The sequence below is a fragment of the Arthrobacter oryzae genome (genome assembly GCF_003634095.1).
Lineage (GTDB): Bacteria > Actinomycetota > Actinomycetes > Actinomycetales > Micrococcaceae > Arthrobacter > Arthrobacter oryzae.
Map to the genome: position 1 here is coordinate 230461 of NZ_RBIR01000004.1, position 230686 is coordinate 461146.

Consider the following 230686-nt stretch of genomic DNA (forward strand, 5'->3'; position numbering starts at 1 on the left):
GGGTACGGCCAGTAGGCGGCCTCGCCGCGGTCCAGCATGGCGTAGCCGATCCCCGAGTAGTCGGCCAGACCGCCCGAGGACGCGAGCCGGAGCTCCTCGAACACGGTTTCCGGGTCCTCGCTGAAGGTGGACGGCGCGTGCAGCATTTCGGCCAGCCGGGTCATGATCCACAGCTCGCTCCGGACCCCGGGCGGGGGAGTGAGGGCCCGCCGGCGGCGCAGCACCCGGCCCTCGAGGTTCGTCAGGGTCCCTTCTTCCTCGGCCCACTGGGTGACCGGCAGGACCAGGTCCGCCTCGGCGGCCGTCTCGGAAAGGAAGAAGTCGCACACCACCAGGAAGTCCAGGCTCCGCAGGCCAGCGATCACGGCGTTCGCATCGGGGGCGGAGACCGCCACGTTGGCGCCGTGCACGAAGAGGCACCGGACGCCGTCGGGCTGTCCCAGGGACTTGAGGAGTTCGACGGCGGGGAGGCCGGGACCCGGAATAAGGGCTTCGGGCACGCCCCAGACCTTTGCCACGTGGGCGCGGGCGGCGGGGTCGGTGATCTTGCGGTAGCCGGGGAGCTGATCGGCCTTTTGGCCGTGTTCGCGGCCGCCCTGGCCGTTGCCCTGGCCCGTGAGCGTGCCGTAGCCGCCGCGCGCGGAACCGGGCAGCCCCAGCAGGAGGGAGAGGTTGATGGCGGCCGTGGCGGTGTCCGTGCCGTCGACGTGCTGTTCCACGCCGCGCCCGGTGAGGATGTAGCTCCCGCCCTTGCCGGCGCCGTCGGCCAGCCGCCGGGCGGTGTCGCGGATCAGTCCGGCGGGGACGCCGGTGATCGACTGGACCCGTTCCGGCCAGAAGCGTCCCACGCTGCGCAGCACGGCGTCGTAGCCGGTGGTCCGGTCCGCGATGTACGCGGCATCGGCGAGGCCCTCGTGGATCACGGCGTGGGAGATGCCCAGGAGCAGGGCGAGGTCGGTGCCGGGCAGCGGCTGCAGGTGCAGGCCGCCGCCGTCGGAGGTGAACGCCGCGGTGGCGGAGCGCCGGGGGTCGACGACGATCAGCCCGCCGGCGTCGCGGGCGCCCTGCAGGTGCTGGACGAAGGGAGGCATGGTCTCGGCAACGTTGGAGCCGAGCATCAGGATGGTGCTGGCGGCGTCGAGATCCGTCAGCGGGAACGGCAGGCCGCGGTCCAGGCCGAAGGCGCGCATGCCGGCCGCGGCGGCCGAGGACATGCAGAACCGTCCGTTGTAGTCGATCCGCGAGGTGCCCAGCGCCAGCCGGGCGAACTTGCCCAGCTGGTAGGCCTTCTCGTTGGTGAGGCCGCCGCCGCCGAACACGCCGACGGCGTCCGCCCCGTGCTCGGCCCGGGTCCGCCTCACGGCAGAGACGATCCGCAGGAGGGCCTCGTCCCAGCTCACCGGGCGGTGCACGCCGTCGGCGCCCTTCAGCAGCGGCTCCGTGACGCGGCCGCTGTGGTCCAGCAGCGACGCGGAGGTCCAGCCCTTGCGGCACAGGCCGCCGCGGTTGGTGGGGAAATCCCTGCCGGTCACGGTGAGGAGGGGCCCGTTTGCGGGTGGCACCGCGGCGGCGGCCGGGCTAGCCGCTACGGGGTCTGACCCCGGCTGGATAGCCGGGGTCAGAGCCGCTGGAGATGTGAGCGTCATGGCGCACTGCAGGGCGCAGTAGGGGCAGTGCGTATCGGCGCTGGCGGTCATGTTAGACGTGTCCCATCGCGTTTCGGTTGGCGTTGCGGATGTAGCAGAACCAGCAGACGGCCAGCATCAGGATGTAGGCCCCGACGAATCCGTAGAACGCCGAGGTGTAGGAGCCGCTGGCGGTGTTGGAGGCGTTGAGGACCTGGGGAATGATGAATCCGCCGTAGGCGCCGATCGCCGAGATCAGGCCGAGGGCCGAGGACGCGAGCCGCTGGGTGGTGACCGCGCTGGCGCCGGAGCGGGCGGCCCGGCTGGAAGTGGCGAAGATGATCGGGATCATGCGGTAAGTGGCGCCGTTTCCGAAGCCGCTGGCGGTGAAGAGGAACAGGAACAGGACCAGGAAGAGCCAGAAGTTCTTCAGCGGCAGGGTCCAGAGCATGGTCAGGGTGATGACGGCCATGGCCGCGAAGGCGGCGACGGTCATGCGGGCCCCGCCCATCCGGTCCGCCATGCGTCCGCCGTAGGGGCGGGCCAGGGATCCCACCAGCGGGCCGAGGAAGGCCAGGGAGAGGGCCACCGTGCCGACGGAGATGGAGGAGAACGCCGGGAAGTAGTCCTTGATGAGCTTGGGGAACACGCCGGCGAAGCCGATGAACGACCCGAAGGTGCCGATGTACAGCAGCGCCATGATCCACAGGTGCGGTTCCTTGACCGCGGCCAGCGAGCCCGCGACGTCGCCCTTGGCGCTGGTGAGGTTGTTCATGTACTTCCAGGCGCCGAAGGCCGCGAGCAGGATCAGCGGAACCCACATGAAGCCGGCCACCGGCAGGTTCACGGTGCCCGCTGCCAGCACGGTGATGGCGATCGGGACGGCCAGCTGCGCGACGGCGGCTCCGAGGTTGCCGCCGGCGGCGTTCAGGCCCAGTGCCCAGCCCTTTTCCCGGGCGGGGTAGAAGAAGGTGATGTTCGCCATCGAGCTGGCGAAGTTGCCGCCGCCGAATCCGGCCAGCGCCGCGACGAACAGCATGAGGCCGAACGGCGTGGCCGGGTTTGCGACGCACAGGCCCAGGCTGATTGTGGGGATCAACAGCAACAGGGCGGACACGATGGTCCAGTTGCGGCCGCCGAAGCGCGGCACCATGAAGGTGTAGGGGATCCGCAGCGTGGCGCCCACGAGGCTCGGCATGGAGATCAGCCAGAAGATCTCGTTGGTGGAGAACTTGAAACCGGCGGCCGGAAGCTGGACCACCACGATCGACCAGAGCTGCCACACCACGAAGCCGAGGAACTCCGCGAAGATGGACCAGTTCAGGTTGCGCCGGGCGATCGAGCGGCCGGCCGACTCCCACTGCTCCTTGTTTTCGGCGTCCCAGTTGGCGATCCAGCGGCCGGGCCGGTGATCGAGGGTAAGGGTGTCGGCAGTGCGGGCCGGGCCGGCATCTACGGTGCCGATTTCGGCGGTGCGTTCAGCAGTCACTTGGGAGACCTCCTTGGGGGGTGTTGTCCTTCAAAGGTAGGGATCCCGCGTTTCGGGGACGGTCGCGGTTTATTAACGCGCTGTGACTTTTGCCTATCGGGGCTTTTATGACGGTGTGAGAATTGCCGCGACGACCGTTACGTGAGACGACGACACGATGTCCAAATGGCGGAACATTTGTCCATTCAGTGGACGGTGGGAACTATTATCAGACATATACGAATCCTTGCCGGGCGGCCCGGGCAACGGGCTTTGGGGGAATATCCGTCCGGTCTTCATGAAAGCGCTACTACATGTCATCCACTGCAACCTCCGCGGAGCATGGGTCCGCCCAGCAGGTGAACTCGCGCGGCCGCGTGATTGTCGCCAGCCTGATCGGCACCACCGTCGAGTTCTATGACTTCTACGTGTACGCCACCGCCGCCGTGCTTGTTTTCCCGAAGTTGTTCTTCCCCGGGCAAAACGAGACCACGCAGCTCCTGAGCTCCTTCGCCGTCTTCGGCGTCGCATTCATCGCCCGGCCGCTCGGCTCGATCGTCTTCGGCCACTTCGGTGACAAGTTCGGCCGCAAGGGCACGCTGGTCGCCTCGCTGCTGACCATGGGCATTGCCACCTTCCTGATCGGCTGCCTGCCGACGGCGACCGTCCCCGGCTGGGCCTTCTGGGCCCCGGCCCTGCTCGTGGTCCTGCGCTTCGCCCAGGGGCTTGCCCTCGGCGGGGAATGGAGCGGCGCGGCGCTGTTGGCCACCGAGAACGCCCCGGCGAACAAGCGTGCCATCTACGGCACGTTCCCGCAGCTGGGCGCCCCGATTGGCTTCATCATCGCCAACGTGATCTTCCTGGTCTTCAGCTACACCCTGACGCCGGAGGCCTTCATGGACTGGGGCTGGCGCGTGCCGTTCCTGGCCAGCGCCGTCATGGTCATCATCGGCCTCTACGTCCGTCTCAAGCTGATCGAAACCCCCGCCTTCACCAAGGTCCTGGAATCCAAAGAGGTCGCAAAGCTGCCGCTGGCGCGGGTCTTCAAGACCAGCTGGCGCCCGCTGATCCTCGGCACGTTCATCATGCTCGCCACCTACGTGCTTTTCTACCTGATGACCACATTCACGCTGACCTACGGAACCCGGCCGGCCAGCCTGGACGCGGCGAAGGCCGCCGCCGCGAAGACCGGCAAGCCGATGACCGACGCCGCCGCCGCGGCGTTCGTCCCGGGCCTGGGCTTCACCCGGAACGACTTCCTCTGGATGCTGATCGCCGGCGTCGTGTTCTTCGGCATCTTCACGCTGGTCTCCGGCCCGCTGGCCGAGAAGTTCGGCCGCCGCAAGATGCTGATCGCCGTCACCTTCGGCATCCTCGCCTTCGGCCTGCTGTTCGTGCCGCTGTTCAGCGCCGGATTTGTGGGCACCATGGCGCTGCTGGTCATAGGCTTCTCACTCATGGGCCTGACATTCGGCCCCATGGGTGCGCTCCTGCCGGAGCTGTTCCCGACCAACGTCCGCTACACCGGCTCCGCCATCAGCTACAACGTCTCGTCCATCCTGGGCGCCGCCGTGGCTCCGTTCATCGCCGTCTGGCTCTGGGAACTGGCCGGCGGCAGCACCGTGCTGGTGGGCGTCTACCTCGCGTCCATGGCCGTGCTGACGCTGATCGCCCTGTTCGTGAGCAAGGAAACCCGGGACCTGGACTACACCAACAACGTGGCCTGACGCTCCTTCCCGGTTGCAAACGGAAATGCCCGGTGTGTTCACTGAACACGCCGGGCATTTCCGTGTCGGCAGGGGGTTGGCAGCCGGCCGCGCGGAAGCAACCGGGCAGGAACGCCGGCACGCTCGGGCACGACGGCTGGCGGTAGGGCCGGACAGGAACGCCCGGGCAGCGCGGCAGGAGGCACCTAGACCGCGTAGCGCTCCACGAAGTTCTGCAGGATCTTCATCGGTTCCGTCGCGGTGAACTGCCGCGCGTCTTCCATCAGCACCTCGGCCGATTCGGGCGGGAAGTAGCCGGCATGGCGGTAGATGTCGATCCTTGTGACGAGTCCTTCGGCATCGAGCTCGGGGTGGAACTGGGTAGCGTAGAGGTTGGTCTTGATCCGGAACATGTGCACCGGGCACGCCGCCGAGCTCGCCAGGAGCACCGCGTGGGAGGGCAGGACGGTGCAGGCCTCCTTGTGGCCGGTGAAGGCCGTGAAGCTCTCCGGCAGCCCCCGCAGGAGGGGGTCCTGCAGCCCGTCCGCCGTCAGCTTGATGGCCACGCCGCCCAGCCCTTCCCCGTAGGTGCGGTCGATCACGGCGCCCTGGTGCAGCCCAAGAGTTCCAACGCCGTAGCAGGCGCCGAGGAAAGGAAAGTCCTCGGCCACGATCCTGTCCAGCAGCCGTGCGAGTTCACGCTCCACCCGGTGCTGGGTGGCGGACTTGTGCTCGGCCGGGTCGCTGGAGGTAAAGGGGCTGCCGCCCACTATGACGCCGGAATAGCGGGACAGGTCCAGCTCGGGCAGCGGCGAGGCCTCCATCCGGATGCGGTGCAGCTGTTCCGGGCGGAGTCCGCCATAGCGGAGATAAGCGCGGTATTCGTCCTCGGCGGCGGTGTCTTCCGCGCGCGAGGCGAGGAGCAGGAATGGCTTCACACACCAAGTTTCCACCGGCCGGTCACGGAGGCGCCAGAGGCGCGCCCGTGACCGTCGGCGTCGTACCGTCTTAGTGTTCGGCGCGCCCTACTACGCGTCGCCGTCCTCGATCAGGGCGATGATGGCGCCGGCGGATACGGTCTCGCCGGCCGCAGCGGACAGCCCGATCACGATGCCGGCACGGTGGGCGGTGAGCGGCTGTTCCATCTTCATTGCTTCGAGCACGACGACGAGATCGCCTTCGGCCACGGCGTCGCCCTCTGCGACGGCAACCTTCACGATGGTGCCCTGCATGGGGGAGGTCAGCGCGTTGCCGCTCACGGCGACGGCTGCGCCGCCGCTGCGGGAGCGCTTCTTGGCCTTGGCGGGCTTGCCGCCCGTGTTGCCCGCGGTGCCCAGCGACGCCGGCAGGACAACCTCAAGGCGCTTGCCGCCGACCTCGACGACGACGCGCTGGCGGTCGCCGGCGTCGGTGGCTTCAGCCTCGGTGCCGGTGGGGGTCCAGGCCGGAATGTCGTTGACGAAGGCCGTCTCGATCCACCGGGTGTGGACCTTGAAGGGGCCCTCGGCCGGGGCGAAGTCCGGGTTGGTAACCACCGCGAGGTCGAACGGGATGACGGTGGGGATGCCTTCGACCACCATCTCCTCGAGGGCGCGGCGGGAGCGTTGGAGGGCCTGGGCGCGGGTGGCGCCGGTGACGATCAGCTTGGAGAGCATGGAGTCGAAGTTGCCGCTGATGACGTCGCCCTGCTCCACGCCGGAATCGACGCGGACGCCGGGGCCGGTGGGGTTCGACAGCCGCGTGATGGTGCCGGGGGCGGGGATGAAGTTCCTGCCCGGATCCTCACCGGTGATGCGGAATTCGATCGAGTGGCCGCGGACTTCCGGGTCGCCGTAGCCGAGTTCTTCGCCGCGGGCAAGCCGGAACTGTTCGCGGACGAGGTCAATCCCGGTGACTTCCTCGGAGACGCAGTGCTCCACCTGGAGGCGGGTGTTGACCTCGAGGAAGGAGATGGTGCCGTCCTGGCCGACGAGGAATTCGCACGTGCCGGCGCCGAGGTAGCCGGCCTCCTTGAGGATGGCCTTGGACGATTCGTAGAGGCGCCGGTTCTGTTCTTCCGTCAGGAAGGGGGCCGGGGCCTCCTCAACGAGCTTCTGGTTGCGGCGCTGGAGCGAGCAGTCGCGGGTGGAGACCACCACGACGTTGCCGTGGGCGTCGGCGAGGCACTGGGTCTCAACGTGCCGCGGGGCGTCCAGGAAGCGCTCGATGAAGCACTCGCCGCGGCCGAAGGCGGCGGTGGCCTCACGCACGGCGGATTCGAACAGTTCGGGGATTTCCTCCCGCGTGCGGGCCACCTTGATACCGCGGCCGCCGCCGCCGAAGGCCGCCTTGATGGCGACCGGCAGGCCGAACTTGTCCACGAACTCGAGGATTTCCTCGGCGGACTCCACGGGGTCGGCAGTGCCGGGAACCTGTGGCGCGCCGACCTTCTCGGCGATGTGGCGGGCCTGGACCTTGTCGCCCAGGGCCGAGATCGCCTCGGGGGAGGGCCCGATCCACGTGATGCCGGCGTCGATCACCTTGGCGGCGAATTCGGCGTTCTCGGCCAGGAAGCCGTACCCGGGGTGGATCGCGTCGGAGCCGGACTGGCGAGCGGCGTCGATGATCTTGTCCATCACAAGGTAGGACTCCGCGGCGGTGTTGCCGCCAAGGGCGTAGGCCTCGTCGGCGAGCCGGGCATGCAGCGCGTCACGGTCGGGGTCCGCATAGACGGCCACCGAGGCGATGCCTTCATCGCGGGCGGCGCGGATGATGCGCACCGCAATTTCTCCGCGGTTGGCGATCAGCACCTTGCTGAGCGGGCGGGTGCCCGCGGCTGCAAGTGACTGCGTTGATCCCGGCACGGTGGTGGCGGACTGCTCCGAATTTGCTGACAAGGCGTCTCCTTCTTTCCTTCAGGGAGCCTAGCGCGGTTTTGTGGGTTCCGCCGATATTACTTGCGGATTCCGCGCGTAAACGGCCCTTCCTTTGTAGGGTTGCCACAAAGCGCGGCGAAATGGCTCATTCCGCGCTCAGCGGCACTCGCTTGGTTCTCACTCGGCACGGACGTCCGCCGGGTCCACAGCCCCGCCGGTCCAGAGCTCCGTGATGCCCACATTTGCCTGGCCGAGCAGCGCGCGAAGGGTGGAGATGGAGAGGCCGACGACGGTGTGGGGGTCGCCGTCGACCTTGCGGATGAACGCCCCGCCGTAGCCGTCGATCGTGAACGAGCCGGCGCACTGCAGCGGCTCGCCGGTGGCGATGTAGGTCTCGATTTCGCCGGCGCTCATCTCCATGAAGTGCACCTCGGCGGAAGACACCGAGCCCAGCGTGGCGCCGGTGCCGCGGGTGCTGACGCCGCCGCCGTCGTCTGCTGCGTCAGTGTCGCCGCCGTCCGTGTCTTCGCCGTCCGTGTCGCGGCAGTCCACGAGCCAGTGCCCGGTGTGCAGGACCCCCATGCTGCCGCTCATGCGGAGCATGCGTTCGCGGGCGACGTCGGCCGTGTACGGCTTGCCGTGCGCCTCGCCGTCGAACTCGAAGACCGAGTCGCAGCCGATCACGATTGCGCCGTCGGCCTCGGGCAGCGAGGCGACGGCCTCGGCCTTGGCACGGGCGAGCAGGAGGGCGGTGTCGTGCGGGTCCGTCACTCCATACCGGGCCTGGACGGCGTCCTCATCCACATCGGAAACGAGGACCTCATGCCGGATCCCGGCGTGGCTGAGCAACTTGGTGCGGGCGGGGGACTGGGAAGCAAGAATGAGACGGGTCACGGATCCAGCCTAATCCACCGCATCAAAGCAACGCGGGGTCACTTACGGCCCATCCGGCGGGGTCTGACGGGCGTTAAGTGACCCCGCGTTGCATCTAGCGCGGGGGCTTCCTCACTCCTGGGAGCCACGACCGGATGCCACCCGGGGGCGAAAGACTCTGGCTACGGATACTTGCTCATGGTGTGGTTGCCTCGGGACACTACAGAGAATCGAGCAGCCCATGACTGGATGGCTAGTGGCAAGCGTTGGCATGGTCGGTGACGGAACATATTTTGGCTGGGACGGATTCACGATCCAGTCCGGAAACCTGATCGTGATCGTCGTCATGATTATTCTGTTCATCCTGGCCTTGGTCCTTCCGTTTCCCGGCGGGAAGCGGCGGAAATGACCGCCCAGGCCACACCGGGGCAGGGTGCGCCGGTCGATGAAGCAGACGCCCACACCTTGACCGGCAGGGCCCGCCGGTGGCTCCTGAGGAAGCTTCCGCCGGACAAGCTCCTGCCCGAGGACCAGCCAAGCTATGTCATGTCCTGGGCGTACGTCTTCGGCATGGGGGCCATCGCGTCCCTGCTGTGGATCATCATCTCCGGCATCGTGTTGGGACTGAACGGACCCCAGTGGTACCACGTTTCCTCGCTGGGGAGCTTCGTCAACAGCACCCATCTGTGGAGCGTGGAGCTCTTCTTCATCTTCATGGTGGTCCACCTGTGGCTGAAATTCTGGATGGCGGCGTGGCGCGGGGGCAGAGCACTGACCTGGATCACCGGCGTGATCTCCTTTGTCGTTTCCATCGTGGCGGCCTTCACCGGGTATCTGCTCCAGACGAACTTCGATTCCCAGTGGATTGCCTTTGAAGCGAAGGACGCGCTGAACGCAGTCGGAGTGGGCGCCTGGTTCAACGTGGCCAATCTCGGCCAGCTCTTCACCTGGCACGTCACGCTGCTGCCCCTGGCCGTGGGCGCCGTGGTGGTCCTGCACGTCCTGCTGGTCCGGGTCCACGGCGTCGCACCTCCGCTCGAGGCCGCGGAGTCCGACGCCCAGCTGCTTCACAGCCGCCCGGAGCCTGCCGAAGCCGCGGAGCCTGCCGAAGCCGCGGAACCGGCGGAAGTCCCGGCGTCGGCGGAATCGAGCGGCACCCAACCCAGCGGTATCGAACCCAGGGGCGCAGCGCAATGACCAGGAAAAGTAGTGTCTCTTGGCGGAAGACGGACGACGTCGCCAGCCGGCCTTGGACGGGCACCGTCCGCGAATATGACCTCATCAAGGAACTGATCATCGGCGTCGTCGTGGTCGGCCTGCTGGTGCTCGGCGTTTCCGCCATCTTCGGGTCCCCGGATGAGCCCAGTGTCAGCCTCAAGGCGTGGGCCACGTCCGCCCCTGCGGACTTTGTCGGCACCGCCGCAAAAGAGCTCGCTGGCACCAGCGATTCCGCCGGATACGGGCCGCCCTACAACTCGACTGCGGGCGCTACGCAGAATATCGGCCCCGTGGACCTTCAAAGCCTCTCCGGCGTCCGCCTTCCAATTGATACCGCCAATGACTTCGTGATCACCCCGCTGTCGACGCTGCCGTCCCCACCGACAGCCCTGGCCCGTTGGAAGGCCGCCACAGCGCAGCAGCGCTCCGACTGGGCAGCCGCCTACTCCGACGCCCTCGCCGCCGCGCCCGATAACGACCCCGCCAAGGTGGCTGCCGGCGACTATGGGCCCGTCCCCGCGCTGACCGGAGCACTGCTGGACATGGCGCGCCAAGGAAGTCTCGACGGCGTGCTGCCGAGCGGCGGCAACTTCTACAACATGGACTACACGCGCAGCCTCCTCTTCCTGGGCGACGGCGGCTACTTCCCGGATCTTGCAGCCAGCCAGCACCTGTCCGGGGACCAGTGGGGCGTGATGAACGAGACTGGCGATACGCCCGGGCAGTCCTGGCTGTGGCTCTTCTCGTTGCTCTACCAGGTGGAACCGTTCAAGTCCGCGCCCAATGCCGATGCCCTCGTCGTCGTGACGATGCTGGTCCTCACGGCATTGCTGGCCCTGCTACCGTTCATCCCCGGCCTGAGGTCGATCCCGCGGCTGATCCCGCTGCACCGCCTGGTCTGGAAGGACTACTACCGGAACCGCTGAGGTATCCGGCGGCTGCGACGGACCTTTTTCGGCAGCTGCCTGAATTGTCGTAGGTCTCGGGGACACTGGATTTGTGGACGGCAAACAGGGGCCCCATGTGGCTCTCGGACCAGTGGCAGGACCTCGCGGTGGCGAGTCCTTCACCGCCGCCTTGCCGATCGCCGGGCCGCCGCGGGCGACGGATTGTGCCGGGCTGATCGACCGGATCCGCGAACTCGAAGACTTTAAATCCGCCGCGGCCGCCGAACAGGCCCGGCTCGCCGTCTCATTCGATATCGCCCAACGCCGCGAGCAGGCCGACGCCGGGATGGCCGCGGATAAGCTCGGGGCCGGGATCGGCGCGCAGATCGCCCTGGCCCGGCGCGAATCCCCGGCCAAGGGCGGGCAGCTCCTGGGCCTGGCCAAGGCCCTCGTGACCGAAATGCCCCACACCCTCGCCGGGCTGGAAACCGGTGAGCTCAACGAATGGCGGGCCACCCTGCTGGTGCGCGAAACCGCCTGCCTGACCCCGGCCGACCGGGCCGCCGTCGACGAGGAACTGGCGCCCGACACCGGCACGTTCGCCGGCGCCGGTGACCGGGCCATTGTTGCCGCGGCACGGGCCGCCGCGCACCGGCGGGACCCGCGCTCCGTCACCCAGCGCGCGGCGCACGCCGCCACCGAACGGCACGTCAGCCTGCGCCCGGCCCCGGACACCATGTGCCACCTGACCGCGCTGTTGCCGGTCGCCGAAGGGGTGGCCGTCCACACCGCCCTGACCCGGCACGCCGATTCCCTCCGCAACGCCGGAGACCCCCGCACCCGCGGCCAGGCCATGGCCGACGCCCTCGTCGAACGCACCACCGGCACCCCCGGCGGGATCAGCGGGGTCGAGATCCAGGTCATCCTGACCGACCGCACCCTTTTCCAGTCCGACGCCGAACCGGCCGTGCTGCCCGGCTACGGCATCGTCCCCGCCGAATGGGCCCGCACCCTCCTCACCAACGCCCAACGATCCGGGCCGGCCCCGGGAAGCGGCAGCGGCACCGCCAAGAGCGGCGCCCCGCCGGGGGACACCGGCCCCGCCGCACGCCGGCCCCCGGGCGCTGCCGGCGAGGTTGGTACCGGAGGGATTGCTGGCGGCAGCGGTGGACACGACCCCGCGTTCGCGCTCTGGCTCCGGCGGCTCTACACCCACCCGGGCACCGGCGACCTCATAGGCATGGACTCCCGCGCCCGGATCTTCCCCGCCGGCGCCCGCCGCTTCATCACCGCCCGCGACCACACCTGCCGCACCCCCTACTGCGATGCCCCCATCCGCCACCTGGACCACATCATCCCGCACCACGACGGCGGCCCCACCACCGTCGCCAACGGCGCCGGACTCTGCGAAGCCTGCAACCACACCAAAGAAACCCCCGGCTGGACCGCCCGCCCGCTCCCCGGACCGGAGCCCCAACCCGATGTGGCGTCCAGGCCCGGATCCGCGCCGGGACCCGGTCACAGGCACACGATCGAACTCACCACCCCCACCGGCCACACCTACAGGTCCACCGCACCAGCCCCACCCGGCACGGCCTTGCCCGGCACGGCCTTGCCCGGCACGGCCTTGCCCGGCACGGTCCTGCCTCGCACGGTCCAGCCCGGCTTCGGGTACCGCCGTCGGCTCCTACACCGCGCCGACATGCTCAAGCGAGCACGGTCGGTCGGGATTGTGCCGGGTACTGCCAAGGCAAGGGCCGGCGTCGGCAGCGTGTGATGCGGCGAGCACCGGCGCCCGCCACCCGACATAAGAACTGCCCGCCGATCCTAGGATCGGCGGGCAGTAGGCCTGGGGCTTTGCCGGCGGGCAGTTGGTCTGGTGCTTCGTTCGGCACTTGTTTAGAGCACCCCGCGATTTAGGCACCCCGCCCAGAGCGGTCAACCAAACTGGTAAACCCTAGCGGGCGGCCACCTCTTCGGGTTCGGCGTCGGGTTCGGCTTCGGGCGAGGGGGCGGCGGCGCGTGCGGGGTGGTGGAGCTTGGCGCCCTCGACGTCGACGTCGGGCAGGAGCCGGTCCAACCAGCGGGGCAGCCACCACGCCTTGCTGCCGAGCAGGTACATCACGGCCGGGACGATCGTCATGCGCACCACGAACGCGTCCACCAGCACACCGAACGCCATCGCGAAGCCCAGCGGCCGGACCATGTTCAGGTGCGAGAAGATGAAGCCGGAGAACACGCTGACCATGATGATGGCGGCGGCGGTGACCACGGACGCGGCATGGCTGAAACCGGTGCGGACCGCATGCTTGGCCGATTCGCCGTGCATGAACGATTCACGCATGCCGGAGGTGATGAACACCTGGTAGTCCATGGCCAGGCCGAACAGCACCCCGATCAGGATGATCGGCAGGAAGCTCAGCACGGCGCCGGGATTTTCGACGCCGAACACGTTCCCCAGCCAGCCCCATTGGTAGACCGCGACGACGGCTCCGAAAGCGGCCGCCAGCGAGAGCAGGAAACCGCCGGTGGCCAGCAGGGGCACCACGATCGAGCGGAACACGAGCAGTAGCAGGATCAGCGAGAGCCCGACGACGATCGCCAGGTACGGCGGTAGGGCGTCGCCAAGCTTGGTGGACACGTCCACGTTCCCGGCCGTCTGACCCGTGAGGCCAATGCCGACGCCGGTGGAATCCTTGATCTGGCCCTTTTCGGCGCGCAGTTCGGAGACCACCTTGACCGTGCTGGCGCTGGCCGGGCCCTCCTTGGGAATGACCTGGAAGACGGCGGTGCGGCGGTCCTCGCTCAGGGCCACCGGAACGGCGGCGGTGACGTTGGCCGTACCGCGGAGGATGTCCGCGACGTCCAGCTGCTTCGCCGTGGCCTCGGCTTCGCTGAGTCCGGCCGGGAAGTCGCCGACCACGATGATCGGGCCCGTCATGCCCTCGCCGAAGCTGCGGCCGGTGACGTCGTAGGCCTTGAACGCCTGCGATTCAACGGGCTCGGATCCGCCGTCGGGCAGGGCGAGCCGCAACTGGCTGGCCGGCAGGGCCACGATGCCCAGCAGCAGGACGCCGGCCAGCAGCGCCAGCACCGGATGCCGGGTGACGAGGCCGCCCCAGCCGCGGGTGCTGCGGCGTTCATCGCGGGCTCGGTCCTCACTCTCGTGGCCCGGGGCGGCATTGTGCTGCTCCGCCTTCGCCCAGGCGCGGCGGGAAATGAGCCGGGGACCGATGAGGGACAGCATGGCAGGGGTGAGGGTCAGGGCGACGACGACGGCGACAGCCACCGTTGCGGCCGCGGACAGGCCCATGACGGCCAGGAACGGAAGACCCGGAATGACGAGGGCGGCGAGGGCGATGATGACGGTCAGGCCCGCGAACAGCACGGCGTTACCTGACGTGCCGGTGGCCAGGGCCACCGATTCCTCCCCGTCCATCCCGGCCAGCAGCTGGCCGCGGTGCCGGTTGACGATGAACAGCGAATAATCGATGCCGACGGCGAGGCCCAGCATGAGGGCCAGCATGGGGGAGATGGAGCTCATGTCGACGGCGCCGCTGAGGGCGAAGGTGCCGCCAACGCCGACGGCCACGCCGACGAGGGCCATCAGCAGGGGGAGCCCGGCGGCGATCAGCGTTCCCAGCATGACGATGAGCACCAGGGCCGCAATGGCGATGCCGAGAATTTCAGAGATGCCGAACAGCTCCGAGACGTCCTCGGTGATCTCCTTGCTGGCAAGGGCGGTCACGCCGGCGGAAGAGACTTCGTGGACGATGTCCTGGACCTGCTGGCGTACGGCGGGGGCCAGCCCGTTGATGGAGGTCTTGAACTGGATCTGGGCGATCGCTGCGGTACCGTCCTCGGACACGAACCGCATGCCCTGCGAGGCGGCAAGCTGGCGCTTGGCAACGGCAAGCTTGGCGGCGCCGGCCTCGAGCTCCTTGGTCCCGGCGTCGAGCTTGCCCTGGCCAGCGGCCAGCGCGGCCTTTTGCTGGCCGAGCTGGGCGGCGATCATCTCCGGAGTCATCCCGGCTGCGGCCATCTGTTGCTCGGCAGCGGCGAGCCGTGCCTTGCCGGTCGCCAGCTGAGCGGCCGACGCATCCAGCTTCGCCTTGCCTGCGGAAGACTTCTGCTCCCCGGCGGCGACATCCGTGACGGCCTTATCCAGCTGGGCCTGGGTGGCGAACGGGTCGACGGTGCCCTGGACCTCGGGGAGTGTCTTCAGCTTGGTGAGTGCGGCCGAGACCGCGTCCTTCCCGGCCTGCGTGAACTGGCCGTCCTTGGACTCGAACACGACGCCGGCCGAACCGCCGGAGGATTTGGGCAGTTCCTGCTTAAGCTTGTCCGCCATCTGCTGGGTCTCAGTGCCGGGGATCTGGAAGTTGTTGGACATGGTGCCGTGGAAGGCCGCCGCTGCGCCGCCGACGGCCACCATGACGGCGAGCCAGAGGGAGATCACGAGCCAGCGGTGGCGGTAGGAGAACTTGCCGAGACGATAGAGCAAAAGGGCCATGTCAGTGCCGATCTGGGGAAGGGGTGGCGGGGGAGTGTGGCGCGAAGCCGGAGCCGAGCAGGCCCATGGAATCGATGAGGAGCTGGCGCAGGACGGATAGGGACTCGGGGCCGAGGTCGCCGCCGCAGCGGGCGAACCAGACGTCCATGGCGGCCTTGCCGCAGGAGATGACGGAGCCGGCCAGGGCGCGCAGGTACAGCTCGTCGACCCCGGCACCGGAACCCTGGGCGAAGCGCTCACGGGCGGCGTCGATGATCTGTTCGGTGCAGTGGTCCCAGGCTTCGAGCTCGGAGCGGCTGAGCTGGGGGTTGGTCTGGCCCAGGCTGTAGATCTCGGCTACCGGCGCCACGGTCATGGGATCGGCCAGTTCAACGAGGGCCGCGCGGGCCGACTCCAGTATGGGTTCGTCGGCCGGGCGCAGCCGGAACTGCTGGAGGGCATTGTCCAGGAACGCATGGGTCACCGAGGCCAGCGCTGCCTCGGTGCTGCCGAAGTAATTGAAGAACGTCCGGCGGGATATGCCGGCGGCGTCGGCAATGTCCTCCACCGTGAAGTTTCCGGGGCCCCGCGTGCGGAGCAAGTTCATGGCGGCGTCCGTGATGGCCTGCCGGGTGGCGGCTTTGTTTAATTCGCGACGGCTCAGTTCTTGGCGCGAGGGGGACGGGGCCGCGGACTCGCCGCGTGGGGTAGCCGGGGCGCCGGACGGAGATGAGGATGAGGGCACGCGCTTACACTACGTGCATGTTTGCACTCTGCGCAAGTATATGGGGAACGGTTCTGCAGGCCCGGAATCAGGGCTTGAGCTGGGCCGCCGTCCCGCCGGAATTGGTCAGATAAACTGACTGGCCCGTGGCGCCGGGCTCATGCTGCGCCAGGGGGATGGCAAAAACGGCGGTGCCGTAAGCGCAGATCTCCGTCCAGTTCGTCCCGATCGCCGACGTGTCGTAACGCATGGCGATGATGGCGTTGGCCCCGCGCTGTTCGGCCTCTTCCACCATCCGGGCCATGACCTGCTGCCGGCTCTCGTAGAGGGCCCGCGTCATTTCCAGCACCTCGCCGCCGGCCAGGGACCGGAAGCCGGCCATGACCTGGGCGGTGATGTCCCGCGACCGGACGGTCAGGCCCATGACCTCGCCGAAGACGGCGTCGATCCGGTGGCCCGGGATGTCGTTGGATGTGACGATCAGCATGCCCAGAGCCTACCCACTTTGCGGCCCGCGCGAGGGCATCCGAACGGCCGGGTTCGCGGCGGCAGCCGGGGCGGGAACCGGGGAGCGATCCGGGGTGCGGGCCAGCCCGGAACTCACGGCCTGATTCACAGGAAAGTGAAAGGTGGGAAACAGCAATCTCTGCTGGGGCGGGTGCAGACTGGAGATGCTCATGGGGCGGACGTCCCCGGAAGCGCCGGCAGCTTCAAGCGCCGTCACCGCACGGCAGATCCAGGAGACATTTCATGTCACGCACAACAAAAATCGCACTCAGTCTGGGGGCCGCGGCGGTGGCGCTGGGGGCTGGGCTTGGAGTCGCCGGGATGGCCTCTGCCACGACGACGCCGAGTCCCAGTCCGAGCCCCACCCCCAGTTCCAGTGCGCCGGGGGGCGCCTTCGCGGACGGCCGCGGCATGCACGGCGGCCATCACGGCCATGGAGGTGCCCAGCTGGGCAACCGCGCCAAGGAGCTCGCCGCCAAGCTAGGCGTCGACGAGGCCAAGGTCATCGACGCCTTGAGGGCCTTCCGCGACGCCAACAGGCCGGCAGCCCCGCCGGCTGACGGACAAAGGCCGGACCACGCCGCGAGGGAGAAAGCCCTCGCCGCTTCCCTGGCGAAGTCACTCGGCATCGATGAAGCCAAGGTCACGGCGGCTCTGGAGGAACTGCGCGCCGCCGGGTACGCCAACCATGCGGCAGAACTGAAGCCCCGGCTTGACCAGGCTGTCAAGGACGGGACCCTGACCCAGGCGGAGGCAGACGCCGTCACCAAGGCGGCGGAAAAAGGTGTGATCGGCGGGCGCTGACCGCCTGCCGCGCAACGTACACGCGCAACGCACACGCGCAACGCACAAAGGAGAGGTCCCCGGAGTCCGGGGACCTCTCCTTTTGAATGGCCGGTTCGTTAGCCGAGCAGGGCGCGCTTGAGTGTGTCGAGGCCCACCGAGCCGATGTTCAGGGCCTTCGTGTGGAACGCCTTGAGCTCGAAGCCCGGGCGGGTTTCAAGCTCCGCCCGGATCTGCTCCCAGAGGCGCTGTCCCACCTTGTAGGAAGGTGCCTGCCCCGGCCAGCCCAGGTAGCGGGTGAACTCGAACTTCAGCTGCCCCTCGCTGATCGGCAGGTTGGCCCGGAGGAAATCGAAGCCCTTCTCCGAGGTCCAGATGCCGCTGCCCCAGCGCTCGGGGACCTCAAGTTCCAGGTGCACGCCGATGTCGAACACCACCCGGGCCGCGCGCATGCGCTGCATGTCCAGCATGCCCATGTGGTCGCCCGGATCGCTGAGGTAGCCAAGTTCCTGCATGAGCTTCTCCGCGTAGAGCGCCCAGCCTTCCCCGTGGCCCGAGGTCCAGCACACGCTGCGGCGCCACTTGTTCAGCAGCTCGCGGCGGTAGGTGGCGGTGGCGACCTGGAGATGGTGGCCCGGCACGCCCTCGTGGTAGACCGTGGTGGTTTCGGCCCAGGTGGTGAAGGTGTCCTCGCCGGCCGGCACGGACCACCACATCCGGCCGGGGCGGCTGAAGTCCTCCGACGGCCCGGTGTAGTAGATGCCGCCTTCGTCCGTGGGTGCGATCCGGCACTCCAGCGTCTTCATGACATCCGGGATCTCGAAGTGGACGCCGGCGAGCTCCGCGACGGCCTTGTCGGAAAGTTCCTGCATCCAGGCCTGGAGGGCATCGGTGCCCTTGAGCTGTCGGGCGGGATCGTTGTTCAGGATCTCCTTGGCTTCCTCGATGGTGGCGCCGGGCTGGATTTCGGCGGCCACCCGTTCCTGTTCGGCGATGAGGCGGTCGAGCTCCTGCACGCCCCAGGCGTAGGTCTCCTCCAGGTCCACGGCGGCGCCGAGGAAGGACCGGGAGGCCAGGGCGTAGCGGGTGCGGCCCACGGCATCCTTGGCCGGGGCGACGGGGAGGAGTTCGGCCTCAAGGAACCCCGCCAGCCGGGCGTAGGCCACCCGGGCGGCTGCCGTGCCGGCGTCGAGCGTGGACTGCAGGTCCGGCGTGAGCGGCCCGTCCGCGGTCTTGGCGCCGGCCGCAAGCTTCGCGAAGAATCCGTCATCTGCGGCGTGCTTGGTGGCTTGTTCGATCACGATCGACACCTGGCGGGCCGCTGCTACCCGGCCGTCCTGCATCGCCGAGCGCAGCGACTCGATGTACCCGTCAATCGCGGCGGGGACATTGTGCGCCCGGCCCGCGATGTGTTCCCACTGCTCCGCGGTGTCCGTCGGCATGAGGTCGAAGATCGCCCGGATGTCCTGGGACGGGGACGCGATGTTGTTCAGATCGGCCGTGTCCCAGCCCGATGCATGGATTTCCAGCTGCAGGCCCAACCGCTCGCGCATGGCGTCCAAGGTGACGGCGTCGACGTCGTCAACCGGCTCCAGACCGTCCAGCGCGGCGAGCGCCTCCCGCGTGGCGGCCGCGAATTCCTCGTGGCCGGCGGGGGAGAAGTCCTGGTACTCGGTCTCGTGCCCGGGCAGGCCGAGCTCGGTGGCGAAGCTCGGGTTGAGCCGGATGAGGGTGTCCGTGTAGGCGTCGGCGACGGCATCGATGGCGGTCTGCTGGCGCGCGGGTGCAGTGTTGTCTGAGGCGATGGTTTCGGTAGTCACCCGACGAGACTAGCCCGGCCGCCTTGGTTATGAAAGAGTCACTGAACTTTTTTCCGGGCGGGTTCGACGCCGGGCGGCCGCTCAGCCGAGGCTGCGGCGCCAGGCGTCCGGACCCGGCCGGGGCGCCAGCCGGAGCTGCTGCCGGCGGACCCAGTGCCGGACGCCGGGCCGTTCCGGCGCAGCCTGGGCGGCCTGCCCCAGGGACAGCACGACGGTGGTCAGCGCCGCCAGCTCCTCGGGTGTCGGTTCGCCCTTGACCACCGAGAGCAGCGGCAAGTCCGGAGCGTCGGCTGGGCCCACGCCGTCGGCTGGGCCGGCCTGAATTGGCGAGGCCTGGGATCCGGCGGGGACCTGCGGGGGCTGGGAGCCTGCGGGGATCACAGCGGGATGTTCCCGTGCTTCTTGGCGGGCAGGGCGGCCCGTTTGTCGCGGAGGGCGCGCAGGCCCTTGATGATCTGCACGCGGGTCTCGGACGGGGCAATGACCGCGTCCACGTAGCCCAGCTGCGCGGCCTGGTATGGGTTGAGCAGCTCTTCCTCGTACTGGCGGACCACCTCGGCGCGCTTGGCCTCGACGTCGCCGCCGGCCTCGGCCACCGCGGCGAGTTCGCGGCGGTACAGGATGTTCACGGCGCCCTGGGCGCCCATGACGCCGATCTGGGCGGTGGGCCAGGCGAGGTTCAGGTCCGCGCCGAGCTTCTTGGAGCCCATGACGATGTACGCCCCGCCGTAGGCCTTGCGGGTGATCACGGTCAGCTTGGGCACGGTGGCCTCGGCGTAGGCGTAGAGCAGCTTCGCGCCGCGGCGGATGATGCCCTGGAACTCCTGGTCCTTGCCGGGCAGGAAGCCCGGCACGTCAACCAGGGTGATGATGGGGATGTTGAAGGCGTCGCAGTGCCGGACGAAGCGGGCGGCCTTCTCCGATGCGGCGATATCGAGGGTGCCGGCGAACTGCATGGGCTGGTTGGCCACGATGCCCACGGTGTGCCCCTCGACGCGGCCGTAACCGATGATCACGTTCGGGGCGTAGAGGGACTGCATCTCCAAAAAGTGGGCGTCGTCCACGATCTGCTCTATGACCTTGCGCATATCGTAGGGCTGGTTGGCCGAGTCCGGGATGAGCACATCGAGGGCGAGGTCGTCGTCGTCGATCTCCAGCTCCTGCTGGTGTTCGAGCACCGGGGCCTCGGCGAGGTTGTTGGAGGGCAGGAAGTCCAGCAGTTCGCGGACAAACTCGACTGCGTCCGCCTCGTCCGAGGCCAGGTAGGTCGAGGTGCCGGTGGTGGCGTTGTGCTGGCGGGCACCGCCCAGGGTTTCCATGTCCACGTCCTCGCCCGTGACGGTCTTGATGACGTCCGGGCCGGTGATGAACATGTGGGACGTCTTGTCCACCATGACCACGTAGTCGGTCAGGGCGGGGGAGTAGGCGGCACCGCCGGCCGAGGGGCCCATGATCAGCGAGATCTGCGGGACGACGCCGGAGGCATGGACGTTGTTGCGGAAGATGTCCGCGAACATCGCCAGGGAGGCGACGCCTTCCTGGATGCGGGCGCCGCCGCCGTCGAGGATGCCGACCACGGGGCAGCCGTTGCGCAGCGCGAACTCCTGGACCTTGACGATCTTCTCGCCGTTGACCTGACTCAGCGAGCCGCCGTAGACCGAGAAGTCCTGGCTGTAGACGGCGACGGGCCGGCCGTCGACGGTGCCGTAGCCCGAGACCAGGCCGTCGCCCAGCGGCTTCTTCTTCTCCATGCCGAACGCCGTGGAACGGTGCACGGCCAGCGCGTCGAACTCCACGAACGATCCGGCGTCCAGCAGCAGGTCGATGCGCTCGCGGGCGGTCTTCTTGCCGCGGGCGTGCTGTTTGACGACAGCTTCCGGGCCGGAGGGCTGCTCGGCACGGGCCTGGCGGTCGCGGAAGTCTGCAAGCTTTCCCGCAGTCGTGGTCAGATCGTGGCTCATCAAATGTCTCCGGCTCTGTCGCTGGTGGTTCGGTCGCTGGTTGTTCAGTCGCTGTAGCTCGCTGGCCCTGGTCCGTGCGGCTTTAGTTGGAATGCACAAAAGCAAGGCCTCGATGGCAAGTCTAGTGACGCGATCGGCCCACGCCGCTGTAGAAAACCTACAATTTTCGTTCCACCTCCCACCGTGACCGCCAAGGATGTTCGCCGGATGTTCGCGGTCGGCTCTGCCCAGCTCCGGCGCTGCGCTCCTTCCCGGTTGCTTCCGGGCGGTCCGGAGTCGGCCCCTGGATTTGCGGGGGACGCCCGGGCCTCGGGGCTTCCCAGGGGAAAGCAACCGGGCAGGAGCGCCGGAAGCTCTTGTTACCCGCCAGTAACAATGGTCGGCTAGAGTGACCTCATGACTTCAAGCAATGACGCTTCGGGCACCGCCCCTCAGTCCCAGCAGCCAGGGCCGTATCAGGCCGCCGGTTCCCTGCAGGGCCGCACCGTCCTCATCTCCGGGGGCAGCCGCGGCATCGGGCTGGCCATCGCGCTCCGCGCCGCCCGCGACGGGGCCAACATCGTCCTGATGGCCAAGACCGGCCAGCCGCACGCCAAGCTGGAGGGCACCGTCTACACGGCCGCCGAACAGATCGAGGCCGCCGGCGGCAGTGCGCTGCCGCTGGTCGGCGATGTGCGCATCGACGCCGACGTCGCCGGGGCTGTCGGCGCCGCCGTGGACCGCTTTGGCGGGATCGACGTCGTCATCAACAACGCCTCGGCGATCGACCTCTCCACGACCGACACGGTGGACATGAAGCGTTACGACCTCATGCAGGACATCAATGTCCGGGGCACGTTCCTGCTCTCGAAGATGGCGCTGCCCGCCCTGCGGGCCTCTGACGCCGGACACATCCTGACGCTTTCCCCGCCCTTGAACCTGGATCCGCGCTGGGCCGGCATGCACCTGGCCTACACCATGGCCAAATACGGCATGAGCCTGACCACCCTGGGGCTGGCCGAGGAGCTCAAGGAGGACCGGGTCAGCGTGAACTCGCTCTGGCCCTGCACCTTGATTGACACCGCGGCCATCCGCAACATGCCCGGCGGCGACAGGATCGTCAAGGGCGCCCGCAGCCCCGAGATCATGGCCGACGCCGCCCACGCCGTGCTGACCGGCGGCAACACTCTCCCCGCGCACGGCAGCCGCAGCGGCAACTTCTACACCGACGAGCAGGTTCTGGCGGCGGCCGGTGTGACGGACTTCCGTCCTTACAGCCTCGGCGCGCCGGAAGAACAGTTGGTGCCGGACATCTTCCTCTGAAATTGCTGGGCGTTTTCCGCCGAACGGCTGGCGGAAATTCGCCGCTTTTGAGGATCCGACGCCGGGAATCCCCGGCGTGTCGGGCCGACCCGCCGCACTTGCCGGTCAAATGAGGGGAGTTTCCGCGGAGGCACCGAGCCCACAGGGACGGAGCCGGGCCCTGCTTTCCTCGGTAGGATTCAAGCATGGAAGCCGTGCAGGAAACCCCGGACCGTCCGCCGCTGGACCTCAACGCCCTCAGCGATGAGGCCTTCCTCTCCGCCAACGGGATTCCGGGCCTGACGGTGGTGGAGTCCACGGGGTCCACCAACGCCGACCTCCTCCGCGGCGTGAGCGAGGACCCCGGCGCCTGGCCGGACATGTCGGTGCTCGCCGCCGAGTACCAAAGCGCCGCCCGCGGCCGCCTCGACCGCCGCTGGGAGGCCCCGGCCCGCAGCTCCGTCTCCGTTTCGCTGGTGCTCCGTCCCGTCAACGCGGACGGACGGCCGCTGCCGACCCACAGCTACTCGTGGCTGTCCCTGCTCGCCGCGCTCGCCCTGCGCGAGGCATTGACGGAAACAGCGGGCCTTCCCGCGGAACTTAAATGGCCCAACGACGTCCTGGTGCGGGGCCGGAAAATCGCCGGCATTCTGGCCCAGCTCGGCCCCCTCGGCGGCGGCGGCACACCGCCGGTCATCCTCGGCACCGGCCTGAACGTGACGCTGACCGAGGCCGAACTTCCGGTCCCCACCGCCACCTCCGTGCTGCTGGAGAACGCGGACACCGTGGACCGGACGGAACTCCTGAAGAGCTATCTGTCCCGCTTCGCCACGCTGTACCGGAGCTTCTGCAACGCCGACGGCGACCCCCACGCCGGCATGGCTGGCGGCCCCTCGCTGCACAAGCGGGTGGAGCACCTGCTGACGACCCTCGGCAAGCAGGTCCGCGCCCAGCTCCCCGGCGACCACGAGATCATTGGCCACGCCACCCGCCTGGACGAATACGGTTCGCTCCTGGTGGTCGACGCGGCGGGCCACGAACACGTGGTGACCGCCGGCGACGTCGTGCACTTGCGGCCGTGGAACCCGGCGGGAGCGGCCGGAACGGCTGATGCGGGCGGTACGGGCGGGGCCGGCCGTGGCGGGACAGAAAGCGGTTATGCGTAAAGTGCTCCTGCCGGGAGAGCAAGTGATTGTGGTGACCCGGCCCCAGCCCAGGATGCTCATTGTCCCCGGGCTGATGTTCGTTGTTGTGCCCGCCCTGGCCGCCTATGCCTGCGCCTGGGTGGTCAAGGGCGGCCCGGAAAAGCTCGTGCCGCTCCTTCCTAAGGAGTGGACGCCCTGGCTGATCGCCGGGTGTCTGGCCATGGCGGCTTGGGTGCTGCTGGGTTATTGCCTTCCGCGGGTCATGGCGTGGCACGCCACGCGCTACATCCTGACCAGCCAGCGCTTAGTTACCCGCTACGGCATGTTACGGCGACGCGACCAGCAGGTTCCGCTCGCCGCAATCCGCCATGTGGCCATTGAACAATCCTTGTTGCAGCGCCTATTGCGCTCGGGGAATATATCCTTGGATACCGGGCACCCCTCGGGAACGGTGGTGCGCGATGTCCCTGAAGTCGCGACATTCCGCAACTTCATGCTGGACGCCATCGGCGATCTGCCCCAGGGCGAGACGCGCGGGGACGAAGGCATGATGTACAACCCGGGCGAGGCCGTGCCGTGGGAGACGAGAGAAGGTGGAAGAGATGAACGCTGAGAACGTCCACCAGGACATCGACCTCGCCGACCGCGAGTTGCCCCGGGAGCCCGGAGGGGTCGTCTCCGAGCCTGCCGCTGCCACCCCTGACCCCGCGGTTCACCCGGGTGCCGGCGCGGGGTTCGACGCCGGCGCCGGCGCCGGTTCAGAAGAGGCGGGGCCCGACGCGCCGGACGCCGTGGCCGGCCGCGCTTTCGGCGAAGCCGTCGCCGACCCCGCCGAACCCGCAGCCGCCGACCCCGCTGCCGCCGAACCCGCAGCCCCGCCCACCGGGACGATGTCCGCCGAGCGGCTCGCCGCCAAGGCCCTGGAAACCCGGCTGCTGGGCGGAGAGCGCAAGCTCCGGCGCCGGGAAGTGGCTGGCGGTGCCGGCCTCTCGCTCCTTTCGGCCCGCAAACTCTGGCGTGCCCTGGGCTTTCCCAACCTGGGGGATGAAGATGTCGCCTTCACCGAACGGGACCAGTCGGCACTGTCGACCATCGTGGACCTCGTCCGCGACGGCAAGCTGACCGAGGAAGCCGCCATTTCCGTCACCCGGGCCATCGGCCAGATGACGGACCGGATGGTGGTGTGGCAGGTCGAGGCCCTCGTTGAGGACATGGTGCAGAAGCAGGGGGTGCCGGACTCCGTCGCCCGCAAGCGGCTTGTCAGCGAACTGCCGAACCTTATTGACGCCCTCGAGGACATGCTCGTCTATTCCTGGCGCCGCCAGCTCAACGCCGCGGTCCAGCGCCTCGCCGTCCGGGCCGAGGCCGGACTGCAGTCCAGCGAAGAGGGCCGCGAAGGTGACGAGGACGACGCGCCGCTGCCGCTGGCCCGGGCCGTCGGTTTCGCCGACCTGGTGTCCTACACCAGCCTGTCCCGCCGGATGAACGAGAAAACCCTCGCCCAGCTGGTGCAGCGCTTCGAAAACAAGTGCGCCGAAATCATCTCCGTCGGCGGCGGACGCCTGGTCAAGACGGTGGGCGACGAGGTCCTCTACATTGCCGAAACGCCGGCGGCGGGTGCCGAGATCTCGCTGGCCCTTTCCCGCGCCTTCACCGAGGACGAGATCCTGCCGCAGGCCCGCGTGGCCATGGTCTGGGGCCGGATTCTGTCCCGACTGGGCGACATCTACGGGCCCACCGTCAACCTCGCCGCACGCCTGACCGCCCTCGCGGACCCCGGAACGGTGCTGGTGGATTCCATGACCGCTGCAGCCTTGGAACGCGACGAGCGCTTCGTCCTGGTGCCCCGCCCGGCCGAGGACGTCCGCGGATTCGGTGAAATCCATCCGGTGCAGCTGCAGCACGGCAGCGGTCGGGGCCTGATCCTGGACTGAGCAGCGGGAGGGTCCGGCTGCGCGCCGTGGCGGTCTTCTCAGTTGTGTGGCCTGTATGCAATAGTCGGACCGTCAGTTGCGGGCCGGCCGGGTTCGTGACCGCCTTCAACTTTCGCGCGCACCGCCTGATCTAGGATGGCCATGAACCTCACGCCAAACGTCCCCTTCCCGCCGACGGACAGGGAACACGGACCGCGACTGCAGTGCGGATACGGCACAGACCGGGGCCTGCGCCGCGAGGCGAACGAGGATTCCTTCATTGCCGCCGACCCCGTCTTCGCCGTGGCGGACGGCATGGGCGGCCACGAGGCCGGCGAAGTTGCCAGCAGCATCTGCGTGCGCACCCTGGCCGAGCTGCCTCAATTGAAGACAGGCAGCCGGGACGCCAGCGCCGATATCCTCCAGGAATACCTGTTCAAGGCTGACGCGGACATCCGTGAGGCCACCGGATCCCGCGCCGGCACCACCCTCTCCGGCGTCGTGGTGGTGGAACAGCTGGACGTTCCCTACTGGCTAGTCCTCAATATCGGTGATTCCCGCACCTACCGCTACAGCGGCGGCCAGCTCGCCCAACTCAGTGTGGACCATTCCGAGGTTCAGGAATTGTTCGACGCCGGCCAGATCACCGAGGCCGAGGCCGCCGTCTATCCGCGCAGGCACGTGGTGACCCGGGCCCTGGGTACCGGCGACGATACCGAGGCCGATTACTGGCTGCTTCCCCTTGAGGATGGTGACAGGATCCTCGTCTGCTCCGACGGTCTCAACGGTGAGCTTAGCGATGAGCAGATTGCCGGCATCCTTGGGGCCGAGGCGGACCCGCAAGCGGCCGTTGACGAACTGATCCAGGCGGCCCTGCGCAGCGGGGGCCGGGACAACATCACCGCGATCGTTGTGGACGCCCGGACCACCCCCGGGGCTGCGGCCGCCTGACCCGCCCGCGTGCCGGCCCCGGAGACGCCGGCCCGGAGAGGAGGGGGACCTTCGGCGGGTCCGGCCGGTGACCGGACAACGGAACGGATCTAGGGCAGGATAGGTCTGTGAGCACAGGGAAGACCGCGGCAGAGACCGCAGCAGGGACTGTAAAAGCAGACATAGAAGCCCCCGGGCACGTCTCGGAACCCCAGGGCCCCGACGGGCAGCAGGTCCCGTCCGGGGACATCCGTGCGGAGTACGAAGACCTCGTGGAAGAGGTCCGCAAACACCGGTTCGCGTACTACCAGCAGGACGCGCCGATCATCTCCGACGCCGAGTTCGACGAGCTCTACCGGCGCCTGGAGACGCTCGAAGCCATGCATCCGGAGCTGGTGGCCAACGATTCGCCCACGCAGGAAGTGGGCGGCGAAGTGTCCGCCGCCTTTACCGCCGTCGAGCACCTGCAGCGCATGTACAGCCTGGAGGACGTCTTCTCGCTCGAGGAGCTGGAAGCGTGGATGGCGAAGGCCGAGGCGGGCATCGCCAAGATCGGCAACGGAGGCAACCCGCCGTCGTGGCTCACCGAACTGAAAATCGACGGCCTGGCCGTCAACCTGCTCTACCGCGACGGTGTGCTGGTCCGGGCCGCCACCCGCGGCGACGGCACCACCGGCGAGGACATCACGCACAACGTTCTGACCATCAAGGAAATCCCGCAGCAGCTCAGCGGCACCGGCTTCCCGGCCGAGATGGAAGTCCGCGGCGAAGTCTTCATTCCGTCCAGGGCCTTCGCGGAATTCAACGAGGCCCTGATCGAGGCCGGCAAGGCACCTCTGGCCAACCCGCGCAACGCCGCCGCCGGTTCGCTGCGGCAGAAGGACCCCGCCGAAACCGCCAAACGCCCGCTGCGGATGTATGTCCACGGCATCGGGGTCCGCGAAGGACTGGACACTCTCAGCCAGTCGGAGACCTACCGCCGGCTCGCCGAGTGGGGCCTGCCCACGAGCCCTTATTTCGAGGTCCTGTCCGGACTGGCGGAGGTGCTGGCGTTCATCAAGCGCTACGGCGACAAACGGCACAGCCTCACGCACGAGATCGACGGCATCGTGGTCAAGGTGGACGACTTCGCGACGCAACGGGCGCTCGGCTACACCTCACGGGTGCCGCGCTGGGCGGTGGCCTACAAGTACCCGCCCGAGGAAGTCCACACCAAGCTGCTGGACATCGCGGTCAACGTCGGCCGCACCGGCCGCGTCACCCCATACGGCGTGATGGAACCGGTCAAGGTTGCCGGCTCCACCGTGGAAATGGCCACCCTGCACAACCAGGAAGTGGTCAAAGCCAAGGGCGTGAAGATCGGCGACATCGTGGTGCTGCGCAAAGCCGGCGACGTCATCCCCGAAATCGTGGGGCCGGTCCTGGCACTCCGGGACGCCCAGGACCCGCCGGTCCGCGACTTCATCATGCCCACCGAATGCCCGGCATGCGGCACGCCCCTGGCCCCCGGGAAGGAAGGGGACGTGGACATCCGCTGCCCCAACGCCCGGTCCTGCCCGGCGCAGCTGCGCGAACGCGTCTTCCACCTCGCAGGCCGCGGCGCCTTCGACATCGAGGCCCTGGGCTGGGAAGCCGCCATCGCGCTGACCCAGCCCGCCGAGCCCGCAACGCCCCCGCTGACCACCGAAGCGACACTGTTCGACCTCACCCCGGAGCAGCTCGCGGACGTCCGCGTGCGCCGGGAGAAGCGCTCCAAGGGCGCGGGCACAGGCGAATTCGAGCTCGTGCCCTACTTCTACACCAAGGCCACCACCAAGACCCCGTCCAAGCCCACAGCCACCACGGACAAGCTCTTCCGCGAACTCGAGAAGGCCAAATCCCAGCCGCTGTGGCGGGTCCTGGTGGCGCTGTCCATCCGGCATGTCGGCCCGCGGGCCTCCCGCGCCCTCGCCACCGCGTTCGGCAGCATGGACGCCATCCGGCAGGCCACCGAGGAGGAGCTCGCTCACGTCGACGGCGTGGGCCCGGTCATCGCCCAGGCCTTGACCGAATGGTTCGCCGAGGACTGGCACCGCGACATCGTGGACCGCTGGGCCGCCGCCGGTGTCAGGATGGCGGACGACCGCGACGAGTCCATGCCGCGGACCCTGGAAGGACTAACCATCGTGGTGACCGGAAGCCTCGAGGGCTTCAGCCGGGATGAGGCCAAGGAAGCCATCCTGATCCGCGGCGGCAAGGCCGCCGGCTCGGTCTCCAAGAACACCAGCTACGTGGTGGCGGGCGAGAACGCGGGCACCAAACTGGACAAGGCCGAACAACTCGGCGTCCCGGTCCTGGATGAGGACGGCTTCCGGGCGCTGTTGGCGAACGGCCCGGCACCTGCCGGGGCGCCGGACACCCTTGAGGACCCGGACACCCTTGAGGACCCGGATCCCGACGCCGGGGATCCCGACGCCGGTGCCGCGGCGGCCGAATGAGCCCCCACCCCGCGGGCCCGTCCGCTTCCGAAGCCGGACCGGCGGCGCTCCTGGAGCTGGCCAAGTTGGCCGCGGCGGCCGGCGCCGCGGTCCTGGCCACCCGGCAAGCCGCCGCCCTTGACGTCAGCAACAAGGGCGACTCGGGCGACTGGGTGACCGCGTTCGACCTCGCCGCGGAAGCCGCCGTCCGGGACGTCATCACCGCCGCCCGGCCGTGGGACATCATCACGGGGGAGGAGGGCGGCACCGTCCTGCCGGCCGAACCCAGCGGCTACCGCTGGTCCGTGGACCCTCTCGACGGCACCACCAACTTCATCCGCAACATCGTCTACTACGCCACGTCCGTGGCCGTGGCGGACCCCGACGGCGTCTGGCTGGCCGGCGTCGTCAGCGCCCCGGCGCTCGGCCGAACCTACTACGCGTCCCGCGGCGAAGGGGCCTGGCTCGAGGAACAGGGCCGGCGGACCGCCCTGTTGGGGCCCGTCCCCGACCGAACAGGCCAGATCCTGGCCACCGGCTTCAGCTACGATCCCGACGTCCGGGCGGAACAGGCCGCCGGCCTGGCCCGCCTGATGGACGGCTTCGCCGACATGCGCCGGCTGGGGTCCGCGGCCCTGGATCTGTGCCTCGTGGCGGACGGAACCCACGACGCCTACGGCGAGCGCGGGCTCAACGAACACGACTTCGCCGCCGGGGCCCTGATCGCGGAGGAGGCCGGCTGCTGGGTGCGGCGGCCGCGGCTCACCAGCCCCCTGGCCGGCGGCCCGTCCGACGACGAACGCCTGGCCGCCTGGACGTGTGCCGGATCGCTCGAGCTCTCCGGCAAGTTCCCGCTCTGACCGCCGCTGCCCCGCGGCTCCGCCTCCACCCGCAGCCGGCCAGCGCGATAGTAGTGATAGTTCAGTCACGGAAACTGCCTTTTCGGGGCAGCGCCGCGCCCGGCACCCGTACCATTGACAGGTGTCTTCGCAGATCCTCATACGCCCCGCCGTTCCGGCCGACTACGACGCCATAGCGCGCATCACCCGGGACGCCTATCTGGCCGCGGGCTACTTTGAGGACGCGGACCACCCGTACATGCGTCAGATCCAGAACGTCGCCCAGCGGGCTGCGGATGCGACCATCTGGGTGGCGGAGCGGAGCGGCACGATCCTTGGCTCCGTAACGCTGGCGGTCGAGGGCGAGCCGTACGCCGACATCGCCCTGAGCGACGAACTGGAGTTCCGCATGCTCGTCGTGGACCCGTCGGTCCAGCGCAGCGGCGCCGGCAAAGCCATGGTCGAGGCGATACTGGACCATGCCAGGACCCTGCCGGGCGTCCACGCCGTGGCCCTCACCACGGGGGAGAGCTGGGAAAGCGCCCACGGCCTCTACCGGAAGACCGGCTTTGTCCGGACCCCGGAACGCGACTGGCTGGTCCCGGGCACGGACATCAAACTGCTCGTCTACCGCCAGGAGCTCTAACCCCCGGGCCCGCCCCCGGGCAGGCCCGACACAAAGCCGCCGTCTTTCGCGGCTGAAGCCTCCCGCGACCTAAAGTGGTGCCGAATCCTTACCCACCGCGAAAGGCACCCCCATGCGTAAGACCTTCGGCACCGGCTCCACCTGGGAGCAGACGCTCGGCTATTCCCGGGCCGTCCAGGTCGAGAACACCCTGTACATCTCCGCGACCGCCGCCAGCGGCGAGGACGGAATTGTGGGCGAGGACTTCTACACCCAGACCAGCTACATCCTGCAGAAGCTCGGTGCGGTGCTGGCCGAGGCCGGCTTCGGGTTCGAGGACGTGGTGCAGTCCAAGCTGTACCTGACGGACATCAGCAAGTGGGAAGAAGCCGGCCGCGCCCACGGCGAAGTCTTCGGCGACATCCGCCCCACGCTCTCCCTCGTCCACGTGCTGCCGTTCCTGGACCCCGCGATGCTCGTCGAGATCGAACTCGTCGCGCACAAGAGCGACAGCTAACCCCTAAGCAACGCGGGGTCACTTAAGGCCCATTCCGGCGCGCATTATGGGCGTTAAATGACCCCGCGTTGCATTCCGGGACTCTGGCGGAACGCCCGGTCTTGGAGTATGAAGGGCGCATGAAAAGGGCGCAAGGCAGGGGCCCCGCGGGGATACCCCTCATCGGCCAGTTCCGCTCGTATGACCGCGCCTGGCTGCGGGGGGATCTGATCGCCGGAGTCACCGTCGCGGCGCTGATCGTCCCGAAAAATCTGGGGTACGCGGGCATCGCGGGGATCCCGCTGCAGAACGGCCTGTACGCCGCTGCTGCCGGCGCCATCGTCTACGCGGTCTTCGGCACCTGCCGGCAGATCTCGATGGGCCCCAGCTCGGGTTTGGCGGCCGTGGCCGCCAGCGCCGTGCTCGCGGCGGGCATCACCGGAGAGCAGGACGCTGCCTCGTTCGTTGCGGGAATTACCCTCGCCTCAGGACTCCTGTTCCTTCTTCTTGCCGTCTTCAAGATGGGCTGGATTGCGCAGTTCCTCTCACGGGCCGTGGTGACCGGTTTCCTGTTCGGCGCGGCGATCGACGTCGTGATCGGTGAGCTTCCCAAGCTCACCGGGACCGAGGTCACCGGCTCGAACCCGATCCAGGAACTGTGGTCATGGCTGGGGACCTTGGGCGAGGCGAATCAGGCGACCGTGGTGGTAGGGGTCATCGCGCTGGTTGTCGTCTTCGGGCTCAAGGCCGTCGCGCCGCAGGTTCCCGGCGCGCTGGTCCTGGTGGTGGGCGGATTGGCCTCGGCGGCCCTGTTCGACCTCGGCGCCAAGGGCGTGGCCCTCGTGGGTGATGTCCCCCGGGGGCTGCCGTCGCTTCAGGTCCCGGACGGTGCGCTGATGTGGGACCACGCGGCCACCGTGGCCCTCGCGGCGGTGGCACTGGTCCTGATCGGCTTCTCCCAGACCGCGGGCGATGCCCGGGCATTCGCGGCCAAGCACCGCTACCAGATCGACATCAACCAGGAATCCGTGGCCCAGTCGCTGGCCAACATCGGCGCGGGACTCTTCAAGGGAATGCCCGTCTCGACCAGCCTGTCCGCGAGCTCGCTGAACGACCACTCCGGGGCGAAGACCGGCCTGGCCTCCCTCACCTCGGGGGTCACCGTCCTGCTCACGCTGCTCTTCCTGGCGCCATTGTTCTCGATCCTGCCCAAACCGGTCCTGGCGGCGCTGATCATCGAGGCCGTGGTCATGGGCATGATGAACGTGCCAGAGATGCGGCGGCTTGCCCGGGTGCAGAAAGTAGATTTTTGGATTGCGGTCGCCGCGATCATGGGCACCCTGATCTTCGGCGTGCTGGCGGGTGTCATCATCGGGATCGGGCTCTCACTGCTCTGGCTGGTCCGGGTGGCCACCCACCCGGAAATGCCGTCGCTCGGCCGGGAGCCGGGCACCCAGGTGTTCCGTGAATCCGACGGGCACCCCGGCGACGAGGTGGTCGCCGGCGTAGCCGTCATCCGGTTCGACGGCGGTCTCTTCTTCGCCACGGCCGACGCGTTGGAGGACCGGCTGCGCGATGTCATCCAGTCAACGCCGCAGCTCACCGGGATCGTGCTCGACTGCGGCGGGATCAACTTTGTCGACTCCCAGGGAGCGGCGAAGATGGCGGACATCGTGAGCCTGGTCCGAGAGTCCGGCGTCAACCTGCGCCTCACCCGGCTGAAGCCCGCGGTTCGGGCGGTCCTGGAGCGGGACGGCGTGATCGAACTCATCGGGGCCGGCAAGATTCACGGCAACATCTACCGGGCGGTGCAAGCGGAACAGGCGGCACCGCAGAAGGAACCGGACGAGCCCGGCTAGAAGCAACGCGGGGTCACTTACGGCCCGTTCCGGCCGTCCGGACGGGCCGTAAGTGACCCCGCGTTGCTTGTCGTTGCCCGTCACGGTGCCCGGAAGTAACTGCATGCGAACCCACGTAGACTGGGACGGAAAATAATCCTTACCTTGCAGGGGAGATCCATGGCTGCGATCAACCGCGACGACGTCGCGCATCTTGCGCGTCTCGCGCACATCGAGATGAGTGCTGAAGAGCTGGACAGGATGGCCGGCGAACTCGCCGTCATCGTTGAATCCGTGAAGTCTGTCAGCGAGGCCGCCGGTGATGACGTCCCGGCCACGTCGCACCCGATTCCGCTGACCAACGTGTTCCGCGAAGACGTGGTGGGCCACACGTTTACGGCCGAGCAGTCGCTCTCCGGTGCCCCCGACGCGTACGAAGGCCGCTTCAAGGTCCCGGCAATCCTGGATGAGGACTAAGACCATGACTGAGAACAACGAACTGATCCGCCTGTCCGCCGCCGTGCTGGCAGAAAAGCTTGCCGCCCGCGAGATCACCGCCGTCGAGGTCACCCAGGCGTACCTGGACCGCATCGCCGCCGTCGAAGGCAAGGTTCATGCCTTCCTGCACGTCAACGCCGACGAGGCGCTCGCCGTCGCCGCCGAAGTGGACGCGATCCGCGCCGCCGGCGGTGCCGCCGCCGAAGAGCTCCACGTCCTCGCGGGCGTGCCGATCGCCGTCAAGGACCTCATCGTCACCATCGGCCAGCCCACCACGGCCGGCTCGAAAATCCTCGAGGGCTGGCACAGCCCCTACGACGCCACCGTCGTCGAGCGCCTGCGCGCCGCGAAGATGCCGATCCTGGGCAAGACCAACCTGGACGAATTCGCGATGGGTTCCTCCACCGAGCACTCCGCGTTCGGCCCCACCCACAACCCGTGGGATCTGGACCGCATCCCCGGCGGCTCCGGAGGCGGCTCGGCCGCGGCCGTCGCGGCCTTCGAAGCCCCGCTGGCTCTCGGCACGGACACCGGCGGATCCATCCGCCAGCCCGGCGCCGTCACCGGCACGGTCGGCGTCAAGCCCACCTACGGCGGCGTCTCCCGCTACGGCGCCATCGCCATGGCCTCCTCGCTGGACCAGATCGGCCCGGTCTCGCGCACGGTGCTGGACTCGGCCCTGCTGCACCAGGTGATCGGCGGACACGATCCCCGCGATTCCACCTCGCTCCCGGACCCGCTCGAGGACCTCGTAGCCGCGGCCCGGACCGGCAACGTCCGCGGCATGAAGATCGGCATCATCAAGGAACTCCACGGCGAGGGCTACCAGGCCGGCGTCGAGAACCGCTTCAACGAGTCCCTCGAACTGCTCAAGGGCGCCGGCGCCGAGATCGTCGAGGTCTCCTGCCCCAACTTCAAGTACGCCCTGGGCGCCTACTACCTGATCATGCCCTCCGAGGCGTCCTCGAACCTGGCCAAGTTCGACGGCGTCCGGTACGGTCTGCGGGTCCTGCCCGAAGAGGGACCGCTGACGATCGAACGCGTCATGGGCTCCACCCGCGCCGCCGGCTTCGGCGACGAGGTCAAGCGCCGCATCATCCTGGGCACGTACGCGCTGAGCGCCGGCTACTACGACGCCTACTACGGCTCGGCCCAGAAGGTGCGCACCCTGATCCAGCGCGACTTCGAGGCCGCGTTTGCCAAGGCGGACGTGCTCATTTCCCCGACGGCGCCCACCACGGCGTTCAAGCTCGGCGAGAAGCTCAACGACCCGCTGGCGATGTACCTCAACGACGTCGCCACCATCCCGGCCAACATGGCAGGCGTCCCCGGGCTCTCCCTGCCCGGCGGCCTCGCCGACGAGGACGGGCTGCCCGTCGGCATCCAGCTGCTGGCCCCGGCCCGCCAGGACGCAAGGCTGTACCGCGTCGGCGCCGTGCTGGAATCCCTGCTAGAGGCGCAGTGGGGCGGACCCCTCCTGGACAAGGCCCCTTCCTTGACGGATTCTTCCCTGACCGATTCTGCCTCGGCGGTTGCTGCAACTGATTCAACGGCTGACGCCGCCCTGAGCCACGGAGGTTCACACTAATGACTGACGCAACCCTGAGCTTCGAAGAGGCCATGGAGAAGTACGATCCCGTCCTGGGGTTCGAGGTCCACGTGGAGCTCAACACCAAGACCAAGATGTTCTCCTCCGCTCCCAACGTCTTCGGCGACGAGCCCAACACCAACGTCAACGAGGTGGACCTCGGCATGCCCGGGGTCCTGCCCGTGGTGAACAAGACCGCGATCGAGTCCTCGATCAAAATCGGCCTGGCCCTGAACTGCAAGATCGCCGAGACCTGCCGCTTCGCCCGGAAGAACTACTTCTACCCGGACACCCCGAAGAACTTCCAGACCTCCCAGTACGACGAGCCGATCGCGTACGACGGCTACCTGGACATCGAGCTCTCCGACGGCACCATGTTCCGCGTCGAGATCGAACGCGCCCACATGGAAGAGGACGCCGGCAAGCTGACCCACATGGGCGGCGCCACCGGCCGCATCCAGGGCGCGGACTACTCCCTGGTCGACTACAACCGCTCCGGCGTGCCGCTCGTCGAGATCGTCACCAAGCCGATTGAGGGCGCCGGCAGCCGCGCGCCCGAACTCGCCAAGGCCTACGTGGCCGCGGTCCGGGAGATCGTCAAGAACCTTGGCGTCTCCGACGCCAAGATGGAGCGGGGCAACGTCCGCTGCGACGCCAACGTCTCGCTGCGCCCGCACGGCCGTGAACGCTTCGGGATCCGCTCCGAGACCAAGAACGTCAACTCGCTGCGCGCCGTCGAACATGCCGTCCGCTACGAGATCCAGCGGCACGCCGCCGTCCTGGACTCCGGCGAGCCCGTCATCCAGGAAACCCGGCACTGGCACGAGGACACCCGGACCACGACGTCGGGCCGGGCCAAGTCCGACGCCGACGACTACCGCTACTTCCCGGAACCGGACCTAGTCCCGATCACCGCGTCCCGCGAATGGGTCGAGGAACTCCGGGCCACCCTGCCCGAGCCGCCGGCCGCACGCCGCAAGCGCCTGCAGGCCGACTGGGGCTACTCCGACCTGGAATTCCGCGACGTCGTCAACGCCGGCGTCATGGACGAGATCGAGGAAACCATCGCCGCCGGCGCCACCCCCACGGTGGCCCGCAAATGGTGGATGGGCGAGATCGTCGGACGCGCCAAGAACGCCGACGTCGATCCCGGCCAGCTCGGCGTCAAGCCGGCCACCATCGTGGAACTGAACCAGATGGTTGAAGACGGCAAGATCAACAACAAGATGGCCTCCGAGGTCCTGGACGGCGTGCTCGCCGGCGAGGGAACCCCGGCGGAAATCGTCGAGAAGCGCGGCCTCGCCGTGGTCTCCGACGACGCCCCCCTGCTCGAAGCGATCGACGCGGCCCTCGCCGCGCAGCCCGGCGTCGCGGACAAGATCCGCGGCGGCAAGATCCAGGCGATCGGCGCGATCGTCGGTGGCGTCATGAAGGCCACCCGCGGCCAGGCCGACGCCGGCCGTGTCAGGGAGCTGATCCTGGAGCGCCTCGGCGTCGAGGGCTAGCCCTCAGCCCCCACTAAATCGGTCATGATGGTCTGCAGTGCTTCGCAGACCATCATGACCGATGTGCGTTTAAGGTTCTCCGGCCTGGCCAGCAGGTCGATCCGGCGCCGGGTGCTGATGCCCTCCAGCGGCCGCAGCACAATGTCCGGGTTCAGCACGGGCTGCGCTGTATGCCGGGGCAGCAGGCCGATCACGCCGCCAGCCGCCACGAGCGCCGCCACGGTCGAATAGTCATTGATGCGGTGCACGATGTTCAGTTCCCGGCTGGAGACCGCGGCGACGGCGGAGAGCACGTCCGCGGGGGAGTAGCCGGCGCGGCTGGTCACCCACGGTTCGCCCACGACGTCGTCCGCCGTCACCGCGCGCTGGCCGGCCAGCCGGTGCCCGGCCGGCAGCGCCACGTCCAGCGGCTCGTGCGCGAGCGGGATCACCGCGACGCGTTCCTCGGGCCAGCGAGGGCTGTGATCCATCCGGTGCGCCAGGACCAGATCGTAGCGGGCGGTTAGGGCCGGGAAATCCTGCTGGGCCACGTCCTCGTCGGAGAGCAGGATCCGGGGCTGGCCGGGGCCGTCCAGGAGCCGGGCCAGCGGCGCGAACAACGCCTGCCCGGCACTGTGGAACCCGCTCAGCGTCACGGGTGCGACCGGCGAGCCGTGGTAGGCGCCGATGGCCATTTTCGCATCCGCCATGGCGCTCACGACCGCGGCCCCGGCGTCCGCCAGGACCTGCCCCGCCTCCGTGAGCACCAGGTTCCGGCCCTCCTTGCGGGTCAGCGGCACCTCCACGGTCTTCTGCAGCGCGGCCAGCTGCTGGGACACGGCCGACGGCGTCACGAGCAGGGTTTCGGCGACGGCTTTGACGCTGCCCAGCGCGCCGAGTTCGCGCAGCATCTCCAGCTGGTGGATTTCCATGCCGCCCATTCTATGCGCAAGAAAAAGCTAAATCGTCGATTGAGAAAAAGGCGGTTGTGCTAATGCTTTTCTGTCGGTCTAATGGGGGTGAGTTGTCCCACACGCCCGTGCCGCGCGGCGGCACAGAACGCGCGGAGCAAACCGCGAGCAAATACAGTTAGGAAGGCCCATGAAGGCTCTCTACAAGGCCGGCGCCCACGCAGGATTCGAACTCGTTGACCGCCCCGAGCCCGAGGCCGGTCCCGGCGACGTCAAGATCCGGGTCATGACCACCGGCATTTGCGGTACTGACCTGCACATCCAGTCCTGGGACGCCTGGGCGCAGGGCATCATCAACGCCCCCCTGATCCCCGGCCACGAGTTCTACGGCGAAGTCGTCGAGATCGGCGAGGACGTCCTGGACGTCAAGGTGGGGGACCGGGTCTCCGGCGAGGGCCACATCGTCTGCGGGATTTGCCGCAACTGCCGCGCGGGCCGCAAGCAGATGTGCATCAACACCGTGAGCGTCGGCGTCCAGCGCGACGGCGCCTTCGCCGAGTACGTGGTGATCCCCGAGACCAACGTCTGGGTCCACCAGGACCCCTCCGTCACACCGGAACTGGGCGCCATCTTCGATCCCTTCGGCAACGCCGTCCACACGGCCCTGAGCTTCCCCCTGGTCGGTGAGGACGTCCTGATCACCGGCGCCGGGCCGATCGGACTCATGGCGATCGCCGTCGCCCGGCACGCGGGCGCCCGCAAAATCGCCATCACGGACGTCTCCGCCCCGCGGCTGGAACTGGCCCGCAAACTCGGCGTCGACCTGGCGATCGATGTCTCCAAGATGCGGGTCAAGGACGCCCAGCGGGAGCTCGGCATGCGCGAAGGGTTCGACATCGGCATGGAAATGTCGGGACACCCCACCGCCCTGCCTGAGATGATCGACAACATGAACCACGGCGGCCGGATCGCGATGCTGGGACTGCCCAGCCAGTCCATCGACATCAACTGGGGCAAGGTGGTCACCCACATGCTGACCATGAAGGGCATCTACGGCCGTGAAATGTTCGAGACCTGGTACGCGATGAGCGCCATGCTTTCCTCCAACCCGGTCCTGCACGCCAACATCTCGGCCGTGGTCACCGACACGCTGCCCGCCAGCGACTGGGAAAAGGGCTTCGAAGTGGCCCGTGCCGGCCTCGGCGGCAAAGTGGTCCTCGACTGGACCACTTTCTAGACCTGCCTTCCTGACCGCCCGTCACCGGGCCTCCCGCCAGGCCCCGCATTTTTTGCCCCGCATCCAACCAGCTGAGGAGCCAACCCATGTATTCAGCCATCAAGGACCAGCTGCAGCACGAACTCGACGAGATCCGCAGCGCCGGCCTCTTCAAGACCGAGCGGCACATCGACTCGCCGCAGGCCAACCACATCAAGGCAGGGCAGATCGGCGAATCCAGCGCCGACGTCCTGAACTTCTGCGCCAACAACTACCTGGGCCTCGCGGACCACCCGGAGATCATCGCCGCCGCCAAGGACGCCATGGACGCCCGCGGCTTCGGCATGGCCAGCGTCCGCTTCATCTGCGGCACCCAGGACCTGCACCTGGCCCTGGAAAAGCGCGTCTCAAAATTCCTCGGCACCGAGGACACCATCCTGTTCTCCAGCTGCTTCGACGCCAACGGCGGCGTGTTCGAGTCCCTCTTCGGCCCGGAAGACGCGGTTATCTCCGACGCGCTGAACCACGCTTCCATCATCGACGGCATCCGGCTGTGCAAGGCCCAGCGGTTCCGCTACGCCAACCAGGACATGGCGGACCTCGAGGCGAAACTGATCGAGGCCACCACGCAGGAAAACCCGGCCCGCCGCAAGATCATCGTCACCGACGGCGTCTTCTCGATGGACGGCTTCCTGGCCCCGCTCGAGGCGATCTGCGACCTCGCCGAAAAGTACGACGCCATGGTCATGGTGGACGACTCCCACGCCGTGGGCTTCATGGGCGCCACCGGGGCAGGCACCCCGGAACACGCCGGCGTCTCGGACCGCGTGGACATCTACACCGGCACCTTCGGCAAGGCCCTCGGCGGAGCCTCCGGCGGTTACGTCTCGGGCCGCGGCGAAGTCGTGGCGATGCTCCGCCAGAAGGCCCGCCCGTACCTGTTCTCCAACTCGCTGGCCCCGGCGATCGTCGCGGCCACGCTGAAGGCCCTGGACCTCGTGGAGAGCTCCGGCGAACTGCGCAGCAAGCTCTTCGCCAACGCGGAGCTCTTCCGGAACCGCATGAGCGAGGAGGGCTTCGACCTGCTTCCGGGCGAGCACGCGATTGTTCCGGTGATGTTCGGCGACGCCGTCATGGCGGCCAAGGTGGCCGATGCCATGCTCCACCATGGAGTCTTCGTTACTGCGTTCAGCTACCCGGTGGTGCCCAAGGGCGCCGCCCGGATCCGCGTGCAGCTCTCGGCCGCGCACAGCGCCGAGGACGTCGAGGCGTGCGTGCAGGCGTTCGTCCAGAGCCGGGCCGCCGTCGCCGCCTAAACGAAGCGGGAGCCGGTTGCGGTCCGCAACCGGCACAGCCGCCCGCACCTGACCCGGACAATCTGCGAGGATGGAGCCATGTCAGATACTTACGATGTCGTGATTGTCGGCGGGGGCATCGCCGGGCTCTCCCTTGCCTCCACGCTTGCCGGGCAGTGCAGCGTGGCCCTGGTCGAAGCCGAGCAGACCCTGGCCTACCACACCTCGGCCCGCTCGGCCCGGCAACTGATTCCCAGCTACGGCCCGCCCGTGGTCCAGGAACTCACCGTCCGGACGCTGGAGCTCATCGCCGAGCGGGACGCCGAACGCCCGCAACAGGTGCTCACCCCGCGCGGGTTCATGCTGATCGGCGACGACGCCACCGTATGGGCCGAAGCCAGCGGCCACATGCGGCGGATCACCCACGCCGAGGCCATGGACCTGTGCCCGGTCCTGGTCCCGGACTCCTTCAGCGCGGCCGGCCTGGACACCGGATCCTTCGCCTGCAACGCCCCCGTGCTGCTCGAGGATCACCGGCGCCGTGCCGAGGCCGGCGGCGTGGACATCATCACCGGGGCCAGGGTCCACTCCGCCCAGCGCCTTGGAACCGGCTGGGAACTGGGCGCCGGGCAGGAAGGGTTCCAGGCCGCCGTCGTGGTCAACGCCGCCGGTGCCTGGGCGGACGAACTCGCCGTCCTCAGCGGCGTGGAGAAGCTTGGCCTGCAGCCGTACCGCCGCACCGCCGCGATCGTCGACGTCGGGAATCCCCTCCCGGCCGGCTGCCCGATGGTGGCGGCGGCCGATGACAGCTTCTACTTCCGGCCCGACGGCGGCCAGGTCCTGATCTCGCCCTCCGAACACGTTCCGAGCGGGCCCGAAGACGCCCGGCCCTACCCCGGCGACATCGAACGGCTCGTGGCCCGGCTCAACACCATCACGACGCTCGGGATCCGCGACGTCCGCGAGGCCTGGACGGGGCTGCGGACAGAGGCCGCCGACGGCGTCCCCGTGGTGGGATTCGACGCCGAGGCCACCGGATTCTTCTGGCTCGCCGGCCAGGGCGGCTACGGATTCCAGACGTCCGCCGGCATCGCGGAGCTGGCCGCCGGGCTGATCCTGGCCGGGCAGGGCTCCGGCATTGCCGCGGCCACGGCCGCGGGCGCCAGTCCGGCATCCCGGACAGCGGAGGCGCTGGCCGCGACCCGCTGGTCCATCCGGCGTTGAAGAATGGAACCATGAGCACCCTGATCACTAATATCGCCGAACTCATGACCCAGGACGCCGAGCACCGCGTCCTGCGCGACGCGGCGGTGGTGATCGAGGGCGAGCGGATTTCCTGGCTCGGGCCGGCCGCCGATGCACCGGCCGCAGACGAGGCCGTGGACGCCGGCGGCCGGGCGCTCCTGCCGGGCTGGGTGGATTCGCACACCCACCTGATCTTCGCGGGGGACCGCACGGCCGAGTTCGAGGCCCGGATGGCGGGGGAGAGCTACAGTGCGGGCGGGATCGCCGTGACCACCGGCGCTACCCGGGGCACCAGCGACTTCGACCTCACCCGGCTGGCGATGGGCCGGGTCGCCGAGGCCGTGTCGCAGGGCACCACGTACCTGGAAACCAAGACCGGATACGGCCTGGACCTAGAGAACGAGGCCCGCAGCGCCCGCAGCGCCTCCACGGTCGCTGACGAGGCGACGTACCTGGGGGCGCACCTCGTGCCCGCGGGGATGGACGCGGAGGACTACACGGAGCTGGTGTGCGGGCCGATGCTCGACGCCGTGCTGCCCTACGTCCGCTGGGCCGACGTCTTCTGCGAGCGGGGCGCCTTCAACGAGGACCAGTCCCGCCGCGTGCTGCAGGCCTGCAAGGACGCCGGACTGGGGCTGCGCGTGCACGGCAACCAGCTCGGCGAAGGCCCGGGCGTCCGGCTGGCGGTGGAATTCGGCGCCGCCAGCGTGGACCATGTGAACTACCTCGCTGCCGCGGACATCGACGCCCTCGCCGCCAGCTGGTCCGGCTGGGACGCCGCCGGCGGCAGCGGACCGCGCGGCACGGTGGCGACGTGCCTGCCGGCCTGCGACCTCTCCACCCGGCAGCCGCTGGCCCCGGGCCGGGAACTGCTCGACGCCGGGGTGCAGCTAGCCCTGGCCTCCAACTGCAACCCCGGCACGTCCTACACGAGCTCCATGGCGTTCTGCGTCACCACCGCCGTGCTGCAGATGCGGCTCAGTGTTCATGAGGCGGTGCGGGCCGCGACCTACGGCGGCGCGCTCGCCCTCGGGCGGGAATCCGGGAACGACGTCGACGGCGAACGCGCGGTGGGCTCGATCGCCGTCGGGCACCGCGCGGACCTGCACCTGCTCAACGCGCCGTCGGCCACGCACCTGGCCTACCGGCCCGGCATCCCCCTGACGCACGCCGTGTGGCGGGCCGGAATAGCGCAACGAGTCCGCTAATCCGGGCCGGGCCACCTAGAAAAACATCGGCGGCGCGTCCAGGACGGTCTCGTCCACGCGCCTCTTCTCCCACTGGGTGAAGGGCTTGTCGAGCTCGTACTTGTCGTGCGCGGTGCGCAGCAGGGTGCGGACCTCGGCGTTCTCCGGGTTGTTCAAGGACTCGAAATATTCCACCGACCAGTGGAACCAGCGCATGCAGAACAGCCGCATGGTCAGCCCGTGCGTCACAAACAGCGCGTTCGGCGCATAGCTGGGCTTCGACCAGTGCCGGTACAGGGTTTCCATGAAGGAGGAAATCCGGTCGTACACATCGGAGCCGGATTCGCCCTCGCGGAAGCGGTAGAAGAAGTGCCCGTAGGCGTTGCGGAGCTCCTTCTGGTCCTCGATGTCGCCGGCGATCTGAAAGTTGGCCCAGTCCTGCTCCCGCAGCCGGGGCTCCTCGATCACCCGCTCCACGAGCGGGCCCAGATTGAGCGCCTCAAGCGTCTGGTAGGCGCGCAGGTACGGGGAAACATAGACGCACACCGGGCGGCCGTCCAGCTGGCGGCGGACCTCTTCGCCGGCCGCCGTCGCCTGCTCCAGCCCCAGCGGCGTCAGCGGAATCCGGTAGTCCGGGACGCGGTTGTAGATCGAGGTGTCGGCATTGGCGGCGGACTGGCCGTGCCGGATCATGATGATTTTCCGGGGCGCACTCATAGTCCCCAAGCATAGGGTGCCCGGGAGCCGGCGACGCGGCACGGCGGGCGTGCCCGGAGGACCAGCAAACTCTCGGCAACTGCAGGCAAGATAGGACCATGTTGGTTCCCTCCCGCCGCCGGCTGCGGTTCGAAGTGTTGATTGTCCTGGGGCTGTCGCTGGGTCAGTCCGCGGTCTACTCCGTCGTGCAGCTGGCGGACAAAATGACCCAGGCGCCGCTGGCCCAGGGGACGTCCACGCTGAACCGTTCGCAGAGCCCGCGCGAATACTTCGACCTCACGTACCAGCTGCTGGACATCTTCTTCGCGCTGGTTCCCGTGGCCCTGGTGATCTACTTCCTCACCGAACACCGGGCGGCCGGAGAGCGCGGCATCTCCGCGTTCCGGAGGATCGGCTTCGACTTCGCCCGGCCCGGCAAGGACCTCCTGCAGGGGCTGGGGCTCGCCGCTGTCATCGGCGTCCCGTCCCTGGGGCTCTACGCCGCCGGCCGGGCACTGGGGATCACGACGGCGATCATCCCCAGCGCGCTCGACGCGTACTGGTGGACGGTGCCGGTGCTGGTCCTCTCCGCGATCCGGCATGGGATCGTCGAGGAAGTGATTGTGGTCGGCTACCTGCTGGACCGGCTCGGGAAGCTGGGCTGGAGCATGCCGGCGGCGATCGCCGCCAGCGCCCTGCTCCGCGGCAGCTACCACCTGTATCAGGGGTTCGGGCCGTTCATCGGCAACGCGGTGATGGGCGTCGTCTTCGCCCTCGTGTACACCCGGACCAAGCGCGTGATGCCGCTCGTGATCGCCCACGCCATCCTGGACACCGTGGCGTTCGTGGGATTCAGCCTGTTCGGCAAAGCCGTGGGCCTGGGCTGAGCCTTAGAAACCGGCCTTAAAAAGATCTCGGCCGCCATCTAAGGGTGACATCGTTGGCACCCTTAGATGGCGGCCGAAGTGTTGGGCAGGCGGGGCGTTAGATCGTGACTGCCCCGGAGGCGGTCTCGAAGGTGACGGAGAGGATGCCGGGCGTGCCGTGCGGCGCGATCCAGTTCACCGCGACGTCCTCCAGCGGCTTCTCCACCGGCTCGCCCAGCCATTCCGTCACGCGCTCCGCCGAACCGGCAATGGTCAGCGCGGACATCTTGACTTCGCTCGCGTAGGCGTTGGAGGGGTGAAGCTCCGGGTTGCCCTCCCACTTGAGCATGTAGGGCACCTGGGGGTCGGCAATGAGGCCGAGGATGCCGATCTGCTTCCAGACCAGCTCGCGGCCGTCGGGGAACTTCCGGTTGCCGTTCACGGCCGCGCGGCCGAGCCGCTCCTCGAAGGGGGCGAGGTCGTCCACTTCGACGCACCAGCCCATCCAGCCGCCGCCGGCCTCCGAGCGTGCCCGGACCGCCTGGCCGAAAGGTGCCTTGTCCGACGCCGGGTGGTTCAGGACCTCGACGACTTCCAGGTACTTGTGTCCCGCGAGCGGGATAATCATGTTGCGTGTCCCGAAACGGGGGTGCACTCCACCCTTCACGGCTTCGACGCCGAGGGCAGACGCAATACGTTCAGTGGTGGCTGCCAAGCCATCGTGTTCACAGGCGTAAGAGACATGATCCATGCGCATGCCATCATCTTGGCACTTTGTGATGGAGCTCTCAGCTTAGGCTTGCCTTACCGTCATGGGACGTCGTGGCGGCAGCTTCCGCGGCGCCTTGCAGCGCGCCGTCAGTGCACGCGGGCCCGGCCTCTTCATGTTCGTCATAAAGCTATCCAGCGGCCAGCCGGCCTTCCTAGACTGAAGCAAGGTCATGAGTGCCAGCGCACAGCCCCGGCTTGCTGGCCGGCAACCCTCGTATCGCGGTGGGGTGCCCCGGGTGAAGACCCGGCCGTCCGGCGCCCGCCGGAGGGCAAGCGCGGCGCCTGTGCCGGTCCGGGCCGATGGCCCTGGGCGGTGCTGTGCCCGGTCCCTTGAGGAGCATCAATGTCCACTGCCTGGTCCTTTGAAACCCGTCAGATCCACGCCGGCCAGGAGGCGGACTCCGCCACCGGTGCGCGGTCCCTCCCCATCTACCAGACGACGTCGTTCGTGTTCCCAAGCGCCGAAAGCGCCGCGAACCGCTTCGCGCTCGCCGAACTCGCCCCCATCTACACCCGGATCGGCAACCCCACCCAGGACGCCGTGGAGCAGCGCGTGGCCAGCTTGGAGGGCGGCCTCGCGGCCCTGCTGCTCAGCTCCGGCCAGGCCGCCGAGACTTTCGCGATCCTCAACGTCGCCGAAGCCGGGGACCACGTGGTGGCCAGTCCCAGCCTCTACGGCGGAACGTACAACCTGCTCGCCCACACGCTGAAAAAGTTCGGCATTTCCGTGACCTTCGTTGCGGACCCGGACAACCTGGACCACTGGCAGGACGCCGTCCAGCCCAACACCAAGCTGTTCTTCGGCGAGGTGGTCTCCAACCCCCGCCAGGACGTGCTGGACATCGAGGGCATCTCGCAGGTGGCCCATGAGGCCGGCGTGCCGCTGATCGTCGACAACACCCTGTCCACCCCCTACCTGATCCGCCCCATCGAGTGGGGCGCGGACATCGTGGTCCATTCCGCCACCAAGTACCTCGGCGGCCACGGCGCCGCGATCGCCGGCGTGATCGTGGATTCGGGCAATTTCGACTTCGGCAAAGACCCTGACCGGTTCCCGGGCTTCAACACCCCGGACCCCACCTACAACGGCCTGGTCTACGCCCGCGACCTCGGCGCGGACGGCGCCCTGGGCGCCAACCTGGCCTACATCCTCAAGGCCCGGGTCCAGCTCCTGCGCGACCTCGGCTCGGCGGTGTCCCCGTTCAACGCCTTCCTCATCGCCCAGGGCATCGAGACGCTCAGCCTGCGTGTGGAGCGCCACGTGGCCAACGCCACCCAAGTGGCGCAATGGCTGGAGGCCAGGGACGACGTCGAGTCGGTCGCCTATGCCGGCCTGCCGTCCAGCCCCTGGTACGAGCGCGGGCGCAAATACGGACCCAAGGGGACCGGCGCCGTCGTGGCGTTCACGATCGCCGGGGGAGCAGAGGCCGGCAAGCGGTTCGTCGATGCGCTCGAGCTGCACTCGCACGTCGCGAACATCGGCGACGTCCGCTCCCTGGTGATCCACCCGGCGTCGACCACACACAGCCAGCTCTCGGCCGAGCAGCAGGCCGTGGCGGGCGTGAGCCCCGGGCTGGTGCGGCTCTCGGTCGGCCTGGAGCACATTGACGACATCCTCGCGGACCTCGACGCAGGATTCCGCGCGGCCAAGGGCGCCTAGCGGCCCGCCGAATTCGCCGGACACCGCCGAGATCGCCGTAACGACCGGGCGATCTCGGCGGTTTCCGGCGGTCTCGGTGTAGCGGGCGCCGATTTCCCTAACCGGGGTGTCACACGGAAGTCACAATCTTGGTCATTTCGGCCCCCGGTTTCGTACACTCGAAGCAGGTCATGAGTGCCAGCAACAGCCCCGGCTTGCTGGCCGGCAACCCTCCATTTGCGGCGGGGTGCCCCGGGTGAAGACCTGGCCTGCCGGTCAGCTGACGGCAGGCAAGCGCGAAGTTAGGTCCTCAGATGACGATTGCCGTCACCCGCACGGGTGTCCCCGAATCCAAACCATCCCGCGATTCCGGTGCGCCCGGAAACGCGTCCCGCGGCGTTGCCCCCGGCGCGGCTTCCCGCGCCCCGGACGGGAGCGTCCAGTATCTCCGGATCGGTGACCTTCAGCTCGAATCCGGGGTCCCGCTGCCGGATGTGGTTCTGGCCTACGAGACGTGGGGGACCCTGAACGCCGATGGTTCCAACGCCGTGCTGATTGAACATGCCCTGACCGGCGACACGCACGTGACCCGCGGCGACAGCACGGAGCCTGGCTGGTGGGAGCAACTGGCTGGACCGGGAGCTCCCGTGGACACGGACAAGTACTTCGTCGTGTCGATCAACATCCTGGGCGGCTGCTACGGCTCCACGGGACCGTCCACACCGGCCCCGGACGGACGCCCCTGGGGATCGCGGTTTCCGCTCGTCACGCTGCGGGACACCACTGCCGCCGAGGCCCGCCTGGCCGACGCCCTGGGCATCGAATCCTGGTACGCCGTCGTGGGCGGCTCGCTCGGCGGCGCCCGCGCCCTGGAATGGGCGCTCACGTACCCCGGGAGGGTCCGGCGCTGCGCCGTGATTTCGGTCGGCGCCAGCAGCACCGCCGAACAGATTGCCTTCGCGCAGGCCCAGACCCTCGCGATCCGCCAGGACCCGCACTTCAACGGCGGCGACTACTATGGCGGCCCCGAGCCCGTGGCCGGGCTGGCCCTGGCCCGGCGCATCGCCCACATCACCTACCGCTCCGCGGCAGAACTGGACGGCCGGTTCGGCCGGAACGCCCAGGAGTCCGAGGCCCCGCTGGAAGCCGGCTCGCTGGCCGGGCGCGGCCGGTACCAGGTGGAAAGCTATCTGGACCACCAGGGCAACAAGCTGGTCCGGCGCTTCGACGCCAACAGCTACATCGCCATAACCGAGGCGCTCATGAGCCACGATGTCTGCCGCGGGCGCGGAAGCCTCCGCGAGTCCCTGGCCCCGGCCACCGCCCAGTTCCTGGTGGCCGCGGTGGACTCGGACCGGCTGTATTTCCCGGCCCAGTCCCGCGCGCTCGCCGAGGCCCTGCCGGGCGGCGCCGAACTGCATATCATCGAGGCGCCGATCGGCCACGACGGCTTCCTGACTGAAATCGGCCAGCTCAGCGGCCAACTGCGGGAGACATTCTTCGGCCAGTAAGCGAGAGTCCGTGTGCATTTTTGCAGATGCGCTCTGCACTAATGGCCGTTGAGGCCCGGGGCGGGAGCGTCCATACTCGGGGGGAATGATGCCCTGTGCCCTGAATCACAGGCGTCCTCAGCCCAATGGTCCATAGGGCGTCGACGGAGACGCCGAAGGAGTCACGATGAGTACGGAAAACGCCGCAAGGCGCGCTGAAGCAAACGACGTCCAAACGTCCGGCCTGAAAAAGGTGGTGGCGGCCTCCATGGCCGGCACGGTCGTGGAATGGTACGAATTCTTCCTCTACGCCTCCGCGGCCACACTGGTCTTCGGCAAGGCCTTCTTCCCGAATTCGCAGACCGAACTGGACGGGATCCTGGCAGCCTTCCTGACCTACGCCGTCGGCTTCATTGCGCGCCCGATCGGCGGGATCGTCTTCGGCCACTTCGGTGACAAGTTCGGCCGCAAGCAGCTGCTCCAGGTCAGCATCATCCTGGTCGGCGTGTCCACCTTCCTCATGGGCTGCCTGCCCACCTTTGCCCAGATCGGCTACTGGGCGCCCGCGCTGCTGGTCTTCCTGCGCTTCGCCCAGGGCTTCGCCGTAGGCGGTGAATGGGGCGGCGCCGTCCTGCTCGTCGCCGAACACAGCCCCAGCAAGTCCCGCGGGTTCTGGGCCGCGTGGCCGCAGTCCGCCGTTCCGCTGGGCAACCTCTTCGCCACCGCCGTGCTGTTCCTCCTGTCCTCGGTGCTGTCGTCCGCCGACTTCCTCGGCTGGGGCTGGCGGGTCGCCTTCTGGCTCTCCGCCGTAATCGTCCTGATTGGCTACTACATCCGCACCAAGGTCAGCGATGCCCCGATCTTCCTGGAGGCGCAGAAGGAAGTCACCGTCGAGAACAAGGGCTACGGTGTTGCCGAAGTCTTCCGCCGCTACCCCCGCGGCGTGTTCACCGCGATGGGCCTGCGCTTCGCGGAGAACATCCTGTACTACCTCGTGGTCACCTTCTCGATCACCTACCTCAAAACCGTGGTCCACGCAGACACCGCCCGGATCCTGCTCCTACTGCTGGTGGCGCACTTCATCCACTTCGCCGTGATCCCCATGGTCGGCCGGCTCTCGGACCGGGTGGGCCGCAAGCCCGTCTACATGGCCGGCGCCGTCCTCGGTGCGACCTGGGGCTTCTTCGCCTTCCCGATGATGGACACCGGAAACGATCTCGTCATCCTCGCCGCCGTCATCATCGGGCTGCTGTTCCACTCGCTCATGTACGCGGGGCAGCCGGCCATCATGGCCGAGATGTTCCCGACCCGCATGCGGTACTCGGGGGTCTCGCTCGGCTACCAGGTGACTTCGATCGTGGCCGGTTCGCTCGCCCCGATCATTGCCGTCGCCCTGCTGAGCCAGTACAAGTCCTCCGTCCCGGTCGCCATCTACCTGCTGATCGCCTGCGCGGTCACCGCCGTCGCCGTGTTCTTCCTCAAGGAGACGCGCGGCATCTCGCTCCATGACGTCGACGCCGCCGACGCCCAGGGCACCGCAGACCTCCTCGCCGCCGGTCAGCGGTAATCCCGGAGCCGAGGAACGTTGAGGGGCTGACTGCCCGGGTCCGCGCACTGCGCGGGCCCGGGTAGTCGGCGTTAACCCGGCCGGCGTTGACCCGGGAGCCGGCGTTGATCCGGGACTCAGGCGGACAGCACGTCCCGGCGTTCCCGGATTTCCTGCCGGATCGCCTCCAGGACGGCACGGACCGGGGCCGATCGCAGGGACTCCGGCCGGGCCACCGCCCAGATGGGGAGCTGGCGCTGGAAGTCGTCCGGCAGCACGGGCAGGAACCCGGGCCTGCCCGCGACGAGGAAGTTGGGGAGCAGGCCAATCCCGGCGCCGCGCCGGACCGCCTCCAGCTGGGCGAAGACGCTGGTGGCCTGGAAGCTGGACCGCGGCACCGGCAATTCGGTGGAGCGGTGGCCCAGCTCGGCCACCTGCAGGGCCGATTCGACGTAGGAGACGAAGCCGTGCTGCCGGACGTCGTCGAGCGTGGCCGGAAGCCCGTGCTCCTGCGCGTAGGCGGGACTGGCGTATAGCCGGAGGAAGTAGTTGCTCAGGAAGATGGCCTGGGCATTTGCCGTCTCCATGGTGCCCACCACCACTTCGAGGTCCACGCCGGAGCGGTTTTGGCTCGCTTTGCGAGTGGCGCTGAGCAACTCCACGTTGAGCATCGGATTTTCCCGCTGCAGCCGCACGAGGGCCGGGGCGAGGAACTCGGTGCCGAAGCCGTCCGGGGTGCTGATCCGGACCAGGCCGGAGACGACGTCGCCGGACCGGGCAATGCTGCTGGACAGGGCGCCAAGCGTGCCCTCGATGGCCTCGGCCGCCGTAACGGCCCGGCTGCCGAGCTCCGTCAGCTCCCAGCCGTGCGGGCTGCGTTCCAGGGTTCTGCCGCCCAGCTGCTTGTCCAGGGCCAGGACCCGGCGCGAGATTGTGGTGTGGGTGGTGCCAAGCGTCTCCGCCACCGCGTTGAACCGGCCCAGCCGGGCCACTGTCAGCAGGATCAGCAGGTCATCGGGGCTCGGAAGCCGCTTCAAGTCCACGATGACTCCTCGGGCTGCGGGGTATGTGCATCCATGCACATGCCATCTGTGATTTTTTACCTTGATTGCACTCTAGCAGGGTGTGATTGTGGACACTGGACGCCATGCTTCCGGTCTTTTGGCCGGATGGCGGCAATCCCAAGAACGCACGGCAATGATCAAGCAAAGGAGCTTAAGCCATGGCAGTTATCGCCTGGATCGGACTGGGAAACATGGGCGGGGCCATGTCGGTCAACCTCGCGAACGCAGGACATGAGGTCCGCGGGTACGACCTCAATGCCGAGGCAGTTGCCGCTGCCGGGGCCGGGGGAGTCACTCCGGCCGGCAGCATTGCCGAGGCCGTCGCCGGCGCCGACGTCGTCTTCACCATGCTCCCCAAGGGCGAACACGCCCGCGCGGTGTACCTCGGCGAGGGCGGTGTCCTCGCCCATGCGGACACCCGGACACTGTTGGTGGATTCCTCGACGATTGATATCGCCTCCGCCCAGGCCCTGCACGACGCCGCCGCTACCGCGGGCTTCCGCTTTGTCGACGCCCCCGTCTCGGGCGGCATGAGCGGTGCCAAGGCCGCCACCCTGACCTTCATGATCGGCGGCGAGGCCGGGGCGGTCGCCGACGCCACCGAATACATCAAACCGATGGCGGCCAACATCATCCCCACCGGCGGCGCCACCACCGGCCAGGCAGCAAAAATCTGCAACAACCTCATGCTCTTCATCAACCTCGCCTCCACCGCGGAGGGCGCGGTGCTGGCGGACCGGCTGGGCCTGGACAAACAGGTGTTCTGGGACATTGCCTCCGTCTCATCCGGCGACAGCTGGGCCCTGCGCACCTGGTACCCGGTGGCCGGCGTCGTGCCCACCGCGGCGTCGAACAACGCCTTCGCCCCGACCTTCACCACCGAACTTGCCAACAAGGACATCGGGCTGGCCATCAGCGCCGCCCGCGACACCGGCACCCCGCTGGAACTCGGCGAGCACGTCCAGCAGCTCTTCCAGCGGCTCATCGACTCCGGCCAGTCCGGCATGGACTGCTCCGCGATCGTCAAGCTCGTCGACGGCTCGCTCGAATCCGCCAACTGACCTCCCCAGCGACCCGGCCCCAGCGGCCCCCCGGCTCCCCATGAAAGAGACCCACCCCATGGAACGCATTCCCCACTTCATCAACGGCACCCTGATTTCCGACGCCGAACGCTTCGGCCCCGTCTTCAACCCAGCCACCGGCGAGCAGGAAAAAGAGGTCGCCCTCGCCTCCGCCGCCCGCGTGGAGGAGGCCATCGACGCCGCCCGCGCCGCGCTGCCCGGCTGGCGCGCCACCAGCCTGGCCAGGCGCACCGCCATCTTCTTCAAGGTCCGTGAATTGCTCATGCAGCGCCGCCCGGAGCTGGCAGCGCTCCTGACCAGTGAGCACGGCAAGGTCCTCTCCGACGCCGAGGGTGAAATCACGCGCGGCCTGGAGAACATCGAATTCGCCACCGGGCTCTCCCACGCCCTCAAGGGTGAGCGCTCCGAACAGGTTTCGGGCGGCGTCGATGTCCACTCGGTCCGCCAGCCGGTCGGCGTCGTCGCCTGCATCACGCCGTTCAACTTCCCCGCCATGGTGCCGCTGTGGATGATCGGCAGCGCCCTGGCGTGCGGGAACACCGTGCTGCTCAAGCCCAGCGAAAAGGACCCATCCTCCGCCGTCTTCATTGCCCAGGCCTTCGCCGAGGCCGGGCTGCCGGCAGGCGTCCTCAACGTCGTCCACGGTGACAAGGAAGCCGTCGACGTACTCTTGGAGCACCCGGCCGTCAAGGCCGTCAGCTTTGTCGGCTCGACGCCGATCGCGCAGTCCATCTACAAGCGCGCCGCCGATCACGGCAAGCGCGTCCAGGCCCTGGGCGGCGCGAAGAACCACATGGTGGTCCTGCCGGACGCTGACCTCAGCATGGCCGCGGACGCCGCCGTCTCGGCCGCCTATGGCTCCGCCGGGGAGCGCTGCATGGCCGTCAGCGTCCTTGTGGCCGTCGGCAGCATCGCGGATGACCTCGTGGACGCGATCACCACCCGGATGGGCACCCTGAAAATCGGCCCCGGCACGGACCCGGCCTCCCAGATGGGCCCGCTCATCACGGCCGAGCACCGCGACAAGGTGGCCTCCTACGTCGCCGGCGCGGCCAGCGAGGGTGCCAGCGTGGTGGTGGACGGGCGGGACCAGGAGTTCGACTCCAACGGCTTCTTCATCGGCGTCAGCCTGATCGATCACGTCAAGCCCGGCATGAAGGTCTACGACGACGAGATCTTCGGCCCCGTCCTCTCGGTGGTGCGCGTCGAGACCTACGCCGACGCCGTCAAGCTCGTCAACGACAACGAGTTCGGCAACGGCGTGGCGATCTTCACCCGCGACGGCGGCGCCGCCCGCCAGTTTGAGTTCGACGTCGAGGCAGGCATGGTGGGCGTCAATGTGCCCATCCCGGTGCCGGTGGGCACCTTCTCCTTCGGCGGCTGGAAGAACTCGCTCTTTGGCGACACCCACATGTACGGCCCCGAGAGCATCCGCTTCTACACCCGCGGCAAGGTGGTCACCACCCGCTGGCCGGACCCCGCCACCTCGGTGATCGACCTCGGCTTCCCCCAGGTGGACTGACTCCCGCCGCTCCCGCCGCCCCGCTCCAAGCAACGCGGGGTCACCTACGGCCCATCCCGACCCGGATCATGGGCCGTAGGTGACCCCGCGTTGCCTTGGGCTCTCGCCGGTGCCGGGTGCCGGGGCTAGAGTGGGCGGGCAGGGACACCCAGGAACCGGGAGGCATTGTGACCACGCTCGACCACCGACCCAACACGGCATTGCTGGTTGTCGACATGCAGGTGGGCGTGGTCGCGGAGGCCTACCGCCGGGACGCCGTCGTTGCCACCATTGCAGCCCTCGTGGAGAAGGCGCGCGCCGCCGGCATCGACGTCGTCTGGGTGCAGCACAGCGGCGAGGAGCTTCCGCCGGGCAGCGACGGCTGGCAGTTTGTGCGCGAGCTTGCCCGGGGTGCGGCTGAGCCTCTCGTGGCCAAGGAATACGCCGACGCCTTCGAGGCGACTGAGCTGGAGTCCGTGCTCGCCGCCCGCGGCATTGGGCGCCTCTACCTGGCCGGGGCGCAGACCGACGAGTGCATCCGTTCCACCCTGCACGGCGCGATCACCCGCGGCTACGATGTCACGCTGGTTGCGGACGCGCACACCACGGAGGACCTTAGCCCGTTTGGTGCGCCGCCGCCGGAACTGGTGGTGGCCCACACCAATCTGTACTGGCAGTCCCACAGAGCCCCGGGACGGACGGCCGGAACGGTCAAGGCGGCCGACGTCGACTTCGCCCGCCGTTCGTGACCTAGCCGTTCATGATTTCGGCGCGCTGGGCCATGTAGTCCTCCATGGACAATTTGCCGTCGGTGTACTTCTGGTCGAGTTCGGCGAGCTTGCGGGCCCGGTAGCCCGGCGCGGCCGATGACGGCTGGGGGACCTGGGGGACCTGGGGAGCCTGCGGCTGACCTGCGCCCGGTGCAGGTTCGTGCGGCTGCGGCGGGTTGTTGAGGTACTGGGGGCTGTCCTCGTACGGAACGGGGGGCTGGTAGCCGGCCGGGCCCGGGTACTGCTGACCGGGATATGGCTCGGTCGGGAACGGCTGGTCCGGGAACCGGGGGCCGGGGTAGGGCTGGTTGGGGTACTGCTGGCCGGGGTACTGCTGGGGGTACGGCTGGTTGCCTTGGCCGGGCTGCTTCGGAGCGCCCAGCTGGCCGAAGCCGCCGAAGTAGTCCTGCTGCGTGTAGCCGTCCCGCGGCTGGTTGTTCTGGCTGCCCGGGTTGTTCTGGTTTCCCGGGAACTGGCCGAACTGGCCCGGCGTGCCCTGGTTCCGGCCCTGGACAGACCTCCGGTAGCGGCGCACCGCCATGGGAACCAGGAACGATAACACGATGATCCAGAAGAACATGCTGCTCACGGTGCGGGGCCTTTCGACGGTAGGGCCTGAGGAGTGTCCTTCCAGCTTAGGCCCCGCAGGCTCAGGACCGTACCGGGTCCTCGGCGCCCGGCGGGCCCTCGCCCGAGCCCAGCGGAACCCCGGGGCCGAACACCGGGCCGGGCAGCGGCCGCTTGGCCGTCACGCCGTCGCCCGAGGAGCGGTGCCGCAGCCGGCGCACCACCCAGGGGACGAAGTATTCCCTGGCCCACACGAGGTCCCCGCTGCGGGCCTCCCGCCAGCTGCGCTGCGGCATCGGCTTGGGGGAGAGCGGCTCCAAGGTGTGGGCGACGTTCAGGGAGTCCAGCACCATGGCCGCGATCGTGTGGTGGCCCAGCGGCGAGAAGTGCAGCCGGTCCGCATTCCACATCTGCGGATCGTTGAGCTGGCGCAGGGACCACATGTCCGCGATCACGGCGTCGTGGCGCGCGGCGATGGTGCGCAGGTTCTCGTTGTAAATGGCCACCTTGCTCCGGATCCGGCCCAGGACCGTGGAACCGGTGTCCGGGCCGTTGAACAGGACCACGGTGGCACCGCCCAGGCTCAGGATTTGCACCACCGAATCGAGTTTTTCGGCCAGCGCGTCCGGATCGCCGCCCGGACGGATGAGGTCGTTGCCGCCCGCCGAGAGCGTGATGAGGTCCGGCTTGAGCGACAGGCAGTGCGCGAGTTGCTGGTCCACGATCTGCTGCAGAAGCCGGCCCCTGACGGCGAGGTTGGCGTAGGCGAAGTCGTTGTGGCCGCGGCTGAGTTCCTCGGCCACCCGGTCTGCCCAGCCCCGGTGGCCGCCCGGGCTGGCAGGCTCCGGGTCGCCGATGCCTTCCGTGAAGGAGTCTCCCATGGCCACATAGCGGGTCCACGGGTGGGTCACGACGGCGTCGGCTGATGCGTCCGGTGCGTTGTCCATGGCTTCGGTTTCGCTCACCTTCTAATCCTGCACTCTTCCCGCCAAGCTACGCCACCGTAGCTTGTTACCGGAAGGTAACTGTAAGAATGGTTCCATGACTGAAGCCGCTGCCTTCCCCGCCCCTATTGTCCTGTGGTCCCAGCCCGAAGAGGCCCGCGCCGGCAAGCCCCTCCTGGTGCTGCTGCACGGCTACGGCGCCAACGAACAGGACCTGCTCAGCCTGGCGGACATGCTGCCGGAGGAGTTTGTGGTGGCCTCGCTGCGCGCCCCGATCGTCTCCGGCCCGGGGTTCACCTGGTTCCCGCTGACGGCGTCCATCGACTATTCGCTCGACGCCGTCAAGGACGCCGCGGCATATGTGCAGGACTGGATCGACTCGGTCAAGGCCAACCACCCCTCGGTGACGCTGCTCGGGTTCTCCATGGGCATGGCGATGGCCACCACGCTGCTGCGGCAGCGGCCGGACGGGTACGCCGCCGTCGTCGGGCTTTCAGGCTTCGCCGTCGACGCCGACGGGGACACAAGCTTCCGCGACGCGGAACTGGACGGGACCGTGCCGCTGTTCTGGGGCCGGGACCAGCAGGATCCCGTGATCACGCCGGACAAGATCGACTTCACCATGGGCTGGGTGCGCAATCACGTCAAGCTCACCAAGGTCCTGTATACAGGCATGTGGCACGGCATCAACCAACAGGAAATCGGCCATGTCGCGGAGTTCCTCACGCACGAGGTACTCAACAAATAGGGCCGGACGACGACGGCGGCCCCGCCGCCGCTGCTACGCGGCGGGGGGCGCGCTGATCCGCACGGTCCGGCCGTTCACGGTGACAGTGTCGCCGTCGTGAAGCTGCCGGCCCCGGCGCTCATCGATTTCGCCGTTGACTTTGACCAGCCCGCTCTTGATCAGGTCCGCGGCCTCCACGCCGTCCTCAACCAGATTCGCGAGTTTCAGCAGCTGACCCAGCCGGATCATGCTGTCGCGGATGATGATGTCTTCGAATTCCGTATTGCTCATATAGGCAATGATGCCTGACCTAAGGTGGCACCAATGACCCACGCACCCCGGCTCCCGCTCATCGCGGGACTGCCCATGGCCATAGCGGCCGGGTTGTTCATCCCGCTCCAGGGCCGGATCAACGGCGCCCTCGGGGTGGCCCTCAGCGACGGAATCGGCGCCGCCGTCGTCAGTTTCAGCACCGGGCTGGTAGTGATGGCCGTCATTTCGCTGGCGCTGCCCAAGGGCCGGGCCGGGCTGGCGCGGATCCTGCCGGCCGTGCGCGAACGGCAGTTTCCGCCCTACTACGTCCTGGCCGGGTGCATCGGGGCCCTGTTTGTCTTCGCCCAATCCTTCACCGTGGCCGTGCTCGGCGTCGCCCTCTTCACCGTGGCCGCCGTGACGGGACAGACACTCAGCGGACTGCTGGTGGACCGGATGGGGATCGGACCGGCGGGGAAGAGGCCCATCACCGGCATCCGGGTGCTCGGCAGTGCGCTGACCGTCGCCGCCGTCGCGTGGGCGGTCTCACCCCGGTTCAGCGCCGGAGAATCCGGGCTGCAGCTGCTCCTTCCGGTGCTCCTGCCGCTTCTGGCCGGGTTTCTGATGAGTTTCCAGCAGGCCATGAACGGCACGGCCACCGTCCACTACGGTTCCCCGATCGCCGCGACGTTTGTGAACTTCATCGCCGGAGCCGCCCTGCTCTGGGTGGCCTGGTTGATCAAGCTCGCGGTGGCCGGGGCCGGCAACCCCCTCCCGGCGCAGTGGTGGTACTACCTGGGCGGCCCCCTTGGCTGCGTATTTATCGGGGTCGGCGCCCTGCTGGTCCGCAGCCTGGGCGTGCTGGTCACCGGCCTCGGGATGATCGCCGGGCAGCTGCTCGGGTCCCTCGGACTTGACCTGATCTTCCCGGTTCCCGGGTCCGTCGTCGCCCTTCCCACAGTCCTTGGCACCCTTCTCACCCTCGGCGCCATCATCCTGGCCACCCTGCCCTGGCCCCGGGGCGCACTGAAGCGGTAGCGGGCCGGTAGGCTGGGAGTTTGCATCCCACTGTTCATTTCCCCCTGCCGGCAACCAGCCGGTGACCCGGGGCTGACACCGCGGACCGCACCCAGCGGCCCTGTAGAAAATTGGAGTTCCCATGGCAGCAAAATCCGTCCTCGACCAGATCATTTCCCTCGCCAAGCGACGGGGATTCGTTTTCCAGGCCGGTGAAATCTATGGCGGCTCCCGTTCTGCCTGGGATTACGGCCCGCTCGGCGCCGAGCTGAAGGAAAACATCAAGCGTCAGTGGTGGCAGTCCGTGGTCCGCGGCCGCGAGGACGTCGTAGGCCTCGATTCCTCCGTCATCCTGCCCCGCCAGGTCTGGGAAGCCTCCGGCCACGTCGATGTCTTCTCGGACCCGCTGGTGGAGTGCCTGTCCTGCCACAAGCGCTACCGGGCGGACCACCTCGAAGAAGAATACGAGGAGAAGAAGGGCCGTCCTGCCGAGAACGGCCTCAAGGACATCGCCTGCGCCAACTGCGGCACCCGCGGCCAGTGGACAGAGCCGCACGAATTCTCCGGCCTGCTCAAGACCTACCTCGGTCCTGTCGCCAGCGAGGAGGGCCTGCACTACCTGCGGCCCGAAACGGCCCAGGGCATCTTCGTGAACTTCAGCAACGTCCTGACCACCTCGCGGAAGAAGCCGCCGTTCGGCATCGGCCAGATCGGCAAGTCATTCCGCAACGAGATCACGCCGGGCAACTTCATCTTCCGCACCCGCGAGTTCGAGCAGATGGAGATGGAATTCTTCGTCGAGCCCGGCACCGACGAGCAGTGGCACGAGTACTGGATGAAGGAGCGCATGTCCTGGTACACGGGCCTGGGCATCCGTGAGGAGAACCTGCGCTTCTTCGAGCACCCGCTGGAGAAGCTCAGCCATTACTCCAAGGGCACCACGGACATCGAATACCGTTTCGGTTTCCAGGGCTCGGAGTGGGGCGAACTCGAGGGCATCGCCAACCGCACCGACTTTGACCTTTCCACCCACGCCAAGGCCTCCGGCGCTGACCTGAGCTACTTCAACCAGGCCACCAACGAGCGCTACATCCCCTACGTGATCGAGCCCGCCGCCGGCCTCACCCGCTCGTTCATGGCCTTCATGATCGATGCCTACACCGAGGACGAGGCCCCCAATGCCAAGGGCGGCGTGGACATCCGCACCGTGCTCAAGCTCGATCCGCGCCTGGCTCCGGTGAAGGCGGCCGTGCTTCCGCTGAGCCGCAACGAGGATCTGTCCCCGAAGGCCAAGGATCTCGCCGCCCAGCTGCGCAAGAGCTGGAACATCGAGTTCGACGACGCCGGCGCCATCGGCCGCCGCTACCGCCGCCAGGACGAGATCGGCACCCCGTTCTGCATCACCGTGGACTTCGACACCCTCGAGGACCAGGCCGTCACCATCCGCGAGCGCGACACCATGAGCCAGGACCGCGTCTCCCTGGACAAGGTGGAGGGCTACCTGGCCGCCCGGCTGATCGGCGCCTGATCGTGGCCATCGCATACCGGGAATGGCGGGAGGGCGACGACCTCGCGCTGCTGGAAGTCTGGGGCGGTCCTGAGACTGTCCAGGCCGGACAGTTCCGCGGCACGCTGGCGCCCTCGGGCAACGCCCCCTGGCGCCGCTGCATCGTGGCCGAGGACGTCGTGGACGGCGTTGCGATTCCCGTTGCGGCGGCGGTGGTCCACGAGGCCGCGCTGCATCCGCAACGGCTCTGGGCGTATGTCGAAGTCGCCCGGGACCACCGCCGCTCCGGCATCGGATCGACCCTGCTGACCATGCTCCGGCATGAGGCGGCCCAATCGCCGTCGGGCGTGTCCAGGCTCCGCTGCAAGGTCGAGCCGGGCACCCCCGGCGCGGCTTTTGCGGAGGCCGCCGGCCTGACCCCGATCCAGCGGTCCCGCCTCGTCGTCGTGGACCCGGCGCCGCTCAAGCTGCCGGTGTTTGGCGACGGCTCGGAATCGGCGGCCACCGATCAGGTCGAGGACCTGGCCACCGGCTCGGTCGAGCTCAGCGACGTCGTGGGCCGTTACTACACCGCGGTACACGACTGGGACAGCCCGGGGGAGCTGAGCGTCGCCGCGGTGCAGCGGTTGTTCCTGGATGACCTCAGCGGTGCCCACGGCGCTATCGTGCTGCGCGCGCCCAAGGCCAGCGCCTTCGGGCACGGCATCGCGGCGAGCCGGAAGGGCAGGCTGGAGGGGTTCGCCATCAGCTATGCACAGGGCCTCGCGGGCACTGACGCCGATGGTCCCGGCGCAGCCGGGCCCACCGAAGTCTTCCTGGGCCACGAGCCCAAGCTCGACGCGGATCAGGCTCGGGCCGCCATGCGGGATCTCCTGGCCCTGATCGCCTATCAGCACCCGGTGATGCTGGAACTGGACGATGCGATGACGGCCCTTCGTGCGGTGGTCGAACCGCTGCTTGAGACCGGCAAGGCCCACGTCCAAGGCTCGGAAACCCTTGTGGTCTCGGACCCGGCCTAGGCTTTAATCCCGACTGACCCGCCGCTGCGGCCGCTATGACGTGTTTGACGCGTGATAACGGACGCGGCTGCGGGTCAGTTTGCGTTGGGGGGGCCGGTTCTATCGGCGATGGGCGCCGGCACGCCGGGGACCGTCGGCCTCGTCGAGCCGGCGGCGCTCTTCCTCCGTCGGGGCGCCCCCGCCGCTTCCGGCCGGCATCCACCAGGCTCCGGGGGCCGGGTTCAGCGGGAAGTCCGCCATGGCGACGTCGATCCCGTGCTGCAGAGCCCGCGCAAGCCGTGCGGTGGCCGGCTGGGCGTCTAGGGCCGGATCCGGGAGCGACTCCGGAAGGATCGGCTCACCGACGTGGATGCGGACCGGGGCGCACCAGGCGCGGGCCGGCGAGAATCCGTGGTGCCGGGTCATCAGCCGGTGCGCACCCCAGATGGAGACCGGGATGATGGGCACGCCGGCCTCGGCGGCCATCCGCACGGCTCCGGTCTTGCATTCGCGCACCGTGAAGCTGCGGCTCACGCCGGCCTCGGGCAGGATGGCGATGTACTCGCCCGCCGACAGCCGGGCGACCGCGGCGTCGTAGGCATGGGCACCCGACCCGTACCCCACCACTACATGGCCGGCCGCGCTGACTGCGGGCCCGGCAAACCAGTGGTCCGCGGCTCCCTGCGTGACGAGGAAGCGCATCTGCGTGCGGTTGTGCCGCCACAGCAGCAGCTCCGCGAAGGCAAAGTCGAGGTAGCCGAAGTGGGTGATCGCGACCACCGCGCCCTGGCCGGGTACCACCGCGCGGGACCGGGCACGTGCCGGGGCAGGTGACGGGCCGCGGGGGGAAGCGTCGGGGGAAGTTCCTGAGGGCACGGGCTGGGGCAGGTTCTCCTGGCCCGTGATGATGACGCGGATCCGGAACAGCCAGCGCAGCGCCAGCCCGGTGCGGACAATGAACCGGTAGAAGCGGTCGCTGGGTTCTGGTCTCCACCGCAGGGAACGCCTGCTCATGCCACACCCGCCACGTCCGTGCTCTTCATGTCAGGGCCCCCATGTCAGCGCCTGTCTGGCTGCCCGCTTGCGCGCCGCCGGGGCGGCAAGGGGAGGAATCCGGACGTGGATTCGATGTATTCCTTGTAGCCGGGCCGGGCGGACATGGCTTTTTCCGTCAACGGTTTCCCTGTCCGCCCCGCCAGTGCCCAGATCATCAGCGCAGGGGACAGGATGGTCAGCACACCGGGCCACGAATCGGCGGCCACCAGGAAGATCCCCGCCCAGACGGCGGCGTCGCCGAAATAGTTCGGGTGGCGGGTGTAGCGCCACAGCCCGGTGTTCAGGACCGTTCCGCGCCGGGCCGGGTCGGCCTTGAACTGCGTCAACTGCCAGTCTCCCACCGTCTCGAACACGAAGCCCAGGATCCAGAACAGGACGCCGAGGAAGGCCAGCCAGCCAAGGCTGCCGGTGGCGAACATGCCGACCTGGATGGTGAGCGAGACGAAGAACATCACCACGCCCTGGGGCAGGTAGACCCGGCGCAGGGCGTAGACGTTGCGTGACCCGGGCGCTGCGGAGAGCATGTCCACATAGCGCGGATCCTCGTGGCCGCCGCGGGCACGGACCCCAATGTGGACCGCGAGGCGGATGCCCCACACGGCGACCAGGGCCAAGAGCAGGAGCCGTCGCCCGGCGTCGCCGTGTCCTGCCGAGAGCACCCAGGAGATGGCGGCCACCACCACGAAGCCGAGGCCCCAGACGGTGTCGATGACGGAGTGCCGGTTCTGCCGCAGCGCGACCGCGAAGGTCACCGCCAGCAGGACCACAAGGCCGGCGATGACCCACGGCAGGCTGGCGAGGAAGGCGTCCAGCGGGAACGGCGGCATCACAGCACCACCGGCATCCGGGTTCCGGCGGCGGGCAGGGGGCCGCCCAAGGCGCCGCGCAAGGTGTCCGTGGCGGCGGAGACATCCGCTCCCGTGGACCGGGCGAAGGCGTCCAGGATAAAGCCGTCGGCGAGCGAGTTCCACAAGGCCAGCCGTTTCAACATGAAATGGCCGGCGCCCTTGAGGGAGACGTAGTCGACGGATGCCGCTACATGCTCGGCCCGCCGGGCGTAGTCCAGCGAGTTAGCCGGGCTGGTCCAGCGGTCCTCGGTGCCGTGGACGATCAGGATCCGTCGGCCCGCCACGGGGCCGACCGGGGTCTCGTGATTGAGCCACGGGGCTAGCGCGACGATCGCGGCGACCTGCGGATCGTCGGCCACGCACAAGGTGGTGAGCCCGCCCATGGAGTGGCCCAGCAGGTACACCGGTACGCCGGGATGCTCCTGGCTGATCCGGGACAGCGCCCAACGGGCGTCCCGCACGGGGGACTTGTCCTCCCCGTTCCACCCCCGGTACCGGTTCCGCAGCGTCCAGACGGCCAGCCCGTGCGGGCCGCCCTGCCGGTTCAGGGCCCGTGCGAAGGGCAGCATCCGGGCCGGGCTCAGGTGCCGGCCGCGGACAGGATCGAAGCTGTCCGCGCGACCGCCGTGCAGGACCAAGGCGACGCCGCGCGTCTCCCCGGCCGCTTCGGCAATGCTGAGCACGGCCCTGGCGGCAGGCCCGGAACTGCCGGCCTCCGGTTCGCGGTCCTCTAGTTTGCGCATGGCCACGCGTGTGTCCTTCCCGTCCTACGTCCGTCAATAACCAACCCTAGGCTGCTGCCCCCGCCCGTCAAGGAGGGGGCTGCCTAGTGTGGATTCGGAGCCGGTGCCCCCGGCGATGGGTGCGGCCGGCACGCGTGCGCTTGACGGTGGCTTTGGCGGTGGATTAAACGGTGGCCTTGACGGCGGAATTCCGAAAGAGTAGGCCTGTGCAGGTAAACCTCCGGGCGTCACGCCGGCTGGGAGCGCACAGAACCGTCCGGGTCGAATCTCACGATGAAATCGACGGTACAGACAATGAACGCAACATCCTTGGATAGCCTGCGCGAGCAAGTCCGCGGGCAGATCATCACGCCCGGCGACTCCGACTTTGACGCGGCGCGGGCAGTGCATAACGGCATGATCGACAAGAGGCCGGCGGCGGTGGTCCGCGTATCCCAAGTGGCGGACGTGATCGCGTGCGTCAACTTCGCCCGGGACAACTCCCTTGATCTTGCCATCCGCGGCGGAGGCCACAGCGTTCCCGGGTTCGGCACATGGGATGACGCCCTGGTCATCGACTTCGTTAACACCTCCGGCATCCGGGTTGATCCCGCGGCCCGGACGGCACGCACAGAAGCCGGTGCAACGTGGGGCGACTTCAACCACGCCACCCACGCCTTCGGGCTGGCGACAACCGGCGGCATCGTCGGGACGACGGGCGTAGCAGGCCTCACCCTGGGCGGCGGCATTGGGTACCTGGCGCGGAAGCACGGACTCAGCTGTGACAACCTCCTCTCGGCCGATGTCGTCACGGCGGACGGAAAGTTCCTGACCGCCAGTGAACGCGAGAACGAGGACTTGTTCTGGGCACTTCGGGGCGGCGGGGGAAATTTCGGTGTGGTGACGTCGCTGGAATTCCGGCTGCATCCGGTGGATATGGTCCACGCCGGGATCATCATCTATCCCATGGAGCATGCCGAGACTGTGGCGAAGTTCTATCGGGATCACATTGATTCAGCGCCGGAGGAGCTAAGCGCGTTCCTGGCCTTCGCCCTGGGGCCGCCCGTGCCATTCCTGCCCGAGGAATGGCACGGCAAACCGGTGGTGGCCGTTATCGGGATGTGGACGGGCGATCAGGCCGAAGGACCCAGCCGCTGGAAACCCTTCCTCGACGTCGCCCCTGTGGTGGGTTCGATGGTGGGACCGATGCCCTACCCGGCCCTGAACCAGGCCTTCGACCCGCTTGTTCCCAAGGGACTGCAGGGCTACTGGAAAGCCGATTTCCTCGCGGAGCTCAGCGACGGTGCCATCGCCGCGCACCTCGAGCACGGCAGCAAGGTTCCCAGCGTGCAAAGCGTCGTCCACGTGTACCCCATTGACGGCGCCGTTCACCGCGTGGGCTCAAGCGAAACGGCGTTCGCCAACAGGGACATGAAGTTTGCGCCCATAGTTGCCGGCCTCTGGCCGGACCCGGCGGACAACGAGGCGAACATCGCCTGGGTCAAGGCATATGCGGCGGCGCTGCGGCCCTATTCGGCGCCGGGCGGCTACATCAACTTCATGGACGGCGATGACCTGCCCCGGGTCGCGGAAAACTATGGACCCAACTACGCCCGCCTGCGGGATATCAAAGCCAAGTACGATCCGCAGAACCTCTTCCACGTGAACCAGAACATTGCCCCCGCGTGACCTCGCCGGCCGAACTGGGGGGCCGGACGGGCCGGCTGAGAACCGGTGTTTCCACCGCGCCGGGCGGCCCCCGCGGGGCCAGATTTCCACATAGCCGAGCCGGATCGGCCCGATTTGCCCGACTTTGAGACAATGGTCGGGTGACTGTTGTAGCGACGCCTCCCGCCCCCAAGCTGGAACTCCCGCCCCTGAAGCTGGGTCCGATCACCGTGGACACCCCGGTGATCCTGGCCCCGATGGCGGGCATTACCAACTCCGCCTTCCGCAGGCTGTGCCGTGAATACGGCGGCGGCCTGTATGTGGCGGAGATGGTCACCTCGCGCGCCCTCGTGGAACGCACGCCGGAGTCGCTGCGGATCATTTCGCACGACGACGACGAGAAAGTCCGCTCCGTGCAGCTCTACGGTGTGGACCCCGTGACCGTCGGCCAGGCCGTGCGGATGCTGGTCGAGGAGGACCGTGCGGACCACATCGACCTCAACTTCGGCTGCCCCGTCCCCAAAGTCACCCGGCGTGGCGGCGGCTCGGCGCTGCCCTGGAAGATTGACCTCTTCACCTCGATCGTCCAGACCGCCGTCAAGGAAGCCTCCCGGGGCAACATTCCGCTGACCATCAAGATGCGCAAGGGCATCGACGAGGACCACCTGACGTACCTCGACGCCGGCCGGATTGCCCGCGATTCCGGTGTCGCCGCCGTCGCCCTTCACGGCCGCACCGCGGCCCAGTTCTATTCCGGCCAGGCCGACTGGTCCGCCATCGCCCGGCTGCGGGAGGCCCTCCCGGACATCCCCGTCCTGGGCAACGGAGACATCTGGTCCGCCGAAGACGCGGTCCGGATGGTCCGCGAGACCGGGGTGGACGGCGTCGTCGTCGGGCGCGGCTGCCAGGGCCGGCCGTGGCTGTTCGGCGATCTCATGGCCGCGTTCGAAGGCAGCGACCAGCGGTTCCGGCCCGATCTGGGGCAGGTGGCCGAAAGCGTATACCGGCACGCCGAGCTCATGGTCGAGACGTTCGGAGACGAGGGCAAGGCCCTGCGTGAAATCCGCAAGCACATGGCCTGGTACTTCAAGGGCTACGTGGTCGGCGGCGAACTGCGGACCAAGCTGGCCCTCGTCACCAGCCTCGAAGTGCTCCGTGCCACCCTGGACCAGCTGGATCTTGAGTCGCCGTACCCCGGGGTCGACGCCGAGGGGCCGCGCGGCCGCGCCGGCTCGCCCAAGAAACCCGCGCTGCCCAAGGACTGGCTGCTGAACCGGACGCTGGATGACGAGCAGACCCGCGACATCTCCTTTGCCGAACTGGACGTCTCCGGTGGCTGAAACCCGGACCACCGCCCCCGTCCTGGACGGCTACACCTCCCGCGACTCCGCCCGGTGGGTCGAAGAGCCGCCCAAGAGCACCTACCGGTCAGACTTCGAGCGTGACCGGGCCAGGGTCCTGCACTCCTCGGCCCTGCGCCGGCTCGGGGCGAAGACCCAGGTGGTGGCACCGGACACCGACGACTTCGTCCGGACCCGGCTCACGCACAGCCTCGAAGTGGCCCAGGTGGGCCGCGAACTCGGCCGCGCGCTCGGCTGCGACCCCGACGTCGTGGACACCGCGTGCCTCAGCCACGACCTCGGCCACCCGCCCTTCGGCCACAACGGCGAAGCGGCGCTCAACGAGACGGCCCACGTGATCGGCGGCTTCGAAGGAAACGCCCAGACGCTGCGGCTGCTGACCCGGCTGGAGCCGAAGGTCCTCGCCCCGGACGGGCGGCCGGCCGGCCTGAACCTGACCCGGGCGAGTCTCGATGCGGCCGCCAAGTACCCGTGGTCCGCCCTGAACGCGCCCGTCATCCACGGCGAGCGGACCAGCAAGTTCGGCGCCTACGAGGACGATCTCCCCATCTTCGATTGGATCCGCGAGGCGGCCCCGGAACGCCGGTCGTGCCTTGAAGCGCAGGTCATGGACTTGGCCGACGACATCTCCTACTCCGTGCACGACGTCGAGGACGCGATCGTCGCGGGCCATTTCCAGCTGCGCTGGATGGACAACCCGGACCACCGGGCGCGCGTCGTCGGCTATGCCAAGCAGTGGTATCTGCCGCACAACGACCCCGCCGCCATCGACGCCGCCCTGGCCCGGTTGGAGGCCACTAGCGTCTGGGTGCGCGAGGCCGACGGCAGCCGCAAGGCCATGGCGGCGCTCAAGGACATGACCAGCCAGCTCATCGGCCGGTTCTGCCAGAGTGCCCTCGAGGCCACACGCGCCGTCTACGGCCCGGAAAACCTCACCCGGTACAACGCCGAGCTGATCGTCCCGGATGAGACCGTCATGGAAATCGCGGTGATGAAGGGCCTGGCCACCACGTTCGTCATGACCACCGAGCACAGGCAGCCCATCTATGAGCGCCAGCGGGAGGTCCTGCACGCCCTCGTCACAGCGCTGAGCGCCACAGAGGACCGCCACCTGGAGCCGATGTTCGCCGCCGACTGGCTTGACGCGGGGGACGACGCCGCCCGCCTGCGCGTCGTGATCGACCAGGTCGCGTCCCTGACGGACGGCTCGGCGCTGGCCCTGTACGAGCGCCTGGTGGGCAGCCTGCCGTCGCTCTGGTGACCGGGCCGGTCGACCGCGCCGGCGGCGTGCGCCGAACAGACAGGTTTGTCTAAGCATTTACAAAGCTATGCCGAGGAACATGGGAACCAAAGCTTAACCGCCGAGGAAGGAAGCACCTGTGGATACCCGGAACAAGGGCAAACGACTGGCCAGCGGCATCACCGCGGCAGTCAGCATCGGCAGCCTCGCGACGGCGGGCGTCGCAGCCGCCGTCGTGTATTCCACCACGCCCTCCAGCGCTTCCAAGGTTTCCCCTGTCACCTCCGGCTCAAACCCGTGGGGAGATCCGGCGCGCGACGGCTCCGGCGCAGCGGCCGGCGGCGCCACGCAGGACGGCACCAGCCGCCCGCCCGGATTCAGCCCCGTCCAGCCCGGCAACGGCAGCGTCACCCATGGTCAATCGTCGGGGTCCTAACGTGGTGGCGCACGCAGGCTGGACCGTATGGGGGCTTGAGGCTTCCCTGACCGTTACCGACGTCGGGATGCTTGCCGCAGCCCGGGGGATCGTGAACGGCGTCCTTGCCGACGTCGACTTCGCGTGCAGCCGCTTCACGGACGACTCGGAGCTCGCGCGTCTCCAACCGCGGCTGGCCGCCGGGGCCCTTGTCAGCCCGACGCTTCGGGACCTCGTGGAGCGGGCGTTGGATGCCGCCCGGTGGACGGACGGGGACGTCGACCCGACCCTCGGCGCGGACCTGGCCGCCCTCGGATATGACAGGGACATCGTCAGCGTGCGGGTGTTGCAGGACCATTCCCGCCCGCCGGTTTCTCCGCCGTCAGCGCGGCAGGAACGGCGCGTCCCCGGATGGTCGCGGATCAGCATTGACGGGCGGACCTTGACGGTTCCCGAGGACATCCGGCTGGACCTGGGCGCAACCGCCAAAGCGGTCGCGGCAGACCGGGCAGCAGCCCAGGTCCATGCGCAGCTGGGTTGCGGGGTGCTCGTCGCCCTGGGCGGTGATCTGGCGACCGCCGGACCGGGACCGGCAACGCCTGTAGCCGCCGGTGCCGGGGCCGCCGGTCACGTTGCGGCGGGCCCCTGGCAGATTCTGGTTCAGGACCTTCCAACCGACCCAAGCCAGCGCGTCGCCCTGGACCCCGGCTTCGCGATGGCCACGTCCAGTACGCAGAAACGGCGATGGAAGCAGGCGGGAGCCGACGTCCATCACATCCTCGATCCCCGCTTCGGCCGGCCCGCAGAGACCGTGTGGCGGACCGTCACAGTGGCGGCCCCGACGTGTCTGGAAGCCAATGCCTTCAGCACCGCCGGCATCGTTCGGGGCTTTGCCGCCGTCGACTGGTTCCGTGCCAAGGGCGTCACTGCCCGGCTGGTCGATCAACGGGGGCGCATCGTCCGGACCGGCGGCTGGCCGGCGGAGAACCACAATACGGAAGCGCGGGCGTCCCGTGGATGAGGCAATGTGGGCGTTTGGCCGGGTCAGCGGGTTCATGTCCCTCGGGCTGTTCACCCTCTCGGTCCTCCTGGGCGTCCTCACCCGCTCCGGCCGGCCGCTGCTGGTGCTTCCAAGGTTTTCCGTCAGCATCCTGCACCGGAACATCGCACTGTTGGCGGCGGTCTTCCTGGGACTGCACGTCGGATCCCTGTTGCTGGACTCCTTCGCGAAGCTGCGGCCCGTCGACGTCGTCGTACCGTTCCTCGGCTCTTACCGGCCGTTCTGGCAAGGGCTGGGGACAGTGGCGCTGGACCTGGTAGCGGCCGTAATCCTGACGGCGCTGCTGCGGCAACGGATCGGACACCGGATGTTCAAGGCCGTGCACTGGCTCACGTACGCGGCCTGGCCTGTAGCCATGGCCCATGCCATTGGCAACGGCACGGACACCGCCGGCAAGTGGTTCCTGCTGTTCGCGGCAGCATCCGGGGTCGCGGTCGCAGGTGCCCTGCTGTGGCGGCTCTCATCAACATTCCTCGAAACCGCCAAGGCGCGTGGAGGGAACCTCCGATGAACCCGGTTTCCGGCGAGCTCCGTCAAGCATCACCGCCCCACGCGCAGCCGGTGTCCCGCCTTCTGGCCGCCGGCCCGGAGGCCGAGTACGCCCGGCATGCCGACACCTTCGGGCATCTCGATCCCGACGCCGCCGCGCCCGGGCTGCTGAACCTGCTGGAAGCGTCCGGGCTCACCGGACGCGGCGGCGCCGCCTTCGCCACCTGGCGCAAGGCTGTGGCCACCTCACAATCCGCACAAAAACGCCTCGTTCCGGTGCGGCCCGTCGTGATCGCCAACGGCGCCGAAGGAGAGCCGCTTAGCTTCAAGGACCGCACGCTCCTCGCGCACGCACCCCACCTGGTGCTGGATGGTCTGCTGGCCGTGGCACGGGCCGTGGCAGCCGCGCAGGTGTACCTCTACGCCCCTGCCGCAAGCATTCCCGGCGCGCAGCGGGCCCTCGCCGAACATCCCGGGGGGCGCCGGATCCAGGTGGTCGCGTCGCCGGACACGTTCATTTCCGGTGAGGCCAGCGCCGTCGTGAACAACATCGCCACCGGCTCCGCGATTCCGCTCGATAAGCGCCGCCGGCTCAGCGACACCGGGCTCAAGGGGCGTCCCACGCTGGTGCTCAACGTCGAAACGCTGGCCCATGTGGCCCTGATCGCGCGGTTCGGTGCGGACTGGTTCCGCGCGGCCGGGACGCCGCAGGATCCCGGCACCCGTCTGGTGTCCGTGTCCGGCCGCGGACCCGGCAGGGACGTCGTCCTGGAGGTGCCGGGCGGCGCGCTGCTCACCGACGTGCTGCAGTCCGCCGGTATGGATCCGGCCACCTTGTCTGCCGTGCTCGTCGGCGGCTACCACGGCCGCTGGGTTCGGCCGGCCGCCCACGTCCTCGCGCCCAATGGTCCCGTCGGCCAGGTGGTACGGCCCGGAGCGGGAGTCATCCACGCCTTGGCGGACGGTCAGTGCGGGCTCCAAGCCACTGCAGGGATCGTCACGTACCTGGCCGGGCAGTCCGCCCGGCAGTGCGGCCCCTGCATGTTCGGGCTGCCCGCCATGGCCGGAGTCCTCAACCGGATCGCCGCGGGGGAGCAGGACCCGCGGCTTCCGGGAGATCTGGACCGCCTCGCCAACCTTGTCACCGGACGCGGCGCCTGCCATCACCCCGACGGGACAGTGCAGCTCATCGGCAGTGCCCTGGAGGTCTTTTCCGGCGACGTCCGGTCACACCTCGCCGGGCGCTGCTCCGCTGTCGGAATCTGGGCGCCATGACCGCCACCCTGCACATCGACTGGACCAGATGCGACGGCCGCGGCCTTTGCGCGGAACTGCTCTCCGGGGTGCTCGTCAGGGATGACTGGGGGTACCCCGTCGCCCGCGGAAGGCAGGGGCCCGAGCGCACCGATGTTCCCGTCAGGCCGGATGACCTTGAGGCCGCTCGCGAGGCCGTCTCGCTCTGCCCGAGACTGGCCCTGAGCCTGCGGGACGCCGCTTCCGGAGACAGCCAGCGCCGGCGCTAAGGCCCGGCGCGGCCGGGTCGTGTCGGCCCGGCGTACTAGGATGGCACTGTGGCCGGCCTGATCAAACGTGAAGACATCGATGAAGTACGCCAGCGCACTGACATCAAGGAAGTCGTCGACGGATACGTGACGCTTAAGGGAGCCGGGCTGGGGTCCTACAAGGGCCTGTGTCCCTTTCACGACGAGCGCTCGCCGTCCTTTACCGTCCGTCCCCAGGTGGGCAGGTACCACTGCTTCGGCTGCGGCGAGGACGGCGACGTCATTTCCTTTGTCCAGAAGCTGGACCACATCTCCTTCCATGAGGCCGTTGAGAAGCTGGCGCACCGGATCGGCTTCGAGCTCCGCTACGAAGACGGCGGCTCCGGACCCAACCGGGAGGACATCGGCCGGCGCCAGCGGCTGCTGGACGCGCACAAGGTGGCCGACGAGTTCTTCCGGGCCCAGCTGCTGACCCCGGGTGCCGCGGAGGGCCGCAACTTCCTCTACGAACGGGGCTTCGACCGCGCGGCGGCCGAACTGTTCGGTGTGGGCTACGCCCCGCAGGGCTGGGACGCGCTGCTCAAGCACCTCCGCGGGCGCGGCTACACCGACGCCGAACTCAAACTGACCGGCATGTTCTCCGAAGGCGGCCGGGGGATCTACGACCGCTTCCGCGGGCGGCTGATCTGGCCTATCCGGGACATCGCGGGCGAGACCATCGGCTTCGGCGCCCGCAAGCTGTACGAGGACGACCAGGGCCCGAAGTACCTCAACACCCCCGAAACCGCGCTCTACAAGAAGTCCCAGGTCCTGTACGGGATCGACCTCGCCAAGCGCAACATCGCCAAGGACCGCCAGCTGGTGGTGGTGGAAGGCTACACCGACGTCATGGCCTGCCATCTGGCCGGCATTCCGACCGCGGTGGCCACCTGCGGCACCGCCTTCGGCACCGAGCACATCAAGATCGCCCGCCGGCTGCTCTCCGACGACGGTACCGGCGGAGAGGTCATCTTCACGTTCGACGGCGACGCCGCCGGGCAGAAGGCGGCGCTGCGCGCCTTCGAAGAAGACCAGCGCTTCGTCGCGCAGACCTTCGTGGCCGTCGAACCCAGCGGGGCGGACCCCTGCGAGCTCCGCCAGTCCAAGGGTGACTCCGCGGTCCGGGACCTGATCGGGAGCCGCCGGCCGCTGTTCGAGTTCGCCATCCGCGCCACCCTCAAACGCCACAACCTGGACACCGTCGAGGGCCGGATCGCTGCTCTGCGTGAATCCGCGCCCGTGGTGGCGCAGATCCGCGACGCCGGCATCCGCCCGGCCTATGCCCGCGAGCTGGCCGGCTGGCTGGGGATGCCGGTTGAGGAAGTCAACCGGGCTGTCGGTACGGCAACCAAGCGCGCCGCGCAGCCGGCCTCGGCCGCACCGGGCGGCAACCCCGGCCAGAGCCAAGGCGCGCGGCAGGGGAGCGCGCCGTCCTACGCCGGATCCGGCCGCGGAATGCCGGGCCCCGGCCCGGGCGTTGCCCCGCTGCCGGCCTCGGCCCTGCTTCCATCCTTCAACCGGCCTGATCCGCGGGACCCCGTGGCGGCGATGGAGCGCCAGGCGCTCGAGGTGGCCCTGCAGGAGCCCGGCATGCTCGAGGGCGAGACGTGGGAGCGTTTCTCGGAGGCACGGTTCTCCACGCCGGCCTACCTCGCCATCCACGAGGCCATCCGGGCTACGGGAATCGGGCTCGCCGCGGATCCGGTGCGCTGGGTGGAGCAGCTGCTCCAGGAGGTGCCTGAGCCTCTGCGGCCGCTCGTGTCCGAGCTGGCGGTCGTGCCCCTGCCGGCCAGCACGGCAGAGGGCGTCCTGCGCTACTGCAAGGACATCCTGGCCCGCCTGTTCGAGCTCCAGATCACCCGCGTGAAGGCCGAGAAGATGGGCCAGCTGCAGCGTCTGGATGCCTCGTCCGATCCCGAGGAATTCCAGCGGCTGAACCGCGAACTCATGCAGCTGGAAATGCAGCGCCGGTCCCTCCGCTCGGACGCCTGAAATCGCCGATTTCGTTTCCCGGGCCGGTGTTTGCTAGGCTTATACCCGCTTCATTCCTCCTTAGCTCAATTGGCAGAGCATTCGACTGTTAATCGAAGGGTTGCTGGTTCAAGTCCAGCAGGAGGAGCGCGCAGTCCCCGTCCCGGGTTCCCGGGACGGGGACTTTTTTATACCCGGAGGGGGTATTTCGCGGCGTGCCGGCACTGGCCCCGGGGCCGATTTCCCTACCGGCAAAACCTTTGCTAATGTCATACCTGCTTCATTCCTCCTTAGCTCAATTGGCAGAGCATTCGACTGTTAATCGAAGGGTTGCTGGTTCAAGTCCAGCAGGAGGAGCGGACAGGTCCCGCGGCCGGTGAAAACCAGCCGCGGGACCTTTTTTGTTGATCCCTTGGTGGCCCGGCCCGGCCCGGGGCACGGGTCCGGCTGGGCGGCCCTCCGTTCCCGAAGGCGTTCCGCCGGCGGGGGCTCAGACGAAGTACATTTCCACTTGCAGGAAGCGCTGGGCCTCGGCGACCGCGGCCTCGAACGCCTCGTGCTCGGTGGGGGACTTCCGCGGTTCGCGCGGGTGCCATTCGTGCGGCGCCGAATGCACCTGGGTGAAGCCGGCGCCCGGAGGCGCATAGAAGATTCCGAACCGCTGGACCGGCCACTCCGGGGAGGTCTCCGGCGCCACCAGGAGGGCGGAGTCGTACGCCGGGTTGTACCACTGGGCAATCGGGCGGCGCCGGTCTTCGGTAAACAAACCGGCGGCATACATGGCCGCCGACTGCTGGCTGGTCTGACTGCACAGGCGGTCCCACCACAGGGGCAGGATTCCGGCGTCGCACCGCTGCCACGTGGCCGGGAGGGGCTGAGGTTCCTGCCTATGGGGCATGAGACAACTTTATCGCCCGCTGTGGACGTCGAACAGGGTCCTCCGATCCCAGCGCCCGGGGCTCAACGGGGCTGCGGGTGGCCGTGAAGAATGGGGATGTCCCTCGGGCCTGGCCGCAGCACCGGGCTCCCCACGGGACATGCTCAGCGCGGGACTCGGCCGGTGGACATAATGCCACTATGCCCGCCCCTGGCCGCGAAGAATGGGCATGTCCCTCGGGCCTGGCCGCGAAGAGTGGGCATGTCCTCCCCGGCGAGGGGCGGTGGCCTACTGGATCGGGGGCACCGTGCTGGGCCGCACGACCAGCCACAGCGAAGCCGCCGCCAGGAAGATGCAGACGGCCTGGACGGCGCCCATGGGGGTTGCGGAGCCGACGCCTAACCAGCCGACCACGGGGGAGACCAGGCCCGCCATCATGAAGGTCGCGGCACCAAGCAGCGATGCCGCCGTTCCGGCCTGGGCGCCGTGTTTGGCCAGGGCCAGCACCTGCACGGTGGGGAACGTGAAGCCGGCCCCGAGGATGTAAAACCACAGCGGGATCAGGATGCCCCACAGCCCGAAGCCCAGCTGGTCGAAGATCACAATCAGGACGGCCATGAGGAACATCCAGGCGGTGGAGCCGGCCAGGATCCATTGCGGCGGGACGCGCCTGATGAGCCTCGCGCTGGTCTGGACGCCGGCCACGATGCCCAGCGAGTTGACGCCGAAGAGGAGGCCGTACTGCTGGGGCGTGAACCCATAGACATTCTGGAACAGGAACGGCGAGGCGGACAGATAGGTGAAGAGGCCCGCGAAATTCATGCCGCCGACCAGAAGCAGGCCCACAAAGATCCGGTCGGCGAACAGCACCTTGTAGCGCTGGCGCATGGTCATCCCGGTCTTTCCGCGAAGTTCCGGGGGCAGGGTTTCCCGGATCACGAACACGGCGGCGATGATGACGCAGCTCCCGTAGGCGGCCAGGAACAAGAAGATGCCAGGCCAGGGCATTATCAGGAGCAGTTGGGAGCCGATGACAGGGGCCAGGATCGGTGCCAGGCCGTTGACCAGGGCCATCCGCGAAAACATCCGCACCATCGCGTAGCCGCTGAACAGGTCGCGGACCATGGCCATCGCCACCACACCGCCGCCGGCGGCCCCGATGCCCATCAGCACGCGGAAGAAACCCAGCGTGGCGATGTCCGTGGACTGCGCGGCGCCCAGGGAAGCCGTGATGTGGACCGCCGTCGCCAGGATCAGCGGCAGCCGCCGGCCGAACTTGTCGCTCAGCGGCCCCACCACCAGCTGTCCCAGCGCAAACCCCACGGTGGTTCCGGTCAGTGTCAGCTGCACGGCGGCCGCGGATACGCCAAGATTCTCTTCCAACGCGGGGAATGCGGGCAAATAGAGGTCGACCGTGAACGGCCCAAGGGCAGTCAAAGCGCCGAGCGTCAGGATATAGAGGAATTTACGACGGCGGCTCAGGGAATCACCGGGATTGGGGGGTGTGCTCACAGAGGTCCATCCTAGGGCCCGCCGGGGCGGCCGGCGGGCGGCTGCCAGGGCGCGCCACGGCCGGGCCGAAAGGGCCTCCCAAGAGCCTAAATGATAGTTTTGACACCGGGGTCTGTGCGAAGCTGTCCAGACCCGGCAAACCCGCGGGAGCGGAACGACGGATGGCACCAGTTAGGCGGGACCGATGAGCGGACGTCACAGCGGCGGGACGGGCGGTGGGCTGCGCATTTCCGCGCTGCCAAAAACCCTGAAAATGATATTCAAGCTGGCGCCCCGGCAGCTCACTGACGAGATCGCTCTGGCCAAGGCCGAAATCAAGCGCAAGGGGATCCAGCTCGGCATCGCCGGCGCCTTCTTCGCCGTCGCCTTGGTATTCGTTGGGCTGTTGGTGATCGGACTCGTCGTTGCCGCGATCATGGGTCTGGCGACGATCATGCCGGCCTGGCTCGCTGCGCTGCTGGTCTGCGCCGTGTGCCTGGTCATCGCCGCGATCGGAGCGCTGATCGGTCTGAACAAGTTCAAGGCTGCCATGCCGCTGGTTCCTGAGGACACTCTCCGCGGGCTCAAGCACGATCTTGGCATCGCCAAGGAGGGCTCGGCCTTCGACGCGGCCGTCCTGGACCCGAACTCAGAACAGTACAAGGCCGCGAAAGCCGCCAAGGAAGCCGCGGCCGCCAAGGCGAAGGCGGAGCGGGAAGCCAAGATTGCAGCCCAGCCCGACCTCGGACCGGCCCCCACGGAGGCCGAACTCCGACGCCGGCTGGAAGAGCGCCGCACGCATCTCACCGGCGTGCGGGACGATCTCGGCCGGGAACTCGACGTCAAAACCCAGGCCGCGCTCCTGCTGGCCGGCACCCAGGCGCTGCTGCAGCACGGCAAGGAACGGCTCGACGCCAAGATCGCGGGTTTCCGTTCCTCAGCCCGCTCCTCTGCCCAGGCTTCGGGCAACCAGCCCACGTCGGCCGACGCGGGCCTCGCCGGCCAGATCAAGCAGCGCTGGAGGCCCCTCGCGGTGCTGGCAGCGTCAGCGGCCGCACTCGCGGTCCTGGTGCGCAAATTGATCAAGGGCTAGGCAGACCCCTGAAGCTGAACGCCAAACCGTTGTCGTCCACGGAAAGGGGGAATCGATGAAGTTCATCGGCGCTGGCGCCCGCCCCGGGCAGCCCCTCGTTCACCGCGATGCGGTCTTCACGGTTCCCAATGTCCTGACCGTGGTGCGGTTCCTCGGCGTCCCGCTGTTCATCTGGCTCGTCCTCGCGGAGCACAAGTACGGCTACGCGGCCCTCGTGCTCGCCGTCATGGCCAGCACCGACTGGGTTGACGGCTACATTGCCCGCCGCTTCAACCAGATGTCCAACCTCGGCCGGGTCATGGATCCCATTGCCGACAGGCTCTCGCTGATCGCGGTCGCCGTGACCCTCGTGGTCGCGGGCGTCGTCCAGTGGTGGTACCTGGCGGCGCTGCTTGTCCCGGATGCGGTGCTGCTGGCCCTGTCACTGTTCTACTTCCACGGCCACCCGGACCTGCCGGTGAGCCGCATCGGAAAGATCCGGACCGGCCTGCTGCTGGTGGGCACGCCGCTGCTGGTCCTGTCCAAGCTGCCGGTGCCCGCAGCGGACGTCTACGCCACGGTCGCGTGGATCTTCCTGGGCCTGGGCCTTGTGGGGCACTGGATTGCCGCCTACAACTACGTGTGGGCCATCATCGGCAAGGGCAGGGACCAGCGGGCCCACGACGGCGGCGCCCGCTGATGGTTTGGTTCGCGGTTTTGCTTGCGGTTCTTGGCGCCTTCTGCCTGGCCTTTGGCGCCCAGCGCCAGGGCAGTGCTGTCAAGGCCGACACCGGTGGCCTGGCTTTGAGCACCCATGGCCTGCTGCGGCTGGTGCGTAATCCGCGCTGGGTCTTCGGCTTCATGTTGCTCTGCGTCGGGATGGCGATGAACGCCGTCGCCCTCGTCATGGCGCCTTTGACGGTGGTACAGCCTATCGGCGCGATTGCCCTGGTCATCACCACCGTGGTCAACACCAAGGACCAGGGCCTGAGCATGAACCGGGCCACCGTCGTGGCGATCTCGGCCTGCGTGACGGGTTCAGCGATGTTCGTCGTGCTGGCCGTCAACGTCACCCAGGAGAACCACAACGTCAGCGCCTCGGACGAGCTGACCATCGTGCTGCTGCTCGCCTTGGCGGTGGGGCTCTTCGGAACGCTCGCCCTCATGTTCAGGCACCGCATGAGCGCCTTTGTTTACATCCTGGGCGCCGGAGTCCTCTTCGGCTTCGTCGCTGTCCTGACCCGCATCATCGGCCGGCACCTGCTCGACCCGAACGGGCGGTTCCTGCTCAATGTGCCGTGGTACAGCGTGGTGGCGATTATTGCCGCCGGCGTGCTGGGATCGTGGTTTGTGCAGAACGCCTATTCCGGCGGGCCGCCGGACCTCGTGATCGCCGGATTGACCGTGATCGACCCCATTGTCGGCATTGCGATCGGCATCCTGATCCTGGGCGAACTGCGTCCGGACGTACAGCCGGTGATGGCTATTGCCATGGGGACGGCCGCATCCCTTGCTATCGTGGGAGTGATAGCCCTTTCCAGGCACCACCCGGAAGTCACCAAGCGCAAGAAGGACGCGCGGAAGGCCGCGGGTAGGTCCTAGGGCGTCAGTCCAGACTTCGGCTGCAGACCCGGCGCACCTGCGCCGGCCGCCAGCCGGCCGCCATCGAACCAGCTGCCCGCACAGTGACCACCAGGAGCTCTCCACGTGACCATGTCCGACAACCAGCAACCGCTGACCATCCTGATTGCCGCTGACACGTACCCGCCCCACGTCAACGGGGCCGCCCAGTTCGGCTACCGTCTCGCCAAGGGGATGACGGCCCGCGGACACGACGTGCACGTCCTTGCCTGCCGTCCCGGCAAAGGCCCGAGCTTCAGTGAGTTCAGCGACGAGGCCACCGTGCACCGCCTGCGCTCCCATTCGGTTCCCACGCACGAGTATTTCCGGATCACCTTCCCCTGGGAGATCAAAAAGGAGATCGGGCTGCTGTTCGACCGCATCCAGCCTGACGTGGTGCACATCCAAAGCCACTACATGATCGGTGAGCACGTCCTCTACGAGGCCGTGAAGCGCGGCATCCGCGTGGTGGCGACGAACCACTTCATGCCCGAAAACCTCAACCCCTTCCTGCCGTTCCCGCAGTGGTTCAAAGACGTCGTGGGCCGGATTTCCTGGAAAGACATGGGCAAGGTGATGGGCCAGGCCGACGTCGTGACCACGCCGACGCCCCTGGCCGCCAAAGCCATGCACCAGCACGCCTTCCTCCGCAAGGTCCTGCCACTCTCCAACGGCATCGACGCAGCCGCCTACGAGCTTGGCCCCGACGAAACCGTGGAACGCCATGCCAGCCCCACGGCCCTCTTCGTCGGCCGGCTGGCCGAGGAGAAACATGTGGACGTACTGATCGATGCTCTCGCCAAGACGCCCAAGGACCTGGACATCCACCTGGAAGTCGTCGGCGGGGGAGAAGTCCGCCCGGCCCTCGAAGCCCAGGTCGCCCGGCTGGGGCTGACCGACAGGGTCAAGTTCCTCGGCCTCGCCAGCGACGCCGACCTTCGCAAGGCGTACATCACGGCCGATGTCTTTTGCATGCCCGGGACGGCGGAACTTCAGTCGCTCGTGACCCTGGAAGCGATGTCGGCGTCGACGCCGGTCCTGTTGGCCAACGCCATGGCGTTGCCGCACCTGGTGCGGGAAGGGGAGAACGGCTACCTCTTCACTCCCAATGACAGCGATGACCTTGCCGCCAAGCTGTCGCTCGTGTTTTCGCTGCCCGCCGACGAGCGCGAGGCGATGGGAAAGACCAGCCGTGAAATGGTCGAGAGCCACGGCATCGCGCGGACGCTGCAGACCTTCGAGGACATCTACCGGGGCGCGAGCTACGACGACCTCGTCCTCTAGGAAATCGGCCCGGCGGGGCCTGGTCCGCGCCGAAGCTCACGGTGCAGTTAGCCCGGCCGCCGGCCGGTGGCAGTGTGCACGCATGATGCGTCTAGTATTGCTAGAGTGTTTTTGCCCGGAAGCGGTCCGGCCCCGCGGGCCAGGTCTGGTTCCGGGCGCACGGGGCTATAGCTCAGCTGGTTAGAGCGCGGGACTCATAATCCTAAGGTCCTCGGTTCAAGTCCGAGTAGCCCTACACCTCCGCGGAGGCCCCGGATGCGGGCCCGCACCCACGGGAGCCCCGGCTGACGTCCCACGTCAGCCGGGGCTCCCTTTTTCGTTCCCGCCCGCGGTTGCGGGCACCCCGGACCTGCGGTAAGTTACTGATGAGTAACATAACGCAGGCGCGAAGCCCGCGCCCTTTTGATCACCGCTGATCACGAGTGAAGGAACATCATGTCCAAAGCTGCAATCGACTTCCACAATCTGCCCTACGCCGACGGCGACTTCTTCGCGTTCGAGCAGCTTCTCAGTGCCAAGGAGCAAGACAGGCTGGCCGAGGTCCGCGAGTTCCTCGCCCGCGAGGTCAAGCCGATCGCCGTCGATTGTTGGAACCGCGCCGAGTTCCCCATGGAGCTGATCCCGAAGCTTGCCGAAATCGACCTCGTCAGCCCGGTCAAAAGGCAGGGCTACTCGAACCTCTTCGCCGGAATCCTGCACGCCGAGGCCACCCGCGCGGACACCTCGATCGCGACGTTCATGGGGGTCCACGACGGACTCTTCACCGGCTCGATCGAAGCCCTTGCCTCCCAGGAGCAGCGGGACGCCTGGCTCCCGGACATCTACTCGCTGAAGAAGATCGGCGCCTTCGGCCTGACCGAGCCCCTCGGCGGCTCCGACGTCGCGGGCGGCACGCGCACCACGGCGCGGCGGGACGGCGGGAACTGGATCCTCAACGGGGCCAAGCGCTGGATCGGCAACGCCACATTCTCTGACTGGGTGGTCATTTTCGCCCGGGACGTCGACGACAACCAGGTCAAGGGTTTCCTGGTCGACACCAAAACCGAGGGCTACAGCGCCACGAAGATCGAAAACAAGATCTCGATGCGCACCGTGCAGAACGCCGACATCACCCTCGAGAACGTGGTGGTGCCGGACTTCTTCAAACTCGCCAACGCCAACAGCTTCCGCGACACCAACAAGGTCCTCAAAGTCACCCGGCTCGCCGTGGCCTGGCAGGCAGTGGGCCAGCAGCTCGCGGCCTTTGACGTAGCCCGCCGTTACGCGGTGGAGCGCAGTCAGTTCGGCCGGCCCATTGCCTCCTTCCAGCTGGTCCAGAGCCAGCTCGTGCAGATCCTTGGCAACACGGTCAGCTCCATGGGCATGATGGTGAGGCTCTCCCAGCTGGAGGATGCCGGCCAGGCGAAGGATGAACAGTCCGCCCTCGCCAAGGCCTTCACGACTGCACGCATGCGCGAAAGTGTCGCTCTGGGCCGGAGCATCCTCGGCGGCAACGGGATCGTGACCGACTTCGAGATGGCCAAGGTGTTTGCCGACGCCGAAGCCATCTACTCCTACGAGGGCACCCACGAAATCAACACCCTCGTGACGGGCCGTGCGATCACCGGGATTTCCGCGATCGTCTAGAGGCACGTCTCGGCGGCCTGGTCACCCTGGGCCAGTCTCGAGGGGCGGGAGCAGGACGGACGGCCTCAAATCCATGACGAATGCCAGCGGATTCACGTACTCGTCGCCCCGGCGGACGCCCCAATGCAGGCAGGGCGGCGCCGGGCCGCAGTGCCCGGTCTGCACCTGTCCCAGGACGTCGCCCGCAGCCACAACGGCCCCGACCCTCAGAGCGCTCGCCACCGGCTCGAAACTGCTGCGAAGGCCGTTGCCGTGGTCCACCGTGATGACCGGCCGGTCCACCACGATCCCGACAAAGCTGACTTTCCCCGCTGCCGGCGAGACGAGCGGGGCGCCGTCGTCGGCGGCCTCGACATCGACCCCGCGGTGCCCGCTGAGCCACGGCCTGGCCGGGGGATCGAAGGCGCGCAGAACGGCTGGCCGTGGACGGAGCGGCCAGCTCCAGTCCGGTGCCGGAACCCCGGCTGCTCCCGGCGAGCTCCGGACGCTGGATGCCGAGACCGCAGGATCCGCGGGGACGGCGGCCCCGGCGAAAGCTGAGGGACCGCGGGCCGCGGGGGCCGAATCTGCGGTGACAGGCCAGAGCATGAGGAGCAGTGCGGCCAGGCAGGCGGGGATCTTCATGCCCCCACCCTGCCGCTCCAGCCCACCGGCCGGAACCGCACGTGACGGCTATGTGGATAAGCGTCCGCCGCCGTCCCGCCGCCCAGGGGAAGCGGTCCTTCCCGGCGGGGCCGCTGTAGTACACTTGGTGGAGCAGTTTGCTGTGCCCTCACGCTTGTTCGCCGCATAATCGCCGCGGTCGTTGACCTGACTTGTGTCCAGATTTAGGTCTTGATACTCGCCCTGATCATCGTCGCGGTAATCGGAGTCGTTCAAGCCGGCACACCTCATTCAGGGGTGCGGGGGAGCAGCAGCTGACTACGCGTATCCAGCCCTCCACATAAGAAGCCTCAAACTTCCGGTGCGGAGGACTGCGCCTCCTGCGGTCCGGCCCACATGGCATGTCCATGCGGAACGGATGGGAAGCGCGGTGGATGCCAGGAGCGACGCCCGTCCCGGGTGCTTGCTAAATAACCGTCAACTATTGGCAGGGTAAGAGAGCCATGGGCTCTCTCATGAATGACCTGCCGGAAGGAGCGTCGGCATGCCCGTCGTAACTATGCGCCAGCTGCTTGACAGCGGCGTCCACTTTGGACACCAGACCCGCCGTTGGAACCCGAAGATGAAGCGTTTCATCTTCACGGAGCGCAACGGTATCTACATCATTGACCTGCAGCAGTCACTGTCCTACATCGACCGTGCATACGAGTTCGTGAAGGCCACCGTTGCACACGGCGGCACCGTTCTCTTCGTCGGCACCAAGAAGCAGGCGCAGGAATCCATCGCTGAACAGGCCACCCGCGTTGGCCAGCCGTACGTCAACCAGCGTTGGCTCGGCGGTATGCTCACCAACTTCCAGACCGTCTCCAAGCGCATCCAGCGCATGAAGGAACTGGAAGAGATCGACTTCGACGACGTCGCCGGTTCTGCATACACCAAGAAGGAGCTGCTGCTCCTTCGCCGCGAACTGACCAAGCTGGAAACCAACCTCGGTGGTATCCGCAACCTGACCAAGGCGCCGTCCGCGCTGTGGATCGTTGACACCAAGAAGGAACACCTTGCTGTCGACGAAGCCAAGAAGCTGAACATCCCGGTTGTGGCCATCCTGGACACCAACTGCGATCCTGACGAAGTCGACTTCCCGATCCCGGGTAACGACGACGCCATCCGCTCCGTGAACCTGCTGACCCGCGTTGTCGCCGACGCCGTTGCTGAGGGCCTCATCGCCCGTAACCAGCGCGCCACCGGCACCACGGAAGCACCGGAAGAGCCGCTGGCCGAGTGGGAGCGCGAGCTTCTCGAAGGCAACAAGGCTGAAGCTGCTGCAGCTCCCGCCGCTGAGGCACCCGCTGCTGAAGCTCCGGCCGCCGACGCCGCTCCGGCTGAAGAAGCACCGGCTGCTGAAGAAGCACCGGCCGCCGACGAAGCCAAGTAGTCACACAAGTAAATCTGGATCTCCCCGCATGCGCTCCGGCGCACAAGGGGTACCGACAGGATGGCCGCTCACTGGGTGAGCAGCCGTCCTGTCGGTCCGTACACCACATAAATTTCTAGACAGAGGGGTTCACATGGCGAACTACACTGCCGCTGATATCAAGGCTCTGCGCGAGCGCACCGGCGCCGGCATGATGGATGTCAAGAAGGCTCTTGACGAAGCCAACGGTGACGCCGAGAAGGCCATCGAAATCATCCGCATCAAGGGGCTCAAGGGCGCCACGAAGCGCGAAGGCCGCTCCACCGCTGAAGGCCTGGTTGCCGCCAAGGTCGCCAACGGCGTCGGCGTGATGATCGAAGTCAACTGCGAGACCGACTTCGTCGCCAAGGCTGACAAGTTCATCCAGCTGGCGGACAAGGTCCTGGCCGTGGCCGTCGAGTCCGGCGCCGCCGACCTCGAGACCCTGCTCGCCACCGACGTCGACGGCAAGCCGCTGTCCGAGGTGGTCATCGAAGAGGGCGCCGTTCTGGGCGAAAAGGTTGTTGTCCGCCGCATCTCCCGCATCGAGGGCGCTACGGTCGACGCTTACCTGCACAAGACCTCCAAGGATCTCCCGGCCCAGGTCGGCGTCCTGTTCGCTGTCGACGGCGAAGGCGAAGCAGCTGCCACCGCAGCCCACGACGTCGCCGTTCACATCGCCGCGATGTCCCCGAACTACCTCTCCCGTGAAGATGTGCCGGCCGAGCTCGTCGAGTCCGAGCGCCGCATCGCCGAGGAGACTGCCAAGGCTGAGGGCAAGCCGGAAGCAGCAATGACCAAGATCGTTGAAGGCCGTGTCACTGGCTTCTACAAGGGCGAGGTCCTCCTCGACCAGGCATTCGCCAAGGATGCGAAGAAGTCTGTCGCGCAGATCCTCGAAGAGGCCGGCGTCAAGGGCACCGCGTTTGCACGCTTCCGCGTCGGTTCCTAGTCAGACACCTGTCAGACACTAGTCAGACACGCTAAGGGGGTGGCCACCACGGTGGCCACCCCTTTTGCATGCACGCACGAGGTATCCGTTCCGGCCACAGCCGGAATGCCGCCTCGGGCGCCCAGCACGATAACCTAACTCAGAGTTCACCAACGGGAAGGCACCATGGAAACCGTCAACACTTCAGCCCAGCCAAAGAAGAACAGGCGCCGCGTCCTCTTGAAGCTCTCCGGCGAGGTCTTCGGCGGCGGAAAACTTGGCGTTGACCCGGATACCGTCCGTGGCGTGGCCAAGCAGATCGCGGCCGCTGTCCCCGACGTCGAAGTCGCAATCGTCGTCGGCGGAGGCAACTTCTTCCGCGGGGCCGAACTGTCCCAAAGCGGCATGGACCGTTCCCGCGCCGACTACATGGGCATGCTCGGAACCGTCATGAACTGCCTGGCCCTCCAGGACTTCCTGGAACAGGCAGGCGTGGAGACCCGGGTGCAGAGCGCCATCACCATGGGCCAGGTCGCCGAGGCGTACATTCCCCGCCGCGCCATCCGCCACATGGAAAAGGGCCGCGTTGTCATCTTCGGCGCCGGCGCCGGCCTGCCCTACTTCTCCACGGACACCGTTGCGGCCCAGCGCGCCATGGAGGTCCACGCCGACGTCGTCCTGATGGCCAAGAGCGGAGTCGACGGCGTCTACACCGCTGATCCGAAGAAGGACCCGACGGCGGAGAAGCTGCACCGCCTCAGCTACGACGACGCCCTCCGCCGCGACATCCGCGTGATGGACCAGACCGCCATGACCATGTGCAAAGACAACAACCTCACCATGGTGGTCTTTGGCATGGAAGGCGAGGGCAATGTCACCCGCGCCATCCGCGGCGAAGACCTGGGCACCGTCGTCACCCCCTAGCAACGGCTAGGATGTTTTCAGGACCTATCCGCCGCCAGGCGGAAAGCACACGCGCCAGGCGGACGACACAGGCGCACAAGAAAAACGTGCCGCGCCCCGGCCGCCGGGACGCACCAATTTCTGAGGAGAGACCGTGATCGAAGATACCTTGCTCGAAGCCGGGGACAAGATGGACAAGGCAGTTGAGGTAGCCAAGGAAGACTTCGCCTCGATCCGGACCGGCCGCGCGACGCCGGGCCTGTACAACAAGGTTGTGGTCGAGTACTACGGCACCCCGACGCCGCTGCAGCAGCTGGCTTCCTTCGCGGTTCCGGACGCCCGCACCATCCTCGTCACCCCGTACGACAAGACGGCCCTGCGGGATATCGAACGAGCCCTGAGCGACTCCGAAGTGGGCGCCAACCCCTCCAACGACGGCAACGTCATCCGGATCACCATCCCCGAGCTGACCAGCGAACGGCGCAAGGAATACGTCAAGATCGTCAAGTCCAAGGGCGAGGACGCGAAGGTGTCCATCCGCAACATCCGCCGAAAGGCCAAGGAAACGCTGGACAAGCTGGTCAAGGACGGCGAAGCCGGCGAGGACGAAGGCTCACGCGGCGAGAAGGAACTCGACGCCATGACCAAGGCGCACGTTGACGGGATCGACGAGCTGCTCAAGCGCAAGGAAGCTGAGCTGCTCGAGGTCTGATGAATCAGGCTCAAGAGTCCTCCGGCCCGCGCGTCCGGAGACGGGGGAAACAGCGCGGGAATCCGACGCCCAAAGCGGGTCGGAACCTGCCCGCCGCCACGGTGGTGGGGGTGGGCATGCTCGTCTGTGTACTGGGCGGCCTGCTGTTCCTTCCGCTCGGCTTCGTCCTGGTGACCGCCACCTTCGCGATCTTTGGTGTCTGGGAAATCTTCCGAGCACTTGAGGCCGCGGGTACCCGCCTGCCCATCATTCCGGTGTTGGTCGGCAGTGTGGTCATGCCGGTCGCCGCCTACTTCGGCGGCCTCGAGAGCCTGCTTTTCACCATGCTCGCCAGTAGCGTCGCGGTGCTTCTGTGGCGGACCGTTGAAGGCGCCGCCGGATCGGCGCGCAGCATCTTCGCCGGGGTTTTCGCGCTCTCGTGGGTGCCGTTCCTGATTAGCTTCGCGGCGCTGCTGCTGCACACTGATGACGGCCAGACGCCGTTCGGCCTGTGGCCCGGCGGGGTCATCCCGCAGGGCGCCTGGCAGATCGCGACCCTGCTGCTCCTGGTGGTTGCCAACGACACCTTCGGCTACCTCGTGGGTGCCTCCCTCGGCAAGCATCCGATGGCCCCCAAGATCAGCCCCAAAAAGACCTGGGAGGGGTTTGCCGGTTCCATCGTCGGGGCGGTCCTGATCGGCGTACTGGCCACTGTCTTCGTGCTGCATGAGCCGTGGTGGGTCGGCGTCATACTGGCCGTGGGCATGGTGGCGGCCGCCACGACCGGCGACCTTGCCGAATCCATGGTCAAGCGTGAACTCGGCATCAAGGACATGAGCAGCATCCTCCCCGGCCACGGAGGCGTCATGGACCGCCTGGACTCGATCGTTTTCGCCTCCCCGGTGGCGTTCATCCTGTTCTCGGCCGTCGCTGGCGCGTAAGGCGCATCCCAACCAGCAATCCCGGCGCTTAGAATGGTGCCGAGCAATCCAGCCGAACGGCATCAAAGGAACAAAGTGACAGTGGACATTCAACGGCAGATTCCTGCGTCTTTTGACCGCGTGCAGCGGAACCAGTATGGCTACAACGCCAAGCAGGTCGATGATTTCCTGCAGCGCGCGCGGGTGTCGTTCGAAGCTCCGAGCCACGCCGGACGGGCCATCAAGAGCTCCGACGTCCGCGCGGTCTGCTTCGATCCCGTCAAGGGCGGCTACGCCGCGGCCGGCGTGGATGCCGCGCTGGACCGGCTGGAGGACGCCCTCGCCCGGCTGGAACGCGACGATCTGGTCGCCGAACGCGGCGAGGAAGCTTGGCTGCGCGAAATCGGCCGGCTCGCGGGCGTCCTGCGCGGGCGCCTGCACCGCCCGGACGGCCAGCGCTTCCGCCGCCCGACCAAGCCCAAGGTCCGCAGCTACAACACCACCGACGTGGACGATCTCTGCCGCGAGCTGATCGGCTACCTCGAGGAGGACCAGCCGCTGAGCGTGGACAACGTCCGGCGCGCCGTGTTCCGCCCGGCCGTGGGCCGGGACGGCTACGAGGAAAGCCAGGTCGACGCGTTCCTCGAGCGGGCCGTTGAACTCATGGCGGCCATCGACTAGTCCCTCGCCTGCTCAGCGCTCCGTCGCGAGCGGCCGCTCCGGAGTGTGCAGCCGGGTCATGAGCCGCGTCATCGTCCGAGGCACCCGGCCCCGCGTCGCCCGCGACACCAGGACTGTGGCGGCAAACGCGGCGGGCACCGTCCACGCGGCGGGCTGCGCAAGCCACGACGGTGTCAGGGCCGCACCCAGCACCGAGCCGGCCACCATCGCGCCGCCGCAGAGCAGGCCTCCGGTCGCCATGCCGGCAATCGCGCCGGCATCCGTCAGGCCGCGCCACCAGATGCCCAGCAGCAGGACCGGGCAGATCGTGGACGCGGTAAAGGCAAACACGAGCCCCACGCTGCCGGCCAGTGCCAGCGATTCGGTCATGGAGGCGAGTCCCAGCGGAACGATTGCCGAGACCAGCGCGGCCAGCCGGAAACCGCGCACGCTCCCGCCGAACACGTCCTGGCTGATCACACCCGCGAGCGAGACCACCAGGCCCGACGTCGTGGACAGAAACGCCGCAAACGCGCCGGCCACCACCAGCGCAGTCAACAGGTCCCCGGCCGCCCCGCCGACCACCCGGCCGGGGAGAAGAAGCACCAGGGCATCGGCCTGGCCGCTCTGAGCGAGGTCGGCGGCGAACACCCGGCCCAGCATGCCGTACGCGGTCGGGAACAGGTAGAAGACGGAAAGCAGGCCCAGGACAATCAGCGTGGTCCGCCGGGCGGACTGCCCGTCCGGATTCGTGTAAAAGCGGACCAGCACGTGCGGCAGCCCCAGGGTTCCAAAGAGCAGGGCCACCAGCAGCGAAATGATCTGATAGGGACCCGTCGGCGCCACCGCCGTCGGGTTCACCGCCGGGGCCGCGGCCGGGGCGTTGGTGCCGCCCAGCACCAGCAGCATGAACACGATGGGCACCGCCAGCGCGGTCAGCTTGAGCCAGTACTGGAACGCCTGGACGAACGTGATGGAGCGCATCCCGCCCGCCACCACGGTGATGCAGACGACGGCGACCACCGCCACCGGGCCCACCCACGCCGGCAGGCCCGTGGTGATCCGGATGGCCAGGGCGGCGCCGTGGAGCTGCGGGACGATGTAGAGCCAGCCGACCAGGACCACCACCAGGCTTGTGACGCGGCGGACGGCACGCGAATCGAGGCGCGCCTCGGTGAAATCCGGAATCGTGTACGCGCCCGAGCGGCGCAGGGGAGCGGCGACGAACAGGAGCAGCATCAGGTACCCGGCCGTGTAGCCCACCGGATACCACAAGGCGTCGGTGCCGGAGAGCAGGATCAACCCGGCGACGCCCAGAAAGCTCGCGGCGGAAAGATACTCGCCGCCGATCGCCGAGGCGTTCCACCACGGCTTGACCGTCCTGGACGCGACGTAGAAGTCCCCGGTGGTGCGCGAGACCCGCAGGCCGTAGAAACCGATGACGGCCGTGGCCAGCGAGACGGCGGCGACGGCGGCCACCCCGACGACGGGGTTCACGTTCCGCCCGCCCGGAACTTTGCGCGGCCGCCGTCCGGGCCTCTCAGCAGTTGCCTCATTTGTCGCCGGCGAGGTCCCGGTAGCGGGCCTCATTCCTTGCCGCGGTCCGGACGTACAGCCAGGCACTGAGACCGATCACGGGATAGATCCCGGCACCGAGCAGGACCCAGTCGAAGGGGAGGCCGGCGATTGTGGAGTCCGCCAGGCCCGGGACCAGCCCCAGCATGAGCGGGAAGGCGAAGAGAATCAGCAGGAAACCCAGGGCCACCACGAGGCCCAGCCGGAGCTGGGACCGGATGAGCGAGCGGACGAACAGCTGGCCGGCGTCGGATTCCTCCTCCGCTTCGCGGGAGGCCGCCGCGGAACGGCCGCCGGCCGGGGCGGGGCTGTACTGTGCGACGCTGCCCGGTGTGAGGCTGCCCGGTGTGATGCTGCCTGCATTCACGCTGCCTGCCGTGGCGCTGCGCGGCGCCGTGACGCGGACCCGGGTCATGCCTGCGGCCGGATGCGGGTTGCTTCGAGCTTTTCCCGGACGGCCGGCAGATGCCGGCGGCTGATGGGAAGCTCGGCCCCGGCCACGGTGACGCTGGGCCGCGCCGCGGCGAGCTTCATCTGGCCGACGTGGCTCAGCGCGACCAGGTAGGAGCGGTGGATGCGCAGGAATCCGGCGTCGGCCCACTGCTGTTCGAGGTCGGCCAGCGGAACCCTGATGAGGTAGCTCGCATCGGCGGTGTGCAGCCGGGCGTAGTCGCCCTGCGCCTGGACGTAGGTGACGTCGTCGCGCCGGATCATCCTGGTGGTCCCGCCGAGGTCCACAGTGATCATCTCTGTCGCCGGGGTGCCGTCCTTGAGCAGTTCGCTGATGCGCCCAATCGACTTTGCGAGCCGCTCCGCGCGCACGGGTTTCAGGAGATAGTCCACGGCCGCGAGCTCGAACGCTTCCAGCGCGCAGTCCTCGTCCGCGGTCACGAAGACCACGGCGGGCGGACGGGCGCTGCGGGAAATGGCCCGGGCGATGTCCAGCCCGGACAGTGCCGGCATGTGGATGTCAAGGAAGACGGCGTCGACGTCCTCGGCTTCGAGGGCCCGCAGGGCCTCGGCGCCCGAGGACGCCCGGTGGATGGCACCGATCCGGTCGTCCCTGCCAAGCAGGAAGGCCAGTTCCTCGACGGCGGGGAGCTCGTCGTCGGCGACGAGGACATTTATCATGGCTCAAGCGTACTGCCGCAGGCATTTTGACCGGCTCAGGCCTCAGCCCGGCAGGGCGCAGGGAAGGCCGAAGGCAGCCACCTCCCGTTCCGGTCAGGCGGTGAGCCGGGCCGCGATCAGGAGTCGTGCAGGGGCTGGGACTTGGGGATGCGCATGGTGATCAGGGTGCCCTCGCCGGGCGCCGTCTCGATCACGAGGCCGTGGTCGTCACCGTAGACCTGCCGCAGCCGGGCGTCGACGTTGCGCAGGCCCACGTGCTCGCCGTCGCTGTGCCCGGCAAGGACGGAACGCAGCTGCTCCGGGTCCATGCCCACGCCGTCGTCCTCGATCGTCACTTCGGCGAACGCGCCCGAGTCGTTCGCCGTGATGGAGATGTGGCCCGGGCCCTCCTTGGCCTCCAGGCCGTGCCCGACGGCGTTTTCCACCAGGGGCTGCAGGCTCAGGAAGGGGATCACCGTGCTCAGCACCTCCGGAGCGATCCGCAGGCTCACCTGGACCCGGTCCCCGAACCGGGCCCGCTCCAGGAGCAGGTAACGGTCGATGCAGCGCAGTTCCTCGGCCAGGGTGGTGAAGTCGCCGTGGCGGCGGAAGGAGTAGCGGGTGAAATCGGCGAACTCCACCACGAGTTCCCGCGCCCGTACCGGATCTGTGTTGATGAAGGACGCGATCGCGTTGAGCGAGTTGTAGATAAAGTGCGGGCTGATCTGGGCGCGGAGGGCCCGGACCTCCGCCTCCATCAGGAGCGTGCGGTTGACGTCGAGTTCGGCAAGTTCCACCTGGGTGGCCACCCAGTCGGCAACCTCGCCGGTGGCACGGACCAAGCCGGCTCCTGCGGCCGGGGCGAAGGCCGCCACCACCCCGACAATCCGGGCCCCGGCCTTGATCGGGGCGATCACGACGGCGCGCTCCACCTCGGGAGTTAGCGCCCGGCCGCCTTCGCCGGCGGCGAGCAGCACCAGCTCGCCCGCCGGAATGACGGCGAGGTGGCCGCCGTCGAGCACCCTGGACGCGAGCCCCATCAGGGCCGGCCTGAGCTCCTCGCCGGCGCCGTCCCACGCGAGCACACCCGTGGTATCGGTAATGGCAAGGGCATCGCAGCCCAGGATGGTGCGCAGCTGCCGGCTGGCCTTGGCCGCACCGGCCGGGTTCAGGCCCGTCCGCAGGTACTGGCCGGCACGGGATGCGGCGTGGAGCGTCTTGTACGTGGCCCGCTCCGCGTCCGTGCCGAGGTCCCGGAAGGAACGAAGGACTTTCAGTCCCACGGCGACCACCACCGCAATCGCCATGGCGATCACCGCGACGGCGGCGGCGGTGAAGAGGGGAGAGTCCGGCATGATGCCAGCCTACCGTCGGTGCGGCGCCTGCCGGCGTTGAAGGCGGGGGCACCCAAATGGAACCCGGCCAGGCTCCCCGAGGCGCCGTTTGGCGCAGCATGGGGACCGTTGAGCGACCCGGAAGGGGCAGGATCTGGAACCGGACGCACCGCTCGGCGCACAGTGATTGCAGTCACACCGGCGGGATGGGTTGTTCCCGAAGCCCACGGCAGCCGGCGGGGCGACTCGCCAGTCTCAATGAGGAGGAACCGATGGGTCACGACGCCCAGGAAACGGACGCAGCGGCGGCCGTGGACTTCAAGGAAGTCCAAGCGACGGAACAGTTCCAGGAACTGCGCAAACGTCACCGCAGCTTTGTCTTCCCGCTGTCCATTGCATTCCTGCTGTGGTACTTCGCCTATGTCCTGCTGGCCGACTATGCGGTGGAATTCATGTCCATCAAGGTCTGGGGCAACATCAACGTCGGCCTGATTCTGGGCCTGCTGCAGTTCATTTCCACGTTCGCCATCACCGCATGGTACGTCAGCTACTCGAACCGCAAGCTGGACCCGATTGCCGCCGAAATCCGCGGTGAAATCGAAGGCCACGAATTCGACAAACACGGCAACCAGGCAGGACGGACAGCCAAATGACACTCACAGTCCCCGCGGTCAACGTCGCCGCACTCAAAGACACCACCCTGCTGAACATGGGAATTTTCGCCGTGTTCGTCGCGATCACCATGGTGATCGTGATCAAGGCCAGCCGCAACAACAAGACGGCGGCCGACTACTATGCCGCCGGGCGTTCCTTCACCGGCCCGCAGAACGGCACCGCGATCGCCGGTGATTACCTCTCCGCGGCATCGTTCCTGGGCATTACCGGCGCCATCGCCATCAATGGCTACGACGGTTTCATGTACTCCATCGGCTTCCTCGTCGCATGGCTTGTCGCGTTGCTCCTCGTCGCGGAGCTGCTCCGCAACACCGGCAAGTTCACCATGGCCGACGTGCTCTCCTTCCGGCTCAAGCAACGTCCCGTGCGCATCGCGGCCGCCATCTCTACCCTGGCCGTCTGCTTCTTCTACCTGCTGGCCCAGATGGCCGGTGCCGGCAGCCTCATTTCGCTGCTGCTGGGCATCAGCGACTGGGGCGGACAAGCCCTGGTAATCGTCGTCGTCGGCGCCCTGATGATCATGTACGTCCTGATCGGGGGTATGAAGGGCACCACCTGGGTGCAGATCATCAAGGCCATGCTCCTGATCGCCGGGGCCGCCGTGATGACCTTCTGGGTCCTCGCGATCTACGGCTTCAATCTCTCCGACCTGCTGGGAGGGGCGGTGGAAACCTCGGGCAACCCGAACCTGCTCAACCCGGGACTGCAGTACGGCAAGACCGAGACCTCCAAGCTGGACTTCATGTCCCTCGCCCTGGCCCTCGTTCTCGGCACCGCAGCCCTGCCGCACGTGCTCATGCGGTTTTACACCGTCCCCACAGCCAAGGAAGCCCGCAAGTCCGTGGTGTGGTCCATCTGGCTGATCGGCATCTTCTACCTCTTCACCCTGGTGCTGGGCTACGGCGCCGCGGCGCTGGTGGGCGCCGACACCATCAAGGCTGCTCCGGGCGGCGTCAACTCGGCCGCGCCGCTGCTCGCCTTCCACCTCGGCGGCCCGCTGCTCCTGGGCTTCATCTCGGCAGTGGCCTTCGCGACCATCCTGGCCGTCGTCGCCGGCCTCACCATTACCGCGGCGGCATCCTTCGCGCACGACATCTACGCCAGCGTGATCGCCAAGGGCAAGGCCGACGCCGCCACCGAGGTCAAGGTGGCCCGCCGCACCGTCGTGGTGATCGGACTGCTGGCCATCGCCGGCGGCATCTTCGCCAACGGACAGAACGTCGCGTTCCTCGTGGCGCTCGCCTTCGCCGTGGCGGCCTCGGCCAATCTTCCGACCATCCTCTACTCGCTGTTCTGGCGCCGGTTCACCACCCGCGGCGCCCTGTGGAGCATGTACGGCGGGTTGTCCGCCGCCATCATCTTGATTGCGCTCTCCCCGGTGGTCTCGGGCGCCAAGACGTCGATGATCCCCGGCGCCAACTTCGCGGTCTTTCCGCTGAGCAATCCGGGCATCGTCTCCATTCCGCTTGCGTTCTTCCTGGGCTGGCTCGGCACGGTCCTGGACAAGCGGAAGGAAGATGTCACGAAGCAGGCCGAAATGGAGGTCCGTTCCCTGACCGGTGTGGGTGCCGAAAAGGCCACCAGCCACTAGGCGGCCGGCATTCCGCGCGCCTGATCGGGCGCCGGGCCGTGTTCCATCACAGGGGAGCTCCCGTGCAGCAGCACGGGAGCTCCCCTGTAATGCGGGCCCGTCGCCCGATCCCGGAGGTCAGCTCTGCGGGCGCAGCCGAATGCTGACCATTTTCAGCTCTTGCAGGCCCTCGAACCGGTAGACCAGCTCCACTCTCTTGGTGTCGCAGTCGATGGAGCCGGCGACGTCGGCCGAGTTGGACCCGTCCTTGGACCTGACGTTGACGCTGGAATAGATCGGTTTGCAGCTGCCGTCCAGCCCCAGGCCTTGCACCCCGAGGGTGAACTCCTCCTGCGACAGCTTCTCCTTGAGGGCCGGGTCCAAGTAGTTTTCATAGGCGTTCGTGACATCGCCGGCGATGATCAACCTGGTGAAATCGTCCGCGAGGCCACGGGCCTGGTTCGTGGCTCCGCCCACCACGTTGATCAGGATGACGCCACCGACCGTCACCACCAGCAGGAGAGTGCCGAGGATCCCCAGCACGATCCACAGGGCTTTGCGGCTCTTTTTCCGCGGCGGCCGTCCCGGTCTCCCGTAGGGCACCGCTCCGGCGGCAGGCGGGGGATAGGCGGGCGGGGGATAGGCGGGCGCCGTTGCGGCGCTGGCCGGCGGGGGATAGGCGGGTGCCGTTCCCGATCCGGGTGGACCGGACTGGGCAGGATAGGACGGGGCCGCATAGTAGGGAATGGGAGGCTGCCCGGCAGGGGGGTGACCTGCCGACGGTTCATGCCCGGGCTGCGGCGGCACCAGGCGGTGCGGTTCCTCTGGACTGCTCACTGTTCCAGCCTTTCCGGCAGCCGAGACAGCCACTGCCCGTTATGCAGGGTCGCGTCTGCGGACCCGGCGGGGACCCCAACGGACACAGCCTAGCGCCGCGGCTCCCCACCGCACAGGGCACAAAAGCACATCATCGGCGCAGGCCGCTGACGCCTAACAGCCGGGCGGCGGTGCTGGTCAGTTTTCGGCGGATCCGCGTTCGAGCAGGGGCTGGATCCGGAACGGGATCAGCTCACCCATCGCCAGTGCGGTGTCGGTCCGGTCCACACCGTCGCAGGCCAGGATTTTGCCGTTGATCCGGAACAGGTCCTCGGCGTCCAGCGCCACAACCCGCAGGAGCAGATCGGCCGAGCCCGTCAGGCCGTAGCCTTCCAGGATTTCCGGAATGCCGGCAAGCTCCACCGCCAAGGGGCCCAGCTTCTGCTGCTGGACATGGACGGAAATGAATGCCATCAGCGGGTACCCCAGGGACGCCGGATTGATGCGTCGCTCGAAGGACAGGAACACGTGCTTCTTCTCCAGCTGCGCCATCCTGGCCTGGACCGTATTGCGCGACAATCCGAGCTTTTGGGCCAGGGCAACCACGGTCCGCCGGGGGTCCTGCGCCATGGCCGAAAGCAGGCGAGTGTCAGTGCCATCCAAAGGTTGCATAATGCGCAAGATTAGCACGGTCGCTGACCGTCAAACAGTGCATACTGCTCAATAATTTTGAGGGTAGTTGTGCCCGATGAGCATTGTGAGTAGGGTCACAAATATCCGGGGCAACGGCGCCCGGGCGGCTGGCGCGCCGCGGGATCACGAGTCCTGCGAGCCCCGGTCAGACGACGTCAGAAGGTGCGGACAACAGTGTTTACCGACGACGCGGGCAAGGGCGGCATTTCCGCCGGGGGCCCCGGGAACAGTGAAAATTCAGCGAGGCGGACGGGCGGCGATCTCGTCCAGCTCATCACTCCGGCGGGTGAGCGCATCAGTCATCCGGAGTTCGATGCCTGGCTCCAGGACGTCAGTGACGAGCAGCTTGGCTCGCTCTATGAGGACATGGTGGTCATCCGGCGGATCGATGCCGAGGCCACGGCCCTCCAGCGGCAGGGCGAACTCGCCCTCTGGCCGCCGCTGCTCGGCCAGGAAGCATCCCAGATCGGCTCGGCCCGCGCGCTGCGCGAGGACGACTTTGTCTTCCCCAGCTACCGCGACAACGGTGTCGCCTACTGCCGGGGAGTGAAGCCGGAGGACCTGGTCCGCGCCTGGCGGGGCAACGCGTCCGCCGGCTGGGACCCGTTCACGGTCAACGTCGCCACCCAGCAGATCATCATCGGCGCGCAGAGCCTGCACGCCACCGGCTATGCCATGGGCATCCAGAACGACGGCGCCGACGCCGTCGCGGTGGCCTATTTCGGCGACGGCGCCACGAGCGAGGGCGACGTGAACGAGGCCATGGTCTTCGCTGCGAGCTTCCAGGCGCCGGTGGTCTTCTTCTGCCAGAACAACCACTGGGCCATTTCGGAACCCGTCCGGCTGCAGTCCCATATTCAGCTTGCGGACCGGGCCTCCGGCTTCGGCATCCCCAGCATGCGGGTGGACGGAAACGACGTCCTCGCCGTCATGGCAGCCACCCGCATCGCGCTGGACCGTGCGCGGCACGGCGGCGGACCCACCTTCATCGAGGCTGTCACCTACCGGATGGGCCCGCACACGACGGCGGATGATCCCACCCGCTACCGGGATGCCAACGAGCTTGAGGACTGGGCCGCCAAGGACCCGATCAGCCGGCTGAAAGCGCTGCTGGAGCGCAAGGGACTGCTGACCGCGGACTTTGAGGCCGCCGTCGCAGCTCAAGCCGACGCGGTGGCCAAAGATCTGCGGGCCGGAACCATCAACATGCCCGAGCCGCAGCCGCTGGACATCTTCAAGCACGTCTACAGCACGCCCAACTCCTGGCTGGACCGCCAGCAGGACCACTACTCCCGCTACCTGGCTTCCTTCGGCGATCCCGCAGAAGCCGCTTCTGAAGAAGGTGCACGCTGATGACGCAGATGACCTTTGCCCGAGCCATCAATTCGGGCCTGCGCAAGTCCCTCGAAAACGATCCCAAGGTAATCCTGATGGGGGAGGACATCGGCGCCCTCGGCGGCGTGTTCCGCGTCACCGACGGACTGCAGAAAGACTTCGGCACGCACCGCGTCGTGGACACGCCGCTGGCCGAATCCGGCATCATGGGCACCGCCGTCGGCCTGGCCTACCGCGGCTACCGGCCGGTGGTGGAGATCCAGTTCGACGGATTCATCTACCCCGCGTTCGACCAGATCGTCAGCCAGGTCGCCAAGATGCACTACCGCACCCAGGGCGCGGTCAAGATGCCCATCACCATCCGCGTCCCGTTCGGCGGCGGCATCGGCTCCCCGGAACACCACTCCGAATCGCCCGAGGCCTACTTCACCCACACCTCGGGGCTGCGCGTCATCAGCGTCTCCAACCCCCAGGACGCCTACACGATGATCCAGCAGGCCATCGCCTCCGACGATCCCGTCCTGTACTTCGAGCCCAAGCGGCGCTACCACGACAAGGGCGAGGTGGACGAGTCCAGCGACCTCGCCGCCGCCTTGTCGATGGAAAAGGCCCGAGTGGTCACCGAGGGCAAGGACGTCACCCTCGTGGCGTACGGCCCGCTCGTCAAGACCGCCCGGGACGCCGCCCTCGCCGCGGCGGACGAAGGCGTGTCGGTTGAAGTCATCGACCTCCGGTCACTGGCCCCGCTGGACTTCGTGACCCTGGAGGCCTCGGTCCGCAAGACCGGCCGTCTGGTCATCACGCACGAGGCCGGCCAGTCCGGCGGACTCGGCGCCGAGGTTGCCGCGAGCATCACCGAACGCTGCTTCTACCACCTCGAAGCCGCCCCCGTCCGGGTGACCGGCTTCGACGTTCCGTACCCGTACTCCAAGCTGGAAATGCACCACCTGCCGGGCCTCGACAGGATTCTCGACGGCGTCGACCGTGCCCTGGGCCGCCCCAACTCCCTCAGCGGGCTGGAAGGATGAGCGCCACCATGATCAAGGAATTCAGGCTGCCGGACCTCGGCGAAGGACTGACCGAATCGGAAATCGTGGCCTGGAAGGTCGCCGTCGGGGACACCGTGACCCTCAACCAGATCATCGCCGAGGTGGAGACGGCCAAGGCCGTCGTCGAACTGCCCTCGCCGTTCGCCGGCGTGGTGGCGGCCCTGCACGAGCAGGCCGGCACCGTCGTCGAAGTCGGCAAGCCAATTGTCTCTTTTGAGATTGAGGGCGACGACGGCGGAGCCGCACCCGAGGCTGGATCCGGCAAGCGCGAGCCGAACCTGGTCGGCTACGGCGCCGTCCTGGAAGCCTCCGGCCGGCCCGCACGCCGCGCCCGCACGTTCGCGGCCCCGGCGGGGGCGCCGGTCCTCGCTGCCGAGCCCGTGACGCCAGTCCGTGCTGCCGAGCCCGTGACGCCGGTCCGTGCTGCCGAGCCGGCTGACATCAAGCCTGCCGTAACGGCTCCGGGCGAGCGTCCGCGGTCCACTCCGCCGGTGCGCAAGCTGGCCAGGGATCTCGGCGTCGACCTCGAAGCCGTGACCGGCACGGGGGAACACGGGCTCATCACCCGGGACGATGTCCGGAACTTCGTCGGCGGCGGGGACCTGCCGGTGGCAGCGCAAGGACTTGGGGTCCGGGAGCCCGCCGGTGCGCCGGTGCAGGCGACCGGGCCGGCCCAGGACCGGGGCGAGCGGGAGACCCGCACCCCGATCAAGGGCGTGCGCAAGTTTACGGCCGCGGCCATGGTGGCCAGCGCCTTCACCGCACCACACGTCACGGAGTTCCTGACCATCGACGTCACCCCCACGATGGAGCTGCTGGCACGGCTGAAGGCCAGCCGCGCCTTCGCCGGCTACAAGCTCACACCGCTCACGCTGGTGTCCAAGGCCGTGCTGATCGCGCTGCGGAACCACCCGACGCTCAACGCCCGGTGGGACGAGGCCAACCAGGAGATCGTCCAGTTCAACTACGTGAACCTGGGCATCGCGGCGGCGACCCCGCGCGGGCTCACCGTCCCGAACATCAAGGACGCGGACCGAATGTCCCTCCTGGAAATCTCCACCGCACTGACGGAACTGACGGACACGGCCCGGGCGGGCAAGACCAGCCCCGAGGCCCTTTCCGGCGGCACGATCTCCATCACGAACATCGGAGTCTTCGGCATCGACGCCGGCACGCCCATCCTGAACCCGGGCGAGGCCGCCATCCTGGCCCTGGGCGCGGTCCGGAAGATGCCGTGGGAGTTCCAGGACGAGGTCGCACTGCGCCAGGTCATGACGCTCAGCCTCTCCTTCGACCACCGTCTGGTCGACGGCGAACAGGGCTCGCGGTTCCTCCAGGACCTCGGAACCATGCTGGCCGATCCGGGCATGGTCCTGGCGATGGTCTAGCCGCGGTCGTTTCTTAGGCCACTAAACAACAACGCTGCCGGCCGCTCCTTTGTTGGAGCGGCCGGCAGCGTTGTTGTGCGCCGGGTTCAGGGCCAGGTCAGCCGAGCGGTTCCGGAAAGGCCGGGGCCATCAGGGCCGCCAGCGCCATGCTTTGCAGCAGCGGCCTGGCGCGCCTGACTCCCATCAGGCGCCCCGGGCTGCGCACCGAGTGCGGGGTGGAGTTGATCAGTCCAAAGGTGGCATGAGCCCGCATCCGCAGCTCGGAGACCTCCGTGCCCTCATGCAGCCCGGCCAGCACCTCCACCCAGAGCTCAACGTAGTTGCGCTGGAGCGTACGTACCTCGGCCTGATCCTCCTCGGCAAGGTTGCTGAAGTCCTGGTCCTGGACCCGGATGACGTCGGGATTGCTCAGGGCAAAGTCAACATGAAACGCCACCAGGCCGCCCAGCGCCGCCGGTGCGCCGTCGGCCTCGGCAACCACACGGCGGCCGCCGTCGAGCAGGTTCTTGCTGACGCTGAGCAGCAGCGCGCCGAGGACCGCCTGCTTGCCCGCGAAATGGCGGTAGACCGCCGGCCCGCTGACGCCGGCCGCGGCCCCGAGGTCCTCCAGGGAGACGCGGTTGAATCCCTCCAGCGCGAAGAGAGCGGCGGCGGCGGACAGGAGGGCCTGCCGCCGGTTCGCCTTGGCCTGGCTCCGCTGGGTTGATGGGGCTGGGGTTGATGGGGCTGGGGCTGGGGCTGGGGTTGAGGCGGCCTGGGTAGACGGAAGCTGGCTGGTCTGGCTGGGCTCGGTCACCGGCGCATCCCCTCATTGCAGATGGTCCCTGTGTTGGACATCACAGTTAATAGAGACTAACCTAAATCTCAGTTATACGGTACTAACCGAAATAGCCGGGCGGCCCCAGCCGCCGGCCCGGCACGCAGGTCAGGGAACGGAATCAGTCAATGGAGACAATCGCCAGCCGGGTCGACGCAACCAGCGCCGCCTATGCCGCGAACCGCGAGGCCCAGCTGGGCCTGGCCGGCGAGCTGAAGGAACGGCTCGCCGCCGCCGCGCTGGGCGGCCCGGTCAAGTCGCGCGAACGCCATGTCGCCCGCGGCAAGCTCCTGCCGCGCGAGCGCATCGACCGGCTGCTCGACGACGGCAGCCCCTTCCTGGAAATCGCCCCGCTGGCTGCGGACGGGATGTACGACGGCGACTCGCCCGGTGCCGGCGTCATTGCCGGGATCGGCCTGGTGCACGGCCGGCAGGTCCTGGTCATCTCCAACGACGCCACCGTCAAGGGCGGCACCTACTATCCGATGACCGTGAAGAAGCACCTCCGGGCGCAGGAAATCGCGCTGGAAAACCGGCTGCCCTGCGTCTACCTCGTGGACTCCGGCGGCGCCTTCCTGCCCAAACAGGACGAGGTCTTCCCGGACAAGGAGCACTTCGGCCGGATCTTCTTCAACCAGGCCAAGATGTCCGCGGCCCGCATCCCGCAGATCGCCTCCGTCATGGGCTCCTGCACCGCCGGCGGCGCTTACGTCCCCGCGATGAGCGACGAGACCGTGATTGTCCGGAACCAGGGCACCATCTTCCTGGGCGGCCCGCCCCTGGTGAAGGCCGCGATCGGCGAGATCGTCACGGCGGAGGAGCTTGGCGGCGGCGACGTGCACTCCAAGATCTCCGGGGTTACCGACCACCTGGCCGAGAACGATGAGCATGCCCTCCAGATCGTCCGGGACATCGTCTCCACCCTGCCGCGGCCGGCCGCCCCTGCCTGGGACGTCGACGCCGTCATCGAGCCCGTGGCCGATCCGGACGAGCTCTACGGCGCCGTCCCCACGGATGTGAACGCCCAGTACGACGTCCGGGAGGTCATCGCCCGGCTGGTCGACGGCAGCCGGTTCCACGAGTTCAAGAAGAATTACGGCACCACCCTGGTCACCGGCTTCGCGAAGCTGCACGGCCACCCGGTGGGGATCGTGGCCAACAACGGCGTGCTGTTCAGCGAGTCCTCGCTCAAGGGCGCCCACTTCATCGAGCTGTGCGACCAGCGCGGCATCCCGCTGATCTTCCTGCAGAACCTCTCCGGCTTCATGGTCGGCAAGGACTACGAGCAGGGCGGCATCGCCAAGAACGGCGCCAAGATGGTCACCGCCGTCGCCACGGCCCGCGTGCCCAAACTGACCGTGGTGATCGGCGGATCGTTCGGCGCCGGGAACTATTCGATGTGCGGGCGGGCCTACTCGCCGCGCTTCCTGTGGATGTGGCCGGCCAGCCGGATCTCGGTGATGGGCGGCAACCAGGCCTCCAGTGTCCTCGCCACGGTCAAGCGGGACCAGTACGAGGCCCGCGGCGAGGAATGGTCCGCCGCGGATGAGGAAGCGTTCAAGGCGCCCATCAAGGCCCAGTACGAGGACCAGGGCAGCCCCTACTACTCCACGGCCCGCCTCTGGGACGACGGCGTGATCGACCCCGCGGACACCCGCACCGTCCTGGGACTGGCGCTCGACGTCGTCTCCCGCACCCCGCTGCCGGAGACCTCCTTCGGCCTGTTCCGGATGTGAGCCAGCCATGAATCTTTCTTCGCCGACCACCTCTTCGCCGACCACACCGTCAGTGACCGCCCCTCCAACCATTCCCGCAGCCGGCACCCCTCTGTTCGGGACCGTCCTGGTTGCCAACCGGGGCGAGATCGCCTGCCGTGTCATCCGCACCCTGCGCGCCCTCGGCATCCGCTCGGTCGCCGTGTATTCCGACGCCGACGCCGGCGCCCGGCACGTGCGGGAGGCCGACGTCGCCGTCCGGATCGGCCCGGCCGCCGCCGCCGAGAGCTACCTGAAGATCGAGGCCATCATCCAGGCCTGCCGCGACACCGGCGCCGAGGCCGTGCACCCCGGCTACGGCTTCCTCAGCGAGAACGTCGACTTCGCCCGCGCCCTGGAAAAGGCCGGCATCACGTTCATCGGCCCGGGGGTGGAATCCCTGAACGTCATGGGGGACAAGATCCGGTCCAAGAACCACGTCACCGGCTACGGCGTCCCGGTGGTCCCGGGCATTGCCGAACCCGGGATGACCGACCAGCAGCTCATCGCGGCGGCGCCCGGCGTCGGCTTCCCGCTGCTGATCAAGCCCTCCGCCGGCGGCGGCGGGAAAGGCATGCACATCGTCGAACGGGCCGAGGACCTCGAAGCCACCCTGGCCACCGCGCGCCGGGTGGCGGCGAGTGCCTTCGGCGACGACACCCTGTTCCTCGAACGGCTCGTCACCACGCCGCGGCACATCGAGGTCCAGGTCCTGGCCGACAATCACGGCAACGTCATCCACCTGGGCGAGCGCGAGTGCTCCCTGCAGCGCCGCCACCAGAAGGTGATCGAGGAAGCCCCGTCCCCGCTGCTGGAATCGCTGCCCGACGCCGCCGAAATCCGGGCCCGCCTCGGCGAAGCCGCCTGCAACGCCGCGCGCAGCGTCAACTACTCCGGCGCCGGCACCGTGGAATTCCTGGTCTCCGACAACGCCCCGGACGAGTTCTTCTTCATGGAAATGAACACCCGCCTGCAGGTCGAACACCCCGTCACCGAGATGGTCACCGGCATCGACCTCGTCGAATGGCAGGTCCGGATCGCGGCCGGCGAAGAACTCACCGTGGCCCAGGACGGCGTCGCCCTAACCGGGCATTCGGTGGAGGCACGCGTCTACGCCGAAATCCCGGAGAAGAACTTCCTGCCCTCCGGCGGCGAGGTGGTGATCCTGGACGAGCGGGGCGCGATCTTCACCGCGTTGGACGACCTCGATTCCCCGGCGCCGCCGGCCTCGGCCGACCCGGACATCCGCATCGATTCCTCGCTGGTCCAAGGACTCGAGATCTCCAGCGACTATGACCCTATGGTCTCCAAGGTCATTGCCTGGGGAAAAGACCGCCCTGCGGCGCTGGACAAACTCGACACGGCGCTCGCGCGCTACACGGCGTTGGGGATCGACACCAACGTTGAATACCTGCGGTTGCTGATCAACGACGCCGACGTCCGCGCGGGCCGGCTCGACACCGGCCTGATCGAACGGAAGATGCCGGACTTCTCCTTCCGCCGTGCCGGGGACGCCGAGCTCATCGCCGCGGCGATGCCGTTCTGGGTCCTGGCCGAGGGGCCGGCCACCGTGGGACCGCCGTGGAACACGACCCGGGGCTGGCGCCTGGGCGCGCCCGCGCCGTGGACGATGAGCTTCGGCACCCCCGGTGGCGGGATCGCCGCCGTGGCCGTGACCTGGCTGAGCAACGCGGAACTCGGGTGTGCCAAGGTCAGGGTCAACGGCGGTCCGGAGCATCTGGTCGAGGTGATCGGACTTGGGCCCGACAACGTGTTCCTGGAGATCGACGGCGAGGAGCAGCGGTTCGCCCACGGCGCCGTCTGGGAAGACTACCCGCCGGAGGGGAACCCGCAGTATGTCCATGTCGGCAACGGCGGCTGGTCCTGCCGGCTCGAGCCCCTCGACCGGGAAACCCGGCTGGCCCGGGTGCTGGCCGCCATCGAGCGCGAAGAGGGCGCCGCGGATCCGGCCGTGCGCTCGCCCATGCCCGGCACCGTGGTATCGGTGTCCGTCAGTAACGGCGATGCCGTCACGGCCGGCCAGGTCCTGCTCTCCGTCGAAGCGATGAAGATGGAACACCAGCTCGTGGCGCCGCTGGACGGGACCGTGCACATCAGCATCACCTCCGGCGACCTCGTCAAGGCGGACCAGGTGCTGGCCACGATCCACCCGGCCGTCCCGGCCGAACCCTCGAAAGCCGAGGACACCATCGAGGAAGCAGTCATCGCGATGGGCGCGGCCGAATGACCCCGCCGTAGAAACCTTTGCCGACACCCCTTATCAACAGACCGCAGAAGTACTTCAGACACAGGAGTCACCCCCATGCCAGATTTTGAACTCAGCGAGGAATACCAGGACCTCAGCAACACCGTCCGGGAGTTTGCCGACCTAGTGGTGGCCCCGGTATCCGCCAAGCACGACGAAGAGCACAGCTTCCCCTACGAAGTGGTCTCCCAGATGGCGGACATGGGCCTGTTCGGCCTGCCCTTCCCGGAAGAGTTCGGCGGCATGGGCGGGGACTACTTCGCCCTCGCCCTGGCCCTGGAACAGCTTGGCCGGGTGGACCAGTCCGTCGCCATCACCCTCGAGGCCGGCGTCTCCCTGGGCGCCATGCCGATCCACCGCTTCGGCAACGCCGCCCAAAAGGAGGAATGGCTGCCGCTACTGGCCTCCGGAAAGGCGCTCGCCGGCTTCGGCCTGACCGAACCGGAAGCCGGCTCCGACGCCGGCGGCACCAAGACCACCGCGAAGTTGGGCGGAGGGGAGTGGGTCATCAACGGCAACAAGGAATTCATCACCAACTCCGGCACCGACATCACCAAGCTGGTCACCGTCACGGCGGTCACCGGCCAGACCGAGCGCCCGGACGGCAGCATCAAGAAGGAAATCTCGACCATTCTGGTGCCCACCAACACCCCGGGCTTCACGGCCGAAAAGGCGTACAACAAGGTCGGCTGGAATGCCTCGGACACCCACCCGCTGACCCTCAACAACGTCCACGTCCCCGAGGAAAACCTGCTGGGCACGCAGGGCCGCGGCTACGCGAACTTCCTGTCCATCCTCGATGAGGGCCGGATCGCGATCGCCGCCCTGGCCGTCGGTGCGGCCCAGGGCTGCGTGGACCAGTCGGTGAAATACGCCAAGGAACGCAGCGCCTTCGGGCAGAACATCGGCAAGTACCAGGCCATCGCGTTCAAGATCGCGCGCATGGAAGCCCGCGCCCACACGGCCCGGCTGGCGTACTACGATGCCGCGGCCCGGATGCTTGCCGGCAAGCCGTTCAAGACGCAGGCGGCCATCGCTAAGATGGTCGCAGGCGAGGCAGCCATGGACAACGCGCGGGACGCCACCCAGGTGTTCGGCGGCTATGGCTTCATCAACGAATTCACCGTGGCGCGCCACTACCGCGACTCCAAGATCCTTGAGGTCGGCGAGGGCACCACGGAGGTCCAGCTGATGCTGATCGCCCGCGAACTGGGTCTCTGACCCGCCCGCTGGCAGCAACCGTCGAGGGAAGGATCACCGATGATCAACAAAGTTGTTGCCAGCGCTGCGGAGGCCGTGGCAGACATCCACGACGGCGCCTCCCTCGCCGTGGGCGGGTTCGGGCTGTGCGGCATCCCCGTGGCCCTCATTGAGGCCCTGCACCAGGGCGGCGCCACGGACCTGGAGACCGTCAGTAACAACTGCGGCGTGGACGATTGGGGTCTCGGGATCCTGCTCAAGGACGGCCGGATCCGGCGCACCATCAGCTCCTACGTCGGGGAGAACAAGGAGTTCGCACGGCAGTATCTGGCCGGCGAGCTGGAGGTGGTCCTCACCCCGCAGGGCACGCTGGCGGAGAAACTGCGCGCCGGCGGCGCCGGCATTCCTGCCTTCTATACCCCGGCCGGCGTCGGAACCCAGGTGTCCGACGGCGGGCTGCCGCAGAAGTACGACGCCGGGGGCGGCGTCGCGATCGCCTCGGCACCCAAGGAAGTCCGCAGCTTCCGCGGCGCGGACTACGTGCTGGAGGAATCGCTGACCCCGGACTTCGGCCTCGTCCATGCCTGGAAGGGCGACCGGCACGGCAACCTCGTGTTCCACGCCACGGCCATGAACTTCAACCCGTTGTGCGCGATGGCCGGGAAGATCACCATCGCCGAGGTCGAGGAACTCGTGGAGCCGGGGGAGCTGGACCCGGAGCACATCCACGTCCCGGGAATCTTCGTCCAGCGGGTGGTGCTGGCCCCGCATGGAGAGAAGCGCATTGAAAAGCGGACGGTTGCTGTGTCCGGCAGGTCCCAGGCAGCAGAGCAGGCAGGAGCATAGCCGTGGAAACGAACAACGCTCAGGGCGCCCCGCCCCGCCCCGAAGCAGTCCGCCACGAGTACCGGCCCGCCGCCGTCGTGCACCCTGCCGGCATTGAGGACAAGGGCTGGACGCGCAACGAACTGGCCGCCCGGGTGGCGCAGGAGCTGAAGAACGGGCAGTACGTCAACCTGGGCATCGGGATGCCCACGCTGATCCCCAATTACATCCCCGCCGGGGTGGAGGTGGTGCTGCACTCCGAGAACGGCATCCTCGGCGTCGGACCGTACCCGGCGGACGAGCAGGTGGATCCGGACCTGATCAACGCGGGCAAGGAAACCGTCACCGTCAACAAGGGTGCCGCGTTCTTCGACTCCGCCGCCTCCTTCGGCATGATCCGGGGCGGCCACGTCGACGTCGCCGTGCTCGGCGCCATGGAGGTGGCCGCCAACGGCGACCTCGCCAACTGGATGATCCCCGGGAAGATGGTCAAGGGCATGGGCGGCGCCATGGACCTGGTCTTTGGCGCCAAGAGGGTGATCGTGATGATGGATCACGTGGACCGGAACGGCAGGCCGAAAATCGTGGACACCTGCACGCTGCCGCTGACCGGCAAAGGCTGCGTGGACCGGATCATCACCGACCTCGCCGTGATCGACGTCGTGACGGAGGGCGGCCGGTCCCGGCTGGTGCTGCGCGAACTGGCGCCGAACGTCTCCGTGGAGGACGTCGTAGCGGCCACCGGAGCCGAACTCTTTGAGGAAGACCAGGAACTGACCGTATGAGCGATGCAGACACGACTTCACCGGCCGCCGGCACCGGCAGCCCGCGGGTGATTGAACAGCGCGGCCTCTATTTCGAGGAGCTGGAGGAGGGCGTGGTCTACGCCCACCGGCCCGGCCGAACAGTCACGGAGACGGACAACGTGCTGTTCACCACCATGACCATGAACACCCAGGCCCTGCACCTCGACGCGGCCTGGAGCGCCGGGCAGCCGTTCGGGCAGCGGCTGGTGAATTCGATGTTCACCCTGGCCACCCTGGTGGGCCAGTCCGTGCCGCAACTGACGCAGGGCACCATCATCGCCCAGCTGGGCCTGACGGATGTGTCCTTCCCGCGCCCGCTGTACCACGGGGACACCTTGTACACGGAAACCGTGGTGACCGGGAAGCGGCTGTCCGCATCCCGCCCGGGCCAGGGGGTCGTGACCATGCAGCACACCGGCCGCAACCAGCACGGCGACGTCGTGGCGCTCGCCGCCCGCAGCTGCCTGATGTGGACACGCGAGGCCCACGCGGCTGCCGAGCTGGAAGCGGCCGAAAAGGGGAGAATAGAGACATGACTTTCCTGATGGGTCCCGCCCTGCTGTTCTGCCCCGCCGACCGCCCTGAGCGGTACCAGAAAGCGTCGGAGCGCGCCGACACCGTGATCGTGGACCTCGAGGACGCAGTCGCCCCGGCCGACAAACAGCGGGCCCGCGGCGCCATCCTCGCCCAGCTCGGCGCCACCGGCGACGTCCCGGAGCTGGATCCGAGCCGCACCATCATCCGGGTCAACCCGGCAGGCACGGACGAGTTCGAGAAGGACCTGCACTGCCTCAAGCACACGCCCTACCGGCACATCATGCTGGCCAAGGCCGAGAACGCCGGCCAGCTCAAGGAGCTGGAGGGCTACAGCGTGATCGCCCTCTGCGAGACCGCTGCCGGCGTCCTCAACGCCGCCGCCATCGCCGCCGAACCCAACGTGGTGGCCCTGATGTGGGGTGCGGAGGACCTGCTGGCGTCCCTCGGCGGGACCTCCAGCCGGACCGAGAACGGCGACTACCGCGCCGTCGCGCTGCACGCCCGCTCCAGCGTGCTCCTGGCGGCCGGCGCCTTCGGCAAGGACGCGATCGACGCCGTCTACGTCAACATCCCGGACCTGGACGGGCTGGCACTCGAGGCCCGCGACGCCGTGGCATCCGGGTTCTCCGCCAAAGCCTGCATCCATCCAGGCCAGGTGGCCGTGGTCCGGGAGGCCTACGCGCCCACGGAGGCCGACGTCGCCGCGGCCGCCGAGCTGCTAGACGCTGCCGCCGCCGCGGGCACCGGCGTGTTCGCGTTCAACGGCAAGATGATCGACGGACCCATCCTCAAGCACGCCGAGGCCACGCTGCGCCGCGCGGGGCACTAGCGCCGGGACGTTCTCGGCCGCGAGACACGTCGCTTCGCGGCTCCGAAGCGCGCCGATTCGCCACGAATGGCCGGTTGACGGGCTTCAGTCCGGCCATCTGTGGCGAACGGACGCACGCCCGGGTGCTTAGCCGCGTTCCGGGACCGGCCGCGCGGGGCACTGGCGCCGGGCCCCTCCGGGCCGCGAGGCACGTCGATTCGCGGCTCCGAAGCGCGCCGATTCGCCACGAATGGCCGGTTGACGGACTTCAGTCCGGCCATCTGTGGCGAACGGACGCACGCCCGGGTGCTTAGCCGCGTTCCGGGACCGGCCGCGCGGGGCACTGGCGCCGGGCCCCTCCGGGCCGCGACGCACGTCGATTCGCGGCTCCGAAGCGCGCCGATTCGCCACGAATGGCCGGTTGACGGGCTTCAGTCCGGCCATCTGTGGCGAACGGACGCACGCCCGGGTGCTTAGCCGCGTTCCGGGACCGGCCGCGCGGGGCACTGGCGCCGGGCCCCTCCGGGCCGCGAGGCACGTCGATTCGAGGCTCCGAAGCGACGGGCCTCGGCTCAGTCCTCGGACGGCAGGCGCGAGGGCGGGATGACGACATAGAGCGGGGTCCGGATCCAACGCTGGCCCGTCGCCCGGAACTCGGCCCGGGTGGAGAAACGGTAGTGGTAGCTTCTGGCCCGCACCCAGCGCGGCGGTTCGCCGTCGAACGGGTCATGACGCAGCAGCCGCAGCATGGGCCGATCCGCCCTCAGGAGCTTGGCCAGAAACGCGTAAAACCACTCCTCGTGGACGGTGCGCAGCGGCAGGAACCACATCAACCAGTCAAGGCGCAGATGGTACGGGGCGAATTGGCGCGGAATCCGCCGGACGTCCCCCGGCTTGCCCTTGAAGCCATACTCCCGCCAGTCCGCGCCGTCCCAGGGCTCCGCGTCGAGGGTCCCCTCCACCACGATCTCGATCCGCTGCTTCGTCACGGTGCCGAAGGCGCCGTAGGTGTTCACCAGCTGCCAGCGGTTGAACGAGGCGTTCATCAGCTGCTGGCGGGACACGAGATTCTCGATGGGCCGGTAACTCAGCACCACGAGCAGCACGGTGGCGAGCGTGACCACCACGAGCCAGGGGACCGGCGCCTGACTGCCGGCTGATGCGTCGGTTCCCGCTCCTGCGGACGTGGCGCCCCAGTCGAGCGGGATCGCCGGAATCAGAGCGTGGGCCACGGGATCGCTGACCGCCGCGAAGGCCAGGACGATCGCCATCCAGTTGAGCCAGGCGAAATTTCCGCTGGCCACCAGCCAAAGCTGCGTGAAGATGATGATCCCGGCGGCCGCGCTGGCCAGGGGTTGGGGTGCAAAGAGGAAGAACGGCACCACCAGTTGGGCGAAGTGGTTGCCCAGGACTTCGAGCCGGTGCCATGCCTTGGGGAGCAGATGGGCCTGCCGGCTCAGCGGCCCCGGCATCGGCTGGGTCTCGTGGTGGTAGTACAGGGCGGTGAGGTCCCGCCACTCCTGCCCGCCGCGGATCTTGATCAGGCCGGCGCCGAACTCCAGACGGAACACCAGCCAGACCAGCAGGATCAGGATGGTCCTGGGCGGGGGAGTCTGATCGGAGCCGAGGAAGGCCACCGTGAACCCGGCTTCCAGCAGCAGCATCTCCCAGCCGAACCCGTAAAACGTCTGCCCGACGTTCACGACCGACATGTACAGCAGCCACAGGGTCAGGAACGCGAGCAGCGGAACCCACGGCGGCCCGAGCTGGGGAAGCCCGGCGGCGAGCGTGGCGGCAACAGCCATGCCTGCCCAGCAGACCGTCCGCAGCAGCCGGTCCGAGTAGCGCCAGCGGAACAGGCTGGGCCGGCCCAGCCTGTTGAACCCCTCGAGATATTCCGGCACGGGCAACAGGCCGCGCTCGCCGAGCAGCGCCGGGAACTGGTTGAGCGAGGAGAGGAAGGCCACGAAGTACAAGGTGGCGACGCTGCGCTGCAGCACCTGCCGTGCGAACTCGTACTCCGGCGCATCGAACCACGCGGTCCACTCCACGTTTTCCACGTTACGCCTGCGATTCGCGGCGTCAACGTGCCGGCCCCTGGCGAACCACGCGGGCGAGGCGCCGGCGCTTCGCGGCGGTGCCTCGCCCTGAACTGCCGGGACATGCCAGCCCGAGCGGAACGCGGAGGCCGGCCGCCGTGCGGGATACTGGAACCATGCAGCCGCGCAAGATCGTCCTCCTCGGGTCCACCGGTTCCATCGGCACGCAGGCGATTGACGTCGTCGACGGCGCCCCGCACCTTTTTGAGGTCGTCGCACTCAGCGCCGGCGGCGGCAACCTCGAACTCCTGGCCCGGCAAGCCGTGCATACCCGCGCCCAGGCCGTCGGCGTCGCCGCGGGGGACGCGTCCGCACTCCAGACCCTGATCGAGGACGCGGCCCGCGCCGCAGGACTCATCGGATACAGGCCGGAGCTCATCACCGGCCCGGATGCCTCCACGAGGATCGCCGAAATCAGCGCCGACGTCGTCCTCAACGGCATCACCGGTTCGATCGGGCTCGCCCCCACCCTGGCCGCCCTCGGCTCCGGCGCCACCCTGGCCCTGGCCAACAAGGAGTCCCTGATCGTGGGCGGTGCCCTGGTCAAGGCCGCGGCCCGGGAAGGGCAGATCGTTCCCGTGGATTCGGAGCATTCGGCGATTGCCCAATGCCTGCGTTCCGGCTCCGCCGCCGAAGTGGACCGGCTGATCCTGACGGCGTCGGGCGGCCCGTTCCGCGGCAGGACCCGCGAGGAACTGCGCGACGTCTCGCCCCGGGAAGCCCTGGCCCACCCCACCTGGGACATGGGCCTCATGGTCACCACCAACTCCGCAAGCCTCGTCAACAAGGGCCTGGAGGTGATCGAGGCTCACCTGCTCTTCGACATCCCGCTGGAGAGGATCGACGTCGTGGTCCACCCGCAGTCCGTGGTGCATTCCATGGTCCAGTTCGTTGACGGCTCCACGATCGCCCAGGCCTCGCCGCCGGACATGCGCCTGCCCATCGCCCTGGGCCTCGGCTGGCCGGACCGCGTGCCCGGATCCGCCCGGGCCTGCGACTGGACCAAGGCCACCAGCTGGACCTTCGAACCGCTCGACGTCGCGGCGTTCCCCGCCGTGGGCCTGGCCAAGGATGCGGCCCGGCAAGGCAGCACCTTCCCCGCGGTGTTCAACGCCGCGAACGAGGAAGCCGTGATGGCTTTCCACGCCGGGCAGATCCGGTTCACCGACATCGTCGATACCATCGAAGCTGTCCTCAGCGAACACACAGGGTCCTCCGGGCTGACGGTGGAGTCGGTATTGGATGCTGAAAGCTGGGCACGTGCCCGCACCCACGAACGTTTAGCCGTCAAAAGCGCCTAGGAAGCAGCAGATCACGCACATGAGTCCCGTCCTCCTCTTTATTCTCGGTGTCGTCTTCGTGGCGATCGGCATCGCCGTGTCCATTGCCCTGCATGAAGTGGGGCATCTGCTGCCGGCCAAGCTGTTCAAGGTCCGCGTCACCAAGTACATGATCGGGTTCGGGCCCACGGTCTGGTCGAAGAAGCGGGGCGAAACGGAGTATGGCCTCAAGGCCATCCCGCTGGGCGGTTACGTGTCCATGATCGGGATGTACCCGCCGAACAAGGAAGACGGCACCGTCCGCCCGTCGAGCACCGGGATGTTCCAGTCGCTGGCATCGGACGCCCGGTCCCTGGCCCACGAGGAAATCGGTCCGGGCGACGAAAACCGGGTCTTCTACCGGCTGCCGGTCTGGAAGAAGATCATCATCATGCTCGGCGGGCCCGCGATGAACCTGCTGATCGGCGTCGTGCTGACCGGGGTGCTCCTGATGGGATTCGGCATCGCCAGTCAGACCACCACCGTCGCCGAAGTCTCCAAATGCCAGGTCAAGGCGGGCGAGACCGTGGATCCGAATTCCGCCGCTTGCAAGCTCACCCCCGCGGCGTCCGCCGGCCTCAAACCGAACGACACGATCACCTCCTTCGACGGCAAGGCCGTCACCAGCTGGAACGAACTCACCGGCTGGATCCGCGCCTCGGCGGGCAAGCAGGTCAGCATCACCGTCCAGCGCAACGGCGCCCCGGTCGCCACCACCGTCACGCCAGTGCTCTCCGCCCGCCCGGTGATCGGTCCCGACGGCCGCCAGACCAAGGGCGCCGACGGCAAGCTCCAGTACCAGGACGTCGGGTTCCTGGGCATCGGCGCCCAGACGGCCCTCGTGCCGCAGCCGGCGTCCTCCGTGCTGCCGATGGCGGGGGAGAACATCACGCAGGTGGCCGGCGTGATCGTGAACCTGCCGGACCGCGTGGCCGGCGTGGCCAAGGCCGCCTTCAGCGAGGAGCCCCGGGACCCCAACGGCCCCATCAGCGTGGTGGGTGTGGGCCGCGTGGCCGGGGAGGTGGCCGCCATGGAGCAGGTCCCGCTGCAGTCGCGCTTCGCGGCCCTGATCGGTCTGCTGGCCGGGCTCAACTTCGCCCTGGCCGTCTTCAACCTCGTTCCGCTGCTGCCGCTCGACGGCGGCCACGTGGCCGGCGCGCTGTATGAGGGCGCCCGCCGCCAGGTCGCCCGACTCCGCGGCCGCCCGGACCCCGGCGCCTTCGATATCGCCAAGCTGCTCCCGGTCACCTACGTGGTGGCGGTCCTGCTGATGGGCATGGGCGCCCTGCTGATCTACGCGGACATCGTCAAACCGGTAAACCTCTTCGGCTAGCGGCGTCCCTGCTGCGGTGGTCCGGACGGACGGCCCGTCGCAGCCCAATGCCGCTGAGATTGATTTATAAGCTTATTTCAGCTGATTTTAAGTAATCAGTTGAAAGTGGTTGATTATTAAAGATCACCTCCCTAAGCTGGGCTCATGTACGTCATGACTATCGACCAGCGCGGCAGTACCGGCGACGTCGACAGGGTTCCCGGCCTCCTGAAGGAACTCCGCCCGCTGTCCACTTCGGGCCGCTTTGAGCGCTCGGTGGGGGACGAGGTCCAGGGAGTCGTGGAACGGCCCGACGAGGTGGTGGAGATTGCCTTGCACGCGCTGCGCAGCGGCCGCTGGTACGTCGGGATCGGGGTGGGGGAGGTGGACCAGCCGCTGCCTGCCAGCCCCCGGGAAGGTTCCGGCCCCGCCTTTGTGGCAGCCCGGGCCGCAGTTGAACGGGCCAAAGCCGCGGCCGCCCATGTGCCGCTCGCCGTGGTCGCCGGCAGCCCCGGCCGGGTGCGGGCCGCGGGCGGCGGAACCGGGGCTGCAGGAGCCGACGGGGCCGCGGCCTGCGCCAACGCGGAAGCCGTGCTGCGACTGATCGGCCGTCTGGTCCAGGACCGGACCGCGGCGCAGTGGAAGGTGGTGGATATGCTGCGCTCGGTGCGGCACGGACAGCCCGGCGCCCAGGGCGGCCACGGCAGCCAAAAGGTGGCTGCGCAGAAACTCGGAATCACGGAGCAATCGGTGAGCCGCGCGCTGTTGCGGTCCGGCTGGCAGGAAGAATGGGCGGCAAGGCCGGCTGCCGCAGTGCTGCTGTCCTGCGCCGACCACGGCACAGAAAACCACAGCACAACCCAGCACAGAACAGAAGGAGACCGGTGAACGCCCTCTGGATCACCCTGGCCATGCTCACAGCCGGCTTCGTCGGCTGGCCGGTCACGGCCCTCGTCTTCCGGCTCGCCCGGACCATCGACGACCGGGCTGATGCCGGTGCCGGTGCCGCCGGCGCGGCCACCGGCGGCACTCCTGCCGAGGATCCCGCCGCAGACTCCACCGCCGACGTCGAGAGCCCCCGGCCGGCAGCGGACGCCACGGCGGGTGCAGCGGACGCCGCCGCGGGTGCGTCAGATGCGGCGGTCGGGGACGAGGCGGCCGTCAGCAGCGCGCGCATCCTGCGAGGCGGCGCCATCATCGGCGTCCTGGAACGGTTTGCGGTGTGCCTGGCAGTCCTGGCCGGCCAGCCTGTCGCCATCGCCTATGTCGTGGCCATCAAGGGCCTGGGCCGCTTCGCGGAGTTGAAGGCCACCCCGGTCGCCGCCGAGCGTTTCATCATCGGGACCCTTACGTCCATGCTGTGGGCGGCCGGCGTCGCCGCACTGGCCAAGGTCCTCGTCTTCGGCTGACTGCGGCCCGGCCGGCTGTGTACCGGGCGGCCTCGGATGGGAACCGGGCATACGGGGCGATAGTGTATCCATATGACTGTTTTTGCTGTGGAGTACGTGTACGACGCCGATTCTTCCGAGGTCCGCAACGCCAGCCGCCCGGCGCACCGCGCGTGGACGGCGGAACTAGCCCGCGAAGGTGCACTGCTCGCAAGCGGCCCCTACGGCGACGGCGCAGGCGCGCTGCTCATCTTCAAGGCGGCCGATGAGGCGGCCCTGAACGAGCTCCTGCGGCAGGACCCCTTCGCAGCCGCCGGTGCAATCTCGGGCACGCGCACCACCGCGTGGGCTCCGGTGACCGGTCTTCTGGCCGATCACGCCGCCTAACCCGTTCCGTCCGCACCTTCTTTACCTCAATACTAAAAGGGAGTCCATGTGACCTCGGTCAGCCTGGGAATGCCGTCAGCACCGCCCCCCGTCCTTGCCCCCCGCCGGAAAACACGCCAGATCAAGGTGGGATCCGTCGGTGTCGGCTCGGACTCGCCCATCAGCGTCCAGTCCATGACCACGACGCCGACGACCGACATCAACGCCACGCTGCAGCAGATCGCGGAGCTCACGGCTTCCGGCTGCGACATTGTGCGCGTCGCGTGCCCCTCCGCGGATGACGCGGAGGCGCTGCCGATCATCGCCAAGAAGTCCCAGATCCCGGTGATCGCGGACATCCACTTCCAGCCGAAGTACGTCTTCGCCGCGATCGAGGCCGGCTGTGCCGCCGTCCGCGTGAACCCTGGCAACATCCGCAAATTCGATGACCAGGTCAAGGAAATCGCCCGGGCCGCCAAGGACCACGGCACCTCGATCCGGATCGGCGTCAACGCCGGCTCGCTGGAACCCGGCATCCTGAAGAAGTACGGCAAGGCCACCCCGGAAGCCCTGGTGGAATCCGCCGTCTGGGAGGCCTCGCTTTTCGAAGAGCACGGTTTCCACGACTTCAAGATTTCCGTCAAGCACAACGACCCCGTGATCATGGTCGCGGCCTATGAAATGCTCGCCGAAAAGGGCGACTGGCCGCTGCACCTCGGCGTCACGGAGGCCGGACCGGCCTTCCAGGGCACCATCAAGTCCGCGACGGCGTTCGGTGCCCTGCTCTCGCGCGGCATCGGCGACACCATCCGCGTTTCCCTCTCGGCCCCGCCGGTCGAGGAAATCAAGGTGGGCAACCAGATCCTGCAGTCGCTCAACCTGCGCCCCCGCAAGCTGGAAATCGTCTCCTGCCCGTCCTGCGGACGTGCCCAGGTGGACGTCTACACGCTGGCCGAGCAGGTCACGGCAGGCCTGGAAGGCATGGAGATCCCGCTGCGCGTGGCCGTCATGGGCTGCGTCGTCAACGGACCGGGCGAAGCCCGCGAAGCCGATCTCGGTGTCGCCTCGGGCAACGGCAAGGGACAGATTTTCGTTCGGGGCGAGGTCATCAAAACTGTCCCCGAGGATCAAATTGTTGAGACACTGATCGAAGAAGCCATGCGTATCGCGGAAGAGATGGGGGACGCCGATGGCGAAGATGCTCTCAAGGGTAGCCCCGTGGTTAGCGTCTCGTAGGGACGGCACCACACCCGGCGTCGGTGTCCGCGTCCTTGGCGGGGCGGACACCGGAGCGTTGCTGGCGCTGGCGCACCGGAACGCCGTCGCCAATGTCTTCATCCTCTCCCATCTGGAGTCCGTCGGTACGGCGTCCCCCACGGCCGGGGGCGCCAGCATCTTCGGCGTGTTCGACGGCGGCACGCTCCTTGGCGCCTGCTGGGCCGGCGCCAACCTGGTGCCGGTCGAGCTGGACCCCGACTTCGCCGGCCTCGTGGCTGCCGCCGCACACCGTTCCGGGCGCCGCTACGCCTCGATCTTTGGCCCCGCCGAAACGGTCCTGGCTGTCTACTCGGCTCTGGAGCAGCTCGGCCAGGGCGCCCACGAGGTCCGCGACCACCAGCCCCTGTTGACCATCACCGGACCGCCGGCTGTGACGCCCGCGCCCGGACTGGGCTTTGGCGAACTGGCCGACTTCGACAAGATCCTGCCCGCGTGCGCCGCGATGTTCGAGGAAGAAGTGGGCTACTCGCCGTACCTGGGCGGCAGGGAGTACTACAGCCGGCGCGTCAAGAGCCTCATCCGCCAGGGCCATTCCCTGGTCCACCTGAACTCTGCCGGGGACGTGGTCTTCAAAGCCGAGCTGGGCGCCGTGACGCCGGAAGTCACCCAGATCCAGGGTGTCTGGATGAATCCCGAGTACCGCGGGCTGGGACTGAGTGCGGGTTACATGGCCGCCGCCGTCGTCCTCGCCCAGACTCTGGCCCCGGTCACCAGCCTGTATGTCAACGACTTCAACACCAAGGCCCGCGCCACCTACGACCGCGTCGGCTTCCGCCAGGTAGGCACGTTCGCTACGGTGCTCTTCTAGCGCCCGGGCACCACTCCTGCACGAAGATGACGAAAAGTATCTGGGTGCAGGCTCTTGATTCGCGGCCCGGTGTCACATAGGTTCTACCTAGCCGTGTCTCACCGGCGCCACCACTCCCCGGCGTAACTTCAGGGAAATGCGGCGCCTGGCGGCGACACCAAGTAGCTCACAGCCTGAAATCTGGGGGTGATGGGGCCACGGAGCCACGCCATGACGGGATGACCAGCTGGAAACGGCCAGGGGCTTCCACCAGTCATGGCGTGGCTCTTCCCGCGTCTGCCGTGCCGCCGGCGCTGCTGCCGACGCTGCCGCCGGCGCTGCCGCGGGCGGCGACCCGGCAGGGCGTCGCGGTAAGCGGGGGCCGTGCGGACGGTAGATTAGTACCTAGATGCTTTTCTTAGGCTTTGCCCGCACTTCCCCAGAAACGGATACCCCACCTGTGGTCCTTCGACTCTCCAAGCTGTTCCTGCGCACCCTGCGCGAAGATCCCGCCGACGCCGAGGTAGCCAGCCACCGGCTCCTGGTCCGGGCCGGCTATATCCGGCGGGCCGCGCCGGGTATCTATACCTGGTTGCCGCTGGGGCTCAGTGTCCTGCGCAAGGTCGAACAGGTCATCCGCGAGGAAATGTCCGCCATCGGCGCGCAGGAAGTCCACTTCCCGGCCCTGCTGCCCAAGGAACCCTACGAGGTCACCAACCGCTGGACGGAGTACGGCGAGGGCATCTTCCGGCTCAAGGACCGCAAGGGCAACGACTACCTCCTGGCCCCCACGCACGAGGAAATGTTCACCCTGCTGGTCAAGGACCTGTACTCCTCGTACAAGGACCTGCCCCTGAGCATCTACCAGATCCAGAACAAGTACCGCGATGAGGCGCGTCCCCGGGCAGGCCTGCTGCGCGGCCGCGAATTCATCATGAAGGACTCCTACTCCTTCGACGTCGACGACGCCGGCCTGGACGCCAGCTACGCGGCGCACCGCAGCGCGTACCTGAAGATCTTCGAGCGCCTTGGCCTCGAGGTCATTCCGGTGGCCGCCACCGCCGGGGCCATGGGCGGGTCCAAGAGCGAGGAATTCCTGCACCCCACCGAGATCGGCGAGGACACCTTCGTGCGTTCCCCCGGCGGTTACGCGGCCAACGTCGAGGCCGTCACCACTGTGGTCCCCGCGGAGATCGACTTCAGCAACGCCCCGGCCGCGGAAGTCCGTGACACCCCGGACACGCCGACGATCGAAACACTCGTGGACGCCGCCAATGTCCTCGTCCCGCGCAGCGAGGCCGACGGCGGCGCATGGACCGCCGCCGACACCCTCAAGAACGTTGTGCTCGCAGTGACGCTGCCCACGGGCGAACGCCAGATCGTCGTCATCGGCGTTCCCGGCGACCGCGGCGTCGACCTCAAGCGGGTGGAAGCGAACATCGGGTCCTTCCTGCCGATCGCGGGGGAGATCACCCTCGAAGCCGCCGGCGAGGAAGACCTCAAGAAGCAGCCCCTCATCGTCAAGGGCTACCTCGGCCCCGGCCTGACCCTCGACGCGCCCCTGCTCGGTACCGAAGGTGCCGCCAAGCTGCTCTATCTCGTGGACCCCCGCGTGGTCAGCGGCACCGCCTGGGTTACCGGCGCCAACGAGGCCGGAAAGCACGTGTTCGGCCTCGTCGCCGGCCGCGACTTCGGCTGGGACGGCGTCATCGAGTGCACCGAGGTGCGCGCCGGCGATCAGGCCCCCGACGGGTCCGGACCGCTGGAAACCGCCCGCGGCATCGAAATGGGCCACATCTTCCAGCTGGGCCGCAAGTACGCCGAGGCCCTGGACCTGAAAGTCCTGGACCAGAACGGCAAGCAGGTCGTGGTGACCATGGGCTCCTATGGCGTCGGGGTCACCCGCGCCGTCGCAGCCCTCGCCGAGTCCAACCATGATGAGAAGGGCCTCGTCTGGCCCCGCGCCGTCGCTCCGGCCGATGTCCACGTTGTGGCCGTGGGCCGCGGCGAGGAAATCTTTGCCACCGCCGAACAGCTGTCCCTGGAACTCGAAGCCGCCGGCCTCGAGGTCATCTACGATGACCGGCCCAAGGTATCCCCGGGCGTGAAATTCGGGGACGCCGAGCTCGTCGGCGTCCCGACCATCCTCGCCGTCGGTCGCGGCCTTGTGGACGGCGTAGTGGAGATCAAGGACCGGCGCAGCGGCAATGCCGAGAACGTGGCCGTTGACAAGGCGGTTGACTACGTGGTCAACGCCGTCCGCAACAGCTGACGCCGCGCAGTCTCTGGTAGTGGTCTCCGGACTAGAGTCGATCCAGCTCGGCACCGTCATCCTGATCATCGTGGCCGGTCTTGCAGCGGGCTGGGTCGACGCCGTCGTCGGTGGCGGCGGCCTCATCCAGCTCCCGGCAATGCTCCTGGTGCCGGGCATCAGCCCGGTGCAGGCGCTGGCGACCAACAAGATGGGGTCCATCTTCGGCACCACCACGAGTGCGGTCACGTACTACGGCCGTGTCCGGCCCGATCTGCGCACCGCCCTGCCCATGGCGGTGATCGCGATGGCGGGCAGCTTCGGCGGTGCGGTGCTGGCCGCCAACCTGCCGGCGAGCGTGTTCAAACCGATCATCGTGGCCGCGCTGATCGCCGTCGCGCTGTTCACCGCCTTCCGGCCCAATGTGGGCGCGCTGACGAAGCTGCGCCACGCCGGGCACCGGCACTATGTGGTGGCCTGCCTGATCGGCGGCGTGATCGGCTTCTATGACGGCCTGATCGGTCCGGGCACCGGCTCGTTCCTCATCATCGCGCTGGTCTCGGCGATGGGCTACGCCTTCCTGGAAGCCAGCGCGAAGGCCAAGATCGTGAACGTGGCCACCAACGCCGGCGCCCTCCTGTTCTTCGTGCCGCACGGGGCCGTGTTGTGGGGGCTCGGGCTGGTCCTCGGCATGGCCAACATGGCCGGCGGCTATCTGGGTGCCCGGACGGCCGTCAAACAGGGCAACAGGTTCATCCGCATCGTCTTTCTCGCGGTCGTCGGGGCGCTGATCATCAAGCTCGGCTCGGACGTCTGGCACGACAACCTGGCCTAGCCGCACCGGGCGCAGAGGACTCTGCCGCCCGCACGGGAACCAGCCGGCACAACCGGCGCCGGGGTACTCCCCGTCTGCTGGCACCGGGCGTAGCATGCAGCTATGTCAGCAGGCGAGGAACGCTACAGGGATGCCCTCGAGGCCGCGGCCGGACATGCACGCCGGTGGCTCGGGAGCCAGGGAACCCGCCGTATCGGGCCGCAGGCCACGGCGGCCGGGCTGGCGGCCGACTTCGGCGGTCCGATACCCAAGGAGGGCATGCCGGCCGCGGAGGTGGTGGACTATCTCGCGGCCAAGGCCGAACCCGGGCTGATGGCCATGCCGTCAGGGCGGTTCTTCGGCTGGGTCATCGGCGGCACGCTACCGGCCGCGCTGGCGGCGGACTGGCTGGTCAGCGCCTGGGACCAGAACGCGGGGCTGCGCTTCGCGACGCCGGCGACCGCCGCCATCGAGGAAGCCGCCGGCAAGTGGATCCTTGAGCTTCTGGGTCTTCCCGACGAGTCCGACGTCGGCTTTGCCACCGGCGCCACCATGGCCAATTTCACCGGACTTGCCGCTGCCCGCTGGCGGCTCATGGCCGATGCCGGCTGGGACCTCGACGGCGACGGGCTCGCCGGGGCCCCGAAGATCCGCTGCTTCGTGGGGCAGGAACGGCACGACACCATCGACCTCGGCCTGCGTTATCTGGGCCTGGGACGTCCCACGGTGGTGCCGTCCGACCGCCAGGGACGCATCATCCCGGCCGAACTCGACTGCGCCCTGGACCTCGCGCTCAGCGCGGGGCAGGATGACCGGCCGGTCCCGGCCCTGGTGTGCCTGCAGGCCGGAAATCTGCATTCGGGCGCCTTCGATCCCTTCACCGAGGCGATTGCTGTCGCGAAGGCGCACGGCGCGTGGGTGCACGTGGACGGCGCCTTCGGGCTCTGGGCAGCAGCCGTGCCGGAACTGGCGGCCCTGACCGCAGGACTCCGGCTGGCGGATTCGTGGGGGACGGATGCCCACAAGACCCTCAACGTGCCCTACGACTGCGGAATCGCGATCGTGCGCGACGCACAGGCCTTGCGTTCGGCGATGGGGCTGCACACCAGCTACCTGATCCAGGCCGCGGACGGTGCCGGCGACCCCTTCGAGTCCGTGCCCGAGCTCTCCCGCCGGGCGCGCGGCGTGCCCGTATGGGCCGCGCTGAAATCCCTCGGCCGCGACGGCGTGGCCGGCCAGGTCCGCACGCTCGTGCTGCGGGCCGCGCAGTTGGCCGAACAGCTCGGCGCGCTGGACGGCGTCGAGGTCCTCAACGACGTCGACTACACCCAGGTGTCCCTGGCGTTCGGGGACGACGCCGTGACCCGCGCCGTGACCGAGCGGATCATCGGGGACGGCCGGGTCTGGATGTCCGGCTCACGCTGGCAGGACCGCGATATCCTGCGGATTTCGGTGAGCAACTGGAGCACGGACGACGCCGACGTCCGGATCGCCGTCGACGCCGTCCGCGACGCTCTGGCGGCCGTGCGCGGCTGACCGCACCGGAGATCCGCTCAGCCGCCGCCGGACAGGCGGACGGCGGTCAGCTTGTATTCGGGGCACCCTGTGACCTCGTCCTCCACGGCAGAGGTGAGGCTGTTGACCGCGGCGCCGGGGAAATGGAAGCCCGCGAACACCTGGCCCGGTTCCACCTCGTCCGTGATCCGCGCCCGCAGGACCGCCGTTCCGTGCCGGCTGCCCAGCCGGACGGGATCGCCGTCGTGGAACCCCAGCGCTGCCGCGTCCGCGGCGCAGACATCGATCGTCTCGCCGGCGAGCAGGCGCAGGTTGTCGGTGCGGCGGGTCATGCTGCCGGAGTTGTAGTGCTCGCCCCGGCGACCGGTGATGAGCAGGTACGGGAACACCTCGTCGCATTGCTCGCCCGGCGGCAGGTACGGCCGCGCGGCAAGGTGCGCCAGGCCGTCTGGGGTGGCGAAGCGGTCCTGGTAGAGCCTGGGCGTTCCGGGGGAATCGGCGGTCCCGCACGGCCAGTGCAGCGGCCCGTCGCGGTCCAGCCGTGCGTGCGAGATGCCGCCGAACAGCGGCGCCACTGCGGCGCATTCCGCCATGGCCTCCGCCGGTGTGGCGCAACCGAGGTCCGCCCCCATGCCGGCCGCGACGGCGTGGAGCACCTCGAAGTCCGTGCGGACGCCGGCAGGGGGCGCCACGGCGGCCCGGACCCGCTGGAAGCGCCGGTCGAAATTGACGAACGTGCCGTCCTTCTCCAGCCAGGCGGCCACGGGGAAGACGACGTCCGCGGCGGCGGCCGTGGGGGAGAGGAACAGATCGTTGCAGATCACCAGCGGGCAGGCGGCCAGGGCTGCCCGCACCGAGGTACTGTCGGGATCGGTGGCGAGTACGTCCTCCCCGATGACCCACAGCGACTTCAACGCCCCGTCCCGGGCGGCCGCGAACATCTGCGGGATGCGTAGCCCGGGCCGCGGCGGCACACCGGCCCGCCATTCACTGGCGCACCGGGTCCGCGCGGCGGGGTCCAGGATCTTCTGGTAGCCCGGCAGCAGATCGGGCAGGGCTCCCATGTCCGAGGCGCCCTGGACGTTGTTCTGCCCGCGCAGCGGGTTCACCCCGCCGCCGGCACCCGGCCCCACGGCGCCGCGCAGCAGTGCCAGATTGGACAGGGTCCGTACCCCGTCCGTGCCGTGCAGATGTTCGGTCACGCCGAGGCCGTAGAAGATCGCCGGAGCGAGGGCCTGCCCGTACATCACGGCGGCACGCACCAGATCGTCCGCCGGGACGCCGGAAATCCCCGCCACCCGTTCCGGCGGGTAGTCGCCGAGCAGCTCCAGCAGCTCGTCGTAGCCGCCGGTGTGCGCGCCCACGAAGGCGGTGTCCACGAGTCCCTCGCGGGCCAGGACGTGCGCCAGGCCGTTGAACACGGCCACGTTGGTTCCCGGCCGGGGCCGGAGGTGGAGATCGGCGTGCCGGGCCAGGGAGGTTCGGCGGGGATCCACCACCACCAGGCGGGCGCCGTCCATGACCCGCTGGAAGATCCGGGACCCCACCACGGGGTGCGCGGCCGTCGGGTTGGCGCCGGCCAGGAGGATCGCGTCGCACCGGTCGAGGTCATCGAACGGGTTAGTCCCGCCGCCCAGACCGAAAGTGGCGGCCAGGCCGGCCGCGGAGGGGGCGTGGCAGAGCCGGGCACAGTTGTCCACATTGTTGGTCCCCATGAGGGCCCGGGCGAACTTCTGGGCCAGGTAGTTCTCCTCATTCGTGGCCCGGGCCGAGGAGATGAGGGCGAATCCGTCCGGGTCGGTGTCCCGGATCACAGTCAGCCTGGCGGCCACGTACCCGACTGCCTCGTCCCACGTCGCCGGGGCCAGGGTTCCATTCCTGCGAATCAGCGGGGTGGTCAGGCGTTCCGCGGATCCGAGGAACCCGTGGGCGAACCGTCCTTTGACGCACGCGTGGCCGCGATTCACCGAACCGTCCCCGGCGGGCCGGACGGTCATGATCGCGTTGTCGCGGGTGGAGACCTCCAGGCTGCAGCCGACGCCGCAATAGCCGCACGTGGTCAGGGTCTGCCGTTCGATCGGCAGCAGATTAAGCAGCCCGGGCTCGGAGAGCGCACCGGTGGGGCAGGTGTCCACGCAGGCCCCGCACGAGACGCAATCGGACTCCGCCCAGGGCCCGCCTGTTCCCGGCGCCACCACCGTGCCGGCGCCGCGGCCCACCAGGGTCAGGGCGAACGTGCCCTGGATCTCGGCGCAGGCGCGCACGCACCGCCCGCACGCGATGCAGAGATCGCGGTCGAGCTTGACGTACGGGTGGGAGTGGTCAACCCCGCGCTCCGGCGGCAGCACGGAACCAGCCGGGGCACTGACCCCGTAGGCGGCGCATTCCCGGGCCAGTTCGCTGCGGTCGGCGGGGACATCCAGTGCCCGGGGCGGCAGCCCCGCGACGATGGCCTGCAAGGCATCGCGCCGGATCGCCCGTGATGCCTCGACGGCGATGCGCAATCCGTCCTCGGCCGGGGTACTGCAGGCGGCCGCCGGCCCCCGGCCGGCGACATCCACCAGGCACGTGCGGCACGAGGCCGCCGTCGTGAGCCGGTCATCGTGGCACAACGCCGGGAGGGCCAGGCCGGCGGCCCGAACCGCGTCCAGCAGCGTCGCCCCGGCCGGGACCTCGACCTGAAGGCCGTCGACCAGGAGTTTCATGACGGCCAGCCGGCAAGGCCGTATACGCGGGCAAGGCTCCGCACCGCCGCCGGTACCCTCCGGCCGAAGGCGCACAGGCTGCCCGCCGCCATCGTGCGCAGCACCTCGCCGCGTTCGCCGCTGATCTCCGGGTCGTCCGGCCGCTCGGCCAGGGCACGGCCGCGCCATGCCCCTACCCGGCAGGGCGAGCACTGTCCGCAACTCTCCGCGGCGGCGAAGTCCCACAGGTTTCGCAGCACTTCCACACCGGAGAGCCTGTCATCGAAGGCGACGATCCCCGCGTGGCCGAGTGCTGCCCCGTGCCCGGACAGGGCGGCATCGCTCAGCGGCACATCGAGGTCCCCGGGGCCAAGGAAACCGCCCAGCGGGCCGCCGATTTGAAGCGCGCGCAGCCTCGCACCGTCCCGGAGCCCGCCCCCGAGGTCCTCGACGATGCGCCGGACCGGCGTGCCGATCTCCACCTCATAGGCTCCGGGCCGCCGGAACCGTTCGGACAGGCACGCGAGTACGGTCCCGGCCTCCTCCGGGGTCCCCAGCGCCGCGTACGCGGCCCCGCCGTGCTGCACGATCCACGGGACCGCGCTGAGCGTTTCCACGTTGTTGACCACCGTGGGACGGCCGAAAAGGCCGTGCCCGGTGGGGAACGGCGGCCGGGGCCGGACGACGCCGCGCAGCCCTTCGATGCCGTTGAGCAGGGCGGTTTCCTCCCCGGAGACGTAGGACCCTGCGCCCTCAACCACCTGGACGTCCAGGCCGAGGCCGCTGCCCGCCGCGTCTGTGCCGAGATGCCCGGCGGCGCGTGCCTCGGCCAGCGCATCCCGCAGCCGGGCGGCGGCGCCCGGATATTCCGAGCGGACGAACACGATGCCGGTGGCCGCGCGGACGGCGAAGCAGGCCAGGGTGAGCCCCTCGAGCACGCGGTGCGGGTCCTGTTCCATGAGCAGGCGGTCCGCATAGGAACCTGGGTCGCCCTCGTCGCCGTTGGCCACCACCACGCGGGGCCCAGGGTGCTCGAGCGCGGCCCGCCACTTGGCGGCGGCGCGGAACCCTGCTCCGCCCCGTCCCCTCAGCTGTGCGGCCTCGACCCGGGCCAGGACGTCCTCGGGTGTTCCTGAGGCGGCGACCGCTGGCCATACCGACCACGGCGGCGACGCTCCGAGCAGTCCGGCGGTGACCACGGGGACCGGGCTGTCGCTGTACACCGGGATGGGCGGAGCCGTCCGCGGGGAATTTCCCCGCAATTGGGCCGCCAGGCCGGGCCCGGCGTACGCATCCACGCCGTCCAGGGCTGCGGGGCCCGAAAAGCAATAGCCCAGGCAGCGCACTGCCTGGATCGAGACAGAGCCGTCCGCGCTCCGGCTCCCCGATTCCACCCCGAGCGCAGCCTCCACCTCGGCGACGTGCGCGCCGCCGCTCGCCGCGAAACAGGCGGCGGCGTTGCAGACCCGGACGTGCCGGGTTCCGCGGGACGCGGAGAAATCGGCGAAGAAAGTTGCCGGTCCTTCGACCGCAGCCGCGGGCAGGCCGAGCGTGCGGGCAATCTCGGCCGGGGCGGCGCGGGTGGAACGGAGCACGTTCGCGACGTCCCCGATCGGCCGGTCGAAGCGGCCGGCATACCGGAGGAACGGATCGTCATTGTTCCGGTCCTGCCGGTTCGGCCCGTTATCGGGCTCGGCGCCCGGGCGCCCGGCACGGGGTTCCTGCATGCGCCCAACTCTTGCCTTGGCGGCCGGGACGGGGAAGGGTCGAAGGTCCCCGCAGTACTCTGACCCGGTACTAGCCGGCGGCCGTTCCGGCTGCCTGGCCCGCTGCTTCCCGATCCGCCTGTCCCGGTTCCGGCAGCTCCTGCGGGCCCGGCAGGTCCGGCAGGGTACGGCCCGCCAGCGTGCTCGCCACCCACAGCGAACGGGCCAGATCACCGGCGTCCTGACGCTGCTCGGCGTAGCAGAGGGCGTTCTCCACCTCGCGGACGAGGCTCCACTGCCGGGCGGTTTCGGCGTCGAGGCCCGCGGCCGCGCTGAAATCCGCGCAGCGCTCGAGCAGCGCCCGCCCGGAGTCCTTCCGCGGCAACTCCCGGATCCTGTTCCACAGCACCGGGGCCACCGCGAACTCGGCCTCGCCGATCAACGGCTGCGGGTCGATGGCGGCGAAACGTGCCGGATCCGACGGTCCTCCCACACGGGGGTCCGGCACGTCGGCCCGGGCCAGGATGTTCAGGTAGTGCAGGTCGGCGTGGACCAGGACGTCCTTGCCTGACCGTCTGCCCACGGCGCCGCGGGTCTGGCAGACCTCGAGTGCGGCCTCAAGCAGCCACCGGGGGAACGGCCGGGCCAGCCTCTCCCACGTCTCGGGGAATTCGTCACTCCACTGTTCGGCCTTGGCCGCCACATGGTCGATTTCCCGCCACTCCGGCCGGTGGTCGGGGACCACGCTGAGCTGGCGGACCAAACCGCCCCACACCGGCACCGCGGTTTCCAGCGGGACGTCCTGGAGGGAGCGGCCGGCGTCCAGCCGCTCCAGGAGGAGGACGCAGGATCCTGCATCGGCGTCCAGCAGCCGGACGGCGCCGCGGCCGCCCCATAGGGCGAGGGCTAGACGTTCCCGGGCGGCCTCTTCATGCGGGAACGCGATCTTGAGGACTGCGGCCTTGCCGTCCTCGCCGCGGCCGGGGGAGTCATCCCCGAGCCGGCGCCGCACGGGGATGACAACGGCGCCGTGACCGTGCCAGGGAAGGGCCCCCGGCTCCAGGTCCGGCACAAGCTTCCACTGGTCGAGGAATTGTCCGATCAGGCCGGGAAGGGACGCCAGCCACGCACGTCCGGCGGGCGTGCGGGCGTAGCGGCGGGCAAGAGCGGGCGGAATGCTGGCGTCGGAAAACGGACTCATCCGACCAATCGTAGGCGCCGGCACCAACTGACCTCGCGGAGGGGGTGGACCTAGACGATCCCGCTCGCGCCCAGGAGGTTGCCGATCAGGAACGTGGCCACCAGTGCTGCCGCGCCGCCAATCACCACGCGGACGGCGGCCTTGAGCTTCGAGCCGCCGCCGATCCATGCGCCCACGGCGCCGGTGGCGGCCAGCGCGACGAGCACGGCCACGAACGTCAGCGGGATCCTGATGCTTTCCGGCGGCAGCAGGATGGCCATCATGGGGAGGATCGCACCGATCAGGAACGCGATGGCGGAGGCGAACGCTGCGTGCCACGGGCTGACGATGTCGGTCTCGTCAATGTGGAGTTCGGCCGAGAGGTGCGCGCCGAGGGCATCGTGCGCGGTGAGCTCCTTGGCTACCGTGCGGGCCGTCTCGGGGCTGAGGCCTTTGCCCTGGTAGATCGCGGCGAGCTCCTCAAGCTCTTCCTCCGGCTGTTCCGCCAGTTCCCGCCGTTCCTTCTCGATCAAGGCATGCTGGCTGTCCTTCTGGCTGCTGACGGAGACGTATTCACCCAAAGCCATTGAGATGGCCCCGCCGACGACGCCCGCGGCGCCCGCGATCAGGATCGGCCCCGTGTCTGTTGTGGCGCTGGCCACGCCGACTACGATCGCCGCGACGGAGACGATGCCGTCGTTGGCCCCCAAGACGCCCGCGCGGAGCCAATTGAGGCGGTGCGCGATGTCATTGTGGTGCGGTTCGTTCTCGTGCAGGGTTGCGGCGCCAGTCGTATCCATGACTACAGCAAATCACCCGGACCGCGGGCGTGCCAGTATTCCAAGGCTTACCAACCTAAGTCGAAGCTTCCTCGGGCCCCTTAGCCAGCCGGCCGCGGCGGCAGCGCCGCGCGATCCAGGCCGGGCAGCGGGCCCGGATCCGCGCCCCAGAGCACGGTGCGCTTTCCGGCGTCGAACAGGGCCGCAATGGCCCACTGCCGGGTTTCGCCCCCGCTCAGTGCCACGAGGTCTCCGTACACCGGCAACGCCGAGGCCTCCAGGTTGCCGAGACCCGCGGCGGGGGAGGCCAGGAAGGAGTGGCTGAGCGTGAACCCAGCCTCACGCGGCGGAACGGCCGAACAATTGAGCACGCTGAGCGATTCCGCACTGCGGAGGAGCGCATCGTGGTGCGCCAGCTGTCCGGCAGCTGACTTGGCAGCGTCGCCGTCAAGCCGGGGCAGCGCCACCTGGTAGCCGTAGATGGTCTGTGCTTCCGTCCGTGCCACCGCGGCCAGCGCGGTTCCCACGGTCGCGGCGGACGATGTGGCCGCGGAGGCGCCCGGCGTTTCAGAGCCGTCCGCGCCGTCCGGAGTTGCGGTGAAAGCGGGGGCTGAGGGGGAAGCAGTGCCGGTGGCGCCCTCTCCGGATCCGGCGGAGGTGGACGGGCACGTGCCGGTCAGTTGGGGCGCGGGCACGTCGGCGGCCGGCGCCGCGGTTCCGGTGGCCGCCGCGAGGGCAGAGGCCTGGAGCAGTTGGGCGGTGCCGACGGCGGCCAGGAGGCGCGCCATGCCCCCGTCGGCCATGGCAGCGTCTGCGAGGCGCTGGCGGCCGCTGTGCGCGAGAGCCGTTACCAGCCCGGCCGCGGTCGAGGGCAGCGGCGCAGCCGATGCGGTCGCCGGCGCGGCGGCGGACGGCCCGGTGTTGGAAGGCCCGGCAGTGGACGGCCCGGTGTTGGGAGGCCCGGCAGTGGACGGCGCGGCAGTGGAAGGTCCGGCAGTGGACGGCCCGGCGCCAGAAGGCGCGGGCGAGGCTGGCGACGTGGCCGGCGTCGGCGTTGCCTGGCCGGACTCCGCGGGCGCTGCGCCGGGGGTCCCCGGGGGTTTTTCTCCCGGTGCCAGAAGCGCCTGCGCCTGGGTTGTCAGCAAGGTCACAGTCCGCCCGAGGGCGGAGCCCGCCGCATCTGCCCGAACACCGGCTGAGCGGTCATTCCCCGCGGTGCCAAGATGGCTGCCGGCATCCAACAGCCGCGCGGTTTCGGCAAGCGCGGAGGCCCGTGCCCGGTCGGAAAAGGGCGGCTGCACGGGCTCCGGCGGGCGGGCCGGCGTTATCGCCACTCCCAGGCTGACTACCACCAGGGCCAGGCACGCCAGGAGCGCGTAGCGGGGAAGCCACCGGAGGAAGTGGCCCTGCCGTCGCTTTTCCCGGGATTCATCGTTCACAACAGACCATGTTGTCATGCCGGCCGGAAGGCAAGTGCACCACGCCGCCCGGAAAATCGCTAGGCTAGTACACACAACATCATCTAGCGGGAGGCGGCCGGCATCATGACCAACGCAGAAGCCACGACTTCAACAGACCGGACCGGAACGGGGAAGGCTGAAGCCGCAACCGTTCACAATGTGGAGGCCGAGCGCCTGCACGCACTCCTGGAACCCGCAGTGCTGGCGAACCGGCTGTATCTGGAAGACGTATCCATCCAAGTCGCAGGCGCCAACCGCGTGGTCCACGTGGTGGTGGACTTGCCGCAGGAGGAAGTCGGCGGCGTCGGCCTCGACGTCATCGCGGAGATCTCCAAGACCCTCTCGGACACCCTGGACAACGACCCCAGCATGGACGCACGGCCCTATGAGCTTGAGGTTTCCTCGCCCGGCGTCGGGCGTCCACTGACCGACAAGCGGCACTGGCACCGTGCCCGCGGGCGGATGGTCACCGTCAATGTGATCCAGGGTGACAACGTCACCGGCAGGATCCAGTCCGTCGATGACGAGGGAGTCACCCTCGTCCCGGAAATCGCCGTCAAGAAGGGCATGAAGCCCAAACAGGGTGAGCCCGTCAAGCTTCCTTTCGACAGGATCCGTAGCGGAAAAGTCGAGATAGAGTTCAGCCACCTCGAAGAGGCCGGTCTGGAAAAAGTAAACAATGGACCTTCTGAGGAGGCCTAATGGATATTGACATGAGCGCGCTGAGACTCCTGGAGCGTGAGCGTGAAATCCCGCTGGATCTCCTGATTCCGACGATTGAGCAGGCCCTGTTGGTGGCCTACCACAAGACGCCGGGCGCCTTTGAGAAGGCCCGGGCCGAGCTGGATCGCAAGAGCGGCCACGTGACCATCTGGGCCACGGAGATCGACGACGACGGCGCCCCGATCGGCGAGTTCGAGGACACCCCCGCGGGCTTCGGACGCATCGCGGCGAGCACCGCACGGCAGATCATCCTGCAGCGCCTCCGGGACGCCGAGGATGACAACGTGCTGGGCCAGTTCAAGGGCCGCGAAGGCGAGCTCGTCGCCGGCACCATCCAGCAGGGCAACAACCCGCACATGATCCAGGTGAACCTGGGCACGGTCGAGGCACTGCTGCCGCCGCCCGAGCAGGTTCCCGGCGAGAAGTACCTGCACGGCAACCGGCTTCGAGCCTTCGTGATCGACGTCCACCGCGGCACCAAGGGTCCGTCGATTACGCTGTCCCGGTCCCACCCGGGGCTCGTCCGGAAGCTCTTCGAGCTGGAGGTCCCCGAAATCGCGGACCGTTCCGTGGAGATCGTGGCGCTCGCCCGCGAAGCCGGCCACCGCACCAAAATTGCGGTCAAGGCCAATACGCCCGGCGTCAATGCCAAGGGCGCCTGCATCGGCGAAATGGGTTCGCGCGTCCGCGCCGTCATGACCGAACTCAATGACGAAAAGATCGACATCGTTGACTACAGCGATGACCCGGCGACCTTTATCGCGAGTGCACTCTCGCCGTCACGCGTGAATTCGGTCACCATCACCGACGAGGCGACCCGTTCCGCGCGGGTGGTTGTTCCCGACTACCAGCTCTCCCTCGCCATCGGCAAAGAGGGCCAGAACGCCCGGCTCGCCGCCAAGCTCACGGGCTGGCGAATCGATATCGTCTCTGACGCAGCCGTCAACAGCGGCAAATAGTTCTCAAACGCACAAACAGCGGGTCGCGGTCGCGGCCCGCTGTTTGTGCGTCCTCTGACGGGGGCGCCCGTGGTTTCGGCGCTGACGGGCAGGCCCGGGTTCGGGACCCGGGCGCCGGAGGGGCTAGAATGGATGTGACCGCGCCTAACGGCCGGTATCCGTGTGTCCTTGGCGCGTCCGGTTTTTTCCGGATTCCCCGCGGACGCAGATTAAGACCATATGGATGTACTGGCAGGAAGATACTCGAACGTGGCACATGTGCAACATCTCGGGAATCAGCCGCAGCGCACCTGTATCGGATGCCGACAAAAAGGGTCGCGGTCGGAGTTACTCCGGCTCGTCGCCGGCGCCGGCGGTTCTTCCGCCGTCGTGGTGGACGAACGACGCCGGATGGCTGGCCGGGGAGCATGGCTGCACCCCAGCGAGAAGTGCCTGGCACTGGCGGTCAAGCGTCGAGCGTTCGGCCGCGCCCTGAAGGGTGCAGCCGGTACAGCAGACGTTGAGCGCCGGATCACTGCCGGTACGCAAGCCGTGGGCACTTCGGTGGCCGCAGCAACAACCGTCCAACCTGAAAGCGGGTCAGAAAACTGATGGAAACCCGATGAGTTCCCAGCGATGAGTGCGCAACGATGACAACTTTGTTGCGCTCTGCAATGGGCCTTTCAGCTGCATTCGCGGCGGAGGCCCGCAGTAAGAAGTAGACGGTTCGTGCCTGGCTCGGTGCGGACCGAGACAGGAGAAATGTGGCCAAGGTCCGCGTACATGAGCTTGCAAAAGAGCTCGGTATTACTTCCAAAGATGCAGTAACCAAACTGCAGGAACTGGGCGAATTCGTTCGCTCCGCCTCGTCAACTATCGAGGCTCCCGTTGTGCGGAAACTGCGCAACGCTTTCCCCGACGCCCCTGCAGCTTCGAAGTCCGAAGCTCCGGCGTCCGCCCCCCAGGCAGCTGCCAGCCCGGCAGCAACCCGTCCGGCGCCCGCGCCGGGACCGGCTGCGCCCAAGGTTGCGGAACCCAAGGCTGAAGCTCCGGCTCCGGCCGCTGCGGCACCTGCCGCCGCGCCCGCCGCTCCGGCTGCCCCCGCCGCCCAGGCTCCGGCAGCCCCGGTTGCCCAGGCCCCGGCTGCTCCGTCAACGGGCGTCAAGCCCGGTGCGCGTCCGGCCCCCAAGGCTGAAACCCCGGCTGCTCCGGCACGCCAGGGCGGTTCTGCACCTCGTCCGGGCGGTCCCCGTCCCGGCAACAACCCCTTCGCCACGTCCCAGGGCATGCCCCGGGGCCGCGGCGGCGACAACGAACGTCCCTCGCGTCCGGGCAATAACCCGTTCGCTCCTTCCCAGGGCATGCCGCGTCCGGGCGGAAGCCGCACCGAGGGCGAACGCCCCGGCGGCCCCCGTCCCGCAGCAGGCGCTGGTGGTCCCCGTCCCGGTGCTCCCCGCACCGGCGGCGCTCCGGGTGCACGCCCGGGTGCTCCGCGTCCGGCCGGCGCAGCAGGTGCTGGCCGTCCGGCAGGGGCCGGCGGAAACCGTCCGACTCCCGGCATGATGCCTAACCGCACCGAACGTCCCGCACCGGCTGGTGCAGGCCGTCCCGGCGGCGGCGCCCGTGGTCCGGGCCGTCCGGGTGGCGCTCCGGGTACCGGTGCTCCCGGTGCCGGTGGCGGCGCTCCGGCCGGCGGTGGCTTCGGCAAGGGCGGCCGCGGTCGCGGTGGCACCCAGGGTGCCTTCGGTAAGGGCGGCGCAGGCCGTGGCAAGCAGCGCAAGTCGAAGCGTGCCAAGCGCCAGGAACTCGAGCAGATGAGTGCTCCGTCGCTGGGTGGCGTGAGCGTACCCCGCGGCGACGGCAACACCGTAGTCCGGCTTCGCCGTGGCTCGTCCATCACGGACTTTGCCGACAAGATCGAGGCGAACCCCGCAGCACTGGTGACCGTCCTCTTCCACCTCGGCGAAATGGCTACGGCCACGCAGTCGCTGGATGAAGAGACCTTTGCCCTGCTGGGTGAGGAGCTTGGCTACAAGCTCCAGGTTGTGTCCCCGGAGGACGAGGAGCGCGAGCTGCTCTCCACCTTCGACATTGACTTCGACGCCGAACTCGAAGCCGAAGGCGATGAAGACCTCGAGGCGCGTCCTCCGGTTGTCACCGTCATGGGTCACGTTGACCACGGTAAGACCCGGCTGCTGGATGCCATCCGCAAGTCCGACGTTATGGCGGGCGAGCACGGCGGCATCACGCAGCACATCGGTGCCTACCAGGTCACCCACCCGCACGAAGGCATCGATCGCAAGATCACCTTCATCGATACTCCGGGCCACGAGGCGTTCACCGCCATGCGTGCCCGTGGTGCGAAGGTCACCGACATCGCCATCCTGGTGGTCGCAGCGGACGACGGCGTTATGCCGCAGACCGTTGAAGCCCTCAACCACGCCCAGGCGGCCAACGTGCCGATCGTCGTGGCCGTGAACAAGATCGACAAGGAAGGCGCCAACCCGGACAAGGTCCGCGGCCAGCTGACCGAGTACGGCCTGGTTCCGGAAGAATACGGTGGCGACACCATGTTCGTGGAGGTCTCTGCCCGCCAGAACCTCAACATCGACGAGCTCCTCGGCGCCGTCCTGCTCACCGCAGACGCTGCCCTGGATATGCGCGCCAACCCGAACAAGGACGCCCGCGGTATCGCGATTGAAGCCAACCTGGACAAGGGCCGCGGTTCCGTGGCCACCGTCCTGGTTCAGTCCGGTACCCTGCACGTCGGCGACACCATCGTGGCAGGCACGGCTCACGGCCGCGTCCGTGCGATGTTCGACGACGACGGCAGCGCCCTGACCGAGGCCGGCCCGTCCCGCCCCGTACAGGTGCTGGGTCTGTCCAACGTCCCGCGCGCCGGCGACACCTTCTTCGTGACCGCTGACGAGCGCACCGCCCGCCAGATCGCCGAGAAGCGTGAAGCCGCAGACCGCAACGCCGCCCTGGCCAAGCGCCGCAAGCGCATCAGCCTGGAAGACTTCGACCAGGCCGTCGCCGATGGCAAGATCGACACCCTTAACCTCATCCTCAAGGGTGACGTGTCCGGTGCCGTGGAAGCCCTCGAAGACGCGCTGCTCAAGATCGACGTCGGCGAGGGTGTCCAGCTCCGCGTTATCCACCGCGGTGTCGGTGCGATCACGCAGAACGACGTCAACCTGGCAACGGTCGACAGCGCCGTCATCATCGGCTTCAACGTCAAGCCCGCCGAGCGTGTTGCCGAACTGGCAGACCGCGAAGGCGTGGACATGCGCTTCTACTCCGTCATCTACGCAGCAATTGATGACATTGAGGCAGCCCTCAAGGGCATGCTCAAGCCGGAGTACGAAGAGGTCCAGCTTGGCACCGCCGAGGTCCGCGAAGTGTTCCGTTCCTCCAAGTTCGGCAACATCGCAGGCTCGATCGTCCGTTCGGGTGTCATCCGACGCAACGCGAAGGCCCGGATCACCCGCGACGGCAAGATCATCGGTGACAACCTCACCGTTGAGACGCTCAAGCGCTTCAAGGACGACGCCACCGAGGTCCGCACGGACTTCGAGTGTGGTATCGGTCTTGGCTCGTTCAACGACATCACCGAAGGCGACATCATCGAGACCTTCGAGATGCGCGAAAAGCCGCGCGTCTAAGTCTGAAGTCAAAATGCAGTAAAGGTGCGGGGCCGTTGGATTCGTCCGGCGGCCCCGCGCTTCGCGATTGAGGGGGCCCCGCCCCTTCGACGGACGGCCAGCGATCTTCGATCGTGGCCGCCCGTCTCCGGCAGGCCCGATGCCACTCCCGGGCCCCCTCAACCGCTACGCGCTATGGTGATAACGTCACCAGGCGCTCCCAAAGTTTCTAGAATTCAGGAGGATGTCATGGCTGATCCCGCACGGGCTGCCAAGTTGGCGCAGCGGATTAAGGTTGTCGTTGCGGAGGCCCTGGGCCGGCGGGTCAAGGATCCGCGGCTCGAGGGCGTCACCGTGACCGACTCGCGGGTGACCAACGACCTGCAGCACGCAACTGTCTACTACACCGTGTTCGGTGACGAGGTGGCCCAGGCTGATGCTGCCAAGGGGCTCGAGAAGGCCAAGGGTGTGCTGCGGCAGGAAGTCGGCCGCAACATTACCGTACGGCTGACCCCCACCCTCGAGTTCGTCGCCGACCAGATCCCGGTCAACGCATCGAACCTCGAGGAGCTGCTCCGGGCCGCGAAGAAGCGCGACGCCGAGGTGGCCGCGCTGGCCGAAAATGCCAAGCACGCCGGCGACGCCGATCCCTACAAGTCCGACACCCCGGAAGACGTGGAACTCGACGAGGACGATTTTGACGAAGAGGACCTGGACCTCATCGACAACGATGCCATCGACGAGGACCGCAACAAGTAGGACCGCAGCAAGTATTTCCGCAGGCAACTGAAGTGGCCGGCCCCCGACAAGGGGCCGGCCACTTCCGTTTCGGTTGGCGTTCCAAGTTTCGGCGGCGGCGATGGCGGGGCTGCGGCCGGGGGACCTTCGACTCTATGCCCCTCCGGGGGCGGGGAGTCCCATGGAACCATGACTGCAGGTATGCGGGGAGGCGCCGGAGCGCTGTGGATTCCAGCCTGATGAAGTGCCCGCACTGCGGGAAGACCAACCGGATTCCTGCGGCCGCGGCGGGGCATCCGCGCTGCGGAAGCTGCCGCCGGGACCTCCCCTGGATCGTGGCGGCAGGGGACGCCGACTTTCCCGTTGTTGCGGAGCAGTCGTCCGTTCCGGTCCTCGTGGACTTCTGGGCGGCATGGTGCGGCCCGTGCCGGATGGTCAGCCCGGTGCTGGACAAGCTGGCGCAGGAACGGGCCGGTAAATTCAAGCTCGTGAAGGTCGACGTCGACACCTCCCCGGGGCTGTCCCGTCGGTTCGATATCCAGGCCATTCCGACGTTGCTCGTCATTAAGAACGGGACCGTCGCCGCGCGTCAGGCCGGAGCGCCCCCGGCCGCTGCACTGCGCAGCTGGCTCGATGCCGCACTCTCGGCCGGTCCGGGGTGACGGGGCCGGCGGTGACGCCCTGGTGCCTGCGTCAAAGGGCCTGCATCTTTCCGACCGTACACTCGCTGAAATGGAGGAAGCCATGACCGAGATCTTGCGCTACGAAGTCGGGGCGGGGACAGTGCTGGTGGAGGTCGAGGACAACAGCTTCGGTGTGGAGCGGCCCTCCCGCAACGAACAGGGAATCCTCGAGGCAGGGCGGCGCCTTGAGGACGCACTTTCGGCAGTCAGGCCGGCGGCCAGCGCCGCCGCCGAAGTGATGAAGGAACTCGGCGCGGAACATCTGGAAATCCAGTTCGGTGTGAAGCTGGCCGGGGATGCCGGCGCCATTATCGCCAGGACGTCCGCCGAAGGACACTTCATCGTCCGGATGTCCTTCACCAAGGCTTCCGTGGCCATAGCGCCGGAGGAAGAGATCATGCTCTGAGGGCGCGCAGCGGGTTTCTCCCGGCGGCCCGGCTAGCGGCGTCGGGACCGCCCGCGGGCTCCCAGCCCGCCGCCGAGCACGGGAGATCCCATGCCGAGGAGGTAGCCGAAGTCATACCAGTTCCCGGCGCGGGCGGAGTTGTAGAAGGGGAACTCGCTCCAAAATCCGAAAACATGGGCGATCAGCACGATCCATGCCGTCAGCCCGTTCCAGAAACCCCACAGCAGGTCTTGCCACCACACGATGTACTCCCTTGGCTGGAACTCCACGGCACCCGGACGGGCCAAGCCGGCCCGAGGCCAGAATAGCCGGGCCAGCTGTGAATGCCGTGTGCTTAGGCTATGACGCCCGCAGTGCCTGCAGTAGGGTCTGTGGACCCGGCGCGGCCCGCTGCCGGCTCGCGTGCAGGCAGGCGCCCGAGGCCCTCCACGAGATCGGCCTGGCCGCCACAGAGCGCAATGCGGATCCAGCCCTCGCCGATCGAACCGAACGCCGTGCCCGGGGCGAAGGCCACGCCGGAGTCCGCCAGGAAGCGCCGCGTCCAGGCCCGGACGTCCCCGCCGCTGGCATGGGAGACATCCGCCCACAGGTAGAAGGCGCCCTGGGCTGTGAGGTAAGGGATGCCGTGGGAGCGCAGCACGGCGGAGGCCGCGTCACGATTGGCCCGGTAGTGGGCATGGGCGTGGGCAACGTAGTCCTGCGGGCCCGTCAGGGCAGCCAGCGCCGCGTACTGCGACGGCGAGGCCACACAGGACACAATCGCCTCCATGACGTTGTTCATCTTCTGCTCCAGGCCCGGCGGGCAGATCAGGGCGCCGATGCGGAGCCCGGTCAGCCCGTAGGTCTTGGAGAGGGTGAGCGAGGTGAACACACGGGCTTCGCCAGGAACCTCGCTGTCGAAGCGGGCCGGGCTGACGTGCGAGACGTCGTAGGTGAACGCCTCGTAGCATTCGTCCGAAATGACCCAGAGATCGTGCCGACGCGCCAGCTCCACGAGCCGTCGGGTCAGATCCTCGCCCAGGACGGCGCCGAGCGGGTTGGACGGGGAATTCAGGATCAGCACCTTGGTCCGCGGCGTGATGAGTGCCTCGATGTCCTCGATTCGCGGCTGAAAGTCGTGTTCGGGGTACAGCGGGTAGCGCACCGGAACGGCGTGCAGCAGGCTGCTCGTCATGGCAAAAGTGGGGTAGCCGGGGTTGGGAATCAGGATCTCGTCCCCGGGGGAGAGCAGCAGGCTCATCGCGAAGTGCAGGCCCTGCTGGGCGCCGTCGACCACGTAGACCCGGTCTGCGCCGACCGGCGTCGCGTTGTGTTCGCGGAATCGGGCGGCGAACGCCTCGCGCAGTGCGGGGATTCCGGCGTTCGGCGTGTAGTTGGTTTCGTCCCGGTCGAGGCAGGCCATTCCGGCCTCAAGAATATGGCGGGGGACCGCGAAGCCGGGCTCGCCGATACTCAGCACGATCGCCCCGGGCGTTGCCCAGGCGGCTTCGGTGATCTCGCGGATCTGGTTGATCGGGACGTCGCGGACATGTGCGGCAAGCTCGGGCATGTTTGCCATCCTAACGGGCTGTGCCTGCAACGGGCCCGGGTTTGGCCGTCGAGCGGCCCGCCGGGCGGCCCATGGGCCGTGGGGCACGGCTGGCCCGCCTATACTGGGAGGCGTGCTTTCTGGACTGGTGATAGTGGACAAGCCGCAAGGCTGGACCAGCCACGATGTGGTTGGGCGGATGCGGCGGATCGCCGGTACCCGAAAGGTCGGTCACGCCGGGACGTTGGATCCTATGGCCACCGGCGTTCTCGTGGTCGGCATTAACAAGGCCACCCGGCTGCTGACCTACATCGTGGGCACCTCCAAGACCTACACCGCCACCATCAGGCTCGGCGAATCCACTGTTACGGACGACGCCGAAGGGGAGGTCACTGCCACCCGCAGTGCCGCCGGGGTCACCGATGCCGCTGTCCGCGCCGGCGTCGAGGACCTGACCGGGGAGATCGAACAGGTGCCCAGCAGCGTGAGCGCCATCAAAGTCAACGGCGAACGCGCCTACGCCCGCGTCCGGTCCGGAGAAGAGGTCAAGCTCGCGGCCCGGCCCGTGACGATCCACCGCTTTGAGGTCCATGAAATCCGCCGCCTTCACACGGGGGTGGCAGACGGCGAGGCCCTGGACGTGGACGTCACGGTGGAGTGCTCCTCCGGTACGTACATCCGTGCCCTGGCCCGCGACCTCGGTGAGGCGCTCGGCGTCGGCGGCCACTTGACGGCGCTGCGCAGGACCCAGGTGGGGCCCTACACGCTTGACCAGGCGCACACCCTCGAACAGTTGGCGGAGAAACTGGACGTCCTGGAGATCTCGGACGCGGCACGGGCGCTTATGCCGAACCGTGAACTCAGCGAGGCGGAGACCACGGAGATTTCCTTCGGTCGCAGGATCACCGCCGGAGCCGGCGCCGGCACGCCGGAGGCAGCCACCGCTGAGAATCCTGCAGCGGCCTTCGCGCCGGACGGTACTCTGGTGGCCCTGCTGGCCGACGCCGGAAGCTATGCCAAGCCGGTGCTGGTGTTCGCTCCCGATAACGAGAAGCACGGCAAAGAGAAGCACGGCGGCGATGAGCTTCGCAGTGATGAGCTCGGCAGTGATGAGCACGGCAACGATAAGCGGGCCGGCCAGTAGTGGACGCGTATTTCTACATCATTCTGGTGGTCGGTCTGCTGTCCACCATCATCTGCGCCGTCGCCGGCATCATGAAAAAGGCGCCCAATGACACGACGATCCTCTCGGTGGCCGCCGTCGAACTTTCCCTCCTGGTCTATCTGATCGGGTCGATTGTCCGGGTGGCCGGCGGGGAGCGGATGGCGGGGGAGGCGTGGGAGTTCTGGGGCTACATGGCGACGGCGCTGCTGCTCCCGGTCGGTGCCGTGTACTGGGCCATCCTGGAGCGGACCCGGTGGAGCAACTTCGTCCTCGCCGCCGTCGGCGTTACCGCCGTGGTGATGGCGGCCCGAATGAACCAGATCTGGTACTGACATGGAAGAGGCAGAAAACGTGAGCGCAAAACCCTCGCAGGATGGGGCGGGCAACCCGGCGCCGGATCCCCGTATCGCGGAACAGCCCGATGCCGGGCTGCCGGGCGCTGCGTCCACCAACGCTGGCACCCCCGGGAAGTCCCCTGCCCCGACCAACACCCGCAACACAGGACCTGGCCGGCTGCTGATTGCGGTCTATGCCGTATTCGCGATTTCCGCGACCGCCCGGGCCGGCTACCAGATCCTGACGAAGTTTTCCGAGGCGCCGCTGGCGTACCTGTTGTCCGCTTTCGCCGCCGTCGTCTACGTGGTGGCCACGGTATCCCTCGCCAAGCCGGGCCGCACAGCGTTCAAGGTCTCCCTGGTGGCAGTGCTCGTGGAGCTTGTCGGCGTCCTCGTGGTGGGGGCACTGAGCGTTTTCGACTCGGTGAACTTCCCGCACGAGACAGTGTGGTCCTTGTTCGGCCGCGGCTACGGGTTCGTCCCGCTGCTGTTGCCCATCCTGGGCCTCATCTGGCTGTACCGCCGGCGACCATCCGCCCGGCAGGCGTAAGCGGGATCCCTTTCGGGGTCTTTTCCCGGGCTGTTGTCCGGGCTGTGCTTCCGGGCTGACTTTCCGGGCCGGGTTGTGCGTGAGCCGCCCGAGGCGACGGTGACTCGCCCCTATGCCCGGCCGCTTCGGCGCAAGGCCTCGGTGAGCCTGGTTCGCAATGCCGGCCACGCCGCGGCGAAACCCGGGTGCAGTTCCCTGTCGGCCACCGCGTCAATCCCTACCCACTGCAGTTCGAGGCTTTCAGGGTCGCTGATCGCGGCTTCGAAGGGCCGCTGTGCTTCGGCGACCACGGTCGTGTAGGACCAGTAGCCGACGTCGAACACCGCGGTGAACAGGACTCGGACGTTCTCGGGCGGCACCGCGGCTTCTTCCTGCGCTTCCCGCAGCGCACCGTGAATGGCCTCTTCCCCTTGGTGCAGGGCGCCGCCGGGCAGTCCCCAGGTGCCGCCCTGATCGCTCCAAAGGGCGCGGTGCTGGAGCAGGACGCCCTTTGACGGATCGTGGACAAGGAGCCCGGCCGAACCGAACCGTCCCCAGAACCGTCCCCGCTCGCCGTCGACCCAGGCGTCGCCAGGGTCGCGTGGACCAAATGGGCGGCGCGGATCGCCCGCCAGGGGCCCTGCGAACGGTGCTGCCAATGGTCCTGTCCTGAACGCTGCTTCTCCGGTTTGGGGTGCTGCTGTACTGTCCATGCCTCCAGCTTGCCACGCCCCCCGGTTCGTACGACGTCGGCAGCGGAAGTCAGGGTTGGCAGCGGTTGCTGGCCCCGGGCGTCAGACCGCCCAACGTGGCCCCGGGCGTCAGGCGCCGTCAGGCCGCCGACGAGTTCCCGGGCGTCGGGCCGCCCAACGTGGCCCCGGGCGTCAGACCGCAGCAGAAGCAGGTCGATGAATCTTGTCGGACCCCGCCGCTAGTGTTTAGTCATGGAAACCGTTGGCGAGTTCATCCCGGATCGGGCCCCGTCGTGGGCCGGCCAGGCGATGGCCTCGCAGCTGCCCGGTCGTGTTGCCGTGGCCGGCGCGGCGGACGGCGTCGGGACCTTGTACAGCATGCAAAACGATGTTGCGGGAGGCATGGCGATAGACGACGCGGCTGACGCTGCGGACGCTGTGGACGCGGCGTTGACGCTGCTCCGGTCATGGAGCCCGGCGGCGCGTGCCGATGTGGCGCTGTTCGGCCTGAGGGAGGCCGCCGACTTCGCCGGCCGGGTGGAGGAACTGTCCCGCACGGTCGAATACTTCCAGATGATTGGCGCCGCGGCGGTGGACCGGACGCGCAAAGAGTCGGCCGCGGCCCCGCCGGCCGCTGGCTGGGGCGCTGACGCCGCGACGCCGGCAACCTGGCTCACGGGGTGGACCCAAGACGCCGACGCCGGTTCCGCGGCCGGCCCGTCTGGGACGGGACCCGCGGCCGGCCCGTCCGTGCCGGCCGCAGTCCCGGCGGCAGTATCGGGTGCCGTGCCAGTTGCGGCGGATGACGGGTACCGGAACGCGGCAGAGTTCCTGCAGGCGCGGCTGAGGATCAGCGCCCCCGAAGCTCGGCGGCGTTTGGCCTTGGCCGGTGAGTTGTTGCCCCGCACTAATTGCGGCGGTCATACCGGGCCGCCCGCGCGGGAAGAGCTCGCCGCGTCCGTAGCGTCCGGGGAGGTCGCTTCGCACGCCGCGACCATTATCACTACCGCGATGAACCGGGTCCGGCACTTGTGCCCGCCGGAGACCGCCGCCGCGATGGAACACGCCCTGACCCGGACGGCAATCGAGAACGACCCCGATTTCCTGGCGCGGATCGCCCGGCGCTGGGTCGAGGCCCTGGACCAGGACGGTGCCGAACCCTCGGAGGACGTCCTGCGCCGGCTCCAGGGCGCGTTCATCCGGAAACCCCGGCATGGTCTGCACCATCTGGAAATCTTCGCCACTGCCGACCAATTCGAACACCTCGTGACGGTCATGAACACCGCCACCAACCCACGCACAGGAACGGCCGCCGGGACGGGCCAGGACACCGCAGCTGACGCGGCCGGGCAGTCGGCCGCGGTCGGGAACGCAGTGGAATCCGTTGCCGTCAGTATCGGTACCGGCCAGAACACCGAAGCTGGCGGGGCCGGGAAGTCGGCCGCGGCCGGGAATGCCGTGGAAACCGCCGTCAGCATCGGAACCGATCCGGCCGGCGCGGGCGCGGCTGATGCGCTGGACCGGCGCTCCCGCCCGCAACGGCTGCTCGACGGCCTGGTCGGTGGCTGCAAAGCCGCCCTCGCAGCGGGCGGCCTGCCCGCCACTGGCGGGTTCCGGCCCCAAATCATGGCCACCATCGACTACCGGGACCTGCTCCAGCGCCTCGGCGGAACCGGCATCCCGGGCGAGGTTGCCGGCGGCGTGCCAGGCGGCGCGGAGTCCCTGAACCAAGGGTCCGGCTCGCTGATGTTCACCGGCCCGATCACCGCCTCTACCGTCCGCAAACTCGCCTGCGACGCCGACATCATCCCGGTCGTGTTCGGCGGGGAAGGCCAGGTGCTGGACATCGGCCGCGCCTCCCGGGTCTTCCCGCCCCACATACGCAAGGCCCTCGTGGCCCGGGACGTTGGCTGCGCATTCCCGCAATGCACCATACCCGCGCTCTGGTGCGAGGCCCACCACATCGATTACTGGTCCCGGGGCGGGAAGACCGGCACTTCCAACGGAACCCTGCTCTGTTCGCACCACCACCACCTGATCCACAAGGAACAGTGGTCCATCCGGATGCGCGCCGGCATTCCCTGGTTCGTCCCGCCCCCGCACATCGACCCGGCCCAGGCACCCCGACGGAACAGGCATTTCCGCCTCGAATAGCCGACCGACCGCCTGTTCGGCTCAACCGGGCTGTGCTCCACGACTTACCCGGCGGCAAGTCGTCGCCAGTGCGGGGACCAGCCACTGTGGCCGGGCCCCCGCGACGCCGTAGGGAGGCGCTCCAGAGTATCGGCGCAGCACCTGTGGCATGCTGAACCCCGTGCTCTCCAGAAACTTCCCGGTGACTCCTTCCCGTGTGCTCTTCTATGGAGTGACGGGCAGTGGCAAATCCTCGGCGGCCAGGGCCTACGCCGAGGCGACAGGCCTGCCCGAATTTTCGGTGGACGAATGCATCGGTTGGCTCCCCGGCTGGGAGCAGCGGGATGCAGCCGAGCAACGCGCCCTCGGCGCGGCCATCGTGGCCCAGGACCGCTGGGTGCCCGACAGTGCGTACGGCGATTGGCGGGACCTGGTCCTGGCCCGGGCGGAGTTGGTGGTCGCGCTTGACTATCCCCGCTGGCTGTCCCTGTCCCGGCTGGTTCGGCGGACCGTGCGAAGAATCGTGACCGGGCAGGTGGTCTGCAACGGAAACCGGGAGACATTGGCCCGAGCGCTCGCCAAGGACTCGGTGATCCGCTGGCACTTTCAATCCTTCGCCCGAAAGCGCCGGGTCATCCGGGACATGCAGGCAGGCCGGGATCTGTCGGCCGAACGCGACGCGCGGACGGTGGGGGACAGGCAGGCGGCGCGGGACCTTCAGGGCGTTCGGGATACGCCGAGCGTGATCGTCTTCCGGCGGCCCCGGGAATTGGAAGCGTGGCTGGAAGCCGCGGGCACGGGGACAGGCGCAGGCGCAGGCGCCGACGGAGGCACAGGCGCGGGCGCAGGCGCAGGCGCCGACGGAGGCACAGGCGCAGGCGGAGGCGCAGGCGCGGCCGGGCCGAAAGCCTCTGAACCTCGCCCGACCCTGCGCGCCTAGGGTGGAGGTATGGACCAACGCCGTTTGCTGCTGCGGGCAGTGAAGTCGTTCCACACTTTCGCCTGGTTCACTATCGAGGCCTGCATGGCCTACGTCCTGTACACCGGGATCAGAGGCCGGACGGACCGGAAGACGGGTGTGGCCGCCGTCGTGGTCGCCGGCGAAACGCTGATCTTTGCCGCCAATGGCTTCCATTGCCCGCTGACCGCCGTCGCGCGCGGCCTCGGTGACGGCAAGGGATCCGTTACGGACATCTACCTGCCGCCTTGGTTCGCAAGGAATCTTCCCGGGATCCACGTTCCGCTCCTCCTCGCGGCCGCCCTGCTGCACTGGCGGAACTGGCGGAATCACGCCGTCCGGGAAAGCCAGCGGAGGCTGCTGCTCGGACGATAGTCCGCGCCGGCCTTGCCGCTGCCAGGGTGCCGCCGCTGATCCGTGGTCCCCCCGCCTGCCGGATGAACACTGTCCCGGGAGGGCTGCGGACCGTCCGGAAGCGCACCCGATTGCGGGTAATCTTAGAGAGTTCCGGAGCCGGCACGGTCCCTCCGGACGAGTTCATGGCACGCAGCAAAAGGCGAGGGTGATGGTCCACATCTGGAACGATCTGTCCGAAGTCCCGGCGGACTTTGGTCCTTCGGTTGTCACGTTCGGCAATTTCGACGGCGTGCACCGCGGCCACCAGCAGGTGCTCTCGCAGCTCATCCGGACGGCCCGTTTGAACCATGCCCGCGCGGTCGCAATCACCTTCGATCCGCACCCCGCGCAGGTGCACCGGCCGGAATCGGCTCCCGAACTGATCATGGGGCTGGAGGACAAACTGGTGGCCCTGGGGGAGCTTGGCCTCGATGCGGTGCTGGTGATGAAGTACTCGCTGGAACTCGCCAGCCTCACCCCTGAAGAATTTGTCTCCACGGTCCTGGTCGATGCGCTGAAGGCGAGCCACGTGGTGGTCGGGCATGACGCCCGGTTCGGCCGCGGTAATTCCGGCGACCTCTCCACCATGCAGGAACTGGGCAAGAAGCTCGGCTTTGAGGTGCTTGTCATCAGCGAGTTCGGCTCCGAAGGCTTTCCCATCCACGACGACGACGGAACGGACCGACGCTGCTCATCCACCTGGGTGCGCGAGGCCCTGCGCGCGGGAGACGTCGCCACCGCCGCCGCGGTCCTCGGCAGGCCGCACCGGATGCGCGGCGAGGTTGTGCACGGTGCCGCCCGGGGCCGCGACCTCGGCTTCCCCACGGCAAACCTTGCGTCGACGGCAACCGGGTACATTCCCGCGGATGGGATCTACGCCGGCTGGCTGGTGGACCAGGCGGGAACCCGCTGGCCCGCAGCGATCTCCGTGGGCTCCAACCCGACGTTCGACGGCGTGAGCCGCCAGGTCGAGGCCCACGTGATCGACCGCCCGGAAGAGTCCCCTGACGACTTCGATCTGTACGACCAGACAGTAGTGGTGGAATTTGTCGCCAGGCTCCGCGGCATGGTGGCGTACCGTGGGGCTGAGGCATTGGTGGAGCAGATGCGCCTGGATGTCGTCCTGGCCCATGACATCCTGTTCTCCCGCTGACGCCGGAGCCGGAGCGGCGTCCTGTCCCGCGCCGGCGGCGTTCTGACTCACTGGAGCCGCGCGCTGAATGGCAGCCATGCGGCAAGGAAGGCAAGAGACGTGACCATCGAGAAGAACACGAGGGAGCTGGACCGGGACATCGTCCGGGACTTCAGCACGCGGATGAGCTATGCGTCCTATCTGCAGTTGCCCACCCTGCTCAGCGCCCAGCAGCCGGTCAGCACTCCTGAACACCATGACGAGATGCTCTTCATCATCCAGCACCAGACCACGGAGCTGTGGCTGAAGCTGGTTCTGCATGAGCTCCGCAGCGCCGCCGCGTGGCTGCGTTCGGATGATCTCGGGTCCGCCCTGAAGGCGATCGCCCGCGTCAAGCACATCCAGAAGACGCTCACCGAGCAATGGTCGGTGCTGGCCACCCTGACGCCTACCGAGTACTCCCAGTTCCGCGGCTTCCTCGGCAACTCATCCGGATTCCAGTCCAGCCAGTACCGGGCCGTCGAGTTCCTCCTCGGGAACAAGAACGCCAAGATGCTTCCGGTCTTCGAATCGGACCCGGAAGCCCACGAGATGCTGCGTGAACTGCTCGAAGCTCCCAGCATCTACGACGACTTCCTCGCGTATCTCAAGCGCCAGGGCTTCGACGTCCCGGCCTCCGTGCTGGAGCGCGACGTCACCAAGGCCCACGAGTTCTGCCCGGAACTTGTCCCCGTGTTCAAGTACATCTACGAGAACGCCGCCGACAACTGGGGCGCCTACGAGGCCTGTGAGGAGCTCGTGGACCTTGAGGACAACTTCCAACTCTGGCGCTTCCGCCACCTGCGGACCGTCCAGCGCACCATCGGCATGAAGGCCGGCACCGGCGGATCCAGCGGTGCCGCGTTCCTGCAAAAAGCCCTCGAGCTGACATTCTTCCCCGAGCTCTTCGCCGTGCGGACGGAGATCGGGCAGTGAACGGGATCAATTCGCACGCCGCCGGAGAAAGCGCCGACAGCCTGCGCCAGCGCGCCCGCGCCCTCGACGCCGCGGATCCGCTGGCCGGCTACCGGGAGCACTTCGTCGGCACGGACACGGACCTGTCCTACCTCGACGGCAACTCGCTGGGCCGGCCGCTCAAGCGGTCCGTCACCGACATCAGCGAGTTCATCCAGGAGAGCTGGGGCGGCCGCCTGATCCGGGGCTGGGACGAGGAATGGCTCCAGCTGCCGCAGACCATCGGCGATCAGCTCGGCCGCGCAGTGCTGGGAGCGGCGCCCGGACAGACCATCATTGCCGACTCCACCACCGTGGTGTTGTACAAGCTGATCCGCGCCGCCCTGGCCGCTGTCACGAATCCGGCGCGCACCGAAATCGTCCTGGACACGGACAATTTCCCCACCGACCGCTACTTGGTGGAGGGAATCGCTCGCGAAAAGGGCCTGACGTTGCGTTGGATCGACGCCGATCCCGCCTCCGGCGTCACCGTCGATCAAGTGCGCGCCGCCACGGGCCCGGCCACCGCCGTCGTGGTTCTGAGCCAGATCGCGTACCGCTCCGGCTTCCTCGCGGACCTGCCCGCAGTCACCGCCGCCATCCACGACGCCGGCGCCCTGGTGGTCTGGGACCTGTGCCACTCCGCCGGGTCGGTGGAGATCGCTTTGGACGACGCCGACGTCGACTTCGCGGCAGGCTGCACGTACAAGTACCTGAACGGGGGACCGGGCTCGCCCGCGTTCGCCTACGTCAACGCCCGGCACCTGCCCGGACTCCAGCAGCCGATCTGGGGCTGGATGGGACGCAAGGACGCCTTCGAGATGGGTCCCGGCTACGAGGCGGCGCCCGGCATCCGGGGCTTCCTCAGCGGCACTCCGGCCATCTTCGGGATGCTCGCCATGCGCGGCACGCTGGACCTGATCGAGGAAGTCGGGATGGCCGCACTGCGGGAGAAGTCCCGGCTGCTGACGGCCTTCGCCCTCGAACTCTACGATGCCTGGCTGGCACCGGTGGGCGTTGAGCTGTCCACCCCGCGGGACCCGGAACTGCGCGGCAGCCATGTCACGATCGACCACCCGGCCTTCCGTGAAATGACGGCCACCTTGTGGGACCAGGATGTGATTCCGGATTTCCGTGCCCCGCAGGGCATCAGGATCGGGCTGTCTCCGCTGAGCACCTCCTTCGAGGAGCTCTACCGGGGCGTGGCCGCCATCCGCGAGCTGCTGGCAGGGTCGGAAAACGGATCCGCATCGCGGGACCGCGCGGCCGGCGGGGCCGGCAGTTTCGACAAGACCGCGGACGTGCCACTAAACTAAACGTTGGATCCGGCTGCAGTCCGTGGCGGCTGGTTCCTGCTGCGTACGGTCAACCCGCTCTTCCGAGGGGGTACACCGGGGCAGCACCCCCGGCAGTGAATTACTGTTTTCGGGCCTCACGGCACATCTCTAGGAGTTATCGTGGCACTTGAAGCCGCTGTAAAGCAGTCCATCATCAAGGATTTCGCAACGTCCGAGGGCGACACCGGTTCGCCGGAGGTCCAGGTTGCAGTCCTGACTCAGCGGATCAAGGATCTCACTGAGCACATGAAGGAGCACAAGCACGATTACCACACCCAGCGCGGTCTGCTGGCTATGGTTGGTCGTCGCAAGCGCATGCTCACCTACCTCAAGAACACTGACATCACCCGCTACCGTCAGCTCATCGAGCGCCTCGGCCTGCGTCGCTAGTCAGCTTTAAGGGGCGGCCCCTTCCGGACCGGAAAGGGCCGCCCTCTTCAGGACAAAATTAAACAGGAGGATCAACCGCATCACGCATTCGCGGTCCTCGGTAGTGATCCCCGGGAACGGCTTCAACGAATGAAGTCCCGCCCGTGGGTCTCGATCGATGACCGGGTGCAGTGCAGGACAGTAGACAGATGCTGGACTGGGTTGATGCGGCTGGGCTCCGTGAACCATGAAACGGAGGTGACTCTCTATGGAGGGTCCCGAAATCCAGTTCTCAGAAGCAGTCATTGACAATGGCCGCTTCGGCAAGCGTGTAATCCGCTTTGAAACCGGCCGCCTCGCCAAGCAGGCCGCCGGCGCAGCGATGGTCTACATCGATGAAGAGACCGCTCTGCTGTCCGCCACCACGGCCGGCAAGCACCCGCGCGAAGGCTTCGACTTCTTCCCGCTGACGGTCGACGTCGAGGAGCGCATGTACGCTGCCGGTCGCATCCCGGGCTCGTTCTTCCGCCGCGAAGGCCGTCCGTCCACGGAAGCCATCCTGGCCTGCCGCCTCATGGACCGCCCGCTGCGCCCCGCGTTCGTCAAGGGCCTGCGCAACGAGGTCCAGATCGTGGTCACCGTGCTGTCCATCAACCCGGACGAGCTCTACGACGTCGTGGCCATCAACGCCTCCTCAATGTCCACCCAGCTCTCCGGCCTGCCCTTCTCCGGCCCGATCGGCGGCGTCCGCGTTGCCCTCGTTGCCGACGAGCACGGCTCGCAGTGGGTTGCGTTCCCGAAGCACTCCCAGCTGGAGAACGCCGTCTTCAACATGGTCGTTGCCGGCCGCATCGCCGGTGACGACGTCGCCATCATGATGGTTGAAGCCGAAGCCACCGACAACTCCTGGAACCTCATCAAGGAACAGGGCGCCACCGCCCCGACCGAAGAGGTCGTCTCCGAGGGCCTCGAGGCTGCCAAGCCGTTCATCAAGGCCCTGTGCGAGGCACAGTCCGACCTGGCTGCACGCGCCGCCAAGCCGACCGTCGAGTTCCCGGTCTTCCTGGACTACCAGGATGACGTCTACGCCGCTGTGGAGTCCGCTGCCGCCGAGAAGCTGGCCGCTGTCTTCCAGATCGCCGACAAGCAGGAGCGCGACACCGCTTCGGACGAGCTCAAGGACGAGGTCACCTCTTCCCTGGCCGGCCAGTTCGAAGGCCGTGAGAAGGAGCTGTCCGCAGCCTTCCGCTCCGTCACCAAGCAGGTTGTGCGCCAGCGCATCCTCAAGGACCAGATCCGCATCGACGGCCGCGGCCTGACGGACATCCGTCAGCTCACCGCCGAGGTTGAGGTTCTGCCCCGCGTCCACGGCTCGGCCATCTTCGAGCGCGGCGAGACCCAGATCATGGGTGTCACCACGCTGAACATGCTCAAGATGGAACAGCAGATCGACTCGCTGTCTCCGGTGACGCGCAAGCGCTACATGCACAACTACAACTTCCCGCCGTACTCCACCGGCGAGACCGGCCGCGTCGGTTCCCCGAAGCGCCGCGAAATCGGCCACGGTGCCCTCGCAGAGCGCGCCATCATGCCGGTGCTGCCCTCCCGCGAGGAATTCCCCTACGCCATCCGCCAGGTGTCTGAGGCTCTCAGCTCCAACGGTTCGACGTCGATGGGTTCCGTCTGCGCCTCCACGCTGTCCCTGCTCAACGCAGGTGTGCCGCTGAAGGCTGCCGTTGCCGGTATCGCCATGGGCCTGGTCTCCGACCAGGTTGACGGTCAGACCCGCTACGCCGCCCTGACCGATATCCTCGGCGCCGAAGATGCCTTCGGCGACATGGACTTCAAGGTTGCCGGTACCTCCGAGTTCGTCACGGCCATCCAGCTGGACACCAAGCTCGACGGCATCCCGGCCTCCGTCCTGGCCGCCGCCCTGAAGCAGGCCCGCGAGGCGCGCCTGCACATCCTGGACGTCCTGAACTCGGCGATCGACACCCCGGACGAGCTCTCCGAGTTCGCGCCGCGCGTCATCGCGGTCAAGATCCCGGTTGACAAGATCGGCGAGGTCATCGGCCCGAAGGGCAAGATGATCAACCAGATCCAGGAAGACACCGGAGCCGACATCTCAATCGAGGACGACGGCACGGTCTACATTGGCGCCACCAACGGCCCGTCTGCCGACGCAGCACGGTCCGCGATCAACGCCATCGCCAACCCGCAGATCCCGGAAATCGGCGAGCGGTACCTGGGCACGGTTGTCAAGACCACCACGTTCGGTGCCTTCGTGTCACTGACCCCGGGCAAGGACGGCCTCCTGCACATCTCCGAGCTCCGCAAGATCGCCGGCGGCAAGCGCGTGGACAACGTCGATGACGTCGTCTCCGTGGGCCAGAAGATCCAGGTGGAAATCACCAAGATCGATGACCGCGGAAAGCTTTCCCTCTCTCCGGTGGTCGCTGACGAGGCGGGCGCTGCAGACGCTGCGAACGCAGAAAACACAGACAACGCTGAGGTCTCCGCGGACGCCGCAGAGTAGTCTCTTCTGAGTCAGACAGCGGGGCCGGCGGATCATCCGCCGGCCCCGCTGCCGGTTAACGCCACCGCGGATGCTCCCGGCCTGTGGTTGATGCCTCCGGATGGTTTGAGGCCTCAACCGGGGGAGTGGTCCGCTGGTACGATGGCAGGCAGATTTGACGTATTTTTTTGACGGTTTTATGGAAAGGCCTTGATGACAGTCGTCCCCCTGCCGCTTGAGCAGAACCAGCACGCAGACACCCTGATCCACGGAGCCGACGGCGGTTCCGAGGTTCGCCGCTCGGTGCTTCCCGGCGGCGTGCGTGTGCTGACCGAGGCCATGCCCGGCCAGCGCTCGGCAACGATCGGGTTTTGGGTCGGGGTTGGTTCGCGCGATGAGGCCCCCGGGCAGCACGGCTCCACGCACTTCCTGGAACATCTGCTGTTCAAAGGCACTAAGCGCCGGACGGCCCTGGAAATCGCGTCGGCCTTCGACGAGGTCGGCGGCGAGTCGAACGCGGCCACCGCGAAGGAAAGCACCTGCTACTTCGCCCGCGTCCTGGACAGCGACCTGCCCATGGCGATCGACGTCATTGCGGACATGATCACCGGCGCCGTCCTGGACCCGCAGGAGATGGAGCAGGAACGCGACGTCATTCTCGAAGAGATCGCGATGGACAGCGATGATCCCACCGACGTCGCGCATGAGCACTTCGTGGAGGCGGTCCTCGGATCCCACCCGCTGGGCCGCCCGATTGGCGGCACCCCGGCAGCCATCCGGGCCGTGGCCCGGGACTCGGTGTGGGACCACTACCGCCGCTACTACCGTCCCGACGAGCTCGTGGTCACCGCGGCCGGCGGACTGGACCACGACGTCGTCTGCGGGCTTGTGGTGGATGCCCTGCACTCCGCCGGCTGGAACCTTGAGCCCGCGGCCGCCCCCGTGCAGCGCCGGTCCACCGAACGTGCGGCCATCACCGGGACTGCGGGCCTGCATGTGGTCAAGCGCCCAGTGGAACAGGCCAACATCATCATGGGCTGCCCGTCCCTCGTTGCCACGGACGACCGTCGCTTTGTCATGAGCGTGCTTAACGCCGTGCTTGGCGGTGGCATGTCCTCACGGCTGTTCCAGGAGGTACGCGAGAAGCGCGGACTCGTCTACTCCACCTACTCCTTCGCCTCCTCCTACGCGGACGCCGGCTACTTCGGCATGTACGCCGGATGCACGCCGTCGAAGGTCCGGCAGGTCGTCGACCTGCTCGGTGCCGAATTGGACAAGCTGGCCGCGGACGGCATTTCCGATGAGGAGCTCCGCAAGGCCGTGGGACAGCTGTGCGGCGGCATTGTGCTGGCGCTGGAGGATACCGGTTCCCGGATGTCCCGGCTGGGCCGCGCGGAACTGGTCTCTGGCGAGTACCAGGACATCGATGAGACGCTGCGCCAGATCAAGGCCGTCACCGCCGCCGAAGTCCAGCAGCTCGCCCGTGAGCTCGCGGCCGCCCCGCGGACCGTCACAGTGGTCGGTCCGTTCGAAGAAACCGAGACCTTCGGGCTCTAGCACCCAGGCCACCGGTCTTTACACCGGCGCAGGCACGGCGTGATGATGGTGGCGGGGTCACTCGGGAGGAACTCCGCATGGGAGGAACTGTGGACCGGCCGCTGCCAGGCAGTGCATGCGCCGTGCTTGAGCCATTCCTGGGCCGCTGGACGGGGACCACGCACTGGGAGGCCACCGCGTGGGGTCCGGCGCGCAGCGCGGAAACCGAGATCATCTTCTCGTCGGCGGCGGCAGGGCTGGCCGTCACCCAGAGCTACCGCCACACGGATCAGGACGGAACCCGCTCCGAAGGCCATGGCGCCTTCACGATGGACCCGGACCACCCGGACACCTTCTGGTACCACGTCAATAGCCTGGGGCTGCCGCCCGAACCACCCGCGCGCGCCAGCTGGGAGGGCGGCAACCTAACCGTGGAACGGCGCAGTGACAGGGGGACCGCACGGCACACCTTCCGGGTGGACGACGGCGTACTCACGCACACAGCGGGCCTCCGGCTGGGCAAGGCGAGCGAGTTCGCCCCGTTCATGACCACGGTCTGCCGCCGCGTCCCTGAGGGCGCCGCGATCCTGGCCTGAGGCTTCGCGCGGGAAGCGTGCGGGAGGCGCTGGAGGCTTAGCCGCCGGCGAACGGCGGCAGCACATCCACGACGTCGGCAGGTTTGAGCGCCGCGGCATGGTCACGCACGGCGACCTCGTTGAGCAGGAAACTGGAGCGGGAGAGGATGCGGGCCAGCGGCGGTGTGCCGGCCGGCGGTTCGGGGCGCTCGACGGCGAGGATCGCCTCCAGCAGTGAGGCGAGGGTGTCGCCGTCGGCGAGCTCAAAGCGTTCTTCATCCACGCCGGCGGCAGCGCGCGCGGCAGCGAAGTAGCGTACGTTCACGAAAAGGTCAGCCTCCGATGGCGCTCATGCTGCGGTCCGGCTGGACAAAGTCGGGGGCGTCGAGGCCCACATGATCCATGCCGTGCGCCTTGGGCTTGATCCACATGGCATCCTGCCAGCGTTCGGCGAGCTGTTCGTCGCTGGCGCCCTCCCGCAGCAGTCCCAGCAGGTCCACTTCCTCCCGGGAGAACAGGCAGCTCATGATCTTGCCCTCGGCGGTGATGCGCGTGCGGCGGCAGTCCGAGCAGAACGGCTCGGTGACCGAGGCGATGATGCCCACGGTGCCGAGAACGGGGCCGGTGGCCTCGCTGCCGGGAACACGGGCCCGGACTTCGAACCGCTCGGCCGGGGCGCCGTCGCGGTCCCGCGGATCGGAACTGAGAACGTAGTCGGCGGAGAGCAGTTCGCGGATCTCCGCGGCGGTAATCATGTTCCGGCGGGTCCAGCCGTGATCCGCGTCCAGCGGCATCTGCTCGATGAAACGCAGCTCATAGCCGCGATCCAGCGCCCAGGCCAGCAGGGACGGGGATTCGGCGTCGTTGATCCCGCGCATGAGCACGGCATTCAGCTTGACCGGGCCCAGGCCGGCGGCCCAGGCCGCGTCGACGCCGGCGAGGACCTTGTCCAGGAAGGGCCGGCGGGTCAGCTGGGTAAAGGTTTCCTCGTGCAGGGAGTCCAGCGAGACGTTGATCCGGGACAGTCCCGCGGCCTTCAACCCGGCGGCTTTCTTGTCCAGGCCGACGGCGTTGGTGGTCATGGAGATTGGCAGCTCGGGGTGCGCCTGGCGCAAGGCGGCAATGATGTCGAGGAGGTCGGCGCGGACCAGCGGTTCGCCGCCGGTGAGCCGGAGTTCCCGCACCCCCAGCATGTCCACGCCGATCCGCACGATCCGGACGATTTCCGCCGCGGACATCACTGCCTGCTTGGACAACCACTCCAGGCCCTCGGCCGGCATGCAATACGTGCAGCGCAGATTGCATTTGTCCGTCAGTGACAGCCGCATGTCCGTGGCGCGGCGGCCGTAGCGGTCCACAAGCCCGGCAGGCAGGCCTTCCGGGCGGCCGGACTGTACAGCTGGACCGGACTGGGCGGCCGAAGCAGGCATGCCGACTCCTGGACTGCCTGCCTCGCGGGGCTGGGGCATACCCAGTTGAACTGTCATAGAGTCAGGCTACGCCACGTCGCGGCAGACGGCACAGCCGCATGTCGGCAGGGATATTACGTCTTTGGGAACGATGTCCCGCGGACGTCCCGATCACTGCCCCGGGCCGGCCCGCGAACCTATGCTGGAAGCGTGAATACGACCCAGCCGGCCCCGGACCCAACGGAGTACCGGCGCATCCTCCTCGTCGAAGATGAGCCGACCATCGCTGAAGTGGTCCGCGACTATCTCCTCCAGGCGGGATTCCAGGTGGTCCTCGCCGCCGACGGGTTCACGGCCCTGCGGCTCGCGGGCGAACAGCGCCCGGACCTGGTCCTGCTGGACCGGATGCTGCCGGGCCTGGACGGCGTGGAAGTTTGCCGCCGGCTCCGGGCGGCCCACAGTGTCCCGGTCATCATGCTCACCGCTCTCGGAACGGAAGACGACCGGATCCTGGGACTGGAGGCCGGCGCGGACGACTACGTCACCAAACCCTTCTCGCCGCGTGAACTGGTGCTGCGGGTCCGCTCGGTCCTGCGCCGGAGCATCCCCGAATTTAGCCCGGAGCCCGCTGTCGAAGTGGGCGGCTTCTACCTCAGCCCGGCCGCACGCACGGTCACCCGGCACGGACGTCCCCTGATGCTGACAGCCCGGGAATTCGACCTGCTGGCCTTCATGCTGCGCCGTCCCCGGCAGGTTTTCAGCCGCGAAGAACTTATGAAGGCCGTCTGGGGCTGGGACTATGGCGACCTTTCCACAGTGACGGTCCACGTGCGGAGGCTGCGGGAGAAGATCGAGGACGACCCCACCCGTCCCTCCATCCTGAAAACCGTCTGGGGCGTGGGGTACCGGTTGGACCCCAGCGACCCCAGCGACCCCAGCGACCCCAGCGACGAAGAGGAGCCCGCCGGTGCAGACCTCTGAACTCCTGACCATCATCGGCTGGGCCGTGGCGTGGGGCGCCGTGATCGGGGCCGCGTCCCTCCTGGTCCTGAAGCCGCTGCGCCAGGCGTCGTTCGCGGTGCAGATCTGTGTGGTGGTTCTCGCCGCCGTGGCGGTGCTGATCGCGGGAATGGTCAGCGCCTTCAATGCCATGTTCATCTCGGCACGGGACCTTGAGGTCATGTGGTACGTCCTGGCTGTGGCCTCCGCCGTGGCCGTGGCCATCGCGCTGGTGCTGGGATCGCGGGTGTCACAGAACGCCAAGGAGTTGGTCGAGGCCGCCCGGAGCATCGGCCGCGGCGAGAGCCCGGGTATCCAGTCCCCGGTGATGAGCCACGAACTTGCCGCCCTTGCCGCCGAGCTCGAGTCCAGCAGCCGCAAGCTGGAAGCGTCCCGGCAGCGTGAGGCCGCCGTCGAAAGCGCACGCCGTGAACTCGTCAGCTGGATCTCCCACGACCTCCGGACGCCACTGGCGAGCATGCGGGCCATGGCCGAGGCCCTGGAAGACGGCATGGCAGCGGACGTCCCCGGCTACTACCGCAAAATCATCGCCCAGACCGACCTCATGGCGGGCATGGTCAATGACCTCCTGGAACTGTCCAAGATCCACGCCGGAACCCTACGGCTCAAGGCCGAGCCGTTGGACCTGTACGACCTCGCCAGCGACGCCATTGCCGACCTCGCCGCGGTGGCGGAGCGGCACGGCATCACGCTCGACGGCGGCGGACAAAGGGAATGCATGGCCCTCGCCGACGGCCCGGCGATGGGACGCGCCATCCGGAATGTCGTACTCAACGCCATTGTCCACAGCGCACCCGGCTCCCGGGTCACCGTGCAAGTGGGCCGGGACGGGGACCGGGCGGTGGTCGCGGTCACCGACGGCTGCGGCGGAATCCCCGAAGAGGACATCCCGCACCTGTTCGAGACCGGCTGGCAGAAGGACCCGGCCCGGCGATCCGGCCGCCTGCCCGGCCCGTACGACGCCGCCGGCGTGCCCGGTTCGGACGCGGCGGCAGGCACCCTGCGCTTCAGCGGGGCCGGGGTTGGCCTGAGCATCGTCGCCGGAATCGTCGCCGCCCATCAGGGCAGCGTCACCGTGGAGAACGTCGACGGCGGATGCCGCTTCTCGCTGCTGCTCCCCGGCCAGGAGCCCCAAGGGCGAGAGTCCCCGGGCCAGGAGCCCCCTGAGCGAGAGTCCCCAGGGCGAGAGTCCCCAGACGGGAATTCCAGCGACGGAACCCCGGGCGTGGCTCCAGGGGCAGCTACGGACCACCAACTCCGGGCAGGACGCCCACGGTGAACCGGCGCGTGGGCTTCGACGGGCAGGGAAATGACATGCAGGGAAATGACATGGACAAGGAACTCGGCAAGAACCGGCCTCTAGGCGGAACGCAGGTGCAGCAAGGACAGCCTCGGCAACCGGCAGTCCAGCCGACGGAGGTCAGGCAGTCGCGGGCCAGGCAACGGCGGATGCGGGATCTCTGGGCCGCCGGGGCCGGGCTGGTGGCGGTCGGGACCGCGGTGGTGCTCGGCGAACTCACAGCCAGCCTGGTGAGCCCCACGGTGTCTCCCGTGACCGCCGTGGGCGGGGCCGTGATCGATGCCGTCCCTCCGGGCGTCAAGGAGTGGGTCATCTCCGTCTTTGGTACCGCGGACAAGCTGGCCCTCCTGGGCGGCATGTCCCTGATCATCGCCGCGCTCGCTGCCTTGTCCGGTGTCCTGGAGGTGCGTCGCCGATTCGCCGGGGTGACCGTCATCGCGGTGTTCGGCGCCGCGGGCCTTGTCGCCGTCCTGAGCCGGGCCGACCTGACCGCGAACGCCATCCCCGTGCCGGTGCTGGTGGCACTCGTGGGGATCGCCTTGCTGCGCTGGCTCATCCGAAAACTCGAGGTGTGGCTGCCCGCTACGGACGATGCCGGAGCCTCGCCGGCTCCGGCGGCGGAAGACCCGGCAGGGCCGCGTCCTAGGCCGGTGGTGGCCCCTGCCGTCGAGCCCGGCCTGGCGGCTGCCGAATCGCAGCCTGCCGAACCACTCCCTGTCGAACCGCTCCCTGTCGAACCGACTGCCAGCGAATCCGGGCCCGCCCGCCGCCGCTTCCTGCTGGCGCTGGGCGGCACCGCCGCGGTCGGCGCCATTGCCGGCGTGCTTGCGTCCACGCTCAGGGGCGCAGCCGCCGTCGTCAGTGACGTGCGCAGCAAACTGGCGCTCCCCGCGGCCGCCTCACCGGCGCCACCCATCCCCGCGGGGGCGGAGATCCACCTGGACGGCCTCGGTCCGCTTGTGACGCCGAACAAGGATTTCTACCGGATCGATACCGCCCTGCGCGTCCCGCTGGTGGACCCGGATCAATGGACTCTGAAAGTCACGGGCCTGGTGGAACGCGAGATCGAAATCGACTTTGCCGCCCTCCTGGCAAAGCCGATGACCGAGCGCCACGTGACCATCGCCTGCGTCTCCAACGAGGTGGGCGGGGACTTGATCGGCAACGCCCGCTGGCTGGGGTGGCCGGTGCGCGAGCTACTCGCCCTGGCCGGACCGAAAGCCGGCGCGGACATGGTGCTGTCCCGCAGCGTCGACGGCTGGACGGCGGGCACGCCGCTCGAGGCCCTCACAGACGGCCGGGACGCGCTTCTGGTCGTGGGAATGAACGGCGAACCGCTCCCGCTGGAGCACGGCTTCCCGGTCCGGATGATCGTCCCGGGCCTGTACGGCTATGTCTCGGCCACGAAGTGGGTCACCGAGCTGAAGGTGACCCGGTACGCCGACGACGTCGCGTACTGGACGCCCCGCGGCTGGAGCGAACGCGGTCCCATCAAGACCTCGTCCCGGATCGACGTGCCGCGGGACGGGGCCAACCTGACGGCCGGGACGGTGGTCTTCGGCGGCGTCGCATGGGACCAGCACACCGGCATCGGCAAGGTGGAGCTGCGGGTCAACCGTGGCGGCTGGCAGCAGGCCGAGCTGGCCCCCGGCATCTCCAAGGACACGTGGTACCAGTGGAAGCTGGGACTTGAGCTGACTCCCGGACGCTACGAGGTCCAGGTCCGGGCCACGGACCTCGACGGGGTGCCCCAAGTCGAGGAGTCCACCCCCGTCGCGCCCAGCGGCGCCACCGGCTACCACACCGTTAGAGTTGAGGTGAAATCCTAGCTAGCCGAGCAAAGGTCAGGAAAACGCATGCACCGCACCGAGACAAGGCACGTCAGTGTGGCAGCGCACCGGGACAAAGTAAGGGCCCTGCTGGCCCCGCTCCTCACCGCGGCGCGGGTGGAACGGCTCCCGCTGCTCGAGGCTTTGGGCCGGGGACTGGCTGCCGACATCTTGGCGCCGCTGGATCTGCCCCCCTTCGCCAATTCGCAGATGGACGGCTTCGCGATCCGCAGCGCCGACGTGCCCGACGCCGGTGCCGAACTACTCGTCGTCGCACCCGTCCCGGCCGGTGCCGCTCCAGCGGAACTGGCCGCCGGCACGGCCGCCCCGATCATGACCGGGGCCATGATGCCGGCCGGGGCAGACGCCGTCGTTCCCATCGAACGGGCGGTTCCCGATTCCTTTCCCTTGCCCGGGGAGCCCGCGACGGTGAGGCTGCCGGCCGCGGCCGCCGGAACGTTTGTGCGCGACGCCGGCAGCGACATCCGCTCCGGCGAGCTCGCACTGGGCGCGGGGACGTTCCTGGGCCCCGGGCAACTGGGGCTCCTGGCGGCGCTGGGCTTCACGGAGGTGCCTGTCCGCCCCCGCCTGCGGGTCCTGCTGGTCACCACCGGCGACGAGGTCGTGGAACCGGGCAACCCGCTGGGCCCGGGCAAGATCTTCGACTCCAACGGCACGCTGCTCGAATCGTCCATGCGCCAGGCCGGGCTGCAGGTCACCCGGACAGGCATCTCCACGGACCGGCCCGAAGAACTCGCCGCGCTGTTGCGCCGGCACGCCGCGTCGGTGGACCTGATCGTCACCACGGGCGGCGTCAGCAAGGGCGCCTATGAGGTGGTCCGGCAGGCCATGGCCGGACACGACGTCGAGTTCGGGGCCGTGGCGATGCAGCCGGGCGGTCCGCAGGGGATCGGCAGCTTCGACGGCGTCCCGGTGCTGGGTTTTCCCGGCAACCCGGTGAGCTGCCTCGTATCTTTTGAAATGTTCCTGCGCCCTGTCCTCACGGAGCTCCTCGGTGCTCCGGCGCCGCGGCCCGCTGTCCGGGCGCGGCTGGCGGAGGCGCTGACTTCCCCGCCGGGCAAGCACCAGGTCCGGCGCGGCACGCTGGATCCGGACGGCACGGTCCGGCTGGAAGGCGGCGCCGGGTCACACCTGGTCCACGCCCTGGCCCGTTCCAATGCCCTGGTGCATGTTCCCGAGGGAACAGCGGCGCTCGCCGCGGGCGATGAAGTGGAAGTATGGATCCTGTGAATGAAGCAAACAGCGCACCTGGAAACAGCGACGCCGGCAGCAACCGCCTGACCCACCTCCGCCACGACGGCACGGCCCAGATGGTGGATGTGTCGAACAAGGCCCAGTCCACGCGGGAAGCCACGGCCACCGCGACCGTCCGCAGCACGGCCGAAGTCCTGGCCCTCCTTGGCGACGGCGAGCTCCCGAAGGGCGACGCCTTGGCCGTTGCCCGTATCGCCGGGATCATGGCGGCCAAGAAGACCCCCGACCTCATCCCGCTGTGCCACCCGCTGCCGATCGCCAAGGTCACCATCGACTTTGAGCTCGACGCCGACTTCGTGACGGTGTTCGCTACGGTCAAGACCCGCGGCGTCACCGGGGTCGAGATGGAGGCGCTGACCGCGGCCTCGGTCGCGGCGCTGAGCGTGTACGACATGATCAAGGCCGTGGACAAGCACGCGGTCATCACCGACATCAAAGTGCTCGCCAAAAGTGGCGGCAAGAGCGGGGACTGGACCGTATGAGCATGCCCGAACCGCGCCGCCACGGCGAAGCGACCGGCCGGAAAGCCGGCGTCGTGATCGCCTCCACCCGCGCCGCCGCCGGTGTCTATGAGGACCTCACGGGTCCCGTCATCATCGACTGGCTGACCGAGCACGGCTTCGAGCCCTTTCCTGCCCTGGTGGTGCCGGACGGGGCAGCGGTGGGAGCCGCGCTCCGGGCCCTGCTGACCCAGCAGCCGGCGGTCATCATCACCAGCGGCGGCACCGGCCTCAGCCCCACCGACGCCACCCCCGAGCAGACGCTGCCCCTGCTGGACCGGGAGATCCCGGGCATCATGGAAGGCATCCGGAGTGCGGGGGCGGCCAAGACCCCCATGGCCATGCTCAGCCGCGGGCACGCGGGCGCGGCCGGCCAGACGTTCATCGTGAACCTTCCCGGATCCCCGAAGGGTGTCATGGACGGCCTGAGCGTGCTGGATCCCATCGTTGGACATCTTTGCGACCAGCTGGAAGGCAGCCATGGGCACTGAAACCGGATTTGAAATCGTGCATGCCGTGCTGAGTGCCGAGCCCATCTCGGTGGAGCAGGCCATCGCGGCCGTCGAATCGGACACCGCCGGTGCGGTGGTCAGTTTCAGCGGCGTCGTCCGCAACCACGACGGCGGCAAGCAGGTATCCCGGCTCAGCTACAGTGCCCACCCCACGGCGCACCAGGTGATGGCCGACGTCGTCGCCGCGCTCGTGGCGGAGCATGCCGCACCGCCAGGGGGTGCCGGCGAACCGCAGCAGCAGCCGGTGCGGATCTGGGCGGCCCACAGGATCGGGATGCTCGAGATCGGCGACCCTGCCCTGGTCTGCGCCGTCTCCGCAGCCCACCGCGGCGAGGCCTTCGCCGTGTGTGCCGAACTCGTGGACCGGATCAAGGCCCAGGTGCCCATCTGGAAAGAGCAGTTCTTCGCCGACGGCACGGTCGAATGGGTCGGCGCGGGGGAGTAGGCAAACGCCGGGCGTCGGCTGTAACCCAAAGCCGCCGGTTCCGGAAGGCACCGGCCCCGGCGGTAGGGTTGAGGGCATGACCGAACAACTCTCAGTCGCCGTGCTGGGCGCCAGCGGCCGCATGGGCGCCGAGGCCGTCAAGGCCGTCGAAGCCGCCCCGGACCTGACACTCGTCGCAGCGCTTGGCCGCAACGACTCCCTGGAGACGCTCGTCAGCTCCGGCGCGCAGATCGTGGTGGACCTGACCGTCCCCGACACCACCGAGGCGAATGTCCGGTTTGCCGTCGAGCACGGCATGCACGCCGTGGTCGGCACCACCGGCTGGGACGCCGGCCGGCTCGCGGCACTGGAGGAACTCCTCGCCACCCGGCCCGGCGTCGGCGTCCTCATCGCCCCCAACTTCGCCCTCGGCTCGGTCCTGGCCTCTGCCTTCGCCGCCAAGGCGTCCAGGTACTTCGAATCCGTGGAAATCATCGAACTGCACCACCCCGACAAGGTGGATGCCCCCTCCGGCACCGCCGTGCGCACGGCGCAGCTGATCTCCGCCGAGCGCGCGGCCGCCGGGGTGCCTTCCAGCCCGGACGCCACCACCACGGAGCTCGCGGGCGCCCGCGGCAGCGAGGTCGACGGCGTCCGGGTCCACAGTGTCCGGCTCAGCGGCCTCGTCGCGCATCAGGAGGTCCTGCTGGGCGGGCCGGGGGAGCAGCTGACCATACGCCACGACTCCTTCGACCGGGCCTCTTTCATGCCCGGAGTGCTGCTGGGGATCCGCAACGTCGCCGCGCACCCCGGCCTCACCGTGGGACTCGACGGCTACCTGGACCTGGGACTCTGAGCCGGATGTCCGCCGCCCTGACCGCCCTGAAAGCCAACCGCACCAAGATCTGGGTAGGTGCCGTTACCCTGCTGCTCGTGTTCTACCTGGTGGTGGCCGTTCAGCGCTCCGTGCTCCTGATGTCGGACCCCAACCTCGTGGCGAAGGCCATCGGCGTCGCCTATCTGGTCCTGCCGGTCATCGGCGCCTGGGCCCTGATCCGGGAACTGCTGTTCGGGGCCCGCACCGAGCGTCTGGCGAAGATTCTCGAAGCCGAGGGAGGCCTGCCGGAAGACACATTGCCGCGCACACCCGCGGGCCGGATCATCCGGGAAGCAGCAGACCTGGAATTTGAGAAGTACCGCGTTGAGGCCGAAGCTGCACCCGGGGACTGGCGCTCCTGGTTCCGGCTCAGCTGCGCCTACGACGCCGCCGGCGACCGCAAGCGGGCCCGCGCCTCGATGCGCGACGCCGTGCGGATGTTCCGCTCCGGGGCGCAGAAGCCCTAGCGGACGTTAGCCGGCTCGGGCAGGCCGGCGTGCCCGGGACGGCCGACGCCGGCCAAGCTGATTGGCGGCATGGGTCACCCACTCCAGCGGCCCGCGCCACTTTTGCCTCGCAAAGAAACCGCCGAGCACCAGCATGAGGGCAGCCTGCGCCACGTACACGCCCTCCACGGTCCAGCCGGGCGCCAGCGGCAGACCGTGCAAGGCCGCCATGACGCACACGTGAGCGGTGTAGAGGCTCAGCGTCATGGCCCCGATGCCGCGGAACGGGAGCAACAGATCAAGCTCCAGCCACGTGCCCAGCCGCCCCAGCAGGAGGCACGCGCCGATCACGGCGACGGCGACCCCCGAGGTATGCAACAGATCCAGCGTCGTGCCCGAGTGCGGTGAACTGGTGGCCAGCCACCAGACCGAGCCTGACTGGTCGACGCCGGCGAGGTTGACTTGAAGCAGGCTATCCAACGGATAGGCGGGGTCGCCGATCCGCGCCTCCAGGGCGCGCCGGCCGCCCCAGTCCTCCATCAGGACCAGCCCCAGCCACTTGGCCAGGACAGCCGTCACGGTTCCGGCAGCCAGCAGCAGGAACGGCACGGCAGTTTTTGACAGCGCCATCCGGCCGACCGCGAGCCCCACCAGGAGATATGCGATCCACTGCAGGACCGGATAGTAGCCCGTGAGGAAGAGATCGCCGAACAGCCGTGCCGGAGCCGCCAGGTCCTCCCAGCCGGGGTTATGGCCCAGCTTCAAGGGCGGAGCCGCGGACAGCAGCCACGGCCGGAGCAGGTAGGCCAACACCGGCGCCGCCGCCATCCAGGCCGCAGCGAGTACGAGCAGGCGTTTCGCCCCGAGCCCGACAAACGGCAGCACGCACAGGAACAGGAACGCGTAGTGGACCAGAATGGTGGCGATGTTCACTTCCAGGCCGCCCAGGCAGAGTCCCACGGCGCCGACGACGACGGCCCTTAGGGCAATGCCCCGGCGGGCCGCCCAAAGTTCGGGTCCCTGAACGGGCTGCTGCTTCCCGGTGGACAAAGCCAGGCCGACGCCGGCCAGCACGGCGAATAGCGCGGATGCCCGCCCGGAGAATGCGAGTCCGATCCATGTTGGGGTGAGTTGAGCGTCCGACCCGAACGTCGCCAACACATGCGTGGCCATCATCGCCAGCAGCGCCAGTCCGCGTGCGGCGTCGATGCCGCCGAGCCGGGCGCCGACGGAAGTGCCCGTGACGGTCCGGGAAGCAGTGGTCATTCCGCGCGCGGTCATCGACTGATCGTCTCACGGTCGGCCCTCGCGGGGCTCCGCTGCAGTCCCGCCGAAGTCTTGAATTCGAATATATGTTCGAATAGTATGAGCGCATGAACAACGCCTCAGAATCCGCATTCCCACATCCCGAATTTCCGGGCCGGGACAATTCGGGACGAACACCTGCGGGCCCTGAATCAACAGGTCCCGAGTTGTCGCGAGGGCGCCGCCCGGGCGGGGCGCAGATCAGCGCATCGCCCGCCAGAGGTGTGGACGGCTGTGAGGCAGGGGCCGGCGTCCTCAAGGCCATGAGCCCGGGCGTTGTGGACTTCCTCTTCCGGCGGTTGGTCGCCGGAGAACCCGCAGAGGATATTCAGTGGAGCCGGGAAGGCACGGCGCTCGCCGTGCAGCCGCCCGGCGCGGAGCTGGCCCGGCGGCTCTCCGAGACGGACCTTGATGCCCTCACTCCCGCCGAGCTGTTCCACTACGTGCGCGCGGCACAGCGTCTCGCGGCCTGGGCGGAGTCCTTGCGCGAGGCTGCTGTCGGGCGTTACTGCGCGGCTCCGCCCGCGGCTCCCGGCGGAGCCACTGCTTCGGCGTGAGGTCCCGGACGGAGGTGCCTAGGATGACAGTGTGATTACCGGCTCAATAACTGACCTGACGCTCTCGGCCGTTCAATACGAGGCTCTGGACGGCGGTGTTGCGCCCAACGTGGGCGAACACATCCGCCTGATCGAAGACGCCGAATCCCATGGCGCCCGGCTGGTCATCTTTCCGGAACTCTCCCTGACGGGCTACCGCTTGGACCTGTTCGCAGGCCCGGAGGAGTGGCTAAGCCCAGGGGACGAACGACTGGACGGCATCCGGGAAATCTGCCGGCGCACAGGGATTACCGCGATCGTCGGGGCCGCGTTCAAGGAAGGCGACGGCACGCCGCGGCTCGCCTCCCTGGCCGTCCGTCCGGCAGGCACCATCGAGCCCGGCTTCAAAACCTGGCTGCACGGCGCGGAGCAGCAGCTTTTCGTCGCAGGCAGCACGCCCGCGATCCTGGAACTGGACGGCTGGAAGATTGCCTTGGGTGTCTGCTTCGACGCGGCCCGCCCCGGCCACGCCGAATGGGCGGCGCAAGCAGGTGCGGACATTTACGCCGTCTCGGCTCTTTACACGGCGGGCGAAGACCACCGGCTCGGACTGCACCTCGGCGCCCGTGCCATGGACAACCGGATGTTCTCCGTCCTGGCCAACGTTGCCGGCACCACGCCGCTTGGGCCCTCCTGCGGACTGACCGGCTTCTGGGGTCCTGACGGTCTCCCGATCCGGCAGGCGGCCGGCACTGGGACCGAGGTGGTGACCGTAAGCCTCCAGCACACTGTCCTGACGCGGATTCGGCGGCCCTGAGTCCGGCCGGACGGTGGAAACATGACGTTCCGTCCGGTATGTTTGACGTTCGTCACACTGCCGCCATTGTCCTAACATGCCGGAGACAAGGTAACGTTTTTCATATGGCTGACTCTGACATTCGCTCTTACACGTTCGGGACCCTCGTGACTGCCATGGTCACGCCTTTCACCGCGGACGGTGAGGTCGACTACAAGCAGTCGGCGGAACTGGCGAGCAAGCTCGTCGACGACGGCAACGACGCCCTCGTCATCTCCGGCACCACGGGGGAGACCTCCACCCTGGAGGACGACGAAAAAGAGAAGCTCTTCCGCGTCATCGTCGAGGCCGTAGGCGACCGCGCCAAGGTGATCGCCGGGACCGGCACCAACCACACGTCGCACTCGATTGAGATGGCCAAGCGCGCAGTCAAGGCCGGAGCCCACGGCCAGCTGATCGTCACCCCGTACTACAACAAGCCGAGCCAGGCCGGCATCCAGGCGCACGTCGAGGCCGTGGCCGACGCCGCCGACCTCCCCGTCATGGTCTACGACATCCCCGGCCGTGCCGGCGTGCCCATCCTGCCCGAGACCATGATCCGGCTCTCGGACCACCCCAACATCGTTGCGCTCAAGGATGCGAAGGCCGATTTCGCCGCCCTCACACAAGTCCTGGCGAACACTGACCTCGACGTCTACTCCGGTGACGACGGCCTGACGCTGCCGTGGATGGCCGCCGGCGCCGTCGGGCTCGTCAGCGTCTCCGCGCACGTCGCGACGCGGCAGTTCCGCGCCCTGATCGATGCCGCACTTGCAGGCGATTTTGCTACCGCCCGCACCTTACATTTCGAACTGGACCCCGTGGTCCGCGCAGTGATGACCCACATTCAGGGTGCTGTCGCTGCCAAGCAGGTTCTTAAGTGGCAGGGAGTCCTGCCCAACTCGGTTGTCCGTTTGCCCCTCGTGGAGCCGGACGAGGCTGAGATCGCAATCATCCGCGAGGATTTGGCGGAAGCGGGGATGGTCTTTTCCTGATCAGGAGCCAATCTTGATCGTTGAAAACCAGCCCGGCTTCTGCCTGGAAAGTAGTGCACTATGACCCAAACCGCCCTTCCCGGCCTTGCCACGCCTCCCCGGCTTCCGAACAACACCCTGCGGATCGTCCCGCTCGGAGGAATCGGGGAAATCGGCCGCAACATGACCGTCTTCGAGATCGGGGGCAAGCTCCTCATCGTTGACTGCGGCGTACTCTTCCCCGAAGAGACCCAGCCCGGCGTCGACCTCATCCTGCCGGATTTCTCCTACATCGAGAACCGTCTGCAGGACATCGTCGCGGTCATATTGACCCACGGCCACGAAGACCACATCGGCGCCGTCCCTTACCTCCTGCGCCTGCGCGCCGACATCCCCATCGTCGGTTCCCAGCTCACGCTGGCGCTCATCGAAGCCAAGCTGCAGGAACACCGGATCAAGCCCAACACCAAGACAGTCGTTGAGGGCCAGGTCGAAAAGTTCGGTCCCTTCGAATGCGAGTTCATCGCCGTCAACCACTCCATCCCGGACGCCCTGGCGGTCTTCCTCCGCACCGCCGGCGGCACCGTCCTGCACACCGGCGACTTCAAGATGGACCAGTTGCCGCTGGACGGCCGCATTACCGATCTCCGGCACTTCGCCAAGCTGGGCGAAGAAGGCGTGGATCTGTTCATGTCGGATTCGACCAATGCCGACGTTCCCGGCTTCACGACCGCCGAGAAGGAAATCGGACCCACCCTGGACCGCCTGTTCGGCCAGGCCTCCAAGCGCATCATCGTCGCTTCCTTCTCCTCCCACGTGCACCGCGTCCAGCAGGTCCTCGATGCTGCCGCCAACCACAACCGCAAGGTTGCCTTCGTGGGCCGCTCCATGGTCCGGAACATGGCCATCGCCGCGAAGCTGGGCTACCTGGAGGTCCCGGCCGGGATCCTGGTCGACATCAAGAACATCGACAACCTGCCGGATAACCGCGTGGTGCTGATGTCCACCGGTTCCCAGGGTGAGCCCATGGCCGCCCTGTCGCGCATGGCCAACGGCGACCACCGCGTCGTCGTCGGCCAGGGCGATACCGTCATCCTCGCGTCCAGCCTTATCCCGGGCAACGAGAACGCCGTCTTCCGGATCATCAACGGCCTGCTGAAGCTCGGTGCCGACGTCATCCACAAGGGCAATGCCAAGGTGCACGTCTCCGGCCACGCCGCCGCCGGCGAGCTCCTGTACTGCTACAACATCCTTGAGCCGCTCAACGCCATGCCGGTGCACGGCGAGACCCGCCACCTCATCGCCAACGGCAAGATCGCCCTCGAATCCGGTGTGCCGGAGGAGAGCATCCTGCTCGCGGACAACGGCACGGTAATCGACCTGCGCGATCACCAGGCCGACATCGTCGGCCAGGTCGAGGTTGGATTCGTCTACGTCGACGGCTCCAGCGTCGGCGAAGTTACCGAGGCCGACCTCAAGGACCGTCAGACTCTCGGCGATGAGGGCTTCATCTCCATCATCACCGTCATCCACCGCGCCACCGGCAAGGTCGTATCCGGGCCGGAGATCCACGCCCGCGGCGTGGCCGAGGATGATTCCGTCTTCGACGAGATCATCCCCAAGATCAACGAGGCCCTTGAGGAAGCCGTGCTGAACCGCACGGACCACACGACCCACCAGCTGCAGCAGGTGGTCCGCCGGGTCGTGGGGACGTGGGTCAACCGCAAGCTGCGCCGCAAGCCCATGATCATCCCGGTGGTCCTTGAGGCGTAAGCCTCAGGTGGTCCTTGAGGCGTAAGCCTCAGGTGGTTCGCCGGGCGTAAGCCCGGACCCACACCCGGCAAACGGCCTCTCCCGCCAGTTCGCAGCCCCCAGGGCCGCGGCAGGCGGGGGAGGCCGTTTGGCGTTGCCGCCGGGGACAACATGATCCCGGACGGCCCGGAAATTCGGGGCTTTCGGGCCGATGTCCGGTACCGTGGCGGGTATGGCGACTCGTACTTCTTCCGCGCCTAGAGGAAACTCAAGCGGCAAATCAGGCAGTTCTCCCGGCCGGGGGTCCAGTCCCGCCGCATCCAAATCCGCCCGGCCGCGGGGCGCCGCAGGTGGCACCGGCACCGCGCGGACCCGGCAGTTGGCTGCCGTTGAGCCGCGCCAGCCCTGGGTAGTGCGGGTGCTGGCCGGTGCCTGGCTCGGCGTCGCCCACGTCGTCGGCGCGGGCATCCGCCGGGTCGGCCACGACGTCAGCGACCTCGCTCCCGAGGACCGCCGCGACGGCGCCGCACTGTTCAACCTGGCCCTGGGGGTCTTCGTGGCCACCTTCGCGTGGTGGGGTTTCCACGGCTGGCTTCCCGACCTCGTATTTGCGATCGTCAACGGCACGTTCGGTTGGATGGCCCTGCTCCTGCCGCTCATGCTGTTCGTCTGCGCCTTTCGCCTGTTCCGCCAGCCCGACGACGGCCGCGGCAACAACCGCATCGGCATCGGCTTCCTGATCATGACCTTCGCGGGGACTGGCCTGGCCCACGTCATCGGCGGCCAGCCGACGGTGGCCGACGGCTTCGACGGACTGCGCAGGGCCGGCGGCATGCTCGGGTACCTCGCCGCCGCCCCGCTGGCGGCGATCCACCCCGCAATTCCCCTGGCGGTATACGCCCTGCTGGCCTTCACCTCCTTGCTGATCGTCACGGCAACCCCCTTCGGCGCCATCCCCGGCCGCCTGCGGGACGCGTACGAACACCTGATGGGCATGGACCTGCAGGACGACGACGGCGACCGCCATGACCGCAGCTACCTGTACGAGAACGACGCCCCGGCCGCGCCCAGGAAGAAGCGCAAGCGCCTCTTCGGCAAGGACCAGGAGGACGACGCCGGGCTCGAGGCCTACGTCGGCGACGAAGCATTCGAACGTGCCCTCATCGCAGACCAAGAGGCAGAGGACGCGGCACCGCCCGCCAAGGGCGCCAAGAACCGGGGAGGCGTGGCGCCCGGCGTCCGGCGCCCCACCCAGGCCGAGATCGCGGTCGAAAAGATCAAGGCGGCCCAGGGCCTCGGCGCAGCCGGAAACGCGGCGTCCGTCGGCGAGAACGCCACCGAGGCCATCCCGCTGGTAACGCCGGGAATGGTGGCGGCGGGGTCACTGAATCCCTCCCCAGCGGCAGTCCCGAAGGTGCCGGCGAACCCGGTGGCACCGGCACCGTTGCCCACGCCGATTCCGCAGCGCACCGAACAGCTTTCGCTGGCCGGCGACGTCACCTACACCCTGCCGGCGTCGGACATCCTCACCCCCGGGTCCATCCCCAAGGAACGCACCGAGGCCAACGACGCGATCGTCGCCTCGCTCACCGAGACGCTCAACCAGTTCAACGTCGATGCCCAGGTCACCGGCTTCAGCCGCGGCCCCACCGTGACCCGCTATGAAATCGAACTGTCCCCGGGCACCAAGGTGGAGCGGGTTACGGCCCTGTCCAAGAACATCTCCTACGCCGTCGCGAGCTCGGACGTGCGCATCCTGAGCCCCATCCCGGGCAAGTCCGCCATCGGCATCGAGATCCCCAACACGGACCGCGAGACCGTCTCCCTGGGCGACGTGCTCCGCAGCCAGAACGCCCGCCGCACCGACCACCCGATGGTCATGGGCGTCGGCAAGGACGTCGAGGGCGGCTACGTCGTGGCCAACCTCGCCAAGATGCCCCACCTGCTGGTGGCCGGCGCCACCGGCGCCGGTAAGTCCTCGTTCGTGAACTCGATGATCACCTCCATCCTCATGCGGGCCACCCCGGACGAGGTCCGCATGGTCATGGTGGACCCCAAGCGCGTGGAACTCACGGCCTATGAAGGCGTCCCGCACCTGATCACCCCGATCATCACCAACCCGAAGAAGGCCGCCGAGGCCCTGCAATGGGTGGTCCGTGAAATGGACGCCCGCTACGACGACCTCGCCAACTACGGCTTCAAGCACATCGATGACTTCAACAAGGCCGTCCGTGCCGGCAAGGTCCACCCGCCCGTGGACTCCAAACGCGTCATCAAGCCGTACCCGTACCTGCTGGTGATCGTGGACGAACTCGCCGACCTCATGATGGTCGCCCCGCGCGACGTCGAAGACTCGATTGTCCGCATCACCCAGCTGGCCCGAGCGGCCGGCATCCACCTGGTCCTCGCCACCCAGCGTCCGTCCGTCGACGTCGTGACCGGCCTGATCAAGGCCAACGTGCCCTCCCGCATGGCCTTCGCCACGTCCTCCGTCACCGACTCCCGCGTGGTCCTGGACCAGCCGGGTGCCGAAAAACTCATCGGCCAGGGTGACGCACTCTTCCTGCCGATGGGCGCCTCCAAAGCGATGCGCGTCCAGGGCGCCTGGGTCACCGAATCCGAGATCCACCGCGTAGTCGAGCACGTCAAGGGCCAGCTCAAGGCCGTCTACCGTGACGACGTCGCGCCCGAGGCGCAGAAGAAGCAGATCGACGACGACATCGGGGATGACCTCGAGGTCCTGCTCCAGGCGACCGAGCTGGTGGTCACCACGCAGTTCGGCTCGACCTCGATGCTGCAGCGCAAGCTGCGCGTCGGCTTCGCGAAGGCCGGCCGGCTCATGGACCTGCTCGAGTCCAGGGGAGTGGTGGGCCCCTCCGAGGGTTCCAAGGCCCGCGACGTGCTGGTCAAACCGGATGATCTCGCCGCCGTGCTGGCCGCGATGAAGGGGCTCGAGGCTCCCGCCGGAGTGGATGCCCAGACCGCCGCGCTGAGCGAGAACGCCAACGCGAACATCGCCCAGGGCGGGTACGCCGAGGACCTCGTGGCGGCCGACCTCGCCAACCGCACCCAGGCGACCGAGTACTACGACGGCGCCGACGGCGGCTCCGGAGACGAGGACGGCTCGGAGGACGCCTGGTCGCTCACCGGACGCTAGCGTGCGAAGACGGTAGCCTAGGAAGGTGAATAGCGCCGAAGCCAACGCTGGGTCCGCCTCGCGAATCTGGAACCTGCCAAATATCCTGACAATGCTGCGGATCGTGCTGGTGCCATTCTTCGTCTGGTTCCTCATCCTCGACGCCCCCGGATTGCAGGCCCAGAACGGCATCTGGCGCTGGGCGGCCGCGGCCGTATTCGCCGTCGCCATCTACACAGACAAACTCGACGGCGACATCGCCCGGTCCCGCGGACTTGTCACCGACTTCGGCAAGATCGCGGACCCGATCGCGGACAAACTCCTGATCGGCTCCGCGCTGGTCATGCTCTCGCTGCTCCAGGAACTGCCGTGGTGGGTCACCATCCTGATCCTGGTCCGGGAGTGGGGCATCACCGCCCTGCGGTTCTTCGTGATCCGCTACGGCGTCATGCCGGCCTCGCGCGGCGGAAAGCTCAAGACGGTGGTCCAGACCGTGGCCATCTTCCTCTACATCCTTCCGCTGGCGTCCATCGCCCCGTGGCTCGGCGTCGTGGCGTTCATCGTCATGATGGCGGCGCTGGCGATCACCCTGTGGACCGGCGGCGAGTACGTTATTGAGGCCCTCAAGCTGCGGGCCTCCGGCATCAAGGCAGAGAAGGAACGGACGAGGGAGAACAAGCCATGACTGATCCGAACCCGAGTCTTCACCCCAGCCCCCATCCCACGCTTCACCCCAACCTGCACCGCCTGGCGGAGCAGGCCGTGACCGGGGCGATCGGCCGCGGGATGACCGCCGCCACCGCAGAGTCACTCACCGCCGGCATGGTCGCCGCCGTGCTGGCCGACACGCCCGGCGCCTCCGGCATGCTGCAGGGCGGCGTGGTCTCCTACGCCAACTCCGTCAAAGCCGACGTCCTGGGCGTCCCCGCCGAACTTCTCGACGCCGTCGGCTCCGTGGACGGGCAGGTCGCCGCGGCCATGGCCGACGGTGCCCGCCGCGTCTGCGGTGCCGACATTGGCGTCTCCACCACCGGCGTGGCCGGGCCCGAACCGCACGACGGCAAGGCGGTGGGCACGGTCTTCATCGGCGTCGCCACCGCGGAGGGCTCGACGTCGTACCCGTATTCCTTTGCGGGAAGCCGCGCGGAAATCCGCGCACTCGCGTGCGGCGCGGCCCTGGAACGCCTGCTCGAAGCCCTATCTTCGGAAGGCTACCCGGCGTAAAGTTGCCGGGAACAAAAGTTGATTCCGAATAGTTGTTACATTGTGTCGCTTCCAAATAAGGGAGGCGCCTAGGATGAAATCATCAGCAGAGTCCGCCCCCACCGGCGGAATCGACAGTACGAGGAGCAAGGCGATACAGATGGTAAAGCAGCCCGTATCCATAAACGGCGTTGTCCGCTGGAAGGATGTGGGCCTCGCCGATCAGGCAAAGAGCGAACAGAAGGAGCGCAAGATGGTTGTACTTCGTCACGAAATCGGTGATGTCCTGCGCGATGTCCGCCAGCGCCAAGGCCGTACCCTCCGCGAAGTCTCGCACAGTGCCCGCGTTTCGCTGGGCTACTTGAGCGAAGTGGAACGCGGCCAGAAGGAAGCCTCCTCGGAGTTGCTGTCTTCGATCTGCTCGGCCCTCGATGTTCCGCTCTCGAGCATGCTCCGCGAAGTCAGCGACCGCGTCGCTGTCGCCGAGGGTGTCGCGGTTCCGGACACGGTCCCGCAGGAGTTCGCACAGCGCTACGGCCGCGACCTTGACCGAGAGCTCAACTCAGACCTCAACGACGAGCTGGCGAAGGGACTCCTTTCCGGAGCCCGCTAGACGCCGACTCACCACGATTCAAGAAAGGACCCCCGGCCGAGGCCGGGGGTCCTTTGATGTGTCCGGAGCTTCCGGCTGCGTCAGGCGTGCTCGTCCCGGGGAAACCCGTCGCGTTCGTAGGTGGCATTGAGCTTTGCCATATACATGGCAAGAGCCTGCAGATCGCCGGCGGGCCACTCTGCCAGGCGTTCCCGGAACACCTCCCGCCGGGCGTCCTGGACCTGGTGCATTCTTTCTTCGCCCTCCTGGGTCAGGCGGATGGACTGCGCCCGGCCGTCGAGGGGATCTGCCTCCTTGGACACCAGGCCGAGGCCCTCGAGGAAGGCGACCTGCCGGCTCACCGAGGGTTTGCCGACCCCGATGGAGGACGCGAGTTCGGTCAGCCGGATGGGGCCCTGCTTGCGGATCACGCTGAGCAGTCCGTAGGCCGCGGGTTCCATGTCAGGGTGGACCTGGCGTGAGAGCTGGTGCGAAATGGACCGGCCGCGGCGCCAAAGCAGGCTCAGCTGGACTTCGACGGCGTTGAGGGCGGCGTCGGCGTCAACGCCACTCTCTCCGCTGGCGTCAGCGCCGGTGTTTCCGGGGAGGGAATTGCCGGCGGGCTCGGTTGGGTTGCTCATGGCAACCATTCTAGAGTCCCGGGCCGTGAGAGACTTTATTGGTGCGAATCAGTGACTTTTGGCGGCTAATGGACGACGAGTTTGGCGCGGGGTATTCCCGTGTCCTCAGCAGCTCGCTGGTCCTGGCGGGGGTTGGCGGACGCACCGCGGACCAGGCCCTCAGCGCCGGGATCCCTCCCCGTCAGGTCTGGCTTGCCATGTGCGACGTCCAGGATGTGCCGCCGGACCGTCGTCTTGGCCGTGACGTCAAGCCCCGCGACAACCCCGGGGCCCGCTGACGCGCGGGGCGCAATCCGGCCGCGGTGGCGTGGCGCCGGCGTTGGACTGGCAGGGCTGACACGCCGCCCGGTTGTTCGAATATTTGTTCGGATGGGGATATGCTTTTTATGAGTGTTTTCGACATGGCGTTTTCCACATAGGCGGTTCACCCGGCAACTTTGTCGGAGGGTGCCGGTAGCGTCAGTGATGACAGACGAAGGGCCTTCACGGCCACTCCACAGCGAGAAAGTATTAGAGGTGTGAACCATGGCCGCAGCCCCGGATCGCCAGAAGGCGCTCGACGCAGCGCTTGCCCAGATTGACAAGCAGTTCGGCAAGGGCTCGGTCATGCGCTTGGGCGACGAAGTCCGTGCGCCCATCGAAGTCATTCCAACCGGCTCCATTGCCTTGGACGTCGCCCTGGGAATTGGCGGCCTGCCCCGCGGCCGCGTCGTGGAAATCTACGGTCCAGAGTCTTCCGGTAAGACCACGGTCGCGCTGCACGCGGTGGCCAACGCCCAGCGGCTGGGCGGCATTGCCGCCTTCATCGACGCCGAGCACGCCCTCGATCCGGAATACGCTGCCAAGCTGGGCGTCGACACCGATGCGCTCCTGGTCTCCCAGCCGGACACCGGCGAGCAGGCCCTGGAAATCATGGATATGCTCATCGGTTCGGGCTCCCTTGATGTGATCGTCATCGACTCCGTCGCCGCCCTCGTTCCCCGCGCGGAAATCGAAGGCGACATGGGCGACAGCCACGTGGGCCTTCAGGCCCGCCTGATGAGCCAGGCCCTGCGTAAGATCACCGGCCGCCTGAGCCAGACCAAGACCACGGCCATCTTCATCAACCAGCTGCGTGAAAAGATCGGTGTCTTCTTCGGTTCCCCGGAAACCACCACCGGTGGTAAGGCCCTGAAGTTCTACGCCTCCATCCGCATCGACGTCCGGCGCATTCAGACCCTCAAGGAGGGCGCCGACTCGGTCGGCAACCGCACCAAGGCCAAGATCGTCAAGAACAAGATGGCTCCTCCCTTCAAGATCGCCGAGTTTGACATCATTTACGGGCAGGGCATTTCCCGTGAGGGCGGCATTATTGACATGGGTGTCGAGCACGGCCTGATCAAGAAGTCAGGCTCCTGGTTCACCTACGACGGCGACCAGCTGGGCCAGGGCATGGAGAACTCCCGCCGCTTCCTGCGCGACAACCCGGAACTGGCGGCCGAACTCGAGCGCCTGATCAAGGAAAAGCTCGGCGTCGGCGTCAAGGCCCCGGCCGAGACCGAGGAATCACCGAAACTGAAGGCCGTTGACGGCTTCTAACGCCGACGCAGGCACCGGAGCAGACGCCGGGTCAGGGTTCCGTCAATGGAGCCCTGACCCCGGCAGGGACACCGGGGGTGCCGACGACGGACGGGCCGGGGGTGCCGACGACGGACGGGCCGGGCGTGCTGGAGCCGGCGGGCGCAGTGCCCGCGGCCGGAAGGGCCCGTCTCCGGAACTGGATCCTGACGCGGACCCCGCGGCGGTGGCACGTGCAATTGTGCTGCGGCAACTGACGAATTCACCCAAGAGCCGGCTGCAGCTCGCGCGGAAGCTGGCCGAACGCAACGTTCCCGAGGACGTGGCAGAGGCAGTGCTGGACCGCTTCGAGGAAGTACGGCTCGTGGACGACGCCGAATTCGCCGACATGTGGGTCCGGAGCAGGTCCCAGACACGCAAGCTCGCCAAAGGGGCCCTGCGGCGTGAACTCGCGGACAAGGGCATCGACCCCGACACTGCCGCAGGCGCGCTGGATCAGCTCAGCGACGCCGACGAAGAAGTCGCCGCCCGGGAGCTCGTCCAACGTAAGCTGCGGGGATTCACCGGCGGTGAAGACCGGGCGGAGCGCGAGAAGATCACGCGCCGCCTGGCGTCGATGCTGGCCCGCAAGGGGTACCAGCCGTCGCTTGCCTTCCGGATTGTGGGCGAGGTGCTCGACGCCGTCGCCGGCCGTGACAGTGCCGGAGACTGAGCCTTCCGGTCCGGTGCCTGCGCAGGCCCGGCCACTGTCCGTGACCCTTACCCGTTACCCTTAACAAGTGAGTTTTACCATTCCCTCCCCAGCAACCGGCACCACTTCTTCAGCAGCGTCTCCGGCGGCGCCGCCAGCGGCCAGCACAGACGCAGCAACTCCAGAGCGCAGTTCCGGGCAGGCGCAGCCGCGCACCTATCAGGTGCGGACCTTCGGCTGCCAGATGAACGTGCACGATTCCGAGCGGATGGCCGGCATGCTGGAGGCCGCAGGCTACGTTCCTTCCGCCGGCGAACTGGCCGACGTCGTGGTCTTCAACACCTGCGCGGTCAGGGAGAACGCGGATAACAAGCTGTACGGCAACCTCGGCATGTTGGCTCCGGTGAAGGCAGCCAACCCCGGCATGCAGATTGCCGTCGGAGGCTGCCTCGCGCAGAAAGACCGGGAAACCATCCTGAAGAAGGCGCCGTGGGTGGACGCGGTCTTCGGCACCCACAACGTTGGCGCCCTGCCGGCGCTGCTGGACCGGGCGCGCCACAACAATGAGGCCCAGCTGGAAATCCTGGAATCCCTCGATGTCTTCCCCTCGACACTGCCCACCAAACGCGACTCCGTGTACTCCGGCTGGGTTTCCATTTCGGTCGGTTGCAACAACACGTGCACCTTCTGCATCGTCCCCGCCTTGCGCGGCAAGGAAAAGGACCGGCGCCCGGGGGAGATCCTGGCCGAAATCCAGGCCCTCGTGGACGACGGCGCCATCGAAGTGACCCTGCTGGGGCAAAACGTGAATTCCTACGGCGTTGAGTTCGGCGACCGTCAGGCGTTCTCGAAGCTCCTGCGCGCGTGCGGAGAAATCCAGGGCCTGGAGCGGGTCCGCTTCACCAGCCCGCACCCCGCCGCTTTCACCGACGACGTCATCGACGCCATGGCCGAGACCCCCAACGTCATGCCGCAGCTGCATATGCCGCTGCAGTCAGGCTCTGACAAGGTCCTCAAGGACATGAAGCGGTCCTACCGCTCCACCAAGTTCCTCGGCATCCTGGACAAGGTGCGGGAGAAGATCCCGCACGCGGCGATCTCCACCGACATCATTGTCGGGTTCCCCGGCGAGACCGAGGAAGACTTCCAGGCCACGCTCAACGTCGTGGAGAAGTCCCGGTTCGCCACGGCTTTTACCTTCCAGTACTCCAAGCGGCCCGGCACCCCGGCGGCCGAGCTTCCGGACCAGCTCCCGAAGGCTGTGGTCCAGGAACGCTTCGAGCGCCTAACGGCCCTGCAGGACCGGATCGCGGCGGAGGAAAACGCCCGCCAGCTCGGCCGCCGCGTCGAGGTCATGGTCACTGCCCAGTCGGGCCGCAAGGCCGAGGAAACCCACCGGCTCTCCGGCCGGTCCCAGGACCAGCGGCTGGTGCACTTCTCCGTGCCCGCCGGCGCCGAGACTCCCCGACCCGGTGACCTCGTTACTGTCACCATCACGGAGGCCGCGGCGTTCCACCTCGTCGCGGACCCCGCATCGGCGGAGGATTACAGCCTGCGCCGGTCCCGGGCCGGCGACGCCTGGGACCGCTCGCAAGCAGATTCGTGCGGCGCTGTCCCGGCGGGCCAAACCAGCGCGTCGGGCAAGGCCGGTGTGTCGCTGGGCATGCCCGGTCTCCCGGTCCGCGGCCGTTAGCGCCGTGGCCGGTCCGCACGGCAGCGCGCCGGAGGGGGACCTGCCGCCGGTGATCGCCGTCGTCGGCCCCACCGGCTCCGGCAAGTCCGATCTCGCCGTGTCCCTCGCGCTGGCACTCGACGGCGAAGTCATCAACGCCGATTCCATGCAGTTCTACCGCGGCATGGACATTGGCACCGCCAAAATCACGGACGCCGAACGCCGGGGAGTCCCGCATCACCTCCTGGACATCCTGGACGTGACGGAGGAAGCAAGCGTCTCGGCCTTCCAGCAGCAAGCCCGCGCCGTGATCGAAGACATCCACTCCCGGGGAAAGCGGGCCATCCTGGCCGGCGGTTCCGGACTCTATGTGCGCGCCGCCCTCGATGTCCTGGAGTTCCCCGGCACAGATCCGGTCATCCGCCGCCGGCTGGAGACGGAACTGGAGACGGCCGGCCAGGCGCCGCTGCGGGAGCGGCTGGAAGCCGTGGACCCCGTGTCCGCGGCCAGGCTCGGCGATGCCCGTAGGATCATCCGCGCCTTGGAAGTATTCGAACTCACCGGGCGGCCGTTCAGCTCGTTCATGCCTGCCCGCGAGTACTTCCAGCCTGCCGTCCAGATCGGGCTCGACGTGGAGCGGGAACTGCTCCGGGAGAGACTGGCGCTGCGCGTGCACGCAATGGTGGACAGGGGACTCCTCGAGGAAGTCCGTCGACTGGACGCCGTGGGGCTCCGCCACGGCAAGACGGCGTCGCGGGCCCTGGGCTACGCACAGTTCCTCCGGGTGCTCGACGGTGCTTCCAGCCTGGCGCAGGCAACGGAGGAAACAATCGTCGCCACCCGGCAGTTCGCGCGCCGCCAGCTGACCTGGTTCCGGGCCGATCCCCGGGTTAACTGGCTCGACTGGCAGGATCCTGATCTGGTGGCCAAGGCCGCGGCACTGTGCGGAACGCCGCCCGATCTGCCGACGGCCCGCCGGCCCGGTCACGGTTCCGGAGCTGAGCGGGCGGAACGGTAACCTTGGAGCATGGACCACACCCAATCCGTAGCAGCTGAGCGTACCGCCGGCGATACCGCAGCCCTCAGCGGCCTGAAGTTTTCCAAAGGCCACGGAACGGGCAACGACTTTGTCCTGGTCGCCGACCCCAATGGCGCACTCTCGCTCAGCCCTGAGCAGGTCGCGGCGCTCTGCAACCGGCACGTCGGCATTGGCGGCGATGGCTTGATCCGTGCGGTGCCTTCTCGGCTCCTGGCGGAGGGACAGGAATTGCTGAGCGCACACCCCGAGGCCGAGTGGTTCATGGACTACCGCAACGGCGACGGCTCACTGTCCGAGATGTGCGGCAACGGCGTCCGGGTTTTTGTGCACTTCCTCATCGCCGAAGGCCTGGTGGATCTTCCGGCCGGCGAATCGCTCGTCATCGGCACCCGCGCCGGGGCAAAGACGATCGTCCGCACAGCTGCCGGCTACGCCGTTGACATGGGTCCGTGGGAGTTCATCTTCCCCGGCGAGGCAACCGCGCGGGCGATGGATTCGCTCGTCAGCGCCGACGGACTGGAGGTGGCCAGGCCCGCCCTGTCCGTCAGCATGGGCAACCCCCACACGGTCGTCGCCCTCGCCGAAACGGCAGAGCTCGAGGCCACGCAGCTGTTCACGGCACCGCGCGTTGACCCGATCCCGCCGCACGGCACCAACGTCGAATTTGTTGTGCCCGCCGAACCCCTGGTCCACGAAGGCGCCGGGACCATCACCATGCGGGTGCATGAACGCGGCGTGGGGGAGACCCAGTCCTGCGGCACCGGCGCCTGCGCCGCCGCCGTCGCGATCCGTCACTGGGCCGGCCAGGGTGCACCGGACACGTGGAACGTCCACGTTCCGGGCGGCGTCGTCGGTGTGAAATTCTTCCTCGGTCCGGAAGGTCACGAACACGTCGAACTCAGCGGCCCGGCCGTAATCGTCGCTAGCGGGACGCTTTCCTGACCCGAAGGATCCGGAACGACTTTGAGGTGCTCTCCCGGGTCACGCTGAAGCTTGCATCGAATTCCGACGCCAGCCAGCGCTGCAGGGAGTCCGAGCCGAGGTTCTTCTGGACCACAAGCCACGCTGATCCTCCCGGTGCCAGCCGGGGAATCCACAGCCGCAGCAGTGCATGAAGCTCGTCCTTGCCGATCCGGATCGGCGGGTTGGACCAGATGGTGTCAAAGCGCAGGTCGGGGTCCACAGCCTCCGGCGTGCTTGCGGTCACATTACCCAACCCCAGCAGCGCGGCGTTTTCGTTTGTCAGTGTGACGCAGCGCTCGTTCACGTCCACCGCATAGACCCGCGCGTGCGGTGCCCGCAGGGCCATGGTCAAGGCGATCGGACCCCAGCCGCAGCCGATGTCGAGCAGGTTGCCCTGCGGCGCGGGGGCAGGGACATCGGCGAGCAGCACAGCCGTTCCCTTATCGATCCCGTCCGGGCTGAAGATCCCTGAGGAGGTCTGCAGCCGCCGCGTCTCGCCGGCAAGGTCCACTGTTAGTGGTTTGCGGGTGAAAGGCCCGGCGGGTTGGGCGCTGAAATAGTGTGCAGACTCCATAGTGGGCCAGATTAGTTGGCGCCCCGCCTGAATGGGAAACCGGGCACCCTGCGGAAGGAAACGGGGCGCCCTGCGGAACTGGAAACCGGATGGACCCCGAACGGCAAACCGGAGCGGAACGGCCTCAGGGCCCGGAGCAGGGCCCGGGACAGAGACAGGGCCAGGGCCCGGGCGGTGGTGACGGGGCCAGTCCGCCGCCCGAAATGGGGGAGCACCGGGTGTCTGCTACGCTCAATAACATGATCTTGATTTCCAAGTAGCCGGCACGGGTCCACTCCCGTCCCCGCAGCGACGCAGGTAAAACGCCTTCCGCTCAGCGCGCCACCGCACGAGTGAGTCTTCTCACCCGCCGGCGCCCGAACACCTTGGAACCCACCGCTCTTTTTGCACCACGGGTGTCGGGCGGCGCATGTCTTCGAACCCGCCATCCTTGTGGATCGCGGTCCGTTGACAGGCCCCCGGGCCAGGCTCAGCGGACAGCAACCACCTCACTGTGTTTCTCACAGACGGGGTTTCCCGGCGCCCCTCCTCTTCACCCAGCACTTCACCCAGCCACCGCTCCACCGGAGCGCACCCTGCCCCAGGCGCCGTCGCCGCGGGCACTTCAGGAGGCCCGCATGACCCCTCGCCGTCAGCCCAGCGCGAATACCGTCCCACAGAGCAACAATCGGCACTATTCTGAAAGAGCCGAACCCTTAAAGGAGACCATGACCAGCCAGCCCAACACCGGACCCGATTCAGCCGCCCAGGATATGAGTCCTGAGGAGATCCAGGCTGTTATCGACCGGATTCTCTCCAAGGACACCCCTGCCCCGAGCACGGGCCGCAGCGCAGGAACCGGTGCCGCCGCCGCACCCGGTACGGGCAGCAGTGGCCCGACGTCGGTGCTCGGCAAGGCACAGGCCATCTCGCGCCTGGATGAGGTCTACACCAATTTCGACGGCGACCAGCAAGATCTCGAGGAACGCCATGCGCTGCGCCGCAAGGCCGGGCTGTCCACAGAACTCGAAGATGTCACCGAGGTCGAGTATCGGCAGTTGCGACTTGAGCGCGTTGTTTTGGCCGGACTCTGGAGCGAAGGCACCCTCGCAGACGCCGAGAATTCGCTGCGCGAACTTGCTGCACTCGCCGAAACAGCCGGCTCGGAGGTCCTGGACGGGCTGGTCCAGCGGCGTGCCAAGCCTGACCCCGGAACCTTCCTGGGGTCCGGTAAGGCGCAGGAACTCAAAGCCATCGTGATGTCCACGGGCGCCGACACCGTAGTTGTCGATGCCGAACTGGCCCCCTCGCAGCGACGCGGCCTGGAGGACATCGTCAAGGTCAAAGTCATTGACCGCACGGCGCTGATCCTGGACATCTTCGCGCAGCATGCAAAAAGCCGCGAAGGCAAGGCGCAGGTGGAACTGGCCCAGCTCGAATACCTGCTCCCGCGTCTGCGCGGCTGGGGCGAGTCGATGTCCCGCCAGGCCGGTGGCCAGGTGGGCGGCGCCGGCGCCGGCATGGGTTCGCGCGGTCCCGGTGAAACGAAGATCGAACTGGACCGGCGGCGGATCCGTACCCGGATGGCCAAGCTGCGGCGTGAAATCGCCGCGATGAAGCCCGCCCGGGAAACGAAGCGGGCCAACCGCCGTCGTAATGCCGTGCCTTCAGTGGCGATCGCGGGGTACACCAACGCCGGAAAGTCCTCGTTGCTGAACCGGCTGACTGACGCCGGCGTCCTGGTGGAGAATGCCCTGTTCGCCACCCTGGATCCCACCGTCCGCAAGGCCGAAACCGCAGACGGACTGGGCTACACCCTGGCAGACACGGTCGGCTTTGTCCGTTCGCTGCCCACCCAGCTCGTGGAGGCGTTCCGCTCCACCTTGGAAGAGGTGGCGGACTCGGACCTGATCCTGCACGTCGTGGACGCATCGCACCCTGATCCCGAGGGCCAGATCGCCGCAGTCCGGGCGGTCTTCAGCGATGTCGATGCCCGCAAGGTCCCCGAGATCATTGTCCTGAACAAGGCCGATGCCGCCGACCCGTTCGTGCTCGAACGGCTCAAGCAGCGCGAACCGCGCCACGTGGTGGTCTCCGCACGCACGGGCGAGGGCATCCCGGAACTGCTCAAGGCCATCAGCGACGGCATTCCGCGGCCGGGCGTGCGGCTCGAACTGTTGATTCCGTACAACCGCGGGGACCTGCTCAACAAGCTCCACGAGACCGACGCCGAGATCCTCAGCCTCGACCACGAGGAAACCGGGACCCGGGCCGTGGTGATGGTGCGCGAAGGACTCGCCGCTGAACTGGATCCCTTCATCAGCAATGACTGAGGCCGCCCTGAACACGGCTGACGCCGAAGCGGCAGTCCCGGCGGACGAGACCGGCGGCGGCCGTGCTGAACCCTCCGACAGGGTCGGGGACGGCGCTGCGGGGGAAGGCGCTGCGGGTAAGGGCGCTGCCGGGGAAGGCACTATGGGGGAAGGTGCTGCGGGTAAGGGCGCTGCAGTGAAGGCCGCGGGCGGCGAGGAGTTCGTAGTTGAACTGCTCGACCGTGCCGTGTCCGGCATGGGCGGCCAGAGCCGCGACGGCCAGCACGAAATGGCCCGGCAGGTGGCGCGCGCGATCGACAGCGGCGACCACCTGCTGGTCCAGGCCGGCACCGGCACCGGCAAGTCCCTGGCCTACCTGATTCCGCTGATCGCCCACTCGCTGACCAGCGACAAGCCCACCCTCGTCTCCACCGCCACCCTGGCGCTGCAAACGCAGATCGTCGGCCGGGACCTGCCCAGGCTGCTCAAGACCATCACGCCGGCGCTGGAACGGCCCGTGAAGGTGGCCCTGGTCAAGGGCCGGGCCAACTACGTGTGCCGGCACAAACTCGAGGGCGGGTTCCCGTCCGAGGAACCATCCGAGGGGCAGCTGTTCTCCCTCGGCGAGGACACGTCCGTGCCGCACTTCGCCGCTGCGCTGGGAGGACCGTCCTCCCAGCTCGGCAAGGAAGTGGTCCGCCTGCGTGAATGGGCCGAGGATACGGCGACGGGGGACCGCGACGAGCTCATGCCTGGTGTCACCGACCGCGCCTGGCGCCAGGTGTCCGTAACGTCGATGGAGTGCCTCGGCGCCCAGAAATGCCCCCTCGCTGCCGAATGCTTCAGCGAGCTGGCACGGCAGAACGCAGCGGACGCCGACGTCGTCGTCACCAACCACGCCATGCTTGCCGTCAGCGCCTTCGAAGGCCTGGCGGTGCTGCCCGAATACGACGTCGTGGTGGTGGACGAAGCGCACGAACTTCAGGACCGGGTGACAGGCGCGGTCTCCGGCCAGCTCTCGGTGGCGATGGTGCATGCCGCCGCTTCGGGCGCCCGCAAGCACACGGGCATCACTGTGGATGCGCTGAACAATGCCGCCTCCCATCTGGAAATGGCGATCGACGGCGTCCCCAGCGGGCTGATGCCCAACGGGCTGAACAGTGAACAGCTGGACTGCATCGACCAGTTGCGCGACGCCTGCCGTGCCGCACTGTCTGATTCCAAGGGGGACAGCTCCGTGTCGGCCGACGGCGGACGGCAGCTGGCCCGGTCGCGCCTGATGGTCATCCTGGAACTTTGCGAACGGCTCCTGGCCGCGCGGGAGAACCGCGAGGTCGTCTGGTTCTCCCGCAACAGCAGCTTCGACCCGGCCCAGGGCTACTCCCAGCCGGACGAGAGTGCGCCGGCGTTGGTCAATGTTGCTCCGCTAAGCGTGGCGGGGCGTCTGCGTGAGGGACTCTTCGCGGACCACACGGTCATCCTGACGTCGGCCACGCTGGCCATCGGAGCGGCGTTCGAACCTGCCGCCGGGGGCCTCGGCCTTGTGGGGAACGGCGCACCGAGCTGGACCGGCGTCGATGTCGGATCACCCTTCGACTACCCCAAACAGGGCATCCTCTATGTTGCCCGGCACCTGCCCAAGCCCGGCCGCGGGACGTCCCCTGAGGCGTTGGACGAACTTGAGAAGCTGATCCGTGCGTCCGGGGGCGGCGCCCTGTGCCTGTTCTCATCGCGGCGCGCGGCGGAGGAGGCGGCCGAGGCCATGCGGCCCCGGCTGGACGTCAGCATCCTGTGCCAGGGGGAGTCCAGCATGACAGCGCTGGTGCGGCAGTTTGCCGACGAACCCGACACATGTTTGTTCGGAACCATGTCCCTCTGGCAGGGGGTGGACGTTCCCGGGGTGTCCTGCCGCCTGGTGGTCATTGACCGGATTCCGTTCCCGCGGCCGGACGACCCGCTCATGACGGCGCGTTCCCGGGCCGTGGCCCAAGCCGGAGGCAACGGCTTCATGTCAGTTTCGGCGACGCACGCCGCGATCCGCCTCGCGCAGGGTGCCGGCCGGCTGATCCGCTCGACCTCGGACAAGGGTGTGGTGGCGGTGCTGGACTCCAGACTGTCAACGGAGCGTTACGGCGGGTTCCTCCGCGCCGCCCTTCCGCCTTTCTGGCCGACCACCGATCAGTCAATCGCCGTGGCCGCACTGCAGCGCCTGGCGAAGGAACCCGGACAGCCGGCCAAGTAGGCCGGTGCGGGGAGTCAACTGCCGGGCGATAACTGCCGGGCGATAACTGCCGGGCGGGGGCCCGGAGCCGGGCGCAGCCGGCGGAGCCGACGGAGCGTGACGCTCCTGCCCGGTTGCTTTCCGTCTTCCTCCGGGCGCCCGCGGAATACCGGCGTCGTCTGGGGACCGGTGGGCCCTGCACCAGGAGTAACCGGGCAGGAACGCACGAGGGCCCCGTCCGACGTCGTCCGGGGACCGGTGGCCCTTCTGCCGCGAGTAACCGGGCAGGAACCCACGAGGGTCCCGCCCGGCGTCGTCCAGGGACGAGTGGGCCGCTGTGCGGGGCGTCAACTGCCGGGCGTTAGCTGCTGGCGCCCGGAGCCCGACGCAGCCGGCGGAGCGTGACGCTCCTGCCCGGTTGCTTTCCGTCCTCCTCCGGGCGCCCGCGGAATACCGGCGTCGTCCGGGGACCAGTGACCCTTCTGCCGGGAGTAACCGGGCAGGAACGCACGAGGGCCCCGTCCGACGTCGGACGGGGCCCTCGTGCGCTGGTGCTGTCGGGCTTTACAGGGAGCGGAGGACCGAGACGACCTTGCCCATGATGACGGCGTGGTCGCCGAGGATGGGCTCGTACTGGGTGTTCTGCGGCAGGAGCCAGGTGTGGCCGTCCCGCTGCCGGAACGTCTTGACGGTGGCTTCATCGTCCAGCAGCGCGGCAACAATGTCGCCGTTCATGGCATCACCCTGGCGGCGGACAACCACCCAGTCGCCGTCGCAGATGGCGGCGTCAATCATCGAGTCGCCCGCCACTTTGAGCATGAAGAGCTCGCCATGACCCACGAGTTGGCGCGGCAGGGGCATGACGTCTTCCACCACCTGGTCGGCGAGGATGGGGCCGCCGGCCGCGATCCGGCCGACCAGCGGTACCATTGCCGTGTCGGTGGCGCTGGCGAGCTCAGTCACGGACAGGCCGCCGACGGCGCGCAGGCCACTGGACTTCTCGACTCCGGAAATGGACGTGGTTCCCTCGTCCAGGGTCAGCGGCATGAGCACTTCCATTGCCCGCGGGCGCTTCGGGTCGCGCCGCAAGTAGCCGAGTTTTTCAAGCTGGGAGAGCTGATGGGTGACGCTCGACAAGCTGGCTAGCCCAACGGTGTCGCCGATCTCCCGCATCGAAGGCGGGTAGCCGTTGTCCGTGACGGAACGCTGGATCGTCTCTAGGATCTTCTTCTGCCGGACGGTGAGGCTCTTAGGGGCCCGTGCGGGCTGGGCGCCCCGTGAGGTGGCCCTGCCGCCGGTGGCTTGTGCTGCCATGTTTCGCCAACGCCTTTCCGTTTCACCCGGCCGCCGTGGCTGCTGTCGCCGGGTACTTCCGGCCTGAAATGTCAGACCCGCCTGATCAACTACCGATGAACGAGTTCACGAGTGGTTGTTCCCTCCCTCAAAAGTAGGCCAGCCGCAGAACTTTTTCAAACATTTGTTCTAGCGAGTCTCGACATCGTTCGTTATTAAGTGCTAAAACAGAACAAGCAGGATTCGAATATGTATTCGATTCCGGGATGCAGGCTTTGCGAACATCGTTAGGTTCTATGTTCGAAGATTAGGTCGGTTGGCGGCGCGTATATGGAGTACGCCGGGCGGCAACGTATGGTCCAGGAGGGCTCAATTCATGTCAGCAGCAAGCGCGGTACACGGCACGTTCGTCCGTAGCGTCAAGGATCACCGCGGCAGCGCAGGTCCCCGCCGAGCCGCCTATCAGGACGGCTTCGCCCAGCACGACGGCGCTGCCGGCCGGGGTGGCTCGGGCTACGGAAACGTCTATCCGATCAACGCGGGCCGCCGCGAGTCCGTGTCGACGTCCGCGCCGTCAACGCTGCCGGCCATGGGCTCTGTGGGACGTCAGGGGAAGGCGGGGCTTGAGAAGCAGCCGCCGCTGCGGCTTACCCGGCGCGGACGCTTCGTCTTCTTCGGTGTCCCGCTGATCCTGCTGGCGGCATTTCTGCTCTCGCTCAGCGGATTTCTCAACGCGCCGGCGAAGGCCGCAGATTCCGCCGACCAACTCTCGGTGACGCCGACTGTCTCCGTGACAGTGCAGCCGGGGGAGTCGCTCTGGGCCATTGCGGGGTCCGTGGCGCCGGGGCGTGATCCCCGCGATGTCGTTGCCGATATCGTGCAGCTGAACAACCTGGACGCCGCGCGCGTGATGCCGGGCCAGCAGCTCTTCGTCCCGGCCAAATAACGTCCCGTAAGCGGCGTCGCGGGCGTCACAGTTTCAGCGCTCGTCGCGCAAGCACTTAAACTGGTCACGTGACCGACCAGCTTGAGCGCCTCAACCGCCTGCCCCTCCGAACCAATCTCCGCGGACTGCGCCCGTACGGCGCGCCCCAGTTGGACGTCCCCATCCTGCTTAACGTCAACGAGAACACCCACGGTGTCCCGGCCGACGTCCGGGCGGCCATCGCAGAAGCTGTAAGCGCCGCAGCCGCCGGGCTGAACCGCTACCCGGACCGGGAGTTCAGCGAACTGCGTGAAGCCCTCGCCGAGTACCTTGGCCATGGCCTGGACGCCGACAATATCTGGGCCGCGAACGGTTCCAACGAAGTCCTCCAGCAAATCCTCCAGGCCTTCGGCGGCCCCGGCCGGACCGCGCTCGGGTTCCCTCCCACGTACTCGATGTACCCGCTGCTGGCCGCCGGGACTGATACCGAGTACGTCGTCGGGGTCCGCGCGGCGGACTACGGCCTCAGTGCGGAATCGGCGGCCCGGCAGGTCCGGGAACTTCAGCCCAACATCGTTTTCCTCTGCTCCCCTAACAACCCCACCGGCACCGGGCTGGGACTTGATGTGGTCGAGGCCGTTTACGAGGCCGGCGAGGCCAGCCAGACGATCGTGATCGTCGACGAGGCCTACCACGAATTTGCCCACGACGGCACGCCCAGTGCCCTCACACTGCTGCCCGGCAGGGAGCGGCTCATCGTCTCGCGGACCATGAGCAAGGCGTTCGCCCTTGCCGGCGCGCGCCTGGGCTACATGGCCGCGGCCCCGGAAGTCGCCGACGCCCTCCGCCTGGTCCGCCTTCCGTACCACCTCTCCGCCATCACCCAGGCAACAGCCCTTGCTGCCCTGAACCACCGGGTGGCACTCATGGCGGACGTCGAAGACATCAAACGCCAGCGCGACCGCATTGTGTCGGAACTGATCCGGCTGGGCCTCAAGCCGGCCGCCTCTGATTCGAACTACGTGTTCTTCGGCGGACTCGAAAACCCCCACGAAGTCTGGCAGCGCCTCCTGGACGCCGGAGTTCTGATCCGCGACGTCGGCATCCCCGGGCACCTTCGCGTGACCGCCGGCACTGAGACGGAAACCACAGCCTTCCTCGAAAGCCTCGAGCGCATCCTGACCAGCCCGGCAAAGCCGCAGGCCTAGACTTATCGGGGAGCCAGAGCGCCCCGCCAGACTGCCCAGCACGCTGCCTTCTCCCAAAGGACACATCTACATGAGCAACACCGGATCCACCGCCGCCGAGGGCCGGACCGCACGCATGGAACGGACCACCAGTGAGTCCTCGGTGCTGGTCGAGATCAACCTGGACGGCACAGGGGTCTCGGACATCAGCACGTCGGTCCCGTTCTACGACCACATGCTGACGGCACTGAGCAAGCACTCCCTCATTGACATGACCGTCAAGGCCACGGGCGACACCCACATCGATGTCCACCACACCGTCGAGGACGTGGCCATCACATTCGGCGAGGTGCTGCGGACCGCCCTGGGCAACAAGGCCGGCATACGCCGCTTCGGCGAGGCGACCGTTCCCCTGGACGAGGCCCTGGCACAAGCCGTCGTCGACGTCTCAGGCCGGCCGTACCTGGTTCACGCCGGGGAACCTGCAGGCCAGGAATACCACCTGATCGGCGGCCACTTCACCGGCTCGCTGACCCGCCACGTCTTCGAGGCAATCACGCTTCACGCAGGAATCTGCCTGCACATGAACGTCACCGCCGGACGCGATCCCCACCACATCGTGGAGGCCCAGTTCAAGGCCTTTGCCCGTGCGCTGCGCGCGGCCGTGGAACCCGATCCCCGCGTCGAAGGCATCCCGTCCACCAAGGGCGCCTTGTGACCGGCCCGACGCTCCGCGACGGCGCCATCATCGATCCAGTCGCCGGGACCAAGCCGGCATCCCCGGAGGGGAAGCCCACCGTAACGGTGCTGGACTACGGCTCGGGGAACGTCCGGTCCGCGGTGCGTGCGCTGGAGCGGGCCGGCGCCGAGGTCATCCTCAGCTCCAAACCTGCCGACGTCCTCAACGCCGACGGTCTGGTGGTCCCGGGCGTCGGCGCCTTCGAAACGGTCATGCGCGAACTCAAGGCCGTGGATGCCATCCGCATGATCGGCCGTCGCGTCGCCGGAGGCCGTCCGGTGCTGGCCATCTGCGTCGGGCTCCAGGTGTTGTTCGAGGCCGGCGTCGAGCATGGCACCGAGGCCGAGGGCATGGGGGAGTGGCCCGGCAAGGTCGAGTTGCTGCCCGCCGACGTCGTGCCGCACATGGGATGGAACACCGTGTCCGTTCCGGAAGGATCCAAGCTGTTCGCGGGCGTCGAGGGGGAGCGCTTCTACTTCGTGCACTCGTACGGTGTCCAGCACTGGGACTTCGACGTCATCCAGCCCCGGATGGCCGCACCCCTGGTCACCTGGTCCAAGCACGGAGCGCCGTTCATCGCGGCCGTGGAAAACGGACCGCTGTGCGCCACCCAGTTCCACCCGGAGAAGTCCGGCGATGCCGGCGCCCGGCTGCTTCGCAACTGGGTCGAGGGCCTGCGCCGCCCCGCAGCCCCATCAACCCCCGCAACCCTCGAGAGCACGGTCACGGAAACCGCCGACCCGGAACAGACCGCCTAGATGTGGTCTTTGGTGCTCATGGGCCTCGCCGGCCTCTTGGTTGGCGGCGCGATCTCCTTCCGGCAGCAGAAAAGTCCGCTCTGGGTGCAGATCGTGTTTTATGTCCTGGCCGGCATGTCGCTGCTCGCCGCCTATCTCCTGACCCTGCCGGCGTCCTGACATCCCCCGCCGCGTTCCCGCCACCCACTCCCTAGCTGAGGATTCCACGATGACCACCGAAACCCCGCTGCCCGTTCTTGAGCTCCTGCCCGCCGTCGACGTCGTCAACGGCCAGGCCGTCCGCCTCGTGCAAGGCGAGGCCGGCAGCGAGACGAGTTACGGCACCCCGCTGGAGGCCGCGCTTAACTGGCAGCAGCAGGGGGCTGAATGGGTGCATCTGGTGGACCTTGACGCCGCGTTCGGGCGCGGCTCCAACGCCGAGCTGCTGCGCGAGGTGGTGGGGCGGCTCGACATCAAGGTTGAGCTCTCCGGCGGCCTGCGAGACGACGAATCCCTCGAGAAGGCCCTCGACCTCGGCGTCGCCCGGGTCAATCTGGGCACCGCGGCACTGGAGAACCCGGAGTGGACCGGCCGGGTGATCGAGCGTTTCGGCGACAAGATCGCCGTCGGCCTGGATGTCCGCGGCACCACCCTCGCCGGCCGTGGCTGGACCAAGGACGGCGGGGACCTCTGGGAGGTGCTGGGCCGGCTCGAGGACGCCGGCTGCGCCCGGTACGTCGTCACCGATGTGACCAAGGACGGAACCCTCCAGGGCCCCAACGTCGAACTGCTGCGCCAGATGGTCGAAAAAACCGGCAAACCTGTGGTCGCCTCCGGCGGAATTTCCAGCCTCGAGGATCTCAAAGTCCTCCGGTCCCTGGTGCCGCTCGGCGTCGAGGGCGCCATCATCGGCAAGGCCCTCTACAACGGCAACTTCACGCTGCCCGCAGCCCTCGACGTCGCCGGCCGCCGCTAGGCGGACAACGGTCATGGAGCACACCCCCGAACCCAACGCCGGCGCCCAGGCAGGCGCCGGAGCCGCTCCGGTCCGGCATCTTCCCGGTCACATCGCCGCTGCCCTTGCCGGCGCGGGCGGAGCCACAGACTCTGCCGGCCAGCCCTGGGCCGGGCGCAGCCTCGCCGGCGATGACGCCAAGATCCACAATTTTGAGGACGACGACGGCGCCGCCGACGCCGGATACCTGGCGGCAGTGGCAGACCTCTCCGCGGGCACCGGCGACGAGGCGGCAGTGGTGGCCGCGCTGGCCACCGCCCGGGTGTTCGTACCCATCGTGGCCCAACTCGCCGAAGAGGGTGACGCCGCAGCCGGGACCCACGCGGAGGGATTGCACTCTGACAAGCAGGCAGACATGGCCCTGGTGACGCTCAAGGCGCCGGACGGGCGGACGGCCATGCCCGTGTTCACCTCCGCGGCGTCGCTTCGGGCGTGGCATCCGGAGGCGAGGCCCGTGGCCGTATACGCGGCCCGGGCCGCCCTGTCTGCCGTTGCGGAAGGGGCCGAGCTGTTGGTGCTCGATCCCGGGTCCGAACTGACCTTCGTGGTTCGCCGGCCGGCGGTGTGGGCCCTCGCCCAGCAGCAGACCTGGACGCCGTCGTATGCCGATCCGGACCTCGCAGGTGTCCTTGGGGAGGGTGCGGTTCGCTTTCCGGCCGTCCGCCGTGTTGAAATTCATCCGGGGGGTGGAGTTGCCTCGGCAACGGCCGACGGCAAGCGGCTTCCTGGCGGGGGCGCCGGCCCGGAGCTCCGTGTAGTTCTCTACCTCGAGGACGGACTCGACGCCGGCGGCGTGCAGTCCATCGTTGCCGGCCTCAATGACGCCTGGGCACGGAATGAAATTTTTGCCGAGCGGGTTGATTCGATCGAGGTCAAGCTGCAGCGCGCAGCTCAATAGCTGACGGCCCAACGGGGGGACATCCCGGTGCTGCCGTGGGCAGTACCAGAAGGATGTAGTTCGTGAATTTCGCGCTTTACCGGGAATTGCTTGCAGTCAGGCCCATCAGGCGGCTCCTGCTGGTCGGGATGATTGCCCGCATACCGCACTCGGCCGCCGGCGTCCTGCTGACCCTTCACATCGTCCTGACGCTGGGCCAGGGCTACGCCGCCGCCGGCGCGGCGGCCGCCGTCATGACGATCGGAATAGCCGTCGGGGCGCCCTGGCGCGGACGCCGGGTAGACACGGTGGGGCTGCGCAAGGCCCTCATTCCTTCACTTATTTCCGAGACCGTGATCTGGTCCGTCGTGCCGCACGTGTCCTACGAGGTCCTGCTGCCCCTCGTCTTCGTCGGCGGCCTGCTGACGCTCCCCATCTTCAGTGTCGTGCGCCAGTCGCTCGGCGTACTGGCCACTGGAGAACAGCGCCGCACGGCCTTCGCACTGGACGCCATCGCCACCGAACTGGTCTTCATGATCGGCCCCGCCGTCGGCGCAGTGGTCGCCACCAGCGGACAGTCCGTCCTGGGCCTGACGGTGGTGGGGGTGGCCACATCGGTGTCGGGACTTTTCCTCATGTGGTTCAACCCGCCCACCCGGAGTGCGGCCCCGGACGCCTCACTCGAGGCGGAGGAGCTCGAACGCGCAGAAGCCGCCGTCGTGGCCGCCGCGCCGGCACACCTGCAGGAGGCCGCAGCGGAGCTGGCTCCGCTGGCCGCCGCCGAGGAACGGCGGCAGCGGCGCTCCGGCTTGCGGCACAGGGTCATCCACAACTTCAGCTGGTTCACCGCCGCAGTGGCCGCCGTCTTCGCTGTTGCCTTCGGAGCCGGCATGGTCCTCAGCGGAACTGACGTGGGCATCGTCGCCGCTCTCCAGACCGGCGGCCATCAGGCCGAGATCGGGATCGTCTTCCTCTTCTGGTGTGCGGCCTCGGTAGTGGGCGGGATCCTCTACGGCGCCATGCACCGGACCATCTCGCCGATCCTCTTGTTGCTGGGGATGTCTGCACTGACGGTCCCCATGGCCTTCGCAACCGACACCTGGACCCTCAGCCTGCTCGCGCTGCTGCCCGGCCTGCTGTGCGCGCCGGTGCTGTCCGCCGCCTCCGAAAAAGTGGCCGAGCTCGTCGACGAGAGCCGGCGTGGCGAGGCCATGGGCTGGTACGGGTCCTCGCTTACCGGCGGTGTGGCCCTGGGGGCGCCGCTGGCAGGCCTGTTCATCGACGTGATCGGCCCGTCGGCCGGCTTCGTCTCCGTGGGCGTGGCCGGCGTGGCTCTCTGCCTTGTGGGACTCGCGCTGCAGCGGGTGCGCCGCCGCCGCCTCGCCCGCGCGTGACACGGGCTAATCCCGCCCGACCGGGGTAAACGACGGCGGCGGGGTTCACGACGTCGGCGGGTTAACGACGGCGGCGGGCGGACCTGGGTGGTCCGCCCGCCGGCGCGTTCTGGCTGTGTCGCTGGTCTCTAGCCGCTGGTCGCTAGTTGACCGGGCCGGTGTATTTCTCGCCCGGGCCCTTGCCCGGAGCATCGGGGATAATCGACTCTTCGCGGAAGGCGAGCTGGAGCGAGCGCAGCCCGTCACGCAAGGGTCCGGCGTGCTGTGAGCCGATTTCCGGCGCCGCCGCCGTCACCAGGCCCGCCAGGGCGGTGATCAGCTTGCGGGCCTCGTCCAGGTCCTTGAGTTCCTGGGCATTTTCCTCGGCGGCGAGGCCGAGCTTCACAGCGGCCGCACTCATGAGGTGCACGGCTGCGGTGGTGATGACCTCGATTGCGGGAACTTCCGAGATGTCGCGGATCTGCTGTGAGACGTCGGCCTGGGCGGCTGCGGGCTCGAAAACGTGGGAATTACTATCTGAAGTGCTCATGCTGGTAAGCTTGTCACAGACCGACTGAATGTCGTTATTCTCAGACTGTTGAATGCAGTGCTCCGGCTAAGGCCGAAGCCCGTAATTGGCGCCCGGCGACGCACATGTGCGTTGAGCGGGTATCTTTCTGTAGAATTGACTTTTAGTTTGCAAGCGGAGTTCTCTCCCACCCGCGTCAGCCGCGAAACTTCCTTCGGGAAGCCCCTCCCTCCGGGAGTCAAGGTTGCCGGGTACCTGGTCGGGCACAACCTCGGACTCCGGTCCGGCGCATGTGCATGCCGCCTCACTGAGGCTGGCAGCTCCGATCTTCGAGGCCTTCGATTGCTCCGGCAATTGGGGGCCTTCTTCTTTTGCCGGTGGAATACCCCTCACGAACACAGGAGCTTTAACATTAGCGAGCCAAGAATCAATGAGCGTATCCGCGTCCCCGAGGTGCGGCTGGTCGGCCCTGCAGGCGAGCAAGTAGGCGTTGTCCGTATTGAGGATGCCCTGCGTTTGGCTGCCGAGTCCGATCTTGATCTCGTTGAAGTTGCACCGCAGGCCAAGCCTCCGGTGTGCAAGCTGATGGACTTCGGCAAGTACAAGTACGAAGCCGCCGTCAAGGCACGCGAGGCCCGGAAGAACCAGACCAACACGGTCCTGAAGGAAATCCGCTTCCGCCTGAAGATCGACACGCATGACTACGAGACCAAGCGCGGCCACGCCCTCCGCTTCCTCGGTGCCGGTGACAAGGTCAAGGCCATGATCCAGTTCCGTGGCCGTGAGCAGCAGCGCCCCGAGATGGGCATCCGCCTGCTCCAGCGTTTCGCGGATGACGTCGCCGAAGTCGGCGTCGTGGAGTCCAGCCCGCGGATCGATGGCCGCAACATGGTCATGGTGGTGGGCCCGCTGAAGAACAAGGCCGAAGCCAAGGCTGAGGCCCGCCGTGCATCGCAGCGCGCCGAAGCCAAAGCCGAGAACGAGGCCAAGGCTTCGGGCGGAGGCCGTGTTGACACGTCCGGCCCCGAGGCTCCCCTGACGCAGTCGCTTGCCGACCTGCTGCCGGAGGGCTACCAGGTCCGGACCGAGGCGCCGGTGGCCGAGGTAACGGAAGCTCCGGTAGCCGAAGAGGCCAAGGCCGAGACCACGCAGGCTGCGGTCGAGGAGACCAAGGCCGAGGCGGCCAAGGTCGAAGAGGCTCCCGTCAAGGAAGCACCGAAGGCAGCTGCGCCGGCCGAAAAGCCGGCAGCGGCCAAGGCTCCGGCAGCTCCGAAGACCGAGAAGCCGGCAGCGGCCAAGGCCCCGGAGGCTTCGAAGGCACCTCAGAAGCCGCCAGTCGCCAAGGCTCCCGCGGCGCCGAAGGCAGCCCCGGCCCCTGCGGCTAAGGCTCCTGCGGAATCCGCTCCTGCTGCTCCGGCGGCGGCACCGAAGCCGGTTGCTGCTCCGAAGCCGGTGCCGAGGCCCGCAGCTCCGAAGCCTGTGTCCCGGCCGGCCGCCCCCCGGGCAGCCGCTAAGCCTGGCACCAAGAAGACCAACTAATTCACGGCCGCCGGGCAGTAATGCCCGGCAGCAAGCAACCAGCATGCCGCCCGCAGGGGTGGCTGCACGAAAGAACTGCAGACCATGTCTGCGGATACGTAAGGAGATCGGTTCCCATGCCGAAGATGAAGACCCACAGCGGTGCTAAGAAGCGCTTCAAGCTGACCGGTACCGGCAAGCTGCGCCGCCAGCAGGCCAACCGCCGTCACTACCTGGAGCACAAGTCCTCACGGCTGACCCGCCGCCTTGCCGGCGACAAGATCGTCTTCAAGGGCGACGCAAAGGTCATCCGTAAGATGCTCGGCATCTAAGTTCCAAGTTCTCTGACTGATTGCCACCTGGCACCAGTCAACTACCACAATGGCTTCTCAGGCCCGCCGGGTTTTCCGGCAGTAGATGCTTGGGATCAGATTTTGAAGGAGTACGCACGTGGCACGTGTGAAGAGGGCGGTCAACGCCCACAAGAAGCGCCGGGTTATCCTTGAACGCGCAAAGGGCTACCGTGGACAGCGTTCACGCCTGTACCGCAAGGCCAAAGAGCAGCTGCTGCACTCGTTCGTGTACAGCTACGGCGACCGCAAAAAGAAGAAGGGCGACTTCCGCCGTCTTTGGATCCAGCGCATCAATGCTGCATCCCGCGCCAATGGCCTGACTTACAACCGCCTGATCCAGGGCCTGAAGGCCGCTGAGGTTGAGGTTGACCGCCGCATGCTGGCCGAGCTCGCCGTTTCCGACGCCAACGCCTTCGCCGCGCTGGTCCAGGTCGCCAAGGACTCGCTGCCGGCGGACACGTCCGCTCCGGCCGTCCAGGCTGAAGCCGCTCCGGCTCCGAAGGCTGCCAAGAAGGCTCCCGCGAAGAAGCCTGCTGCCAAGAAGGCTGCCGACGAGGCCGCAAAGTAGTCCCTGCCGCAGTTGAAAAACCGCGACGTTCAAGAACAGGCTGCGAGAGCAACTAAGGTTCTTATATGAACGAAACCGGGCGCCCGCAAGATCTTCCACTTTCCAACCCCCGAGCTGATCGGGTGAGGAAGGTGGCACAACTTGCCGGGCGCCCGGCGCGTTTAAAGCGCCGCGAGTTCCTGGCGGAGGGGCCGCAGGCGGTCCGGGAGGCTCTGATCCTGCACCAGAAGAGGCTCGCCGCGGGGGCGCCCGGCATCGTCTATGAGGTCTACGCGAGCGAGTCCTGCCTGGACCGGCACCCGGATCTGGAGACCCTGGCGGAGGGCACCACCGCCTTTCTCGCCACCGACGAAGTGCTCGCCGCGATGGCAGACACGGTGACGCCGCAGGGCGTTCTCGCCGTCTGCGGCTTCCTGGACGTCGGCCTTGATCGGGTGCTGGACGCGGGCCCGAAGCTGATCGCGGTGCTGTGCGAGGTCCGCGACCCCGGCAACGCCGGGACCGTGCTCCGCGCGGCCGACGCCGCCGGCGCCGACGCCGTCGTCCTGACTGCCTCGAGCGTGGACATCTATAATCCCAAAGCCGTCCGGTCGACGGCGGGATCCCTCTTCCATCTGCCGATCGTCCTCGGTGCCGACGTGACGGAACTGGTGGCGCGGTGCAAGGAGCGGGGGATCGGCGTGCTCGCCGCAGACGGTTACGGCCCGCTGAACCTGGACCGTCTCCAGGACGAGAATGCTTCCCGCCGCCTGGGCGTTCCCGCGGCCGAATCGGCCTACGCGCTGGAGGGGCCCACGGCGTGGCTATTCGGCAACGAGGCCCAGGGCCTGTCCGAGGACGAAAGCGCGCTGGCCGACCACCGGGTGGCCGTACCCGTCTACGGACAGGCGGAGAGCCTCAACCTCGGCACCGCCGCCACCGTCTGCCTCTACGCCAGCGCGCGGGCACAGCAGGCCCCGTAGGGTTGCCGGCGGCCGTCCGGGGAGCAGGAACGAAGCTCCTGTAATCCCAGGACTGTCCTGCGGTACAGGTCAAACGAACGGCGGGGCCGCACCGAAAGGTGGGGCCCCGCCGTCGTGCTGCTACTGCCGCTTCACCTGAAGTGCGCGGCGAGAGCTGAACAAATTTATGTGGTCGTCTTGTTGCGTCCTGTGATGGCGCCGTAGACGAGGGCAACCACCAAGCCACCGACAATGGCCAGGAGCCAGGAACCGAGATTCCAGAATTCCATTTTGCCGCCGCCGAACAGAAGATCGCCGATCCAGCCGCCGACTATCGCGCCGACAACGCCGAGTACGAGGCTGGTAACCCAACCGCCGCCGACCCTGCCGGGCATGACTGCCTTGACGATTGCACCTACTATGAGTCCGAGAATGATCCAGCCAAGAAAGCCCATGTCTCCTCCTACATATTCGTCGGCATCCAAATTGTGAATCCCGAATATGGCTTCAAGCTAACATAGGCCGGATTGCTTGTCAGCAGGGGACTACCCAATCGTTACGTGGCCGCTTGGCTCCCGGCCGCGGTTCGGCGTCGTCCCGGAAACGGGTAGCGTATTCCTTGTGGGCGCTGGGTTCTTCCGGTGTTCGCATATACCCCGGAAGAACCCCACAAGGAGAAGCTCACGTGGCTGCAAATGGCGGTACCAAGGCGATCGTCGCGGCACTGGCCGCAAACCTGACGATCGCCGTCTTGAAGTTCGTCGCCTACTTTCTGACGCTGTCCTCGTCCATGCTGGCCGAGGCGATCCACTCGCTCGCCGACTCCGGCAACCAGCTGCTTCTTCTGGTGGGCGGTAAGCGCGCCCAGCGCGAAGCCAGCCAGGAACACCCGTTCGGCTACGGCCGTGAGCGCTACATCTACGCGTTCATCGTCTCCATTGTGCTTTTCAGTGTCGGCGGCCTGTTCGCGCTGTACGAGGCCTGGGGAAAGATCCAGCACCCGCACGGCATTGAAGGGGACTTCTGGTGGGTGCCGCTGGCCGTGCTGGTTGGCGCGATCATTGCCGAATCCTTTTCATTCCGCACCGCGATCGCCGAATCCAACCCGCTCCGCGGGCAGGAGAGCTGGGTCAAATTCATCCGTAACGCCAAGCAGCCCGAACTTCCGGTGATCCTGCTTGAGGACTTCGGTGCCCTGGTGGGCCTGGTGTTCGCGCTCTTCGGCGTGGGCCTGACGCTCATCACCGGAAACGGCATCTGGGATGCCCTGGGCACCGCCATGATCGGCCTGCTGCTCGTGGCGATCGCCGTGGTGCTGGCCTTGGAAACGAAGTCCCTGCTGCTCGGCGAGTCGGCCACGCGCGACGACGTCGCGAAGATTCGCGCCGCGATCGAGGCCGGCGGCACGGGCATCATTCACCTGAAGACGATGCACCTCGGACCTGAAGAGCTGCTGGTCGCGGCCAAGATCAGCATCGGCCGCACGGACTCCGGCCAGGACATTGCGAAAGCCATCGACGACGCCGAGGCCCGGGTCCGCGAGGCTGTCCCGATTGCCCGGGTCATCTACCTGGAACCGGACGTGCAGCGCGTCAGCGCGTCCTGAGCCCCCTTCAGATCTGCGGTCACTCCAGGGGCCCGCGGCGGGCCGCAACGCATGGCGGGGCCCGCCGCGGCATAGCGACATAACGACAACGGCAGTCCGGCCCAGTAGCTAACTGGGCCGGACTGCCGTGTTTCATGAAAAGGTCCTGCGGTGGTTTTCCGGGACGCCGGGATGCCCGGGTGCCGGGATGCGGTGATGCGGAACTACGGGGCGAGCGGCCGCCTGCGTTCCACTGCGCCGCTGATGGCCGCGACCCCGAGGCCCAGGACGGCAAGGACCGCGCCCACGAGGGCGGGCGCGACATACCCCCAGCCCCAGGCGATCACGAGGCCGCCGAGGAACGCGCCCAGGGCATTGGCGACGTTGAGCGCCGCATGGTTCAGCGACGAGGCCAGCGATGGCGCGTCAGGGGAGGCATCCAGGAGCCTCGTCTGCAGGGCCGGGACCAGCATGGACCCGGCGGCGCCGACCACGAAGACCATGACCAGCGCGGACCACGCCCAGTGCGCCGCGACCGCATAGAGTACGAGGGCCACGGCTGTGGCGGGCAGCACCCAGTAGATCGTGCCCATGACGGACTTGTCCGCGATCCGGCCGCCGACGATGTTGCCCACCACCATGCCCACGCCGTAAAGCGCCACCACGAGCGGCAGCCATGGGCCCGGGATGCCGGCCACCGACGTCATGGTGTGCGAAATGTACGTGTAGGTCGCGAAGAAACCGCCGAAACCGACGATGCCGACCAGGATGGCGAGCCACACCTGGAGCCGCTTGAGCGCGCCGAGCTCGCGGCGGAAGCTCGCATCGGCGTGCGGCTTCTGGAACGGGACGAACTTCCACAGCATGACGAGCGTGATGATCCCGATCAAACCGACCAGCAGGAACAGGAGCCGCCACCCGTAGCTTTGGCCCAGCCAGGTGGCGAAGGGGACGCCAATGACGTTGGACACTGTCAGTCCGGCCATGACCATCGAAATTGCCCAACCGCGCTTGGTCGGCGCCACGAGGGAAGCCGCAATCACGGCCGCGACCCCGAAGAATGCGCCGTGGGGCAGTCCCGCGGCGAACCGGGAGACCAGCATGGAGCCGTAGTCCGGGGCGAGGAAGGAACTGAGGTTGGCGATGCTGAAGAAGAGCATCAGCCCTAACGCCAGATATTTCCGTGGGAGCCTGGCACCGACGGCGGCCAGCACCGGAGCGCCAATGACGACGCCGAGGGCATAGGCCGATATCAGGTGGCCGGCCTCGGGCGTGCTGATGTTCAGGCCCTGTTCGATCTCCTTCAGCAGGCCCATCATGGTGAATTCGGTAGTGCCGATGCCGAAGCCGCCCATCGCGAGGGCAATGATGGCCAGGGCAACGTTGCGGGTGCCGGTCTTGGGCGACGCCGGGGCGTATGTGGTGGTTGTCATTCGTCTTTTCGTCGGTGTTTGCCGGGAGATGCCCGAGGAGTCGGCCAGATAAATATGCTTTCAAGAACGTGCAGGCGGCGCCGGATATTCCGCAGTCACACCGCAGTCACCCTGTGCCCGGTCCGGGCGGCCGCCCTCACTATTGTCCCCTACCCGGCGGGGCCGGCCCGCGTCTTCGGCCCCTCGGCTCCGTCCCTTGCCGCCCGCCCGGGCCGCAGTACCGCTCTCCTGCGCTCTCCTGCCGCTGGGGCCCCGCCGGATGGGAGGCCCCGCCTTAGACTTGAGGGCGTGACTGGACTCATTAACGTCGTTGGCGGCGCAGTAGTGGACTCACTGGCCGAACCAAGCATGCTACTCGTGGCGCGGCGCACGGCGCCCCCGCAGTTTGCCGGAATGTGGGAGTTTCCGGGTGGCAAAGTGGAACCGGGCGAGGCCGCCGAAGACGCCCTCCACCGCGAGCTACGGGAAGAACTGGGCGTGCTGGTGCGGCTCGGTGCCGAGCTGCCCGCCGAAGCGCCCACGGGCTGGCCGCTCAACGAGAAGGCGGCGATGCGGGTCTGGTTTGCCGAGCTCGCCGAGGGTGTGCCCCGGCCGCTGGAGGACCACGACGAACTGCGCTGGCTCGATCTTCGCCGCCCGGACGAGGTCCTGGGCCTGGCGTGGATCCCTGCGGACTTCCCCATCGTGGAGGCGCTCCTGGCGGCCGTCCGGGCCAAGGTGCCGCTCGGCGGGGGAGCCGGACTGACCTTCTAGGCCGGCCGCCCCGCCGCGTGCCGTGGTGCGCCTCTCGCCAAACCGTCAGCCATGTGCCTACTCTGAACCCAATCGAGAGGAGAGGCCCGTGCAGGTCGGTGTCGGACGAGAGCAGCGAGCCGGGGAACGCCGGGTTGCGGCCACGCCGGATACCGTGCTGCAGCTGACGGCCCTCGGATTGAATCTCCTGGTGGAGAGCGGGGCCGGAACCGAGGCTGGGTTCGCGGACGCAGCGTTCAAGGAGGCCGGGGCCACGGTGATCTCCGATCTTCCGTTTGAGGCCCTCGACGTCCTGCTGCATGTCCGCCCGCTTACCCCGCAGGCCACGGCCCGGCTTCGGCCCGGCACCGTCACGATCGGGCTGGCATCACCGGGCTCGGAACTGCCGACCGTCCGGGCGCTGGCCGCCGGCGGCATCACCTCCTTCGCCCTGGAACTGCTCCCGCGGATCTCCCGGGCACAATCCATGGATGCGTTGAGCTCGCAGTCCCTCGTCTCCGGATACCGCGCAGTGCTCGAAGCCGCCGTGCGCTATCCGCGGTTTTTCCCGCTCTACATGACGGCCGCCGGCACCATCCCGCCGGCGCGGGTGCTGGTCCTTGGGGCCGGCGTTGCCGGGCTGCAGGCGATTGGCACGGCAAAGCGCCTCGGTGCCCGGGTCTCGGCCAACGACATCCGCGCGGCTTCCGCCGACGAGGTCGCCTCGATGGGCGGCACATTCATCAACCTTGACCTCGCCGCGGCGGAGGAGGGGACCGGCGGTTACGCCCGCGCCCTCGGCGAGGATCGGGCGGCACGCCAGCGCAGCCTCCTCGCCCCGCACGTCGCCGCCGCGGACGTCCTGATCACGACGGCCGCCATCCCGGGCCGGGCCGCCCCCTTGCTTGTGACCACCGACATGGTGACCGGCATGCGGGCCGGATCCGTTGTCGTGGACCTCGCCGCGGAGTCCGGAGGCAACGTGGAGGGCGTGATCGCCGGCCAGGACATCCTTGTGCCGGTCGACGGCGGCTCGGTCACGCTCGTGGGACTGCAGGACGCGGCATCGGCAATGCCGTCGGACGCGTCCCGGCTCTTCGCCCGGAATGTCAGCAACTTCCTCGCCCTCATCACCCGAGAGGGCACGGTTGCCCCCGACTTCGACGACGACGTGGTTGCCGGCACGTGCCTGACCCACGGCGGCGCCGTGCGGCACGCCCCCACGGCGGCTGCCCTGGGAGGAGAAGCGTAATGGGCCCGGTAGCGCTGCTGACAGTGGTGGTGCTCGCGGTGTTCGTCGGGTTCGAAGTCGTTTCCAAGGTGACCAGCAAGCTGCACACGCCGCTGATGTCCGGAGCCAATGCCATCCACGGCATCATCCTGGTCGGCGCCATCATCGTGGCCGGGCAAGCCGGCGACCCCTGGGTGCTCGGGATCGCGCTCCTGGCGGTGGTGCTGGCGACCGTCAACCTCGTGGGGGGATTCGTGGTCACGGACCGGATGCTGGAGATGTTCAGCGGGCACAGGCAGACACGCAAGCCGGCGCAGCCCGGGGGCGCCCAGCCCGGGGCCGGTCCGGCCGGAGGCTCCGCCGCCGGCGAAAGTGCGGACCGGGCAGGCCCTGGCGGCGCGCACCCCCGCAAAGGAACCTCCGGCGGCGTGACGGGGGAAGCCCGGTGAGCCTCCTGAGCTCCGAGTGGACGGCCCTGCTGTATCTGCTGGCCGCCGTCTGCTTCATCCTGGCGCTGAAGGGCCTGAGCTCGCCCAAGACCGCCCGCCGCGGCAACGCGATCGGCGCCGCCGGGGCGCTGGTCGCCGTCGTCACCGTGTTCCTATCAGCGCGGCTGGAAAACATTCCGCTCATCCTTGCCGCCATCGCCGTCGGTTCCGCGATTGCTGTTCCGGTGGCCCGGCGGGTGCAGATGACCCAGATGCCTCAGCTCGTGGCGCTGTTCAACGGCGTCGGAGGCGGCGCCGCCGCGCTCGTCGCTGTACTGGAACTTGGCCACAGCGGGGACCCGTGGGTCCGCCTGGCGGTGGTGTTCACAATGCTGGTGGGCGCGGTGTCCTTCGCAGGCTCCGCGGTGACTGTGGCCAAGCTGCAGGAGCTCATCAGCGCCAGGCCGCTGCTCTTTCCCGGCATGCCCTGGGTCATGGGGGCCGTCATCCTGGGGGCCGTGGTCTCCGGGGTGCTGGTGGTCCTGACCGGCGCGGTCGGCTGGTCGCTGGCACTGCTGGGCCTGGGTCTCGCGGCCGGGCTGCTCCTGGTGTTGCCCGTCGGCGGGGCGGACGTGCCAATTGTGATCTCGCTGTTGAATGCCTTCACGGGGCTGGCGGTGGCGGCGTCAGGCGTGGTCCTTGGCAATGTCCTGCTGCTGGTGGCCGGAACCCTGGTAGGCGCGAGCGGCACCATCCTGACCAAGGTCATGGCCTCGGCCATGGGCCGCGGAGTCGCCGGCATAATGTTCGGTGCGTTCAAGGGCGGCTCGACGGCGGGATCCACCGCCGTGAGCGACCGGCCGGTGCGCTCGTCCTCGCCGGAGGACGTTGCCGTCCAGCTTGGCTATGCCCAGCGGGTGGTGATTGTTCCCGGCTACGGGCTCGCCGTGGCGCAGGGCCAGCACACCGTGGCGGAGCTTGCCACGGCCCTCGCCGACCGCGGGGTGGACGTCGTGTTCGCCATCCACCCGGTGGCCGGACGCATGCCGGGCCACATGAACGTGCTCTTGGCCGAAGCCGACGTCCCGTACGAGTCGCTTCGGGAGCTGGCAGAGGTCAATCCCGAGTTCGCGAACACGGATATCGTGCTGGTGGTCGGCGCCAACGACGTCGTCAACCCGGCAGCCAAGTCTTCCCCCGGATCGCCGATCTATGGGATGCCGATCCTGGAGGTGGTGCAGGCTCAGCAGGTGGTGTTCCTGAAGCGGTCAATGCGTCCGGGCTTCGCCGGGATCGAGAACGAACTCCTCCACGACCCCAAGACGACGCTCCTGTTCGGCGATGCCAAGGATTCGCTGGCCAGGGTGCTCGGCGCGGTCAAGGCGCTCTAGCTTCGAGGCTTTCCGGGTTCCCGGCGCCTCAGAGGGTGGGCTGCTAGAACAGGGTGGGCTGCGCCGTTCCTGAAGGGTTGGCGGCTGAATGGCTGCCGTTCGCGCGTTCGTGGCCTGGGCGGCCCGCATGCCTGAAGTTCGCATGCCCTGCCGTGTCCGGGATGCTCCCGGCCGGGTACTGGGCTTCTTCCTCGCGGGCGTCGTCGTGGCCGTTGCCGTCCAGATCCCGGTGGCTGAATCCGTGCGAGCCGGAGAAGCCGTGGAGGTCCTTGAAGTAGCGGATGCGGCCAGCCAGCCACGCCCGGTACTCCTTGGACGCATAGGACCCGCTCCCGTACAGGCGACGGTATTTGCCTGCCAGGTGGGGATGTTCCCTTGCGATCCACTGCATGAACCATTCACGGGTTCCCGGTTTCAGGTAGAGCGCGCCGGCCGTGACGCCCGTGGCGCCGGCCGCTGCCAGGGCGCCGAAAAGGGAGTCGAGGGCCTCGTCGCTGTCAGAGAGCCACGGCATGATGGGCATCGCCATGACGCCGCAGGGCAGGCCGGCCTCCCGCAGCCGGGAGATGAGCTTCAGCCGCGCCCGCGGCCCCGGCGTCCCGGGTTCCACGGCCTCGGACAGCCGTTCGTTGGTCATGGCCAGCGAAATGCCAACCCCGACAGGCACTTGGGCAGCGGCGTGCTTGAGGAGCGGGATGTCCCGGGCCAGGAGCGTGCCCTTGGTGAGGATGGACAGGGGAGTGCCGGACTCGGCGAGGGCCGCGATGATGCCGGGCATGAGCTGATAGCGGCCCTCGGCGCGCTGGTACGGGTCCGTGTTGGTGCCGAGGGCCACATGCTCGTGACGCCAGGAGGCCTTGGCGAGTTCCTTGCGGAGGATCTCAGCGGCGTTGATCTTGACCACCACCTGGCTGTCGAAGTCCAGACCGGCGTCGAAGTCCAGATAGGTGTGGCTCTTGCGCGCAAAGCAGTAAACGCAGGCATGGCTGCAGCCGCGATAGGGATTGATGGTCCAGTCGAACGGCATCTTCGAACCGGCGACCACCTTGTTGAGCACCGATTTGGCGGTGACCTCATGGAAAGTGATCCCGGCAAACTCCGGGGTGGAGACGGAGCGCACCAGCCCGGCCAGCGGCAGCAGGGCCGGGGCGGCCCGTGAACTATCGGCCGGCGAACCGGCGGACAGGGCGGCCGGGGAATCGCCGCGCTCAAGTGCTTGCGCGTCCCATCTCATGCCTACATTCGAATATATGTTCGACTAAATGTCAAGGATGCCACTCGGGGCCGCGCGGTCCTGCACGTGTCATCGGTCAACCCGTACAGCAATCCTTGCCTCCGCCCTTGGCCAGCCGCCGATTACGACGAAGCGGCTTCGATGATCTTCTCGTCTCCCTCGTTCACGGCCTTGACTACGGCGTCGTAGTCGCCACGTTCGACGGCCTTGCTGATCTTCTTGCTGGCCTTCTCAATCGCGTTGTCGACGCGGTCGAGGTAGAGGTCGTCGACGACGGCAACCATCGCCGAGGAGCCCGGCGGCAGCCACTCCTCCGCGTTGACGCCGATGGATTTCTCCTCATGACGCTTCGCGATGGCGCCAGCGCCAGCGCCGATCCCAGCACCGATCACGCCTGAAAGCAGGAGCGGCGGAGCAAACAGTCCGACGACGAGCCCGCCGATGGCGCCGGCTGTGGTTCCGCCGGCGACCAGCCCGCCCCCGTGCTCCTTGACCTCGGTCTGACCCGCGGGGTCACGCGACAGGACAACCGCAGCCGCCACGGCGGCGTCATCCATGCTCTTGATCGCTTTGAAATCCTCTGCTGCCGAGTCGACGTCGGCGTACGAGGATACAAACAAGGTGTAGTTGTGCTCTGACATGGTGCCTCCACTGGTTCCGGCCGGCGGAGCGGCCACTCCGCTTGGTTACTCGACGCTGTCGGACCGGGCCGTGCTGGACCTAACTGAATTTCCAACGGCGGGTGGCCTGTCCCGCCCGGACCGGGCAGTAGGCACTCCGGTCCTCGCGTAGGTCCAACTCTTGCCTCGACGGGTCGGACGCCGGCAGGGCCTTATGGCACCCTTCCAGGAACCAACCGAAGCGGCCAGCGGGACCGCGGCTGCCTAGCAGTGAGCATCGACGCCGGGCGGAGCGTCTCATCGCGGCGAAGGCTGACTCTGGTGCGCCCGGCAGGCTCTTGGGGCAAGAGCGGCTCCGCAACGTACCCAAAGACGGCGTTGACGTGGCTGGGGCGGCGGTGTGAAGCCGCCGTGTGAGGGCGCATTGCTAGGCTGGGGCGATGATTCTCCTGACCGGTTTCGAGCCGTTCGGCGGCGATACGGCCAATCCGTCCTGGGCCGCTGCCCAATCCGCGGCGAGGCTGCTCCGATCCGAAGGGCTGGATGTCCAGGCGGTGGAACTGCCCTGCGTCTTCGGAAACTCGGCCAAGGCGTTGACCGCGGCCCTCGAGCGATTCAAGCCCGAGCTTGTGCTGTGCGCCGGCCAGGCCGGCGGGAGGGCGGGCATCTCCCTGGAACGGGTGGCCATCAATTGTGACGACGCCCGAATCCCGGACAACGCGGGCAACCAGCCGGTGGACGAGCCCGTGGTCCAGGGCGGCCCGGCGGCCTATTTCACGTCGCTTCCCGTCAAAGCGGCGCTCGCGGCCCTGACCGCAGCGCAGATTCCGGCGGAAGTGTCCCAGAGCGCCGGGACCTATGTCTGCAACCACGTCTTCTACGCGCTCATGCATGCCCTGCAAATGCGCCCGGGCACCAGGGGAGGCTTCGTCCACGTCCCCTACGCGGACAGCCAGCTTCCGGCCGGGAGCAGCGCGCCGTCGCTGCCGGCGCAACAGATGGCGGCGGCGCTCGCCGTCGTGGTCCGGACCGCGCTGGCCACGGCGGCGGATCTAAAGATCGCCGCCGGCGCAACGCACTGACTGACAGGCGGCGGCCAAACCGGCAAGCAAACCGGCGGCAGGGCCGGCAGGGCCGCGCCAGTTCTTCCGTCAGCCGGTTGCCCGGCCAGCCAGTTGCCCGGTCACCAATTTTCTTCGGTCAGCCGATCCCCGGCCAGCCAATTGCCCGGTCCGTCAGTCGAGCAGTTCCCAGACGACGTCGATCGTTGCCGTGACACTCGACTCGCCCGCCTCGACGGTGAATGACTCCGCGGCCACCGCCCGCTGCATTGTCGCCATCGGGACCGGTGCCTGGAAGCCTGAGTGCTGGGTGAGGGAAAGCACCTTGCCCAGGCCGGTCCCGGAGAGGGCGGCATAGTGCGCGGCCTTGGTCCGGGCGTCCGCCCAGGCGGCCTCCCTGGCCCGGGCCTCGACGGCGGAGGCATCCGCGAAACCCAGGCTCAGCCCGTTCAGCCGGACGTCGTCCCCGCCGGCGGCAACGGCCGCGGCAAGGATCTGCGAGGACAAGGACAACGTCCGGATCCTGATGGCGAGCGTGCTTGAAGCGAGGTAGCCGGTCACCGTCTGGCCCCGGCCCTCCTGCCAGTTCACCTCGGCACGGACATTGAGCCCGGAGGCGGAGATGTCGGCGCCGTCCACCCTGTGCTCCCGCAGCGCCGAAGTGATGGCGGCCGATCTCGCACCTGCATCGCCGTAGGCCCCGGCAACGGTTTCCCGGCGGCATTCGACGCCGATGGACAACGTCAGGAGGTCCGGCACCGCCTCCGCAGTGCCCGTTCCGGTGGCCGAGATGGTTCTGGGGTTGTGCGTCATGTCAGGCCTCATAACCGTTGGGGGACGTGGCGGGGGACTCGGCGTACACGCAGCGGCGTGTCCGCCGACCGGTGCCCGTGCGGCCGGGCCGCGGGTAGCCGCCCGTTTCCAGGCCGGCGAGGCGTTCGAAGACGTTGGCGCTGCCCGGGTTGCCCGTCCGCCAGAGTGAGAATCCCGCGGCAATGAAGTAGAGGGGAAGGAACGGCAGGCCCAGGCACCAGGCGTACTGGGTGCTGTGCCGCTCCTCATGGCCCAGCAGAGCAGGATTGGCCAGGGCGGTGTCCGGGCCGGCGCGGAACAGGACCACGTTGCCCACCGTGAAAGCCGCCGCGTATGGAAGCCGCCAGCGGTAGCGGCTCGCGATCAGCAGCCCCCGCGGGCCGGTACTGACGGGCGTCCGGGCGCAGGCCGCCAGCACCAGGCCCAGAAGGGTCGAGCCGTTCAGCACGTTGGCGATCTGCCGCACCCGTTGTCCGGACGTCATGAGGCCATGGTAGCCGGGGGGTGTGTCCTGCGGGCAGGAGTCCGCGGGGATGTCCGGTGCCCGCGGGCGGTTTCCCCTGCGGTCAGCGTCCCAGGGAGCCGCCGGGAACGCTGCGTCACGAGCGCCGGGCGTTTGCCTTCCGGCCGGGCGCCGTCTACTAGACTGGGGTCAGTGACCATAAGCCTTGCCGACAACCCGCACCGCGCCCTGCGCCCGGCCGCATGCTGTCGGCATGATCCGACTCGTAGCTAAGAACAGTAGATGACTGAAACTTTGCCGGGCGATGCCGTCCCGAATCCTTTGGATGAAGCCGCCATTACCGCTGCCGTAGACCATGCCGTGGCCGCCATAGCCGCCGCCGCGACCCTCGACGAACTCAAGGCCGTGCGCCTCGCGCACACCGGCGAGAAGTCCGCGTTGAGCCTCGCCAACCGTGAGATCGGGGCGCTGCCAAAGGACCAGAAGGCCGCCGCCGGCAAGCTGATGGGAGCCTCCCGTGGACGCGTCAACAAGGCGCTCGCGGACCGCACTGCCGAGCTCGAAGCCGAGAACGACGCGCGGATCCTGGTCGAAGAGACCGTGGACGTGACAGCGGCGCCGCGCCGGCGCCGCGCCGGGGCACGCCACCCGCTGTCCACGCTGCAGGACCGCGTCGCCGACATCTTTGTCGGCATGGGATGGGAAATTGCCGAAGGTCCCGAGGTCGAGTCCGAATGGTTCAACTTCGATGCCCTGAACTTCAAGCCGGACCACCCGGCCCGGGACATGCAGGACACGTTCTTCGTCGAGCCGCCCGAGGCCCACCTGCTCATGCGCACGCACACCTCGCCGGTGCAGGTCCGCTCCATGCTGGAACGCGAGGTGCCCATCTACGTGTTGTGCCCGGGCAAGGTCTTCCGCACGGACGAACTCGACGCCACGCACACCCCGGTCTTCCACCAGTTCGAGGGCCTGGCCATCGACAAGAACCTGAGCATGGCGGACCTCCGCGGCACCCTGGAGCACTTCGCGCGCCAGATGTTCGGGGCGGAAGCCCGGATCCGGCTCCGCCCGAACTACTTCCCGTTCACCGAGCCGTCCGCGGAGCTGGACATCTGGCACCCGGGCGCCAAGGGCGGTCCCGGCTGGATCGAATGGGGCGGCTGCGGCATGGTCAACGCCAACGTCCTGCGCGCCGCCGGCATCGACCCGGACGTCTATTCAGGTTTTGCCTTCGGCATGGGCATCGAACGCACCCTCATGTTCCGCAATGAGGTCGGCGATATGCGCGACATGATTGAAGGCGACGTACGTTTCAGCGAGCACTTCGGGATGGAGATCTAACAGTGCGTATCCCACTTTCCTGGCTGCGCGAATTCGCGCAGGTACCGGCCGGAGCAACGGCCGAAGACGTCATGGCCGAGCTGGTCAAGGTCGGACTCGAAGAAGAAGCAGTCCATCGCCCCACGGACACGATCCAGGGTCCGATCGTGGTGGGCCAGGTGCTCAGCATCGTCAAGGAGCCCCAGTCCAACGGCAAGACCATCAACTGGTGCCAGGTCCGGGTTGTCCCCGAGGGCCGGCCACAGCCCCTGACCGGCGAAGGCATCGATCCCTCGGGCGTGCAGGGCATCATCTGCGGCGCCCACAACTTCGTGGAGGGCGACAAGGTGGTGGTCACCCTGCCCGGCGCCGTCCTGCCGGGCGACTTCCGGATCTCCGCACGCAAGACCTACGGTCACCTCTCCGCGGGCATGATCGCCTCGGTGCGCGAGCTCGGCATCGGCGAGGACCACGACGGCATCCTCGTACTGTCCCGGATCGGCCTCGACCCGGAGCTGGGCACCGACGCCATGGAACTGCTTGGTCTTTACGACCAGGCCGCGGAAATCAACGTCACCCCGGACCGCAGCTACTGCTTCTCCATCCGCGGCGTTGCCCGTGAGTACGCCCACGCCACCGGCACCGCCTTCACGGACCCGGTGTCCAAGGTGCAGGTCCCGGCCGTGCTGTCCGGCGGCTACGGCGTCAAGCTCAACGACGCCGCCCCCATCTACGGCAAGCCCGGCTGTGACAGGTTTGTGGCCCGCACCGTGCGGGGCGTGGACGCCACCCGGCCCACCCCGCCGTGGATGACCTCCCGCCTCCGCCTCGCCGGCATCCGCTCCATCTCCCTTCCGGTGGATATCTCCAACTACGTCATGCTTGAGCTCGGTCAGCCGAACCACTGCTATGACCTGGACAAGCTCGCCGGCGACATCGTCGTCAGGCGTGCCACCGCGGGGGAGAAGATCACCACCCTGGATGACAAGGAGCGCACGCTCGACGCCGAGGATCTGCTGATCACGGACGCCTCCGGCCCGATCGGGATTGCCGGTGTCATGGGCGGCGCCCACACCGAGGTTTCGGACTCCACCACGAACGTGCTGGTCGAGGCCGCGCACTTCGACGAAGTCTCGATCGCGCGTGCACGCCGCCGTCACAAGCTGCCGTCCGAGGCGTCCAAGCGCTTCGAACGCGGGGTGGACTGGCAGGTGGCCGATGTTGCCGCCCAGCGCGTGGTGGACCTGCTGGTCGAACTCGCCGGAGGCACGGCGGATCAGGCCGGGACCGACGTCGGGACCGCGCCGGATGCCGTCACGATCGAACTGCCGGCCGGGTACGCCGCAACCCGCATCGGCATCGACTTCACCGAAGAGCAGATCGTCACCTCGCTCGAGGACCTCGGCGCGGTTCTCGAGAAGAACGACGGCGGGTTCGCTGTCACCGCCCCCAGCTGGCGCAATGACCTCGAGACCAAGGACGACCTCACCGAGGAAATCGCCCGGCTGGTCGGCTACGACAAGATTCCGGCGACCCTGCCGGTGGCGCCCCCGGGCCGCGGCCTGACCCGCGTCCAGCAGCAACGGCGCCGCCTGATCCAGGCCCTGGCCGACGCCGGTCTGACCGAGGTGATGGCCTACCCGTTCGTTTCCAAGGCGGCCAATGACACCTTCGGCGTCCCCGTCGAGGGCGCGGCGCGCAAGGCCCTCAAGCTGGCCAACCCGATCAGCGAGGAACACGGCTTCCTGCGGACCTCCGTCCTGCCGGGCCTGATTGAGGTGGCCAAGCGCAACCACTCGCGCGGGTTCCGCGATCTCGCCCTCTTCGAAGCCGGGCTTGTCTTCCTGCCCGGCGAGCAGCTGGGCACCGCCTCGATTCCGCCGCTCGGGGTCAAGCCGGGCGACCAGGTGCTCGACGCCCTGTACGACGGCGTTCCGGACCAGCCGCTGCACCTCGCCGCCGTCCTCACGGGACACGATTCTCCCGCCGCCCCGGCGCACACCCCACGGGTGTGGGACTGGGCGGACGCGGTGGACATCGCCCGCATGGCCGGTGACGTGCTGGGCGTGGACCTCGTGGTCACGCAGGGCCGGCACCAGGCCTTCCACCCGGGCCGGGCGGCGCAGATTGCGTTGCGCACCGGCGCCGTGGTCGGCTACGCGGGCGAACTGCACCCCAAGCTGCTGGCGGCCCACGACATGCCCGCCCGCTCCGTGGCGCTGGAACTGAACGCCGACGCGCTCTTCGAGGCGGCTGCCGACGTGATCGTGGCCCGGCACATCTCGGCCTACCCGGTGGCCACCCAGGACGTGGCCCTCGTGGTGCCTCAGGACGTTCCGGCCGGAGAAGTGCTGGCGGCCCTGCGTGAAGGCGCAGGCGAACTGCTCGAGGACGTCGCACTGTTCGACGTCTACGCGGGCAAGGGGATCGAGGAAGGCAAGAAGTCGCTGGCGTTCAGCCTCCGCTTCCGCGCCGACGACCGCACCCTGACGGCCGACGAGGCATCGGCGGCCCGCGAGGGTGCCGTCGCCGCTGCCCACGAGCGCTTCGGAGCGGTTCAACGCTAAGAACTGCGCTGACGACGGCGCGGGCTAGCTGAAAGGGCGGGTCATGGCATCACACCTCGTTGTGCGGGCCTGTCCGCCCTTTCACGTTCCCGGGGCCCCCGGAATTCCCGGAGCGCCCGGAATCCCGGGCGCGCCCGGGGTCGAGGCGGCAACCGCGGAATCGGCCCGGCACCTGGAACGCCAGCTGGACCGCGACGCGCATTCCCTGCTGGACGGGGCCGAGCTTGAGCGGGCCCGGGCCATGACCCCGCGGACCCGGGCAGACTTCCTCGCCGGGCGGCTCGCCCAGCGGCGTTTCGCCGCCGAACTGCTGGGCGTGCCCGCGTCGGAGCTGACCGCCTGGTACAGCTGTCCCCGGTGCGGGACCGGGGCGAACATATCCCATGGCCGGCCGGGGTACCGCCTCCGGGGGCAATCCGTGCCGTTGCTGCTGAGCCTGTCCCGCGCGGCCGGCTGGACGCTTCTGGCCGGCGTCGTGGACCCGGATCCCGGCCTGTGCCTGGGCATTGACGCCGAGGATCCGGCCCGGGCGGATTTCGATGGTTTCGACGACGTCGTGTTGACCCCCGCGGAACGGCGTCACCTCTCCGGGCTGGACGGCATCCGCCTGCTGCGGGGCCGCGCGAGGCTGTGGGCACGCAAGGAAGCGTGGCTCAAGATGCTCGGTACCGGGTTGCAGACGGCCCCGGACACTCTCGACGTGCTGGATGACCTCCCGCACGCCGGCGTGCACGGCCGGGCCGGGCTCCGGGACCTGCCGGCGCCCGAGACGGGCCTGCCCGCGGACCTTGTGGCCGCCGTCGCCCTCGCCGTCCTTCCCTAGCCCTTCCCGGCCGCCGTCCTTTGCGGGCCCGGATGCCGGCACCGGCTCCGGCACCGGCTCCGGCGGCGGGAAGGCTAAGCCGTCAGAACTTCGGCGGCGCAGCCTGCGGGAGCGGCGGAAGGGCCTCTTCGAACAGCCACGGGTGCAGCAGGGCCTCCGCATCGAGGCCCGTCGTGCGGGCCGCTGCGACGATGAAGTCGGCGCTGGTCACGGTGCCGTGGCGGAAGCGGTCCGTCCAGTCGTGCAGCAGGGCGAAGAACGCGAGGTCGCCGCAACGCATCCGCAGGGCGTGCAGCGCCAGGGCTCCGCGTTTGTAGACCCGGTCGTCAAACATCAGCTCCGGGCCGGGATCGCCAATCATCAGGTCCTGCGGGGAAGCGGCGAGCTTGCGCCAGGCGGAGCGGGCGCGGTTCGCGACCGTCATGGTGCCGGCCTCTTCGGACCAAAGCCACTCCGCGTAGCAGGCGAACCCCTCGTGCAGCCAGATGCCCTTCCACGTCGCGGTCGTGAGCGAGTTGCCGAACCACTGGTGGGCGAGTTCGTGGGCGATCATGCGCTGCGAATCCCAGTCCTGCCGCAGGTGGTTGGGGCCCAGGATGGATAGTGTCTGCGCTTCCAGTGGGATCTCCAGCACGTCGCCGGTGACCACCACGGTGTACTCGGGGAACGGATACGGCCCAAAGCAGTTGGTGAAGGTCCGCATCATGTCGGGCTGACGGGCCAGCGCGGCCCGGGCGGTCGCCGCCAGCGCCGCCGGAACGGCCACATACTGCGGCACGTGCCCCGACGGCCGCTCGGCATTGAGGGTCAGGAATTCATAGCGGCCGATCTGGACGGTCGCCAAGTAGGTGGCCATGGGTTCGGCTTGCTCGTACACCCAGGTTTCCCGGCTGGCCCTGCTGGTGCGGGAGAGCAGCACGCCGTTGCAGACGGCCCGGTAGTTCGCCTCGGTGGTCACCGTGATGAGGTACGTGGCCTTGTCCCGCGGGTGGTCATTGCAGGGGAACCAGGAGGCGGCACCGTTGGGCTGGCCGGCCACCAGCACACCATCGGAGAGCTCTTCCCAGCCCACTTCGCCCCACAGGCCGCGGCGCGGCGCGGGGTAGCCCTCGTAGCGGATGTCGAGGGTGAAGGCCTCGTTGGCCAGCAGCGGCACGTCGGGATAGACCACCAGCTGCTCGGCCCGCTGGGTGAACCTGCGAACCCTGCGTCCGTCGAGCGAGATTTTGGTGACCCGCAATCCGGCCAGGTCCAGGACGATCGCCGACGTCGGGAGCTGCGTGACCGCGTGCAGGACGGCGTGCCCGGCGAGGCGGTTGCTGCTGACACGGTAGTCGAGGTCAAGTTCGTACCGTGTAACGCGGTAGGCATTGGTTCCGTGGCCCGGCATGTAGGGGTCGGGGGCGCCGGCTTCCAGTCCGGTGCCGCGGGCGGGCCCCCGGCTGGTTTCGCTGCTGCTTGGTGCGCTGGTGCTCAATGGACGGACCTTCGGGTTGTGGTGCTGGTGGACGTGCGCGGGCCGGGCCTAACGGGGCCTGGCGGGCGGTGTGGGCCCGCCCCACGGGCTGACCGGGTTTCCCATCCAATACGTCCCGGCGGGGACGGTTTCGCCCCGCATGACCAGGGACGCCGGCCCCACCGTGGCGCCGCTGCCGATCCTGGCCTGCGGCAGGATAACGCCGTGCGGTCCCATGGTGGCTCCGTCATCGAGCGTAACAGTGTCGATGCTCATGACCCGGTCATGGAACAGATGGGTCTGGACGACGCACCCGCGGTTGACGGTGGAATTCCTGCCCAGCGTGACGAGGTCCGCCTCGGGCAACCAGTAGCTTTCGCACCACGTGCCCGTGCCGATTTTCGCGCCGAGTCCCCGCAGCCACCACACCATGGCCGGGGTCCCCGTGGCCGCCCGCGCGAACCACGGGGCGCTGACCATTTCGATGAAGGTGTCCACCACCTCGTTCCGCCAGATGAAGGAGCTCCACAGCGGGTGCTCGCCGGGACGGATCCGGCCCACCAGCAGCCACTTGGCCGCTACCGCACTGGCTGCGGCGGTGGCGCCGGCAAGCAGGACCACCACCCCGCCCAGGACCGCGGCCACCCCGTAGTTGAAGACTGCCGCCAACGCGTCAAAGGCCAGCATCACCCCGACGGCGATTGCGACCGTCAGCATGACCGGGACGAACCGGCACAGCTCCCAGAGGGCGCGCGCCACCTTTAGTCGCCTGGGCGGCTGGTACGTCCGTGTGTCGTCGGAGGCGATGGCGGTGCGCCGCAGCCGCACGGGCGGACTGCCGAGCCAGGACGTCCCGGCCTTGGCCTTGGCCGGGGTCGCGGAGAGGACCGCCACGAGGGAGTTCTTGGGCACGTTGCGTCCGGCTCCCGTCATGCCGGAATTGCCCAGGAAGGACCGTTTGCCGATCTTGGCGGGGGCAATGTGCATCCAGCCGCCGTCCAGTTCGTAGGACGCCACCATGGTGTCGTCGGCCAGGAACGCGCCCTCGCCCACGGTGGTCATCCGGGGGATCAGCAGCACCGTCGAGGCCTCCACGTTGCGGCCGACCTTCGCCCCGAGCAGCCGCAGCCAGACCGGGGTGAAGAGGCTTGCGTAGACCGGGAACAGCAGATCCCTGGCCAGATCCAGCACCCGTTCGGTCGCCCAGACCTGCCAGCCGATCCGGCTCCTGACCCTGTAGTAGCCTTCCGCCAGCCCGATGCTGAGGAGCCGGGTGGCGGCCAGGACAAGAAGCAGGTTGGTCAGGAACCACGCCAGCGCTGCCGGGGGGACCGAAAGCGCCAGGCCGGGCAGGGCCGCCGTCAGGGAGGAGCTGCCCTGGATGAACGCGAAGATGACGAGGGCCGCCGCGGCGGCGGAGATGTAGGGGATCAGCGCCAGCACGGCGGATGCGGCGGCGAACCCGGCGAACCAAAGCCGGCCCATGAGCCGGTGCTCGGCGGGGGAGTCCGGCCACGAGTGCCGTGCCTTGCCGCGGCGTTCGGCCGGTGACCCGGCCACCAGCTGCCCGGCTTTGACCTTGCCGATCACCGCCGAGCCGGGCTCCACTTGTGCGCCCGCGCCCACGACGGCGCCCGGCATGAGCGTGCTGCGGGCACCGACGCTTGCGCCGGCGCCAATGCGGATGGCCCCGATGTGGACACGGTCGCCGTCAATCCACCAGCCGGACAGGTCGACCTCGGGCTCGATGTTGGATCCGGCGCCAAGGGAGAGCATCCCGGTGACGGGCGGCAGCGAGTGTAACTGGACGTCTTCGCCGATCTTCGCGCCCAGGGCCTTCGCGTAGTAGGGCACCCACGGCGCACTGGCCAGGCTGATGGCGCCGGCCAGGTCCTGGATTTGTTCCGCGAGCCAAAGCCGGATGTGCACCCGCCCGGACCGGGGATACGTCCCGGGCACAACGTCGCGCAGCAGAACGCGGGCGGCGGCAACGGAGAGCATCATCCGCCCGGCGGGGCTGACGAAGACCAGCCAGGACGCGCCGACCCACCACCAGGAGATTGTGGGCGCGGCGCTGAAGCCGGCGAAGGCTGCCAGAAGGTTGTTGGCGGCCATCAGGTAGGTCAGCCAGCGCATGCCGACGAGGATGTGCAGGGGGACGCCCATGAACATCTGGAAGGCTTGGGATTTCCGGGCCGTCGGGCGCACGGTACGCTCCTGGGCGGGGACCGCGCCGCCCTCGGGAAGCGACTGGCGGGCCGTGTCCACCAGGGCGCCCACCCTGGGTGTGGCGTAAATGTCGGCCACGGTGATGGTGGGGTAGCGGACGCGCAGGGCGGACACCAGTTGCGCGGCAGCCAGCGACCCGCCGCCGTAGGCGAAGAAATCGGCGTCGAGGCTCGTGACCGGGCTCCCCAGCACGGCGCTCCATTGGTCCACGATCCACTGCGCGTCGTCCGGCACGTTCAGCGCGGCGCCTTCGGCCTCGGCTGCCCCGGTTCCGCTCAGCGGCCAGGGCAGGGCGTGCCGGTCCACTTTGCCGCTGGTCTTGGTGGGCAGCGAATCCACGAGCGTCAGGAGCGGGATGAGGGGTGCCGGCAGGCTGTCGCCCAGCAGTTCGCGCGCGGCGGCGAGATCGATGTCGCGGCCGGACACGGCGGCAAGATAGCCGACCAGGATCTGGTTGCCGGCAGCGGTGGTCTGCACCGCGGCGGCGGCGCCGGCGACGTCCGGCAGCGACTGCAGGGCGGCGTCGATTTCCCCGAGCTCGATCCGCCGGCCGCCCAGCTTGACCTGTTCATCGGCGCGGCCCTGGAAGATGAGGCCCTCGGGTTCGTACTTCACGAGGTCGCCGGAGCGGTACGCGCGCGCCCAGCCCAAGGAGGGCATCGGGGCATATTTTTCGGCGTCCTTGACCGGGTCAAGGTAGCGGGCCAGGCCCACGCCGCCGATGATCAGCTCGCCCACCGCGCCGTCGGCGACCGGCACAGAGTCCGCGTCGACGACGGCGAGATCCCAGCCGTCCAGCGGCAGGCCGATCCGGATGGGGCCGGGCATGCCCAGCCGGGCGGCGCACGCGACAACGGTGGCCTCGGTGGGACCGTAGGTGTTCCACACCTCCCGGCCCTCGACGGCGAGCCGCTCGGCCAGGTCCGGCGGGCATGCTTCCCCGCCGAAGATGAGCAGCCGGACGCTTTCCAGCGACTCAACGGGCCAGAGCGCGGCCAGCGTGGGGACGGTGGAGACCACCGTGATGCCGTGGCTGATGAGCCAGGGGCCCAGGTCCATGCCGGTGCGCACCAGCGCCCGGGGTGCCGGGACGAGGCAGGCGCCGTGACGCCATGCGAGCCACATTTCCTCGCAGGAGGCATCAAAGGCAACGGACAGCCCGGCCAGTACCCGGTCCTGCGGGCCCAGCGGGTCGTCCTGGAGGAACAGGCGCGCTTCCGCGTCCACGAACGCGGCCGCAGAGCGGTGCTGGACGGCAACGCCCTTGGGCGTCCCGGTGGAGCCGGAGGTGAAGATAACCCACGCGTCGTCGTCGGGGCCGGCCGGCCGGGCGGCCGGGAACGGGCGGGGGTGTTTGCTGTCTGTGACGATCTTTCCGCCGGCGCGCAGGATGCCGGCCACCCCGGCTTCCCCGAAGACCAGCTTGGCCCGCTCATCCGGATCGTCGGCGTCGACCGGGACGTAGGCCGCGCCGACCAGCAGTACCGCCAGGATCGCGACGTAGAGCTCGTTGGTGCCGGACGGGATCCTGACACCGATCTTGTCGCCGGCGCCGAGCCCGGCCGTATGCAGTTTCCGCGCCGCTGCCCGGACTTCGTGCAGGAGCTGGGCGTAGCTGAGCGAGCGGTGCCCGTCGTCGAGGGCGGAGGCATCCGGGAACCGGGCGGCGGTGTCACGGATGATGTCAATCAGCGTCCGCTCCGGCGGGGCGGAGAGCGCGCCCGGCAACTGCGGCGCGTGAACGCGGGCGCCGTTCACCTGAAGACTCTGAACCGTACCGGTGTCGGGGGCTTCACTCTGGGTTAGTCGTTGCTCGGTCACTGGCGCATTGTCCCTGCAGGAGATGAACGGATGATGTTGCCCCGGCTTGGGGGACGCGGGGCCTAGGGGATGAGGATGACCTTGCCGGTGGTCCGGCGCTGTTCAAGGTCATCGTGGGCCCGGGCTGCCTCGGCAAGGGAGTACCGGGCTCCGATCCTGACCTTGAGGTTACCCCCGGCTGCGGCGGCGAAAATTTCGTCGGAACGCCATCGGCGTTCCCGGGCATCGCGAAGGTAGTGGCCCATGGTCGGCCGCGTGAGGTAGAGGGAGCCGCCGGCGTTGAGCCGCTGCGGGTCGAACGGCGGGACCGGGCCGGACGCGCCGCCGAAGAGCACCAGCATGCCCCTGATGCGCAGCGAGGCCAAGGAGGCATCGAAGGTGTCTTTCCCGACGCCGTCGTACACCACGTCCGCGCCGGTGCCATTTGTCAGATCCCGGACCCGCTCGGCGAAACCGTCGTAGCGCAGCACGTGGTCGGCCCCGGCCTCGCGGGCCAGCTGCTCCTTCGCATCGCTGGAAACGGTGGTGATGACATGGGCGCCCTTGGCCTTGAGCATCTGGATCATGAGGAGGCCCACGCCGCCGGCGCCCGCATGGACCAGCACCGTGTGGTCCGGCTCGACCTTGAACGTCGAATTGATGAGGTAGTGGGCGGTCACACCCTGAAGCGGCAGCGCCGCAGCAGTGAAATCGTCCAGGCCGTCAGGAACAGGCAGTGCCTTGTCCTCATCGACGAGGGCGTAGCCGGCGTAGCAGTTGATACCTTCCGCGGTGGCCACCCGGTCACCGGGCGTGAATCCCGTGACGTTCCCGCCCACTTCCTCGATGGTGCCCGAGGCCTCGGAACCGGGAGTGAAGGGGTAACTGACTTTGTAGACGCCGCTGCGCTTGTAGGTGTCGATGAAGTTCACGCCGGCGGCGGCGACCCTGATCAGCAGCTGGCCCGGCCCGGGAACGGGGCGGGCCGCTTCGTCGAGTTCCAGGACCTCGGGGCCCCCGGCCCTGCTGGCGACGATTGCGTGCATCATATGGCTCCTATTCCGGGCGGGAAATCTGTCCCGGTCCCTGGGACCATCCTAGGGACACCGGCGACAACCATGAAGGGGCCGTTCGTAACTAGCCGTCACGTGATGGCCGGGCGCCCGCGGCGTGCACCGGCGTGAACCGGCGGGCCTCGCCGGTTAGTAGCGGCGGGTGACGGTCGCCATGGGGCATTCGAAGTGGCGGCCCGCGGCGAGTCCGACGTCGTTGAGGTAGCGGACAATGATGGCGTAGGACTGCATCAGCGTGGTTTCCGTGTACGGAACCTGGTGCTTGGCGCAGTACTCGCGAACGATCTTGGCCGCCTTGTCCAGCTGCGGGCGGGCCATGTCCGGAAAGAGGTGGTGCTCCGCCTGGCGGTTGAGGCCGCCGAGCAGGATGTCCATGAAGCGGCCGCCGGAGATGTTCCGGGACGTCAGGACCTGGCGGCTGAAGAAGTCCACGCGGCTATCCGCCGGGAGCACCGGCATGCCCTTGTGGTTCGGCGCGAACGACGCACCCATGTAGAAGCCGAACACGGCCAGCTGGACGCCGATGAAGGCGAACGCCATGCCGAGCGGCAGGAAGGAGAAGGCGAGGATCGGCAACAGGCTGAGCCGGACCGCGAGGATCGGGATTTCAACCCAGCGGTGCGTAACCTTGGCCCGGCGGACGATGAATTTCACCGAATCGATCTGGAGCCCCAGGCCCACCAGGAACAGGAGCGGGAAGAAGAACCAGCCCTGCTTGCGGGTCAGGAACGCGAGGCGCCCCTGCCGGTCGGCCACGGCTTCGGGGTGGAAGGCGATGGGGCCGGGCGCGATGTCCGGGTCCTTGGAAATGACGTTCGGGTGGTTGTGGTGCGCGCCGTGTTTCTGCTCCCACCAGGAGTAACTGATGCCGGCCACGGACGTGGCGAGCAGCCGGGCGGCCCAGTCGTTGGCGCGGCGGGACGCGAAGATCTGGCGGTGGCCGGCCTCGTGGGCCAGGAAGCTCAGCTGCGTGCAGAGGATGCCCAGGGCGGCGGCGATCAGGAGCTGGAACCAGCTGTCACCGATCAGGGCGAAACCGAACCAGGTGGCGGCCATCAGCAGCACGAGGCTGGCGAAGACGGTGACATAAAACCCGACCCGCCGCTCGAGGAGGCCGGCCGTCTTGACGCTTTTCAGGAGTTCCGAATAGCTCAGGACGACGGCGTTGGGCTGCCGGACCCGCGAAGGAGGTCGCACAGGCGTGTCGGCGGGAAGGGTTGAAGTGGCGGTCATGGAGCGCTGGCCTCGTCACTGTTACGGGCAACGCTGCAAACTGACATTCGCAGCTGCACGGTCTGGATCACCCTTTACCAAGCATACGCCCCGGGGTTTACCCGGTCCGCCGATCCGCTGCGGATTCTCTGCCGGCGGAATTCCGGACGCGGGCAGGACTGCGCCCGAGGAGTGCTCTCGGGGGAGTGCTGCCAGGGGAGCGCCGGACACAAAGCCATCGATGCATAAATATCGGCATCTATGCATACTCTTGCTGTATAGTCGTGTCTATGACAATTTCTGTTGCCGTCTCCGGGGCGAGCGGTTATGCCGGCGGCGAGGTCCTTCGGATCCTCGCCGGTCATCCCGACGTCACCATTGGCGCCATCACAGCCCACAGCAACGCCGGTTCCAGACTAGGGGAATTGCAGCCGCATCTCCATGGCCTGGCGGACCGGATCCTTGAGGACACCACGGTGGAGAACCTGGCGGGGCACGACGTCGTGTTCCTCGCGCTGCCGCACGGGGCGTCCGCGGAGATCGCGGCCAAGCTGCCCGCCGGGACCGTGGTGATCGACGCCGGCGCGGACCACCGCCTCGAGGACCCGGAAGCCTGGCGGAAGTTCTACGGTTCCGCGCATGCAGGAACCTGGCCGTACGGCCTGCCGGAACTGCCGGGCCAGCGCGATGCCCTCCGCGGCGCCACCCGGATCGCCGTCCCGGGCTGCTACCCGACGTCGGCCCTGCTGGCCCTCACTCCCGGCTTCAGCAACCACCTGCTGGAAGGCGACGACGTCGTGATTGTCTCCGCTTCCGGCACCTCGGGGGCCGGCAAGGCCGCCAAGGTGAACCTGATCGGCGCCGAGGTCATGGGCTCCATGAGCCCCTACGGTGTGGGCGGCGGACACCGGCATACCCCCGAGATTGAACAGGGACTGTCCAAGGCCCTGAACGCTCCGGTCACCGTGTCCTTCACGCCCACCCTGGCCCCCATGAGCCGGGGCATCCTGACCACGGCGACCGCCAAGGTGCGGACAGGGGTGACAGCCGAGGAACTGCGCCGCGCCTGGAGCAAGGCTTACGATGACGAGCCTTTCGTCCACGTGCTCCCGGAAGGCCAGTGGCCCTCCACCAAGTCCGTCCAGGGTTCCAACCATGCCGTCATGCAGCTTGCGCTCGATGCCCGCATCGGCCGCGTCATTGTCACCTGCGCCATCGACAACCTGACGAAGGGGACAGCCGGCGGGGCTGTGCAGTCCATGAATATTGCCCTCGGCCTGGCGGAAGACGCCGGCCTCAACCTCCAGGGAGTCGCACCGTGAGCATCACCGCACCGCTTGGGTTCCGCGCCGCCGGCGTCACGGCCGGCCTGAAGACTTCCGGCAAACCGGATCTGGCCCTCGTGGTCAACGACGGCCCCTCCAAGTCCGCCGCCGCCGTCTTCACGTCCAACCGCGTCGCCGCGGCCCCCGTGCACTGGTCCCGCGAGGTGGTCAAGGATGGCCGCGTGGACGCCGTGATCCTCAACTCCGGCGGGGCCAACGCCTGCACCGGGCCCCAGGGCTTCCAGAACACGCACACCACCGCGGAGAAGACCGCCGAAGCGCTGGGCGTCTCCGCCACCGACGTCGTGGTCTGCTCCACCGGACTGATCGGCGAACAGCTGCCCATGGAGAAGATCCTGGCCGGGATCGGATCCGTCACCGCCGCCCTGGCCGCCGACGGGGGTCCCGCCGCGGCCACCGCGATCATGACCACGGACTCCGTGTCCAAGCAGGCCGTCTTTACCGGCACGGACACCGAGGGCAAAGAGTTCACCATCGGCGGCATGGCCAAGGGCGCCGGCATGCTGGCCCCGGGCCTGGCCACCATGCTGGTGGTGCTCACCACGGACGCCGACGTCCAGCCGGAAATGCTCGACGTCGTCCTCCGCGACGCCACCCGGGTCACCTTCGACCGTGCGGACTCCGACGGCTGCATGTCCACCAACGACACCGTGGTGCTCCTGGCGTCGGGGGCCTCCGGCGCCGTGCCGTCCGCCGTCGATTTCGGCGCCGGCCTGACCGAGGTCTGCGCGGAACTGGCACGCAAACTGATCGGCGACGCCGAGGGCGCCAGCCACGACATCGCGATCCGCACGTTCAACGCCGCGAGCGAGCGTGACGCCGAGATCGTCAGCCGCGCCGTCGCCCGCTCCAACCTGTTCAAGACCGCAATCTTCGGCAAGGACCCCAACTGGGGTCGCGTGCTCTCCGCCGTCGGCACCACCGACGCGGCGTTTCAGCCGGACCAGCTGAATGTGTCGATGAACGGGGTGCAGATCTGCCGGAACGGCAGCATCGGCGATGACCGCAACCTCGTGGACCTGGAACCGCGCGCGGTCCTCGTCGAAATCGACCTGCAGGCCGGCGATGCCGAGGCCACGATCCTCACAAACGACCTCACGCACGACTACGTCCACGAAAACAGCGCCTACTCCAGCTAACCCCCGGGGGGTGGACGCAGTTATGGACGCAGTTAGGGACGAACAGTAAGGACGAACGCCATGAGCACCCAGACACGCGAGACCACCTCCATGTCCGACGCCCGGGACAAGGCCGCCACGTTGATTGAGGCCCTCCCCTGGATCCAGCGCTTTGCCGGCACCACCATGGTCATCAAATATGGCGGCAACGCCATGGTCAACGACGAGCTCCGGCGCGCCTTCGCCGAGGACGTCGTCTTCCTGCATCACGTCGGCATCCACCCCGTGGTGGTGCACGGCGGCGGCCCGCAGATCAACGCCATGCTCAGCCGGCTCGGGATCGAATCCGAGTTCAAGGGCGGGCTGCGAGTCACCACGCCCGAGGCCATGGACGTGGTCCGGATGGTCCTCACCGGCCAGGTGGGGCGTGAACTCGTGGGCCTGATCAACTCCCACGGCCCGTACGCCGTCGGGATGTCGGGGGAGGACGGCGGACTGCTCCGCGCAGTCCGCACCGGCACCGTGGTGGACGGCGAAGAGGTGGACCTGGGCCTGGTCGGGGAAGTGGTGGGCGTGAACCCGGAAGGGATCGTGGACATCCTCGCGGCCGGCCGGATCCCGGTCGTCTCCACCGTTGCCCCGGAGATCTCCGCGGACGGATCCACCACCGGGCAGGTACTCAATGTCAACGCGGACACGGCAGCGGCGGCGGTCGCGTCCGCGCTGGGTGCATCCAAGCTGGTCATCCTGACCGACGTCGAAGGCCTCTACGCCAACTGGCCGGACAGGTCATCGCTCATCTCGTCGCTGACGGCTTCGGAGCTGCGCGAGATGCTGCCGCGCCTGGAGTCCGGCATGATCCCGAAGATGGCGGCCTGCCTGAAAGCGATTGACGACGGCGTCGAGCGCGCCCACATCGTGGACGGCCGCCTGCCGCACTCGATGCTGCTGGAAACCTTTACGACGGCGGGCATCGGCACCCAGGTCGTCCCGGACGAGGAAAGCAAATGAACCAGATCGAAACAGCATCTTCCACGGATCTTGAACACTCTCCGGTAGGGGAGCTGGTCCACTCGCACGCCACCGGCGCGCAGTGGCTGTCCCGCTACTCCTCGTCGCTGCTGGGCGTCTTCGGCACCCCGCAGCGGGTCCTGGTCCGCGGCGCCGGCTGCCTGGTGTGGGACGCCGACGGCAAGGAGTACCTGGACCTGCTTGGCGGGATCGCGGTCAACGCCCTCGGGCACGCCCACCCCTTCGTCACCTCGGTGATCTCCAGCCAGCTGGCCACCCTGGGACACGTCTCCAACTTCTTCACGAGCCCCACCCAGATCGCCCTGGCCGAGAAGCTCCTGGGACTGACCAAGGCGCCGGCCGGCTCGAAGGTGTTCTTCGCCAACTCCGGCACGGAAGCCGTCGAGGCGGCCTTCAAGCTGGCGCGCCGCAACGCCGGCACAAGCCACGACGGCGCCGCGGAGAGCGCTGCGGAGAACACAGACAAGCAGCGCACCAAGATCATCGCGCTCGAAGGCGCCTTCCACGGCCGCACCATGGGCGCCCTCGCGCTGACCGCCAAGGAGGCCTACCGGGCACCGTTCGCCCCGCTGCCCGGCGGCGTCGTACACATCCCGTTCGGCGACATCGAGGCCCTCCGCGCCGCCGTGGACAGCACCACCGCCGCCGTCTTCCTCGAACCGATCCAGGGCGAGGCCGGCGTCCGGCCGCTGCCCCCGGGCTACCTCAAGGCCGCCCGCGAGGCCACGAGCGCGGCCGGAGCCCTGCTGATCCTCGACGAGGTCCAGACCGGCATCGGCCGCACCGGCAAGTGGCTCGCCAGCGAGGACGCCGGGATTGTGCCCGACGCCGTGACCCTCGCCAAGGGCCTGGGCGGCGGCTTCCCGATCGGCGCCCTCGTGACGTTCGGCGCGGAAACATCCGCCCTCCTCACCGCAGGCCAGCACGGCACCACGTTCGGCGGCAACCCGGTGGCCACCGCGGCCGCCCTCGCCACCCTGCACGTGCTCGAAAACCAGGACGTCCTGGCCCACGTCCGCGCCGTCGGGGAGCACCTGCGCGCCGGCCTCGCCGGAATCGGCGGCGTGACCGAGGTCCGCGGGGAGGGGCTGCTGATCGGCTTCGACCTCGACGCCGACGTCGCCCCCGGCGTCGTTGCCGCCGGGCTGGACGCCGGGTTCATCGTCAACAGCCCGGGCCCGCGCACCATCCGGCTGGCGCCGCCCCTGATCCTGACCACCGGGCAGGCCGACAGCTTCCTGGCCGCACTGCCGGCCCTCCTCACCACCGCAAAGGACGCCCAGTGACCGCCCCAGTGCCCGCATCAGTGCAAACCCGCCACTTCCTCAAGGACACGGACCTGAGCCCGGCCGAACAAGCCGAGGTCCTGGAACTCGCCGTCCGCATGAAGGCCGCGCCGTACAGCGTGCAGCCGTTCGCCGCGGCGGGCAGCGGCCGCCAGACGGTTGCCGTCATATTCGACAAGACCTCCACGCGGACCCGGGTCTCCTTCGCCACCGGCATTGCTGACATGGGCGGCAACGCGCTCATCATCAACCCGGGCGAGGCACAGATCGGGCACAAAGAATCGGTGGAGGACACCGCCAAGGTGCTCGAGCGCATGGTGTCCACCATCGTGTGGCGGACCGGCGCGCACTCCGGACTCGTCGCCATGGCCGCGAACTCACGCGTCCCGGTCATCAACGCCCTGTGCGATGACTACCACCCGTGCCAGCTCCTGGCGGACCTCCTGACCATCAAGGAGCACAAGGGCGGGCTCAACGGCCTGACCATGGCCTACCTGGGCGACTCCGCGAACAACATGGCCAATTCCTATCTGCTGGCCGGCGTCACCGCGGGCATGAACGTCCGCGTGGCCGGCCCCGATGGGTACCTGCCGTCGCCGGAGATCATCGCGGCTGCCGAGGACCGGGCCGCGGAGACCGGCGGGTCGGTGCTGGTCACGGTCGACGCCGCAGAGGCCCTGCTCGGCGCTGACGTCGTCGCCACCGACACCTGGGTATCCATGGGACAGGAAGCGGAGAAGGAAGCGCGGATGGAACTGTTCCGCAACTATGCCGTCGACGCCGACGCGATGAAGCTCGCCGCGCCGGACGCCGTCGTGCTGCATTGCCTGCCGGCGTACCGGGGCTACGAGATCGCGGCGGACGTCATTGACGGTCCTCAGTCCGTGGTCTGGGACGAGGCCGAAAACCGGCTCCACGCCCAGAAGGCGCTCATGGCCTGGCTCATGCACCGCTCCGGCCTGGCTGTTGTTGACGGGCTCGCGCCGGTCGATGGGCCCGCACCTGTGGGCGGCTTGGCCTGATGTCCGTCCAGCCCGCCTCGCCGGGGGCCAGCCCGGCCACCAAGACAGCCCGGCAGGCACGGATCACAGCGATCCTGACGGGCGAATCCGTCCGATCGCAGGCCGAGCTCGCTGCGCTGCTCGCGGACGACGGCGTGCAGGTCACCCAGGCCACGCTCTCGCGCGACCTCGTGGAACTCGGCGCCGTCCGGGTCCGCGGCAAGGACGGCGTGCTGGTCTACGCCGTCCCCGGGGAGGGCGGCGAACGGGCGGCCAAAAGCGGCGTGACACAGGAAATCCTCGACGCCCGGCTGACCCGGTTGTGCGGGGAACTGCTCGTCACCGCCGAGGCCTCGGCCAACCTGGTGGTGCTCCGGACCCCACCGGGCGCCGCGAACTTCCTGGCCCTCGCGATCGACCACTCCGTGATGCCCTCGATCCTGGGCACCATCGCGGGGGACGACACCGTCCTGCTCGTCACCCGGGACCCCCTGGGCGGCGCGGACATCGCCGCACGCTTCCTGCAGTTCGCCGAGGAAGCCGGCCAATAGCGGCGGCGGGCCTGCCACAGCGGTGTGACAGGCTGTTCCTTACACAAGATTTTCCCGACAAAACTTTCCCAGACACAAAGCATCACCCAACAACAAAGGAGCATTTGACGTGACTGAGCGTATTGTTCTGGCCTACTCCGGTGGCCTGGATACTTCCGTAGCCATCGGTTGGATCGGAGAAGCCACCGGCGCCGAGGTCATCGCCGTGGCGGTCGACGTCGGACAGGGCGGCGAATCGCTGGAAACCATCCGCCAGCGTGCCCTGGGCTGTGGCGCCGTCGAGGCTTACGTGGCCGACGCGTCCGATGAGTTCGCCAACGAGTACTGCATGCCGACGCTGAAGGCCAACGCCCTCTACCAGGGCCACTACCCGCTGGTGTCCGCCATCTCCCGCCCGGTGATCGTCAAGCACCTGGTCAAGGCTGCCCGCGAATTCGGTGCCACGACGGTCGCCCACGGCTGCACCGGCAAGGGCAATGACCAGGTCCGCTTCGAGGTCGGCATCCAGACCCTCGGCCCGGACCTGAAATGCATCGCCCCGGTCCGCGACCTTGCCCTGACCCGCGACAAGGCCATCGCCTTCGCCGAGGAAAAGGGTCTGCCGATCGAGACCACCAAGAAGAACCCGTACTCGATCGACCAGAACGTCTGGGGCCGCGCCGTCGAGACCGGCTACCTCGAGGACATCTGGAACGCCCCCACCAAGGACATCTACGACTACACCGCCACCCCGGAATTCCCGCCGGCACCGGATGAGGTCACCATCTCCTTCGAGGCCGGCGTGCCGGTCGCGATCGACGGCGTCAAGGTCACCCCGCTGCAGGCCATCAAAGAACTCAACCGCCGCGCCGGCGCCCAGGGCGTCGGCCGCATCGACGTCGTCGAGGACCGCCTGGTAGGCATCAAGTCCCGCGAAATCTACGAGGCCCCCGGCGCCATGGCGCTGATCACCGCGCACAAGCACCTCGAGGACATCACCATCGAGCGCGAGCAGGCCCGCTTCAAGGCCACGGTCGGCCAGCGCTGGGCCGAGCTGGTCTACGACGGCCAGTGGTTCTCCCCGCTCAAGCGCTCCCTCGACGCCTTCATCGAGGACACCCAGCGCTACGTCACCGGCGACATCCGCATGGTCCTGCACGGCGGCCAGGCGATCGTCAACGGGCGCCGCTCCGAGACCTCGCTCTACGACTTCGACCTCGCCACCTACGACACCGGAGACACCTTCGACCAGTCGATGGCGCGCGGCTTCATCGAGCTGTGGGGCATGTCCGCCAAGGTTGCCTCCGGCCGCGACATCCGCGTCGCCGGAAAGTAGCCCCTGTGGCTGAGCAGAAGTCCGAGGCGACCAACACGGGTGCGCTGTGGGGTGGCCGGTTCGCCGGCGGCCCCGCGGACGCCCTCGCGGCGCTCAGCAAGTCCACGCACTTTGACTGGCGGCTGGCCCGCTACGACATCGCCGGGTCCAAGGCGCACGCCCGCGTGCTGCACAAGGCCGGGCTGCTGGATGACGCCGAACTCGAGGGCATGCTGGACGCCCTGAGCCGGCTGGATGAGGACGTCGCCTCCGGGGCCTACCTTCCCGCGGAGTCCGATGAGGACGTGCACGGCTCGCTGGAACGCGGACTGATCGAGCGCGCCGGCACCCAGCTCGGCGGCAAACTCCGCGCCGGACGGTCCCGCAACGACCAGGTGGCAACATTGGGCCGGATGTTCCTGCGCGACCACGCCCGGATCATCGCCCGCGGCGTGCTCGCCACGATCGACGCGCTGGTGGACCAGGCCAAGGCACACCAGGGCGTGGCCATGCCGGGGCGCACGCACCTCCAGCATGCCCAGCCGGTGCTGCTGAGCCACCACCTGCTGGCCCACGCCTGGGCGCTGCTGCGCGATGTGCAGCGGCTGGCCGACTGGGACAAGCGTGCCGGGGTTTCGCCCTACGGTTCGGGCGCCCTGGCCGGGTCTTCACTGGGCCTGGACCCCGAGGCCGTCGCCGCGGAGCTTGGCTTCTTCTCGGCAACGCACAACTCGATCGACGGCACCGCGTCCCGCGACGTCTTCGCCGAGTTCGCCTGGATCACGGCCATGATCGGCGTGGACCTGTCCCGGGTCTCGGAGGAAGTGATCCTGTGGGCCACGAAGGAGTTCTCCTTCGTTACCCTGCACGATTCCTACTCCACCGGCTCCTCGATCATGCCGCAGAAGAAAAACCCGGACGTCGCCGAGCTCGCACGCGGCAAAGCCGGCCGGCTGATCGGGAACCTGACCGGGCTCCTGGCGACGCTCAAGGGCCTGCCGCTCGCGTACAACCGCGACCTGCAGGAGGACAAAGAGCCGGTCTTCGACGCCGCCGACACACTGGAAGTCCTGCTTCCGGCCGTCTCCGGCATGATCGCGACCCTGAAGTTCAACACCGAACGGATGGAATCGCTGGCCCCCCAGGGCTTTGCGCTGGCCACGGACATCGCCGAATGGCTGGTCCGCCAGGGCGTACCGTTCCGCGAGGCGCACGAGCTCTCCGGGGCCGCGGTCAAGCAGGCCGAAAGCCGCGGCGTCGAGCTCTGGGACCTGACGGACCAGGAATACGCGGACATTTCGGAGCACCTGACACCGGAAGTCCGCACCGTCCTGTCCACCGAAGGCTCGCTCAACAGCCGCAACTCCCAGGGCGGCACGGCACCGGCCGCCGTCGAGCGCCAGCTGCTGGCTCTCGAAGGCGAGCTCGACGCCGTCCGCGGGTACGCGGGCTAGGTTCGCCCAGGTCTGGACGATAAGTTCCGGCAGGCACGGCCACAGCGGTCGAGCCTGCCGGGACTTTCGTCGTTAAGGTAGGCAGACAGGTAACGCGCCAACGCTGTCAGGGGAGACACGCATGACCGATAATTCCGAGGCTGTCACGCTGGATGAACGGGGTGCGCTTGGTTCGATAAGGGCCAGCATCGTTGGTTCCCTCGTTCTTTGCCTTGAGAGCCCAAGTCCTCCGGAAATCGCCGTCCGGGCAATGCGCGACGCCTATTCCAGGGTTAGCCATCTACTTCCGGATCCCCTCTCCGTCGCCCCGCTCGCCAGTACGTCCCGCGGCCCCGTTCTATTTATTGACGAGTTGTGGGACCACAAACGCGTACCGGAAATTCTCCAGGCTATTGCGGAGAGCTTGACCAGGCCCGGTATCCGAGGTCACCTGCGGCCATGTCCGACCGAACGGCTTGGTCCCGGTGGCCTCCAGGACTACGCATGCCTGACCGCAGCGTTTAGCCCGATGGGAAGCCGGTGGCTGAAACCGGCACCGGCCGGACGCGACCGGCGGGTGGGAGACCTCCAATGGCGGATCGAAAAGCCTGCCCTCGACAGGATCCTTGGGCATGCCCTGGAGTGGTGCTCCGTGGAAAGAGGGACGGACTACTTTGGCATGGGCATGCACCGCTTCAGGTGCCGTCCGGACGAACGCCGGGAACTGTTCTCAGCGGCCTACAACGCGCGCGGAGAAGCAAGCATCATCAGTTTCAACGGGCTCCACAAGGTCCGTAAGGTCGACTTCTCGCTGGAAGGCTACGTGCTGTATCAGCAACGGGACATCTCGCTCTCGCGGCAGAGATGTGTTCAGGACATGACGCAGGTCCTCGTCGAACTCGCTGATGACCTCCAGTATGGGCTGGTCAAAGGGGGCAACTGGATGAGCGGAACTTTTGGACCGTTGCTTGACACCAATTGGCCCGAATTTGAGGGACCGCACGCTCTGATGCGTCAGGCACATCCGGTTCTTGACCGGTACGTGCCCGACGCCTACGGCGTGCAGGTGCTGGGACCGCTCCACGATCGGGACCTGTTCCCGCCGGAATGGCACCTCTCGCCGGCCGGTGCGGACAGGGTCCTTGCCATTCACCCGGACGTCGACGCGTGGTTTGCACAAGATCGCCCCGACGCCCAACTCGTCGAATCCGGCCGGGAAAGACTCAACGGCATCCTTTTCACCCAGGCCCTGGGGATGGAACTCAACCGTGAGACCTTCCCCTAGAGCTACCCGTCGTGATCAGCCGGCCAGTCCATCAACCGCACGCTTCAGCTTCTCCGGGCTGAGGGACCACCCGGGTATTGTCTTCGCATGAGCGAATCGTTCCGCCAGCTGCTGCGTGCCCTGCCCGATTTCCCCGAGCACCTCCCGGACTTTGACCCGGCTAAAGCCCCCGCGGACCCGGCCGAACTTTTCCGGCTCTGGCTTTCCGAAGCCCTGGCCGCCGGGGTTCCGCAGCCGAACGCCTGCAGCGTGGCCACCGCCGACGGGACCGGCAGACCGTCGTCCCGGATGCTGATCCTCAAGGACATCGACGCCGACGGCTGGCACTTCGCCACCTCCCGGGAATCCCGCAAGGGCCTTGAGCTCGCGGCCAATCCGCACGCGGCGCTGAACTTCTTCTGGCAGCCGCAGGGCCGCCAGGTCCGGGTGGCCGGGGACGTCGTGGAACTCTCCGCTGAGGCCTCGGCCGCGGACTGGCGGGCACGCCCGGGTGCGGACGGCAGCGAGAATCCGGACTGGCAGCTCTACGCCGTCCGTCCGCGGGAGATTGAATTCTGGCAGGCGCGGCACGACCGCCGGCACATCCGGCACCGCTACCCGGCCCGCTGACCGGGTGTCGCTCAGTTAATCGGCGTTAATCCGGTGGCTCCGTTAGGATGGGCGCCATGACCGCAATCACACCAGAGAAGCTTCGTGACGAACTGCACCGGGCCGCCGATGCCGTGGCCGGGATTACCGCCACGTTCTCGGAAGAGGACATCAAGGCGCCGTCTGAACTGCCGGGCTGGACCCGCGGGCACGTGCTGGCGCACATCTGCGGGATCGCCAGCGCCATGGCCCGCCAGCTCGAATACGCCGCCCGCGGCGAGAGCATCGAGCTCTACGACGGCGGCTTCGAGGGCCGCACCCGGGCCATCGAGATGGCGGCCGGCCACAGCCTCGCCGAGCACCGGTCCGACCTCGAAGCGTCGCTGGAACGGGCACTGACAGCCTTCGACGCCCTTGACGAGTCCGGCTGGAGCAAGCCCATCAGCTACCGCGGGGGAGTCGTGTTCGACGGCGGCCTGGCACTCTGGCGCGAACTCGTCATCCATGCCACCGACCTGGGGACCGGCCGCGGACCGGAAACCTGGAGCCGGCCCTTCTGCGAACACCTCTTCGATTTTCTCTCCGCCCGGGTGCCGGACGGTCAGCGCTTCGTGCTGCAGCCGCTGGGCCTGCCCGACCAGGGGATCGGCACCGGCGGACACTCCACAGTCATCAGCGGCATGATTACCGACATCGCCGCGTGGCTCGCCGGCCGCACCCCTACGCTGGGCAGCCTGCGTGCCACGGCCGCGGCCGACGGCGTGGATCTCCCGGAACTGCTGCCCTGGCCCGCCGGGGTGCCCGTCAACAACTAAGGGACCTATGGCCGCGTGGCGGCAAGGGCGAGTTCGCGCTCCCGGTCCAGCAGGCTGCCCTTGACGGCCAGCCCCCAGCGGAAGCCGCCCAGCGTCCCGTCGGTGCGGACTACCCTGTGGCAGGGAACAAAAAGGGCGGCCGCGTTGAACGCGCAGGCACTGGCGGCCGCGCGGACGGCCTTGGCGTTGCCGGACAGTTCCGCATACTCCGTGTAGGTCACCGGGCGCCCCGGCGCGACCGTGCGCAGCACGTCCCAGGCATGGCTGCGGAACGGGCCGGACTTCTGCAGCACAGGCACGTCCATAGCCGGTTCCGGATCGCCGGCGTAGAACGCCTCCACCGCCTCGGAAATGGAGCCCAGCCCGGTAACGGCCTCAAATTCGGCAGGCAGCAGGTCCGCGTGGATCTGCCCGGTCAGCTCACCGGGAACGGCCGTCCAGCCCGAGGACAGCACGGCGCCGTCGCGGGCAATGATCGTGAAGGGACCGTCCGGGGTGGACATGGTCAACAACTGGGCTTTCATGGTTTCGCTTTCTTCGGAGTCTGTTGTGGTAACTGTGGTGCCGTATGTGTTGATGTCGTCATTGACGACTGTGTTGACGTCTTCGTTGATGTCTTCGACGGCTTGCGCGCCGCCGCCTGGGCAGCCGCCGCCGCGCGCCACAGGTGCATCGTGGCGTAGGAGCGCCAGGGGCTGACTTCACGGAAATCCGGGGTCAGGGCGGCGCCATCCGGGGTCTGGACCAGCGAGCGGATCCCGTTGCGGACCGCGGCGTCGTTGGCCAGGAACACGTCCGGGGCACCGATGACGCGCATCGCCACGTAGCCCACAGTCCACGGCCCGACGCCGGCCAACGGCAGGAGCTTGGCCTCCAGGCCACGCACATCATCTCCATAGCCGAAGTCCAGGTCTCCCGAGGCCATCGCCGCGGCGGCGTCCCGGACGGAATCAATCCGCCGCTGCGGGCCGCGGAGCAGTTCGAAGCCGGTCTCCGCGATCTGGGCAGGGGTGGGGAACAGCCGGTGGAGGCCGTCGGCGGGTACCAGGCTCTCGCTCCCGGTCGCGGAGAGCTGGACCAGGGCGGTCCGTGCGGCGGCTACCGTGATCTGCTGGCCGATCATGGCCCGGATCAGCAGTTCCTGCGGGTCAACGGCACCGGGCATGCGGATGCCCGGTGTGCGGGTCACTGTGTCCGTCAGACGGGGG

General features: G+C 68.2%; 212 protein-coding genes, 3 tRNA genes and 2 riboswitches (2 of these 217 running past the window's edge). Of the genes, 156 read left to right on the forward strand and 59 right to left on the reverse strand.

Annotated features, from left to right (window positions below; translation table 11 throughout):
* Both C8D78_RS11235 and C8D78_RS11240 read right to left on the reverse strand, forming a co-directional pair.
* Window positions 1-1697, reverse strand: partial view of a molybdopterin oxidoreductase family protein gene (locus C8D78_RS11235; protein ID WP_120953701.1) — the 5' portion only. The gene continues 616 nt to the left of window position 1, outside the view; 1697 of the gene's 2313 nt are visible here — the first part of the coding sequence; it begins with the start codon at window positions 1695-1697; the stop codon falls past the left edge of the window.
* A 1-nt stretch (window position 1698) separates the two neighbouring features.
* Window positions 1699-3114, reverse strand: a complete 1416-nt coding sequence (locus tag C8D78_RS11240) for an MFS transporter (RefSeq protein WP_120953703.1) — start codon at window positions 3112-3114, stop codon at window positions 1699-1701.
* Between the two features lie 293 nt (window positions 3115-3407).
* On the opposite strand from C8D78_RS11240, the gene C8D78_RS11245 reads away from it, so the two are divergent.
* Entirely contained in the window at window positions 3408-4820 is a 1413-nt protein-coding gene (locus C8D78_RS11245) for an MFS transporter (protein ID WP_120953705.1), read from the forward strand.
* 185 nt (window positions 4821-5005) lie between these two features.
* On the opposite strand, the gene C8D78_RS11250 is transcribed toward C8D78_RS11245, so the two are convergent.
* The 3 genes from C8D78_RS11250 to C8D78_RS11260 form a co-directional block, all read right to left on the reverse strand.
* Window positions 5006-5737 carry a glutamine amidotransferase gene (locus tag C8D78_RS11250; protein WP_120953707.1) on the reverse strand — a complete coding sequence of 244 codons (732 nt, stop codon included), beginning with the start codon at window positions 5735-5737 and terminating at the stop codon, window positions 5006-5008.
* A gap of 90 nt (window positions 5738-5827) precedes the next feature.
* Entirely contained in the window at window positions 5828-7675 is a 1848-nt protein-coding gene (locus C8D78_RS11255) for an acetyl/propionyl/methylcrotonyl-CoA carboxylase subunit alpha (RefSeq protein ID WP_167467898.1), read from the reverse strand.
* 156 nt (window positions 7676-7831) lie between these two features.
* A complete protein-coding gene (locus C8D78_RS11260; protein ID WP_120953709.1) occupies window positions 7832-8548 on the reverse strand; it encodes a Maf family protein in 717 nt (238 codons plus the stop codon).
* 220 nt (window positions 8549-8768) lie between these two features.
* Between C8D78_RS11260 and C8D78_RS19695 the strand changes: the two genes are divergently transcribed.
* The 4 genes from C8D78_RS19695 (at window position 8769) to C8D78_RS11275 (ending at window position 12409) form a co-directional block, all read left to right on the forward strand.
* Window positions 8769-8936, forward strand: a complete 168-nt coding sequence (locus C8D78_RS19695; RefSeq protein ID WP_167467899.1) for a hypothetical protein — start codon at window positions 8769-8771, stop codon at window positions 8934-8936.
* Window positions 8933-9724 carry a cytochrome b N-terminal domain-containing protein gene (locus C8D78_RS11265; RefSeq protein WP_120953711.1) on the forward strand — a complete coding sequence of 264 codons (792 nt, stop codon included), beginning with the start codon at window positions 8933-8935 and terminating at the stop codon, window positions 9722-9724. Before C8D78_RS19695 ends, C8D78_RS11265 begins: the two co-directional genes overlap by 4 nt.
* Entirely contained in the window at window positions 9721-10671 is a 951-nt protein-coding gene (locus C8D78_RS11270) for a hypothetical protein (protein ID WP_208641937.1), read from the forward strand. Before C8D78_RS11265 ends, C8D78_RS11270 begins: the two co-directional genes overlap by 4 nt.
* Before the next feature lie 97 nt (window positions 10672-10768).
* Window positions 10769-12409: an HNH endonuclease gene (locus tag C8D78_RS11275; protein WP_425266691.1), complete on the forward strand. Its 1641-nt coding sequence runs from the start codon at window positions 10769-10771 to the stop codon at window positions 12407-12409.
* A gap of 180 nt (window positions 12410-12589) precedes the next feature.
* Here the strand turns inward: C8D78_RS11275 and C8D78_RS11280 are convergent, their stop codons facing one another.
* The 3 genes from C8D78_RS11280 to C8D78_RS11290 form a co-directional block, all read right to left on the reverse strand.
* Complete coding sequence (locus C8D78_RS11280; protein ID WP_120953713.1) at window positions 12590-15145, reverse strand: MMPL family transporter; 2556 nt, start codon at window positions 15143-15145, stop codon at window positions 12590-12592.
* Window position 15146: 1 nt separating this feature from the next.
* Window positions 15147-15869 carry a TetR/AcrR family transcriptional regulator gene (locus C8D78_RS11285; protein ID WP_425266692.1) on the reverse strand — a complete coding sequence of 241 codons (723 nt, stop codon included), beginning with the start codon at window positions 15867-15869 and terminating at the stop codon, window positions 15147-15149.
* A gap of 67 nt (window positions 15870-15936) precedes the next feature.
* Window positions 15937-16335 carry a YbjQ family protein gene (locus tag C8D78_RS11290; RefSeq protein WP_120953715.1) on the reverse strand — a complete coding sequence of 133 codons (399 nt, stop codon included), beginning with the start codon at window positions 16333-16335 and terminating at the stop codon, window positions 15937-15939.
* Window positions 16336-16598: 263 nt separating this feature from the next.
* Here C8D78_RS11290 and C8D78_RS11295 point away from each other — a divergent pair, with 263 nt between their 5' ends.
* Window positions 16599-17159 (forward strand): hypothetical protein, encoded by a 561-nt coding sequence (locus C8D78_RS11295; RefSeq protein WP_120953717.1) that lies wholly within the window; start codon window positions 16599-16601, stop codon window positions 17157-17159.
* Window positions 17160-17257: 98 nt separating this feature from the next.
* On the opposite strand, the gene C8D78_RS11300 is transcribed toward C8D78_RS11295, so the two are convergent.
* From C8D78_RS11300 to C8D78_RS11310, 3 genes are all read right to left on the reverse strand, one after another.
* Window positions 17258-18958 carry a DUF885 domain-containing protein gene (locus tag C8D78_RS11300; protein ID WP_425266693.1) on the reverse strand — a complete coding sequence of 567 codons (1701 nt, stop codon included), beginning with the start codon at window positions 18956-18958 and terminating at the stop codon, window positions 17258-17260.
* Between the two features lie 81 nt (window positions 18959-19039).
* Window positions 19040-19282 carry an acyl-CoA carboxylase subunit epsilon gene (locus C8D78_RS11305; protein WP_341867119.1) on the reverse strand — a complete coding sequence of 81 codons (243 nt, stop codon included), beginning with the start codon at window positions 19280-19282 and terminating at the stop codon, window positions 19040-19042.
* Between the two features lie 53 nt (window positions 19283-19335).
* Window positions 19336-20919, reverse strand: coding sequence for an acyl-CoA carboxylase subunit beta (locus C8D78_RS11310; RefSeq protein WP_120953719.1), 1584 nt, complete (start codon window positions 20917-20919; stop codon window positions 19336-19338).
* Window positions 20920-21315: 396 nt separating this feature from the next.
* Here C8D78_RS11310 and C8D78_RS11315 point away from each other — a divergent pair, with 396 nt between their 5' ends.
* The 13 genes from C8D78_RS11315 to gatB all read left to right on the forward strand — a co-directional run bounded on the left by C8D78_RS11315 (window position 21316) and on the right by gatB (window position 36033).
* Complete coding sequence (locus C8D78_RS11315; RefSeq protein WP_120953721.1) at window positions 21316-22221, forward strand: SDR family oxidoreductase; 906 nt, start codon at window positions 21316-21318, stop codon at window positions 22219-22221.
* Window positions 22222-22406: 185 nt separating this feature from the next.
* On the forward strand, window positions 22407-23366 hold the full coding sequence (locus tag C8D78_RS11320; protein WP_120953723.1) for a biotin--[acetyl-CoA-carboxylase] ligase: 960 nt from the start codon (window positions 22407-22409) through the stop codon (window positions 23364-23366).
* Window positions 23359-23958, forward strand: coding sequence for a PH domain-containing protein (locus tag C8D78_RS11325; protein ID WP_120953725.1), 600 nt, complete (start codon window positions 23359-23361; stop codon window positions 23956-23958). Before C8D78_RS11320 ends, C8D78_RS11325 begins: the two co-directional genes overlap by 8 nt.
* Window positions 23948-25279 carry an adenylate/guanylate cyclase domain-containing protein gene (locus tag C8D78_RS11330; protein ID WP_120953727.1) on the forward strand — a complete coding sequence of 444 codons (1332 nt, stop codon included), beginning with the start codon at window positions 23948-23950 and terminating at the stop codon, window positions 25277-25279. Before C8D78_RS11325 ends, C8D78_RS11330 begins: the two co-directional genes overlap by 11 nt.
* A gap of 141 nt (window positions 25280-25420) precedes the next feature.
* On the forward strand, window positions 25421-26209 hold the full coding sequence (locus C8D78_RS11335) for a PP2C family protein-serine/threonine phosphatase (protein ID WP_120953729.1): 789 nt from the start codon (window positions 25421-25423) through the stop codon (window positions 26207-26209).
* A gap of 161 nt (window positions 26210-26370) precedes the next feature.
* Complete coding sequence (ligA, locus tag C8D78_RS11340) at window positions 26371-28665, forward strand: NAD-dependent DNA ligase LigA (RefSeq protein ID WP_425266697.1); 2295 nt, start codon at window positions 26371-26373, stop codon at window positions 28663-28665.
* Window positions 28662-29504 carry an inositol monophosphatase family protein gene (locus C8D78_RS11345; RefSeq protein WP_120953732.1) on the forward strand — a complete coding sequence of 281 codons (843 nt, stop codon included), beginning with the start codon at window positions 28662-28664 and terminating at the stop codon, window positions 29502-29504. The genes ligA and C8D78_RS11345 overlap by 4 nt, the downstream gene beginning before the upstream one ends.
* 121 nt (window positions 29505-29625) lie before the next feature.
* Complete coding sequence (locus C8D78_RS11350) at window positions 29626-30129, forward strand: GNAT family N-acetyltransferase (protein ID WP_120953735.1); 504 nt, start codon at window positions 29626-29628, stop codon at window positions 30127-30129.
* A gap of 112 nt (window positions 30130-30241) precedes the next feature.
* Window positions 30242-30625, forward strand: coding sequence for a RidA family protein (locus C8D78_RS11355; protein WP_120953737.1), 384 nt, complete (start codon window positions 30242-30244; stop codon window positions 30623-30625).
* Window positions 30626-30744: 119 nt separating this feature from the next.
* Window positions 30745-32463 carry a SulP family inorganic anion transporter gene (locus C8D78_RS11360; RefSeq protein WP_120953739.1) on the forward strand — a complete coding sequence of 573 codons (1719 nt, stop codon included), beginning with the start codon at window positions 30745-30747 and terminating at the stop codon, window positions 32461-32463.
* Between the two features lie 159 nt (window positions 32464-32622).
* A complete protein-coding gene (gatC, locus tag C8D78_RS11365; RefSeq protein ID WP_011691167.1) occupies window positions 32623-32919 on the forward strand; it encodes an Asp-tRNA(Asn)/Glu-tRNA(Gln) amidotransferase subunit GatC in 297 nt (98 codons plus the stop codon).
* 4 nt (window positions 32920-32923) lie between these two features.
* A complete protein-coding gene (gene gatA, locus C8D78_RS11370) occupies window positions 32924-34528 on the forward strand; it encodes an Asp-tRNA(Asn)/Glu-tRNA(Gln) amidotransferase subunit GatA (RefSeq protein WP_244208360.1) in 1605 nt (534 codons plus the stop codon).
* Window positions 34528-36033 carry an Asp-tRNA(Asn)/Glu-tRNA(Gln) amidotransferase subunit GatB gene (gatB, locus tag C8D78_RS11375; RefSeq protein ID WP_120953741.1) on the forward strand — a complete coding sequence of 502 codons (1506 nt, stop codon included), beginning with the start codon at window positions 34528-34530 and terminating at the stop codon, window positions 36031-36033. The genes gatA and gatB overlap by 1 nt, the downstream gene beginning before the upstream one ends.
* Here gatB and C8D78_RS11380 read toward each other — a convergent pair.
* Window positions 36030-36944, reverse strand: coding sequence for a LysR family transcriptional regulator (locus tag C8D78_RS11380; protein ID WP_120953743.1), 915 nt, complete (start codon window positions 36942-36944; stop codon window positions 36030-36032). The two genes, gatB and C8D78_RS11380, sit on opposite strands and share 4 nt — an antisense overlap.
* A gap of 169 nt (window positions 36945-37113) precedes the next feature.
* Between C8D78_RS11380 and tdh the strand changes: the two genes are divergently transcribed.
* The 4 genes from tdh (at window position 37114) to C8D78_RS11400 (ending at window position 41887) form a co-directional block, all read left to right on the forward strand.
* Window positions 37114-38160 (forward strand): L-threonine 3-dehydrogenase, encoded by a 1047-nt coding sequence (gene tdh / locus C8D78_RS11385; protein ID WP_120953745.1) that lies wholly within the window; start codon window positions 37114-37116, stop codon window positions 38158-38160.
* An 86-nt stretch (window positions 38161-38246) separates the two neighbouring features.
* A complete protein-coding gene (locus C8D78_RS11390) occupies window positions 38247-39455 on the forward strand; it encodes a glycine C-acetyltransferase (protein WP_120953747.1) in 1209 nt (402 codons plus the stop codon).
* A 78-nt stretch (window positions 39456-39533) separates the two neighbouring features.
* Window positions 39534-40658 carry an NAD(P)/FAD-dependent oxidoreductase gene (locus C8D78_RS11395; RefSeq protein WP_120953749.1) on the forward strand — a complete coding sequence of 375 codons (1125 nt, stop codon included), beginning with the start codon at window positions 39534-39536 and terminating at the stop codon, window positions 40656-40658.
* Between the two features lie 11 nt (window positions 40659-40669).
* Complete coding sequence (locus tag C8D78_RS11400; RefSeq protein ID WP_120953751.1) at window positions 40670-41887, forward strand: amidohydrolase family protein; 1218 nt, start codon at window positions 40670-40672, stop codon at window positions 41885-41887.
* Window positions 41888-41902: 15 nt separating this feature from the next.
* On the opposite strand, the gene C8D78_RS11405 is transcribed toward C8D78_RS11400, so the two are convergent.
* Window positions 41903-42583, reverse strand: a complete 681-nt coding sequence (locus C8D78_RS11405) for a histidine phosphatase family protein (RefSeq protein WP_120953753.1) — start codon at window positions 42581-42583, stop codon at window positions 41903-41905.
* 98 nt (window positions 42584-42681) lie between these two features.
* On the opposite strand from C8D78_RS11405, the gene C8D78_RS11410 reads away from it, so the two are divergent.
* A complete protein-coding gene (locus C8D78_RS11410) occupies window positions 42682-43449 on the forward strand; it encodes a CPBP family intramembrane glutamic endopeptidase (RefSeq protein WP_120953755.1) in 768 nt (255 codons plus the stop codon).
* A gap of 97 nt (window positions 43450-43546) precedes the next feature.
* Here the strand turns inward: C8D78_RS11410 and C8D78_RS11415 are convergent, their stop codons facing one another.
* Window positions 43547-44185 (reverse strand): VOC family protein, encoded by a 639-nt coding sequence (locus C8D78_RS11415; protein ID WP_120953757.1) that lies wholly within the window; start codon window positions 44183-44185, stop codon window positions 43547-43549.
* A gap of 180 nt (window positions 44186-44365) precedes the next feature.
* Window positions 44366-44481, forward strand: a riboswitch (SAM riboswitch).
* Window positions 44482-44542: 61 nt separating this feature from the next.
* On the opposite strand from C8D78_RS11415, the gene C8D78_RS11420 reads away from it, so the two are divergent.
* The 3 genes from C8D78_RS11420 to C8D78_RS11430 all read left to right on the forward strand — a co-directional run bounded on the left by C8D78_RS11420 (window position 44543) and on the right by C8D78_RS11430 (window position 48895).
* Complete coding sequence (locus tag C8D78_RS11420; RefSeq protein ID WP_120953759.1) at window positions 44543-45859, forward strand: bifunctional o-acetylhomoserine/o-acetylserine sulfhydrylase; 1317 nt, start codon at window positions 44543-44545, stop codon at window positions 45857-45859.
* A 166-nt stretch (window positions 45860-46025) separates the two neighbouring features.
* Window positions 46026-46141, forward strand: a riboswitch (SAM riboswitch).
* Between the two features lie 11 nt (window positions 46142-46152).
* The gene (gene metX, locus C8D78_RS11425; protein WP_120953761.1) at window positions 46153-47349 is read left to right on the forward strand and encodes a homoserine O-acetyltransferase MetX; all 1197 of its coding nucleotides are present in this window, start codon (window positions 46153-46155) and stop codon (window positions 47347-47349) included.
* 166 nt (window positions 47350-47515) lie between these two features.
* Window positions 47516-48895: an MFS transporter gene (locus tag C8D78_RS11430; protein WP_120953763.1), complete on the forward strand. Its 1380-nt coding sequence runs from the start codon at window positions 47516-47518 to the stop codon at window positions 48893-48895.
* A gap of 116 nt (window positions 48896-49011) precedes the next feature.
* Here the strand turns inward: C8D78_RS11430 and C8D78_RS11435 are convergent, their stop codons facing one another.
* Window positions 49012-49911, reverse strand: coding sequence for a LysR family transcriptional regulator (locus C8D78_RS11435; RefSeq protein WP_120954116.1), 900 nt, complete (start codon window positions 49909-49911; stop codon window positions 49012-49014).
* Window positions 49912-50096: 185 nt separating this feature from the next.
* Between C8D78_RS11435 and mmsB the strand changes: the two genes are divergently transcribed.
* From mmsB to C8D78_RS11450, 3 genes are all read left to right on the forward strand, one after another.
* Window positions 50097-50999 (forward strand): 3-hydroxyisobutyrate dehydrogenase, encoded by a 903-nt coding sequence (gene mmsB, locus C8D78_RS11440; protein ID WP_120953765.1) that lies wholly within the window; start codon window positions 50097-50099, stop codon window positions 50997-50999.
* Window positions 51000-51057: 58 nt separating this feature from the next.
* Window positions 51058-52542, forward strand: coding sequence for a CoA-acylating methylmalonate-semialdehyde dehydrogenase (locus tag C8D78_RS11445; protein WP_120953767.1), 1485 nt, complete (start codon window positions 51058-51060; stop codon window positions 52540-52542).
* A 167-nt stretch (window positions 52543-52709) separates the two neighbouring features.
* Window positions 52710-53270, forward strand: a complete 561-nt coding sequence (locus C8D78_RS11450; RefSeq protein WP_120953769.1) for an isochorismatase family protein — start codon at window positions 52710-52712, stop codon at window positions 53268-53270.
* A gap of 1 nt (window position 53271) precedes the next feature.
* Here C8D78_RS11450 and C8D78_RS11455 read toward each other — a convergent pair whose 3' ends face one another.
* Together C8D78_RS11455 and C8D78_RS11460 are read right to left on the reverse strand one after the other, a co-directional pair.
* Complete coding sequence (locus tag C8D78_RS11455; protein ID WP_279629527.1) at window positions 53272-53871, reverse strand: hypothetical protein; 600 nt, start codon at window positions 53869-53871, stop codon at window positions 53272-53274.
* Between the two features lie 70 nt (window positions 53872-53941).
* Entirely contained in the window at window positions 53942-54805 is an 864-nt protein-coding gene (locus C8D78_RS11460) for an SGNH/GDSL hydrolase family protein (protein WP_120954118.1), read from the reverse strand.
* 94 nt (window positions 54806-54899) lie between these two features.
* Between C8D78_RS11460 and C8D78_RS11465 the strand changes: the two genes are divergently transcribed.
* Window positions 54900-55550, forward strand: coding sequence for an alpha/beta hydrolase (locus C8D78_RS11465; protein WP_120953773.1), 651 nt, complete (start codon window positions 54900-54902; stop codon window positions 55548-55550).
* 33 nt (window positions 55551-55583) lie between these two features.
* On the opposite strand, the gene C8D78_RS11470 is transcribed toward C8D78_RS11465, so the two are convergent.
* Entirely contained in the window at window positions 55584-55820 is a 237-nt protein-coding gene (locus tag C8D78_RS11470) for an RNA-binding S4 domain-containing protein (RefSeq protein WP_120953775.1), read from the reverse strand.
* A gap of 33 nt (window positions 55821-55853) precedes the next feature.
* On the opposite strand from C8D78_RS11470, the gene C8D78_RS11475 reads away from it, so the two are divergent.
* From C8D78_RS11475 to C8D78_RS11485, 3 genes are all read left to right on the forward strand, one after another.
* Window positions 55854-56819 (forward strand): DMT family transporter, encoded by a 966-nt coding sequence (locus C8D78_RS11475; RefSeq protein WP_120953777.1) that lies wholly within the window; start codon window positions 55854-55856, stop codon window positions 56817-56819.
* A 121-nt stretch (window positions 56820-56940) separates the two neighbouring features.
* Window positions 56941-58326 (forward strand): glycine--tRNA ligase, encoded by a 1386-nt coding sequence (locus tag C8D78_RS11480; RefSeq protein ID WP_120953779.1) that lies wholly within the window; start codon window positions 56941-56943, stop codon window positions 58324-58326.
* Between the two features lie 2 nt (window positions 58327-58328).
* Window positions 58329-59324, forward strand: coding sequence for a GNAT family N-acetyltransferase (locus tag C8D78_RS11485; RefSeq protein WP_120953781.1), 996 nt, complete (start codon window positions 58329-58331; stop codon window positions 59322-59324).
* Between the two features lie 99 nt (window positions 59325-59423).
* Here the strand turns inward: C8D78_RS11485 and C8D78_RS11490 are convergent, their stop codons facing one another.
* From C8D78_RS11490 to C8D78_RS11500, 3 genes are read right to left on the reverse strand one after another with little or no spacing between them, the layout of a single operon-like run.
* Window positions 59424-60317: a lysophospholipid acyltransferase family protein gene (locus C8D78_RS11490; protein ID WP_425266694.1), complete on the reverse strand. Its 894-nt coding sequence runs from the start codon at window positions 60315-60317 to the stop codon at window positions 59424-59426.
* A gap of 44 nt (window positions 60318-60361) precedes the next feature.
* The gene (locus C8D78_RS11495) at window positions 60362-61186 is read right to left on the reverse strand and encodes a DUF1295 domain-containing protein (protein WP_120953783.1); all 825 of its coding nucleotides are present in this window, start codon (window positions 61184-61186) and stop codon (window positions 60362-60364) included.
* Entirely contained in the window at window positions 61186-61950 is a 765-nt protein-coding gene (locus tag C8D78_RS11500) for an alpha/beta hydrolase (RefSeq protein ID WP_120954122.1), read from the reverse strand. The genes C8D78_RS11495 and C8D78_RS11500 overlap by 1 nt, the downstream gene beginning before the upstream one ends.
* A 294-nt stretch (window positions 61951-62244) precedes the next feature.
* Between C8D78_RS11500 and C8D78_RS11505 the strand changes: the two genes are divergently transcribed.
* The 11 genes from C8D78_RS11505 to C8D78_RS11555 all read left to right on the forward strand — a co-directional run bounded on the left by C8D78_RS11505 (window position 62245) and on the right by C8D78_RS11555 (window position 72031).
* A complete protein-coding gene (locus tag C8D78_RS11505; RefSeq protein WP_120953785.1) occupies window positions 62245-63618 on the forward strand; it encodes an FAD-binding oxidoreductase in 1374 nt (457 codons plus the stop codon).
* A gap of 140 nt (window positions 63619-63758) precedes the next feature.
* Complete coding sequence (gene dusB, locus C8D78_RS11510) at window positions 63759-64937, forward strand: tRNA dihydrouridine synthase DusB (RefSeq protein ID WP_120953787.1); 1179 nt, start codon at window positions 63759-63761, stop codon at window positions 64935-64937.
* Window positions 64930-66219: a deoxyguanosinetriphosphate triphosphohydrolase gene (locus C8D78_RS11515; protein WP_120953789.1), complete on the forward strand. Its 1290-nt coding sequence runs from the start codon at window positions 64930-64932 to the stop codon at window positions 66217-66219. The genes dusB and C8D78_RS11515 overlap by 8 nt, the downstream gene beginning before the upstream one ends.
* Before the next feature lie 118 nt (window positions 66220-66337).
* The gene (locus tag C8D78_RS11520) at window positions 66338-66634 is read left to right on the forward strand and encodes a hypothetical protein (protein WP_120953791.1); all 297 of its coding nucleotides are present in this window, start codon (window positions 66338-66340) and stop codon (window positions 66632-66634) included.
* Between the two features lies 1 nt (window position 66635).
* Window positions 66636-67634, forward strand: a complete 999-nt coding sequence (locus C8D78_RS11525) for an FAD:protein FMN transferase (RefSeq protein WP_244208361.1) — start codon at window positions 66636-66638, stop codon at window positions 67632-67634.
* Window positions 67627-68184 carry a ferric reductase-like transmembrane domain-containing protein gene (locus C8D78_RS11530; RefSeq protein WP_244208362.1) on the forward strand — a complete coding sequence of 186 codons (558 nt, stop codon included), beginning with the start codon at window positions 67627-67629 and terminating at the stop codon, window positions 68182-68184. The genes C8D78_RS11525 and C8D78_RS11530 overlap by 8 nt, the downstream gene beginning before the upstream one ends.
* Window positions 68181-69437 (forward strand): NADH-ubiquinone oxidoreductase-F iron-sulfur binding region domain-containing protein, encoded by a 1257-nt coding sequence (locus C8D78_RS11535; RefSeq protein ID WP_120953797.1) that lies wholly within the window; start codon window positions 68181-68183, stop codon window positions 69435-69437. Before C8D78_RS11530 ends, C8D78_RS11535 begins: the two co-directional genes overlap by 4 nt.
* On the forward strand, window positions 69434-69685 hold the full coding sequence (locus C8D78_RS11540; RefSeq protein WP_120953799.1) for a ferredoxin: 252 nt from the start codon (window positions 69434-69436) through the stop codon (window positions 69683-69685). The genes C8D78_RS11535 and C8D78_RS11540 overlap by 4 nt, the downstream gene beginning before the upstream one ends.
* A 48-nt stretch (window positions 69686-69733) precedes the next feature.
* On the forward strand, window positions 69734-71695 hold the full coding sequence (gene dnaG, locus C8D78_RS11545) for a DNA primase (RefSeq protein ID WP_120953801.1): 1962 nt from the start codon (window positions 69734-69736) through the stop codon (window positions 71693-71695).
* Window positions 71696-71749: 54 nt separating this feature from the next.
* Window positions 71750-71822: transfer RNA gene (locus C8D78_RS11550), tRNA-Asn, on the forward strand.
* Between the two features lie 136 nt (window positions 71823-71958).
* Window positions 71959-72031 (forward strand) — tRNA-Asn (locus C8D78_RS11555).
* Between the two features lie 133 nt (window positions 72032-72164).
* Here C8D78_RS11555 and C8D78_RS11560 read toward each other — a convergent pair.
* Both C8D78_RS11560 and C8D78_RS11565 read right to left on the reverse strand, forming a co-directional pair.
* Window positions 72165-72572 (reverse strand): hypothetical protein, encoded by a 408-nt coding sequence (locus tag C8D78_RS11560; RefSeq protein WP_120953803.1) that lies wholly within the window; start codon window positions 72570-72572, stop codon window positions 72165-72167.
* 267 nt (window positions 72573-72839) lie between these two features.
* Window positions 72840-74063, reverse strand: coding sequence for a multidrug effflux MFS transporter (locus tag C8D78_RS11565; RefSeq protein ID WP_120953805.1), 1224 nt, complete (start codon window positions 74061-74063; stop codon window positions 72840-72842).
* A gap of 184 nt (window positions 74064-74247) precedes the next feature.
* Between C8D78_RS11565 and C8D78_RS11570 the strand changes: the two genes are divergently transcribed.
* The 6 genes from C8D78_RS11570 to C8D78_RS11595 all read left to right on the forward strand — a co-directional run bounded on the left by C8D78_RS11570 (window position 74248) and on the right by C8D78_RS11595 (window position 79644).
* Window positions 74248-75135 (forward strand): phage holin family protein, encoded by an 888-nt coding sequence (locus C8D78_RS11570; RefSeq protein ID WP_120953807.1) that lies wholly within the window; start codon window positions 74248-74250, stop codon window positions 75133-75135.
* Window positions 75136-75190: 55 nt separating this feature from the next.
* Window positions 75191-75814, forward strand: coding sequence for a CDP-alcohol phosphatidyltransferase family protein (locus C8D78_RS11575; RefSeq protein WP_120953809.1), 624 nt, complete (start codon window positions 75191-75193; stop codon window positions 75812-75814).
* Window positions 75814-76716, forward strand: coding sequence for a DMT family transporter (locus tag C8D78_RS11580; protein WP_120953810.1), 903 nt, complete (start codon window positions 75814-75816; stop codon window positions 76714-76716). Before C8D78_RS11575 ends, C8D78_RS11580 begins: the two co-directional genes overlap by 1 nt.
* A 111-nt stretch (window positions 76717-76827) precedes the next feature.
* Window positions 76828-78018 (forward strand): glycosyltransferase, encoded by a 1191-nt coding sequence (locus C8D78_RS11585; RefSeq protein WP_425266698.1) that lies wholly within the window; start codon window positions 76828-76830, stop codon window positions 78016-78018.
* 161 nt (window positions 78019-78179) lie between these two features.
* Window positions 78180-78253, forward strand: a tRNA-Ile gene (locus C8D78_RS11590).
* Window positions 78254-78453: 200 nt separating this feature from the next.
* The gene (locus tag C8D78_RS11595; RefSeq protein ID WP_120953814.1) at window positions 78454-79644 is read left to right on the forward strand and encodes an acyl-CoA dehydrogenase family protein; all 1191 of its coding nucleotides are present in this window, start codon (window positions 78454-78456) and stop codon (window positions 79642-79644) included.
* 21 nt (window positions 79645-79665) lie between these two features.
* Here the strand turns inward: C8D78_RS11595 and C8D78_RS11600 are convergent, their stop codons facing one another.
* On the reverse strand, window positions 79666-80268 hold the full coding sequence (locus C8D78_RS11600) for a M23 family metallopeptidase (RefSeq protein WP_120953816.1): 603 nt from the start codon (window positions 80266-80268) through the stop codon (window positions 79666-79668).
* A 523-nt stretch (window positions 80269-80791) separates the two neighbouring features.
* Here C8D78_RS11600 and rpsB point away from each other — a divergent pair.
* The 6 genes from rpsB (at window position 80792) to C8D78_RS11630 (ending at window position 85826) form a co-directional block, all read left to right on the forward strand.
* Complete coding sequence (rpsB, locus tag C8D78_RS11605; RefSeq protein WP_120953818.1) at window positions 80792-81682, forward strand: 30S ribosomal protein S2; 891 nt, start codon at window positions 80792-80794, stop codon at window positions 81680-81682.
* Between the two features lie 133 nt (window positions 81683-81815).
* A complete protein-coding gene (gene tsf / locus C8D78_RS11610) occupies window positions 81816-82652 on the forward strand; it encodes a translation elongation factor Ts (protein ID WP_120953820.1) in 837 nt (278 codons plus the stop codon).
* Between the two features lie 165 nt (window positions 82653-82817).
* A complete protein-coding gene (gene pyrH / locus C8D78_RS11615) occupies window positions 82818-83555 on the forward strand; it encodes a UMP kinase (protein WP_120953822.1) in 738 nt (245 codons plus the stop codon).
* A gap of 133 nt (window positions 83556-83688) precedes the next feature.
* Window positions 83689-84246 (forward strand): ribosome recycling factor, encoded by a 558-nt coding sequence (gene frr, locus C8D78_RS11620; protein ID WP_120953824.1) that lies wholly within the window; start codon window positions 83689-83691, stop codon window positions 84244-84246.
* Window positions 84246-85166: a phosphatidate cytidylyltransferase gene (locus C8D78_RS11625; RefSeq protein WP_120953826.1), complete on the forward strand. Its 921-nt coding sequence runs from the start codon at window positions 84246-84248 to the stop codon at window positions 85164-85166. The genes frr and C8D78_RS11625 overlap by 1 nt, the downstream gene beginning before the upstream one ends.
* Before the next feature lie 75 nt (window positions 85167-85241).
* Entirely contained in the window at window positions 85242-85826 is a 585-nt protein-coding gene (locus C8D78_RS11630) for a DivIVA domain-containing protein (RefSeq protein WP_120953828.1), read from the forward strand.
* Between the two features lie 12 nt (window positions 85827-85838).
* On the opposite strand, the gene C8D78_RS11635 is transcribed toward C8D78_RS11630, so the two are convergent.
* From C8D78_RS11635 to C8D78_RS11650, 4 genes are all read right to left on the reverse strand, one after another.
* A complete protein-coding gene (locus tag C8D78_RS11635; protein WP_120953830.1) occupies window positions 85839-87302 on the reverse strand; it encodes a sodium/solute symporter in 1464 nt (487 codons plus the stop codon).
* 55 nt (window positions 87303-87357) lie between these two features.
* Entirely contained in the window at window positions 87358-87795 is a 438-nt protein-coding gene (locus C8D78_RS11640) for a DUF485 domain-containing protein (protein WP_120953832.1), read from the reverse strand.
* Complete coding sequence (locus tag C8D78_RS11645) at window positions 87792-88511, reverse strand: LytR/AlgR family response regulator transcription factor (RefSeq protein ID WP_120953834.1); 720 nt, start codon at window positions 88509-88511, stop codon at window positions 87792-87794. The genes C8D78_RS11640 and C8D78_RS11645 overlap by 4 nt, the downstream gene beginning before the upstream one ends.
* 116 nt (window positions 88512-88627) lie before the next feature.
* Window positions 88628-89845, reverse strand: coding sequence for a sensor histidine kinase (locus C8D78_RS11650; RefSeq protein WP_120953836.1), 1218 nt, complete (start codon window positions 89843-89845; stop codon window positions 88628-88630).
* 251 nt (window positions 89846-90096) lie between these two features.
* Here C8D78_RS11650 and C8D78_RS11655 point away from each other — a divergent pair, with 251 nt between their 5' ends.
* Window positions 90097-90477 carry a DUF485 domain-containing protein gene (locus tag C8D78_RS11655; RefSeq protein WP_120953838.1) on the forward strand — a complete coding sequence of 127 codons (381 nt, stop codon included), beginning with the start codon at window positions 90097-90099 and terminating at the stop codon, window positions 90475-90477.
* On the forward strand, window positions 90474-92090 hold the full coding sequence (locus C8D78_RS11660; RefSeq protein WP_120953840.1) for a solute symporter family protein: 1617 nt from the start codon (window positions 90474-90476) through the stop codon (window positions 92088-92090). The genes C8D78_RS11655 and C8D78_RS11660 overlap by 4 nt, the downstream gene beginning before the upstream one ends.
* Window positions 92091-92207: 117 nt before the next feature.
* On the opposite strand, the gene C8D78_RS11665 is transcribed toward C8D78_RS11660, so the two are convergent.
* Together C8D78_RS11665 and C8D78_RS11670 are read right to left on the reverse strand one after the other, a co-directional pair.
* Window positions 92208-92612, reverse strand: a complete 405-nt coding sequence (locus C8D78_RS11665; RefSeq protein WP_244208363.1) for a hypothetical protein — start codon at window positions 92610-92612, stop codon at window positions 92208-92210.
* Window positions 92613-93083: 471 nt separating this feature from the next.
* Window positions 93084-93557, reverse strand: coding sequence for an Lrp/AsnC family transcriptional regulator (locus C8D78_RS11670; RefSeq protein WP_120953842.1), 474 nt, complete (start codon window positions 93555-93557; stop codon window positions 93084-93086).
* Between the two features lie 195 nt (window positions 93558-93752).
* Between C8D78_RS11670 and pdhA the strand changes: the two genes are divergently transcribed.
* Genes pdhA through C8D78_RS11685 form a run of 3 tightly spaced genes read left to right on the forward strand, consistent with a single transcriptional unit; the run spans window position 93753 to window position 97350 of the window.
* Window positions 93753-94931, forward strand: coding sequence for a pyruvate dehydrogenase (acetyl-transferring) E1 component subunit alpha (pdhA, locus tag C8D78_RS11675; protein WP_120953844.1), 1179 nt, complete (start codon window positions 93753-93755; stop codon window positions 94929-94931).
* Window positions 94931-95941 carry an alpha-ketoacid dehydrogenase subunit beta gene (locus C8D78_RS11680; protein WP_120953846.1) on the forward strand — a complete coding sequence of 337 codons (1011 nt, stop codon included), beginning with the start codon at window positions 94931-94933 and terminating at the stop codon, window positions 95939-95941. Before pdhA ends, C8D78_RS11680 begins: the two co-directional genes overlap by 1 nt.
* The gene (locus tag C8D78_RS11685) at window positions 95938-97350 is read left to right on the forward strand and encodes a dihydrolipoamide acetyltransferase family protein (RefSeq protein WP_120953848.1); all 1413 of its coding nucleotides are present in this window, start codon (window positions 95938-95940) and stop codon (window positions 97348-97350) included. The genes C8D78_RS11680 and C8D78_RS11685 overlap by 4 nt, the downstream gene beginning before the upstream one ends.
* A gap of 97 nt (window positions 97351-97447) precedes the next feature.
* Here the strand turns inward: C8D78_RS11685 and C8D78_RS11690 are convergent, their stop codons facing one another.
* Window positions 97448-98146: an SACE_7040 family transcriptional regulator gene (locus C8D78_RS11690; protein WP_120953850.1), complete on the reverse strand. Its 699-nt coding sequence runs from the start codon at window positions 98144-98146 to the stop codon at window positions 97448-97450.
* A gap of 149 nt (window positions 98147-98295) precedes the next feature.
* Here C8D78_RS11690 and C8D78_RS11695 point away from each other — a divergent pair, with 149 nt between their 5' ends.
* From C8D78_RS11695 to C8D78_RS11725, 7 genes are all read left to right on the forward strand, one after another.
* The gene (locus tag C8D78_RS11695; RefSeq protein WP_120953852.1) at window positions 98296-99903 is read left to right on the forward strand and encodes a carboxyl transferase domain-containing protein; all 1608 of its coding nucleotides are present in this window, start codon (window positions 98296-98298) and stop codon (window positions 99901-99903) included.
* A gap of 7 nt (window positions 99904-99910) precedes the next feature.
* The gene (locus tag C8D78_RS11700; protein WP_120953854.1) at window positions 99911-102169 is read left to right on the forward strand and encodes an ATP-binding protein; all 2259 of its coding nucleotides are present in this window, start codon (window positions 99911-99913) and stop codon (window positions 102167-102169) included.
* A gap of 75 nt (window positions 102170-102244) precedes the next feature.
* A complete protein-coding gene (locus C8D78_RS11705) occupies window positions 102245-103408 on the forward strand; it encodes an acyl-CoA dehydrogenase family protein (RefSeq protein ID WP_120953856.1) in 1164 nt (387 codons plus the stop codon).
* 39 nt (window positions 103409-103447) lie between these two features.
* Window positions 103448-104233, forward strand: coding sequence for a CoA transferase subunit A (locus C8D78_RS11710; RefSeq protein WP_120953858.1), 786 nt, complete (start codon window positions 103448-103450; stop codon window positions 104231-104233).
* A gap of 2 nt (window positions 104234-104235) precedes the next feature.
* The gene (locus tag C8D78_RS11715) at window positions 104236-104997 is read left to right on the forward strand and encodes a CoA transferase subunit B (RefSeq protein ID WP_120953859.1); all 762 of its coding nucleotides are present in this window, start codon (window positions 104236-104238) and stop codon (window positions 104995-104997) included.
* Window positions 104994-105554, forward strand: a complete 561-nt coding sequence (locus tag C8D78_RS11720) for a MaoC family dehydratase (RefSeq protein WP_120953861.1) — start codon at window positions 104994-104996, stop codon at window positions 105552-105554. Before C8D78_RS11715 ends, C8D78_RS11720 begins: the two co-directional genes overlap by 4 nt.
* On the forward strand, window positions 105551-106384 hold the full coding sequence (locus C8D78_RS11725) for an HpcH/HpaI aldolase/citrate lyase family protein (RefSeq protein WP_120953863.1): 834 nt from the start codon (window positions 105551-105553) through the stop codon (window positions 106382-106384). The genes C8D78_RS11720 and C8D78_RS11725 overlap by 4 nt, the downstream gene beginning before the upstream one ends.
* 551 nt (window positions 106385-106935) lie before the next feature.
* On the opposite strand, the gene C8D78_RS11730 is transcribed toward C8D78_RS11725, so the two are convergent.
* Window positions 106936-108414, reverse strand: coding sequence for a lipase maturation factor family protein (locus C8D78_RS11730; protein WP_120954126.1), 1479 nt, complete (start codon window positions 108412-108414; stop codon window positions 106936-106938).
* A gap of 164 nt (window positions 108415-108578) precedes the next feature.
* Between C8D78_RS11730 and dxr the strand changes: the two genes are divergently transcribed.
* The 10 genes from dxr to C8D78_RS11780 all read left to right on the forward strand — a co-directional run bounded on the left by dxr (window position 108579) and on the right by C8D78_RS11780 (window position 119513).
* Window positions 108579-109763: a 1-deoxy-D-xylulose-5-phosphate reductoisomerase gene (dxr, locus tag C8D78_RS11735; protein ID WP_120953865.1), complete on the forward strand. Its 1185-nt coding sequence runs from the start codon at window positions 108579-108581 to the stop codon at window positions 109761-109763.
* A 19-nt stretch (window positions 109764-109782) separates the two neighbouring features.
* The gene (locus C8D78_RS11740) at window positions 109783-111114 is read left to right on the forward strand and encodes a M50 family metallopeptidase (RefSeq protein ID WP_120953867.1); all 1332 of its coding nucleotides are present in this window, start codon (window positions 109783-109785) and stop codon (window positions 111112-111114) included.
* A gap of 144 nt (window positions 111115-111258) precedes the next feature.
* The gene (locus C8D78_RS11745; RefSeq protein WP_120953869.1) at window positions 111259-111981 is read left to right on the forward strand and encodes a MarR family transcriptional regulator; all 723 of its coding nucleotides are present in this window, start codon (window positions 111259-111261) and stop codon (window positions 111979-111981) included.
* On the forward strand, window positions 111978-112502 hold the full coding sequence (locus C8D78_RS11750; RefSeq protein WP_120953871.1) for a hypothetical protein: 525 nt from the start codon (window positions 111978-111980) through the stop codon (window positions 112500-112502). Before C8D78_RS11745 ends, C8D78_RS11750 begins: the two co-directional genes overlap by 4 nt.
* 72 nt (window positions 112503-112574) lie before the next feature.
* Entirely contained in the window at window positions 112575-112868 is a 294-nt protein-coding gene (locus tag C8D78_RS11755) for a YciI family protein (protein WP_120953873.1), read from the forward strand.
* A gap of 48 nt (window positions 112869-112916) precedes the next feature.
* Window positions 112917-114083 carry a flavodoxin-dependent (E)-4-hydroxy-3-methylbut-2-enyl-diphosphate synthase gene (gene ispG / locus C8D78_RS11760; protein ID WP_120953875.1) on the forward strand — a complete coding sequence of 389 codons (1167 nt, stop codon included), beginning with the start codon at window positions 112917-112919 and terminating at the stop codon, window positions 114081-114083.
* Window positions 114046-114933 (forward strand): GNAT family N-acetyltransferase, encoded by an 888-nt coding sequence (locus C8D78_RS11765; RefSeq protein WP_120954128.1) that lies wholly within the window; start codon window positions 114046-114048, stop codon window positions 114931-114933. Before ispG ends, C8D78_RS11765 begins: the two co-directional genes overlap by 38 nt.
* Window positions 114934-115372: 439 nt before the next feature.
* Window positions 115373-117184, forward strand: a complete 1812-nt coding sequence (locus C8D78_RS11770; RefSeq protein WP_120953876.1) for a proline--tRNA ligase — start codon at window positions 115373-115375, stop codon at window positions 117182-117184.
* Window positions 117185-117203: 19 nt separating this feature from the next.
* Window positions 117204-117998, forward strand: a complete 795-nt coding sequence (locus C8D78_RS11775) for a sulfite exporter TauE/SafE family protein (protein WP_120953878.1) — start codon at window positions 117204-117206, stop codon at window positions 117996-117998.
* Between the two features lie 102 nt (window positions 117999-118100).
* A complete protein-coding gene (locus C8D78_RS11780; protein WP_120953880.1) occupies window positions 118101-119513 on the forward strand; it encodes a pyridoxal phosphate-dependent decarboxylase family protein in 1413 nt (470 codons plus the stop codon).
* A gap of 17 nt (window positions 119514-119530) precedes the next feature.
* Here C8D78_RS11780 and fdhF read toward each other — a convergent pair whose 3' ends face one another.
* The 5 genes from fdhF to C8D78_RS11805 form a co-directional block, all read right to left on the reverse strand.
* Complete coding sequence (gene fdhF, locus C8D78_RS11785) at window positions 119531-122197, reverse strand: formate dehydrogenase subunit alpha (RefSeq protein WP_120953882.1); 2667 nt, start codon at window positions 122195-122197, stop codon at window positions 119531-119533.
* Complete coding sequence (locus tag C8D78_RS11790) at window positions 122194-123903, reverse strand: NAD(P)H-dependent oxidoreductase subunit E (RefSeq protein ID WP_120953884.1); 1710 nt, start codon at window positions 123901-123903, stop codon at window positions 122194-122196. Before C8D78_RS11790 ends, fdhF begins: the two co-directional genes overlap by 4 nt.
* Before the next feature lie 70 nt (window positions 123904-123973).
* The gene (locus C8D78_RS11795; protein ID WP_120953886.1) at window positions 123974-125083 is read right to left on the reverse strand and encodes an aminoglycoside phosphotransferase family protein; all 1110 of its coding nucleotides are present in this window, start codon (window positions 125081-125083) and stop codon (window positions 123974-123976) included.
* Between the two features lie 50 nt (window positions 125084-125133).
* Window positions 125134-125862 (reverse strand): VIT1/CCC1 transporter family protein, encoded by a 729-nt coding sequence (locus tag C8D78_RS11800; RefSeq protein ID WP_120953888.1) that lies wholly within the window; start codon window positions 125860-125862, stop codon window positions 125134-125136.
* An 80-nt stretch (window positions 125863-125942) separates the two neighbouring features.
* The gene (locus C8D78_RS11805) at window positions 125943-127280 is read right to left on the reverse strand and encodes a DUF4439 domain-containing protein (RefSeq protein ID WP_244208364.1); all 1338 of its coding nucleotides are present in this window, start codon (window positions 127278-127280) and stop codon (window positions 125943-125945) included.
* 105 nt (window positions 127281-127385) lie between these two features.
* Between C8D78_RS11805 and C8D78_RS11810 the strand changes: the two genes are divergently transcribed.
* From C8D78_RS11810 to C8D78_RS11840, 7 genes are all read left to right on the forward strand, one after another.
* Window positions 127386-128003, forward strand: coding sequence for a ribosome maturation factor RimP (locus C8D78_RS11810; RefSeq protein WP_120953892.1), 618 nt, complete (start codon window positions 127386-127388; stop codon window positions 128001-128003).
* On the forward strand, window positions 128003-128983 hold the full coding sequence (nusA, locus tag C8D78_RS11815) for a transcription termination factor NusA (RefSeq protein ID WP_120953894.1): 981 nt from the start codon (window positions 128003-128005) through the stop codon (window positions 128981-128983). The genes C8D78_RS11810 and nusA overlap by 1 nt, the downstream gene beginning before the upstream one ends.
* Window positions 128984-129202: 219 nt before the next feature.
* Complete coding sequence (locus C8D78_RS11820) at window positions 129203-129574, forward strand: YlxR family protein (RefSeq protein WP_120953896.1); 372 nt, start codon at window positions 129203-129205, stop codon at window positions 129572-129574.
* A gap of 152 nt (window positions 129575-129726) precedes the next feature.
* Entirely contained in the window at window positions 129727-132627 is a 2901-nt protein-coding gene (gene infB, locus C8D78_RS11825) for a translation initiation factor IF-2 (protein WP_120953898.1), read from the forward strand.
* A gap of 228 nt (window positions 132628-132855) precedes the next feature.
* On the forward strand, window positions 132856-133365 hold the full coding sequence (gene rbfA / locus C8D78_RS11830) for a 30S ribosome-binding factor RbfA (RefSeq protein ID WP_120953900.1): 510 nt from the start codon (window positions 132856-132858) through the stop codon (window positions 133363-133365).
* A gap of 218 nt (window positions 133366-133583) precedes the next feature.
* Entirely contained in the window at window positions 133584-134006 is a 423-nt protein-coding gene (gene trxA, locus C8D78_RS11835; RefSeq protein ID WP_425266699.1) for a thioredoxin, read from the forward strand.
* 82 nt (window positions 134007-134088) lie between these two features.
* Window positions 134089-134433, forward strand: coding sequence for a CU044_2847 family protein (locus C8D78_RS11840; protein ID WP_120954130.1), 345 nt, complete (start codon window positions 134089-134091; stop codon window positions 134431-134433).
* 32 nt (window positions 134434-134465) lie between these two features.
* On the opposite strand, the gene C8D78_RS11845 is transcribed toward C8D78_RS11840, so the two are convergent.
* Together C8D78_RS11845 and C8D78_RS11850 are read right to left on the reverse strand one after the other, a co-directional pair.
* Entirely contained in the window at window positions 134466-134675 is a 210-nt protein-coding gene (locus tag C8D78_RS11845) for a hypothetical protein (protein WP_028278246.1), read from the reverse strand.
* Between the two features lie 92 nt (window positions 134676-134767).
* The gene (locus C8D78_RS11850) at window positions 134768-135982 is read right to left on the reverse strand and encodes a pyridoxal phosphate-dependent aminotransferase (RefSeq protein WP_120953904.1); all 1215 of its coding nucleotides are present in this window, start codon (window positions 135980-135982) and stop codon (window positions 134768-134770) included.
* A 112-nt stretch (window positions 135983-136094) separates the two neighbouring features.
* On the opposite strand from C8D78_RS11850, the gene truB reads away from it, so the two are divergent.
* Genes truB through C8D78_RS11865 form a run of 3 tightly spaced genes read left to right on the forward strand, consistent with a single transcriptional unit; the run spans window position 136095 to window position 138011 of the window.
* Window positions 136095-137105, forward strand: coding sequence for a tRNA pseudouridine(55) synthase TruB (gene truB / locus C8D78_RS11855; RefSeq protein ID WP_244208365.1), 1011 nt, complete (start codon window positions 136095-136097; stop codon window positions 137103-137105).
* A complete protein-coding gene (locus tag C8D78_RS11860; RefSeq protein ID WP_120953908.1) occupies window positions 137105-137458 on the forward strand; it encodes a hypothetical protein in 354 nt (117 codons plus the stop codon). Before truB ends, C8D78_RS11860 begins: the two co-directional genes overlap by 1 nt.
* A 1-nt stretch (window position 137459) precedes the next feature.
* Window positions 137460-138011 carry a hypothetical protein gene (locus C8D78_RS11865; protein WP_244208366.1) on the forward strand — a complete coding sequence of 184 codons (552 nt, stop codon included), beginning with the start codon at window positions 137460-137462 and terminating at the stop codon, window positions 138009-138011.
* A 110-nt stretch (window positions 138012-138121) separates the two neighbouring features.
* Here the strand turns inward: C8D78_RS11865 and C8D78_RS11870 are convergent, their stop codons facing one another.
* Window positions 138122-138703, reverse strand: coding sequence for an NUDIX domain-containing protein (locus C8D78_RS11870; RefSeq protein WP_120953910.1), 582 nt, complete (start codon window positions 138701-138703; stop codon window positions 138122-138124).
* Between the two features lie 231 nt (window positions 138704-138934).
* On the opposite strand from C8D78_RS11870, the gene C8D78_RS11875 reads away from it, so the two are divergent.
* From C8D78_RS11875 to C8D78_RS11920, 10 genes are all read left to right on the forward strand, one after another.
* On the forward strand, window positions 138935-140836 hold the full coding sequence (locus C8D78_RS11875) for an HNH endonuclease signature motif containing protein (RefSeq protein ID WP_244208367.1): 1902 nt from the start codon (window positions 138935-138937) through the stop codon (window positions 140834-140836).
* 181 nt (window positions 140837-141017) lie between these two features.
* Window positions 141018-141755 (forward strand): P-loop NTPase family protein, encoded by a 738-nt coding sequence (locus tag C8D78_RS11880; RefSeq protein ID WP_208641938.1) that lies wholly within the window; start codon window positions 141018-141020, stop codon window positions 141753-141755.
* Window positions 141756-141764: 9 nt separating this feature from the next.
* Window positions 141765-142148 (forward strand): hypothetical protein, encoded by a 384-nt coding sequence (locus C8D78_RS11885; protein WP_120953912.1) that lies wholly within the window; start codon window positions 141765-141767, stop codon window positions 142146-142148.
* 190 nt (window positions 142149-142338) lie between these two features.
* On the forward strand, window positions 142339-143322 hold the full coding sequence (locus C8D78_RS11890; protein WP_120953914.1) for a bifunctional riboflavin kinase/FAD synthetase: 984 nt from the start codon (window positions 142339-142341) through the stop codon (window positions 143320-143322).
* A gap of 99 nt (window positions 143323-143421) precedes the next feature.
* A complete protein-coding gene (kynA, locus tag C8D78_RS11895; protein ID WP_120953916.1) occupies window positions 143422-144276 on the forward strand; it encodes a tryptophan 2,3-dioxygenase in 855 nt (284 codons plus the stop codon).
* A complete protein-coding gene (gene kynU, locus C8D78_RS11900; RefSeq protein WP_120953918.1) occupies window positions 144273-145610 on the forward strand; it encodes a kynureninase in 1338 nt (445 codons plus the stop codon). Before kynA ends, kynU begins: the two co-directional genes overlap by 4 nt.
* 141 nt (window positions 145611-145751) lie before the next feature.
* Window positions 145752-146021, forward strand: coding sequence for a 30S ribosomal protein S15 (gene rpsO / locus C8D78_RS11905; protein ID WP_120953920.1), 270 nt, complete (start codon window positions 145752-145754; stop codon window positions 146019-146021).
* 247 nt (window positions 146022-146268) lie between these two features.
* On the forward strand, window positions 146269-148536 hold the full coding sequence (locus C8D78_RS11910; protein WP_120953922.1) for a polyribonucleotide nucleotidyltransferase: 2268 nt from the start codon (window positions 146269-146271) through the stop codon (window positions 148534-148536).
* A 192-nt stretch (window positions 148537-148728) separates the two neighbouring features.
* Window positions 148729-150072: a M16 family metallopeptidase gene (locus C8D78_RS11915; RefSeq protein ID WP_120953924.1), complete on the forward strand. Its 1344-nt coding sequence runs from the start codon at window positions 148729-148731 to the stop codon at window positions 150070-150072.
* Window positions 150073-150149: 77 nt separating this feature from the next.
* A complete protein-coding gene (locus C8D78_RS11920) occupies window positions 150150-150647 on the forward strand; it encodes a DUF1579 domain-containing protein (protein WP_120953926.1) in 498 nt (165 codons plus the stop codon).
* 37 nt (window positions 150648-150684) lie between these two features.
* Here the strand turns inward: C8D78_RS11920 and C8D78_RS11925 are convergent, their stop codons facing one another.
* Window positions 150685-150951 (reverse strand): MoaD/ThiS family protein, encoded by a 267-nt coding sequence (locus tag C8D78_RS11925; RefSeq protein ID WP_120953928.1) that lies wholly within the window; start codon window positions 150949-150951, stop codon window positions 150685-150687.
* Between the two features lie 7 nt (window positions 150952-150958).
* Complete coding sequence (gene moaA, locus C8D78_RS11930; RefSeq protein WP_120953930.1) at window positions 150959-152113, reverse strand: GTP 3',8-cyclase MoaA; 1155 nt, start codon at window positions 152111-152113, stop codon at window positions 150959-150961.
* Window positions 152114-152245: 132 nt separating this feature from the next.
* On the opposite strand from moaA, the gene C8D78_RS11935 reads away from it, so the two are divergent.
* The 9 genes from C8D78_RS11935 (at window position 152246) to C8D78_RS11975 (ending at window position 160239) form a co-directional block, all read left to right on the forward strand.
* Window positions 152246-153016 carry a response regulator transcription factor gene (locus C8D78_RS11935; protein ID WP_244208368.1) on the forward strand — a complete coding sequence of 257 codons (771 nt, stop codon included), beginning with the start codon at window positions 152246-152248 and terminating at the stop codon, window positions 153014-153016.
* A complete protein-coding gene (locus C8D78_RS11940; RefSeq protein ID WP_120953932.1) occupies window positions 153003-154334 on the forward strand; it encodes a sensor histidine kinase in 1332 nt (443 codons plus the stop codon). Before C8D78_RS11935 ends, C8D78_RS11940 begins: the two co-directional genes overlap by 14 nt.
* A 35-nt stretch (window positions 154335-154369) precedes the next feature.
* Window positions 154370-156184: a molybdopterin-dependent oxidoreductase gene (locus tag C8D78_RS11945; RefSeq protein ID WP_425266695.1), complete on the forward strand. Its 1815-nt coding sequence runs from the start codon at window positions 154370-154372 to the stop codon at window positions 156182-156184.
* 27 nt (window positions 156185-156211) lie between these two features.
* Entirely contained in the window at window positions 156212-157435 is a 1224-nt protein-coding gene (locus C8D78_RS11950; RefSeq protein WP_120953934.1) for a molybdopterin molybdotransferase MoeA, read from the forward strand.
* Window positions 157423-157941, forward strand: a complete 519-nt coding sequence (gene moaC, locus C8D78_RS11955) for a cyclic pyranopterin monophosphate synthase MoaC (RefSeq protein ID WP_120953936.1) — start codon at window positions 157423-157425, stop codon at window positions 157939-157941. Before C8D78_RS11950 ends, moaC begins: the two co-directional genes overlap by 13 nt.
* The gene (locus C8D78_RS11960) at window positions 157938-158450 is read left to right on the forward strand and encodes a MogA/MoaB family molybdenum cofactor biosynthesis protein (protein ID WP_120953938.1); all 513 of its coding nucleotides are present in this window, start codon (window positions 157938-157940) and stop codon (window positions 158448-158450) included. Before moaC ends, C8D78_RS11960 begins: the two co-directional genes overlap by 4 nt.
* Complete coding sequence (locus tag C8D78_RS11965; protein ID WP_120953940.1) at window positions 158440-158916, forward strand: molybdenum cofactor biosynthesis protein MoaE; 477 nt, start codon at window positions 158440-158442, stop codon at window positions 158914-158916. Before C8D78_RS11960 ends, C8D78_RS11965 begins: the two co-directional genes overlap by 11 nt.
* A 76-nt stretch (window positions 158917-158992) precedes the next feature.
* Window positions 158993-159751 (forward strand): 4-hydroxy-tetrahydrodipicolinate reductase, encoded by a 759-nt coding sequence (dapB, locus tag C8D78_RS11970; RefSeq protein ID WP_120953942.1) that lies wholly within the window; start codon window positions 158993-158995, stop codon window positions 159749-159751.
* 5 nt (window positions 159752-159756) lie between these two features.
* Window positions 159757-160239 (forward strand): hypothetical protein, encoded by a 483-nt coding sequence (locus tag C8D78_RS11975; protein WP_120953944.1) that lies wholly within the window; start codon window positions 159757-159759, stop codon window positions 160237-160239.
* 6 nt (window positions 160240-160245) lie between these two features.
* Here the strand turns inward: C8D78_RS11975 and C8D78_RS11980 are convergent, their stop codons facing one another.
* Window positions 160246-161499, reverse strand: a complete 1254-nt coding sequence (locus tag C8D78_RS11980; protein WP_120953946.1) for a heparan-alpha-glucosaminide N-acetyltransferase domain-containing protein — start codon at window positions 161497-161499, stop codon at window positions 160246-160248.
* 191 nt (window positions 161500-161690) lie between these two features.
* On the opposite strand from C8D78_RS11980, the gene C8D78_RS11985 reads away from it, so the two are divergent.
* The 8 genes from C8D78_RS11985 (at window position 161691) to C8D78_RS12020 (ending at window position 170572) form a co-directional block, all read left to right on the forward strand.
* Complete coding sequence (locus C8D78_RS11985; protein ID WP_244208369.1) at window positions 161691-162080, forward strand: hypothetical protein; 390 nt, start codon at window positions 161691-161693, stop codon at window positions 162078-162080.
* A gap of 31 nt (window positions 162081-162111) precedes the next feature.
* Entirely contained in the window at window positions 162112-162876 is a 765-nt protein-coding gene (locus C8D78_RS11990; RefSeq protein WP_120953948.1) for a carbon-nitrogen hydrolase family protein, read from the forward strand.
* 104 nt (window positions 162877-162980) lie between these two features.
* Complete coding sequence (gene dapA / locus C8D78_RS11995; RefSeq protein WP_120953950.1) at window positions 162981-163889, forward strand: 4-hydroxy-tetrahydrodipicolinate synthase; 909 nt, start codon at window positions 162981-162983, stop codon at window positions 163887-163889.
* A 60-nt stretch (window positions 163890-163949) separates the two neighbouring features.
* A complete protein-coding gene (locus C8D78_RS12000) occupies window positions 163950-165641 on the forward strand; it encodes a ribonuclease J (RefSeq protein ID WP_120953952.1) in 1692 nt (563 codons plus the stop codon).
* A gap of 211 nt (window positions 165642-165852) precedes the next feature.
* Window positions 165853-168777 carry an FtsK/SpoIIIE family DNA translocase gene (locus tag C8D78_RS12005; protein WP_120954140.1) on the forward strand — a complete coding sequence of 975 codons (2925 nt, stop codon included), beginning with the start codon at window positions 165853-165855 and terminating at the stop codon, window positions 168775-168777.
* Window positions 168778-168802: 25 nt separating this feature from the next.
* Entirely contained in the window at window positions 168803-169441 is a 639-nt protein-coding gene (pgsA, locus tag C8D78_RS12010) for a CDP-diacylglycerol--glycerol-3-phosphate 3-phosphatidyltransferase (RefSeq protein ID WP_120953954.1), read from the forward strand.
* Window positions 169438-169980, forward strand: a complete 543-nt coding sequence (locus tag C8D78_RS12015) for a CinA family protein (RefSeq protein ID WP_120953956.1) — start codon at window positions 169438-169440, stop codon at window positions 169978-169980. Before pgsA ends, C8D78_RS12015 begins: the two co-directional genes overlap by 4 nt.
* Before the next feature lie 139 nt (window positions 169981-170119).
* Window positions 170120-170572: a helix-turn-helix domain-containing protein gene (locus C8D78_RS12020; RefSeq protein WP_120953958.1), complete on the forward strand. Its 453-nt coding sequence runs from the start codon at window positions 170120-170122 to the stop codon at window positions 170570-170572.
* A gap of 80 nt (window positions 170573-170652) precedes the next feature.
* Here the strand turns inward: C8D78_RS12020 and C8D78_RS12025 are convergent, their stop codons facing one another.
* On the reverse strand, window positions 170653-171192 hold the full coding sequence (locus C8D78_RS12025; RefSeq protein ID WP_120954142.1) for a MarR family winged helix-turn-helix transcriptional regulator: 540 nt from the start codon (window positions 171190-171192) through the stop codon (window positions 170653-170655).
* Window positions 171193-171233: 41 nt separating this feature from the next.
* On the opposite strand from C8D78_RS12025, the gene C8D78_RS12030 reads away from it, so the two are divergent.
* The 6 genes from C8D78_RS12030 (at window position 171234) to dapF (ending at window position 177093) form a co-directional block, all read left to right on the forward strand.
* Window positions 171234-171470, forward strand: coding sequence for a DUF3046 domain-containing protein (locus C8D78_RS12030; RefSeq protein WP_120954144.1), 237 nt, complete (start codon window positions 171234-171236; stop codon window positions 171468-171470).
* A 247-nt stretch (window positions 171471-171717) separates the two neighbouring features.
* Window positions 171718-172770, forward strand: coding sequence for a recombinase RecA (recA, locus tag C8D78_RS12035; protein WP_091249847.1), 1053 nt, complete (start codon window positions 171718-171720; stop codon window positions 172768-172770).
* A 205-nt stretch (window positions 172771-172975) separates the two neighbouring features.
* Entirely contained in the window at window positions 172976-173461 is a 486-nt protein-coding gene (locus tag C8D78_RS12040; RefSeq protein WP_208641939.1) for a regulatory protein RecX, read from the forward strand.
* Between the two features lie 67 nt (window positions 173462-173528).
* Window positions 173529-175133 (forward strand): tRNA (N6-isopentenyl adenosine(37)-C2)-methylthiotransferase MiaB, encoded by a 1605-nt coding sequence (gene miaB / locus C8D78_RS12045; protein WP_120953960.1) that lies wholly within the window; start codon window positions 173529-173531, stop codon window positions 175131-175133.
* A gap of 4 nt (window positions 175134-175137) precedes the next feature.
* Window positions 175138-176130, forward strand: a complete 993-nt coding sequence (miaA, locus tag C8D78_RS12050; RefSeq protein ID WP_120953962.1) for a tRNA (adenosine(37)-N6)-dimethylallyltransferase MiaA — start codon at window positions 175138-175140, stop codon at window positions 176128-176130.
* Between the two features lie 9 nt (window positions 176131-176139).
* Window positions 176140-177093, forward strand: a complete 954-nt coding sequence (gene dapF, locus C8D78_RS12055; RefSeq protein ID WP_120953964.1) for a diaminopimelate epimerase — start codon at window positions 176140-176142, stop codon at window positions 177091-177093.
* On the opposite strand, the gene C8D78_RS12060 is transcribed toward dapF, so the two are convergent.
* The gene (locus C8D78_RS12060) at window positions 177074-177688 is read right to left on the reverse strand and encodes a class I SAM-dependent methyltransferase (protein WP_120953966.1); all 615 of its coding nucleotides are present in this window, start codon (window positions 177686-177688) and stop codon (window positions 177074-177076) included. The two genes, dapF and C8D78_RS12060, sit on opposite strands and share 20 nt — an antisense overlap.
* Window positions 177689-178395: 707 nt before the next feature.
* Here C8D78_RS12060 and hflX point away from each other — a divergent pair.
* Window positions 178396-180000, forward strand: a complete 1605-nt coding sequence (hflX, locus tag C8D78_RS12065; protein ID WP_120953968.1) for a GTPase HflX — start codon at window positions 178396-178398, stop codon at window positions 179998-180000.
* Window positions 180001-180142: 142 nt separating this feature from the next.
* Window positions 180143-182221, forward strand: coding sequence for an ATP-dependent DNA helicase (locus C8D78_RS12070; RefSeq protein WP_120954148.1), 2079 nt, complete (start codon window positions 180143-180145; stop codon window positions 182219-182221).
* Window positions 182222-182764: 543 nt separating this feature from the next.
* On the opposite strand, the gene lexA is transcribed toward C8D78_RS12070, so the two are convergent.
* Window positions 182765-183514 carry a transcriptional repressor LexA gene (lexA, locus tag C8D78_RS12075; RefSeq protein WP_120953970.1) on the reverse strand — a complete coding sequence of 250 codons (750 nt, stop codon included), beginning with the start codon at window positions 183512-183514 and terminating at the stop codon, window positions 182765-182767.
* A 568-nt stretch (window positions 183515-184082) separates the two neighbouring features.
* Between lexA and C8D78_RS12080 the strand changes: the two genes are divergently transcribed.
* From C8D78_RS12080 to C8D78_RS12110, 8 genes are all read left to right on the forward strand, one after another.
* Window positions 184083-184439, forward strand: coding sequence for a LysM peptidoglycan-binding domain-containing protein (locus tag C8D78_RS12080; RefSeq protein ID WP_120954150.1), 357 nt, complete (start codon window positions 184083-184085; stop codon window positions 184437-184439).
* Window positions 184440-184507: 68 nt separating this feature from the next.
* On the forward strand, window positions 184508-185626 hold the full coding sequence (locus tag C8D78_RS12085) for a histidinol-phosphate transaminase (RefSeq protein WP_120953972.1): 1119 nt from the start codon (window positions 184508-184510) through the stop codon (window positions 185624-185626).
* Between the two features lie 70 nt (window positions 185627-185696).
* Window positions 185697-186323, forward strand: coding sequence for an imidazoleglycerol-phosphate dehydratase HisB (gene hisB, locus C8D78_RS12090; protein WP_091557762.1), 627 nt, complete (start codon window positions 185697-185699; stop codon window positions 186321-186323).
* Window positions 186320-187102 (forward strand): imidazole glycerol phosphate synthase subunit HisH, encoded by a 783-nt coding sequence (hisH, locus tag C8D78_RS12095; protein WP_120953974.1) that lies wholly within the window; start codon window positions 186320-186322, stop codon window positions 187100-187102. Before hisB ends, hisH begins: the two co-directional genes overlap by 4 nt.
* On the forward strand, window positions 187103-187261 hold the full coding sequence (locus C8D78_RS19700) for a hypothetical protein (RefSeq protein ID WP_167467900.1): 159 nt from the start codon (window positions 187103-187105) through the stop codon (window positions 187259-187261). It abuts the gene before it with no gap.
* Window positions 187262-187310: 49 nt separating this feature from the next.
* Window positions 187311-188057, forward strand: a complete 747-nt coding sequence (gene priA, locus C8D78_RS12100; RefSeq protein ID WP_120953976.1) for a bifunctional 1-(5-phosphoribosyl)-5-((5-phosphoribosylamino)methylideneamino)imidazole-4-carboxamide isomerase/phosphoribosylanthranilate isomerase PriA — start codon at window positions 187311-187313, stop codon at window positions 188055-188057.
* A gap of 13 nt (window positions 188058-188070) precedes the next feature.
* Window positions 188071-188994, forward strand: a complete 924-nt coding sequence (locus C8D78_RS12105) for an SseB family protein (protein WP_120953978.1) — start codon at window positions 188071-188073, stop codon at window positions 188992-188994.
* A gap of 62 nt (window positions 188995-189056) precedes the next feature.
* On the forward strand, window positions 189057-190367 hold the full coding sequence (locus tag C8D78_RS12110) for an MFS transporter (protein ID WP_120953980.1): 1311 nt from the start codon (window positions 189057-189059) through the stop codon (window positions 190365-190367).
* A gap of 142 nt (window positions 190368-190509) precedes the next feature.
* Here the strand turns inward: C8D78_RS12110 and C8D78_RS12115 are convergent, their stop codons facing one another.
* Window positions 190510-190896, reverse strand: coding sequence for a DUF1844 domain-containing protein (locus tag C8D78_RS12115; protein WP_120953982.1), 387 nt, complete (start codon window positions 190894-190896; stop codon window positions 190510-190512).
* Window positions 190897-191328: 432 nt separating this feature from the next.
* On the opposite strand from C8D78_RS12115, the gene infC reads away from it, so the two are divergent.
* From infC to C8D78_RS12135, 4 genes are all read left to right on the forward strand, one after another.
* Window positions 191329-192414 (forward strand): translation initiation factor IF-3, encoded by a 1086-nt coding sequence (gene infC / locus C8D78_RS12120; RefSeq protein ID WP_244208370.1) that lies wholly within the window; start codon window positions 191329-191331, stop codon window positions 192412-192414.
* A 116-nt stretch (window positions 192415-192530) separates the two neighbouring features.
* Window positions 192531-192725: a 50S ribosomal protein L35 gene (gene rpmI / locus C8D78_RS12125; protein ID WP_003798720.1), complete on the forward strand. Its 195-nt coding sequence runs from the start codon at window positions 192531-192533 to the stop codon at window positions 192723-192725.
* A 118-nt stretch (window positions 192726-192843) separates the two neighbouring features.
* Complete coding sequence (gene rplT / locus C8D78_RS12130) at window positions 192844-193314, forward strand: 50S ribosomal protein L20 (RefSeq protein WP_120953986.1); 471 nt, start codon at window positions 192844-192846, stop codon at window positions 193312-193314.
* A gap of 65 nt (window positions 193315-193379) precedes the next feature.
* Complete coding sequence (locus C8D78_RS12135) at window positions 193380-194276, forward strand: TrmH family RNA methyltransferase (RefSeq protein ID WP_120953988.1); 897 nt, start codon at window positions 193380-193382, stop codon at window positions 194274-194276.
* Between the two features lie 164 nt (window positions 194277-194440).
* Here C8D78_RS12135 and C8D78_RS12140 read toward each other — a convergent pair whose 3' ends face one another.
* Window positions 194441-194710 carry a GlsB/YeaQ/YmgE family stress response membrane protein gene (locus tag C8D78_RS12140; RefSeq protein ID WP_120953990.1) on the reverse strand — a complete coding sequence of 90 codons (270 nt, stop codon included), beginning with the start codon at window positions 194708-194710 and terminating at the stop codon, window positions 194441-194443.
* Window positions 194711-194940: 230 nt separating this feature from the next.
* Between C8D78_RS12140 and C8D78_RS12145 the strand changes: the two genes are divergently transcribed.
* The gene (locus C8D78_RS12145; protein WP_120953992.1) at window positions 194941-195861 is read left to right on the forward strand and encodes a cation diffusion facilitator family transporter; all 921 of its coding nucleotides are present in this window, start codon (window positions 194941-194943) and stop codon (window positions 195859-195861) included.
* 203 nt (window positions 195862-196064) lie between these two features.
* Here C8D78_RS12145 and C8D78_RS12150 read toward each other — a convergent pair whose 3' ends face one another.
* Window positions 196065-197273, reverse strand: a complete 1209-nt coding sequence (locus tag C8D78_RS12150; protein ID WP_120953994.1) for an MFS transporter — start codon at window positions 197271-197273, stop codon at window positions 196065-196067.
* A 288-nt stretch (window positions 197274-197561) separates the two neighbouring features.
* Here C8D78_RS12150 and C8D78_RS12155 point away from each other — a divergent pair, with 288 nt between their 5' ends.
* The 4 genes from C8D78_RS12155 to C8D78_RS12170 all read left to right on the forward strand — a co-directional run bounded on the left by C8D78_RS12155 (window position 197562) and on the right by C8D78_RS12170 (window position 201055).
* Window positions 197562-198026 (forward strand): (deoxy)nucleoside triphosphate pyrophosphohydrolase, encoded by a 465-nt coding sequence (locus C8D78_RS12155; RefSeq protein WP_120953995.1) that lies wholly within the window; start codon window positions 197562-197564, stop codon window positions 198024-198026.
* Window positions 198027-198114: 88 nt separating this feature from the next.
* Window positions 198115-199257 (forward strand): Re/Si-specific NAD(P)(+) transhydrogenase subunit alpha, encoded by a 1143-nt coding sequence (locus tag C8D78_RS12160; RefSeq protein WP_120953997.1) that lies wholly within the window; start codon window positions 198115-198117, stop codon window positions 199255-199257.
* The gene (locus C8D78_RS12165; protein ID WP_120953999.1) at window positions 199257-199685 is read left to right on the forward strand and encodes an NAD(P) transhydrogenase subunit alpha part 2; all 429 of its coding nucleotides are present in this window, start codon (window positions 199257-199259) and stop codon (window positions 199683-199685) included. The genes C8D78_RS12160 and C8D78_RS12165 overlap by 1 nt, the downstream gene beginning before the upstream one ends.
* Entirely contained in the window at window positions 199682-201055 is a 1374-nt protein-coding gene (locus tag C8D78_RS12170; protein WP_120954001.1) for an NAD(P)(+) transhydrogenase (Re/Si-specific) subunit beta, read from the forward strand. Before C8D78_RS12165 ends, C8D78_RS12170 begins: the two co-directional genes overlap by 4 nt.
* A 43-nt stretch (window positions 201056-201098) precedes the next feature.
* Here C8D78_RS12170 and C8D78_RS12175 read toward each other — a convergent pair whose 3' ends face one another.
* Window positions 201099-202289 (reverse strand): Rv2578c family radical SAM protein, encoded by a 1191-nt coding sequence (locus C8D78_RS12175; RefSeq protein ID WP_120954003.1) that lies wholly within the window; start codon window positions 202287-202289, stop codon window positions 201099-201101.
* Between the two features lie 122 nt (window positions 202290-202411).
* Window positions 202412-202930: a DUF1269 domain-containing protein gene (locus C8D78_RS12180; protein ID WP_120954004.1), complete on the reverse strand. Its 519-nt coding sequence runs from the start codon at window positions 202928-202930 to the stop codon at window positions 202412-202414.
* 419 nt (window positions 202931-203349) lie between these two features.
* On the opposite strand from C8D78_RS12180, the gene pcp reads away from it, so the two are divergent.
* A complete protein-coding gene (gene pcp, locus C8D78_RS12185) occupies window positions 203350-203991 on the forward strand; it encodes a pyroglutamyl-peptidase I (RefSeq protein WP_120954006.1) in 642 nt (213 codons plus the stop codon).
* A 153-nt stretch (window positions 203992-204144) separates the two neighbouring features.
* Here pcp and C8D78_RS12190 read toward each other — a convergent pair whose 3' ends face one another.
* Window positions 204145-204783, reverse strand: a complete 639-nt coding sequence (locus C8D78_RS12190; RefSeq protein WP_120954008.1) for an SIMPL domain-containing protein — start codon at window positions 204781-204783, stop codon at window positions 204145-204147.
* Between the two features lies 1 nt (window position 204784).
* Entirely contained in the window at window positions 204785-205267 is a 483-nt protein-coding gene (locus tag C8D78_RS12195) for a hypothetical protein (protein WP_244208371.1), read from the reverse strand.
* 261 nt (window positions 205268-205528) lie between these two features.
* Here C8D78_RS12195 and pheS point away from each other — a divergent pair, with 261 nt between their 5' ends.
* The 3 genes from pheS to C8D78_RS12210 are packed head-to-tail and all read left to right on the forward strand — an operon-like array spanning window position 205529 to window position 209959.
* On the forward strand, window positions 205529-206590 hold the full coding sequence (gene pheS, locus C8D78_RS12200; protein WP_120954010.1) for a phenylalanine--tRNA ligase subunit alpha: 1062 nt from the start codon (window positions 205529-205531) through the stop codon (window positions 206588-206590).
* A 2-nt stretch (window positions 206591-206592) separates the two neighbouring features.
* A complete protein-coding gene (pheT, locus tag C8D78_RS12205; RefSeq protein WP_120954012.1) occupies window positions 206593-209136 on the forward strand; it encodes a phenylalanine--tRNA ligase subunit beta in 2544 nt (847 codons plus the stop codon).
* 43 nt (window positions 209137-209179) lie between these two features.
* A complete protein-coding gene (locus C8D78_RS12210; protein WP_120954015.1) occupies window positions 209180-209959 on the forward strand; it encodes a 4'-phosphopantetheinyl transferase family protein in 780 nt (259 codons plus the stop codon).
* 82 nt (window positions 209960-210041) lie between these two features.
* Here C8D78_RS12210 and C8D78_RS12215 read toward each other — a convergent pair whose 3' ends face one another.
* The 4 genes from C8D78_RS12215 to C8D78_RS12230 all read right to left on the reverse strand — a co-directional run bounded on the left by C8D78_RS12215 (window position 210042) and on the right by C8D78_RS12230 (window position 217750).
* Window positions 210042-211436 (reverse strand): M1 family metallopeptidase, encoded by a 1395-nt coding sequence (locus C8D78_RS12215; protein WP_425266696.1) that lies wholly within the window; start codon window positions 211434-211436, stop codon window positions 210042-210044.
* Between the two features lie 48 nt (window positions 211437-211484).
* Window positions 211485-215402, reverse strand: coding sequence for a Pls/PosA family non-ribosomal peptide synthetase (locus tag C8D78_RS12220; protein ID WP_120954017.1), 3918 nt, complete (start codon window positions 215400-215402; stop codon window positions 211485-211487).
* A gap of 125 nt (window positions 215403-215527) precedes the next feature.
* Window positions 215528-216493: a quinone oxidoreductase family protein gene (locus C8D78_RS12225; RefSeq protein ID WP_120954019.1), complete on the reverse strand. Its 966-nt coding sequence runs from the start codon at window positions 216491-216493 to the stop codon at window positions 215528-215530.
* 153 nt (window positions 216494-216646) lie between these two features.
* Window positions 216647-217750 (reverse strand): fatty acid desaturase family protein, encoded by a 1104-nt coding sequence (locus C8D78_RS12230; protein WP_120954021.1) that lies wholly within the window; start codon window positions 217748-217750, stop codon window positions 216647-216649.
* A gap of 269 nt (window positions 217751-218019) precedes the next feature.
* On the opposite strand from C8D78_RS12230, the gene argC reads away from it, so the two are divergent.
* The 11 genes from argC (at window position 218020) to C8D78_RS12285 (ending at window position 229478) form a co-directional block, all read left to right on the forward strand.
* Complete coding sequence (gene argC, locus C8D78_RS12235; protein WP_120954023.1) at window positions 218020-219051, forward strand: N-acetyl-gamma-glutamyl-phosphate reductase; 1032 nt, start codon at window positions 218020-218022, stop codon at window positions 219049-219051.
* Window positions 219048-220214, forward strand: coding sequence for a bifunctional glutamate N-acetyltransferase/amino-acid acetyltransferase ArgJ (gene argJ, locus C8D78_RS12240; protein ID WP_120954025.1), 1167 nt, complete (start codon window positions 219048-219050; stop codon window positions 220212-220214). Before argC ends, argJ begins: the two co-directional genes overlap by 4 nt.
* A gap of 60 nt (window positions 220215-220274) precedes the next feature.
* A complete protein-coding gene (gene argB, locus C8D78_RS12245; protein ID WP_120954027.1) occupies window positions 220275-221204 on the forward strand; it encodes an acetylglutamate kinase in 930 nt (309 codons plus the stop codon).
* Window positions 221201-222511 carry an acetylornithine transaminase gene (locus C8D78_RS12250; RefSeq protein ID WP_120954029.1) on the forward strand — a complete coding sequence of 437 codons (1311 nt, stop codon included), beginning with the start codon at window positions 221201-221203 and terminating at the stop codon, window positions 222509-222511. The genes argB and C8D78_RS12250 overlap by 4 nt, the downstream gene beginning before the upstream one ends.
* Window positions 222508-223533: an ornithine carbamoyltransferase gene (gene argF / locus C8D78_RS12255; RefSeq protein WP_244208372.1), complete on the forward strand. Its 1026-nt coding sequence runs from the start codon at window positions 222508-222510 to the stop codon at window positions 223531-223533. The genes C8D78_RS12250 and argF overlap by 4 nt, the downstream gene beginning before the upstream one ends.
* A complete protein-coding gene (locus C8D78_RS12260; RefSeq protein WP_079551248.1) occupies window positions 223533-224063 on the forward strand; it encodes an arginine repressor in 531 nt (176 codons plus the stop codon). Before argF ends, C8D78_RS12260 begins: the two co-directional genes overlap by 1 nt.
* Before the next feature lie 109 nt (window positions 224064-224172).
* Window positions 224173-225378 carry an argininosuccinate synthase gene (locus C8D78_RS12265; protein WP_120954031.1) on the forward strand — a complete coding sequence of 402 codons (1206 nt, stop codon included), beginning with the start codon at window positions 224173-224175 and terminating at the stop codon, window positions 225376-225378.
* 5 nt (window positions 225379-225383) lie between these two features.
* Window positions 225384-226811 carry an argininosuccinate lyase gene (gene argH / locus C8D78_RS12270; RefSeq protein WP_120954033.1) on the forward strand — a complete coding sequence of 476 codons (1428 nt, stop codon included), beginning with the start codon at window positions 225384-225386 and terminating at the stop codon, window positions 226809-226811.
* Between the two features lie 508 nt (window positions 226812-227319).
* Entirely contained in the window at window positions 227320-228075 is a 756-nt protein-coding gene (locus tag C8D78_RS12275) for a hypothetical protein (RefSeq protein WP_120954035.1), read from the forward strand.
* 87 nt (window positions 228076-228162) lie between these two features.
* Window positions 228163-228684, forward strand: a complete 522-nt coding sequence (locus tag C8D78_RS12280) for a pyridoxine/pyridoxamine 5'-phosphate oxidase (RefSeq protein ID WP_120954037.1) — start codon at window positions 228163-228165, stop codon at window positions 228682-228684.
* Between the two features lie 56 nt (window positions 228685-228740).
* Entirely contained in the window at window positions 228741-229478 is a 738-nt protein-coding gene (locus C8D78_RS12285; RefSeq protein WP_120954039.1) for a maleylpyruvate isomerase family mycothiol-dependent enzyme, read from the forward strand.
* Window positions 229479-229483: 5 nt separating this feature from the next.
* Here the strand turns inward: C8D78_RS12285 and C8D78_RS12290 are convergent, their stop codons facing one another.
* Entirely contained in the window at window positions 229484-230002 is a 519-nt protein-coding gene (locus C8D78_RS12290; RefSeq protein WP_120954041.1) for a methylated-DNA--[protein]-cysteine S-methyltransferase, read from the reverse strand.
* A protein-coding gene (locus C8D78_RS12295; RefSeq protein ID WP_120954043.1) for an AlkA N-terminal domain-containing protein crosses the window boundary here: on the reverse strand, window positions 229999-230686 show its end. The gene runs 884 nt beyond the window's last position; 688 of the gene's 1572 nt are visible here — the last part of the coding sequence; its start codon lies beyond the right edge, outside the window; it ends in the stop codon at window positions 229999-230001. The genes C8D78_RS12290 and C8D78_RS12295 overlap by 4 nt, the downstream gene beginning before the upstream one ends.

Coding starts and splice junctions, on each gene's coding strand:
- C8D78_RS11490 (WP_425266694.1), bottom strand. CDS start 60,317: ATGAGCAGGCGTTCCCTGCGGTGGAGACCAGAACCCAGCGACCGCTTC.
- C8D78_RS11475 (WP_120953777.1), top strand. CDS start 55,854: ATGACCCACGCACCCCGGCTCCCGCTCATCGCGGGACTGCCCATGGCC.
- C8D78_RS11355 (WP_120953737.1), top strand. CDS start 30,242: ATGCGTAAGACCTTCGGCACCGGCTCCACCTGGGAGCAGACGCTCGGC.
- C8D78_RS11980 (WP_120953946.1), bottom strand. CDS start 161,499: ATGACCGCGCGCGGAATGACCACTGCTTCCCGGACCGTCACGGGCACT.
- C8D78_RS12135 (WP_120953988.1), top strand. CDS start 193,380: ATGAACGAAACCGGGCGCCCGCAAGATCTTCCACTTTCCAACCCCCGA.
- C8D78_RS11650 (WP_120953836.1), bottom strand. CDS start 89,845: ATGCCGGACTCTCCCCTCTTCACCGCCGCCGCCGTCGCGGTGATCGCC.
- C8D78_RS12165 (WP_120953999.1), top strand. CDS start 199,257: ATGGGCCCGGTAGCGCTGCTGACAGTGGTGGTGCTCGCGGTGTTCGTC.
- C8D78_RS11320 (WP_120953723.1), top strand. CDS start 22,407: ATGGAAGCCGTGCAGGAAACCCCGGACCGTCCGCCGCTGGACCTCAAC.
- C8D78_RS11290 (WP_120953715.1), bottom strand. CDS start 16,335: ATGCTGATCGTCACATCCAACGACATCCCGGGCCACCGGATCGACGCC.
- C8D78_RS11960 (WP_120953938.1), top strand. CDS start 157,938: ATGAGCATGCCCGAACCGCGCCGCCACGGCGAAGCGACCGGCCGGAAA.
- C8D78_RS11335 (WP_120953729.1), top strand. CDS start 25,421: ATGAACCTCACGCCAAACGTCCCCTTCCCGCCGACGGACAGGGAACAC.
- C8D78_RS12115 (WP_120953982.1), bottom strand. CDS start 190,896: ATGAGCACTTCAGATAGTAATTCCCACGTTTTCGAGCCCGCAGCCGCC.
- gatB (WP_120953741.1), top strand. CDS start 34,528: ATGACTGACGCAACCCTGAGCTTCGAAGAGGCCATGGAGAAGTACGAT.
- C8D78_RS11400 (WP_120953751.1), top strand. CDS start 40,670: ATGAGCACCCTGATCACTAATATCGCCGAACTCATGACCCAGGACGCC.
- C8D78_RS11670 (WP_120953842.1), bottom strand. CDS start 93,557: ATGCAACCTTTGGATGGCACTGACACTCGCCTGCTTTCGGCCATGGCG.
- hisB (WP_091557762.1), top strand. CDS start 185,697: ATGAGCAACACCGGATCCACCGCCGCCGAGGGCCGGACCGCACGCATG.
- C8D78_RS11585 (WP_425266698.1), top strand. CDS start 76,828: ATGTCCGACAACCAGCAACCGCTGACCATCCTGATTGCCGCTGACACG.
- rpmI (WP_003798720.1), top strand. CDS start 192,531: ATGCCGAAGATGAAGACCCACAGCGGTGCTAAGAAGCGCTTCAAGCTG.
- C8D78_RS11280 (WP_120953713.1), bottom strand. CDS start 15,145: ATGGCCCTTTTGCTCTATCGTCTCGGCAAGTTCTCCTACCGCCACCGC.
- C8D78_RS12000 (WP_120953952.1), top strand. CDS start 163,950: ATGACCCAAACCGCCCTTCCCGGCCTTGCCACGCCTCCCCGGCTTCCG.
- C8D78_RS11740 (WP_120953867.1), top strand. CDS start 109,783: ATGAGTCCCGTCCTCCTCTTTATTCTCGGTGTCGTCTTCGTGGCGATC.
- pcp (WP_120954006.1), top strand. CDS start 203,350: ATGATTCTCCTGACCGGTTTCGAGCCGTTCGGCGGCGATACGGCCAAT.
- C8D78_RS12150 (WP_120953994.1), bottom strand. CDS start 197,273: ATGACAACCACCACATACGCCCCGGCGTCGCCCAAGACCGGCACCCGC.
- C8D78_RS12285 (WP_120954039.1), top strand. CDS start 228,741: ATGACCGCAATCACACCAGAGAAGCTTCGTGACGAACTGCACCGGGCC.
- C8D78_RS11345 (WP_120953732.1), top strand. CDS start 28,662: ATGAGCCCCCACCCCGCGGGCCCGTCCGCTTCCGAAGCCGGACCGGCG.
- C8D78_RS11765 (WP_120954128.1), top strand. CDS start 114,046: ATGCTCTCAAGGGTAGCCCCGTGGTTAGCGTCTCGTAGGGACGGCACC.
- C8D78_RS12020 (WP_120953958.1), top strand. CDS start 170,120: ATGGTAAAGCAGCCCGTATCCATAAACGGCGTTGTCCGCTGGAAGGAT.
- tsf (WP_120953820.1), top strand. CDS start 81,816: ATGGCGAACTACACTGCCGCTGATATCAAGGCTCTGCGCGAGCGCACC.
- C8D78_RS11540 (WP_120953799.1), top strand. CDS start 69,434: ATGACCGCCACCCTGCACATCGACTGGACCAGATGCGACGGCCGCGGC.
- C8D78_RS11910 (WP_120953922.1), top strand. CDS start 146,269: ATGGAGGGTCCCGAAATCCAGTTCTCAGAAGCAGTCATTGACAATGGC.
- C8D78_RS11570 (WP_120953807.1), top strand. CDS start 74,248: ATGAGCGGACGTCACAGCGGCGGGACGGGCGGTGGGCTGCGCATTTCC.
- C8D78_RS11915 (WP_120953924.1), top strand. CDS start 148,729: ATGACAGTCGTCCCCCTGCCGCTTGAGCAGAACCAGCACGCAGACACC.
- priA (WP_120953976.1), top strand. CDS start 187,311: ATGACCACCGAAACCCCGCTGCCCGTTCTTGAGCTCCTGCCCGCCGTC.
- C8D78_RS11840 (WP_120954130.1), top strand. CDS start 134,089: ATGACCGAGATCTTGCGCTACGAAGTCGGGGCGGGGACAGTGCTGGTG.
- C8D78_RS19695 (WP_167467899.1), top strand. CDS start 8,769: ATGACTGGATGGCTAGTGGCAAGCGTTGGCATGGTCGGTGACGGAACA.
- C8D78_RS19700 (WP_167467900.1), top strand. CDS start 187,103: ATGTGGTCTTTGGTGCTCATGGGCCTCGCCGGCCTCTTGGTTGGCGGC.
- tdh (WP_120953745.1), top strand. CDS start 37,114: ATGAAGGCTCTCTACAAGGCCGGCGCCCACGCAGGATTCGAACTCGTT.
- rbfA (WP_120953900.1), top strand. CDS start 132,856: ATGGCTGATCCCGCACGGGCTGCCAAGTTGGCGCAGCGGATTAAGGTT.
- C8D78_RS11395 (WP_120953749.1), top strand. CDS start 39,534: ATGTCAGATACTTACGATGTCGTGATTGTCGGCGGGGGCATCGCCGGG.
- C8D78_RS11800 (WP_120953888.1), bottom strand. CDS start 125,862: ATGGATACGACTGGCGCCGCAACCCTGCACGAGAACGAACCGCACCAC.
- C8D78_RS12015 (WP_120953956.1), top strand. CDS start 169,438: ATGACTGATCCGAACCCGAGTCTTCACCCCAGCCCCCATCCCACGCTT.
- C8D78_RS11410 (WP_120953755.1), top strand. CDS start 42,682: ATGTTGGTTCCCTCCCGCCGCCGGCTGCGGTTCGAAGTGTTGATTGTC.
- C8D78_RS11480 (WP_120953779.1), top strand. CDS start 56,941: ATGGCAGCAAAATCCGTCCTCGACCAGATCATTTCCCTCGCCAAGCGA.
- dapA (WP_120953950.1), top strand. CDS start 162,981: ATGGCTGACTCTGACATTCGCTCTTACACGTTCGGGACCCTCGTGACT.
- lexA (WP_120953970.1), bottom strand. CDS start 183,514: ATGGCAGCACAAGCCACCGGCGGCAGGGCCACCTCACGGGGCGCCCAG.
- C8D78_RS12290 (WP_120954041.1), bottom strand. CDS start 230,002: ATGAAAGCCCAGTTGTTGACCATGTCCACCCCGGACGGTCCCTTCACG.
- C8D78_RS11680 (WP_120953846.1), top strand. CDS start 94,931: ATGACGCAGATGACCTTTGCCCGAGCCATCAATTCGGGCCTGCGCAAG.
- C8D78_RS11330 (WP_120953727.1), top strand. CDS start 23,948: ATGAACGCTGAGAACGTCCACCAGGACATCGACCTCGCCGACCGCGAG.
- C8D78_RS12180 (WP_120954004.1), bottom strand. CDS start 202,930: ATGTCAGAGCACAACTACACCTTGTTTGTATCCTCGTACGCCGACGTC.
- C8D78_RS11315 (WP_120953721.1), top strand. CDS start 21,316: ATGACTTCAAGCAATGACGCTTCGGGCACCGCCCCTCAGTCCCAGCAG.
- C8D78_RS11745 (WP_120953869.1), top strand. CDS start 111,259: ATGTACGTCATGACTATCGACCAGCGCGGCAGTACCGGCGACGTCGAC.
- gatC (WP_011691167.1), top strand. CDS start 32,623: ATGGCTGCGATCAACCGCGACGACGTCGCGCATCTTGCGCGTCTCGCG.
- C8D78_RS11950 (WP_120953934.1), top strand. CDS start 156,212: ATGCACCGCACCGAGACAAGGCACGTCAGTGTGGCAGCGCACCGGGAC.
- C8D78_RS12230 (WP_120954021.1), bottom strand. CDS start 217,750: ATGACCGCCACTTCAACCCTTCCCGCCGACACGCCTGTGCGACCTCCT.
- C8D78_RS11795 (WP_120953886.1), bottom strand. CDS start 125,083: ATGAGTCCGTTTTCCGACGCCAGCATTCCGCCCGCTCTTGCCCGCCGC.
- C8D78_RS11920 (WP_120953926.1), top strand. CDS start 150,150: ATGGGAGGAACTGTGGACCGGCCGCTGCCAGGCAGTGCATGCGCCGTG.
- recA (WP_091249847.1), top strand. CDS start 171,718: ATGGCCGCAGCCCCGGATCGCCAGAAGGCGCTCGACGCAGCGCTTGCC.
- C8D78_RS11695 (WP_120953852.1), top strand. CDS start 98,296: ATGGAGACAATCGCCAGCCGGGTCGACGCAACCAGCGCCGCCTATGCC.
- C8D78_RS11705 (WP_120953856.1), top strand. CDS start 102,245: ATGCCAGATTTTGAACTCAGCGAGGAATACCAGGACCTCAGCAACACC.
- C8D78_RS11700 (WP_120953854.1), top strand. CDS start 99,911: ATGAATCTTTCTTCGCCGACCACCTCTTCGCCGACCACACCGTCAGTG.
- C8D78_RS11380 (WP_120953743.1), bottom strand. CDS start 36,944: ATGGAAATCCACCAGCTGGAGATGCTGCGCGAACTCGGCGCGCTGGGC.
- C8D78_RS11360 (WP_120953739.1), top strand. CDS start 30,745: ATGAAAAGGGCGCAAGGCAGGGGCCCCGCGGGGATACCCCTCATCGGC.
- C8D78_RS12225 (WP_120954019.1), bottom strand. CDS start 216,493: ATGATGCACGCAATCGTCGCCAGCAGGGCCGGGGGCCCCGAGGTCCTG.
- hflX (WP_120953968.1), top strand. CDS start 178,396: ATGACCAGCCAGCCCAACACCGGACCCGATTCAGCCGCCCAGGATATG.
- C8D78_RS11405 (WP_120953753.1), bottom strand. CDS start 42,583: ATGAGTGCGCCCCGGAAAATCATCATGATCCGGCACGGCCAGTCCGCC.
- gatA (WP_244208360.1), top strand. CDS start 32,924: ATGACTGAGAACAACGAACTGATCCGCCTGTCCGCCGCCGTGCTGGCA.
- C8D78_RS12175 (WP_120954003.1), bottom strand. CDS start 202,289: ATGAGATGGGACGCGCAAGCACTTGAGCGCGGCGATTCCCCGGCCGCC.
- C8D78_RS11465 (WP_120953773.1), top strand. CDS start 54,900: ATGACTGAAGCCGCTGCCTTCCCCGCCCCTATTGTCCTGTGGTCCCAG.
- C8D78_RS12005 (WP_120954140.1), top strand. CDS start 165,853: ATGGCGACTCGTACTTCTTCCGCGCCTAGAGGAAACTCAAGCGGCAAA.
- C8D78_RS12190 (WP_120954008.1), bottom strand. CDS start 204,783: ATGACGCACAACCCCAGAACCATCTCGGCCACCGGAACGGGCACTGCG.
- C8D78_RS11420 (WP_120953759.1), top strand. CDS start 44,543: ATGTCCACTGCCTGGTCCTTTGAAACCCGTCAGATCCACGCCGGCCAG.
- C8D78_RS12280 (WP_120954037.1), top strand. CDS start 228,163: ATGAGCGAATCGTTCCGCCAGCTGCTGCGTGCCCTGCCCGATTTCCCC.
- C8D78_RS12210 (WP_120954015.1), top strand. CDS start 209,180: ATGGCATCACACCTCGTTGTGCGGGCCTGTCCGCCCTTTCACGTTCCC.
- trxA (WP_425266699.1), top strand. CDS start 133,584: ATGAAGTGCCCGCACTGCGGGAAGACCAACCGGATTCCTGCGGCCGCG.
- dxr (WP_120953865.1), top strand. CDS start 108,579: ATGCAGCCGCGCAAGATCGTCCTCCTCGGGTCCACCGGTTCCATCGGC.
- C8D78_RS11390 (WP_120953747.1), top strand. CDS start 38,247: ATGTATTCAGCCATCAAGGACCAGCTGCAGCACGAACTCGACGAGATC.
- C8D78_RS11885 (WP_120953912.1), top strand. CDS start 141,765: ATGGACCAACGCCGTTTGCTGCTGCGGGCAGTGAAGTCGTTCCACACT.
- C8D78_RS11975 (WP_120953944.1), top strand. CDS start 159,757: ATGTCCGCCGCCCTGACCGCCCTGAAAGCCAACCGCACCAAGATCTGG.
- C8D78_RS11640 (WP_120953832.1), bottom strand. CDS start 87,795: ATGACCCGGGTCCGCGTCACGGCGCCGCGCAGCGCCACGGCAGGCAGC.
- C8D78_RS11430 (WP_120953763.1), top strand. CDS start 47,516: ATGAGTACGGAAAACGCCGCAAGGCGCGCTGAAGCAAACGACGTCCAA.
- C8D78_RS11535 (WP_120953797.1), top strand. CDS start 68,181: ATGAACCCGGTTTCCGGCGAGCTCCGTCAAGCATCACCGCCCCACGCG.
- C8D78_RS11865 (WP_244208366.1), top strand. CDS start 137,460: ATGGAAGAGGCAGAAAACGTGAGCGCAAAACCCTCGCAGGATGGGGCG.
- dapF (WP_120953964.1), top strand. CDS start 176,140: ATGGACCACACCCAATCCGTAGCAGCTGAGCGTACCGCCGGCGATACC.
- C8D78_RS11580 (WP_120953810.1), top strand. CDS start 75,814: ATGGTTTGGTTCGCGGTTTTGCTTGCGGTTCTTGGCGCCTTCTGCCTG.
- argB (WP_120954027.1), top strand. CDS start 220,275: ATGAGCACCCAGACACGCGAGACCACCTCCATGTCCGACGCCCGGGAC.
- C8D78_RS11310 (WP_120953719.1), bottom strand. CDS start 20,919: ATGAGCCACGATCTGACCACGACTGCGGGAAAGCTTGCAGACTTCCGC.
- mmsB (WP_120953765.1), top strand. CDS start 50,097: ATGGCAGTTATCGCCTGGATCGGACTGGGAAACATGGGCGGGGCCATG.
- C8D78_RS11945 (WP_425266695.1), top strand. CDS start 154,370: ATGCAGGGAAATGACATGGACAAGGAACTCGGCAAGAACCGGCCTCTA.
- metX (WP_120953761.1), top strand. CDS start 46,153: ATGACGATTGCCGTCACCCGCACGGGTGTCCCCGAATCCAAACCATCC.
- C8D78_RS11295 (WP_120953717.1), top strand. CDS start 16,599: ATGTCACGCACAACAAAAATCGCACTCAGTCTGGGGGCCGCGGCGGTG.
- C8D78_RS12140 (WP_120953990.1), bottom strand. CDS start 194,710: ATGGGCTTTCTTGGCTGGATCATTCTCGGACTCATAGTAGGTGCAATC.
- C8D78_RS11810 (WP_120953892.1), top strand. CDS start 127,386: ATGACCAACGCAGAAGCCACGACTTCAACAGACCGGACCGGAACGGGG.
- C8D78_RS11965 (WP_120953940.1), top strand. CDS start 158,440: ATGGGCACTGAAACCGGATTTGAAATCGTGCATGCCGTGCTGAGTGCC.
- nusA (WP_120953894.1), top strand. CDS start 128,003: ATGGATATTGACATGAGCGCGCTGAGACTCCTGGAGCGTGAGCGTGAA.
- C8D78_RS11575 (WP_120953809.1), top strand. CDS start 75,191: ATGAAGTTCATCGGCGCTGGCGCCCGCCCCGGGCAGCCCCTCGTTCAC.
- dapB (WP_120953942.1), top strand. CDS start 158,993: ATGACCGAACAACTCTCAGTCGCCGTGCTGGGCGCCAGCGGCCGCATG.
- C8D78_RS11790 (WP_120953884.1), bottom strand. CDS start 123,903: ATGCAGGAACCCCGTGCCGGGCGCCCGGGCGCCGAGCCCGATAACGGG.
- C8D78_RS11645 (WP_120953834.1), bottom strand. CDS start 88,511: ATGATAAATGTCCTCGTCGCCGACGACGAGCTCCCCGCCGTCGAGGAA.
- C8D78_RS11265 (WP_120953711.1), top strand. CDS start 8,933: ATGACCGCCCAGGCCACACCGGGGCAGGGTGCGCCGGTCGATGAAGCA.
- C8D78_RS11755 (WP_120953873.1), top strand. CDS start 112,575: ATGACTGTTTTTGCTGTGGAGTACGTGTACGACGCCGATTCTTCCGAG.
- C8D78_RS12250 (WP_120954029.1), top strand. CDS start 221,201: ATGAACCAGATCGAAACAGCATCTTCCACGGATCTTGAACACTCTCCG.
- C8D78_RS11600 (WP_120953816.1), bottom strand. CDS start 80,268: ATGAAGATCCCCGCCTGCCTGGCCGCACTGCTCCTCATGCTCTGGCCT.
- C8D78_RS11560 (WP_120953803.1), bottom strand. CDS start 72,572: ATGCCCCATAGGCAGGAACCTCAGCCCCTCCCGGCCACGTGGCAGCGG.
- C8D78_RS11655 (WP_120953838.1), top strand. CDS start 90,097: ATGGGTCACGACGCCCAGGAAACGGACGCAGCGGCGGCCGTGGACTTC.
- C8D78_RS11470 (WP_120953775.1), bottom strand. CDS start 55,820: ATGAGCAATACGGAATTCGAAGACATCATCATCCGCGACAGCATGATC.
- C8D78_RS12025 (WP_120954142.1), bottom strand. CDS start 171,192: ATGAGCAACCCAACCGAGCCCGCCGGCAATTCCCTCCCCGGAAACACC.
- C8D78_RS11245 (WP_120953705.1), top strand. CDS start 3,408: ATGTCATCCACTGCAACCTCCGCGGAGCATGGGTCCGCCCAGCAGGTG.
- C8D78_RS11455 (WP_279629527.1), bottom strand. CDS start 53,871: ATGTTCTTCTGGATCATCGTGTTATCGTTCCTGGTTCCCATGGCGGTG.
- C8D78_RS11870 (WP_120953910.1), bottom strand. CDS start 138,703: ATGGACAGTACAGCAGCACCCCAAACCGGAGAAGCAGCGTTCAGGACA.
- C8D78_RS11460 (WP_120954118.1), bottom strand. CDS start 54,805: ATGGACAACGCACCGGACGCATCAGCCGACGCCGTCGTGACCCACCCG.
- C8D78_RS11875 (WP_244208367.1), top strand. CDS start 138,935: ATGGAAACCGTTGGCGAGTTCATCCCGGATCGGGCCCCGTCGTGGGCC.
- C8D78_RS11270 (WP_208641937.1), top strand. CDS start 9,721: ATGACCAGGAAAAGTAGTGTCTCTTGGCGGAAGACGGACGACGTCGCC.
- moaA (WP_120953930.1), bottom strand. CDS start 152,113: ATGACAGTTCAACTGGGTATGCCCCAGCCCCGCGAGGCAGGCAGTCCA.
- pheS (WP_120954010.1), top strand. CDS start 205,529: ATGACTGAAACTTTGCCGGGCGATGCCGTCCCGAATCCTTTGGATGAA.
- C8D78_RS11720 (WP_120953861.1), top strand. CDS start 104,994: ATGAGCGATGCAGACACGACTTCACCGGCCGCCGGCACCGGCAGCCCG.
- C8D78_RS12275 (WP_120954035.1), top strand. CDS start 227,320: ATGGGAAGCCGGTGGCTGAAACCGGCACCGGCCGGACGCGACCGGCGG.
- C8D78_RS11685 (WP_120953848.1), top strand. CDS start 95,938: ATGAGCGCCACCATGATCAAGGAATTCAGGCTGCCGGACCTCGGCGAA.
- C8D78_RS11820 (WP_120953896.1), top strand. CDS start 129,203: ATGGATGTACTGGCAGGAAGATACTCGAACGTGGCACATGTGCAACAT.
- rpsB (WP_120953818.1), top strand. CDS start 80,792: ATGCCCGTCGTAACTATGCGCCAGCTGCTTGACAGCGGCGTCCACTTT.
- C8D78_RS11660 (WP_120953840.1), top strand. CDS start 90,474: ATGACACTCACAGTCCCCGCGGTCAACGTCGCCGCACTCAAAGACACC.
- C8D78_RS11595 (WP_120953814.1), top strand. CDS start 78,454: ATGTCCAAAGCTGCAATCGACTTCCACAATCTGCCCTACGCCGACGGC.
- C8D78_RS12105 (WP_120953978.1), top strand. CDS start 188,071: ATGGAGCACACCCCCGAACCCAACGCCGGCGCCCAGGCAGGCGCCGGA.
- fdhF (WP_120953882.1), bottom strand. CDS start 122,197: ATGAAACTCCTGGTCGACGGCCTTCAGGTCGAGGTCCCGGCCGGGGCG.
- C8D78_RS12070 (WP_120954148.1), top strand. CDS start 180,143: ATGGGGGAAGGTGCTGCGGGTAAGGGCGCTGCAGTGAAGGCCGCGGGC.
- C8D78_RS12060 (WP_120953966.1), bottom strand. CDS start 177,688: ATGGAGTCTGCACACTATTTCAGCGCCCAACCCGCCGGGCCTTTCACC.
- C8D78_RS12195 (WP_244208371.1), bottom strand. CDS start 205,267: ATGACGTCCGGACAACGGGTGCGGCAGATCGCCAACGTGCTGAACGGC.
- C8D78_RS12080 (WP_120954150.1), top strand. CDS start 184,083: ATGGGCTCTGTGGGACGTCAGGGGAAGGCGGGGCTTGAGAAGCAGCCG.
- C8D78_RS12260 (WP_079551248.1), top strand. CDS start 223,533: ATGTCCGTCCAGCCCGCCTCGCCGGGGGCCAGCCCGGCCACCAAGACA.
- C8D78_RS11850 (WP_120953904.1), bottom strand. CDS start 135,982: ATGCCCGAGCTTGCCGCACATGTCCGCGACGTCCCGATCAACCAGATC.
- argC (WP_120954023.1), top strand. CDS start 218,020: ATGACAATTTCTGTTGCCGTCTCCGGGGCGAGCGGTTATGCCGGCGGC.
- C8D78_RS11500 (WP_120954122.1), bottom strand. CDS start 61,950: ATGCGCAAACTAGAGGACCGCGAACCGGAGGCCGGCAGTTCCGGGCCT.
- C8D78_RS11625 (WP_120953826.1), top strand. CDS start 84,246: ATGAATCAGGCTCAAGAGTCCTCCGGCCCGCGCGTCCGGAGACGGGGG.
- C8D78_RS11505 (WP_120953785.1), top strand. CDS start 62,245: ATGAACGCAACATCCTTGGATAGCCTGCGCGAGCAAGTCCGCGGGCAG.
- C8D78_RS11780 (WP_120953880.1), top strand. CDS start 118,101: ATGTCAGCAGGCGAGGAACGCTACAGGGATGCCCTCGAGGCCGCGGCC.
- moaC (WP_120953936.1), top strand. CDS start 157,423: ATGGATCCTGTGAATGAAGCAAACAGCGCACCTGGAAACAGCGACGCC.
- C8D78_RS11710 (WP_120953858.1), top strand. CDS start 103,448: ATGATCAACAAAGTTGTTGCCAGCGCTGCGGAGGCCGTGGCAGACATC.
- C8D78_RS11415 (WP_120953757.1), bottom strand. CDS start 44,185: ATGCGCATGGATCATGTCTCTTACGCCTGTGAACACGATGGCTTGGCA.
- C8D78_RS11890 (WP_120953914.1), top strand. CDS start 142,339: ATGGTCCACATCTGGAACGATCTGTCCGAAGTCCCGGCGGACTTTGGT.
- pyrH (WP_120953822.1), top strand. CDS start 82,818: ATGGAAACCGTCAACACTTCAGCCCAGCCAAAGAAGAACAGGCGCCGC.
- C8D78_RS11445 (WP_120953767.1), top strand. CDS start 51,058: ATGGAACGCATTCCCCACTTCATCAACGGCACCCTGATTTCCGACGCC.
- C8D78_RS11725 (WP_120953863.1), top strand. CDS start 105,551: ATGACTTTCCTGATGGGTCCCGCCCTGCTGTTCTGCCCCGCCGACCGC.
- C8D78_RS11495 (WP_120953783.1), bottom strand. CDS start 61,186: ATGCCGCCGTTCCCGCTGGACGCCTTCCTCGCCAGCCTGCCGTGGGTC.
- C8D78_RS11325 (WP_120953725.1), top strand. CDS start 23,359: ATGCGTAAAGTGCTCCTGCCGGGAGAGCAAGTGATTGTGGTGACCCGG.